Source organism: Massilia aurea, from assembly GCF_014200505.1.
Taxonomy (GTDB): Bacteria; Pseudomonadota; Gammaproteobacteria; order Burkholderiales; family Burkholderiaceae_D; genus Telluria; species Telluria aurea_B.
The window spans coordinates 742,646-973,331 of record NZ_JACHBX010000001.1; the positions used below are offsets into that span (position 1 = coordinate 742,646).

Genomic DNA, 230,686 nt, shown 5'->3' on the forward strand with positions numbered 1-230,686 from the left:
GGCCAGACGTGCATCTTCGGAAAAGAACAGGATTGCGCCATGGGGCTGAATCGAGCCTGGGATATGAATCGGCTCGTCGGCGCAGGACGACAAATCGACCCGCTGCCCATGCTCCATGATGACCGCTTGCATTGCCTTCAAATCACACCACCCCTAGTCGAATGACCGGCAAAAGACCGGCCGAGAAGAATTCTACAATCAACCGGCAAAAGGCGTGGAAACTGCAAACACGAACATTGCAATTGTTACACAACCATGTTGCATTACCCATACAGACGCGTGTTATTCCAGTAGTGCAGCGCGCAGCAGGGCGATCAGCGCGCCATGGCCGCCGTCGGACCGGCCGGCCGCGCAAAAGGCAATCACCTCGTTTTTTTGCACGAGCCAGCTGTGCACGATCCCGCGCAGCACTGGTGCTCCACCCGGTGAGCCGTAACCGATGCCGTGGATGATGCGCACGCAACGAACGCCGCGCCGGTTGGCGCGGTGCAAAAAGTCGGTGAGGGCGTCGCGCGCGGCGTCGCGGTTCAGGCCGTGCAGGTCAAGTTCATCTTGAATCGGCCAGTGGCGTTTGCGCAATTTGCGCACGACATCCGGGCCGACACCATCGCGTGAGTAACTGAGGGCCGGATCTTCGTCGAGCATGCCTTCGACGTCGAACTGGTCCGACAGCGATTCGCGCAGGACGGCTTCGGTTTCCTCTTCAGCCGAGAGCACCGGGCCGCGCTGGATGGGGCGGTTCGGCGCCACATACACGGGGCGGTGCACGTAGCGGTCGGACTCGGGCAGCTTGCGCACGCCCTGCATCGAGCTGCGAAATTCCACGGCCCGTTCGCGCGCCAGGCGTTCGCGTTGTTCACGCTCTGCCTGTTCGATGGCGCGCACGCGCTCGTTTTCCTTGAGCTGGTCGCGCAAGCCCTTGAGCTCAGCGAAGTCTTTCATGCGTGCCATCGAATGCAGTTCCTGGTAAGGATTTACTGTGGATCGTCTTCCAGCGCTTCGAGGTAGCGCTGTGCGTCGAGCGCGGCCATGCAGCCGGTGCCCGAGCTGGTGATCGCCTGGCGATAGATATGATCCTGCACGTCGCCGGCAGCAAACACGCCTGGCACGCTGGTGGCAGTTGCCATGCCTTCGAGGCCCGACTTGGTCACCAGATAGCCGCCGCTGTGCATCTCGAGCTGGCCTTCAAAGATGCCCGTGTTCGGCTTGTGGCCGATGGCCACGAACAGGCCGTGCACGGTCAGGTCCTTGAAGTCGCCCGTCTGGGTCGATTTCAGGCGCAGGCCAGTGACACCGCTGTTGTCGCCCAGGACTTCATCGAGCGTCTGGTTATATTCCAGCACGATCTTGCCTTCGGAGACTTTGTGCATCAGGCGGTCGACCAGGATCGGCTCGGCGCGGAAGCGGTCGCGGCGGTGGATCAGCGTGACCTTCGAGGCGATGCCGGCCAGGTACAGCGCTTCTTCGACAGCCGTATTGCCGCCGCCGATGACCGCGACTTCCTGGTTGCGGTAGAAGAAGCCGTCGCAGGTGGCGCAGGCCGACACGCCCTTGCCCATGAACGCCTGCTCGGATGGCAGACCCAGGTACTGGGCCGAGGCGCCTGTGGCGATGATCAGGGCGTCGCAGGTGAAGGTGAAGCTGTCGCCCACCAGGCGGATCGGCTTTTCGTTCAGGTAGGTCGTGTGGATCTGGTCGAACACGATCTCGGTATTGAAACGCTCGGCGTGCTGCAGCAGGCGCTGCATCAGCTCCGGACCCTGCACGCCCAGCGGATCGCCCGGCCAGTTCTCGACATCAGTAGTGGTCATCAGCTGGCCGCCTTGCTCGACGCCCGTCACCAGCATCGGCTTGAGGTTGGCGCGCGCGGCGTACACAGCGGCGCTGTAGCCGGCAGGACCGGAACCGAGAATGAGGACTTTGGCGTGTTTAGTTGTAGTCATGGCGGCGCTTCAATGATTGTTAATAGACACACGGCAATTGGGGGCACCTTGAGAAGAATCAAGGCCCACGCGGGCGCCGGTCGGGGTGTGCGAAAGAGGGCAGATTATAGACGATGCGGCGCGCGGGCATGAATCGTGGGGCCAGCGCGACCATATATCGCTTAGAATGACCGGATCGTCGATTCGTAGTTACCACGCAGTGCCTGCAATGAGCAAGAATAGTCCAGCCGCCACCTCCGGATATACCCGCACCAAGCAAACGGCCCGCGCGCCGCTGCCAGGCCGCCTGTCGCGCCTGCTGTCCGAAGCGCGCTGGATCGCCGGCGCCGTCGCGTTCCTTTATTTCGTCCTGATTCTTCTCAGCTACAGCAAGGGTGATCCCGGCTGGTCGCACGCCAATTCGGTGCCGCGCATCGACAACCTGGGCGGTGCTGCCGGCGCCTGGTTGTCCGACCTGCTGCTGTTCATCTTCGGCTTTTCGGCCTGGTGGTGGAGCGTCATCTTCCTGCGCCAGGTCTGGCGCGGCTGGCGCCGCCTGACCGACAAGCTGGGCACGGCTGCGGCCGCCGAGCCCGTACACCACGGTGAAATCTACGTCCGCTGGATCGGCTTTGCGCTGATGTTCGCCGGCAGTGTCGGCCTGGAATACCTGCGCATGTGGTCGTGGGATGTCGAACTGCCGCGCGCGCCCGGTGGCGTGCTGGGGCAGCTGATCGGGCACGCCAGCCAGGTCACGTTCGGCGCCACTGGCGCGACCTTGCTGCTGTTGCTGCTGTTCGGCCTGGGGTTCTCGCTGTTCTTCCAGGTGTCGTGGCTGGCCGTGGCCGAGCGTATCGGCGGCGTGTTCGACGATGCATTCGACTGGTTCCGCCTGCGCATGGAAGACATCGAAGACCGCAAGCAGGGTGAAGTCGCGGCCGTCAAGCGTGACGAGGTCGTGGATCACGGCCGCGCCAAGTTCACCGAAAAGCATTCGAACGAGCCGATTCCGGTCGTCAAGGCAGAGCCGTCGCTCGATATGGCGCCAGCGCCAGCGCCGGTTTCCATGGCCAAGTCGTCGACGGCATCAGCCCCGACGGTAGCGCCAGTTGGTACGGCAAGTGTTGTGCCAAATGCGCAGCCGACGCTGCAGCCGATCAAGATCGAGCCGCAGATGGTCAGCGTGCCCAAGTCCGAGCGGGCCGAAAAAGAACGCCAGACGCCATTGTTTGCCGATCACCGGGGCGATACCGGCCTGCCGCCGCTGGCGCTGCTCGATGAAGCACCGCCCGTGACCGAAACGGTCAGCGTCGAGACGCTGGAATTCACCAGCCGCCTCATCGAAAAGAAACTGTCCGACTTCGGCGTCGATGCCAAGGTCGTGGCCGCCTATCCTGGCCCGGTCGTCACGCGCTACGAGATCGAGCCGGCCACCGGCGTGAAGGGCAGCCAGATCGTCAACCTGGCGCGCGACCTGGCGCGTTCGCTGTCGCTGACGTCGATCCGTGTCGTGGAAACCATCCCGGGCAAGAATTACATGGCGCTCGAGCTGCCAAACCCGAAGCGCCAGATCGTGCGCCTGTCCGAAATCGTCGGCTCCAAGGTGTATGGCGACAGCGCATCGAGCCTGACCGTGGCGCTGGGCAAGGACATCGCCGGCAAGCCGGTGGTGGCCGACCTGGCCAAGATGCCCCACTTGCTGGTAGCGGGTACGACGGGTTCCGGCAAGTCGGTCGGCATCAATGCAACTATCCTGTCGCTGCTCTACAAGTCCGACCCGGCCGACGTGCGCCTGATCCTGATCGACCCGAAGATGCTGGAAATGTCGGTCTACGAAGGCATTCCTCACCTGCTTGCGCCGGTCGTGACCGACATGCGCCAGGCGGGCCATGCGCTGAACTGGGCCGTCAACGAGATGGAGCGCCGCTACAAGCTCATGAGTAAGCTTGGCGTGCGTAACCTGGCAGGCTACAACAACAAGATCCTCGAGGCTGACAAGCGCGAGGAGCACATTCCGAATCCGTTCTCGATCATGCCGGACAACCCGGAGCCGCTCGAGAAGCTGCCAACCATCGTCATCATCATCGACGAATTGGCCGACCTGATGATGGTCGTCGGTAAGAAAGTTGAAGAGCTGATTGCCCGTATCGCGCAAAAGGCGCGCGCGGCCGGCATCCACCTGATCCTGGCGACGCAGCGCCCGTCGGTCGACGTTATCACGGGCCTGATCAAGGCGAACATCCCGACCCGTATTGCGTTCCAGGTGTCCTCAAAAATCGACTCACGCACGATTCTCGACCAGATGGGCGCCGAGGCGCTGCTGGGCATGGGCGACATGCTGTACATGCCGCCGGGTACCGGCCTGCCGGTGCGCGTGCACGGCGCGTTCGTGTCCGACGACGAAGTGCATCGAGTTGTAAAACATCTGCAATCGCTGGGCGAGCCGAACTATATTGAAGGCATCCTCGAAGGGGGCACGCTGGAAGAAGGCGGCGCTGCCGACGGGGCCGCAGCAGGCGAGGGCGGTGGCGAGGCCGACGCGTTGTACGACCAGGCGGTGCAGGTGGTGCTCAAGAACCGCCGCGCATCGATCTCGCTGGTCCAGCGTCATCTGCGCATCGGCTACAACCGCGCCGCACGCCTGCTGGAACAGATGGAAAACAGCGGCGTCGTCTCGCCGATGCAGTCGAACGGCAACCGCGACATCCTGGTGCCGGCAGCCAGCGCGGAATAAGCGCCGCGTCGGCCACAGGCCTGAGCTGCCGTAAACCGTCGACCACGTAGGGTGGACGGCTCCGCCGTCCACGCGTTCAACCTGCCATCGCAGGCTTAAAAACAAGAACAGGACCTCCGCATGCAATCAACCAAATTCACCATCGCCGCACTCCTGGCCACGAGCGCCTTCGCGTTCTCGACCACCGCCAGCGCCGCCGCTCTGGACCAATTCAAATCCTTCGTCGCCAGCACCAAATCGGCCAGGGGCGAATTCACCCAGCAACAGCTGGGCAAATCCAAAAGCGGCAAGGCCAGTCCCGCATCGAGCGGCAGCTTCGTGTTTGCCCGTCCCGGCAAATTCATCTGGACCTATCAGAAGCCGTACGAGCAGGTCCTGCAAGCCGACGGCGACCAGCTGTATATCTACGACAAGGACCTGAACCAGGTCACCGTGCGCAAACTCGGTAATGCGCTGGGTTCATCCCCGGCCGCGATCCTGTTCGGCAGCAACAAGCTCGAAGAAAACTTCACGCTCAGCGAAGCTGGCGAGCGCGACGGCATGGAATGGCTCAACGCCGTCCCGAAAGCCAAGGACACGTCGTTCGAGCAAATCAGCATCGGCCTGAAGGGCGGGGTGCCGCTGGCGATGGAACTGAAGGACACGTTTGGCCAGACCTCGCGCCTGACCTTCACCAACTTCCAGCGCAACCCGGCCCTGGGCGCGCAGCAATTCAAGTTCGAGACGCCCAAGGGCGCCGACGTCGTCAACCAGTAAGCCGCACCGGAGCCTGCCGTGGATGACCTGTTCAAGACCGAACCGGCGGCGCCGCTGGCCGAAGCCCTGCGCCCGCGCACCATCGACGAGGTCGTGGGGCAGAGCCACCTGCTGGGCCCCGGCAAGCCGCTGAACCTGGTCTTCAAGTCGGGCAAGCCCCATTCGATGATCCTGTGGGGTCCGCCGGGCGTGGGCAAGACCACGCTGGCGCGCCTGACCGCGTATGCGTTCGACTGCGAATTCATCGCGTTGTCGGCGGTGCTGTCGGGCGTGAAGGATATCCGTGCGTCGATCGACCAGGCCGAGCAGTATCTGGCGCGTGGCAAGCACACGATCCTGTTCATCGACGAAATCCACCGCTTCAACAAATCGCAGCAGGATGCCTTGCTGCCGTTCGTCGAAAGCGGGCTGGTCACGCTGATCGGCGCGACCACCGAGAACCCGTCGTTCGAGGTCAACTCGGCACTGCTCTCACGGTCGCAGGTGTACACGCTCAAGGCACTGACCGATGACGAGCTGCGCCAGTTGCTCGCGCGCGCGAAAGAATCCGTGCTGCAGCATCTTGAATTCGACGAGGTCGCCATCGACACGCTGATCGGCTATGCCGACGGCGACGCGCGCCGCTTCCTGAACCTGCTCGAACAGACGAAGACGTCCAGCGACACGGCCGGCATCACGCACATCACGGCCGACTTCGTCGAGAATGCGCTGACGCTGAACGTGCGCCGCTTCGACAAGGGGGGCGACAATTTCTATGATCAGATCTCGGCGCTGCACAAGTCGGTGCGCGGCTCGCACCCGGATGCCGCGCTGTACTGGCTGTGCCGCATGCTCGACGGCGGGGCCGACGCCAAGTACCTGTCGCGCCGCATCGTGCGCATGGCCTGGGAAGACATCGGCATCGCCGATCCGCGCGCCATCCAGCTGGCCAACGATGCTGCCGCCACTTACGAGCGGCTCGGCTCGCCGGAAGGGGAGCTGGCGCTGGGGCAGGCAGTGATTTATCTGGCGATTGCCGCCAAGAGCAATGCCGGCTACAACGCGTTCAATGCGGCAATGGCATTCGTGCGCAAGGACAAGTCGCGTGAGGTGCCGGTTCACTTGCGCAATGCGCCGACCAAGCTCATGAAAGAACTGGGCTACGGTCACGATTACCGATATGCGCACGATGAGCCCAACGCGTATGCGGCGGGCGAGACCTATCTGCCATACGACATGCCCGAGCCGGGCTGGTACCAGCCGGTGCCGCGCGGGATCGAAACCAAGATCGCCGAAAAGATGGCGTGGCTGCGTGGGTTGGACGACGAGGCGCGGCGCTAGCGGCCCTCGGCGGCCTTTACCAGCAGGCCGGATAACTCATCGAAATACGCCAGCGCCGCTGGCGTGAGATCGACCTGCTTGCGTCGGGTGTCCTCGGTGTCGGTGAGCGTGAGCCAGCCTTTCTTGCGCATCGCCGTGACCCGTGCATGAATAGTGGCAGGCGCACCGAGGTGTTCCTGCGCCATCAGGTCGCGCACGGAGAGCCGCTGGTGCGCCTGCGCTGCGCAAGCCACCACCGTCAGCACGCGCTCTTCGCGCGCGTCCAGCGGCCCCAGGGTGGGCAACGTGCGCAAGGCATCGACCAGATGCAGGAAGCGCAGGTAGATATCGGCCGGCCGCGTCGGCAGTTTTTCTTGACTCATCGAGTTCCCATGCCCTGTCAGGGCAGCTTGTTGCAGTGCTGCCACGCTCAGCAAATTGTTGCGTGTCGGATAACATACGCTTTGTTTATAATCCGGCGTCCGTCCGTGGTCTTTACATTGTAACCAAAGCCTCTCATCCATGCGTCACTTGCAGCTTAAATTTGCCATGGTGGCGGGCACGGCAACCCTGTTTCTGGCCACCATCCTGCTGAACGAAATCCTGTTCACGCGGCTCGAGTTCGCGCCCGGCATCAATATGATCTACCTGCCTGCCGGGGTGCGCCTGCTGAGCGTCCTGCTGTTCGCCGAGGCCGGCGCATTTGGCCTGCTGCTCGCATCCTGGTACATCTGCTTCTTCCACTTTTTCCCGGATGATCCGCTGCGCTCGTTCGCTGGCGGCATCCTGTCGTCACTGGCGCCGTATCTTGCCTACCGCGCGTTGCTGGCCTCGGGTGTCGGTGCATCGCTGCGCGGCATGAGCGGCCAGCGTTTGTTCTGCTTCGCGCTGCTGTTCTCCGTCATGAGTCCCGCCATGCACCACGCCTGGTTCGCGCTGATGGGTGGCCAGGATCTGTGGAGGGGCTTCATCGTCATGTTCACGGGCGACCTGGCCGGCACGCTCATCGTGCTGTACGGCGCCCGGCTTGCCCTGAATACGTTCTGGCCCAAGCCCGTGGCGCGTCGCTGCTGATTGGCGGGCGGCGCTGCCGCCGGTCGCATGGCGGCGCATTCTGCGCCGCGGTTCGTGCGCTTCGTCGCATGTCGATGGTGGTTCGGGGTATCGGTGGCTACAGTACCACCATACCGCAGCAAGTTTGCGGACCCTGAAACCACCACCGAGGAGCCATCATGAACATCCGTAAAAACTTCGAAGCCCTGTTCCTGGCCGTTGTTGCACTGGGCCTGGTCGGCAGCTACGTCACCGCCAGCGAACGTCCGATCACGATCGCTGCATCGACCGCACCAGCACTCGACATGGCCAGCATCCAGACCGTCGTCGTGAGTGCGCCGCGCCTGGCCGCCACGCTGTAACTCGCCGCCGACCGGTGGGCAGGCGAGGGCCCGGCAGCGTCACTGCCAAATCTCGCAAGGAATGCCAGTCGCCTTGGTACAATTGTGGTTTCGATACACACAGCCTGGTCCAACCCGACATGATTGACATCCAACTTCTCCGCAAAGACATCGACACCGCTGCCGCCCGCCTGGCGACCCGCAAATACCAGCTCGATGTGTCCGCCTTCAGTGCACTGGAGGCCGAACGCAAGGCCATCCAGACGCGCACCGAAGAACTGCAGGGCAAGCGAAATGCGCTGTCCAAGCAGATCGGCATGCTCAAGGGTAAAGGCGAAGACACGACGGCCGTGATGGCAGAAGTGGCGGGCCTGGCCGACGAGCTCAAGGCCAATGAAGCGGCGCTGGCGAAGGTGCAGGAGAGCATGGCCCAGTTCATGGCCGCCGTGCCGAACCTGCCGCACGAAAGCGCCCCGCAGGGCCTGGATGAAAGCGGTAACGTCGAAGTGCGCAAGGTCGGCGCCGTGCCGGCATTCGACTTCGCCGTGCGCGACCACGTCGACATCGGCGAGCGCCTGGGCCTGGACTTCGAAACGGCCACCAAGATCACCGGTTCGCGCTTCTCGATGATGAAGGGTGGCATGGCGCGCCTGCACCGCGCGCTGGCGCAGTTCATGCTCGACACGCACACCGAACGCCACGGCTATACCGAGTGCTACACCCCGTACATGGTCAACGCCGATTCGCTGCGCGGCACCGGCCAGCTGCCGAAATTCGAAGCCGACCTGTTCTCGGTGAAAAAGGGCGGCGTCGAGGGCGAGGGCGAGACCTTCTACCTGATCCCGACGTCCGAAGTCTCGCTGACCAACGTCGTGCGCGATGAAATCCTGGCGCTGGACGCACTGCCGCTGAAGATGACGGCGCACACGCCATGCTTCCGTTCCGAAGCCGGCAGCTATGGCCGCGATACACGCGGCATGATCCGCCAGCACCAGTTCGACAAGGTCGAGATGGTCCAGGTGGTGCATCCAGAGCAATCGTACGCGGTGCTGGACGAGATGGTCGGCCAGGCCGAATTCATCCTGACCTCGCTTGGCCTGCCATACCGCGTCATGCTGCTGTGCACGGGCGATATGGGCTTCTCGGCCGCCAAGACCTTTGATATCGAAGTCTGGCTGCCGGCGCAGAATACCTACCGCGAGATTTCGTCGCTGTCGAACTGCGAAGCTTTCCAGGCGCGCCGCATGCAGGCCCGTTTCCGCAATGCCCAGAACAAGCCCGAGCTGGTGCACACGCTCAATGGCTCGGGCCTGGCCGTGGGCCGCACGCTGGTGGCCGTGCTCGAGAACTACCAGCAGGCCGACGGCAGCGTGATCGTGCCCGAGGTGCTGCGCCCGTACATGGGTGGTCTTGAACGCTTGACTCCGGCGGCTTGAAACGGGTGATGGAAGGGGAAATGAGCCACTGCGCATTTTCACCCTTCCATTTCCCGGGCAATCCGCTATAATGGCGGTCTCTTGCAGCTCACAGCAAGAATCGACCGAATCAGGAGAGGTGGCAGAGTGGTCGAATGTACCTGACTCGAAATCAGGCGTACGCGCGAGCGTACCGTGGGTTCGAATCCCACCCTCTCCGCCAAGTAGCATGGAACAAGCCACCGCAAGGTGGCTTTTTTCATTCCCGAACGCTGCCAGGATTCCCGTATGCTCGCCCGAATGTCATCCCGATTTCTGCCGGACCGAATGACCCTGATGCTGCTGGCGGTCGTGGCCGCTGCCAGCATCTTCCCGGCGCAGGGCGACGTCGCTGCCGTGCTGAAGATTGTCACGATGGTGATGATCGGCGTGCTGTTCTTTTTGCACGGCGCCAAACTATCGAGCGCCGCGATCATTGCCGGTGCGACCCACTGGCGCCTGCACCTGCTGGTGCTGCTGTGCACCTTCGCGCTGTTCCCCGTGCTGGCGCTGCTGTTCAAGCCCGCCATCCTGCTGCTGCTCACGCCCGAGCTGTATCTCGGCATCCTGTTCCTATGCCTGCTGCCCTCGACCGTCCAGTCGTCGATTGCATTCACGGCCGCGGCCCGCGGCAACGTGCCGGCCGCGGTCTGCAGTGCGTCGGTGTCGAGCCTGCTGGGTATCGTCCTCACGCCGCTGCTGGTCAGCGTGGCAATGCCGGCCTCGTCCGGTGCCGGCGCGTCGCTCGATTCGGTCCTGATGATCGTCTACCAGCTGTTGCTGCCATTCATCGCCGGCCAGATCGCGCGGCGCTGGATCGGTGGCTGGGTCGATCGCCACAAGAGCCTGGTCAGGGGCGTCGATCAGGGCTCGATCCTGCTGGTGGTTTTTTCCGCGTTCAGCGCGGCCGTAGTGGAGGGGTTGTGGTCACGCGTGCCACCCGCCATGCTGGGCAACCTGATCCTGGTCTGCATCCTCCTGCTGGCCGTCGTCATGCTGGTGGTGACCTGGCTGGCGCGGCGCTTCGGTTTTTCAAAGCCTGACGAAATCACCATCGTGTTTTGCGGCTCCAAGAAGAGCCTGGCCACTGGCATCCCGCTGGCCCACGTGCTGATTCCTGCCGCCAGCATCAGCATGGTGGTGCTGCCGCTGATGCTGTTTCACCAGATCCAGCTGATCGTCTGCGCGGTGATCGCGGGCCGCTACGCGCGGCGGCCGGTTGAGCCCGCCGATGACGTCTAGCCTGGCGTCAGGCGCATCTGCCAGTAGCCGACATCGAGCCACATCCCGAGCTTGAAGCCCACTTCTGAGAAGTGCGCGACCTTGGCAAAGCCCAGGCGTTCGTGCAGCCGGACACTGCGCGCGTTCGGCTGCGCGATGCCGGCAATGACTGTGTGCAGGCCGCGCGTGCGTAACGCGTCCAGCAAGCTGGCATACAGGCGCATGCCATGGCCCTGGCCGGCCAGCGCGGCATCGAGATAGATCGTGCTCTCGACTGCGTGGCGATAGGCGGGCCGGGCGCGCCACTTGGTGGCGTAGGCGTAGCCGATGATGGCGTCGCCGTCCGTCAGCACCAGCCACGGCAGGCCGCCGTCGATCACGTCCGCAATGCGCGCGGCCATATCGGCGGCACTCACCGGCGCTTCCTCGAACGAAATGGTTGTGCCGTCGACGTAGTGGTTGTAGATGGCGCAGATGCGGGCGGCGTCAAGCGGGCATGCAGGGCGGATCGTGGTCATCGTCGGGTGCCAGGCCATGTAAAGATCCATCATAAGATATGCCGGGCCCTAAACCACGATCTGCGTGAATACTCGACCAAACCGCTCGATGATTGATGCGGTGCAATATATTCCTGTTACTATCAGACCGGTAGTCAATATTTTCGTTGGCTGGTCGGTTACGTAGAAGGAAGTTCATGCTGTTGCGCTTGCAGGCTGCGTTTCGTTATTTCAATCAGGCCGTGCCGTTTCGCCTGATCCCTGCACTGATCACCACCGCCGTACTGCTCACGCTGCTGGTCATTCCGCACCCGGCAGGCTTGACCGCTGGCGCATGGACGCTGGTGGCGATTTTTCTGACCACCATCGTTGCCATCATCCTGAAAGTCATGCCCATCGGCGTCATGGCGCTGATGGCGATCGTGATCGTGGCGCTGTCGCAGGTGACGTCCGGGTCATCCAAGGGCGCGATGGCAGACGCGCTGGGCAGCTTTTCCAGCCCGCTGATCTGGCTGATCGTCGTTGCCGTGCTGATCTCGCGCGGCCTGAAAAAGACGGGCCTGGGCAACCGCATCGGGCTCAATTTCATCGCGCTGCTGGGCAAGCGCACGATCGGCATCGGCTACGGGCTGGCCGTCTGCGAGCTGGTGCTCGCGCCGTTCACGCCCAGTAATACCGCGCGCGGCGGCGGCATCGTCCACCCGATCATGAAATCGATTGCCGCGTCGTTCGATTCCGACCCGGCCAAGGGCACCGAGGGCAAGGTGGGCACGTACCTGGCACTCGTCAACTACCACGCCAATCCGATCACCTCGACGATGTTTGTCACGGCCACCGCGCCCAATCCGCTGGTGGTCGACTTCGTCGCGCGCGCCAGCGGCCAGACATTTCAGCTCAGCTGGACCACATGGGCGCTGTGCATGGCGCTGCCGGGCCTCGTGTGCCTGTTTTTGATGCCCCTGATTATCTACCTGCTGGCACCGCCAGAGCTCAAGCAGACACCGGATGCGATCGGTTTCGCGCGGGGCGAGCTCGCGCGCATGGGGCCCTTGTCGGCCAGCGAACGCGTGATGCTCGGCACCTTCGGCCTGCTGCTGGTGCTGTGGGCGAACGTGCCGGCCATGGTCTTTGGCAGCGCATTTACGCTTGATCCGACCGTGATCGCCTTTGTCGGCCTGTTCATCCTGATCATCACCGGCACGCTCGACTGGGACGATATCCTGTCCGAGAAAAGCGCGTGGGATACCTTGATCTGGTTCGGCGCGCTCGTCATGCTGGCCGAGCAGCTCAACAAGATGGGCGTGATCGCCTGGGCCTCGAACGGCATGCGCGACGCCATCGTCGCCAGCGGCATGGGGTGGGGCGCCGCAGCGAGCGTGCTGGTGCTGGCCTTCGTGTTCTCGCACTACCTGTTTGCCAGCACCACGGCCCACATCAGCGCAATGATGTTCGCGTTTCTGTCGGTGGGCGCCGCGCTGGTGCCGGGCCAGTACCTGGTGCTGTTCCTGCTGATGATGACGGCGGCGTCGGGCATCATGATGACGCTGACCCACTACGCCACCGGCACCTCGCCGATCATCTTCGGCAGCGGGTATGTCACCATGGGGCTGTGGTGGAAGGTCGGCTTCATCATGTGCCTGTTCGAGCTGGCGGTGTTTGCCGTCGTCGGCGGCCTGTGGTGGAAAATGCTCGGTTACTGGTGATGTACCCACGTTCAAGGAGAGATAGATGACAGTAGTAGCGACCGCAGTGCCGAGCGCGCATCCGTATTACGACCGCCTGATTGAAGCCGGCTGCGCCAACGGCCCGGTGACGGTGGCGGTGGCACACCCGTGCGACCGCTACGCACTCGAAGCGGCGCTCGACGCGGCCCGCATCGGCCTGATCACGCCGATCCTGGTCGGCCCGGCGGCGCGCATCCATGCTGCGGCCGATGCCGCCGGCCTGGACATCGGCGCGCTGCGCCTGGTCGACACGGCGCACAGCCACGCCTCGGCCGCGCGCGCCGTCGAACTGGTGCGCGAAGGGAAGGCTGCCGCGCTGATGAAAGGCAGCCTGCACACCGATGAACTGATGGGCGCGGTGGTCGCCGCCACGACCGGCCTGCGCACGGCGCGGCGCCTGAGCCACTGCTTCGTGATGGACGTGCCGGGGCGCAGCGAACCTTTGATCATCACCGACGCCGCCATCAACATCATCCCGACGCTGGCCGAGAAGCGCGACATCGTGCAGAACGCGATCGACCTGGCGCACGTGCTGCGCTTCGAGGGCGTGCGCGTGGCGATCCTGGCCGCGGTGGAAACCGTCAGCGACAAGATGCCATCGACGATCGACGCGGCGGCGCTGTGCAAGATGGCCGATCGGGGCCAGATCACCGGCGCGATCCTCGATGGCCCGCTGGCGATGGACAATGCGATCGACCCGCAGGCCGCCGCCGTCAAGGGGCTCGATTCGCCCGTGGCCGGACGCGCCAACGTGCTCGTGGCGCCCGATCTGGAAGCCGGCAACATGCTGGCCAAGAGCCTGACCTTCATGGCCGGAGCAGCGGCGGCCGGCATCGTCCTCGGCGCGCGCGTGCCGCTGATCCTGACCAGCCGCGCCGATTCGGTCGCCGCGCGCCTCGCGTCATGCGCCGTCGCCGTGCTGCTGGCACGGCATCAGCTGGCTACCGCGACCGCCAGTGCCAGTGCCAGCGTGGCGGGACGCTGATGGCGACGCAGGACTGCATCGCCGTCATCAATGCCGGCTCGTCGAGCATCAAGTTTTCGCTGCATGCGCTGCCCGATCTGACGCCGCTTTTCACCGGCAAGATCGACGGGCTGTATCGGGGCGCCGCGCGCTTCATCGCCCGCGACGCCGCCGGTCACACGGTTGGTGAACACGCCTGGACGACGCCGCTCGACCACCAGGCCGGCATGGAATACCTGATCGATTTCGCCGAAAGTCACCTGGATGGCTACCGCGTGTGCGCGGTCGGTCACCGCATCGTGCACGGCGGCGTCGACTTCAGCGGACCGGTGCCGCTGGACGAGGCCGTGCTCGACCGGCTTACTGGCCTGATTCCGCTGGCGCCGCTGCATCTGCCGCACAATCTCGCGCCGGTGCGCGCCTTGACGGCGCTGCGCCCCGGGCTGCTGCAGGTCGGCTGCTTCGACACCGCGTTCCACACGGCGCAGCCGGCGCTGGCGCAGGCGTTCGCGCTACCGCAGGCGATCACCGACCTGGGCGTCCGCCGCTACGGGTTTCACGGGCTGTCTTACGAATACATCGCGGCCACGCTGCCGCTGTACGATCCGGCGCTGGCCGGCGCGCGCGTGGTCGCCGCGCACCTGGGCAACGGTGCCAGCATGTGCGCGATGCAGGGCGGGCGCAGCATGGCCAGCACGATGGGCTTCACGGCGGTCGACGGCCTGCCGATGGGCACGCGCTGCGGCGCGCTCGATCCGGGCGTGGTCATCTACCTGATCGAAGAACTGGGCATGACGGTGGAAAGCGTGCAGCGCATGATGTACAACGAGTCCGGCTTGCTGGGCGTGTCCGGCGTGTCGTCCGACATGCGCGTGCTGGAAGCGAGCAGCGACCCGCGCGCGCAACTGGCGATCGACCTGCTGGTGTACCGGATCGGCCGCGAACTCGGTTCACTGGCGGCCAGCCTGGGCGGACTCGATGCGCTGGTGTTCTCGGGCGGGATCGGCGAGAACAGCGCGCGGCTGCGCGCCGCGGTATGCCGTGATGCGGCCTGGCTCGGGGTCGAACTCGACCCGGCCGCCAACGCGGCGCCGCCGGCCGGGCCTGCCCGCATCAGCCTGGCGTCGAGCCGGGTCGCCGTCTGGCTGGTGCCGGCCAACGAAGAATTGATGATCGCGCGCCATACGTGTGATCTGCTCGATCCACCATTGCCTGAATCTGGAGAACACCCATGAAAGTCATCCTGTCGGGCCTGCACGCCGATGCCAGCGAAAGCGCCATCATCGAGAGCTTCACCCCGTATTTTCACATCACGCAGGTGGACATGATCCGCGAAGGCTCGCCTGACAGCCCATGGGCCGTGCTGCACATCGCCGACTCGTACGAGCACGCCTGGGCGGCCTGCAACAGCCTGCGCGGCGTCTTCCATCGCGGCAAACGCCTGAGCGTGTATATCCCGACGCACCAGCCCGACATCTATCACGAGTTCGCGCCACACGAGCGCCTCGATATCGCTTAAGCGTGGCGCCGTAGCGCGGCGTGCCACTGGCAGCCGGGCAGGCGTTGCAACAGCTGCGCCTGCAGTGCCGGGGCGGCGTCGCGCTCGACGCACAGCAATGCGCGTACGCTGCACCCGCTCGGGCAGGCATCGATGCGCAGGAATCGCACTGCATCCAGACCGGCGCGGATCACCGCTTCGCGCAAGCTCGTGGCCGATGCCGTGTCGACCTGCAGCCAGACGAGCATCGTGTGATCGGCCGGCAGCTGGCGCCGCAGGGCGGGGCTGTGAAACGTAACGTGTTTCATCGTGATTTCTCCTTCCGTTACCGTGACATCCGGCGTGTCAACGATTCCTGGCGACTGATCTGCGCCTGCACGGCGCAGGCCATCGGCACTGCCGCCGGATAGACCTCGTCGTACAGCGCGCGTAGTTCGGCGGCCGGATCAGGATCGCAGGTCGTAGCGTCCGAGACGCAGCGGCCAGGCCCGTAGTCGCGCGCGGCCGGCGCATGCAGGACCGTTTCGGCCAGCGTGGCATCGTCGACCCGCGCCACGTGCGCGAGCACGGCGGCGCGCTCGCTGACGCCTGGGCCGGCGGCGTCACTGACCGCGACAAACAGCACCCGCATGGCGGGGTTGAACGTGCGTGCACCATGCAGGCGCGCCAACAGGTGGTATTGCAGGTCGAGTTCGAGCGCGCAGCCGCGCACCGGCACCACCACCAGCCGGCTCTCGGCCAGCACGCAGCGGCAGCCGTCGGTATCGCGCGTGCCCGCGTCGATCAGGATGTCGTCGAACAGCGGGCGCAGTGCGGCCAGGCGCGTCTTGACCGCGCGGCTGCCCACCTGGTGGGTTTCGATCCACGGCTGCACGCCGGCATGGCTGCGGTCCTCGGACCAGTCGCTGTTGCCATTCCCGGCAGTGGTCATCAGGCATACGCGACGCCCCGCACGCGCACGCAGCACCGCCAGGTTGCGCGCCACGACCGTGCGTTCCGGGCTGCTGTGTTGATTGACGACGGCGATGATCATGGCTGGCTTCCTGAACAGATTCGATCTGCCCAGCGTAGCGACGCAGCCGTAAAAACAGGGCAAAAGAGCAGGGCGCACCTGTCAATGCCGTGTAAACGCGGCATTGCATGTACAGCGGACGGTCAGGCGGCGGCGTCGCGCAGCGCGGTGGCCATGTCGATGAAGGCGCGCAGCTTGGGCTGGCCTTGCGCTTTCGCGGCGAAGTACAGGTAGAGGCCTGACGTGTTGGGGACGAACGGTGCAAGGACCCGTTCGAGCCGGCCGTTTTCGAGGTCGTGCGCGATCTCGATGTCGGGCAGGTAAGCCAGGCCCAGGCCCGAGCGGGCAAAGTCGGCAATCAGGCCCGTGTCGTTGACCACGAGCGTGTGGCCGGTCTCGACGTGGAATGCGGCGCCATCGCGCGTGAACTGCCAGCGCGCCAGCATGTTTGAGGTATGGAAGCGGTAGCGGATCGTTGCGTGGCGCACGAGATCTTCCGGTATGCGCGGCCGGCCGGCATCGGCGAAGTAGGCAGGGGCGCCGACGACCGACCAGCGCAGGTCGGGCGTCAACCGCACCGCGACCATGCCTTGCGCGACCGACTGGCCGAGACGAATGCCCGCGTCGTACCCCCGTTCCAGCAAATCGACCTCGCCGTCGTCGAGCGAGATGTCGAGCGCCACGTCGGGATGCGCCTGGCGGAACTGCGGCGCCAATGTTTTGAGCACCAGCGTGCCCAGTGCGCGCGGGACGGTCAGCCGCAGGGTGCCGGCCGGCTTGTCCCGAAAGCGCGCCAGGCTCGAAAACGCGTCGTCGATCTGGCACGTCGCCGCCAGCAGGTCGGCGTACAGCGCGCTGCCCGTCTCGGTCAGCAGGACCCGGCGCGTATTGCGCGTCAGGAGGATGACGCCGTGCTGCGCTTCGAGCAGTTTCACGGCCTTGCTGGCGGCGGCAGGTGTCACGCCGATGCGGATGGCGGCGGCGGTAAAACTCTTCATTTCGGCGACGGCCAGAAAGATGCGGATGGCGTCCAGGGAAGTATGTTTCATCGCCGCGATCATGAACTTGAAGTTGATAGTCTATCGGCTAACTGTGTGTATCGCCAGGTAATCAAGGCTGGCAGGATGTGGACTTCCATCGACCTTCAGGAGACACCATGACAATCCCAATGCCCACCCCGGTCGCAGACTACTTTCTGCACGCGAATGCACACGACGCCGATGCGGTGGCAGCGAGCTTCAGCCAGGATGCCGAGGTGCGCGACGAGGGACACGCGTATTGCGGGCGCGACGCGATCCGCGCATGGAAGCGCGCGACCAGCGCCCGCTACGGCGCGACAGCGCATCCGGTATCGTGCGACATAACGCCGCCCGGTTGTATCGTCCAGGCCGAAGTCACGGGTAACTTCCCCGGCAGCCCCGCGCGCATCGTCTTCGATTTCAGTCTCGACGGCCCGGCGATCACCGCCTTGGCCATCCGTGCATGAGCTAACCTGGACAGCAAGTCGCCATCATGAGAATAAGTTGCACGGCATTACTTGCAAGATTCGCCAAGCTGTCGGTATAATGCGGCCTCTCGCAGCGATGCGAGACGACCGAATCTGGAGAGGTGGCAGAGTGGTCGAATGTACCTGACTCGAAATCAGGCGTACGCGCGAGCGTACCGTGGGTTCGAATCCCACCCTCTCCGCCAAGTAGCAAAAAAAAGCCACCGCAAGGTGGCTTTTTTCATTCCGCGGCGTATCAGAGGAGCAGGGCGCCTGCGCGCCCTGCGTGTGGGATGAGAAGGCCATCGCGTACTCGCGATGGCGCGGCCTGCAGCATGTAGGCGAATCCCACCCTCTCCGCCAAGTAGCAAAAAAAAGCCACCGCAAGGTGGCTTTTTTCATTGCGCGGCGTGTAAACATCGTAGGGTGGACGGGTTCCCGTCCACGCGTTCAAACGGACTTCGCTTCGCGGTGGGACGGTGCGACGGTGCGACGGTGCGTTGAACGCGTGGGCGGGAAACCCGCCCACCCTACAACATGCACGATGGTCTTCCGCGCAATCATTCCTGCTGGCTACACAACGGGCCTGTACAGACATTGTCCGTACAATCGCCCGATTCAAAATGATGGCTATCCCATGTCGACAACTCATTGGTTTTTCCTGATCGGCATGCTGATGCTGGCGCGCGGGCTTGCGGCGTCCACGTTGGCGCGGTTGCCCGTCACGTCCGCGATCATCTATCTGGGCGTCGGACTCGTCCTCGGGCCGGCGGGCTTTCATGTGTTTTCGTTCGATCCCATCGGCCAATCCCATTTGCTGGAAACGCTGACCGAGATCGCCGTGCTGGTGTCGCTGTTTTCGGCGGGCGTCAAGATGCCTGTGCCGATTCGCTGGCCGCGCTGGGTGCCGGCGCTGCGGCTTGCGTGGGTGTCGATGACCATCAGTGTCGCGCTCGTGGCTGCCTTCGCGTATTACGTTCTCGGGCTGCCGGTCGGGGCCGGCATTCTGCTGGGCGCGATCCTGGCCCCGACCGATCCGGTGCTGGCCACCGATGTCCAGGTACGCCATCCCGACGACCGCGACGAATTGCGCTTCACGCTCACCTGCGAAGCGGGGATGAACGATGGCTCCGCGTTTCCATTCGTGATGCTGGGTCTTGGCTTGCTGGGCGTGCATGAGCTTGGCGACTTCGGGCTGCACTGGTTTGCCGTGGAAGTCATCTGGGCCACCTTCGGGGCGATCCTGATCGGTGCCCTGGGCGGCTATGTGGTCGGGCGCCTGGGTTGGATGCTGCGGGGAAGGGAACCCAAGCACGAGGTGCTGGACGACCTGGTCGGCCTGGGCCTGATCGCCGTCGTGTACGCGGTGACGGTCGAGTGCATGGCGTGGGGATTCCTGGCCGTGTTCGCGGCCGGCGTGGCGCTGCGCCATACCGAATTGACGGCATCGGGCGCGCACAAGGATCGCCAGGGTCTGCTCGTGCCGGACGAGCCCCCTGCCGGCCCGGCAGGGCAAACCCAGGCGCCGCTGTCGGTCAGCTCGGAATCACTGGTGTTCAAGGAGCACATCGAGCGCCTGTCCGAATTGACGCTGGTGCTGCTGCTGGGCGGCATGCTGACGATCCAGACGTGGACCTGGCAGACGGTGTTAACGGCACTGTTCCTGTTCGTGGTGGCGCGGCCGCTGAGCGTCTACCTGGGGTTGCTGGGCTGCGGGCGCTCGCCGCGCGTGACGTCGATGATCGCCTGGTTCGGCGTGCGCGGGATCGGCTCGCTGTATTACCTGATGTATGCGATCAACCACGATTTGCCGTCCGGCCTGGCAAGCCAGCTCAGCCAGATCACGATTGCCGTGATCATGCTGTCGATCCTGGCGCATGGTCTGAGCGTCAAACCGATTCTCGACCGCTTCTGGCGGCGGCGCAGGAATAATCCGGGCTGACCGGCTTTTAGCGCTTGCGCGCCTGCAGCCATACTGCGGCAATCCGCTCGACTTCTTCGTACCCGGGCTCGCCGAGCTGCCCGCCGAAGATGTCGGGGTCGAGCTCTTCGTACGACCACGATGCGCATTGCGCATCCAGCTGCGCGCGCAGGCTCTCAAGGAAATGGTCATTGGCCCCAGTGATCGCCACACCCGTATACAGCAGCAACCGTCCGCCGGAGCGCAAGCGCGGCAGGCCTTCTTCGACGATGCGGCGCGACAGCTCTGCGCCACGTTCACCGCCGCCGTGGCGGTAGCGGCGCCCGTCCGGATCGAGGACGAATGGCGGATTCGACACGATCAGGTCGACCTCGCCCGCCACACCATTGAACAGGTCGCTTTCGCAGGCCGTGAACCTCGTCACGTCGTTCAGTTGTGCGTTCACCCGGGACAGCGCCAGCGCGGCCATGTTGACATCGGCGCCGATGACCTCGGCAGCCGGGAAGGCACGCGCGATCGTCAGCGCACCGGCGCCACTGCCGCAGCCGACATCGATCGCGCGTTTGGGCGCAGGGTCGGCTGACGCGAATGCGCGCCGCATGGCACCGATGAAGCGGTAGGTGTCCGGCCCGAAGAACACCGCATCGTCGTCGTGCGTCGGAAAGGCCGAGTGAAACAGCAGCAGGTCGTCCAGCGTCGAGGCGCGCACGGTCGAGCGCAGCGCGTCGCCTTCGCCAGCCAGTACGCCGGCATCCGCCATCAGTTCTAGCATGCCGGGCGGCAGCACGGCGGGCGCAAACGGCCGGCTCCAGCCGAACACGTCGCGCAGGTCACGCGCCTGTTCGTTGCCGGGCCGGCCGTTGATGCGCCGGTGCGTCGACGGCGTGACTGTCATGAAGCGGTAACCGGCCTGGCGCAGGGTCGTGCCAAGGGTGAGCAGGGCAGTGGCTTGGATAGATGTCATGGCGCAAGCATCGCATGAATTGCGCGGCGCGGTGCGCACGAACCGGGTCGTATGCCGTTGGAATTTGATGCATTATGTGATCACTCGAACATACCGGATGACGGCGACCAACCATACTCACCAACATAGTCAAACGACAACGACAACGAGAGAGAACACGCAAAATGAAAAGCTTTGACATGGACGACGTCCCGCGCGGCCGCATGGACCGCGAAATTGCCCGCGAGCGCCGCGAGCGCGCACTGAATGACGAGCAGCGTGCGGGCCTGTCGCCCGTCGACGACCTGCGCGGCAAGGATGCGCGCGAGCGCGCCGATACCTCCAACCTCAAGCGCAACAGCCGCTGAATCAACAACTGGACGACTAGGAGAACGTATGCGTTGGGATGGTGACCGTGAAAGCAGCAATGTCGAAGACCGTCGGGGCGACAGTGGCGGGGGAGGTGGTGGTGGCTTCGGTATTGGCGGGCGCTCGATCGGCATCGGCACCATCGTCATCGCACTGGTGGGGTCCTACTTTTTGGGCGTCTCGCCGGCCACGATCCTGAGCCTGCTGTCGGGTGGCGGCGCGCCGCAGGTGCAACAATCGTCGCAGCCACGCGCGGCGCCGGCCGACGACCGCGAAAGCAAGTTCGTGCGCACCACGCTGGCCTACACCGAAGATGCATGGACCCAGATCTTCACCGAACAGAATGCGCAATACCAGCCGGCCAAACTCGTGCTGTTCGACGGCCGCACGAACACCTCGTGCGGTGTCGGCCAGAGTGCGACCGGGCCGTTCTACTGCCCGGCCGATGCATCGGTGTACATCGACCTGGATTTCTTCCGCACGATGCAGCAGCGTTTTAACGCTGGCGGCGAATTTGCCCAGGCGTACGTGATCGCGCACGAGGTCGGTCACCATGTCCAGAACCTGCTCGGGATTTCCGACAAGGTGCATGCGGCACAGCAGAACGCGTCTGAAAAGCAAGGCAATGTCCTGTCGGTCAAACTCGAATTGCAAGCCGACTGCTTCGCCGGTGTCTGGGCCAAACGCACCGATCAGCGTGCAAAGATCCTGGAGCAGGGTGATGTCGAAGCCGCTCTGAACGCAGCCAGCGCCATCGGCGACGATGCGCTGCAAAAGCAGTCGCGCGGCGTGGTGGTGCCGGACTCGTTCACGCACGGCACATCGGCGCAGCGCGTCCGCTGGTTCGAGCGTGGCCTGGAAAGTGGTGAAGTCGCCTCGTGCAATACTATTGATGCCAAAAATCTATAAAAGGCGTGATAAAGTTTCCTGTCGGGTATAAAGGCGGACACTAATTCGGGGTAAGTGCGTAAAAATGCGTGTTCGTTACCGTGCGCGTATGGCAATTCTTGGTAACTTGACATAAGTTAGTGTTAGATCAGCACGCTATTCAACGCGCGCCGACATCACCTTACAGAACTTGCCAAGGAGTGCTTATGCTTGCCATGAACTACCGCGGGCCCTACCGTGTCCGCGCCGACCAGAAGCCTGAACCCGTCATCGAGCACCCGGGCGACGCCATCGTGCGCGTCACCCGCGCCTGCATCTGCGGTTCTGACCTGCACCTGTACCACGGCCTGGTGCCCGATACCCGCGTCGGCCACACCTTTGGCCACGAATTCATCGGCATCGTCGAAGAAGTCGGATCGGATGTCCACAAGCTCAAGGTGGGCGACAAGGTGCTGGTGCCGTTCAACGTCTTTTGCGGCTCCTGCTTCTTTTGCCAGCACGAGCTGTACGGCAATTGCCACAACACAAATTCGCAGTCGACCGCCGTGGGTGCGATCTACGGTTACTCGCACACCGCCGGCGGCTACGACGGCGGCCAGGCCGAGTACGTGCGCGTGCCGATGGCCGACGTCGGCCCAATGATCATCCCGGAAGACATCCATGACGATGACGCCGTGCTGCTCACTGACGCGCTGCCCACCGGTTACCAGGCCGCTGAAATGGGCGACATCAAGGAAGGCGACACGGTCGTCGTGTTCGGCGCGGGTCCGGTCGGCATCTTTGCCGCCAAGTCGGCCTGGCTGATGGGCGCGGGCCGCGTGATCGTCGTCGACGAGATCGAATACCGCCTCGAATTCGTCAAGAACTACGCGCAGTGCGAAGTCGTGAACTTCAAGGAAGTGCGCGACATGGCGCTGCACATCAAGAAAATGACCGACTGGATGGGCGCTGACGTCTGCATCGACGCGGTCGGCTGCGAAGCGGCGGGCAACACGATGCAGACCATCACGGGTGTCTACACGATGATGCAGGCTGGCGCCGCGACCGTGCTGCACTGGTGCATCAACTCGGTGCGCAAGGGCGGCAACGTGTCGATCGTCGGCGTGTATGGGCCGACCTTCAATGCGGTCCCGATCGGCAATGCGCTGAACAAGGGTTTGACGCTGCGCATGAACCAGGCCAGCGTGCGCCGCCATCTGCCACGCTTGATCGAGCACATCCGTGCCGGCCGCATCGACCCGAAAGCCATCATCACGCACCGCGTGCCACTGGAAGAAGTGTCGGATGCGTATCACATTTTCTCGAGCAAGCTCGATAACTGCATCAAGACGATCCTGATTCCGCCGCGTGCGAACGAAGTACGCGCCGTCAAGGCCAGCATCGCAGCGTAACCGACATGCAGATCACTAATGCAGATCAATACGAGGACACATTATGCAGACACGTAACGACATCGTGAGCGCCAACGACCAGCACGACGGCGAGCACGCGCCAGGCGAACACGACAACGATGGCCACGTCGGCCACGTCCACGGTGCAATTGCGCCACGCCGTCCCACGCGCGCGCAACTGGCGCACATCCAGGGCTGGGGCGCCGACCTCGACCGCAAAGACCGGCCCGGCGTGCCGATGGAACGCACGCCGCCGCGCTTCATCAACGTCCCGGACGGGGATCCTGCGCCGCAGGAAGAGCGCGTCGAGGTGCTCGTCTCCACCGAGCGGCCGGGCCGCACGCCGCTGTTCGGCACGGTCCAGCCGCCGTCCGGCCTCTCTGGCATGATCCGGCGCCAGGCCTTCAAGCTGACCGAGAACGACGTGCGCCACTGGCTGCTGTTGCTGGTGGCTGACCGTGTCAACATGGTCGAAGGGATCGGCGAGGATCTTGCCAGCGGCAAGATTCCGAACGTGCTGGCCGAGATGGGCATCAAGGCCGAGTTCCAGCACAACAAGGCGGGCCTGGCGAAGAAGGTTGCACTGGGGGTGGCCGTTGTTGGCACGGCGGTGTATCTGATGAAGCGCCGTAGGTAGGGGACATTGTTCTCAAGCAAATACTCGTTTATTTGCACGTCCATCATGGTCGATGACCGGCGCCACCTGGCCCGGCATACCGGATGGAGCCGAGATGATTCCTCAACCGTTGTTCAGGGCAGTTCTGCTGGGTGCCGCCATCGCGCTGGCGCCCGGCGTCCACGGCGCGCCGATGATGAGCGCGCCACTGACGTTGGACAAGCAGGCGCAGACGCAGGTCATCAGCCAGCTGACGGCGCGCCGGCCGGCCATCGGCCTTGATGCCGATCATGGCTACCGCGTCGTCGCGCAGCACCCCGGCGTGCAGGGCACGCACGTGGTCCGTGCGGCGCACCTGTACAAGGGCGTGCGCATCTTCGGCTCCGAGTCGGTCGTCGTGCTCGATGCACGCCAGCAGATCGTCTCAGAAAGCGCTTCGCCTCGCCGCCTGCAGCTGGGGCGCGGCGCGGCCGGGGCGCTGAGCCCCGTCACCACCGGCTTCGACACCACACCAGTCATCAAGCGCAAGGCGGCCATCAGCGCCGCCCTCAAGGGCAGTCCGTCCCGCGCCGTCAACGTCAAGCTTCCTACTGCCGAGCTGGTGATCTATCCCGTGATGCGCGATGAGCGCGCACCTGGCTCTGTCGCCAAACCGGATAGCGAACTCAATGCGCTCGACCTGGTCGAAACAGTCGACCGCTACACGCTGGCCTGGCACGTGCGCGTGCGCATGCGCAGCGGCGAGCAGCCGATCTTCTATGACGTCATTATCGACGCGCGCACGGGTGAGACCATTGATCGCTGGAACTCGCTGCAAACGGTCGAAGGTGTCGGTCGCAGCCAGTACAGCGGCGAAGTGCCGCTTAGTACGACATTCAATGGCAATGTGTACCAGTTGCTCGACCCGCAGCGCGGCAAGGGCGGTTCGTTCGGTGCGATGGCAATCACCAACGCCAACCACGGCACCACGAGCGGGCGCGTCTACACCAACAGCAGCAACACCTGGGGCGACGGCAAGCAGTTCGTCGAAGGCGCCAGCACGACAGGCGCCAACGGCCAGACCGCGGCCGTCAACGCCATGTGGGGCCTGATGAATACCTATGACCTGCACCTGAACGTGCTGGGCTGGCGCGCGCTCGACGGCCAGGATACAGCCTCGCACATTGCCGTGCATGTCAACCGCGGCTACGACAACGCCTACTACAGCGACACCTGTCACTGCATGTTCATCGGCGATGGCACCTTCTTCACGAACCTGGCGGCGATCGACGTGATCGGCCATGAAATGGGGCACGGCGTCACGGCCGCCACATCCAACCTGGTCTACACGGGCGAATCGGGCGGCCTGAACGAGTCGAGTTCGGACATCGCCGGCGAAGCCGTCGAAGCGTATGCGCGCGCCGGCGGCAAGGGAGAGGTTGTGCCAGAGCTGGGAAACGACTGGATGCTGGGCAGCGAGATCGCCCGCGACGGCAAGCCGCTGCGCTGGATGATCAAGCCGAGCAAGGATGGCAGCAGCCGCGACGCCTGGAGTACCAGCCTCAAGCGCCTGGACGTGCATTACAGCAGCGGCCCGAATAACCGGATGTTTTATTTCCTGGCGCGGGGTTCAGCGGCCGACAAGACGAATGATGCGTGGAGCAGCTACCTGAAGCGGCGCCCGCTGGCGATGACGGGCATTGGCATCGACAAGGCGTTCCGGATCTGGTTCCGTGCGAACACGACCAAGTTCACGGCCAGCACCGATTACGCCGATGCGCGGGCGAAGATGATCGAGTCGGCGGGGGAGTTGTACGGGACGGGCAGCCGCGAAGTGGTGGCTGTCACGCGCGCCTATGCAGCAATCAATGTCGGGGCCGACATCGACGAATTGGCGACCGCGTCCGTTGTCGGACCGGCCGCCGTAGTGATCACTGATCGCTCATCAGTGGAAACGGATTGAGCGGCGTGCCTTTCCACCACTGCTTCTCCGGCGTCAGGGCGACGACGGCGAAGTGCAGGTGCGGTGCGTTTGGATCAGAATTGCCGGTCACGCCGACATAACCGATCAACGTGCCACGCTTGACCTCCATGCCTTCGGCGATGCCGTCGGCGTAGCGGTCCAGGTGGGCGTAGTAATACGCGAACTGGCCGGTCGGATCGAACTGATAGACGGTCAGGCCACCCGGCTTGCTGTGAAACAGCTTGGCGACCTTGCCATCGGCCACGGCAACGACAGGCGTGCCGGTCGGGGCCATGATGTCGAGCGCCTCGTGCTGGCGCTGCTCGCCGCGCGGCTGGTAGAAGGTGTCGGTCAGCTGGGCCGACTTGATGCCTTGCACCGGCACCAGCAGCTTGCCCGGCATCGTCGTCGGAGCAGCGGAACCTGTCGCGGCATTGGCGTCCGGCGTCGGGCGCAGTGGCAGGTCGGCATCTTCCAGGTTCGGCACGACGACCGGCGCCGGTGGCAGCTGGCCCTCGATCTGCGACGCCGGAATGCCGGGTGCCGCGGGCGCCGTGGCTGCAACCTCGGTCGCCGGCTTTTCTGGCACATCCTGCAATGCCACGAACAGGATCGCGGCGCCGACCAGCACGCCGAGAATAAACGTGATCAACCATTTCATCTTGTTCTCCGTGCGGCGCCACGGGCGCCGCGTGTGTGCCTGGGGCGTGCGTTATTTTTGCAGGATCACTTCGGTGCCAGCCGACACGGCGGCGCCCACTTCAGCGGCGCTCCAGTTGGTCAGGCGGATGCAGCCATGCGATTCGGTCTTGCCCACGTGGCCCGGCACTGGCGTGCCGTGGATGCCGTAGTGCGGCTTGGACAGGTCGATCCACATCACGCCGACCGGGTTGTTCGGGCCTGGCTTGACAGGGGTTGCCTTGTCGCCCGGCTTGGCGTCCCAGAACAGTTTCGGGTTGTAGTTGTAGACCGGATTGGCGTGCACGCCCTCGATTTTCCAGGTGCCGATCGGCAGCGGATCGCGGCTGCTGCCGGTCGAGGCCGGATACTGGGCCAGCAGGCGACCCGATGCGTCAAACAGTTGCAGCGTCTTGGCGCCATCGCGCACGACGACCTTGGTGGCCTGCGCCAGTGGTTCCTTGCCGCTCACGTTCGGGACCATGATGCGTTCGCCCGCGCGGGCGAAGGTCTTGCCAGGATTGAGGCGCTGCAGCAGTTCCGGGCTGGCGTGGAATTTTTCGCCCAGGCCTTCGAGCACATTGGCGTAGCCCAGCTGGGCCAGCTTGGCTTTTTCCATCATCGTGTCGGGCACCGGCTGGAACGGGCCTTCGACGTCTTCGGGAATCAGCGCATATTCGGCCAGCGTGGGCGTGGTGTCGGTGGCGAGGGCATTCCAGGTCGCGTCATCGAGCTTGCCGGTGACCGGCAGCTTGCGCACGGCCTGGAACGTGTTCAGGGCCTGGCGCATGTTCGAGCCGTAGGCGCCATCCAGTTCACCCGGGGAGAGGTAAATGCGTTCGAGCAGCACCTGGGCACGCAGCAGTTTTTCGAATTCTGCCTGCTCGGCAATGGCCGGATCCTGCACAGCGCCGGGCGCAGCGGTCACCGCCGTCGACATCGTCGTATTCTGGGCCGTCGTCGCCGGTTGGGCGGCTGGCGGCAGCGGGGCAGGCTGTTGCGCGATGGCGTGGGTCAGCGTGCCTCCAAGGGCGGCGATCAGGGTCAGGGCGGTTATCTTGTTCATGCGGTCTCCGGGTTTGCTTCTGGAAAACTGTAGAGTAGTGAAATGCATCCTCCAGGTCTGTGCGTCAGCGTACTCACAGCCGGCCAACTGTTTCATTGAGGCTACAATTGCACTATGGATCAGCCTGTCTACACCGTTACCGTCATGCCGCTTGGCGCCAGCGTCGTTGTTGGCGCGGCCACGACCGTGCTGCACGCACTCGAGGCTGCCGGGATCGAGCTGCCCAGCTCATGTCGCAACGGAACCTGTCGCACCTGCCTGTGCCGTGTGCGCGCCGGCAAGGTGGCGTACACGGTCGAGTGGCCAGGCCTGTCGGTCGACGAGCGGCGTGATGGCGACATCCTGCCCTGCGTGGCGCTGGCGCGCGACGATCTGGTGCTGGACGTCCCGCTGGCGCGGCGCAGCGCTACCGGGCGCGATTAGCATGGTGGTACTATCCGCATGATGCCCGACGCGCTGTCCGGCACGTTCTGATGACATCCGCAGCAACCACCACGAATGGAGCACCACCATGAGCAAAAGTCAGGATGCAAAGAAGACGACCAAGAAAGAACCGGCCAAGACTATGAAGGAAAAGAAGGAAGCCAAGAAGGTCAAGAAAGAAGAAAAGTCGCGCCAGCAGTAAAGACCGCAGTAAACCAGCAGTAAAGTACACGCAATAACCTCAGCTTGACCCTGTATCACCGCGTCGCCTCCCGGCGACGCGCACCGCCTGTCCTACGGCGTTTCTGTACTCAAGCCCAGCGCTCCCTCGATCACGTTCAGCACCGTCGGCCACGCCGGCGAACTCGTTGCGACCTCATCGTAATGGCTGGCCTCTGGCAGGATCACGACGTCTGCCACATCCCCCAGCTTGCCTGCGCGCGCCGCGTAGTCGTGTGCCACGCGCGGCGGCGAAATCGTGTCGAGCGCACCCGTCACGAGCCAGGTGCGGCTGCCATTGGGCATCAGGTCGGCGGCATTGGTATCGACCAGGACGTCGGGCCGCGCAGCGCTCGGGGTGCCGGCCAGTTGCGTGAGATCGCGGTCGCAGCTCGATTTGATCAGCGCCGCTTCGTGGCGCAGGTCGGCCAGGCCGCCCAGGCTCACGATACGGTCGATCTTGAGTGGATTGGCATGGTGCAGCGGGCTGCCGGCCGGGATACGTGCGCGGCCCGCGATCCATTGCACCAGCTGCCCGCCGGCAGAATGGCCGACAGCGACAATGCGGGCCAAGTCGAGCTTGTGCGCTGGCGCATGCGTTGCCAGCAGGTCGAGCGCGGCGTGCATGTCGAGGTACATGCCGGGATAGCCGCCGCCCGGTTCATCGATGCGCCGGTATTCGACGTTCCAGACCGCGATGCCGCGTGCGGCCAGCGCACCGGCCATATTGCGAAACTGGGTGATGCCGCCAAACTTGCTGTTCCAGCAGCCACCGTGCACCAGCACCGCCACCGGGAACGGGCCGGCGCCGGGCGGCACGAACAGTTCCGCGTACTGGGACGGCGCGGGGCCATAGGCGAGTTTGGTGGTCGGGGCAGGGCCGCGCAGGGCCAGGTAGTCGTCGAGTTTCATCGGGGCGGCGTGGGCGCTCGAGGCGGCGCCAAGCGCGAGGGCAAACAGCAGGCTGGAAAAGCGCATGGCGGGGCGGGGAAGGTGGTGAAAACATCACTATAGCCGAGTCACCCCGCCGCAGCAGCATGTGGTAGTGAAGGCCGACGGTTGCCGGGCAATCGTACGGCCCCGGGGAGACAGCCATGCTAGTCTGCCCATGACTCCATCACTTACCGAAAGGCGACCATGATTCAATTCCATGCCAACGACGCCTCGCGCGAACCGATCATTTTGCATGCGCACACGACACCCGATCCGGATGCGCCGAACGACCCACTGGCGCCGCCGCCGCAACCACCGGTGCCGGACGACGTGCCCGATCCCGTCAATGCCCCGGTCGAAGAGCCGAGCATGCCCGAACCACCGATCCGGGCTCACTAAACTGATAGTATCCGATCAAGCGCCGGGTCCCTGGCGCTGACCTTCCTTGTCTTCTTGCTTGTCATCGCTGCCTGCCGGCGGCAGTCCCGGGATCTCGCGAATCATTTGTTCGGTGTCGTGCTGACCGGGCGAGCGTTCGCCGCTGCCGATGTCGGCTTCATCAAAAATGGCGCGATCCTTGTTTTTCGGGTCGACGTTGTTGGGTGTGTCATTCATGCTGGGCTCCAATAGCGTTATCAATGTTGTACGATCCTAACAGCCCCGGGGCGGCCATGTCGCGCGGCAGGCCATGGTGAAAACTGTTGCTTTTTCGTCCGTGTACAGGGCACGCGTGCTTCCTGTCACAGAACGGCAGCAATGGGCTTTCTATAATGTCGATAACATGAAAAACAGGAGGAGATCATGGGCTCGACGTTGTACAACAAGATTTATCTGGGGCGCAGCTCGGTGCTGGGCTCGCGTAGCGTGCAGCTCGCGCTCGTGCTGGGCGTACTGGCCAGCGCCGGCCTGGGTTGGCTGATCCTGCGTTCGCTGCGCTGAAGGTTGCCCCGGCGCGCTGCGACGCGTACCATGCGCCCTTTGGTCAACGAAACGCGGTAATGAAAAACGAAAAGCTCACGACGGACGAATACGACGCACTCGACATGGTGCGGCGCGGCGGTAAACAAGAGATGGCCAGTGCCTGTGTCGGGCGCAATTCGAAGCGCCTGTGTGGCATCAAGCTGATGTCGTATGGTCGCGACAAGCGGCTGACGCTGACCGACAAGGGTGAAGAAGTGCTGTTCCTGCGCCGCTGCGTCACCGGCCTGCGCGCACTGGCGGCCGATCCGCAGGTGGTGCTCGACGAAGACGTGCTGCGCTTCCTGAACCGCAAATCGCATATCGTGCCGCTCGAAGGCGGTGGCCATGGCCTGAGCGACAAGGGCCGTGAATCGCTGGCCGATATCGCCCTAAACGAAGAGCGCCGCTGACCGCGCCGGCCGTCCATTGCGGACGGCCACTGTATTGCCTGCTCAACTGTTTCTGTATTCTCAGCTGCAGTTGCAGCTGCAGCTGGCTGCAGCATTGCGCCTGCTTAGTGCGCGCGGCGGCGGGCCGGATAGACCAGCGCCCGCACGGCCACTTCGGCCGGTACGTTCATCGTCGCGAGAAACTCTGCTGCGCGCTGCAGGCCGAGAGTCGGAATCGAGGCGATCGCCTGGTTGACCAGATCGGACGTGCGGCCATCGACGCGCTGGTGGCGCGTTGTGGTCGTATTGGTTGTCATGGCCAGGTCGGGCATGTCATTCATATTCATTGTGGGGTCCAGGTCTCGGGGTTGTGCCATTGGCCCGATGATTGTACGACCAATAATGTTTATTTAGCTATACAAATGTTCTGCCGGCTATGTAATGACACGGCTTCGTCCCGCCACGCGTGGCGGCCATGCAACTGATCGTACGCTAGGCGGGTAGGGTCTCGGGCGCTGGTGATAGCGTTGGCGCTGGCAGGCAGCGGCCTTCGGCCAGCAAGGCCTCGAATTGGTCCGCCGGCACCGGTTTGCTGAAGTAATAGCCCTGCATTTCATCACAGCCGTGGCTGCGCAGGTAGTCGAGCTGCGCGAGCGTCTCGACGCCTTCGGCGATCACGGCCAGTTTCAGATTGTGGGCCAGTGCGATGATGGACGAGACGATGGCTGCGTCGTTGGCGTCGTGCGTGATGTCGGCCACGAACGAGCGGTCGATCTTGAGCACGTCGATCGGGAAACGCGACAGGTACGAGAAGCTCGAATAGCCGGTGCCGAAGTCGTCGATGGACAGATTGACCCCGAGCGCCTTCATCCGGTGCAGTAACTCCACCGCCGGCGTGACGTCGCTCATGAACAGGCTTTCAGTCAGCTCAATCTCCAGGCAGGCTGCATCGAGCCCGGTCTCCTGCAGCGTCGCTTCCAGGCTGGCCATCAGGTTGGCCGCGCCGAACTGGCGCGCCGACAAATTCACTGCCACCCGCAGGCGCGGGTAGCCGGCGACCTGCCAGGCCTTGTTCTGCGCGCAGGCAGTGCGCATGACCCAGGCACCGATCGGGACAATCAGGCCGGTTTCTTCGGCCACGCCGACAAAGCGCCCTGGCGGCACCATGCCCAGTTCGGGATGGTTCCAGCGGATCAGCGCTTCCATGCCGACGATCTGGCCCGTCTTCATGTCCACCTGCGGCTGGTAGTGCAGCACGAATTCGTCGCGTTCGAGCGCATTGCGCAGCGCGCCTTCGATGCGCACCCGTTCCATCGCCTCGTCGTTCATGCTCGGCGTGAAGAACTGGAAGTTGTTGCGCCCCAGCTTCTTGGCCCGGTACATGGCAATGTCGGCGTGCTCGATCAGGTTTTCGCTCAGTGTGCCTTCAGTCGGGAACACGGCCACGCCCACCGAGCAGGTCACGAAGAATTCCTTGTTACCGAGCATGACCGGCTGCGCGACGGCATCCATGATCCGCTGCACGACGGCTGGGGAGAGCGGCTCGTCGGCATGCTCGTTGAGGATCACGACGAACTCGTCGCCCGACAGGCGCGCCACGGTATCGGCATCGCGCAGCGCCGCGCGCAGGCGCGCCGCCACGGTCACCAGCAGCACGTCGCCGGCCTTGTGGCCCATGCTGTCGTTGACGAACTTGAAGCGGTCCAGGTCGATCAGCATGACCCACACCGGCCGCTCGCTGCGGCTGGCAAACGCAATCGACTGGCTCAGGCGATCCTGCAGCAGCGAGCGGTTGGGCAGGCCGGTGAGCACGTCGTGCTGGGCCACGTGGTGCACGCGCTGCTCGGTCAGCTTGCGCTCGGTGATGTCGCTGCCGGTACCGCGGTAGCCGGTGAGCACGCCCGCCTCGTCGAACACGGGCTCGCCATTGACGCAGAACCAGCGCGCGTTGCCATCGTCATCGACGATCTGGTACTCAAGGTTGTTGAACGCCTCGCGCGCCTGCATCTTGGCCAGGTGGGTACGGCCGCTTTCGCTGTCGAGCAGGCCCGGCACGTATTCCCAGCGCGTCTTGCCGATCAGGCCCTGCACGGCGACGCCCGATTTTTCGGTGAAGCCACCGGTGATCATCGTGAAGCGCAGCTCGGCATCCTGTTCCCAGTACCAGTCCGACGACATCGACACCAGCTGGCGGAAACGCTGCTCGCTGTGCAGCAGCGCTTTTTCGGCGCGCTCGCGCGCGACCATGTCGTCGATCAGCTGGCGGTTGCTGCGGCGCAGTTCCGACGTGCGCTGGCGCACCAGTTGCTGCACCTTGCGCGCCCGCTCGCCAGCCGATTGCACGAATGCGGCGCCCATCAGCGTGACGAGGATGCCCCCGCACAGCAGCGACAGCGAGGCGAGATGATCGGCCAAAAACGGCCGGGGCGCTGCGGCGACCTCAACGCGCCAGGCCCGGCCGCCCGCGTGCAGTATGGTGTTCTGCATGCCGTGGTCGGGGCGCAGCCAGCCGGCAAATTCGTGGCGCGAGGCGCGCGACGTTGGGCCGTTCGAGAACAGCAGGGCGGCAGGGTCGGCATGGTCGCTCGCATACACTGACACGAAGATGTCGCCGCCACCCAGCAGGCCGGCGGCGGCAAGCGATTCGCGCACCAGTTCCTTGCCCCGCAGGACAACGGCCGTGTTGCCGCGCATGACGCCCTGCTTGTCGAACACCGGCTGCACCAGATCGAAGCTGGCCTGGCTTGTCGGCGCCTGGGCCAGCGCGAACAGGCTGCTGGCGGCCGGCTGGCCCGTGCTGCGCGCCAGCTCGAGTGCGTCCATGACGGCGGCGTTGTGGGACAGGTTCAGGCCCAGGGCCGCTTCGTTGCCGGCCATCGGTTCGACGTATTCGATGACGTGGTAGCGGGTGCGCAGCGGCGCGGGTACCTGGCCGCCCGGCGTCATCTCGGTCAGAATCGTGCCGGGACGTACGCGCTGCAGCTCGGCTTCGATTAACGCGCGCTCATTGCCCGGCACGACGCGGTGGAAATTGAACGCCTGGATGAAGCGGTGGCGCTCGAGCAGGGCGGACGTGAAGTCGGCAAACCGCTCGCGGCTGACGGGCTCGCCTCTGGAAAACAGCTGGTTGGTCACGGCCAGGACTTCGAACGCCTGGCCCATGCCCTGGCGCACCGCCGCCACGCGCTGGTCGGCGCGCTGGCCGAAGGCGAGCGCCATATTGTCATATTCGAGGTGACTGACGCCGATGAACAGGCCGAAGGAGGCGGCCATGCCGCCCCCGAGCGTGAGGGCTGCCGCGAGAGTCAGTGAACGGGGCAGTCGGCGCGGCATGTTATCGAAAGGTCCAGGTCAGTCCGTACAAATGAGTCAGAAGCGCAGGTGGCAGACGGTTCTTGCCGACGAGCATGAATGCGCGCCAGTGTGTCATACAAGAGGCTGGCGCCGCAAACTTATCGTATTGTGAGGGACAATCTGCCCGTCGTGGGTAAAACCGTGCTAGCCCCGGCGCCGCGCCAGCCAGGCCACCACGCCGCGCGCGAGCAGCCGGTTGGCCCAGCCGAAGCCGATGCCGCTGCGGTCCCGGCCGCGCCGTGCGAGGCGTCCCAGCAGGCGTTCTGCGCGTAAAGGCGATGTGCCGGGGCGCACGGCGAACAGGATCCGGTTGTTGCCGGCGATGTGCCGGAACCAGATCACGCGCCCGTCGAAGGCATCCCGCAGCCGTTGTAAGAAAGACACATAATCGGGATCGTAGGTGAAGATATTGGCCACCAGTACCCCGCCGGGCCGCAGCGCGCGGCGGCCGGCGGCGTAGAACGCGCTGCTGGCCAACGCCGGCGGCAAGCCGCCCCGGTCGAAGCCATCGACCAGCAACACATCGGCGTCCCCGGGTGTGCGCGCCAGATAATCGGCCGCGTCGCAATGCAGCACCCGCAGGCGCGCATCGTCCGGTGGCAGGCAGAACACGTCGCGCAGCGCGATCACGTCGGCGCGGATCTCGAGCACCGTGATGCGGGCCTGGGGAAAGTGGCGGTAGCAGAACTTGGCGAGTGAGCCGCCGCCCAGGCCCACCATCACGATGTGGCGCGGGCGTGGCGCGAACAGCGCAAAGCACATCATGGCGCGGGTGTAATCGAGGACGAGGGCATCGGGCCGCGCCAGCAGCATCTCGCTTTGCACGTCGTCGAGTGTGAATGCGAGGGTGCGGCGCTTGCCGTCGCTCACGACCAGGGGCGCGGCGACGGCAGGTGGTTCAGGAAGATCGTGGGGCGCGGGCATCCGGTAAGTATATGCCGCCGCGCCCCGTCGGATTACGCAGCACTGCCCATCAACGGGACCACGCCGAACACCAGTGCTGCTACCAGCATGACCAGTGCCGCCGAGATCGACCAGATCAGCGTGAAGCGCTGGTGGTCGCCAAATTCCACCTTGCACATGCCGACCAGCAGATAGGTCGAGGCGACCAGTGGGCTGAGCAGGTGCACCGGCTGGCCGATCACCGAGGCGCGACCGATTTCTGCCGCCGTGATGCCATACACTTCGGCCGCCTTGGCCAGCACCGGCACGATGCCGAAGTAGAACGCGTCGTTCGAGATGAAGAACGTGAACGGGATGCTGAGCAGACCCGTGACCACCGCCAGGTAGGGACCCATCCAGTCGGGCACGCCGGCGATGACGGACAGCGCAATCGCATCGACCATCTTGGTGCCTTGCAGGATGCCGACGAAGATACCGGCGGCAAAGATCAGCGACACCACCGGCAGCACGTTTGCGGCATGGTGCGCAATGCGTTCCTTCTGCTCTTCGAGGCCAGGGTAGTTGATCATGATCGCGACGGCGAAGAAGATCATGAACAGCACTGGAAGTGGCAGCACGCCCTTGATCAGGAACACCATCAACAGGGTCGTCATCGCGAAATTGATCCAGATCAGCCGTGGGCGCTTGATCGCGGCGTTCGAGACATCGTTGTCATCGCCACCACCGTTACCGCCGCCAGCGGCCAGCGCCGGTTCGGCCGACGACGTCACCGTCGATTCGACCCGGCCGCCCGCCAGCTGGTGCACATTGCCATCGCGCGCTGCGGCAACGGCGCTCGGGCTCCAGTGGCCGGTGGTGCCATTCATTTCAGCGGCCACGGCCGGCTGCAGGACGGCGACATTCTGCGCTGCCTGGGCAGCTTTTTCGGCTTTTTCAGCCTGCGTCGGCAGCGTCATGATGCCCAGGCGCTTGCGCTCCTTCATGCCCAGCACGCAGGCCACGAACACGACCCAGAGGGAGGTAACGGCCATCGGCAGGATCATCGGCACGAAGATGTCGCTGACGTCCACGCCCAGGGCGGTGGCGGCGCGCGCCGTCGGGCCGCCCCATGGCAGGATGTTGAAGACGCCGCCAGCCAGCATGATGACGCAGGCCAGCACCAGGCGGCTCATGCCAAGGCGCACATACAGCGGCAGCATGGCAGCAACGGTGATCATGTAGGTCGTGGCGCCATCGCCGTCGAGCGAGATGAACATCGCCAGCACGGCAGTGCCCACGACGATCTTGAACGGGTCACCGCCGACGATTTTCAGGATCAGGCGCACGACCGGGTCGAACAGGCCCGAATCGATCATGATGCCGAAGTACAGGATGGCGAACATCAGCATGACGCCGGTCGGGGCCAGGTTGCGGATACCGTCGAGCATCATCGGGCCGAGTTGCGGGCCGAAGCCGCCGATCACGCCAAAGCCGATAGGCACCACGATCAGGGCCACGAGCGCCGGCAGGCGCTTGGTCATGATCAGGTACATGAACACGACGACCATGGAATACGCCAGGATGGTCAACATCATCATCATTCTCCTTGCCGGTGCGCTTGCCGCACGCGGTGTGTGGGCCGCTGGGGCCCGTGGTGTTAGTGCAGGTGGCGCGTGGGGTTGTGGTGCACGGCTGCTTCATGCAGACCGATGCACGGTCGATCGCGCGCCGTTTTTGTCAGGCGCGGATCAAACGGGGGAAAGCGCAGCCAGGGCGGCGTGCGCGGGGGCAGGGAAGTGCATGGTGTCTCCGATCGTTGTCGTTGGTGTGCTGCTGTTTGCACCAACTATAGGCGTGCGTGCCTTTCAATTGGCTTTCAGTGCACTTGACGCTTCAACGATTGCCGGTGCGGGAAATATCACGCGCACGCTCAAGCCATGGCCATTGTCGGATTGGCCCAGCGTGATGCCGGCGCCATGCAGGTTGGCGATATCGCGCACGATGGCCAGTCCCAGTCCGGTGCCGCCCGGATTGGCTTCGAGCGTCGCCTGGGCGCGGTAGAACGGCATGAACACTTTGTCGACATCGCCTGCTGCGATGCCGGGCCCGCTGTCGCTGACGGCGAGCGTGACACCGTTGCCTTCGCGCCTGACCTGCAGCAGCACGCTGCCGCCGACGGGCGTATAGCGGATCGCATTGTCGACCAGGTTCGACACCATTTCGTGCAGCAGCAACCCCTGGCCGGGGACCGTGGTGAGGTCGTCGGCATCGGCTTCGAGCGCCAGGTCGATCCCTTTCTGTACGGCCGGCAGCGCCAGTTCCAGTCCGACCTGGCGCGCCACCTCTGCCAGCGAGACCGGCGCGTTGGGCGTGCTGCCGCTGCCATGCTCGATGCGCGCGAGCGTCAGCAGGCGGTTGGCCAGGTGGATTGCGCCATCGGTGGTGCCGGCAATCGAACTGACAATGGCGCGCATCGCGGCCGGATCGTTTTCGCGCAGGGCCAGTTCGGCTTGCGTCTTGAGCACCGCCAGCGGGGTGCGCAACTGGTGCGAGGCATCGGCGATGAAGCGGCGCTGGCTGGCGATGAGGTCCTGCGTGCGCGCCATCGCGCCATTCATCGCCGCCACCAGCGGGCGCACTTCCTTGTGCACGAGCGCCGGGTCGATATTCGACAGGTCGGACAGCGCGCGTGTTTCCACCTCGTTCTTCAGGAGCATCAGGGGCCGCAGCACGAGGCGCACGGCAAACCACACCATCGCCGCAACCGCCAGCACGAGCAGCGCCTGGCGCAGCAGGGTACTGAACAGGATGTCGCGCGACAGCGCCTGGCGCGCGTCGAGCGTTTCGCCCACCTGGATCAGCGCGATGCCGCGCATCGAATCGTCGTAGACCGGCTGCAGCAGCGCCGCGATGCGCACGCGCTCGCCGTTGTAGGTGGCGTGGTAGAACCGCACCAGCGCCGGATACAGGTCGGTGCGCGGCACGTTCTTCGGCACGGGCGGGAGGTCGTCGTAGCCCGACACGGTTTCGCCCTGCAGGCCCGTGACCTTGTAATAGATGCGGCCCAGCGTGTCGGTTTCAAAGCTGTCGAGCGCCACATAGGGCACGTTGGCGACGACCTTGCCATCCTGGACCGAGACCCGCTCGGCCAGCGCGCGCGTGGACGAGAGTAGCGAGCGGTCGTAGGCGACATCGGCCGCCTCGAGGGCATCGCGGTACAGCGACACCGCATTGAGCGCGACGAGCAGCACCAGCGGCAGGATCAGCCAGCGCAGCAGCTGCCCGCGCAGGCTGCCCAATGGCCGTCCGGCGGTGATCTGGAGCAGGGATGCGCGCAGGGTCATCGCGGGCGGCCGCTCAATCGGGCCGCTCTTGCATCAGGTAGCCGATGCCCCGCAGCGTGACGATCATCGCGCGGGCATCCGGAAACTTGTCGAGCTTCTTGCGGATGCGGTGGATATACAGCTCGATGGCGTCGAGGTTGACGTCGTCGGCCAGCGCGAACACTTCGTCAAACAGCTTTTCTTTCGACAGCGCGCGGCCCGGTCGCGCAATCAGCGCTTCGAGCACGGCGTGTTCGCGCGGCGTGAGTGCGAGCGCTTCGCCGCAAATGGTAAACATGCGCGATACCGTGTCGAAGCGCAGGCCACCGCATTCGTGTACCAGTGCTTCGTTGCCACTGCGGCGGCGCAGCAGCGCTTTGACGCGCGCTTCGAGTTCGGCCAGCTCGAACGGCTTGGGCAGGTAGTCGTCGGCGCCCAGGTTCAGGCCCTGCACGCGGTCTTCGAGGCCACCGCGCGCGGTCAGGATCAGCACCGGCGTGCCGCCCCGCGCGCCGCCGCGCGCACGCAGCCGGCGCAGCACGTCCAGGCCGTCCATCTTGGGCAGCGTCAGGTCCAGGATCACCAGGGCGTAGTCCTGGGTGTGGAGCAGGGCGTCGGCGTCGGCACCGGTGGCGGCGCATTCGACGGTCAGCTTGGCGTCGCGCAGGGCCTTGGACACCCAGTGGGACAGTTCGACATGGTCTTCAACGAGCAGGATTCTCATCGCGCCAGTGTAAACGCAAAGCGGGTTTTCGGAAAAGCGCCACTGAAAGCGAACTGAAAGGCTCGCGCCCCTATAGTCGGCCCACAAGCAGCGACCCAGCTGTAGCAGATACCCATAACAACGTTCGGAGACACATGAAACAATCGGCCCTCGCGCTTGCCGTCCTGGCAGCGCTGTCCCTTTCCGCACCCGTCCTCGCCCAGAGCAACGTCCAGGTCTATGGCCTAATCGACGCTGGCGCGGAATTCGTCAACCATGCCGGCGAAGACGGCGGCAACGCAGTGCGCGTCATCTCGGGCGGCAAGAACACGTCGCGCTGGGGCTTTCGTGGCAGCGAAGACCTGGGCGGCGGCCTGAAAGCCGTCTTTAACCTCGAAGGCGGCATCCTGCTCAACACGGGCGCCAGCGACGGCGCGATCTTCAAGCGCCAGGCCTACGTGGGACTGGAGAACGACCTGGGCCGGATCGTCATCGGCCGCTCGTTTACCACCGTGTACGAACTGGTGATCAAGTTCGATCCGCTCGGCTTTGCGCCGAACTACTCGTGGGCCACGGGCGGCAGCGCCACCCGGCCATCGCGCTACGGCATGACGACCCAGTTCGATAACCTGATCAAGTACACGGGGCGCACGGGCGGGTTCACGTACGGCGCCACGGTCGGCCTGGGCGAACGGTCGGGCAGCTCGCGCGAAGGCCGCAAGCTGGCGCTGGGCGGCTCGTGGTTCGGTGATGGCCTGGGCGTGATGGCGTCGTGGGAGCGGATCGACGGCACGCCGATCGAGGGCGTCGCCACGAATGGATTGGACGAAACGACGGCGTACCACGTGGCCGTCGACTACCGCAGCGGCCCGTGGCGCTACACGGCCGGCAAGCGTGGCTACAAGCTGGCCCAGGGCCGGACCAACCTGGCCGACCTGCGCGGCGACACCTACTGGGGCGGCATCACGCGCACGATCGACGCGGTCACGCTGACGGGCGCGGTGTATCACATCAACACGAAGAACCTGCCTTCGAATCTGGACGCCGACCCGACGATGTTTGTCGCGCGCGCCATGCTGGCGCTGTCCAAGCGCACGGACCTGTACCTGTCACTGGCGCACGCGAAGGCGGACAACGGCCAGCTGATCGGCCTGTCGCGCGACGATCCGGGCTTCGGGTCGACCCAGAGCGGCATCACCGCAGGCATGCAGCACCGCTTCTAGTACCGCCACGCGGCACCGTGCGGCGGTATCATGGACGCCATGAAAACCTCGCACGTCCTCCTGTTGACCATGCTGGCGCTCGGCGGCCTGCCGCACGCCGGCGCCGCCGAATGCCTGATCCCGTCGAAACCCGGCGGTGGCATGGACCTCACCTGCAAGCTGGCGCAAAAAGCGCTGCACGATCAACCGGGAGCCCCTGAACTCATGCTCAGCTACCTGCCGGGCGGCGTGGGCGCCGTGGCCTGGCACTCGGTCGTCTCGCAGCGCCGCAGCGAAGCCAATACGCTCGTCACGTTTTCAGGCGGTTCGGTCCTAAATCTCGCGCTGGGCAAATTCGGCAAGGCCGACGTCGACGACGTGCGCTGGGTCGCGGCCTTCGGCGCCGACTATGGCATGGTCGCCGTGCGCGCCGATTCCCCCTACAAGACACTGTCCGACCTGCTGGGCGCGATCAAGCGCAATCCGAAGCAGGTCCTGATCGGCATGTCCGGCACGGTCGGCAGCCAGGACTGGATCAAGATGGCGCTGCTCGCGCGCATGGCCGGCGTGGACCCGCGCAAGCTGCGCTTTGTTGCCCTTGAAGGCGGCGGCGAGCAATTCATCGCGATGGGGGCAGGGCATGTACAGGCGGTGTCGGGTGACACGTCCGAAGCGCTGCTGGCAGCCAGAGCCGGCAATGTACGTGTGCTGGCAGTGCTGTCAGAACAGCGCCTGCCGGGCGCGCTGGCCGGCGTGCGCACGGCGCGCGAGCAGGGATATGACGTGGTCTGGCCGGTGATTCGCGGCGTCTGGATGGGGCCGGACGTGCGCGAGGCGGATTACCGGCGCTGGGTGAAGGCATTCGATGGGGTCGAAAGTTCGCCTGCATTTGCGGAGATGCGCACGCAGGCCGGGTTGTATCCGTTCGCGCTGACGGGGGATGCGCTCACGCGGTATGTCAAGCAGTCGGTGGATACGTATCACCGGCAGGCCAGGCAGTTCAAGTTGTTACGGGAACCGTAGGACGGCAGGGTACACGTTGGACCAGCTCGGTTTCGACATGCCGCTGTCGAGCGCCGGCGCGTGGGGCCTCGGGTGTGCAGTCCTGCTGCTATGCGGCTTGTGGGCGATCGGCAGCGTGATCGAACGTCGTAAAGCACCGCACGCGCGTGCGGAGGACGAACGCAAGATGCTGGCGTCGTCGTCCATATGGCCGCGTAACCTGGCTGAAGCGTTCGCATTCGCCGCGAGTATGCTGATCGTGACGGGCGGGTGGGAAGTGCTTTATCGCGGGTTCTTGCTGCTGGTGCTAACGCCTGTCATTGGCCTGCCGTTGGCGATTGCTGCATCCGCGCTTGCCTACGGTCTCGGGCATGGCTATGAAAATCCGAAGCAGCTTATAGGCTCGATCATCTCGGCGTTCTTTTTTACCATTGCGTATGCCTGGACACAGAGTCTGTGGTGGTTGATCCTCATTCACGGATCCATACCCCTGAGTACGATTCCGGCAGTGATGCGTGCGCAGCGCCGTCACCCCACTCTACGGTCCACCATCACGTCTGTCATCGGCAGCTGAAGGGTTGCGTCTATCCAGCAGCTCGCAGTATTGACAGTACGTGACTTTTTCATAACGGCAACCTATCATGCTGGCATGAGGGCCTCGTGCAGGTCAGAAACGGGCACCTTCAAGGATATCCATTCATTTAAGCCCACTCGTTTATGACTTTGCCACCCGTAATTCCTCCGTCGGTGATTTGCGAAGACCCCGGCGTGTACCGGACGCTATTGGAATCCACCAAGGCAATTCCGTGGCGAATAGACTGGGCGACGATGCGGTTTACCTACATTGGTCCGCAGATCGAAGAACTGCTGGGATGGAGCCAGGCAAGCTGGCTCACTGTGAACGATTGGGCCGAGCGCATTCATGAGGAAGATCGTCAGAAGACGGTCGAATTCTGTGTGGCGCAGTCGCAAAAAGGCGTTGACCACGAGGCTGACTACCGCGCCATCACGCGCCAGGGCCACCATGTCTGGATCCGGGATGTGGTTCACGTCGTGCGTCGCCCTGACGGCAGTGTGGAGTCGTTGGTCGGCTTCATGTTTGACATCTCGGCGCGAAAAGAGGCCGAAGACAAGATCGTTCAGTTGCAGCGCGAACTCGAGCTTCTGTCGTACCGCGACAGCCTCACGGGTGTTGCCAACAGACGCATGTTCGACACTGTCTATCCTGCGGAATGGGTCAAAGCGCGCGATAGCGGTCACCCGCTGTCTCTTGTGATCATCGATATCGATCACTTCAAGCAGTACAACGATCACTATGGTCACGTGCAGGGTGACGAGTGCCTGCGACGCGTGGCCCACGTGCTCAACGCAGCAGCAGCCGATCCGGACGAGCTGTGCGCCCGGCTTGGTGGCGAGGAATTCGTCTTGCTGTTGCCTGGCACAGACCGGGAGGCGGCGTGGAGCAAGGCTGAACGCTGCCGTGAGCTGCTGGCGGCGCAAGAGATTTTGCACGCCTGCTCTGGCGTCGGCCGGCTCGTGACCGTGAGCATGGGCATCGGCACGATCGTTCCAGGTGCCCAAGATGACGCCAAGGTGTTCCTCGACCGGATTGATCGCCGTCTTTATCAGGCGAAGTCAGCAGGACGTGACCGGTTCTGCGACAACGACGCATAGTGTCGATGCGATGGTTCGCCGGCTTCACGAAAGGCGTCGATAGTTAATGAAGCAGCCAGCAAATCGATTGTCCAAAAGCGCTTGGCGTGAGTTTGCGTGAGATTGCGCTTCCTCAGTCCAGATAAACTCTACATCTTATAACCCTGGGAATGGCAGCCTATGTCCGAAATGCAGTTTGCTAACAATTATCATGATCTGAGCAACTCGACAGGCGTCGATGCAGGGTTCCAGTTCGAATTCTCCTGCGAGCGCTGCAGTGACCGCTGGCGCACGCACTTCAAACCGTACCGCAGCGCCCAGGCCTCGGGCTGGCTGCAAAAGGGGGCAAGCATGTTCGGTGGCCTGCTCGGTAATGCAGGTAGTGTAATCGACAGCATGGCCCAGGCGGGCTGGCATTCGGCACGCGACGAAGCCTTTACTGAGGCACTAGCCGCTGGCAAGACGCACTTCAACCGGTGCGGAAACTGTCACGACTACGTCTGCAACCAGTGCTTCGACAACGCGAACGGCCTTTGCTTCAACTGCGCACCCAATGTGAAGGTGAAGATCACGCAGGCACGCGCCCAGGGCGAGGTGTCGGCCGCGTCCGAAAAGGCAAACGCCGAAGGCCAGACGCGCGGTGGGCGCCTGGACGTCACGCAGAACATGCAGCTGGTGTGTACGCGATGCCGGGCCGAAACCCATGGCGCGAAGTTCTGCCCGGAGTGCGGCCACCGGACTGCCCAGCAGGTTGCTTGTCGCGCCTGTTCGACGACGCTACAGCCGGGCACAAAGTTTTGTACCGAGTGCGGCGAGCGTCAAGCGTAAGTCTGTACCCGGCCTGTCGACGCGGCCATGCTTCAGCGCCGCGCCGATCATCGCCGTGAAGTCCTGGGTTTATATCGCATTAACACCAGGCAACCACCTCCCCATGCCGTAGACTGCATCACACACATGCAACCAGGCAAAGCCGATGACCGCCATCACCACGTTCTTCAGCCACCAGCCGATGTTTGCGCTGTTCTTTACCATCGCTGCGGGCTACTTGCTGGGGGCGGTCAGCGTGAAAGGTTTGTCACTCGGTTCCGGCGCGGTATTGTTCGTCGGCCTGGCCGTTGGCGCGGCCGTGCCTGACCTCGTCTTGCCCGGCATGCTCGGCAACCTGGGCCTGCTGCTGTTCCTGTATGGCGTCGGCATCGCCTATGGCGCCCAGTTCTTTCGCGGCTTGACGACGCCCGACGGCATCAAGGCCAATCTGGCGGCGCTGCTGGCCGTCATCACGGCGCTGGCGCTGGCCGTCGGCGTGGCATGGTTGTTCCCCGTCTTTGCCTTGCCCGAAGCGCTGGGCGCCTTCGCGGGCGCTGGCACCAGCACGGCGGCTCTGCAGGCGGCGCTGGCCGTGTTCGGCACGTCCGCCGCGACCGGGTATTCGGTCGCCTACCCGGTCGGCGTGGCCGTGCCCATCCTGCTGCTCGGGCTGTACAACGCCGTGTTCAAGCCTAAAACCGCCGCGCCAGCATCGTCCGCGCTGCACCTGGAAGAAATCGACGTGGCCGAATTTTCGGTGCTCGGCATGACCCTGCTTGAAGCCGCAGCGCGCTTGCCCGACGGCGTAGCCATCGTTGCACTGCGGCGTGGCGAGCACAATCTGGTGGCCGATAACGCCATGCGTATCGAACCGGGCGATCGTTTGCTCGTTGCCGGCAATGACCAGGCCGTGCTGCATGAGGTGGCCACGCGCTTTGGCCCGGCGCATCCGGGCGGCATGCTGCACGACCGCAGCGACCTGGATTATGACCGTTTCTTCATTTCCACTGCCAGCATGGCCGGCTTGCCACTGAGCGCGCTGGCGCTGCCGGCCGGACTCAATGCCCGCGTTCTGCACCTGCGGCGTGGGGATGCCGACCTGGTCTTGAACCCGGGGCGGCTGCTCGAAATGGGTGACCGCGTCGGCGTGCTCGCGCCGCGCAGCAGCTTCCCGGCGCTGCGCAAACTGTTCGGCGATTCGGTGCGCAGCACGGGGGAGGTGAGCTATATCGGGATCGGCGTTGGCGTGACGCTCGGGCTGGCGTTCGGTGTGATCGTCTGGCCGTTGCCGCTGATTGGGCAGTTCTCGTTCGGGTTTGCGGGGCTGCTGCTGGTGGCGCTGGTGCTTGGCTGGCGTCGTCGCAGCGGGATGTTCCAGTGGGCGATGCCGATCCCGGCCAACCTGGTCGTGCGTAATTTCGGTCTGACACTGTTCCTCGCGGTCGTGGGCATTTCGTCGGGCGCGACGTTTGCCGCGGCGATCGCCAACGATGGCTTGCTGTACCTGCTGCTGGGCAGTGCGATCGCAGCCACGCTCGTCATCGTGACGATGGTCATTGCCTTGTTCGTGTTTCGCCTGCCGTTCGACAGCGTCGTCGGCATCGTGGCCGGCACCACGGGCAATCCCGCCATCCTCGCGTTTGCCAACCGGATTGCGCCAACGGACCGCCCCGACATCGGATACGCGATGATTTTCCCGTCGATGACGGTGCTCAAGATCGTGCTGGTGCAAGTGATCGGCGTCGTGGGACGGTGAACTTTTCACGTGTCCGCAATCCGCGCACCGTAAAATAGCGGTTTGATCGATCAAGCACGGATTATTTTATGGAACCAGCAGAGCAGCGTTATCTCGTCCGCCAGGACAAACGGTCGGACGACGGCAAGAAACCACCCGTCTTCGCGAAGGTCATGCGCAGCAAGGAAGGCAAGTTCGAGGGCGTCTCCTTCATCAAGAACAAGGAGAAGGCGACGATCATGACGATCGCGCAAGCGGACGAAGTCATTGCCTGGGCCACGACCAAGAAAGACAAAGCGGCCGAGTACGAGACCCGAATCATTTGCGTTGGCCAGTAAGCCACCCTGTTCGGCCAGCCGGACGCACTACACGACCACATCATGCACAGTGAACCACCCGTTTCCCAGCGCCTGCGCGCGCTGGTCCGCTCGATGCCGCGCACCGGCATCACCCTCAGTGAACTGATCCGCAGCGTCGGCAACGACGGCCTCCTGATCCTGGTGGCGTTGCTCACGCTCGTGTTCCTGATCCCGATTTCGATTCCGGGCGTGAGCACCGTCTTTGGCGCCGCGATCCTGCTCATCAGCGTCAGCCGCCTGATCGGGCGCGACCTGTGGATTCCATCGAAGCTCGAACACCGCGTCATCGGCACGCGCAAGCTGCGTCCGCTGCTGCGCAAGGCGCTCTCATGGCTCAAGAAGCTCGAGCGTGTCAGCAAGCCGAACCGCATCCAGTGGCTGGTGGCTGCCGGTGCGGTGGCCTTCTTTAATAATGCGGCCCTGATCCTGGGCGCCGTGCTGCTGATGATGCCGTTCGGCCTGATCCCGTTCAGCAATACGTTCCCCGCCGTGGCGATCCTGTTCCTGGCCATCGGCCTGCTGCAGCGCGACGGTGTCTGCATCCTGCTGGGCCACATCAGCAATGTCGTGACGATCATCTATTTCGGCGTGCTGATCGGCGGTGGTGGCCTGGCCGTGCGTGAACTGGTCAACCGCTTTGTTGGCTGACAGTACTGTTGGCTTGTTGCAAGGTAGTTCTTTCTGATAAGCTGGCCCTCAGTCGCCCGTGCGCCGTCTGCCGGCCCCCAGGCGCGAATCAATCACCCCGCACCCAGGCCCGCCAGCCTGGTGCCGGCACCCCGGAACGCCGAACATGAGTAATGACATGCCTATGCTGGATGCGTCGACGATGGTGCTGGTGCTCGCGCTGGGCAACCTGACCCTGTGCGCGCTGCTGACCTTTTTCAATCACGGCCCCGTGCGCGCCCCTGCGATGACGTTCTGGAGCCTGTCGAAACAGATCCAGGGTGGCGCCTGGCTGCTGCTGGCACTGGGCGACTCTGGCGTGGTGCCGGCCCCGATCTCGATTCCCGGTGGCTATGCGCTGCTGTTTGCCGGCGTGGCGATCGAGTCGGGCGCCTCGTGGGAAGCGGCGCGCCGACCGGCCTGGCGCACCCCGACGCTGATCCTGGGCGGCGTGGCGGTCCTCGTGTTCTTCCTGTGTTACCTGATCGACGAAGAAGGCTTGCGCAGCGTGGCCGCATCGCTGCTGCTGGGCGCGTTCTATCTGTCGGGCTCGGTGGCGCTTGGCTGGCGCTGGCGTGATGCCAGCCTGCTGCAACGCTTCCTGTCGCTGGCCACAGGGGCGCTGGCGCTGGTGGTCGCGGCGCGTGGATTATCGGTGCTGCTGTTGCCACGCGGCTGGGGCTGGCTCTCGAACGATCTGCTGAGCCAATTCTCCAGCGGCGCCCTGTACCTGCTCCTGCTCGGCAATGCCTTCGGCGTGCTGCTCTTGACCCGGGAACGCCTGCAGGACACGCTCGAGCGGCTCGAAACCATCGATCCGCTGACCGACGCGCCGAACCGGCGTGGTTTCTTCCAGCTGCTCGCGCCCTGGCTGGCGCTGGCGCGCCGGCCCGGCCTGCCGACGGGGCTGATCGTGTTCGACCTGGATGGCTTCAAGCGCATTAACGACAGCTATGGCCATCCGGCTGGCGACGTCGTGCTGCACCAGATGGTCGCGCTGTGCCGGCGCCAGCTGCGCGACAGCGACCAGCTGGGGCGCGTGGTGGGCGTCGAATTCGCCGTCCTGCTGCCGCGCACCAGCCTCGATGAAGCCGTGATGGTGGCCGAGCGCATTCGCGCCGCGATCGACACGACGCCGGTCAAGAGCGAGCGGGCGATGATCAAGCTCACGGCCAGTTTTGGCGTGACGACGATCCGGCCCGAAGACAGCACGACGTCGCTGTTCCAGCGCGCCGACGAGGCCATGCAGCGCGCCAAGCAAGCGGGCCGCAACCGCGTGACGCCGGCCAGCGAAGCGGTCGCCGATATTTAGCTTCCAGACGAGCTTGCAGGCGAGCTTGCCGGCTCATGTAATGAGCCCGTCACGGTGGCCGCTTATGCTCATAAGCCATGCCGACCATCGATCAGGAATCACCCATCTATGCCGCTGTCGAGCTTGGCTCGGACAGTTTTCGCCTGCACATCGGCCGGTTCAATGACGGCGTGCTCGAGCTCGTCGCGACCATGTGCGAGAAGGTCGAGCTGTCGGCGTCGCTCGACGAAGACGGCATGCTCGACAGTGCGGCGCTGCGGCGTGCCCTGGCCTGCCTGGCGCAGTTCCGGAGCGCGCTCGACGCATGGAAGCCGCACGCCGTGCGCGTCGTTGCCACCGCGGCCCTGCGCATGGCGCGCAATGCTTCCTTGTTCTTGCCGGCGGCCGGACGCGCGCTCGGTCATCCGGTCGACCTCATCGCGGGCGACGAAGCCGGGCGCCTGGTCTATCTGGGCGTGGCCAACACCCTGGGCGCAGCCGACCCTGCGCCGCGGCTCGTGCTGGACATTGGCAGCATCTCGACGGAGCTGGTGATCGGGGAGGGCGCCATGATCCGGCGCATCGAATCGTTCGCGCTCGGCGCGGTGCGCCAGAGCCTGACGTTCTTCGCGAACGGGCGGATCGACGCGGCCGGCTTCGACGCCGCCGTGCGCTCGAGCCGCAGCCGCTTCGCCGAAGCAGGCTTCGGCGCGCGCGGTTGGCATATGGCGTATGGGGCGTGCGGGACGGTGCGTGCGCTGGCTGGCCACGCACACCGGGGCGGGAACGCGGGCGCACCGCTGACACGGGCCGATCTCGCGGGTTTGCGCGATGCCTTCATCGCCAGCCGTCAGGACGTGCATCTGGCCGGCGGGTTGGCGCTGCTGTGTGGCTTGATGGACGAACTCGAGATTGCGGCAGTCACGCCGGTGGCTGCCGGCCTGCGCGTCGGCGCGCTGTGGGACCTGCGCCAGCGCGCCGGGGCCGCTGTAGGGCCGCTAGCGAATCCCCTGGGGATCGTTTAAAGGTTCCAGCGCCACCGGTGTAAGCACCAGCGGCGCGGCCGGCGTGCTGTCACGCAGCCAGCCGAACAGGATCGCCATCATCAACGGGCCGACGAACAGGCCAATCACGCCCAGCGTCGACACGCCGCCCAGCAGGCCGAACAGCACTGCCAGGAATGGCAGGTTCACGCGCTTGCCGATCAGTTTCGGACGGATGAATTTATCCACCAGGAACAGCTCGACCGCACCCCAGGTGAACAGGCCCAGCGCCTCGGCCGAATTGCCCTGGCCGAACAGCAGCAGGGAGACCATCGTGAACGACAGCGGCGCGCCCCCCGGAATCAACGCCAGGTAGCCGGTGATCACGCCCAGCAGCACCGGGGCCGGAGCGCCGGCGATCCAGTAGGCCACGCCCAGCACGATGCCTTCCAGGATCGCGATCGAGCCCAGGCCGAGCGCCGTGCCGCGCACCGACAGCGGCAGCACGCGGCGCAGCTTGGCATACTGGACAGGCGCCAGGCGCTGGCCGGCGCCGTCGATGTAATGCATCACGGCCGCGCCGTGCAGGTACAGCACGAACAGCGTCAGGAGCGTCAGGAACAGATACAGCGCATTGGCCAGGATGGTCGAGCCCCAGACCCGCGCCGTATCGGTCAGGTGCGGCATGAAGTCGCCCAGGGTGGTACGCACGAGGGCGTTCAGGCCGCCCGGCACGGCCAGGTGTTCGAGCCACCAGGTGACGGCCGGTTCGGCCACCAGCGGCAGGCCCGTCAGCCAGGCCGGCACCGGCACGCCGGTCTGATTAAAGCTGATGAGCAGGCGCTGCAGACTGGCCAGTTCGCTGCTGAGCGTATGGAACAGCAGGACCGACGGGCCCACGAAGCTGACGATCAGCAGAATCAGCATGAAGGCGGCGCTGGCCAGCGGTGGCCAGCCACGGCGCAGCATGCGCTGGTGCAGCGGCCACGTGATCACGGCCAGGAGGCCGGCCCACGCGATCGAGCCGAGGAAGTGCTGGAGCAGCAGGGCCAGCGCGGTGGCAAACAGCACCGGCAGGATCCATTGAGTCTTGGTGCGCATACTGGCCTGGGTCGGGTTCATAAATTACTGGGGTGCGCAGGGGCCAGCGAGACAAAGCTCGCGGCGCCGACAAGTTTACAGCAGAGTCGTCGCCTTGGCAGGATAATTCAGGTGTATCTCCTGCAAAAGAGGAGTTTGCCGAAGCTTTACTTCGGAAAAACAGAAACCTCGCTCTATGAAGCCCCTATTGTCACCCGGATTGGCGTCGGCTGCCGGCGGGGCGTCTTTACCCAGCGTGCATTCCTGTCCGACAGCATACTGCCAAATCGTTTATATTGTTTGCCTTCTCAACGACGGAGCGGCCCATGCCCCGCACACCTGCCGCCAAATCAGCATCCCGCGCCGCGCCTGCGGCCGCGAAACCCACCAGGGTCGCCAAGCCCGTGAAGGCTGTCGCCAAGGCTGCCAAGCCCCCCGCAAAAGCCAGCGTGAAGTCGGTGGTCAAGTCGGCCGCCAAGGCGCTGGCCAGCAGCCCGGCCCGCAAACCTGCCTCGCCACGCGCCGCCGCCAAGCCGCCGGTGGTGCCGATGGTGCCGATCATCGAACGTGCGCCCGCAGTAGAAGCGCGTCCGGCATTGGTGCGCGACAGCTTCACGATGCCGGAAAACGAGTATGCCGTGCTGCTGGAAGTAAAACAGGCTTGCCTGCGCGCCGGTGTCGACGTCAAGAAGAGCGAATTGCTGCGCATCGGCGTGGCCCTGCTGGGCCAGCTCGACGTGGCGACCTTGCAAGGCGTGCTGGCGGCGCTGCCGCAGCTCAAGACCGGACGGCCACCGGCGCAGGCGTAACGGCGAGGGCGTCGCGCACCGTCAGTGCAGCGCCGAGGCGCTGCTGAGTTCCTTGAGCTCGCGGATCGGGATGTTCGATTTTTCGTGCATGCGCAACAGGATCGTCGCGCCGACATTGAGCTTGCGATGGCGGATCTTGCTGATGATCGGTGGTTGCACTTCCAGCACGCGGCACAGCTCCGCGTCATTTTTCAGCTGCATGCGCTCGATCAGCGTGTCGAGCAGCATGTTGGGCACAAAGCTCGACGGCTCCAGCTCGCGTGCGCGTTGCATCGCCTCGAGCAATTCCTGTTTTTTCTGTCGTACGGTCATGTCGATTCTCCCTGATGAAAACATGATTCAAGACAGACCGCTGGTTCTGGATTCCTTGCCTGTTCTGATAACTGTTGGTGGCAGGTCGTTGCGATATTACTACGATTGCGTCGCGCACGCTTCGGCTCATTTAACTAAATTCGCCGTATTCGAGCGTTTCTTCTCGGAACTTACGCTAATTTCAGGCCGGAATGGGTCAGCAGCAGGACCTTGTCGGCCATGGCGGCCGCGGCGTGGGAGTGGGTAACCATGATCGCGCCGGCGCCATGCGCGCGCGTCTCGTCGCGTAAGAGTTGCAGGATGCTGCCGGCAGTTTCGGGGTCGAGGTTGCCGGTTGGTTCATCGGCCAGCAGCAGGGCCGGGCGGTGCACCAGCGCGCGCGCAATCGCCACGCGCTGCATCTCGCCGCCCGACAGCTGGCGCGGGAAGTCGCCACCGCGTCCGTGCAGCCCGACCGCATCGAGCATCGCATCGGCACGCTCGAGCGGCGCCTTGTTCAGCAGCAGCGGCAGCGCGACGTTCTGGCGCAGCGTCAGGTGCGGCAGAACGTGGAAGGCCTGGAAGATGAAGCCCATGCGGGTGCGGCGCAGCCGCGTGGCGGCGTCGTCGTCCAGGTTCGAGATCGGTGTGCCGTCGATGATCACGCGCCCGCCGTCGGGCGTGTCGAGGCCCGCAATCAGGTTCAGCAGCGTCGACTTGCCGACGCCCGATTCGCCCATGATCGCGACGAATTCGCCGGCCTTGAACACGTGCGAGAGTTCGGCCAGCACGGTGCGGCCGCCATACGATTTGGTGAGCTGGTCGAGTTCGAGCATCGGGTGAGGTGTCCGCAAGTAGAGTTAGCGCGTCAGTATCAACGCATCAGGGCGCGGCGCAGCGCATAACTGGCCGCATCGACCAGGGCCACCAGCACCAGCATCGCGATCACGACCGTGGCAGCGCTGGGCATTTGAAACAGCGACAGGTGGTACTTGAGCATCTGGCCCAGGCCCCCGGCCCCGACCACGCCCAGTACTGCCGCCGCGCGGATATTGTTTTCCCAGCGGTACAGTGTGTATGACAGCATCTGTGGCAGCGCCTGGGGCAGCGTCGCGTACAAAAACGCTGCCAGCGGCCGCACGCCGTTCGTGCGCAGGCTTTGTTCGGCGTGCGGCTCGATGTTTTCCAGCGCATCGGCAAACAGGCGCCCCAGCACACCGGCCGTGTGCGCAGCCAGCGCCAGTGTGCCAGCCAGCGGCCCCAGACCAGCCAGCACCAGCAGCACCGCGGCCCAGACCAGCTCGGGGATCGAGCGCAGCACATTGAGCACCAGGCGCGTCAGGGCGCGCGGCGCGCGGCCCATGCGCCCTGCGCCCGCCAGCGCCAGCGGCATGGCGACGAGCGCCGCCAGGATGGTGCCGATGGCCGACATGGCCAGGGTTTCCCAGAACGCGACGAGTGTCTTGGCCAGGAACGCCGGCGCGGTGTCGGGCGGCGCGAAGCCGGCCAGGAATTCGGACGCCGAATCGATCGCTTCGCGCGAGAAGAAGGCGCTCCATTGCAGCGGCAGCGAGGCAAAGCTGGCGACGATCAGCACCAGCAGGCCGCCGAGTATGAGCCAGGTGCCGGCCTGGCGTGGCGGCGGGGCGGGGATTGCGGTGCGCGAGGAGTTATCCACCTTCATCCGATCCTCCGGCGCAGCAGTTTCGAGACCAGGTCGGCGCCGGCCACCAGCAGCACGAACATGATGAGCATGGTCGCCACTTCGCCGCCGGCCATCATCTTGGTCGACTCATCGAGCCGCTGCCCGAGGCCGCCGGCGCCGACAAAGCCCATCACGGCCGAGCCGCGAATCGCGCATTCCCAGCGGTAGACCGTGTATGACACGAGTTCGGCGCTGGCATCGGGCAGGGCGCCATACAGCAGGGCCGGCAAACGCCCGCTGCCATTGGCCAGCAGGACATCGGTCGCATGCGCGTCGGACGATTCGAGAATTTCGGCATACACCTTGGCCAGCATGCCCGAATACGACAGCGCGATCGCCAGCACCCCGGCCGTCGGCCCCAGGCCGACGATGCGCACGAACAGCAGCGCCCACACCAGCTCGGGCACGGAGCGCAGCACCATCAGGATCCAGCGCAGGACCTGGCGCACGACGCCGGCGAGCGGACGGATGCGGCCCGTGCCCAGGCGCGAGATCGACAGGCGCTCGCTGATGACGAAGGTGGCGGGAATGGCGACGATCAGCGCCAGCGTCAGGCCTGCGGTGGCAATCGCCACGGTCTGCCAGGTCTCGCGCAGCACCATCGCCAGGAAGGCAGGATCGGTTTCGGGCGTCAGAAAATCACGCAGGAAGCCGCCGGCCGCGCGCAGGCTTTGCGCGTCGAACAGCAGCCATGGTTTGAATTCGGCCGCGACCAGCAGCGGATACAGCAGCAGGACGAAGACGACGGCGCCCATCAGGCGCGCGCGCCAGGCCGGGTCGGGATGCAGCACGGTCTTGCTCGTCATGCCTAGAAACAGGCGCCGACGGCGATTTGGGCGGGCGTGTCGTGTGGCGGCGCCACGTGCGGCTCGACGTTTTCGTTGGCGTACAGGTCGGCGATCATGGTGTCGGTGACCTGCTCGCGCGGCGCGTCGAACACGATGCGCCCGTCGCGCAGGCCCACCAGGCGGGCAAACTGTTCACGCGCCAGATCCACCTGGTGCAGACTGCACACCAGCGTGGCATTGCGCTGCGCGGCTTCCTGGCGTAGCGTGGCCAGCGTGTGGCGCGCGAGGGCCGGGTCGAGCGCCGAAATCGGCTCGTCGACCAGCAGGGCTTCGGCATCGGACAGCAGCAGGCGCGCCAGGCCGCAGCGCTGGCGTTCGCCGCCGGAGAGGCGGTCGACGCGTGCATACAGCTTGTCGCCCAGCGAGAAGCGCGACAGCGCGGCGTGCGCTGCATCGGGGTCTTGCGGGCGCACGAGCGAGGTCAAGGCTTGCCACAGCGTCCAGTGCGGCAAGCGCGCCGCCAGCACGGCCGTGACGACGCGCTGGCGCGCCGGCAGTGGCGGTGTCTGCGGCGCGAGGAACAGGCGCGCACGCAGCCGGTGGCGCGCGGCATGCGGCAGGTGCCACGGCTCCTTGCCCAGGATCTCCAGCGTACCTTCGCTCGGTTGATGGGCGCAGGCCAGCGTGGCCAGCAGCGTGGTCTTGCCGGCCCCGGATGGGCCGATCAGGGCGACCTGTTCACCGGCGCCGATCGTGAGGTCGAGCGCGTGCAGGGCAGCCGCGCGGCTGCCCGTCAGGTGGCGCACGGTCACGCCGCGCAGGCGAAAGGTCGCCATCGTGCGATTACTTCAGCAGACCGGCGTTTTTCGCCGCCGCTTCGATCGCGCCGTAGTTGGCGGTCTTGGTCGGCACGAAGCGGGTCGCGCGCTGCAGCTCCAGGATTTCCTTGCCCTGCGGGGTGGAATCGTCCAGCGCCAGGAAAGCGTCGGTGATTTTCTTTTTCAGGGCCGGGTCCATGTCGGTGCGCACGGTCCAGTTGTAGTCGAAGTAGCCAGGGGTCGTGTAGAACACGCGCACTTGCTTCGGATCGACCTTTTTCGCCTCGACCAGTTTTTCCCAGACCGAGATGTTCAGCGCGCCCGCATCGACCTTGCCGCCGGCAACCGCAGCCACGGTCGCGTCATGCGCGCCCGAGAAGGCGATGCGCTTGAGGTCGGTGTCCGGATTGATCTTGGCGCCCAGCAGGAACGAGCGCGGCATCAGGTGACCCGAGGTCGACGATTCCGAACCGAAGGCCAGCGTCTTGCCCTTCAGGTCTTCCAGCTTGTTGATGGTCGGCACGGTGGTGATGAAGACCGAGCGGAATTTCTCGTCTTCCACGCGCTGCACCAGCGGGGTGACCTGGCCCTTGCTGCGCACGTTTGCCTGCACAAACGTAAAGCCACCGAACCAGACCATGTCGATCTTGCGGTTGACCAGGCCTTCCACCGAAGCAGCGTAGTCGGTCACCGGGGTGAATTCCACCTTCAGACCCGTGGCCTTGGCCAGGTAGTCGCCCAGCGGCTTGAACTTGCGCTGCAGTTCGGTCGGCGATTCGTCGGGAATGGCCGAAACACGCAGCACGCCGTTGCTCTGCGCGTGGGCAGCGCCCGCGATCAGCAGCGTGCCGACAGCGGCGGCGCACAGGGTTTTGAGAACGTTGCGGCGGAAGGACAGGGTCATGGTGGCTCTTGTCTAAAAAGTAATGAAACGAGGCTGACCCGAGGGGCAGCACGCTTGGCGTGAGGCAGACTAGGCGAATCCGGGGAATCCGCTATGATAGCTAAAACAGCAATACACAGAGAAATAAAAAAAGAACTACCAGAACTACACGAAGCAAAACTCACAGGCCATCTCGCATGGTGCGTCGTGGCGGCACGAATGATAAACCCTATGCTGACATCCTGTACACCTGAAGACGTCGCGGCGCCCCGTCACAGCGCGCACGAAGCCGACGAACTGCACACCGGTCTGCAGGCGCCAGCCGCCTGGATCTCCCCCAAATACCTGTATGACGCACTTGGCTCGAAATTGTTCGAAGCGATATGCGAACTGCCAGAGTATTACCCAACGCGCACCGAAGCGTCGATCTTTGAGCGCTATGGCGCCGAAATTGCCCGTTCCGCAGGCACCGGCGCGACCCTGATCGATCTCGGCGCCGGCAACTGCGCCAAGGCAGCGGCGCTGTTCCCGCTGTTACAGCCGGCGCAGTACGTGGCGATCGACATCTCTACCGACTTCGTGCACGACGCTCTGGCGCGTCTGCGCCAGCGGTTCCCGCAGATCGCGATGGAAGCGCTGGGCATGGATTTCTCATCGAGCTTTGAATTGCCGCCGCAGGTCAATGCCGGCCGGCGCCTGTTCTTTTATCCGGGCTCGTCGATCGGCAACTTCACGCCGGACGAAGCGCAGGGCTTTCTCACGCGCCTGCGCGCGCAGTGCGGCAACGATGGCGGCGTGCTGATCGGCATCGACCTGGCCAAGGATGCCGCCACGCTCGACGCCGCGTACGATGACGCGCTGGGCGTCACCTCGGCCTTCAACCTCAATTTGCTGCGCCACGTGAACCGCCTGATCGACGCCGACTTCGACATCAAGGGCTGGCAGCACCGGGGCGCCTACAACGCGGCCATGGGCCGCATCGAGATGCATCTGGAGGCGCGCAGTGCGCAGACCGTGCACTGGCGCGGCGGCGAGCGCCGCTTCGAGGCCGGTGAGCGCATCCACACCGAAAACAGCTACAAATACCAGCAGGCCGACGCGATCGGATTGCTGGAGCGCTCCGGTTTCGAGGCCACGCACGTCTGGACCGATCCGCAGAGCTGGTTTGCCGTGATTCACGCACAGGCGATCGCATCATGAACATGATGCGCGACGACAGCTTGCCACGCGCTTTTGCGCAGGTACGTACCCGTTCGCTGGAACTGGCCGAGGGCTTGTCCGACGAAGACTGCGTCGCGCAGTCGATGCCGGACGCGAGCCCGATGAAATGGCATCTGGCGCACACGACGTGGTTTTTTGAAACCTTCATCCTCGAACCGCGCGAAGCCAACTTTGCGCCGTTTCATCCGGCGTTCCGGGTGTTCTTCAACTCCTACTACAACGGCGTGGGCAACAAGCATCCGCGCGCCCAGCGCGGGCTGTTGACGCGACCTGGCATGCGTGTCGTCAGGGACTACCGCGCGAATGTCGACCGCCGCATCGCCGATTTGCTCGCCGGCGGCATTGACGAGTCGCTGGCCACGCTGATCGAACTGGGCCTGCAGCACGAACAGCAGCACCAGGAACTGATGCTCACCGACGTCAAGCACCTGCTGGCGCAAAATCCGCTGTACCCGGCGTATGCGACGGACGCCATGGCGCCGTCCGCGCCGGCCGAGCCGCTGGCCTGGCTCGATTTCGAAGGTGGCCTGGCCGAGGCCGGCTATGGCGGCAAGGGCTTTTGCTTCGATAACGAATTGCCGCGCCACCGCACCTATGTGGCGCCGTTCGCGCTGGCCTCGCGCCTGGTCACCAATGGCGAATACCGCGCGTTCATCGAGGCCGGTGGCTACCGCGATCCGGCGCTGTGGCTGGCCGAAGGCTGGGACCGCGTTAACAGTGGCGAGATCACCCAGCCGCTGTACTGGGTGGAGCAGGCCGATGGCTGGTACGAATTCACGCTGCACGGCCTGCAACCGCTCGATGCCGAGCGGCCCGTCACGCACATCTCGATGTACGAGGCGGATGCATTCGCCCGCTGGTCGGGCGCGCGCCTGCCGACCGAATTCGAGTGGGAATTCGCGGCGCGCCAGGCCTGCCTGGGCAGCGGCCCGGCCCATCATCCGGACGCTGCCAGCGGCGCCGGCCTGCAACAGATGTTCGGCGCCTGCTGGCAGTGGACCAGCAGTAGCTACGCACCATATCCCGGCTTCGCACCGGCCCCGGGCGCCATCGGCGAATACAACGGCAAGTTCATGATCAACCAGTATGTCCTGCGCGGCTCGTCCTGCGCCACGCCAGGCGGTCACGCACGGCCCAGCTACCGCAACTTCTTCCCGACAGGCGCGCGCTGGCAATTTTCCGGCATTCGCCTCGCCCGATGAGTCGTCGGCGTGACTGGACGGCGCGCCTGAAAGATCAGCGCGCCAATGTCTACATCCTGAATCATCCGCTCAAGTTCACGCTGCAAGTCCTGAAGGGGTTCCGCGCCAACCAGGGCTTGCTGCTGGCGGGCGCCGTGGCCTATTACGCGCTGCTGTCGATCGTGCCGTTTTTGATGCTGGTGATGGTGGTGCTGTCGCACTTCATCAACCCGACCGAGTTGCTGGAAACGCTCAGCCGCTACCTGCAATTGCTGGTGCCGGGGCAGTCGGCGCCGATCGTGGCCGAGGTGGCGCACTTTCTGGATGACCGGCAACTCATCACCTGGGTGCTGGCGGTGACGATGCTGTTCTTCAGTTCGCTTGCCTTCACGGTGCTGGAAAACGCGATGAGCGTGATTTTCGTGCACCGCGTGGCGATCCGGCGTCGGCATTACCTGGTGTCGGCCGTGCTGCCGTACTGCTACATCCTGGCGTTGGGCGTGGGCATCATGGTCGTCACGCTCGTGGCGGGCGCGCTGCAGGTCATGGGACGCGAAAGCGTGTGGCTGTTCAACTATGAGTGGTCGCTGAACGGCGTGTCGGGTGCGCTGCTGTATCTGCTGGGGCTGATCGGCGAGATTCTCGTGCTCACGTCGATCTACCTGGTAATGCCGGTGGGCCGGCTGTCGATATGGCACGCCGCCATCGGTGGCGTGACGGCAGCGCTGCTGTGGGAAGCGGCGCGCCACATTCTGGTCTGGTATTTCTCGACGCTGTCGCAGGTGAACCTAGTGTATGGCTCGATGACGACGGCCATCGTCGTCATGTTTTCGCTGGAGATCGCAGCCACGCTGCTGCTGCTGGGTGCGCAGGTGATTGCGGAGTACGAGCGGGTCGGCCTGGTGCCCGATGATGCGGCGCAAGACCCAATGACAACGGCGCCAGACGCAGCCCGGTAAGTTCAGGGTGCTCCTGGCGCCGTTGGGGGCGCTACTGGCCAGCCACTGGCTTACTTGTCGTCCTTCTTGGTGATGAACACGCTGGCGATACAGCTACCGGCGATCAGCACCGCCACGACGGTCAGCGAAGCCTGCACTGGCACGTGGTACCACGGCATGATCAGCATCTTGACACCGATGAAGGTCAGGACCATCGCCAGGCCATACTTGAGCAGGTGGAAGCGGTCAGCCACGTCTACCAGCAGGAAGTACAGTGCACGCAAACCCAGGATTGCGAACATGTTCGACGTGAACACGATGAACGGATCGGTCGTGATCGCGAAGATGGCCGGGATCGAGTCGACCGCGAACACCAGGTCGGTCACTTCGATCAGGATCAGCACCAGGAACAGCGGGGTGACAAAGCGCACACCGTTGATCCGCACGAAGAACTTCTCGCCGTGGTCGCCTTCGGACACTTTCAGGTGCCTGCGGGCAAACTTCAGGATCGGGTTGTTGACCACGTCCGGTTCAGCATCGACGGCCACCAGCATGCGGATACCAGTGAACAGCAGGAATGCGCCGAACAGGTACAGCACCCAGCTGAATTCACTCACGACCCAGGCACCGGCGCTGATCATGATGGCGCGCATGATGATCGCACCGAGCACACCGTAGATAAGGACGCGGCGCTGGTATTGCTGCGGCACCTGGAACGCGGTAAAGATCAGCAGGAACACGAACACGTTATCGACCGACAGCGCTTTCTCGATCAGGTAGCCAGAGAAGAACTCCAGCGCTTTCTGGTCAGCGATTTCCGAGCCGACGCTGCCTTTCAGATACCACCAGAGGCCGGCGTTGAACAGCAGGGCCATGCTGACCCAGACCAGCGACCAGATACCCGCTTCCTTGACGCTGACCTTGTGCGCCTTGTTACCGCCAAAGACGAACAGGTCGAGCGCCAGCATCACCAGCACGAAGCCGACGAAGCCAGCCCACATCATGGGGCTTGCAATTGTTTCCAGACCGTTCATGGCTTGCTCCCTTCATGGCGCATCGCATGCGGCCGGTTGCCCTGCGCCCGTGCGCAGGAATGGTGGACAGGATGTGTCATTGGTATGGCACCTATAGTTTGTGGTGAAGGCTTGACTATAGGGGACAGTGAAGCATCGTACAAATCGAATATAATTTCATATAACATCGAATTTAACGATGTATTGAACAGTCCACGTTATTGGAGAATCCATGTCCGCGCTGAACTACAAACACCTGCGTTACTTCTGGATGGTGGCCAAGACCGGCAGCATCGCCAAGGCCGCCTCGCAGCTGAACCTGACACCCCATTCGATTTCCGGGCAACTGTCCGAATTCGCCGATGCGCTGGGCGTGGCGCTGTTTCGCAAGTCGGGCCGCAGCCTCGAGCTGACCGACACGGGCCGCCGTATCGTCAGCTACGCCGAGACGATCTTCAGCACCGGCGACGAATTGCTCGAACTGGTGCGCGACAAAAGCTTCGCCACGATGTCGTTTCGGATTGGCTGCGCCGATTCGGTGTCGAAGCTCATTGCCTGCCAACTGGTGGAGCCGGCATTGAAGCTCAAGGAACCGGTGCGGCTGATCTGCCGCGAAGGGCGGCTCGACAGCCTGATCGGCGACCTGGCCGTGCACCGGCTCGACCTGGTCATTGCCGACCGGCCGATTCCCGGGCATTTCAGCGTGCGCGCCTATAACCACCTGCTGGGCCAGAGTCCGATGACGGCGCTGTGCACGCAGGCGCTGGCGGCGACGTTCGACCAGCCGTTTCCGGCCTGTCTGCACAATGCGCCGATGCTCTTGCCGGGAGAGGATTTCGCGATCCACCAGCGCCTGTTGCGCTGGCTGGAGCAGGCCGAGGTGCATCCGCACATCGTCGGCGAATTCGACGACAGCGCAATGATGAATGCGTTCGGCCAGTCAGGGGCAGGGGTGTTCTTCGTGCCGACGGTGATTGCGGCGCAGGTGAGCCAGCAATACCAGGTGGTGGCGCTGGGCCAGATCGATGGCGTGGTGGAGCAGGTGTATGCGATCACCACCGAACGCCGGATGAGTCATCCGGCCACGGTGGCGATCAGTACGCTGGCGCGCGACAAGCTGTTCGTTTGATGCGCGCCATGGCTGGCGTTACGGCTTGACGCTGATACCCGGCTCGCCGGCAGCCATGCGGCCGATGATCGCTGCGTCGGCAAAGCCTTCACGCGCGAACAGCGCCAGCACCTCGTCGGCGGCCGCGGGATCACAGGCCACCAGCAGGCCGCCCGAGGTCTGCGGATCGGTCAGCAGGGCGCGCTGCTCGGGCAGGATCGCCGCGTCGAGCTGCACATCCTTGCCATACGCTTCCCAGTTGCGCCCGGATGCACCCGTGAAGTAGCCATCCTGCGCCAGTTGCAGCACGCCCGGCAGCAGCGGGATGTTCGGCATGTCCAGCGTGGCATGCAGCTTCGCGCCGCGCGACAGTTCGAGCAAGTGCCCCAGCAGGCCAAAGCCGGTGACGTCGGTCAGTGCGTGCACGCCCGGCATGTCGGCCAGCAGGCGCCCGGGTTTGTTCAGCTTGGTCGTGTTGGCGATCATTGCTGCGTAGCCGTCAGCGCCCAGCTTGTCTTTCTTGAGCGCCGCCGACAGCACGCCCACGCCCAGCGGCTTGCCGAGGATGAGCACGTCGCCATCGCGGGCATCGGCATTGCGTTTGACTTTCGATGGATGCACGAGGCCCAGCACGACCAGGCCATAGATCGGCTCGACCGAATCGATCGTGTGGCCGCCCGCAATCGGAATGCCCGCTTCGGCGCAGATCGACTCGCCACCGCGCAGGATCTGCCCGATCGTGTCGAGCGGCAGCTTGTTGATCGGCATGCCGACCAGCGCCAGCGCCATGATTGGCGTGCCGCCCATCGCATACACGTCCGAAATCGCATTGGTGGCGGCAATGCGGCCGAAGTCGAACGGGTCGTCGACGATCGGCATGAAGAAGTCGGTCGTGGCGATCAGGGCCTGTTCATCGTTGAGCTTGTAGACCGCAGCGTCATCGGCCGTCTCGATGCCAACCATCAATTCCTTGGGCACGGGGAAGCCGTGCGACGACTTCAGGATCTCGGCCAGCACGCCGGGCGCGATCTTGCAGCCGCAGCCGCCGCCGTGCGAGAACGAAGTGAGTTTGATGGGTTGGTCGCTGGTGCTCATGGGATGTCCGGTAATCGTTGATCGTCTTGGATTATCCACCATGTGGCGTGGACGTGCATGGCATACGGGCCAATACACCTGTGAGGCCCACGAAAAATGCCTGCCGGCGTAGGGTGGGCGGGTTTCCCGCCCACGCGTTCAACACGTCTTGGCACACCACGGAGCGACATTCATTTGAACGCGTGGACGGCATAGCCGACTGCGCGTCCCGGTCCACCCTACGTCATGCCAAGTTGGTTCGAACGCGCAGACGACGCCCATAAAAAAACGGCTGCCGAAGCAGCCGTTTCTTGATTCACGCAGGGTGATTACTCACCAAACGAACGACGCACGCCGTCCGCCGAACGTGGGTGGGCACCCTTGTAGCCGCCTTCGCGACGGGCCGGCTGGCCTTCACGTGGGGCGCTGAAACGGTTGCCGTCACGTGGCGCGCTTGGCGCACGTGGTGCTGCGCCTGGTGCGCGGGCCGGGCCGGCTTCACGTGGGCCACGGTCAGCATAACGGCTTTCCGACGGGGCGCCACGGGCGCCGCTCGGTGCGCGGTCGGCGTAGCCTTCACGCGCGCCGGATGGCTTCGAGAAACCGCGCGATGCCGGCTTGGCCGACGGGCTGCGGCCGTCGCCTGGCTTCCAGCCAGCGCGGGCTGGTGCTGCAGCGCGCTTTGGCTCGAAACCTTCGACGACAGCGACCGGGATCGGCTGGCGCGTGAAACGCTCGATGCGGCGCACGTTCATGCTTTCGGCGTGGTTCACCAGCGAGACGGCGACACCGTTACGGCCAGCGCGACCGGTACGGCCGATGCGGTGGACGTAGTCTTCCGGGAACTTCGGCAGGTCGTAGTTGACGACGTGCGTGATGCTTGGCACGTCGATGCCGCGCGCGGCGACGTCGGTTGCGACCAGCACCTTGATGCTGCCACGGCGCATGCTGTCCAGCGTGCGGTTACGGGCGCCCTGGTGCATGTCGCCATGCAGTGCGGCAGCAGCGAAACCGGCGATGTTCAGGCGGTCGGCGATCGTGTCGGCGTCACGCTTGGTGGCGGTGAAGACCACGGCCTGGTCCATCGATTCGTCGCGCAGCAGGTGGTCCAGCAGGCGATTCTTGTGCGACAGGTCGTCGACGAAGTGGACGCGCTGCGAGATGTTCTCGTGGCGGTTGGTCGCGCTGGCGATCTGGATCGTCATCGGATCGGTCGTGATGCGGCGCGCCATGTTGCCGACGACGCCATCCAGCGTGGCCGAGAACAGCATGGTTTGACGGGCCGACGGGGTCGCGGCAACGATTTTCTCGATGTCGTCGATGAAACCCATGTCCAGCATGCGGTCAGCTTCGTCGAGCACGAGGATTTCGAGCTGCGAGAAATCGATCTTGCCCGATTCCATGTGGTCGATCAGGCGGCCTGGGGTGGCAACCAGGATTTCAGGATTCTTGGCCAGCAGTTGCATCTGTTTCGGGTACGGCATGCCGCCCAGGATCGAGACGCAGCGCAGGCGGCGCATGTGCGCCGTGTACTGTTCGGTGGCAGCCGAGACTTGCAGGGCCAGTTCGCGGGTTGGGGTCAGCACCAGCATTTTTGGCTGGGCAGCCTTGAAACGGACGCGCTCGCCTTTGGCGCGGGCAGCCTGGGCTTCTTGCGCAGCGGTCTTGCCGGCTGGCGTTTCTTCAGCGTTGGCCAGCTTGTTCAGTGCTGGCAGCATGAAGGCGGCAGTCTTGCCCGAACCGGTTTGCGACGAGACCAGCAGGTCGCGGCCGGCGATGGCGGCAGGAATGGCTTGCGCCTGGACTGGCGTAGGGGTGGTGTAACCGGTATCGGCAACAGCCTGGACGAGGGACGCGTGGAGGCCTAGGGCTTCAAAACTCATGTGATCTGTACTTTCGGAATAAATCAAATACGCTCGCACGGATGGCGCGAACGAAAAAATGCAACGCGAACCAACAAACGAAATGACTCAGAATGAAAGAAATTTCGGCACAAAAGCTTTGCGCCGGGACGGTGTCTGAAAGCGACACACAGGGCGGGAGGGCTTTAGAAAGGCGCTCAAATGAGCTGCCTGGGGTTTGCGGTGCTGCTTGGATGACTGCCTTGCTGCTGCCGCATCTGGATGTTTTCAGAAACGGGCGCGATGTCGCAGTGCACAAACCGAACTATACAGGTTTTTCGGCCTTCGTGCACGGACCCTTTGAAAATCGTATAACTGGCCCTGTGCGAAACAGCGGCCGGCACCCCCGTGGCGGGGATGCCGGCCGGAAATCAGCGCTGCTTGCGCTTGGACGACGTGTTGCGGGAAATGCGCTTGCTGTCCTTGCTCACGCCAGCCTTGGTCTTGAAGCGGCTGGTGGTGCGCTTGACGATGCCGCGGTCGGCTTCGAACGCGACGACGGCGTTGTCGATGATGTTCTCGGCGATGTCGCCATGGCTCGAGGTCGAGATTTTCGGCACCAGGATCGTCGAGCCCACTTTCAGGAGCGACTGCGCCGGGATGTTGTTGGCCTGGCGGATGACTTCTGGCGTGGTGCCGAACTTCGAGGCCAGCGAAGCGATGCTCACGCGCGCACCGGTGATCTTGTGCGTGGTCCAGGTCGACAGGGCATGGCCCCATTGCGCGAGGTTCAGGTGGAATTTCTCGGCGTTTTCTTTCGGCAGCAGGATCTGGGTCTGGGCGCCGCCAATGATGACCGGCTTCTTGAACTGCGGATTGAGCGCCTTGAATTCGTCGAGCGACATTTCGGCCAGCTGGGCTGCGACTGCCAGATCGATGTCACTGGTCTTGTCGACCGTGGTGAAGTAGGGCTGGTTGTCGATGGCTGGCAGCACGACGCCATAGTTGCCCGGATTGGCGATCACGTTCTTGACCGCCTGCAGCTTTGGCACGTAGTTGCGCGTTTCCGCCGGCATCAGGTCAGCCAGGCTTTCGAAATCGGTTGGCTTGCCTTCGGCCTGGTTTTTCTTGATGGCGCGCTGCACATTGCCTTCGCCCCAGTTATACGCAGCCAGAGCCAGCGGCCAGTCGCCGAACATCGTGTACAGGCGCTGCAGGTAGTTCAGCGCTGCATCGGTGGACGCCACAACGCCACGGCGCTCGTCCTTGAACATATTCTGCTTGAGGTCGAAATCCTTGCCCGTACCCGGCACGAACTGCCACAGGCCGGCAGCGTTGGCGCTCGACATGGCTTGCGGGTTGAAGGCCGATTCGATCACTGGCAGCAGTGCCAGCTCGGTCGGCATGCCGCGCTTTTCGAGCTCGGACACCACGTGGTACAGGTAAGGAGAAGCGCGGCCGGAGATACGGGACAGCGTGGCGGGATGATTGGCGTAGGCCTGGGTATGACGGGTAACGAGCGCGTTGTTCAGATCGGGAATCGCGTAGCCGCTGCGGATGCGGCCCCAGACGTCGGTTTCGCGGTATTCATCGAGTTTGGTCTGGACTTGCGAAGGTGCTGCGGTGGTGCGGCTGCCGACTGCGGCAGGCTGGACTGTGGGCAGCGAGGCTGCGTCCATGGCGAAACTGAGGGGTGACGCGGCCAGGAAGGCCAATGCAGCCAGTGCGAAGGTAGGACGTTTCGTGTTGTGCATAGCTTTCCAGTGTTGCGTTCAGGAACGAACGGACCGAGGACAAGGAGGCATAGTACGTAGGGATTGTCGAGCGCGTCAAGATGTATGACGCCTTCGTTACAATAAAAATGTCCTCTAGAATCGCGTACGTTGACATCATGAAAACAGAAGATGCCATCAGGATCATCGAAATTAATGAACCGCCGGTATTTTTGGTCAACAACACCGGGATTTGGTGGCGTTATCCACTGCGCATACGACCGCATCGGGCCAACGTTACCCCCGGGGCGGGGCCGATCTATGAGCACACGCAAAGAGTGCGTACAATCCGGCTTTTGCAGTCTGCATTGCTATTGAAAGTCTTCTATGAGCACTCCCAACCTCAACGCTGACGATGATGCCATCATCGGCGCGACCCGCAACTGGCTCGAACGCGCGGTGATCGGCCTGAATCTATGCCCGTTTGCCAAGGCCGTGTACGTCAAGGAGCAGGTGCGCTATGTTGTTGCCAACGCGACCACACCCGAGCAATTGCTTGAAACGTTAATGGACGAGCTGCAGCACCTGTCCGACACCGATGCCGCCAAGATCGACACCACGCTGATCATTCACCCGTTCGTGCTGGGCGATTTCGAGGATTACAACGAGTTCCTGGACGTGGCCGATGCCGCGCTCGAGGACATGCAGCTGGATGGCGAGCTGCAGGTGGCCAGCTTCCATCCCTTATATCAGTTCGCTGACACCGACATCAACGATATCTCGAATTACACGAACCGCGCGCCATACCCGATCCTGCACTTGCTGCGCGAAGAAAGCATCGAGCGCGCGGTGGCAGCCTTCCCGCAGGCGGAAGAGATCTTCGAAAAGAATATCGAGACGATGGAACAGCTTGGACACGACGGTTGGGACAAGCTCCATGTCGGACCAGCGTGAAGCGGGCGGGGCCAGCCCTGCACCAGTGACACCGGTAACACCCGGAACCCCGGCCGGCCGGCCGGACACGCCCTGCGTGGCCGTATGCTCGACCACGTTCGACGAAGTCTGCCGCGGCTGCGGCCGTACTGTGGCCGAGGTGGCTCACTGGGTGTCGATGAGCGCCGATGCCAAGGAGCTCGTCTGGCAGCGCATTCTGGCGCAGGGTTACCCGCGCCGGAACAAGTGATCGCGGCCCGTTACCTGGCTTATTGCCTTATCAATAGCTGCCGATAAAGTCGCGCTTGCCGATCGGCACGCCGTTGTGGCGCAGGATCGCGTACGCGGTCGTCACGTGGAAGCAGAACTGCGGCATCGCGAAGTGGGTCAGGTAGACCGCGCCGGTGTCGAAGTGGCGTGCGCGTTCGCCGCTGCCATGGGTGATCGGGCGGGTTGCGCCGGCGTCGATGTCCGCTTGCTCGAGGCTATCGAGAAAACCAACCGTACGCGTGATGCGCTGCTGCAGTTCGGTGAAGGTGCGCTCGCCATCTTCATAGCGCGGCGATTCGATGCCGGCCAGGCGTGCCCCGGCGCCCTTGGCGAAATCCGTGGCGAGCTGGATCTGGCGCGCCAGCGGGAACATGTCGGGAAACAGCCGGGCCTGTAACAGGGCATCCGGTTCGATGCGCCGCTCCAGCGCATGGGCCTCGGCTTTTTCTAGCACGCCGGCCAGGGCGTCGAGCAATTGGCGAAACACCGGCACCGAAGCGGCGTACAGGGAATGACTCATCAGATTCTCCTCGATTAGAAACGCGTTCATGACAATCCATCATAGCAAGTCTGGTCGCGCGTTGCCGACGGTTGGTTATGCGCCGTTAGCTAGTGACGCTTAGCAAGCGACGGCGCATAATCGCGTTTTTTACACCAAATCAGTAAAACCAGCGCCAGCGGCGCCAACGTCCATGTCCACATCGTCATCCGCCACTCCCACCATCCTGTCGCGCTTGGGCAGCCTGTATGGCCGCTCGCTGTACCGCGCCTTGCTGCTGGTGGTGTTCGTCGGCCTGGCGGGGCCGGCGGCCGTGGGCAGTTATCTTCTGATCGGGGTGCAGGAGCGCGCTGCGGTTGCTGCGGCGCTCGACGACTCCCTGCAGCGCAATGCAGAGATCCTCGCGCTCGGCGTGCAGGAGCCGCTCTGGAACCTCGATCCGGACACGGCGCGGCCGCTGCTCGATGCGATGCTGCGCGATCCGGCCGTCGTCATTGTCGAGCTGCATGGTCCGCAAGGCGAGGTCGCGCTGCGGGTGCGCTCGCCCACACGTCCCCTTGGCCGTGTGCTCAGCGCCGAACGGCCGGTTGTGGTGCGTGGCGAGACGATCGGCACCGTGCGTCTCGAGATGGACGACTACCGCAGCCAGCAGGAGCTGCGCCGCAAGCAGCGCAACTATGCGCTGGTGGTCGTGGGGCAGGTTGCCGTTTCGCTGCTGCTGATCGCGCTGCTGCTGCGGCGCCGACTGCTGTCGCCGCTGCGCCGCCTGATGGGGTTTTCCGACCGCCTGGCGCGCGCCGACTTCGATACGCCGCTGGCACTGTCAGCGGCCGACGAGCTGGGGCGCCTGGGCCGGCAGATGGAGCACATGCGCCTGGCCATTCGCGATCTGTTTGCCGATATCGCGCGGCGTGAAGAACAGTTTCGCAGCATCGTGAACCAGGTTCCCGGCGCGGTGTTTCGCGTGCGCGCCGGCGGGGCCATTGAGTTCGTGAGTGACGCGATCGAAGACATCACCGGCCACTCGGCAGAGCGCCTGATGCGCGCCACGACCGACGACTGGAGCGATATCGTGCATCCGGAAGACCGGCGCAGGTACAGCCACACGGTGCGCCACGCCGCGCGCGTTGGCGATGCTTATCAGCTGGAATACCGGATCATCGATGCCCACGGCGTGGAGCGCTGGGTGCAGGAAAGCGGCCAGCCGCAAGGATTATCGGGCGTGGCCGCGCTGGACGGCGCGGTGCGGATCGACGGCATCATCTCGGATATCAGCGAGCGCAAACACAACGAGATGCGCATCGAAGCGCTGCTCACCGAGCAGGGCGCGATCCTCGACAACGTGATGTTCGGCGTGCTGTTCGTGCGCCAGCGCCGCATCGTCTCGAGCAACCGGCGCGGCGAAACGCTGTTCGGCTATGACGAAGGCCAGATGGTCGGCCAGTCGACCGAGATCCTGTACCCCACGCGCGAAGATTACGAGCAGACCGCCATGACGCAATACCCGCTGCTCGCGCGGCGCATGGACCTGGGCGAGGAACACCAACTGCGCCATCGCGACGGCAGCCTGTTCTGGTGCCTGGTGAGCGGCTCGGCGCTCGACCCGGCGTACCCGGACGAAGGCAGCATCTGGGTGTTCGCCGACATCACCGAGCGCAAGCTGGCCGAAGAAAAACTGCGCCTGTCGGCCACGGTGCTCGAGCACATCGCCGATGGCGTGATGGTGCTGGACGTGTCGGGCCGGATCGTTGCCGTCAACCCGGCCTTTACCGGCATCACCGGCTACAGCGAAGAAGAGGCGCTGGGGCGCGAGTCGAGCATGATGCGTGGCCGGCTCCAGGACGACGCCTTCTATCACAAGCTGTGGCGCGAGCTGGACGAGACGGGTTTCTGGCGCGGCGAGATCTGGGACACGCGCCGCGATGGCGAAGCGTATCTGGAGTCGCTGACCGTCACCGCAGTGCGGGGCGACGCCGGCGCGATCACGCATTATGTGTCGGTGTTCAGCGACATCACGCGTGCGCGCGAATCGCAGAACCAGCTCGATCACCTGGCGCACCACGATCCCCTGACCGCGCTGCCCAACCGCCTGCTGTATCACGACCGCCTGCGCCACGCGATGACGCGCGCGCAGCGCGACGGCCAGCAGCTCGCAGTGCTGTTCATCGACCTCGATCGCTTCAAGAACGTCAACGACACGCTGGGGCACCACGTCGGCGACGAACTGCTCAAGCAGGCCGCCTTCGCGCTGGCCCGCTGTCTGCGCGAAGGCGACACGCTGGCGCGCCTGGGCGGCGACGAATTCATCGTACTGCTCGAGGATATCGGCGGTGTCGCCGGCGCGACCCGCGTGGCGGCCAAGCTGATCGCAATGTTCGAGCAGCCGTTCATGGTGTCCGGCTACGAGCTGTTCGTCACCGGCAGCGTGGGCATCAGCCTGTATCCGCAGGACGCGCAGGACATGCACATGTTGATCCGCAACGCCGACGTGGCGATGTACCAGGCCAAGGCACGCGGGCGCAACGGCTACCAGTTCTATGCGGCGTCGATGAGTGGCGACGGCGTCGAGCGCCTGCGCATGGAAGGCCTGCTGCGCCGCGCGATCGACAAGAACGAGATCTATCTGGCATATCAGCCGCAGGTCGAGATAGACACCGGCCGCCTGACCGGCGTGGAAGCGCTGGTGCGCTGGCACAGTGCCGAACTGGGCCAGATCGGCCCGTGTCAATTCATCCCGCTGGCCGAAGACACCGGCTTTATCGGCCAGCTTGGCCAGTGGGTGCTGCAGGAAGCCTGCCGCCAGATGGTGGCGTGGGAAGCGCAGGGTTTGACCATGCCGAAGATCGCCGTGAACCTGTCGGTGCGCCAGTTCGAGCGCGGCGGCATGGCAGCGATCGTGACCGAGGTGCTGGAATCGACCGGCCTCGCGCCGCACCGCCTGCAGCTGGAAGTGACCGAGTCGATCATCATGAACACGGGCGACGCGCTGCAATACGTGAAGGACCTGCATGCGATCGGCGTGGGGCTGGCGATCGACGATTTCGGCACCGGTTACTCATCGCTGGCGTATCTGAAGCAGTTGCCGGTGCAGACGCTCAAGATCGACCGCAGCTTCATCAAGGATATCTCGCAGGGACCGGACGACGAGGCCATCGCGGTTGCCATCATCCAGCTTGGCAAGAGCATGAACCTGTCGGTGATTGCTGAAGGTGTCGAGCGCGCCGATCAGGCGGCGTTCTTGCTGCGCCATGGATGCAATCTGGCGCAGGGGTATTTGTATGGGAAGCCGGTGGCGGCGGGTGAGATTCTGGCGCGCTGGGGCGGGCAGGGTTAGTCCGCGCCGCCCAGCAGCAGCCGCAGATTGCAGTCGCGCTGCCATTCGCGCCGCTCTTCGCTCGATTGCGCCAGGCGCGCCAGTTCGGCCGGGGTGATCTCGGCCTGCGCCTGGATCAGACGATCGGCCACGCCGCCATCGGGCACCATCGTGCCGAAGAACGCCACGGTGTCGCCGCGCTGCAGCAGCAGCGTCGGGAAGTTGTCGACATCGAGGTCGCCGACCAGGGCGGCCTGGTCTTCGATGTCGATCCAGATGAAGTGCTTGTCCGGGTGGCGCGCGGCCAGGCTCTCGAACGTCGCGCGGTAGGTCGCGCAGGTGCCGCACCAGGCGGCGCACAGGCAGGCAACCGTCCAGGCGTCGTCATGGACGGCGGCGACGGCGGCGTCGAGGGTCGAAGAATCGAGGGTCAGGCTATGCATGGAGCGCATTTTACTCCGTGTTGCGCTGCAATGTGGGGGGGAAGGCCGGCTGGCATGGATGGCGCCCGGCCAAGCGGTTAAAATACGGGATGCCTACCATTCTTGCCATTGAAACCTCGGCCGAGCTGGCGTCTTGCGCGCTCCTGGTCAACGACGCCGTCATTGCCCGTGCCACTGCCGGCGTGCGCAGCCATTCGCAATCGATCCTGCCGATGGTGCAGGAACTGCTGCGCGAAGCCGGCATTGCGCTGGCGGACTGCGACGCCATTGCCTTCGGGGCCGGTCCCGGCTCGTTTACCGGCGTGCGCACGGCGTGCGGCGTCGCGCAGGGATTGGCTTACGGCGCCAATCTTCCCGTGCTGCCGATGGTGACGCTGGCAGCGATGGCCGAAAGCTGCCGGGCGCGCTGCGGCGCGACCGAGGTTCTGGCGGTGCTCGACGCGCGCATGGGCGAAGTCTATTGGGCGCAGTACCGCTTTGATGGCGCATGGCGCGAAGTCGTGGCGCCCACGTTGAGCGCGCCGCAGGCCGTGGCGCCGCTGGCCGTCGCTGGTCTGCAGGCGTGCGGCAATGGCTTCGAGGCGTATGCCGATGCCTTCGCCGGGCAGGCATTTGCGGTCGGCGCCATGGCGGACATCGTGCCACATGCGCGTGAGATGGCGCCCCTTGCCGTTGGCGCGCTGGCGGCCGGGCAGGGCGTGCCGGCGGCACAGGCGCAGCCGATTTACCTGCGCAACAAGATCGCGTTCACCACGGCCGAGCGCCTGGTGATCAATGCCGCCAAGGCCGCTGCATGAGCGACCTGCAAGAGCTTGGCCTGCAACTGGCGCCGATGACGGCGGCCGACGTGGGCGAGGTGTGCGCGCTGGAGGCGAGCGTGTTTCCGTTTCCCTGGAGTCGCGGGAACTTTATCGACTCGCTCAACAGCGGCTACGATTGCTGGACCGTGCGCGATGGCGAGGGTGCGCTGGCCGGCTACTACCTGTTGATGTACGCGCTCGACGAAGCGCACCTGCTCGACGTCGCAGTCGCGGCGAATCGCCAGCGCCAGGGACTGGGCCGGCGCTTGCTGGATGTGCTCGCGGCGCGCGCGCGCAGCCAGGGCATGACGTCGATCCTGCTCGAGGTGCGGCCGTCGAACGAGCGCGCGCTGGACGTGTACCGGCGCCATGGCTATGTCCATATCGGGCGCCGCAAGGGCTACTATCCGGCCGGCGCTGCGGGCCGTGAAGATGCCATCGTGATGAGGCTGGATTTATGAAGACCGTGAGCGGGCGCGATGCGCTGTTTCTGAACGAGATGGGGATCGGGCCGTTGTGGCAGTTGCGGGCGACGGCTGCACCGTTGACGGATGCTGCTGGTGACGACGTTGTTGACAGCGATGCTGGTGCCGCGGTCGATGCTGCGCCGACGGTGGTGCCGGCTTCTGCTTCTGCGCCTGTTGCTGCACCTGTTGCTGCACCGGTGCCGGTACCCGATCCTGCGCCGGTTGCGCGCGGGATGACGCCGCTGTCGGCGCCGCCGTATCGCAATCCGCCGCCCGTCGCCACCGACGCGGCGTGGGACGACGGCAGTGACGCCGCGCCGGCCGCGCCCGACGTATCGACGCTCGACTGGGCCGGCTTGCGCCAGGCGATTGCCGGCTGCAAGGACTGCGCATGCGGGGAAGGGCGCAAGCCCGTGTATGGCGACGGACCACGCCAGGCGCGCTGGCTGATCGCCGCCGGTACGCCGAGCGCGCTCGACGAGCAGGCCGGCCAGCCGCTGACGGGCGATCCGGGCAAGTTGCTGGGCAATATGCTGCACGCGGTCGGCCTGTCGCGCGAGCGCGATGCCTATGTCACGCCGCTGGTGAAGTGCCGCCCGGTCAATGCCAGGGGCGGCGAGCGTGCACCGACGCCTGAGGAAATCACGGCGTGCCGGCCGTTCCTGGAGCGCGAGCTGGCGCTGACGGGCGCAACGACGGTGCTGACGATGGGGCAGGTCGCGGCCAATGGCCTGCTGGGCCGCGCGCTGAACGAGCCGCTGGCCGGCGTACGTGGTCAGGTGCATGCGCTGGGCGAAGTGCCGCTGGTCGCCACGCTGCATCCGGGTGAATTGCTGCTGCGCGGCGCCGACAAGGCGCTGGCCTGGGCTGACCTGTGCCGGGCGCGTTCGCTTGCACCCCGCACCTAGTTATCAGGCCGCGTTCCACGCGCGCTGGCGGCACCTGACGCGGCCACCCGTGCGTGCACTTGCCTGGCTGCTCGACTCGCCCGACCTGCTCGATGGCGCCGCACCGGCATGGGCCGGACGCGTGGCCACGCTGGGCCAGGTCACGGACGATGTCGCTACGTGGCTGGCGCAGTTGGATGCCGACCCATCGGCCCTGAACGCCGCGCTCGGCGAGAAACCGTCCACGCGACTGGGACTGTATGCCGAAAAGCTGATGGCGTTCTACTTCGCGCAGCAGGGGCGGCTGGTCGCGCACGGCCTGCAAATCCGCGCCAACCGTAACGACACGGTCGGCGAATTCGATTTTTTGCTCGAGAATGGGCCGGATGCGCTGGAGCACATCGAGTTCGCGACAAAGTTCTATCTGCAGGGCGAAGGCGGTGCAGGGGGGCTCGACACATTGGTCGGCCCCAACCTGGCCGACACGCTGGGCCTGAAGATGCGCAAGATCTTCGAACGCCAGCTCGCACTCGGCCAGCATCCGGCCGCGCAAGCGCAACTGCCACGCCCCGTCAACAAAGCGGGCGCCCTGGTCAAAGGCTGGCTGTTCTACCCCGCCGGTCACTGGCCAGCAATGCAAGGTATCACCCAAGGCCATTGCCGCGGCTTCTGGTGCGCACTGAGCGAGCTGGACAATCTGCCCGACGACACCTACGTCATCCTGCCAAAACTCGAATGGCTGGCGCCACTGCGCACCGCTTCACCGACTTGGGCAATGACCCGCGCACAACTGGCAGCCGAATTGACCGACCGCTTCGCCATATCAAACACCCCAGCGCTGATCGCGCGCGTCCGCCCACACGACAACGCACTGGAAGAAGCAGACCGCGGCTTCATCGTCCCCAACGACTGGCGCACCCGCGCCCAAACCGCCACCCCTAACCCCTAATCAGGATTAATTAGGGTCAGAGTCGATTTATTGGGCAATTTCCCGAATTGCCCAATAAATAGCCCCCGACGCTGCCGCAAACCTCGCTGATCGGCCCGCCTAATAAAGTAGGGTCAGAGTCGACTTAATGGGCAATTCCCCAAAGTTGTCAAACAATTCGACTCTGACCCTAATTGTTTTTTTGCTTGCTGGACACGTCTGGCTTGACCGTCGGCACCAAATTCAGCCGATGACTGAATCGGTTCGGAAAGCGCTGACAAAGGCGTAGCCGCCAGCAAGTTCAGGCCTGCCAAACAATGAGGGTCAGAGTCGAATTATTGAGCAATTTCTCGCGAATGCGGAGAAAGTGGGGACAGAGTGCCTGTCGTGAGCTATTGCCTGCTGGGCATGCCGAGCAGGGGAAGCTTTAGGGAAAGGGGTCAGGCGAAACGTTGTTAAACAATTCGACACTGACCCTAGTTTTAGTGTTTGCCTTCGCCGATCAGGCCGAGGGAGTCGTGTTCGCGCTGGTTCAGCAGGTGGCGGCGCTGGATCAGCAGCATGATGCCGGCGACGGACAGGCCGAAGATGACGATGATGATGTTCAGGTCGAGGTTCAGCGTGATCATCACGGCGTAGGCGGCGAGCATCGTCAGGATCGACAGGTTCTCGTTGAAATTCTGCACCGCGATCGAGTGGCCGGCGCTCATCAAGACGTGGCCGCGGTGCTGCAGCAATGCGTTCATCGGGACCACGAAGAAGCCCGACAGGAAGCCGATGAAGGCCAGCAGCGGGTAGGCCAGCGTCACCGATTTCACGAACACCATGCTCGTCACCACCAGGCCCATGATGATGCCCATCGGGATCACGGTGAGCGACTTGCGCAGCGGGATCATGCGGGCGGCCATCGCGGCGCCCAGTGCGACGCCGATCGCGACCACGCCGATCAGGTTCGTCGCCTGGTCCAGCGGCAGGCCGAGCGATGCTTCGGCCCACTTGAGCACGATGAATTGCAGCGTCGCGCCAGCGCCCCAGAACAAGGTCGTCACCGCCAGCGAAATCTGGCCCAGCTTGTCACGCCACAGCGTGGCCGAGCAGTTGGCGAAGTCGGTGATGAGCTTGATCGGATTGCGTTCCTGGTGCTCGTAGCGCGCGCCGGTGTCCGGAATGCGCAGGTTGAAGATGGCGGCCAGGATATAGATTGCGACGACGACGGCCATTGCGGCCTCTGCCGGTGTATCGATGCCCAGGCGCGGCAGCAGGTCGAACGAGAGCAAGAAGCCCGAGCCGCGCGGGCTGACCAGCGTGCCGCCCAGCACCGTGCCGAGGATGATCGACATCACAGTCAGGCCTTCGATCCAGCCATTGGCTGGCACCAGCTTTTCCGGTGGCAGCAGCTCGGTCAGGATGCCGTATTTGGCAGGCGAATACACGGCCGCGCCAAAGCCGACGACGGCGTAGGAAATCAGTGGGTGCACTGTGAAGAACATCAGCGCGCAGCCGAACACCTTGATGATGTTCGCGATGAACATCACGCGGCCCTTGTTGAGCGCATCGGCGAAGGCGCCGACGAAGGCGGCCAGCAGCACATAGAACAGGACGAACGACAGCTTCAGCAGCGGAGTGAGCGATGCCGGGGCGTCCATTGCGACGAGCAGGCTGATCGCGACAAACAGGAGCGCGTTATCTGCCAGCGACGAGAAAAACTGCGCCGCCATGATGGTATAAAAACCACGGTTCATTCTAAAATTCTAAAGTTCGGTCCGGGTTGCTTTATACCATGAATGGCTGGCGTGGCGAAGCCAATACGATGCACCGTGACTGCCCCGGCAACGCCCGGTGGCCTGCTCCGGTAGAATAGCCACTCCCACTTTTCGTACCGGTTTCATCCCGATCGCCGACCATGCCGCGCCCACTCTTTGCCACTATTCACCCGGACTCGATGCAGCACAATCTGTCGCAGGCCCGCACCTGCGCGCCTATGGCGAAGATCTGGGCGGTCGTCAAAGCCGATGCCTATGGCCACGGCCTCGAACGCGCGATGCACGGCTTCGCCACGGCTGATGGCCTGGCCCTGATCGAGCTTGAAAACGCCATCCGCCTGCGCGAGCTTGGCTGGATCAAGCCGATCCTGTTATTAGAGGGATTCTTCGAAGCGGCCGACGTGCCCCTGCTGGCCGAACACAATATCGTCACGGCCGTGCACTCGGTAGAACAGATCAAGCTGCTCGAATACACCCAGCTCTACCGCCCGATCGATGTCTACCTGAAAATGAACACCGGCATGAACCGCCTGGGCCTGCGCCCGGACGAATACGCAGCCGCCTACAAGCGGCTGCGCGCGATCCCCGACGTGCGCAACATCACGCACATGACGCACTTCGCCAACGCTGACGAGCTGGAACATCCGCTCTTGACCATCGCCGAGCAGGTGCGCCGCTTCCAGATCGGCGCCGGCGATCTGCCCGGCGAGCGCAGCCTGTCCAATTCGGGCGGCGTACTGCATCAGGCCATGATCAGCGAACACCTCCAGAACGACTGGGTCCGCCCCGGCATCATGCTGTACGGCGGCACGCCGGGCGGGCGCAGCGCGGGCGATTTCGGCCTGCGCCCGACCATGACGCTGCGCTCGGAAATCATCGGCATCCAGCACATCGAGCGCGGCGACACGGTCGGCTATGGCAGCCGCTTCGTGGCCGACGGCCCGATGACGATCGGCGTGGTCGCCTGCGGCTATGCCGATGGCTACCCGCGCAGCGCGCCACACGGCACGCCGGTGATCGTCGATGGCGTGCGCACGGGGCTGATCGGCCGCGTCTCGATGGACATGATGACAGTCGACCTCTCACCCGTACCCAATGCGCGCATCGGCAGCAAGGTCACGCTGTGGGGCGATGGTCTGCCGATCGACGACGTGGCGCACGCCGCCGGTACGATCGGCTACGAGTTGATGTGCGCCGTCGCGCCGCGCGTGCGCATCGCCGAAGGCCGCCTGGGCACCGATGGATAACCGATAGAGAACATGGCAAAAGCAAAAACCAACTACACCTGCTCCGAGTGTGGCGCGATCGCCACCCGCTGGATGGGCCAGTGCGCCGACTGCAAGGCCTGGAACACGATGGTCGAAACCGTCGTCGAGGCGCCCGGCGTGAACCGCATGTCGCAAACCCCGCATCGGGCGCTGGCGCAGACCGCGCCGGTGCTGTCGCTGGCCGATATCGAGGCAATCGATGTGCCGCGCTTTGGCACCGGCATCGAAGAATTCGACCGCGTTCTGGGTGGCGGCCTGGTGGCCGGCGGCGTCGTGCTGATTGGCGGCGACCCGGGCATCGGCAAGTCCACGCTGCTGCTGCAGGCACTGGCCAGCTTGTCCAAAACACGCTCCACGCTGTATGTCAGCGGTGAGGAATCCGGCGCCCAGATTGCATTACGTGCGCGCCGGCTCGCGGTCGACGCGCAAGACCTCAAATTACAGGCCGAGATCCAGCTCGAGAAAATCCTTGGCACCATCGCCGACCTGAAACCCGAAGTCGCGGTGATCGACTCGATCCAGACCGTCTATTCCGACGCCCTGACATCGGCCCCCGGCTCGGTGGCCCAGGTGCGCGAATGCGCGGCCCAGCTGACGCGCGTGGCCAAGCAGACCGGCGTGACGATCATTCTGGTCGGTCACGTGACGAAAGAGGGCGCGCTGGCCGGTCCGCGCGTGCTCGAACACATAGTCGACACGGTGCTGTATTTCGAGGGCGATACGCAGTCGAGCTTCCGCCTGGTGCGGGCGATCAAGAACCGTTTCGGCGCCGTCAACGAGCTAGGTGTGTTCGCGATGACCGAGAAGGGTCTGAAAGGCGTATCGAATCCGTCCGCGCTGTTCCTGTCGCAGCACGACACGCCCGTGCCGGGCTCCTGCGTCATGGTCACGCAGGAGGGCACACGTCCGCTGCTGGTCGAGATCCAGGCGCTGGTTGACACGAGCCACCTGCCCAATGCGCGCCGCCTGTCGGTCGGTCTCGAGCAGAACCGGCTGGCGATGCTGCTGGCGGTGCTGCACCGCCATGCCGGCATTGCCGCATTCGACCAGGACGTGTTCATTAACGCGGTCGGTGGCGTGAAGATCACCGAGCCGGCGGCCGACCTGGCCGTGCTGCTGGCCATCAATTCATCGATGCGCAGCAAACCCTTGCCGCGCGGGCTCGTGGTGTTTGGTGAAGTAGGCCTGGCCGGCGAGATCCGGCCGGCGCCGCGCGGCCAGGAACGCCTGCGCGAAGCGGCCAAGCTGGGCTTTTCGATTGCCGTGATTCCGAAGGCGAATGCGCCGAAGCAGAAAATCGAGGGCATGACGATCATCGCCGTCGAACGCATCGAAGAAGCGTTCAACAAATTGCGCGAACTCGACTAGCCACGTGACCAACCGGTACGGCCCAACAATGCCGTGCCGGAACCCGTGGATGTTCCTATAATAGTGTCTCTTATCAAGCATCATGGGAAACACGTGTTACAAGAGCAGAGGCAGTCCCCGCGCAAAGTATTGCGTACCAAAGTCTGGCTGGCCATCGACGGCCGGGCGCCATTTACTGGCAAGAGCGTCGATGTGAGCACCAACGGCATCAGTGTCAACATTCCCGACCCGGTGCCAGTCGGGCTCGCCGGCCAGCTGCGTTTCGACCTGATGATCGACGGTCGCTTCACGACCATCGACACCCACGCCAAAGCGCTGCACTGCATTTTCAGTGGCGGTGAGTACAAAGTGGGGTTCAAGTTCCAGAGCCTTGACCTGGCAGCGGTGACGGCGCTGGCGCGCTTTCTGCGCTGACATCGACGCTGATCTCGATGTGCCATGCGACAAGCGGCGAGCGCCCTGGGGCCTCACCGCTTGCTGTCTGACCCGCTGAGCGGGTTTGTCGCTATTCGTGATAGCGGTCTTCGAGTTGCCTGGAACTTCCACGTACTTCCTGGTAGATCTCGAACGCGACCAGCGCCGCCAGCCCGCCCAGGATCCCCATGACCATCATGTCCAGCATACAATCATCAACGCCGTTGGGCATCCCCTCCATGTGAAAACGACACTTCAGGTTAGCAGCTGACACCGTATTTACAAGGCTGGCGACGCGCAAAAAATATCGGTGACCGCCCAGCCGCGCGCCGCGTCCCCACCGGCAATGCCATGCTTGCGGCCGTGTCATGTTCGTGTCACATTTCAGAATATGTCATGAACTTGTCATATTCGCCCGCTAGACTGCGCTTCATCGTCAGCGGGATCGTCCCGTCGTTCTATTTTCAGAGGATCAGATATGCGCATGAAGCATCTCTTCGTTTCGATCGCCGTCGCCGCTTCGGCATTCACCGCAACCGCCCAGGCCGCCAACATCACCGGCGCAGGCGCGACGTTCCCTTATCCGATCTACGCCAAATGGGCCGAGCTGTACAAGGCAGCATCGGGCAATGGCCTGAATTACCAGTCGGTCGGTTCCGGCGCCGGCATCAAGCAGATCAAGGCCAAGACCGTCGACTTCGGCGCGTCCGACATGCCGCTGGCAGCTGCTGAACTCAACGCCGCCGGCCTGTTCCAGTTCCCGGCCGTGATGGGTGGCGTCGTGCCGATCGTGAACCTGGCCGGCATCGCCCCGGGCCAGATGAAACTGAGCGGCGCCGTCATCGCCGACATCTACATGGGCAAGATCGTCAAGTGGAATGCGCCGCAGATCGCCGCGCTGAACCCGGGCGTCAAACTGCCGGACGCCGACATCACTGTCGTGCGCCGCGCCGACAGCTCGGGCACCTCGTTCCTGTGGACCGATTTCCTGTCGAAGTCGAGCCCGGAATGGAAGACGAAAGTCGGCGCCGGTACCACCGTCAAGTGGGCAGTAGGCGTGGGCGGTAAGGGCAACGAGGGCGTGGCCGCCAATGTGCAGCGCATCAAGGGCGGCATCGGCTACGTCGAGTGGGCCTACGCCAAGAAGAACAAGATGTCACACACCCAGCTCCAGAACAAGGATGGCGTGTTCCTGCAACCAAGCGACGACGCCTTCAAGGCTGCCGCCGCTGGCGCCAACTGGTCGGGCACCCCGGGCTTTGCGGTCATCCTGACCGACCAGCCAGGCAAGGACAGCTGGCCAGTCACGGGCGCGTCGTACATCCTCGTGCACAAGGCCCAGGATGCGGCCAAGGGCAAGGAAGTGCTGAAGTTCTTCGACTGGTCGTACAAGAACGGCGCCGCCTCGGCTGCTGAACTCGACTACGTGCCAATGCCTGCACCGGTCATCAAGCTCGTGCAGGACGCCTGGCGCACCAATCTGAAAGACACCACCGGCAAGGCGCTCTGGTAATCCACTAGTTTTCATCATCGAAGGACCGGCTTGACCGGTCCTTCTGCATGCCAGCAATATTGACAAAACGATATTGATTACGAGTCTTATAGCGAGTCTTCCACACATATGAGCGCCCACCCATCCTTGTCCGCGCAGGACCTGCCTGAACAGGCAGCAGCCGAAGACGCCCGTCGTTACGCCGCGTTGCGCACGACGATGCGCAACCAGCGCATCCAGGACTTCTTCTTCCACAAAATCACGCTGCTGTTTGCTGCCACGGTCCTGGCGGTGCTGATCGGGATCATCATCTCGCTGGCCATCGGCGCGGCGCCGGCGTTCTCGCAGTTTGGCCCGGGCTTCATCACCCGCGTCGAGTGGGATCCGGTCAACGACGAGTTCGGCGCCATGATCGCCATCTGGGGCACGCTGGCCACGTCGATCATCGCGCTGGCTGTCGCGTTTCCGATCAGCTTCGGCATCGCGCTGTTCCTGACCGAGATCTGCCCGGCCTGGCTGCGTCGCCCGCTGGGCACCGCCGTCGAGCTGCTCGCCGGCGTGCCGTCGATCATCTACGGTATGTGGGGCCTGTTCGTGTTCGCGCCGATGTTCGCCGACCACGTGCAGCCGCTGCTCAAAGAAACCATCGGCCAGTTGCCGGTGATCGGCGTCATCTTCCAGGGTCCGACGATGGGCATCGGCATCATGACCGCCGGCCTGATTCTGGCAATCATGATCATCCCGTTCATCGCCTCGGTGATGCGCGATGTGTTCGAGATCGTGCCGACCGTGCTGAAGGAATCGGCGTATGGCCTCGGCTGCACCCGCTGGGAAGTGGTGCGCAAGGTCGTGCTGCCATACACCCGCAACGGTGTGGTGGGCGGCGTCATGCTGGGCCTGGGCCGCGCGCTCGGCGAGACGATGGCCGTGACGTTCGTAATCGGTAACGCGCATTCGCTGTCGGCGTCGCTGTTCTCGCCGGGTAATTCGATTTCGTCGACGCTTGCCAACGAATTTGCCGAAGCGGCCAGCACGCTGCACTCGTCGTCGCTGTTTGCGCTGGCACTGATCCTGTTTGGCATCACGTTCATCGTGCTGTCGGCAGCCAAGATCATGCTGCTCGGTATGTCCCGTAACGAAGGTACGAAATAAGATGAACACTGCTACCAAGAACCCGGTATACCGCCGGCGCCTGCTGGCGCACCGCATCGGCATCACGCTGTCGGTGTGCGCGATGGGCATCGGCCTGGCCTTCCTGGCCTGGATTCTGTTCACGCTGCTGTACAACGGCCTGGGCGGCCTGTCGGCCACGCTGTTCACGGCGGACACGCCGGCCCCGGGCACGCCCGGTGGCGGCTTGCGCAATGCGATTCTGGGCAGCGTGATGATGGTCGGTCTGTCGACGCTGATCAGCACGCCGGTTGGCATCCTGGCCGGTATCTATCTGGCTGAATACGGCGAGAACAACAAGTTCGCGCAAGTCACGCGCTTCGTGACCGACATCATGCTGTCGGCCCCGTCGATCGTGATCGGCCTGTTCGTGTACGCCATCTACGTCGCCAAGGTCCAGCACTTTTCGGGCTACGCCGGTACGATCGCGCTGTCGCTGATCGCGATTCCGGTCGTCGTGCGCACCACCGACAATATGCTGCGCCTGGTACCGCCCAGCCTGCTCGAAGCAGCCTATGCGCTGGGCGCGCCGCACTGGAAAGTGGCCCTGACCGTGCGCCTGCGCGCCGTGAAGGCCGGCGTCGTTACTGGCGTGCTGCTGGCCGTGGCCCGCGTTACCGGTGAAACCGCGCCGCTGCTGTTCACCGCGCTGAACAACCAGTTCTACAGCCACGACATGAATGCGCCGCTGGCCAACCTGCCGGTGGTGATCTACACCTATGCCATGAGCCCGTATGACGACTGGCGCTCGCTGGCCTGGGCCGGTGCATTGCTGGTGACCACGACCGTGTTGCTGCTGAACATTCTGTCGCGTACGCTGTTCAGCCAAAAAACCCCGAATTAATTCACTCTGATAAACGATAAAGTGATGAACCAAGCCATGCTCAATACGACTCCGAACCCGGCTGCGGCCAAAGCCAAGACGATCGAAATCGAAGGCCTGAACTTCTTTTACGGTAAAACGCAGAGTCTGAAGAATGTCAGCCTCGACATCCACGCCAAGCAGGTCACGGCCTTCATCGGCCCGTCGGGCTGCGGCAAGTCGACGCTGCTGCGCACCCTGAACCGGATGTACGACCTGTACCCGGGCCAGCGCGCCGAAGGCAAGATCATGTACCGCGGCGGCAATATCCTCGACGCAGGCGTCGACGTGAACATGCTGCGCGCCAAGGTCGGCATGGTGTTCCAGAAGCCGACCCCGTTCCCGATGTCGATCTACGACAACATCGCGTTCGGCGTGCGCCTGTACGAAAACCTCTCGAAAGGCGAGATGGACGAGCGCGTCGAGTGGGCCCTGAAAAAGGCGGCGCTGTGGGAAGAAGCCAAGGACAAGCTGTCCAAGAGCGGCCTGTCGCTGTCGGGCGGCCAGCAGCAGCGTCTGTGCATCGCGCGCGGCGTGGCAGTCAAGCCTGATGTCTTGTTGCTCGATGAGCCGACCTCGGCGCTGGACCCGATCTCGACCGCCAAGATCGAAGAACTGATCAGCGAACTGAAGCAGGATTACACGATCACGATCGTGACCCACAATATGCAGCAGGCCGCGCGCTGCTCCGACTACACCGCCTATATGTACCTGGGCGAGCTGGTCGAGTTCGGCGAGACCGACCAGATCTTCATGAAGCCGGCGCGCAAGGAAACGCAGGATTACATTACCGGCCGCTTCGGCTGATCGAGCTGGCTGACCTTTTTCGGCCGTCCTCGCGGACGGCTTCACAAGAATATTGACGGAGAGTTTGTATGACAGGCGAGCATTCATCCAAGCAGTACGACCAGGAACTCGAAGGAATCCGTTCCCAGGTCTTGCTGATGGGCGGCATGGTGGAAACCCAGTTCGAAGAAGCGCTGGAATGCTTCCGCATCGGCGACATCGCGCGCGCCGAGCGCGTGATGGCCGAAGACCAGGCCGTCAACCAGCTTGAAGTCGCGCTGGACGACGCCTGCAGCCACCTGATCGTGAAACGCCAGCCGACCGCGAATGACCTGCGCACCGTGATGGCCACGATCAAGGTGATCACCGACCTCGAGCGCATCGGCGACGAAGCGACCAAGGTTGCGCGCACGGCGAAAAGCCTGCACGAGCGGGGCGCAACGGGCTTTGCCCATTTCGACATGATCCGCACGATCGCCAAGGCGACGTCCGAACTGCTGCACGATTCGCTCGACGCGTTCGCGCGCCTGGACGGCAAGCAGGCCTTGCAGATCATCGCGGGCGACGAAGTGGTCGACCACGAGTTCCGCGTGATTCTGCGCACGATGGTCACGTTCATGATGGAAGACCCGCGCACGATTTCGTCGGCGCTCGACACGCTGTGGGTGGCCAAGGCCATCGAGCGCATCGGCGACCATGCCAAGAACATCGCCGAATACGTGATCTACGTGGTCGAAGGCCGCGACATCCGCCACAGCAAGCCGACGCTCGGCGAGCCGCCGGTACTTTGAGCATGGCTGACACCACCTCCGTCCTCGTGGTCGAGGATGAGCCGGCGATCGTCGAACTGGTGACCTATTCGCTGCGTGAAGCGGGCTGGGAAATCCGCACGGCCGATACGGCGGCCGGCGCCTGGGACAGCATCAGCCGGGGCAAGCCCGACCTGCTGCTGCTGGACTGGATGCTGCCCGACCAGAGCGGCCTGCGCTTGCTGTCGCGCCTGCGCGCCGACCGCGACTTCCAGGAGCTGCCGGTGATCATGCTGACGGCCAAGAGCATGGAAGAAGACAAGCTGGCGGGCCTGAACAGCGGCGCCGACGACTACATCACCAAGCCGTTCTCGCCGCGCGAGCTGCTGGCCCGTTCACGTGCGCTGCTGCGCCGCAAGAGTCCGCACCTGGCCGAAGCGCCGCTGCGCGCCGGCAGCGTGACGCTCGATCCGAACAGCTGCACCGTGACGGTCGAGAACCAGCAGATCGACATCGGCAATGCCGAATACAAGCTGCTCAAGTACCTGCTGGCGCACCGCGAGCGCGTGTTTTCGCGCGCCCAGTTGCTCGATAAGGTGTGGGGCGACCATGCGGTGATCGAAGAGCGCACGGTCGACGTGCACGTGCTGCGGCTGCGCAAGGCGCTGAAATCGGCCGACGGCCTGATCCGCACGGTGCGCAGTGTCGGCTACATGCTGTCCGAAAAATAGTCTGTGTCGAAGGACGCGATGAATCCCAAGTTGCTGTTCTGGGTCCCGGCGCTGTTGCGCCTGGGGCTGTTGTTTGCCTTTGCGGGCCTCGTCTGGTGGTGGATGGGGCTGGTGGCCGGACTGTCGCTGGCGCTGGCCGCTGCCGTCACGGCCATCATCGTCCAGCTGTCATATCTGCAGAAGCTGGGCGAGTGGCTCGAGCATCCGCAAGAGACGCGCCTGCCCGATGGCTGGGGCGCCTGGACGGAAGCGTTCGCGCGCCTGTACCACCTGCGGCGCGACGACAAGAAGCACCAGGCTGAACTGACCGAATGGCTGGCCCGGTTCCGCCAGGCGATGCACCTGCTGCCGGAAGGCGTCGCGATCATGGACGACGTGCTGTTTCTGGAGTGGTGCAACCCGGCGCTCGAGCGCCATCTGGGCCTGACGATGGAGCGCGACAAGGGCCTACGCGTGACCAATCTGGTGCGCCATCCCGACTTCATCGACTACATCATCCTGGGCCGCTACGAGCAGCCGCTGACGCTGGCGTTCAGGGGCCGCAAGATCGAGTGCCGCATCATCCCGTTCGAGAACCGGCGCCAGATTCTGGTCACGCACGACGCGACCGACACCGAGCGGATCGAAGCGATGCGGCGCGACTTTATCGCCAACGCCTCGCACGAGCTGAGGACGCCGCTGACGGTGATCGTGGGATTCCTCGAAATCGCGATGGCCGATCCGGGCCTGGACGTGACCACGCGCACGGCGCACCTGACCTTGATGACCGAGCAGGCCCAGCGCATGCAGCGGCTGATCCAGGACATGCTGACCCTGTCGCGGCTGGAGTCGGACGAATTCCCGCTCAAGCGTGAGCGGGTGGACATCAAGCTTCTGGTCGAATCGATCGCTGCCGAAGCGCGCGCGCTGTCGGGCGGCCGGCACACGATCGAGGTGGCGGTGGATGGCCCGGACGTGATGGGCAGCATGGAAGAGCTGCGCAGCGCCTTTGCCAACCTGGCGTCGAACGCCGTGCGCTACTCGCCCAACGGCGGCACGATCCGCCTGGCCTGGTCACGCGGCCCCGACGCGCTGGCGTTCGCCGTGACCGACTGCGGCATCGGCATCGACCCGGAACACATCCCGCGCCTGACGGAACGTTTCTACCGCGTGGACAAGAGCCGCTCGCGCGAAACGCAGGGCACGGGCCTCGGCCTGGCCATCGTCAAGCACGTCCTGCTGCGCCACGGCGGCAAGCTGACGATCACCTCCCAACCCGGCAAAGGCAGCACCTTCGCCGCCACGCTCCCGAACACCTCCCTGCCAGCGTAACGCTCCGACCCCAAAAGCAATTGCATTCCAATTGGGGTCAGAGTCGAATTGTTTGACAACTTTGTGACATGCTTGCGGTATCGATTAGTTAGTCACAAGTTATAAGGTAATGTTTGCGGACGAAAATCAGGGTCGGCGTCGACTTATTGGCAATGTCAGACCATTGCGCAACAAGTCGATGCCGACCCTTGTTTATTCATTCTTTGTCGCCTGAAGACCAATGAACGTGCATCTGCACACGACGCCGATTGATTGCACGATCAACATCCGGCATTAGCTGCAACATTGAAGTTTTCAACGAAAACGCAATGAGCAGTTTCCCGGAATGACGAGAGTCGCGCTCAAGCCTGCTTGCGACGAACAGCGCCAAAGCCCAGTGCAGCCAGGCCGATCAGACTCAGCGTGCCTGGTTCAGGCACTGAGCCGCCTGGGACTTCGGCACCGAGGGTGATGTTGTCGAAACCGATATTGTCGGCACTTCCACCGAAATCAACCGAATGTGCGATGCCGGCGAACGATACGCCGATTGGAATAAAGTTGCAGTAGCTACCGGATGGGTCGCCAACGCACGCACTATTGGTGTTGCCAGGCAGTAGAACGGTGGCCAACAGGGAGCCGGTGCCATTCAATCCATCATAGACATTGACAAACCCTGCCTGGAAAGAACTGTAGAAAAACGAAAAGCCGGTGCCGAATCCACCTGCCACGTTCATCGTTGCGGCGCCGCCCGTCTGGAAGAACAGGATTGTACTGGCGGATGGTTCGTTACCGAAATTTCCGCTGCCGCCCGCGTCAGAATCGATCAGGGCAAGGCTTGTACCGGAAAAATTTATACCGTAATTGGTTCCCGAATTACCTGCTGAATCAGTGCCGCCATTGTAAAAATCGTTAATTGCGGCTAAGTTGCCCGCGCCTTCAAAGGTCAATACGACCGGTGCCGCCATGGCCTGTGCTGACGCCAGGGTTGCGGCCAGCATGGCCAGTTTCAAAATGGATTTCATATTAACTCCCTAGTTGTTGGTGTAAATACACTTAGCAATAGCTGTGCCATCGACTTAAAACCATAAGTATCAAGGAGTTGAAATTTTTGAAACTATTAGTGACTTTGATATGTAAGTTTTTTCGACATGCAGTCCAGTTATAACTTTCGAGTCAATCATCGGATAACGTTGTATCAGGGATTGTCACGTGATTGAATTCTCAGACTGTTGATGCGCTGGTTTTCGCAAGAGGGACAGGTGCAGGAGTTCTGCACGGCCAGGGCACTCCGCCAGCCGTAGAGGCGCGTGTGTGTCAGCAGACAAACATGAAAGGTCCGGCGTCAGCGCGAATGCCGGTGAAAGGCGGCCGACACGAACTTGAGGAGATCGGGGAGGGCGTCAACGTGAAGAGCAACGGTGAAGGCGGCCGAACATTCGCCGCCAACCCTCATTATTGGTCAGGTTAATGCAGCAGGAGAAGGGTGGTGGTCAGCAGGGCTGCCGGGATGCCGATCCATGCGCCTTGGGCGACTTTGCGGGGAGCGTATTGGAGCATGGCGGCCACAGTCCAGGCGGCAACAGACAGGACGCCGCACCACAGTACCGGGCCGACGTGCCAGCCGCGGGCGGCGATGCAGGCGGCGAAAGAAAGTGCCAGACCCAGCCAGGCCAGTGTCCGCATGCGCATTTTCAGCGCTGGCGCTGGCTCCTTGCCGCGGCCGTGCAGGTCGGCGTAGTGGCGGTCCATCACGATGCCTTTGGCGGCGAATGCGCTGAAGGCGAGGGAAACGCTGCTGAGGAATAGCATGCTCATACGGGCTCCATGGTCGAGGTCGATCCGGCGTCAGCCGCCGTCTGCTTTTTCGCTGCTTTCTTTTTGGCCTTGTGCCCCAGCCACCAGGCGGCCCAGCCCAGCAACGCGCCCAGCACCAGGACGACGATGTCGAACGCCGCCACCGGCCGCAGGCCCGGTCCGCCGAACAGCGACACACCCAGGTGTGAATGGGTCGTGAACACGTTCAGCACAGGGATTCCGGCCAGCAGCACCGCGCCGACCGTTAGCTGGAAACGCCACATCGCGCGTGTCGGCCGGATCTGCGCGAGGAGGGCGGCGGCGCCCCAGGCGATGAAGAACCAGTTGGCTTCGGCGCTGGCGCGCTGGGCCATGTCCACCGGCAGCAGGCGGTTGGCCCAGAAGAAGGCGGCAAATGCGATCGGCAGGCCGGCAATGGCGCCAATATTCAGTGCGTCGACCAGGCGTACGCCGAAACCGACGCGTCCGCCGTTGGCCACGATCTTGGCGTACGACTGACGCTCCCGCACGCCCCACAGCAGCGCGCCGGTGGCGACCATCGCAGAACCAGCCAGGCCGCATACGAAGAACAGCGCGCGCAGCAGCGGATCGGCGAAGTGCGCCAGATGCATGCCATAGATGGCGGCGCGCGTGGCGAGCGCCGTGCTCACCGGCGGCGTTTCAGACAGCAGGGCGCCGCTGACGCCATCGAACGTCATCGCCGGCTCGAGATTCGACAACTGCTGGCCCGACGGGCGATACAGTTCCACGCGCGCGGCCGCATCGTTCGGATGACTGATCGCCACGCGCGACGGCGTCACGCCCCACGCCCGCTCGGCCTGTTGCAGCATCGGCGCGATATCGGCAAGCGGCGCGGCGATGTCCGCCGGCTTGCCGCGCTCAAAGTTGCCAAACACGTCGCTGAACATCGTGTTCTGCTCGTCGCCGTACAGCGCCTTGGTGGGCGCGGGCATATAGATGAACATCAGCGTCACGATGCCCGTGTAGGTGATCATCAAATGAAACGGCAGTGCCAGCACGGCAGTCGCGTTGTGCGCATCCAGCCACGAACGCTGGCCTTTCTTTGGGCGGAACGTGAAGAAGTCCTTGAAGATGCGCTTGTGCGTGATCACGCCGCTGATGATCGCCACCAGCATGAACATTGCGCCAATGCCGACAATCCAGCGGCCCCAGATGGCCGGCATGTAGTGCAGGTCGAAGTGCAGGCGGTACAGGAAGTCCCCGCCACGGGTGTCGCGCGGTTTGGCCGTCTGCAGGCCACTAGACGGATCGAGCGTGACATTCTGGTCGCGCAGCGCATTGCGGCGCTCTTGGCGCGTCATGTCTTTTTTCGGCGGATTCTGCCAGCTGGCCTGGATCAGCGGATTGCGCTCATCGGGCAGGTCGATCGTCCAGCGCGTCGCGCTTGGCGCGCGTTCCTGCAGCACGCGCACGGCCAGTTGCGCCGACTGCGCCGGGGACAGCGTGGCCGGCGCAGCCGCTGCCGCGTGCAGCTCGGGCTTCATCCAGAACGTGATCTCGTGCCGGTAATACGCCGCCGTGCCGCCCATGAACACCAGCAGCAGCAGCCAGCACACGAGCAGGCCAGCCCACGTATGCACCCACGCCATCGATTGTCGCAAGCCGTCCTTCATGCCGTCCCTCCGACCAGCCACAACACCATTCCCAGCACCGCGCACGTTGCAGCCACGCCAACGCAGGCGCGCAGCGCGCTGCGCGTGGCAAACACCCACAGGATGACGCAGGGATAGATGACGAACGCCAGCAGCGTGGCGATGGTGACGGCGTCGGCGCGTGGCAGCGGCAGCGCCAGCGCAATGAGTGCGCCCCCAAGCGCGGAGAGCACGTAGCCGCCGCCGATCGCGGCCACCGCGCGGGCGGTGACGCCGCCACGGTAGCGCCAGGTGATCGTGGTCATGAGTCCGGGCCTTTCTTCAGACGACGGATGGCATCACTGGATAGACGGTCAGCCGGATCAGTGATCGGCGCTTGGCGCCATGGCTGGGCCAGCCGCGACGGCTGCGATGCCCTTTGGCTGCACGACGCTCAGCGACGTGGTGTAGCTGGACGTTGCGTATTGCAGGCCGGCGCGCTCGCCTGCCGTCTTGTCGGTGTGCTCGGTTTCCAGCACATACAGGCCTTTCCATGGCATGTCGAACTTGACGACGCCGCTCTCATCCGACTCGGCTTCTTTCGCCCAGCCGCTCTGGACGATGGCATTGACCTTGGCTTTCGGCAGCGGCTGGCCCTTGTAGAACACCTTGAATTCGCCGGCCTTGCCTGTCGGGACGAGGTCGAGCGTCAGCTTCGGCTGCTGCGCGGCGAAGCTGGTGGTCATGCGCGCGGCCGGCACCCAGATGTGGTTCAGCTTCTTGCCGGCCTCAACTGTTTCCCAGCTCGGGTAAGCATTGTCCTGAGCGACGATCGCGTCACCCGCTGCCGGCGTGGCGCCGCTGACGAGGTAGCCCTTGGCAGTCTTGTCCAGCTTGAGCGTGCGTTCGCCCTTGGCGCCCAGCAGCGTCGCGCTCGGGGCACCAAACTTGTCGAGCAGGCCCGGCGTGGTTTCACGCTGGTTCAGGGCAAACTCGCCGAATTGCAGCTTGACCGCCTTGCCATCCTGCTCGAACCAGATTTGGTGGGCCTGTGCAGCAGGCGCGGCGACCAGCATGGCGACGAGGGAGGAGAGCAGAATTTTGGTCATGGTAAGCGCTTTATGGTTGTTGATCGGATCAGACGGGCAGTAATGCGACAGGAATTATAATGCGAATCATTCTCATTTCAAAACATTTTTGCAACTGCTCGCAGCGGAGCGAATCACCCGCCTGCGGTCGCGCCCGCCAATGCATGTCATCAAGAACGCGCCGATGTACAATCGTGCCTCGTTCTTATCGGCCCCCTCTATGCTCTCTCGACGTACTTCCCTCGTGGCCTGCGCCGCGCTGTTGCTGGCCGCCTGCGGCAGCACCCCGACCCCGGCTCCCGTCACTCCCGTTGCCGCCCCCAAGGCAGCGCCATTGCCTCCCAAGAAAATCCGTATCGGCCTGGCCCTCGGTGGCGGCGCTGCGCGCGGCTTCGCCCATATCGGCGTCATCAAGGCGCTCGAAGCTCAGGGCATCTACCCGGAAATCGTCGTCGGCACCAGCGCCGGCTCGGTCGTCGGCGCGCTGTATGCGTCAGGCGTGAACGGCTTTGCGCTGCAAAAGACGGCGATGACCATGGACGAGGCCACCATCTCGGACTGGGCGCTGCCGCTGTTCAGCAAATCAACGGGCCTGCTCAAGGGCGAGGCGCTGCAGAGCTATGTGAACAAGGCCGTCAACAACGTGCCGATCGAGAAGTTGAAACTGCGCTTCGGCGCCGTGGCGACCGACCTGAAAACGGGCCAGCCAATCCTGTTCAGCCGCGGCAATACGGGCATGGCCGTGCGTGCGTCGTCGTCAGTGCCGAGCGTGTTCCAGCCGGTCGTCATCGGCAACAAGAGCTATGTCGACGGCGGCCTGGTCGCGCCGGTGCCGGTGCGCTACGTGCGCGACATGGGCGCCGATTTCATCATCGCGGTCAATATCTCGAGCGCGACCGAGGGTGCCGCCACGGCCAGCTCGCTCGACGTGCTGATGCAGACCTTCTCGATCATGGGCCAGCGCCTGAATCACTTCGAGCTCAAGGATGCCGACGTCGTCATCACGCCCGCACTGGGCAATATGGGCTCGAGCGATTTCGGTGGCCGCAACCTGGCCATCCTGGCGGGCGAGCAGGCCGCCGCCGCCGTCATGCCGCAAATCAAGGCCAAACTGAAACTCAAACAGCAAGTTCCCTGAGAAAGCCCACGATGAACACCAAACCTTACCTGACCCTGGCGGATGCCAAACAGATCGGCGCTGCCGCCGAAGCCGAAGCCCTTGCCAACGGCTGGGCCGTGTCGATCGCCATCGTCGACGATGGCGGCCACCTGCTGTGGCAGCAGCGCCTGGACGGCGCGCCGCCGATCTCGTCGCACATCGCACCCAGCAAGGCCAACACGGCCGCGCTCGGCCGCCGCGAGTCGAAGGTATATGAAGACGTGATCAATGGCGGGCGCATGTCGTTCCTCAGCGCGCCGAAGCTCGAAGGCATGCTCGAGGGCGGTGTGCCCGTCATCGTCGATGGCCACGTGATTGGCGCCGTCGGCGTGTCGGGCGTGAAATCGAACGAGGATGTGCAGATCGCCAAAGCCGGTATTGCCGTCCTGGGCGCGGCGTAAATGGCGCGTGCGGGCATATGATTTGTGCCCGTATTTGCTGCAACGCCGCATTGCCGAATGCCGTTGTACGCGCTATAATTCGGAAGTTTATCTAATTCAAACTTCGCCGTAGCGCATACCCACCAACCCTCATTCAACATGACCTCCAACACCCGGCGCAAGTAGTGCAGCGGGGTTTGCTGGATGTCGGTCTGACGTGGCGCAGCTACGGCAACTTTTACGGGAGTTGCCCTTGCCGCCATTCTTTTCCGGCCCCTCTGTTCCGGCCATCCTGGCCCTTGCTGACGGGACCATCTTCAAAGGTTATTCCATCGGCGCCGTCGGTCACACGACCGGCGAAGTGGTGTTCAACACCGCCATGACCGGCTACCAGGAAATCCTTACCGACCCGAGCTATTCGCGTCAGATCGTCACGCTGACCTACCCGCACATCGGTAACTATGGCGTCAACACGACCGACGTGGAAGCATCGAAAGTGCACGCCGCGGGCCTCATCATTCGCGACCTGCCGCTGCTGGCCTCCAACTTCCGCTCGACGCAGTCGCTCGGCGACTACCTGAAGGCCGAGAACGTCGTCGCGATTGCCGGCATCGACACCCGCAAGCTCACCCGCATCCTGCGCGAGAAGGGCGCCCAGGCCGGCGCGATCCTCACCGCCGCGCAAGGCGCCGAGCCATCGACGGCGCAAGCGCTCGAACTGGCGCGCTCGTTCCCGGGCCTGGCCGGCATGGACCTGGCCAAGGTCGTGTCGGTGAAAGCCCCGTACGAGTTCACCGAAACCGAATGGAAGCTGGGCGAAGGCTTCGGCAAGCAGACCAATCCCCAGTACCACGTGGTCGCCTTCGACTACGGCGTCAAGCGCAACATCTTGCGCATGCTGGCCGAGCGCGGCTGCAAGGTCACCGTGCTGCCGGCGCAGTCCACCGCCGCCGACGCGCTGGCGCTGAACCCGGACGGTATCTTCCTGGCCAACGGCCCGGGCGACCCGGAACCATGTGACTACGCCATCGCCGCTTCGCGCGAGCTGATCGAAAAAGGCATCCCGACCTTCGGCATCTGCCTCGGTCACCAGATCATGGCGCTGGCGTCCGGCGCCAAGACCATGAAGATGAAGTTCGGCCACCACGGCGCCAACCACCCGGTGCAGGATCTCGATTCCAAAAAAGTGTTGATCACGTCGCAGAACCACGGCTTTGCGGTCGATCCGACTACCTTGCCGGCCAACTGCCGCGTCACGCACGTGTCGCTGTTCGACGGCTCGCTGCAGGGTTTCGAGCGTACCGACAAACCCGCGTTCTGCTTCCAGGGTCACCCTGAAGCCTCGCCTGGGCCGACCGACGTCGCCTACCTGTTTGACCGCTTCATCGGCCTGATGCAAGCAGCGGAGAAAAAATAATATGCCAAAACGTAGTGACATTAAAAGCATCCTGATCATCGGCGCTGGCCCGATCGTCATCGGCCAGGCCGTCGAATTCGACTACTCCGGCGCGCAGGCCTGCAAGGCCCTGCGCGAAGAGGGTTACAAGGTCATCCTGGTCAACTCGAACCCGGCCACGATCATGACCGACCCGGAAACGGCGGATGTGACCTACATCGAGCCGATCACCTGGAAGGTCGTCGAGCGCATCATCGAGAAAGAGCGTCCGGACGCGATCCTGCCGACGATGGGCGGCCAGACCGCGCTCAATTGCGCGCTCGACCTGCATCGCCACGGCGTGCTCGAGAAATACAATGTCGAGCTGATCGGCGCGACGCCGGAAGCCATCGACAAGGCTGAAGACCGCCTGAAGTTCAAGAACGCGATGACCAAGATCGGCCTGGGTTCGGCGCGTTCGGGCGTGGCGCACACGATGGAAGAATCGTGGGTCGTGCAACGCGAGATGGGCTTCCCGACCATCATCCGTCCATCGTTCACGATGGGCGGCAGCGGCGGCGGTATCGCCTACAACGAAGAAGAATTCGAAGCGATCTGCAAGCGCGGCCTCGAAGCCTCGCCAACCTCGGAGCTGCTCATCGAAGAGTCGCTGCTGGGTTGGAAAGAGTACGAGATGGAAGTCGTGCGCGACAAGAACGACAACTGCATCATCATCTGCTCGATCGAGAACCTCGATCCGATGGGCGTGCACACGGGCGACTCGATCACGGTCGCACCGGCGCAGACCCTGACCGACAAGGAATACCAGATCCTGCGCAACGCGTCGATCGACGTGCTGCGTGAAATCGGCGTCGATACGGGCGGCTCGAACGTGCAGTTCGCGATCAACCCGAAAGACGGCCGCATGATCGTCATCGAGATGAACCCGCGCGTCTCGCGTTCGTCGGCACTGGCCTCGAAAGCCACCGGCTTCCCGATCGCCAAGGTTGCGGCCAAGCTGGCTGTCGGCTACACGCTGGACGAGCTGCGCAACGACATCACGGGCGGCGCCACGCCGGCCTCGTTCGAACCGTCGATCGACTACGTCGTCGTCAAGATCCCGCGCTTCACGTTCGAGAAATTCCCGACCGCCGACAAGCACCTGACCACGCAGATGAAATCGGTGGGCGAAGTGATGGCCATGGGCCGCACCTTCCAGGAATCGTTCCAGAAAGCGCTGCGCGGCCTCGAAGTGGGCGTCGATGGCCTGAACGAAAAGACGCGCGACCGCGAAAAGATCGAAGAAGAGCTGGGCGAGCCTGGTCCGGACCGCATCTGGTATGTGGGCGATGCGTTTGCCCAGGGCTTCACGCTCGAAGAAGTGCACAACCTGACCAAGATCGATCCGTGGTTCCTCGTGCAGATCAAGGAAATCGTCGACATCGAGCTGTGGCTCGAGACGCAGACGCTCGAAAGCCTGGACAAGCCGCTGCTGTACAAGCTCAAGCAAAAAGGTTTTGCTGACCGTCGCCTGGCCTTCCTGCTGAAGGTCAAGCCCGAAGAGGTGCGTGCGCGCCGTCATGCGCTGAACATCCGTCCGGTCTACAAGCGCGTCGACACCTGCGCGGCCGAGTTCTCGACCAACACCGCGTACATGTACTCGACGTACGACGAAGAGTGCGAGTCGAACCCGACCGACAAGAAAAAGATCATGGTGCTGGGCGGTGGTCCGAACCGCATCGGCCAGGGTATCGAGTTCGACTACTGCTGCGTCCACGCGGCCCTCGCGATGCGCGAAGACGGCTACGAGACCATCATGGTCAACTGCAACCCAGAGACGGTTTCGACCGACTATGACACGTCCGACCGCCTGTACTTCGAGTCGCTGACACTCGAAGATGTGCTCGAAATCGTCGAGCTGGAAAAGCCGGTGGGCGTGATCGTCCAGTACGGCGGCCAGACCCCGTTGAAGCTGGCACTCGACCTCGAAGCGAACGGCGTGCCGATCATCGGCACCTCGCCGGACATGATCGACGCCGCCGAAGACCGCGAGCGTTTCCAGCAGCTGCTGCAAGAGCTGGGCCTGCGCCAGCCGCCAAACCGCACCGCCCGCACCGAAGCCGACGCGCTGGCGCTGGCCGAAGAAATCGGGTATCCGCTGGTCGTGCGTCCATCGTACGTGCTGGGTGGCCGCGCGATGGAAATCGTCCACGAGCAGCGTGACCTCGAGCGCTACATGCGCGAAGCGGTCAAGGTCTCGCACGATTCGCCGGTGCTGCTCGACCGCTTCCTGAACGACGCCATCGAAGTCGACGTCGACTGCATCTCGGACGGCGAAGCCACCTTCATCGGCGGCGTGATGGAGCACATCGAACAGGCTGGCGTGCACTCGGGCGACTCGGCCTGCTCGCTGCCACCGTACTCGCTGACGCAAGCGACGATCGATGAGCTCAAGCGCCAGACCTCGCTGATGGCCAAGGCCCTGAACGTGGTCGGCCTGATGAACGTGCAGTTCGCGATCCAGCAGAAGGAAGAAAACGGCCAGACCGTCGATACCGTGTTCGTGCTGGAAGTGAACCCACGCGCGTCGCGTACCGTGCCGTTCGTGTCGAAAGCCACCGGCCTGCAGCTGGCGAAGATCGCCGCGCGCTGCATGGTTGGCCAGACGCTGGCGCAGCAGGGCATCACGAAGGAAGTGATCCCGCCATTCTTCAGCGTGAAGGAAGTCGTGTTCCCGTTCGTGAAGTTCCCGGGCGTCGACACCATCCTGGGCCCCGAGATGAAATCGACCGGTGAAGTGATGGGCGTGGGCATGACCTTCGGCGAAGCCTTCGTCAAGTCGCAGCTGGCCGCCGGCATCAAGCTGCCGCGTTCGGGCACCGTGTTCCTGTCGGTGAAATCGTCCGACAAGCCGCGTGCAACGAGCGTGGCGCGTGACCTGGTGGCGCTGGGCTTCGACCTGGTCGCGACCAAGGGCACGGCCGCCGTGATCGCCGCCGCCGGAATCCCGGTGCGCGCCGTGAACAAGGTGCTCGAAGGCCGTCCGCATGTCGTCGACATGATCAAGAACCGCGAAATCGTCATGGTCGTCAACACGGTCGAAGAAAAGCGCAGCGCCATCGTCGACTCGCGCGCGATCCGTACGTCGGCACTGGCCGCCCACGTGGTGACCTACACGACGATCGCCGGCGCCGAAGCGGCAATCGAAGGCATGCCGCATATCGACGAACTGCGTGTGTATGATTTACAAGGTCTGCATAAAACCTTAAACTAAGCAGACGCAGTACCCGTCACACTGGAAGTCCAGTCAACCACAGAGCTCGCGCGGCCTTGGCGCCGCGTGCCTCTGTGGTTTTCGCTTTCTTGCGGCTTCGGTACATTCGTCAAATAAATCACAAGCAGAGAACCATGACCACACCACTGACCAAATTCGGCGCAGAACTCCTGAAAGAAGAGCTGCACCAGCTCAAGACGAAGGAACGCCGCAGCGTGATCGACGCGATCGCCGAAGCGCGTTCGCATGGCGACCTGTCCGAGAACGCCGAGTACGATGCCGCCAAGGAACGCCAGGCGTTCGTCGAAGGCCGCATCGCCGAGCTGGAAAGCAAGCTGAGCACCTCGCAGGTGATCGATCCGACCACGCTCGACGCCGAAGGCCGCGTGGTGTTCGCCGCCACGGTCGACCTGGAAGACCTCGATTCGAGCCAGAAGGTCACCTACCAGATCGTCGGCATGGATGAAGCCGACCTCAAGATGAACAAGGTCTCGATCACGTCGCCCATCGCGCGCGCGCTGATCGGCAAATACGCCGGCGACGTCGTTGAAGTGCAGGCGCCGTCCGGCCCGCGCGAATACGAAATCCTGGAAGTGCGCTACATCTGATGGACAGCGGCGCGCAGGGGCTCGCAGCAGGTCAGGTGCCGGGCCGGGCAGGACGTCTGCCGGCGGCACGCCTGCTGGTGGCGGCGCTGTGGACCGGCAGCCTGTGGGCGCTGGGCTATATCGCGGCGCCGACGGCGTTCAAGGTGCTTGGCAGCGGGCAGGCAGGCGATCTGGTTGCCGTGCTGCTCACGCGCCAGGCCTGGCTGTCGATCGGCTGTGCGATCGTGCTGGCGCTGTTACTGTGGCGCTCGACCGATCTTGCCGCGCCGCGCCGGCGCTTTCTGGGCTGGCTCGTAATCGCGATGCTGGCGTGTGCGCTGGTGATCTTCGTGGGCTTGCAGCCCGGGATGGCACACCTGCGCGTGCTGGCCGGTGAGGCCGGGGTGCGTGCGTCGCCGTACTGGACGCAGTTTGCGGTCATGCATGGGGTGTCGCAGGTGTTCCACATGATCCAGAGCGTGCTGGGGGCGTGGTTGCTCGTCAAGCTGCGGTAATTTTTAGCCCATCGTACGCGCCACCGATATAAAAAAACCGGGTTGCCCCGGTTTTTTTTACTTGTTCAGCGAGCTCTTTTTGGAGCTGGTCTGACGTGGCTTGGCGCGCTTGATGTTACCGCCTGCCGTGACGCGCTCGTTACCCTTGAGCATGACCTTGGTGACGCTCGGCTTCTTGGTGCCGCTGGCGCTGGCCTTGACGATCGTGACTTCGCGCATGCCCGGGCCGGCCTTGCTGCTGCGTTCCTTGGCCGTCTCGACCTTCGGACGGTACAGCACCAGCAGCTTGCCGATGTGCTGGACCTGGGCCGCGTCGAGGTCGGCGCTGATCTTGTCGTACATGGCAACGCGCGCTTCGCGGTCGTCACCGAACACGCGCACCTTGATCAGGCCGTGCGAGTCGAGGCTGTTGGCGACTTCCTTCATCACGGATTCGGTCAGGCCGTCGGCGCCGATCATGACAACAGGATTGAGCCCGTGGGCTTCTGCGCGCAGAGCACTGCGCTCGGCCGGAGTGAGTTTAAGCATAATAAATTTTTGATGGACCTATAAAAGCAGTATTCTACGCGAATGGCCAAGAACAAATTAAACAAAAACTGGTTACACGACCATATTAACGATCCCTATGTCAAACTCGCGCAAAAAGAGGGCTACCGCGCCCGTGCCGCCTACAAACTGAAAGAAATCGACGAGGCCGAGAAGCTCATCAAGTCGGGCAATGTTGTGGTTGACCTTGGCTGCACGCCAGGTAGCTGGGCCCAGTACACGCGGCGCAAGCTGGCCGGCAAGGACGGCGGCGGCATCCACGGTACCATCATTGGCCTGGATATTTTGCCAATGGAACCGGTCGCCGATGTTCAATATATTCAGGGCGACTTCCGCGAAGAAGAAGTGCTGACGCAGCTCGACGTCGTGCTGGCCGATCGCAAGGTCGACGTGGTGCTGTCGGACATGGCGCCGAACCTGTCGGGTATCGGCCACGCCGACGCCGCCCGCATGGAACATCTGATCGATCTGGCGATCGAATTCTCCCAGGCGCATCTGAAGCCGGGCGGGGCGCTGCTGGTGAAGTGTTTCAAGGACATGGGTTTTACCCAGATCCTGGAGAAATTCCGGCTTGAGTTTACGACCGTGAAGCAAATCAAACCGAAGGCCAGCCGCGATAAATCGTCCGAGATTTTCCTGCTGGGCAGAGGTCTGAAAAATCCAAGCGTGTAATTGGCGTGTGGTGACAGATCGCCCCTTGAAATTCAGCCGCGCGGCCACCACATCTGCCGCGTGATCCCTTGTATTGCGACTGCGTTTCGGGCAGTCGGCGATGTCGGGAATGAATAAGACAGTCATTCGATGGTATTTCGACACTACGGCTGGAGTTGCGTGGCAGCGTTGGCCTATTGCGGGTAAAATCAGAATACTGAAATCGGTAGAGATGCGTACGCATCGGAGGAGTGCTCGTGAATAATATGTTTTCCAAATCCGCCATCTGGGTGGTCGTCGCGCTGCTGTTGTTCATGCTGTTCAAGCAGTTTGACACCCACAGCGTCGCTGGCGGCAGCAAGACCATCGCTTATTCCGAGTTGCTCGATGAAGTGAAGTCGCGCCGCATCAAGGAAGTCCTGATCGAGGGCACCAACATCACCGCCACGCGCGCTGATGACACCAAGGTGCGCGCGACCGCCACCGGTCTCGACCGCGGCCTGATCGGCGACCTGCGTGAATACGGCGTGCGCTTCGACGTCAAGCCACCAGAAGAGCCTTCGTTCCTGCAACAGGTCTTCATCTCGTGGTTCCCGATGCTTCTCTTGATCGGCGTGTGGGTGTTCTTCATGCGTCAGATGCAGGGCGGCGGCAAGGGCGGCGCGTTCTCCTTCGGCAAGTCGAAGGCCCGCATGCTCGACGAAACCAACAACACCGTGACGTTCTCGGACGTCGCCGGTTGCGATGAAGCCAAAGAAGAAGTCTCCGAGATCGTCGACTTCCTGCGCGATCCAACCAAGTTCCAGAAACTGGGCGGCCGCATCCCGCGCGGCGTGCTGATGGTCGGTCCTCCGGGCACCGGTAAAACGCTGCTGGCCCGCGCCATCGCTGGCGAAGCCAAAGTGCCGTTCTTCTCGATCTCGGGTTCCGACTTCGTCGAGATGTTCGTCGGCGTCGGTGCAAGCCGTGTGCGTGACATGTTCGAGAATGCCAAGAAGCATTCGCCGTGCATCATCTTCATCGACGAGATCGACGCGGTCGGTCGTCACCGTGGCGCCGGCATGGGCGGCGGCAACGACGAACGCGAACAGACACTGAACCAGCTGCTGGTCGAGATGGATGGTTTTGAAGCGCAATCGGGCGTGATCGTCATTGCTGCAACCAACCGCGCCGACGTGCTGGACAAAGCGCTGCTGCGTCCGGGCCGTTTCGACCGCCAGGTGATGGTGGGCCTGCCGGACATCCGTGGCCGCGAACAGATCCTGAACGTGCACATGCGTAAAGTGCCGATCGGCACCGACGTCAAGTCCGACATCCTGGCCCGTGGTACGCCTGGTTTCTCGGGCGCCGATCTGGCCAACCTGGTCAATGAAGCGGCGCTGTTCGCAGCCCGCCGCAGCAAGCGCCTGGTCGAGATGATCGATTTCGAAGATGCGAAAGACAAGATCTTCATGGGTCCGGAACGCAAGTCGATGGTCATCCGCGAGGAAGAGCGCCGCAACACGGCCTACCACGAGTCGGGCCACGCGGTGATCGCCAAGCTATTGCCAAAGGCTGATCCGGTGCACAAGGTCACGATCATGCCGCGCGGTTATGCGTTGGGTCTGACCTGGCAGCTGCCTGAGCACGATGCACTGTCTGGCTATAAAGACAAGATGCTCGAGGAAATCTCGATCCTGTTCGGTGGCCGTATCGCTGAAGAGATTTTCGTCGGCCAGATGTCCACCGGCGCATCGAATGACTTCTCACGTGCCACCAAGCTGGCGCGTTCGATGGTGACCCGTTTCGGCATGTCTGACAGCATGGGCGTGATGGTCTACGAAGACAGCGAGAACGAAGGCTTCTTCGGCGGTGCCACCAAGACCATTTCGGAAGCGACCCAGCAAAAGGTCGACGCCGAGATCCGCGCGATCCTCGATACGCAGTACGCCCTGGCGCGTCGTCTGCTGGAAGAAAACCGCGACAAGGTCGAAATGATGACGAAGGCGCTGCTCGACTGGGAAACCATCGATGCCGATCAGATCAACGACATCATGGCCGGGCAGGAGCCACGCAAGCCGACGACGGTGCTGACCAAGCGCACGCCGCCAGGCGACAGCGGCCCTGGTGGTGTGGCGCCAAACGCCACCGCACCAGCCTGACGCTCGCGCTACCCCACGAAGGCACCCGCAAGGGTGCCTTTTTTCATGATGGCGTCCGCTTGCTGCTTTGACTTACTGAGCAGCCCGCGACGCCCGCACGACTGACACCATGAACAAGACACTGCAATGCGGCCAGTTCAGCTTCGCGCTCGATGGCGCCGCGTCCCTCGAGCCCGTCGTAATGGGCATCCTGAACATCACACCGGATTCATTTTCCGACGGCGGCCGCTACCAGGGCCTGGAATTTGCGCTGACCCACGCCGAGGCGATGATCCGCGATGGCGCCACGATGATCGACATCGGCGGCGAGTCGACCCGCCCTGGTTCCCCTGGCGTGCCCCTCGATGAAGAATTGCGCCGCGTGATGCCGACGTTGTACGCGCTGCGCACGCTGGACGTCGCGCTGTCAGTCGACACCACCAAACCCGAGGTCATGCGCGAAGCCCTAATTGCCGGTGCCGACATGATCAACGACGTCAACGGCTTTCGTACACCGGGGGCACTGGAGGCGGTGCAGGACAGCGACTGCGGCCTGTGCGTGATGCACATGCAAGCCACGCCAGCCACCATGCAGCAGGCGCCCCGGTATGATGACGTCGTGGGTGACGTGATTGCGTTTCTGAACGCACGCATCGACGCGATGACGGCCGCCGGCATCGAGCGCAGCCGCATCTGCGTCGACCCGGGCTTTGGCTTCGGCAAGACGGTCGAGCACAACTACGCGTTGCTGCGCGGCCTGGGCCGCATCCGGGATGAACTTGGCTTGCCGGTGCTGGCCGGCATGTCACGCAAGTCGATGATCGGCGCCGTCACTGGCCGTCCGGTCGAGCAGCGCACGGCAGGTAGTGTCGGCGCGGCATTGGCTGCGGTAGCGCAGGGCGCTAGAATCGTGCGTGTGCATGATGTTGCGGAGACGGTCGATGCGCTGAAGGTATGGCACGCGGCCATGCATCCATAAAAATTCGTTTCAATAAGAGAAAAGAGAACTAGATGGCACGGAAATATTTCGGCACCGATGGCATTCGCGGCCTCGTGGGCGCAGCACCAATCACCCCTGATTTCGTCATGCGCCTTGGCTACGCCGCTGGCACCGTGCTGGCAAAGGGCAAAAAATCGAGCAGCGGACGGCCAGTCGTGTTGATCGGCAAGGACACGCGTATTTCGGGCTACATGCTCGAGGCAGCGCTGGAGTCGGGCTTTTCGGCTGCCGGCGTCGACGTCATGCTGGCCGGCCCGATGCCGACCCCGGCCATCGCCTACCTGACACGCGCGCTGCGCCTGCAGGCCGGCGTCGTGATCTCGGCCTCGCACAACCCGTTCCAGGACAATGGCATCAAGTTCTTCTCCGGCCATGGCACCAAGCTGCCGGACGCAGTGGAACTGGAAATCGAAGACGCCATTGACCAGCCGATGGGCTGCGTGTCGTCGGACAAGCTGGGCCGCGTATCGCGCTTGCGCGATGCCCAGGGACGCTACATCGAATTCTGCAAGAGCACGTTCCCGAACGAGCTTGACCTGCGCGGCCTGAAGATCGTCGTCGACAGCGCCCACGGCGCCGCCTACAACATCGCCCCGCACGTATTCCATGAACTGGGCGCCGAAGTCATTTCCATCGGTGCCCAGCCGGACGGCTTCAACATCAACGCCGGCTTTGGCGCCACCGCACCGCAGGCGCTGTCCGAAGCCGTCGTCGCCAACAAGGCCGATCTGGGCATCGCGCTGGACGGCGACGCCGACCGCCTGATCATGGTCGATGCCACCGGCCGCGTCTACAACGGCGACGAGCTGCTGTACGTGATGGTGCGCGACCGCATGAGTACCGGCCCCGTGGCCGGCGCCGTGGGCACTCTGATGACGAATATGGCTCTCGAAGTGGCGTTCAAGGAAATGGGCATCGGCTTTGCGCGCGCCAAGGTGGGCGACCGCTACGTGCTCGAAGTCATGAGGGAGCGTGGCTGGCTGTTCGGCGGAGAAGGTTCGGGCCATCTGCTGGCACTGGACAAGCACACCACCGGCGACGGCATTGTCTCGGCCCTGCAAGTGCTGTCGGCGCTGGTACGCGGCAACAAGTCGCTGGCCGAATGCTGCAACGAACTCACGTTGTTCCCCCAAACCCTGATCAACAAGAAAGTCGCGCCAGGCTTCGACTGGACGGCCGATGCAGCGATGGTCGCCGAGAAGGAAGCGGTCGAGCGCGAGCTGGGCGACAACGGCCGCGTGCTGATCCGCGCATCGGGCACTGAGCCATTGATCCGGGTGATGGTCGAAGCGAAAGAGGCGGAACTTGCCGACAGCCTGGCGCGCCGGATTGCGGCCAAGTTGTCGGCATAAATAGTGCGAGCGGTGCGCTGGAATTGCACCCGACAAGGGCTGGCGCTTCGCGAATGATTGGCATATAATGTTGCCCACGGCGGAGTGTAGCGCAGCCCGGTAGCGCACCTGGTTTGGGACCAGGGGGTCCAAGGTTCGAATCCTTGTACTCCGACCAGCAAGATTCATCAGAACAGGCCGTCATCGACGGCCTGTTTTGTTTTCCGGTCTCATCGTTTTGCACCGCCCTTAGCTCAGTCGGATAGAGCAACAGCCTTCTAAGCTGTGGGTCGGGGGTTCTTATTTGGGGTTTGCTCAGGTGCATATTCTGGGTTATAGTTTTACAACGTGCCCGTAGCTCAGTTGGATAGAGCAGCAGCCTTCTAAGCTGTAGGTCGGGGGTTCAATTCCCTCCGGGCACACTCAAACAATTCATATAAATCAACGGCTTACGAATCTCAACTTCGAAGTCGCCCCGCCCCATCGTACCCAACTCCGATCGATACGTTCGCTATCGATTGCTTTCGACCCCTATTCGTTTGCAGGTGCATATTGGAAATCATTACAAAACGGCGGCCTCCTGTGGCACGCAAACACGTTTCGTTACTGACGTTGACAAAGCACGGCCGACGGACGTACGAATTAATAGGGCCTGACGGTCGGCGGATTCAAGCCTTTTCAGTTTTCGCTGATGAAATGCTTAAAACGCCGCTTAGAACACGGAAGAGCTATTGCCCGTCGCTTGCAGACTTTTACGACTACTACTTCGAGGCTTGCCATTGCCTTGCCAATGGCGGGGAGGTGGGTCTAACCCGAAGCATGCTTATGGAAATCGTCGATTCTTGGCGTGAGTATTTGGTTATGGGCGATGATTCTGGTTTCCAGATTGCGCGTGATGTTAGCCTTGCATTGCCTTCGCCCCGGATATTGCATACCAGTGCAGATACGAAACACGCCGCGTTGAGTCGATTTCTTAAACTCTCTGAAAAGTGGCGGAAGGATACACTGACACTTACCAGCCTCGGATTGGATGCAAATGCGGTTGACCCGTTACCCCTCCTTTCTGATTTCGGTCACCACGTTCCAATGGATGCATATCAACGTCATGCCATCTTGAGGTCGTCGCTACTGGCTGGGGTAGTGGCTGGAGGGCCAGTGTCGATCAAAAAGGCCATTTTTGAAACAGAGGGCAGATATGAATTTGACCCTGTTAAAGCTTTCCCAATGGATTCCTTTGACAATTTCTGTGACAAGCTCACCTCGGCGCGAGATAAGGCGATTGCGTCACTGGAATTGGCAATCGGATGTAGGTCAAGCGAGGGCCTACAGTTACTGTGGGAAGATGTCGATTTCGAGAAGCGCACGATCAAATTGGTGAACCCAGTGACTCGACCGAATCATTCAAGCTACTTAAGTCTTTGTCTCGAAGATCGAGAGAAGTTGTCATGGAAGGGGCGTTCTAGATCCGATACGATTCCGATCGAGCCGTTTATCAGCCATTTCTTTCACTACCTTGAAGAATATCACCGCAGTGAGTATATTCCTCATGAGCGCCACAGTTTTGTCTTTCAAATATTGCACAAAGAAAAGTTAGGGGCGCCGTATTTTACTACTGATTCAAAAACACGCGAACTAGCATTCAAGCGTGCACGCGATCGCGCTGATATATCTAAATCCGTTAAGGGGCACCATTCGTTCAGGCATTCCTATGCAATTTACATGTTGAATTATTGCCCCATGCTGGACGGTACATTTGGTGCACCACTCACCACGGTTCAGGATATGTTGGGCCACGATGATATTAAGGCTACTAAAAAGTACGCTTTGCGTGATGCGGATCTATTAAACTTCAACTTGCAGTTCTCAAATACAATGGCTTACAATAGGGGTGATTGCATGAGGCAATCGAGCCTGAAGATCGAAGCTATTAGTGCCGAGATAAGAAGGTTAGAATCGAAGAGAGATGCTTTGATGGACTCCGATGCTAAACACGACAACAGGTTTATTGGTTAATTCTACTGGCGCCGTTCTCCACAAATCGGTGAAAAGGGCGCTAATGCATGCTTCCCGTACGCTGTTGCGGAGCTATCGAATGGAGGAGTTAGACCTCAAATACGTCACCTCCAAGTCCGATAGCGGTTTTGCCTTCTGTAAATTTGTGGAGCTAAACCTGATGGTCGGACGAACAGTTTTCGACGAGGCTTATCTTCATAATGCTTTTGCGTGCGCGATGCACCCGGAAACAATACCGGCCAGCATGTTCGGGAAATTTTTTCCCAATTCAGATTCTCCTGGATTTGAGTACACTCGGACCTATGCAATGAAGGTGAAAAGAGGGATTGGGCTGACCCTTGTTTCCCTACATGCCGAGGGTACAGTAACGCTTCCATGTACATTTAAATGGCCGACATCGCGGACTTCCACAGAATCTGGTGTGGCTGGGCGGGTCATTTGCGAGAGTTCAGAATTGCTGATATTCATTCGCAGTGTAGAGACCGTTCGAACTCACGCGCAAGATCGGCAATTTTCGATGCTACGAGACGCAAAGCGAGCTGAGTGGTTCTCCACTTACGCTACAAAAACTCTACTTGCCACAGGTTGGAGCAAGCCTGAGCAGGCAAATTATCTTGATCTATTTGAAGTATTCAAAGCCCAAGACGACAGCCGAGGAGCGATTTCCAACGTATCGGTTTTTAATGAGCTTGCCGAAGTCATTGGAGCAAGATTTCGTGGCCGTGTACCCGATGGATTCGGCACACCTGGTGCTTGGGATGAGTTGCTTAACGCCCATCGCGCGCAACAACTTTTTAAGAAAAATTCTGAGGATGTCCTTAATTTCCACCAAGCAGCACCAGGCTCGGTGGGCTTATGTATAGGCGATTCACTGTCGAGTGAAGAGGCTTTTGGAAAATTGCGCGATTACAAGCCCAGTTCATGCGGTACCGTAAAACTGCAAGAATATGCGGCGACTCTCATCGGCCCGAACCTGCTGTCGACGAAAATGGGACAATGGCTGAATTTGCAGTTGATCTACATGAGGAATGTGAAGCGGGAATCGTACAAAGGGGTAGAGTCGGCTTTTGGTCATTTTAACTTATACTTATATGTGTATTTAATTTCCTGGTTTAAAGAAAACTCCTCAACGCGGCTTCGCTTCCCCGTACATCCTGATCTGCTGCGTGGTACGATCTTCATCTCCCGACTGATTGTGCCAACCGATCCTTTGCCTAGAACATTCATGGATTACATGAATACTCGTGCAGCCGAATCTAACTGGGATAATAATTCGTACTACGCCACGTTAAAGCAACTCGAAAAATTCTTCGATTATTTGGAACGAAATTCCCATAAGTTGCCTGATTGTTCAAATTTCTGCCAACCTTTTACTGTGGAAGACTATCCGCCCTCGTATTCAAGATCACGATCTGAAAAAGTTCCAGTTCCGCGAAGACATCTAGGTTATTTTGTGGCCTATGCAAACGCGTTAAAGAGCTACATCGATTGCGTTACTGAAAGTATCGTGAAAGGGCGGGTTTCGATTGAGCGGGCAAAGAAATTTAAGCAATCAATTAGGGGGAGGATTGTAATTAATTGCGTGGAGAACAAGGACGTAGCCGCTCCCCCTATTGTCTTAATTAATGGGCAATCAGTGGTGCTTGATCATATCCCGACGATCGTACGCTTTGAATGGATTCGTCACGTTGATGGAAGAAACTTGTTAATTCCCCAGCCTCACTCAATAAATCAGATCATCGTTGCACTGTATACTGGTCTTCGCCACAATCATATTCAATGGTTGGATGCGGAGAAGTTCGATCGTTTTGTTAACGATGACGTATTTCCAGAACTCTACGTTAATACTGATAAACGTATGAAAAAACCGTGGCGTCCCCGTGTTAATCCGGAAGTGATCTCCATACTCAGAAGTCAGTTAGCGTGGCGTCGGATGGTCGATGAGCCACGGTTCTTGGAGAAACAGTTCTACAACAATAACGATCAGACATCGTATCCAAAGTACCTTCCGTTATTCGCGTGCTCTGCCTCGGGTTTGCCACACCCGGACTCTGCTTACGCGAGCGCCTGGACGATGCTCCTGAATGGCTTCCAAGGATTCCTGCGGAATATCACTGATCCTAAGATGGAAAAGATGCCTATTCTCGTTAAACTTCGTCCTGCCGGGATTGATTTTTACGATTTCCATCCTCAAAAGAAATTTGATATGTATTCAGATTCAACAGAGGAGTCGATTCCATTGCGCGTAGTCAGTGAGATTACACCGCACAGTGCGCGAGTGGCAGTAGTTAGTGATCTTATCCATTATCTACCTGCCGATGTAATCGGGTCGCAAGTAACGGGGCAAACAGAACGTGTCGTCCACTATTACGTGCATACGGACGCTGACGAAGTAGCTAATCAAGCCTTGTTCCAAGCTAAAGACATGCGTCAGCGTGCGTTGCGCCGCGAATTCGATGATGGCTTGCGTGGGGAGGCATCGGTTTCGAGCACTTCAATAAAAGCCGACGCAATCAATTCCAATCTTGCCAGAAGTATGCGCGTAAATGTGCTCGAGACGATTGCTCGCTACGGGTGCATCAGCTTGGTGGATTCTGAAGGAGAGGGCGGACTCGATTACTTAACGGAGCGGGGAATCGGTCTCGCAGCATTTAACAGCACCGAAATTTGCCCTTACGGGAACAACTGCCCCCCCGAGTTGATTAAACAATTGAGAGGCTTTCGTCGGTGTTCGATTTGCCCATATGCGGTTAGATCAATTGATCATCTGCCGGCCATTTGCGCGCAAAAGAAATTCGCCATTGAAAACCTTGTGGCTCTGGATAAGCGAATGGATGCTGGAGAGAAGAACGGGACGTATTCGTCCCACGCGATGGACGTTTTGGAAAGTGATCGGATGCGCTTGGGGGAAGAAATCGCGGGCTGGGAACTTTGTGAGGAGGTGCTCGAACAGGCCCGACAGCGAATTGAAAGCGGTCGCGATACCCGTAGGTGGGTTGTGGAGAAACCAGAGATCCTGTTGCAGCATTTCGAACGTATGGTGTTCGACGGTGACGAACCGGACTATTTGTTATCGCGGCTGCTGGAATCAAATTCCTTTCCCGGATTTCAAAGCCCTCTTATCGCGCATAAGTTCGATATATTGAGACGTCGGATCTTAGCAAATGCCTCTGGGTCACTGGAGGAAATTTTGAGCCTCGATGCCCCGTCAGATCCTGCGGCTGAGTGTATGGGTATCATGCGTAGTCTTGTTGCGTCGCATAAATTGAGTGTTGAGGATGTCATGTCGATTTTGTCATCGGAGACTCACCTCCTTGCTGTTCCTCGGCGCGAAGTGTTGAGAGTTGCACATGAGTAGAACGAAAAAAAATAAGAACTCTTTTGAATCTTATCAAACTAAAAAAAGATTGAATCGATGCGGATTGATTAGCGACTCTTTACAAGTGCTCAAGAACAGTAACTTACGGTTTGACAATGTCACCGATTTGGCAAAATTTCTGGCAAAGCGTATTTCGGAGTCAGAAGGGGAGCCGTTCGTTTCGACGACATTGCTTCGAAATCTCGATTACAGAATTCTGTTACAGGAGGCTTTCGATTTCGAATTGAAGACGGGTAATCGAGGCAAGTCTCCTGTATCTAGATCTGGCGAGCTCGAATTGCCTGCCGCTGTTCGACAATTCCAAATCGAGAATTCGAATTTAAAGCATGAAAATGCACGTCTGAAAGCAAGGCTCTCGGACTTGGGCGGTACAGGCTCGGTTGCAACGAGCAATCAGCCAATTTTAAATGAAGCAATGCGTCCATTCGAACATGATTTTGTCAATACATGTAATGTGCTCGAAAGCGTTATGAGTGCACTGGAAGGATTTATTAAGATAGATGAACAAGGGCGTCTAGTTGATCGCTCCACGCGGCGCGACAACGTGATAGCAGAGGCACGGCTTGTCGCTCCATATCTCAGATGGAGCCGGACTAAAAATTAAGTGTAGGTACTAACGCCACGCCGTAGGCAGGGTCATGCCGGCTAGCGTCAGTTGCATTTGTACGAGTGTCTAGATGAGGATTTACGCCGATGGCAAATGGACAGCAACTAGCCCAGCAAAATTTTATGGTGTTCGCGACTTGGTCACGAAGTTGCACCGATGAGGACTTCAAACAGATCGTATATCGGGGCAACCTTTCTCGCAAGGTAATAGCAGCGCAATGTGGTTTCGGCCTTAGTGCGCTGAACCAGAATCCTTCTATCAAAAAAGCGCTTTCAGAATTAGAAACGAACCTTCGATATCGAGGCATTTTGCCTGCGATAGCCTTAAGGCAAGTCGCTCGCGGAAGTATTCCGCCATTGATGGCCCAGGCTAGTGACGCTGGCCCCTTGTTGGGGACCAAACACGCTCGTCGGCTTGAGCAGGAGAATGCGAGCCTTAAGTTCGAAAATGCAGAGCTAAAGCGAGAACTGGACCGTTTCACGATTATCCGCGAAGTCCTCGCTGAGACGGGACGCTTCCCCCGATGACGTGCACTGTTCTTGTTAGCGTCCAGACTGTTCGTAGTCAAAATCCCAACGGACGAGGCGGATGTATTTTTGTTGGGACTCAAATTAGTGAGACTGGAAATGTCTTAGATGCAAAAAGCTATTTTGTGGTTATGGCCATGGGCTTGCAGCTCGGCGAGTGCCGTGTTCAAACCGGTCAATGGTGGCGCGTGACTGGGGAGGAAGAAACCTATAATCGAACGGTAAATGGATACTGTGTCGTCGAAAAGCAAATTAGAGCGGCCCATCTTTTATTGGAGATGGTATCCGGCGAGCATATTGTTAGCTTTCTGTCCGGATGCGCAGAATTTCATCGTATTGGAATATTGAAGGCGAGGAAGTTATGGTCCATGTTCGGTAACGATTTGTATCGCCTCCTTAACAACGGTGAGGTCCAACCGCTCTCTAGAGTCTTGACTGCGGAAAGTGCGAGGCAGGTCATTGATGCGTGGGTCCTCTTCGACAAAATCCGCACGCTACAATGGCTGAAAAACGCAAAAATTGATGTGCGGGTCGGGCACAGGTTTATTAAACACTTCGGGTCAGCGGCGCACACGAAGCTAGAAGAGGATCCCTATCGGCTCCTTTCTTTCTCTGCTTCGTGGAAACAGGTGGATGCGCTCGCTTGCGTTTATTTCAATATGCCGGACGATGATCCTCGCCGACTGCAGGGCGCGATAGAGGAAGCCTTATACCGCTTATTGGGCGATGGTCATACTCGGCCCTCAATCCAGCTTATCAATTCGCATCTGAAGCAAATTTTAGGAGGATCTAGCTACAATATGGGATGCGATGTGTTGAAGAGTAGTCTTTCTAGTTTGTATTTTAGAATTGGAAAAGAAGAAAATTTATGGTCAATTGGCGCGTGGGCCATGGAAGCATCGGTAGCCCGTGCCATCAAAATACGGCTTGCAAATCATGACGACTTTTCATGTCGGCATTACCTTTGTGTTGAAAGTGTCATAACTGAGCACGAACTCAACGAAGGGATAGCGCTGAACAATGAGCAGCGATCCGCAGTGCATGTGGCTGCTTCCAATTCTATCAGCCTGATAATTGGCGGTGCTGAGGTAGGTAAGACGACTGTACTTAAAGCGCTGTACAAAGTGTTCGATGAGACGCAGACCAAGATTTTTCAAGTGGCGATGTCCGGCCGTGCTGCAATGCAAATGCTTAACGATACAGCCCGGCCCGTATTGACTATGGCAAATTTCCTTAGGATGACTAAGGAGGACGAGTTGGCTGGTCGCTGCGTCATCGTCGTAGATGAAGCATCTATGGTCGACATCATTACGATGAATCGGCTGTGCGAATTGCTTCCAGATCATGTGAGAATCGTGCTTGTTGGCGATACTGAGCAACTGATGCCTGTGGGCCCAGGTTTGGTTTTGCACGCTATGGAAAGAATTCCACAGATTCCAAAATTCGAACTTAAGAGTGTAATTTTTCAAGGAAACAGTATTTCCATTGCGGCGCGAGCTCTGCGTTCGGGCATATGGCCGAAGTTTAGTGATGACCCACGCTTACCAATATCGTTTATTCCGTGTAGTCCGAAATGCGTTGGTGAATTGGTAGTCAGGAATTATCGTTTCCATACTGAGGACACGCAAATTCTTTCGACTCGTCGCACCGGTTTGGATGGGACTAAAGCAATTAATGCGTTAGTTCAAGCTCAGTGCACTAAAGCGGCGCGTCCACTTCTGGTGTACTCGGAAGAGTTTCAATCTATGGTCGGTACTGGATACTATCTCGGCGATAAAATATTTTGCACGCGGAACCTTTGGGACTGGGGGCTGCAAAATGGCTCGATGGGGCGGCTCGTGAAAATTGAAGATAAGCCACTGCGGTTATCCTACGCGGATGGCGCAGAGACCGGCGAGGCGATTGGTTGGATACTCTGGGACGATGGTGAGAGACGGCCTATTCTTGAGTCAATGCTCAACGATCTCGAGCTTGGCAATGCTATTACGGTGCATGAAGCGCAAGGTTCACACTGGCGACACGTTATAGTGGTGCTGAGTAGTAGCAAAATGCTAGACAGGTCACTCGTCTATACCGCCATTACGCGAGCACAGCAGCAAGTTATCCTGATCGGTGATCCTGTTGCAGCTCGACTTGCCGTTGAGACACTCCCTCGGGTTACCACTCGTATGACCGGGCTGGACGCGCTACTTTAGTAAAGCCTGTGCAATATTCGTAATGCTCAAGTAGCTTGAGCGATTCGCCGAGCACGGCTTTGTTGAATAATTCAGCGGAGTTGCTAATTCCCAAAACCCCAGACGGATTTAGCGTGCTCACCGCTACATTGGTGGGCGTGCCCAATCGAGTGAACCGGTTGAGGATAGCTGCACGGACCCTAGTTCGGCGACCTAGCGGTCGAAGTCACGCGCCACGACGCGCTCACTAAGCAACTGTAAGCAACGCATCTTGGTCTCAACCAGGCTGCGTCGGTGAGACCCAGTCCGGTTCTTCTAGATTTTCCTGTCAGGTCGACGCGTAGCCGCGAGGACGGCGTTATGGGCTACAGCACCAGGACGCTGGTCCTTCCATGGTTTCGCGTTCTTGTGAGTAGGGATAAGCGCCTTCGCCCACGCTGGGGACCAAAAAGCACGGCAAAAACCACTGCGGCTACAAGCCGCAAGCCAGCGTGGACAAGCGCCACAAGCTGATACGGAAAATCGCAGTCACCCACGCTGCGGTAGTCGACAACACGGTCTTCGAAGCACTGCTAGAACCCAGCAATAGCAGCCGCAATGTCGATGCCGATCGCGGCTACCCCAGCATCGAACCGGACGTCATGCCCAAGCAGGCCGGCTGGCGTGTTCATATCCAGCGTCAGGGCCACGCTAGAAAGGTATCTCCGACCTTAGTAGCGACGCAACCGCCGTATCGCAACACCGCGTGCCCGCATCGCGCAGGTGTTTGGCACTTTGGCGCAAATGGATGGAAAGCTGGCGCGCTGCATGGGCATTGTCTGTACGATTTTTGCTTTGCAATTTTCTTCTTGAAGGAAAGCGGCTTGGCACTATTCTGATCGCCGGCACGGCGGGTGCATGCCCCGCTTGCAGGCGCGTTGCCATCGTTTGAACTTGGCCAATAAGGCCCCTGTCAGAGCTCAGCGCGTTGGGAAACCCGAGATTAAATGTGAGGTGGTCGTTTCGCCAGCTCATGACGACGAAATAGAATTATTTGAAGTGACCTCAAGATAGAAAGCTAATGGTCACGGAAGCTGACTATACCGAAGTCGCATACGATGCAAATACCGTCGTATGGGATGTCGCCAGTCGTTGAACGAACACACATTAAGCTTTCAAACCACCATGTTCAAGCTATGGCTGTATGTAATACATGGGTCAAAACTGGTCGTGTAAGTTGACCCACATTGGAGGAAGAAACTCGAGCAGTTCCCAGCGTGGCTGAGCCTGAGATAAGTGTAAGGCAATCGGGCGGTGAAGGTGCCCCACCAAGTGAGCTGGATACGAGGGCGTACAACACTCTACAGCTTCGCTAACACGAACGACGCCGTCAGCCCTAGCAGTACGGCAAGCGCGCCATGCAATAAGTTCGACGTCTATTCGTGCGCTTGCAGAGTAGAGTGGGTGGAACGAATCAGCTGTACATAGCCTAAGCATTAGTGTAAATTTCTACGATAAACGCAGAATTTTGCATTATGTAAATATTTTCCACCCAGAAACCCGCTGCATTTTTTGAGAATACGAATGTTCGAAGCAAATAACTCATGGCGTTGTAGACAATTCGATATGCTTCAAGCTGTTTTTCCGCATACGGGAGTTCAAAGATATCGGCTACTTGAAATTTCACTGAATGTTCAAATATTCCACTTGGATATTCGGGTTGAGAATAATGATGAATCGTATTGGTCTAGATATTTATTCGATAACTTCCGCGACGTATTGGACTTTGTAACATTGGAAGGAGTAGCTGAACATAAAATTAGCATTCAGTCTGCTCGGTGCGATTCAAATAATTATTCCATTCGAACAGTTAACCAGGTGTTTGAAATAATAAATCATCCAGGTGCTTATTTTTATAAATGTGATGATGGGATGTTCGTCCCAGACTCGATGCACGAGTTTCCTCTCAGTACACGGGATTTACTTCTAGTTTGGAGTTTTGTTGGGGGCTAATTTACTAATTTATATTTTTATAAAAGTAGAGCTTACGAGCCCTACTTTTATGAATTTATAAGTGTGCAGAGTTAACTTTATTTGACGGTCTTGTTAAATAAGAGCTCGTTATTTTCAGAGAACACTTCAATTGCCGCAACCGTGGCCCTAATCATCGGGCCCCTAGTATTCGATGCTTCAGTCACCTGCACATACGTTTTTAATTTCAAGCGCTGGGATTTGCTTCTGACGCGTTCGATTTTTTTCGCCGATTCAATGGATTTGGGCGTGTAACTGAGTAAAACTGCCGGCACAACCAGATCGTAGTTTGGAGGAGTTGTTTTACCTTGGGTTACTGCTTGATAAGAATAACGTTCTGCATCCATCTTGAGATTTGGGAGACTAAATGTATTTTTATCGAAATTATACGGCTCCAGCTGCAAATCGCTTTCCAATATAATAAATCGATGACTTGCTTTTTTCGACTCGGATTTTGCGGATGCTGCATATTTTTTTATCTGATCCCGGCGTTCAAATGCGTCGCTTGAGAATAAATCGTCTGAAAACATTTCTGCAATTCTTTCATCGTTCAATGGCGTCTTATTGAATGCAAGGAAGATTAGCAGATGGTCTTTCTCTGTGCTCGGTTTTTTATATGATTTCAGTTGAGCAGCCTCTAAGTTCACCCTCGTGGCCCTGCTGGAATCAACCGTACACTTGCTTACTACGAACTTTTGGGTTGAACGTGTGCCTCGATCGTACATCGGCGATTTAATATAAGCGGCAGCTGCATACTTCTTATAAAACTCGTACACGTCTGAAACAGCGGTCGCATCAGACTCTGACATTACTCGAATTTTTGAAGGACTAATAGCTTGAAATTTTCCTCCACGTGCTGCAGTCGTCCACAAGTTACTTGACCGATTGATAGGATCTTCATTGATGCTGGACACGTCGCACAGAAAGGTTTCTGAATCTTTCGCACTTGGAGTAATCGGCCCAGGTAAGGGCGGGATAGTTTGAGCCAAGGCCTGCGCGGAAATCGATAAGGCGGACGCGATAAAAAGTCGTTTGAACATTTTTTGAATGTGATTCATAGGCGCATCACGCCTATGTGAGATTTGATCTTGGTTATGCAGGATAAGTCAGAAAAGCGGGCGTTTTTAACATCCTCGCTTGAACGCGCCGGTGGCGAAGGTCCAAGTTTTTTCGATCGCCAGGCCAGTGTTGCTGCCGGTTGCTGCGCCAGTTGCCTTGCCAACGAAACGCACGTTGTACTTGGTGTTTGGCTTAAACGGTGCCTTACCGACCAGGAAGGCGACGTTCGGGGTCAGGTACATATTGTCCTGGGTGCTGGTCGCTTTGGTGATCAGGCGAGCATCCAGTGGCGCGGCCTGACGTTCTTCTGTCACGGTGAAGCTCGTCACGTTCAGGGTGGTCGAGGCTTCCGAGGTCAGGCTGACCGGCGCACTGGTTTTGGTGCACATGGCTTCCTGGCTCATTGCCATTTCCTGATAAAACGGATTTGGCGATTCGACACTGTGGGTCAGCCACACGCCGGTCTGATTGTTGGCTGGGTACATACCCACGTAGTCACCAGCGTTGACCTGCGGGGTCGTCAGGCCAATCGCCACGTACAGTGGGCTGTCCTGAGTTTCCGGTGCGATACCGACGGTGGTCATACCTTGGTACATCATGCTTGCGCGGTGGTACACGGTGTTGGCCAGATTGTCGATTGCATGCGCGTCAGGGCTTGGGAAATGCATGCTGAATGCGATCACTTCCGTCGCGCTCTTGGCCGGGTAGCCAGCAGCGATCAGACGATCCATTGCGTCGACACCGGTAAAGCCTGGCTTGCCAGCGACTTCAGCGTGAGGCGTAGCGCCGCTATGGCTGGTCGTCACGTAGGCCGCGTGGTTCTTCGATGCGAGGTCGGCGTTTGCGTTCTGGTTTAGCGGACCCAGACCTTGCGCAGCGCGAAAGGCGTTGAGCTTGCTCAGTGCAACCGCTTCGCTCGAGCCTGCGGCGTAGGTCGGTGCCACGGCCACTTGCAGGCTTGCCGACTGCGCCGTTGGGGTTGGCGCAGGAGTCGGAGTGACTGGCGTGGTTGGGGTGGTCACGACCGGAGGGGGCGGATTGTTGGCAACCGGGCTTTTGTCGCCGCCACCGCCGCATCCCGTTACGGCAACTGTGAGAATGGTCGCTACGATTGAAAAATTTGATACGCGCATCATGTCCTTGGTGGTTTTTTGAAGTGGGTCAGAGGGCCTCGACAGACCGGAAAGGGGTGTCATACGAAGATCTCACGGCTACATGCGGGAGCCTCTTACGACAAGATCCTTCGCCCTGACTAAGAACTGGCAGTATAGCAACTTTTAGCGCTAGTCTACGTTTTACGTAGAGAAAATCTCGCTCGGATCTACGAGTATCGAAGGATGCCTGCTAGTTCCAAAATCATTAGTCCAACATTCGGCCGTCGTCTACGACAAGCACGATTAAGAGCGAATCTACCCCAAGACCGCCTTGGGGTGCTGGCCGGCCTGGACGAAGCATCTAGTAGTGCAAGGATCAGCCGGTACGAGGGCGCCGTTCACGAGCCGCCAGTAAAGTTCGCTAAAGAATTAGCGAAGGTTTTAGGCATACCTGTAGCATTCTTGTACTGCGACGACGATCGTCTGGCGGAGATAATTCTTGCCTACTCAAGCATGTCCGAAGTGCAAAGAGGCGACCTTATAATTCTTATGTCTAGGTTTATTCCGCTACACCAATAACGCTATTTGGTGCTAGCATTTCCGTGGTGAATCGTTGGTCTTATATTAGTGGTGTTCAAAAGCTGCCTCCCGAACCTTTTTCAGTTTTTATTCGAGCCGTAAAATTTTCGAATAATGAATTGACATGACACTTGATATATTTATAGATATTTACCAAATTTGATTGCTGTTAACCTCTGTAGAGCCATAAATTCCCAACTGCGTGTTAGATATAATCTCAGCCAAGTTCGGAGATGGAAATTTGGAGCCAGCATCCTGCAGATTGCTGAAGTCCGGATTCAATAGCCGATTTTTTGAAAAGCGATTGGCGTTGTTATCATCTGAGTAAGTCAAATAGCCTACGAAATTTATTTGCACTGCTTTCATGATGCCAATTGGGGCGTAATTATCGTGGAGACTGTTTATCTTGAGAGGTAACATTCTATTTTCTTTATTAAATTTTAAATTTCCAATTTAGCCGCTTTGCCACATCAGTTATAACCCACTCTGCTTCGGCTGTGCTCGTCCAGTTTGTTGCCAAGAGTCGTGTGCGATACTGTTCAAGTATTTCGTGTTCACTCATGTGAGAACGCTTTCCTTCTTTGGAATCGAAAGCCTTAGATACTAGTTGATCGACAAGGTCGTTACAGATAACCCAACGACTGTAGACTTCCGGCGGTGTCTTGCCCATTTCATAGAAGTGACCTTGATATAGGCTTGCCAGAAACTTGGGCTGATTTCCCGGGACTGCGCCAATAGATGCGGTTTTGGGAAAGTCAGTGGGAATCTTCTCATACTCCGAGTTGCCGAAGTCAAGAATAGTTCCGGTGTTGCTCATGATTATCGTCTCCTAAGTATGCTGTGCCTACATGCTCCGAGATTTGATGGGTGCATAAAAAACCTGGGCTCGCTTTAGATTCTCTTGATGCATCAGTATAGTCGTTGATTATAGATCCTCCGTAATTTTTTGGTTTCTGTTCTTCAGTGCGGCCTGGATTAGCGCACGGTTGTGTCCGTCGGGATATGGGCTTGCAACGACTCGAATTGATGTCGCGCGGGGGTGGAATTGATGGCTGCCTCCGTCATCAGTCCGTGCCGGGAAGCCCTGTGATGGAAAATAGGGCTGTGGTGGTGATACTCACGGTCTCTGCTACTCGGTCGCATTCTCGCCTTCACTGTGGCTCAATATGCGCCATGACACGATCCGATAAGTAGCGAAAGCATTCGCCATCGTACGACGCTGAAGCTGAATGCGTGTTGGAGCGACCTGTCGCGGAAGATCGTGTCGTCAACGATGAACGGTTGGACCGACACTGTCTCGCCACGGTCGCGTAGGGATTTTCGCGCGGATCAGTATCAATAACGCAACGTTGTGTGAATAAGAAAACTACCGAGACGTCAGCAAAGCTGGATCATGCCTCCGTGGCTGGCAACCTGGGCTGCTCACCGTCCTTCACCGGTTCTAGCACAACGGCGTACACGCGGACACATGCCTTCGGTTACCCCGAAAATTTATAAGGCGCGACGATGTGTGGTTCGGATTCAACCGCAGGCAGTGTTATCACAATCGCATTAGCATCGCTGGTGGCACTAGTATTCCTGACGATGTCGGCGTGCCTACTACATAAATATATGGATTGGAACTAGGTCGCAGTGGTATATAACGCTCTGTGCTTGGTCGCATTTTGGCCTTTGGCATGCTGCTTGGCGCAAAGTGCAGGAAGGCAACGTTACCCGCGCAGTGCAAACTGGTGAGGCCGCTATAAAGACGGATCGCAGAAGGCCGATTTGATGACGTCTGCAACCCAGGCTTTGCAGGTGCAAGACGATGACGCGGAGGGGGAGGGTATGGGACCCTGTCGGCACGGAGGTAACGATTGATGCGTTCGCCCTGGCCGCCGTGGCAGCGCATTTGCGGCAAGCCGGGGTTGGTAACCGCCATTTATCCGCCGCTCTTATTGCTAGTGCTGCCTTGCGGCACGGGGTCGGAGCAAAGGATGCGGAGAGGGCGCTTGCCTCGGCCCGTGTAGATCACAAGGAGGAACGGCTTGCTGGGCGATGCCGCGAAAGAAAAAACCAAGCTTGATCAGCGAAACTACGCTGAAAAAACCGTCGGCCTCTTGCAAGAACGCTTATGTCACTGATGCAGCTGGTCTGACGGCATCCACTACGCGGGTTCAGATGCTCAAGGGTTGGCCGGACTGTACCTAACTGCGGCCAGCACTGCTGACGAGAAGACTGGCGCCACGCTGCCGCAGTCGCCCCTCGTAGCCGAGGCGATGCGCGCCAAGATATTCAGTGCCTACTTGTCACACCGGAAGCGCGCATGCACCAGTGGCACTACATTGCCCAAACGGTCCCTTTCTCGTACGGCTTTCACCATGGCGGGGGAGCGGTAGGCGCCTACTTTTTGGTCGATCTGCTAGGAAACGTGATCCACAGTGGCGTATCGTCAAAATACGTACTCTAGGTTGAATCGGATTGCCCCGAAGAAGCGCTCGGCAAAACTCCATAGCGGGCACTTGCCGCATTGACAGCACGGTCAATCAAGATAGACCGAATGGTCGGATCTAGGTAGGATGGTCAAGGTCAGCAAACTTACTACGTTTAATGTAGCTCAATCCATTTCGGGTCGACAGCTGCCGGTCGAGACAGTCTGTGGCTTCTTGAACCCGGCAAGATGCTAAGCTGACACGAGCGGCCGAGTTTGTCCTTGAATTCAGCCCTTTGTGACAGTCCGTGATTTTTGATCATGACAACCTGCTGTGCTTGCCCCATAAGGACGGCGACTAGAGGCTGACCTCGTCGAATGACTTCGGTTGCAACAGAAAGGGACATGCTATCGTCGCGCTCAGGAATGACAACGGCACGGTAGACAGCCAGTGGTGCTCGCATCAATTCATTGTATTAACAGAGGGATGCAGCGGCCATCTGGGCTTGCCCTCATCTTCATCTCGATGACCAGCTAGAAGATGTGCTTTAACCAAGCAAGGAGGATAGTATGGCTCGTGACGAGGCATATCAGAGAGAGACACGTGATCAAATCTTTGGCGGAACTACTTGGGACTCAGGTCCGCGTGTAGAGTCTGAGCAATTCCTTCAGTGGGTTGCCGATGGGAAGATCTTTGGTGTAGAGCATAACGGCTCACAGTTTTACGCGATGTATCAGTTCGACGAAGATGGGCTTCCACTGCCAATCATCAAGGAGATCCTGCAACTTCTGCGTGATGAAGACTCATGGGCAATCGCAGCGTGGTTTCATTTTCCGAACTCGTGGGTTACCCAGAATTCGATGCCGGCCGTCCCAAATGCCATACTAGGCAGGCGTGATGATATATTGCGGGCGGCAAGATGGCGCACGGGCTCATATGTTGCATAAATGACTTGGCGTTGGTCTTCTGTGGAAAAAAGCAACAAGGCTTTAAAGAAATTTTTCTACTCTAAAATGGCTTTGTTGCATAAATCATCCGAGATCGTAATTCCCCAAACCCCAGGCGGAATTACTGCATGGTCACCGCCACAGTCGTGGATGTACCCAAGCGTGTGAAACGATTGAGGATGGCGGCGCGGATCTGTAGTTCGGCGACCTGGCAATCGAAATCACGTGCCATGACGAGTTCTCCAAGCAGCTCAAAGCAACGCATCTTGGTCTCGACAAGGCTGCGCCGGTGATAGCCGCTCCACTTCTTCCAGATTTTCCTGCCCAGCAGGCGCGTGGCCGCCAGGATGGCATTGCGGGCTGTAGCGCTAGGACCTTGGTCTTTCCATGACTTGGCGTTCTTGCGAGTCGGGATAACTGCCTACGCCCCACGCTGCGCGATCGCTTCGTGACAGCCTTTGGTGTCGTAGGCACCATCGCTGCTGACGCTCGCGACAGTTTCGTCGGCAGGAATCTGGTCGAGAAGGCATGGCAGTATCGGCGCATCGCCTGTGGCGTTGTCGGTCACTTAGATGGCTCGGATTTCCAGCGTGGCCGCGTCTATGCCAAGGTGGCCTTACGCCACTGGCGACGGTAGTCGGCCCCATGTTTTTTGGTCTTCCACTCGCCCTCACCCAGCATCTTGATGCCGGTGCTGTCGACCAGGAGGTGCAATCCCGTTGTCGTCGGTTGCACTCCGATCATCACCGATAGATGTTTCTGGTGACGGCTAACTGTGCTGAAGTCAGGCACCTGCCAGACCAGGCCAGCGAACTTAAGCAGGCTTTGCTCCATGCCCATCGCCTGGCGCAGAGCCAGATTGAACAAGCCCTTGATGTTTAGGCAGAACTGGATCGCCGCCTCGCTGTACTTCGGGCGGCGGCCCCGCTTGCCGCTGGCACTGCCTTGCCAGCACATGTCCTTGTCCAGCCAGATGAGCAGGGAACCGCGCGCCTTCAGCGCTGTGTTGTAGTCTTTCCAGTTGGTAGTTCGGTACTTCGGTTATGCTGGGGGCGCTCATGCCGACAGTTTATCCCGCGCCCACGCTCGCCTGCTGCATTGGCCGATTTGTGCAACAAAGCCCTTCCGGACATGAATCGACTCCACATTGCGTTTGGCAGATGTAGACAAGATTACACGACTGGCTTTCACACCTGCACACCGCTGGCTTTGGTATCTTCTGGTTTGGCGGGTTTGAAGACGCCAAGCTGGTTGAGCATCCAAAACTGAGCTTCTTGTTATCCGGAGTAAGTAGAGCCTCCTTTTACTGATCGTAGGCAGATGATCCTGTTTGGCGGGTCGGAATCTCCGACTGGTCAGAAGTGACATTTCGAACGATTGCTTTTGGTTGATTCCTGCCGTTTTTCTTGCGCGAGGTCGAGGTAAAGAGTATCGGTGATCGCGTATGATAGGAGTCTAATCAATTCCCTTGCTCAACACTATTATGCAAAAATTATCCAATTATTCGCTCTCCCAGCTGCGAACCCTCGAAGCCCAAGTCGTAGAAGAACTGAAAAAGCGCCACTTTCTTGGAATTAGCCAAGCTCGTGAACAGATTCTTCACATTGCTCGGGGTGCAGGCATTTCCGTCGACGAGCTTCTCTCTGGCAAAGTCCCGAACGAATCAAAGTCTGGTTCCATCTCGGTCAAATATCGCCATCCAGACGAGCTAACTCACCAGTGGAGCGGTCGGGGTCGTCAACCAGCATGGGTGAAAGATTGGATTGCATCTGGAAAAAGCTTGGACGAAGCGAAGGTCTAGGTCACGGCAATTAGGAGGCACGAACCCTCGATTTCTTCTTTTGGCCCAGGCTGTGTATAAACGCGACTTACGCATCGGATTGACGACACTCGACCTCTCAGATCGCTCGCTACGGCGTTTTCGCGAGGTCGGGAATTGGTAAAGGGATCCCTAAAAACACGCGGATCGCGCGTTTTTACACAACCTGGGTCGGAAGCGGCCTGTCACGGCCACCGCTCAATTTTCAGCCTGGCAACCTGCTATGTCGCCTTGGCCGGCCGGGTTGGGCAAAAGCAGACGTCCACGAATGAGCGCACGTTGCTCCTCGCTGTAAGCGGTCCAATGCCGGAAATCTTTTCCAGCTTGCGGGACAACGGGTTCGAACGGTGCCACATCTGAATCTGGATCTCCATCTCGTTGACTTGCCGGTCAAGTATTTTCAGGTGCTCCACGAGCCGCTGCACCAGTTGACGGAATAGACCCGGTACCTCTTCTTTCGCTTACTCTAGCAGCAGCGGTACACGTTGAGAGGGGTCTCGTGATTGCGCAACCCGGAAACGTCTGCAATGGGTCGACAGCTGCCTGTCGCAATGGCCGCCAGATTTTCACCACGGCAACCTGCTATGCGGGGCCGACAGACCGGTTTCGGCCAGAGCTCAACGTTCAATTTTGAAAGAAGGATTCCATGCGCAGTCCACCTAGCAAGAAACCTAAAAATTTAATGGCCTTTTGGATTTGTATTGGAGTAGCGATTGGTTGCGCAATTGGCACCGCAATTGGCAATATTGCTTATGGCATTGCTCCGGGCGTCGCAATTGGAATTGCTATCGGCGCCTTGACTTCGAAGGCTCGGCACTGAATTTTTGCAATCGGCCGTCTAGGCAACGCTGTTGTCCATCATAGACCTGAACGGCCGCTTCGGGTCGGTTTCTGCCCTTCGTGACAGTCCGCGACTGTGCCGCTTGGTGGCCTGATATGCTCAGCTGAACGGCCGGGTTTGGACAAAATCGGACGGTCTGATTAGGTGATAAATTGTGTATGTAGAAGCGCGATAATTCGCTAAAATCGAAACACTTAAACGTCATGTTGCCTACTCGAACTGTGCTTCTTTGTCATTTCCAACTTTAAAGAGAGACCTAAATGCTCCTACCTATCATGCTTGGCATCAGTGTTGGTGTCGGAACTGGAACTGCTATCGGCACAGCGCTACACAATGCACCTTTAGGGCTCAGCCTGGGAATAGGCATTGGTATTGCGATAACGACCGCTCTCGCTGCCGTACTCCGAAAACGGAAAGCAGGATGAGCCAGTCTGCCGGCACTTAGAACTCATCATCCGCTTTGGGTCTTGGATTCAACCGGTCGCGACAGGTAGGAAACGGCCAGAACCGGACATTGCATGGCCAGTATTCCCATCTCTATGACAAACGACGAACCGCTCAGGAATTCTGACCTCATCGCTTTTCATGAGGCGACCGGCTGTCCCGTGATGACGGCAAAAGCAGCATTGTCAGCAATGGAACCCTTGTTGCGTTCGAGAGTGCTAAGGGCTACTCAGGACCAATCGGGACAGAGCCGGCTGCACGATCCAATCGAAGATGAACCAGCGCTTTGCGAGCGAATTCGCGCGGCGAAGGAGGAAGCGGAGATAGTTGCTGGGCCAACGTCCAGGCGTAGCCAATGTCATCAGGTATGGTTTGAACAGGAACGTATTCTGGCTGAACAGGGCATAACGTGGTTTTCTCCGGCAGTGATGAATCCCTGGATGTTTTTCGATTAAAGCTAGGGCTCGTCCGGTACGTCCACTTCGGGTCGGTTCCGGCCTGTCGCGGCCACCGCTAAATTTTCAACGTGGCAACCAGCTATGCTGCCTCGACCGGCCGGATTCGGCCAGAAGCGGACTGTAGATTGCGGCCAGTGCTAATGGAAACCAACCTTTTGGAGAAGTTCATGCGTTTCCGTACCGCTGCCTTTGCATTGCTGCTCACCCATGGCCTAGCGGCTGCCGGCGGCTACCAAGGATGCGAATTTGGCATGACCCAAGCGCAAATTAGGGCAGTCGGCGATCCAGCCCGCTATTACACGTTCAAGAACGGTGACATCGGCGCTGGTCACGTGCCTTTCGAAAATGGCGAGGCACTAATTTCGTTCTACTTTACCGACGGCTACTTGGAACGCACCATGCTTATCACTTATAGGGGCGAGGATGCCAGTTCGGCGCGTCGGGCCTGGACCGACGCCTACGCTCACTTAGCGCGGGTCTGCGGCGATGTCGAATCGCTTTCTGCTGGCGTAGGCGCAAGTACACCTGAAGCGGCGCTAACGGCTTACGACAAGGACCTTCCTTCACTTGCGCCTGGCAAGCGACACCAGATGGGTTGCTTGCGTATGCCAGCGGGCGAACGGGTGTGGGCTACCGCCACGCGAGGCGAGGGCAAGCTGGTCATGGTGGCCGTCAACTATGGCAAGCCATAATTGGGCGAGTGTACGTCCGCTTCGGGTCGAGAGCTGCCGGTCAGAACAATTTGAGAATTTTATTGCATTTTTTCATGTGTACTCAGCTGGCATAAATCATTTGCAATGATGTCTAGCTCTCGATCGTAACTCGCACGCTCTCCCGCGCTAAGAAAACCCTTTTCTCGGACTAATTTGATTGTTTCGCTATATGATTTTTCTATAAGATTGCCTAGCTTATTGGTTTTTTTCTTTGAAACATTTTTATAATTTCGGACAATTTTTAAATCTTTTTGCAAAAAATCTATGCGAGCTAAAATATATGACTGGCCCATCTTTTCAGGCTTAACGTTCGCTTGGTTGGCAAATGCTTTTTGTTTCAACAAGCTGCAACTAGATAAATTTCCGTTATCGGCATTGGAAAACGGAGAAATGAAGATTGAGAATGATAAAAATAAATAAGCATATTTCATAAATATCCAATTAACTTTACAATATATAATGAAGAACCACTTCACTAATTTTTTACACAAATCGGTTCTTTATTGATGTCGCGTAGTGGTTGGTCTATCGTCTTCCCACTTTTGTCTTCACCTCTGTAAACCGCGCAGTTTTTCCCATCCCATTCGAATCTAGCATTTTTATAGTTGAATATTCTGTGATTTTCTTCAAAAGAGATCATATCTTGACTTTTAAGCATGTCATCACCGAAACTTACTTCTCTATCAGTATTCGAGGCGCAGCCTGTTACCGCAATTGAAAAAGTCAGTATTGCTAATGCCGAAGTAGTAAAATTCTTCATTTTCATCCAATACATTTAATAAAATTTGCATGCCTAATTAGAAGAAAAAGACATCACCGTAAAGACTTTTGATCGTTATAATTGACAGATAACGTTTGTTTTATCAAAATAACTTAGATCTTACCATCATCTTTATGTTATAGAATTACATAACTTGCTAGCATTATGATACCGAAGCAGGAAAATTATTACTAACAAATAATTGTATGTAAATTGTCTTAACTTTGCAAAAATTATTACAGTTAGAAGTATATTTCAATATGTATATATTTTTTAGTTCCAATGTTTTTTTGATAAAGATTTAAAGTTTAAGTTCAGTTAGGATCAAATCCAGATTACCATCTAGTTGTATTCTGACAAAGAGAAGCTTTTGTGAAGACTTTACGATAACCGAAAAGTATTGGTTTTCTAGCAACTGTAGTTATTTTGTAACAGATCAAGTGCTGACACTGTTAGTTCATAAGGAGACAGTTCTGGATGTCTGCTTTGGGTCGGAAGCAGCCGGTCGTGACAGACAGGAAACGGCTAGAAGTGGACGTTAGCGTTAGATCTAGACGTGTCAGGTTTAGCTGAACTGCAGAGTTCGGTCATGGCGTCGTGCAACTTATCACCGTTTCATGGCTCTCTTCAACACACTTTTTGTCACGGAACTGTAATATTTCTCGTCTATCTTCGAGTGTCTCTTAGATGTTCTACTTTCTGCCCGCTGACACATCGTTGCCGGGCTATTTTTTTGGTGAACACACGTGTCTGCCATAGCACGATGCGCTTTACGAACACACATCGAGGCCAAGATGAATACTCTGATTACTGAACGACGTTCAAACCAAGTTGATGAGGCGCATCCAGAAGACTCGTCTCATATCTCTAACGCGATCCGCCAAGGGTCTACTCCTGCAAAACCGAACTGGCACGCGCAGCGCCGTCGAGTGCATGAAAGCACTTAACGTTCCAGGAAGCGTCATTGGACGCGTGCTATCTGGTGGCACCATGCGAGTGGCGGACTGGGGTTCCGCAATGCAGAATTAGCCGGACCTGTTCGGCCGCACTCAGTCACCCATAGGTGGTGCACGATTAAGGCTGTGCATACGCTGATCGTCAGAAAGATGTATCAAAGGGGCACAGCCCGGCACTCTGCGGATTCCTTTAAGAGCAGTAGAGTTTTGATTTGGAAAACCTGATGTTTTCTCTCATCACTGGCATGTTTATTGCAACCGCGCTCGTCTTACTGGGACAGCGTCGCGCTGCAGGCTATGCTCTTCTAGCCGGTTTAGCAGGTCTCCTCCTACACCGCCTTGCTTCGATTGGATAGTCGCGCATTCATTCGAAGGTCCTATAGCCGGTCGACATAAACATTGAAGACACTCGTTGCCAATGTGACGTGATAGAGTTCTGAATTAACATTCACTCCGTCTCCTGCACTTATGGAAAATTCAGCTGGGCAGCACCGAATCCTCGTCGTCGATGATAACCAAGATGCTGCGGAGCTGCTGCAGATGATCCTCGAAATAGAAGGCTACAGAGTGCGAGTAGCATTTGATGGAGCGTCGGGCCTCAGACAAGCTGCAGACTTCCGTCCTCATGTGACATGTTCTGATCTCAATATGCCGGGATTGTCTGGATTCGAGCTTGCGTTAGCTATAAGAAAGAGCGATCACAGCTCTGGCACACACTTAATTGCAATGACTGGCCTCGATACCCAGGAAAATTTTAGCATGATGATGGCTTCGGGATTCGACGTACATTTTTGCAAGCCATTCAGCTTGGACGAATTCACTAACCACCTTCGATCATTCTTCACGACGATCGATACCCGCTAGAGCTCAACCAGATTCACGCTGGGCACGTGAATGTTTATTGCATCGCGAAATGCGCATTTCACTGAAATTCCTGATGGGAAATGTTCACGTATGCGAACGTCTGCAATGGGTCGGGAGCAGCCTATCGTAACACTTCGCGAGTTTTTCGCGTTGGCAACCTGTTATGCTGGTTCGACCGGCCGGCTTCGGCAAAAACCAGACGTTCGCCCGGACTCTTGGTTCAATTACATAACTATGTTGAAAATTGTTCATCTATTAAATGAGAATGCAGTGCGTGTGGCGACTAAATATGCTGCTGCCCATTCCTTTCTGTCTCCTACTTCACGGCTGCGGCGAAATTCACTGACGCACTGTTGCGCGATCGCGTTGCTCATGTTCTCGACAAGCCTTCTGGCCGCCGAACCGGTTAGTGCGATCCGTTTTTCTGAACGGATTTATAGCTCGACGGGTATATTCCCATCAAAACTCGCGGTCTTTGCCGATTGCGTCGAGCGACCGCGCATTTTCGGCAAAGTTGAACAGAGCCTGTATCAGATTGATTTACCCGCTGGGACCAGTTGCACAGTGCGTGTGGGCGAATGGGACTGGAACTCCCTTCCTATCGCGGTCGAAGACGCTGCGGTAACTGTCGCTCTGCCTATCCTTGTCTACCCAAGAGAGGTCCCGGAACCGACGCTTGCCCGCGAACTGGTTGAAATGGGCAAGGAGGATCAGGCGCTGCGAGGTAAGCGCTGGCGCACGAATGATCCTGAGTTTCTCAACCGGGTACAAGCTGACGACGGTGCGCGCCAACAGCGACTTGCGGAAATCATCGCCGCCAAGGGGTGGCCGGCCTTATCGATGGTCGGCTGGGAAGCAGCTAACGCGGCGTGGCTCATCGCCCAGCATTCGCCCGCAGCACGCTTGAAACCCTGGCTTTTCCTCATGCAAGAGGCCGCTGCTAAGCACGAGATCGCCCCATACAATCTAGCGACTTCAATTGATCGTGTCCTCGTTTACGACAACAGAAAACAGTTGTACGGGACTCAGTACCGTACACGCGCGGATGGAGGGAACGAACCTTACCCGAGCGAGGATATGGATCAACTTGATCACCGTCGGTTGCGCATGGGGTTACCGATCAATGTTCCAGCGAAGGCACTATGACCAGAACAATTATTCGCTGAGAATAGGCCTCGATAACTAAGTGCGCCAACGTCTTCTGTGAGTCGGTTCCTGCCCTTCGTAACAGTCCGCGATTTTTCCGCCTTGGTGGCCTGATATGCTCGGCTGAACGGCCGGGTTCGGCCAAAAGCGGCCCTTCGCTAGACTGAATGTAACCACTTATTCGACGCTAAAGCCCAAGAAGCCGAAGCGGGGCTGGACAACTCGTCCCAACCATCCATCGCGCTTAGCGGCAGTCTGTCTGGAAAGAGTACGACCGGCTAGCAAGTGCAGTTTGCCCCTCAGCGGTTTAGATCTGATCGTCGCGGGACGTATTCACCTTCTAGAGACACAGTGGAATGTCGTAGCATAGACGTAAACGGAAAACATACTATAACAGGCGAAGTCGTGCCGAATGCTGGACTTATCGTTGGCGGCACGTTGCCAAAGGCATAACAGAAGTGAGCCGTAACATCATTTATGCGGTGTCGACAATAAAATAGGCCGAATGATATAGGGGAACTATCTGTCCTACGCGCACAGTGGGAATCGCTGGCACGCGCTGGAAAGCCGTACTCTCGTCGAGAACAGCTCAACGACTTTCGCGGTTGATGTTACTCGCGCTGTAAAGTTGAGGTGAAGTGGAAGCGGAACTACTATTTTATACATCGCGCGCGTGAGCTACGTGCGGTCAACTCGTCTTACCTCTACGTCTGAGTCCATTATAAACTTCATGTATCACCGGTTCAACCGACACATTAGATACTCTTTCCAGACTAAATTCATTAATTTGGTCAAGAAGCCAATCCTGGTACGCAGTCAGGTTACTAAACTGAGTCACGTGCGCAAGCAGATCTCGCCCACCAATCGTGCCCCTGACGTAGCCGCGCAACATCAACTCATCGGATGCGGATATTTTGATGCAATCTTCTTCCAGGTCACTGATCAGTTGCGCTATCTGCTTTCCTCGTAACTCTAGCATTCAATACTCCAACTTATGGCTACTGTTCCCAGTCGATCTAAACTATGATGTCTGAATAGATTTCGAGCGATGATATGTCAACTTGGGATTTAAAACAGTGACATTTCACTACTAACTTCTGGAAAACAACGATTCTTTCAGCAACATCAATAAATTCAGACGATATGCGATGTTTAGTAAGCCTTTTTGCATCTACCAACACTGCTTTGACGGATTTCCCTGTTGTAGATGGTTGTTTCCTGCAGTCGCGCTTAAAACACGCTACGTTTCTAACATAGCCTGCGGCGGCAAGCGGAAGCAGACGCGCCCACGTGGATATCAGGCCTCGATCCTGGCATCGACGCTTCGGCCGGCTCCGCTAGACGCGACGTTGCGAAGTTAACCAATGAACAAGCAGCATTATTGGTCACCAGGGGATTGCGACGGAAACTGCGCGTATGTACTGCATGACCACGTCTCAGCTAATGCTACAACTATGTGAGATAAAGTTTGCAGCTCGATGTGGTAGTTAGGCACAAGCAAGGTAAGAAAACGGTGTAAATTTCTAAAAAGAAATATATGATGATAGCTTTTTACTGAGCGCAGATGACAGCTGCGCAAAAGCTTTCAAATGGGTAATTTAGACAACATTGCTGCATGGCGTGAGCGCACTTTTTCGTCACTGATGTCAGTGGTAATTCTAGTTGGTGCTGTTTCTACAATCGCGATTTTTCCAGTTTTGTTACACAGCGGTATGTGGCACGTCGTCATTGCCGATACTGTAGCTTTGGCCTGGATGGTCGGTATTTGGCGTCTTAAAAATTTGAAGTACGCCATCCGCGTGTACAACTTCTTAGTAGTTGTATATGTATTGGCTATCATATTGATGATAACAGTCGGTTCGATTAGCTTAAGCTATTTATTAGGCCCTCCGCTCATAGCAGCAATTCTACTAAATTTACGTGCGGCGCTGATTGCAACAGGCTTAGGTGTAGCAGCGCTGATTGTAGCCGGCGCTACCGAATTACTTGATCTGAACGTAGCAGGGTGGGGCCATGCGCCGTTGAAGTCCTCGCTCGCTGCGGCTGTCAACTACAGCACTGTAAGCGTAATGTTATCGCTCATGTGCAGTACACTATTGTCAGGTTTATCGCGATCCTTAGGCGAACTTGAACTCACATCCGCTGCTGCTTCGAAATTGAACGATATGGTGCTGATCTTTGCCACATCTAAGGGTACAAATTCAGACCGTCCGATTATTTTTGTCAATGATGCATTTCTGCAGCGTACGGGGCATGAGCGCGAGCAGGTACTTGGACGAGACTTGCGTATTCTGCAGGGCCCAAGCACCGATGCAGTAGTGATGACGAATCTGTTAAATTCAATGCCATGGTGCGGCTCGCCGAAAATCGAAATGATAGGCTACACGAAGGCAGGCGCTGAATTTTGGCTTGAGCTCGAAGTCGTGCCGTTTACCAAGAGTGGTGATAGTGCTCACCATTGGGTAGTAGTTAGCCGGGACATAACCGATCGGCGCACTGCAGAACAGTCAATTCACCGTCTTGCATTCTACGACGTGCTAACCGGACTGCCAAATCGTCGGCTGCTGATGGAACGCCTGACCAATGTGATAAGACAGAGTAGCTTTGACGCAGCGCAAAGCGCAGTGCTTTATTTAGACGTCGACAATTTTAAAAAGATCAACGACCAGCGGGGGCATGCTACTGGCGACTTGCTACTTGAACACGTCGCTGTACGGCTTAAAGAGACTGTACGCGGCAGTGACTTGGTCGCACGTCTCGGTGGCGATGAATTTGTGATCGTTCTCGATGCTTGCGCAGTTGATACAGACGCCGTCATCCGCTCAGCACGGGAGGTCGCGAATAAAGTACGCGCAACGTTGGCCACACCATTCGTGCTAGAAGGTCAGCCTTACAGGGTTTCGGCCAGTATTGGAATTGCTCTGGTCACACCCGGCACTAGTCCTAACGACCTGTTACGTGAGGCAGATACTGCAATGTATTATGCTAAGGCCCGTGGTCGCGATAGTGCAGTAATATTTAATGGTGAGATGCTAATGCAAGTTCAGCACAAGCTGACACTAGAGCGTGATCTGGGAATGGCGTTTGATGCTCGTGAGCTGACAATGTACCTGCAACTACAGATAGATCAGAATGGCTCTGCAGTTGGTGCAGAATTGCTTATGCGCTGGCGCCGTCCTGATGGCACTATGGTGCGTCCTGACCTATTTATTCCAGCAGCTGAATCAAGTGGCCTAATTATTCCACTTGGTCAATGGGCACTGATCCAAGCATGCGAAATATGGCTAGCACTCGAGCGATCCGGAAACTTAATACACCTATCAATCAATGTTAGCCCATTGCAGTTTCGCCAGCAGAATTTTGTCGATTACGTGCGTACACTGCTGGCAACCACCGGTGTTCCCCCGCACTACCTTATTTTCGAAGTGACCGAAGGTCTCTTCATTGACGACATCGATCAGACTATTTCTCGGATGCATGATCTAGCAAAGCTTGGCATTCGCTTCTCCGTGGACGACTTTGGTACAGGTTACTCAAACCTGACCTACCTCGCAAAAATGCCGCTCTACGAATTAAAGATCGATAAGAGTTTCATACGTAATATTCCAAATGACCCTACAAGTTCAGCAATAGTGCATTCAGTCGTCGCGATGGCCGGACACTTGGGGCTACAAGTCGTTGCTGAAGGCGTTGAATCCATAGAGCACGTGCACTTCCTAGCTCAACATGATCAGGTAATAATGCAGGGATTCCACTTTCATCGCCCAGCTCCACTCTATAATGTGATCACACATTTACAGGGTCTGGATTTTGCTCGAAGGAATTTGTCGATTCCATCGAATTCTTGAATGTAGATTGTGTTATTTGACGTTGGCCTAGTTGATACGAGGACTACCGCTTCACATTTTTAACTGTGACAATATACTTGTAGCAACCAGATCTTACAAGGTGATTAACGAAAATCAACCCTGCGTGACGACAATGCGGAACATCAATGAAGGTTAGACTCACGCCAGCCTCGACCATCCTTCAAATGGAAACCTAGCAATCTATCGTTTTTGGCCTGATCGTCCGGATTCGATCAAAAATTACAGTAGACTTCAATCAAACTTTGGTCTTGCACTGGCTTCACACCGGGTAATAAACTTTACATTGTGTAACAGAAATGCAACTTTATTGCTCAATGTGGCAGTGCTTAGTACGTTTTTTGCTACGCGCTAAGCTGGCTGATCCATTTTCCTATAAGATGTTGAAGAAATCTTTAATTATTAAAATGTACATGCTATGCCGATAGGCGAGTTTCTGATGGTCGAGCTAGGGTACATCATTTTCCAAATCTTCTTCTATGATCTTATCTGATATCGAGTCGACCATGGTTCGCTGCGAGAGTGAGCCAATCCATATTCCTGGTGCAATCCAGCCCTTTGGAATTTTACTTAGCGTCGAGCTTCCCTCCCTCGCCATTACAAATGCCAGTGTAAATTGTTGCGAGGCGTTCGGGCTCGATGCAAAAGCCCTTGTTCAACATTCGTTGGTCGAATATCTTTCTGCAGCAAGCCTTCAGAAGACGCAGCGATATCTACAATCTGAAGACCTTATTGAACAAGCGCCGATTATCGTACCACTCATCAATCATGCTACGTTGCTTGAAAGTGAGTGGGAACTCTGCGCCCAATATCGTGACGGCATTCTAATTGTTGAACTAGAAGCAGTACGATCACCGGAGACACTAGCCACACCGTTACAGCGTTTGATTCGGAATGGAGTCCACTCGATTTTTAGTGGGACTAGCCTTCAGGATTTATGCGATCGTATTGCGCAGCAGATTCATATCATTACAGGTTTCGACCGCGTAATGATCTATCGTTTCAATGAAGATTGGCATGGTCATGTTGTTTCTGAGGCAAGAAAACCATATGTGCAATCTTATTTAGATCATCATTTTCCGGCTTCTGATATTCCAGCGCAAGCAAGAAGTATATTTCTTGAAAACTGGTTGCGGATGATTCCCGATGTAAACTATATGCCCGTCCCTATTTATCCGGGGCGTAATCCGAAAACGGGCGCCTTACTAGACCTTGGGCTATCCAATCTACGGAGCGTGTCGCCGCTTCATGTCGAGTATCTCAAAAATATGCATGTAGGTGCGACACTGACACTGCCATTAATTGATAATGGAAAGCTATGGGGACTTATTGCATGCCACAATGTTCAGCCAAGGAACTTAGCATCCGATAGCCGGCTGGGTACCAAAATGATTGCGCAGTTTGCTTCGTCGCAATTGGCATTAAAGGCGTCCAATGAGGATCAACGCTATAGGGCCGAAATTAAGCGTGCACAAGTGCAACTGCTCGGCCATATGGAGCGTGAAACGGACTTGGTCCAAGGACTGGCCAAGTACAAGTCCAGCATGCTGGACTTAGTAGATGTCACTAACGCTGCGGCAGCAATCTTTTACGACAATGAATGGGTCCTCGCCGGCGACACTCCAACGGTCGCGCAGATCGCAGAACTCGTTGCCTGGGTGGCGAAGACGCATGGTACGGATGTGCCCTATACAACGAATCGGTTAAGTGAAGTATTTCCACCAGCCGAAGCATATAAAGAAATTGCTAGTGGTTTACTAGCTATCTCCATCCTGCGGTCCAAGCGCAATTTTATTTTGTGGTTCCGCCCTGGAACGGTCTCTACTATTACCTGGGCCGGTGAGCCAGAAAAACGTGTGGAGATAGATAACGGCATTACTCGTCTTCACCCACGCCTTTCCTTTGATTCCTGGGAGCAGACTGTCGACGGCATCGCGGCACCGTGGAAGCGGGTTGAAATTGATGCTATTTCAGAAGTGCGTACAAGTATTATCGCGCTTGACCTACGCCGTGCCTTCAAACGCGAACAGGCGGCAAGAGAGATTGCCGAAAAGCTTAGCACTGAAAAGGAAAATATGATGCACATTGTTTCGCATGATATTCGTAATCCACTCAGCGCTCTGAAAATGATGCTACAGCTGATGCAACGTAGTCAAATGATGACACCAGAAACACGTTCCGACTTCATCGCGCGAGGCATCCGCGCCACAGAGACCATGGAACGTCTTGTGAAATCGGTTCTCGACATCGCTAAATCGAATCATGCTGAACTTCTACCGGAGACGCAACAAGAGGACGCAAATGTGCTGGTAGCGGATGCCGTCGATCTGGCACTGCCGCTTGGCGAGCGCGCTAATATTCGCATCACTGCATCACTGCACTACGAAGCACTTCACGTTTCCTGCAAGCGCGCGCGAGTCGAACAGATTTTAGGAAATCTAATTAGCAATGCGCTGAAATTTACAGCAGCTGGAGGGCATATTGCAGTGTCAGTGCAAAAACTAGGTCAGGATGTCGTGATTGGGGTGGTAGACACAGGTACAGGCATCGCGCCGGAACTCATGCCTCATATTTTTGAGCGTTTTAAACAAGGTGCCGTGGGTGCCGAGAAAGGCGCCGGCTTGGGTCTAGCCATCGTTAAGGAGATTGTTGAGCAAGAAGGTGGGAAGATCTGGGTCGAAAGCACCCTGCACATCGGTACCAAATTCCAATTCACTTTGCCTTTATCACGTTGTCACACCGTCGGGTAGCCCGTAGCTGCTCTAGCCAATTTTACGCGGCAACCGGCTCGCAGCATTCGCTACTATGGTGACAAGGCTCGCTGCCATTGAACAGCCGCTTTGGGTCGATTCGAGCCATCGTGTGAGTCTGGAATTTTGTCCCTATCGGCCTGCTATGTTCAGCTCAACGGTCGAGATCGAAGTCGAGTAGACTGAGATTTTCGGCACGACAATTCTCATGGAACAAATCCTGCGTTACTTTATGGCGCCTCGGCTGGGCCGTGGAACCGTTTTCGCCAAGTTTACCCCTGAGGGAGGGGCGCTCATTACCATCGAGCTTGCCTCGCCTGTAGCTGGGCGAAGCTGCGTAGAACTTAGAGCTGTGCCTTCTCAGGTGAACTCAATGCCTTCGTCAGGCATTCACTCACTGTACCGTCTAAGTCGCCATGCTATATCACAGGTCCAACACTGCGTGAAAGGCGAATTGCTTGAGGGTAACGATCTGAAGCTGGACTGTTCTAGTCGACCTTGGAACGGTGACCTCGCCGAATCACCTTATGGAGGCGCTACTATAGGTTTTACAGTGGATAAAGCATCAGGTGGATCATCCGCGCTACAACGAATTTCCTTGGCTTTTCATCTTCGACGTGGCGGCTGAATTTGATCAAGAGAAGACATTAGGACCGGCGCTCTCGATGAGGCACGTATCGAACAAATTGTCAGATTTAGCATGATTCTTTGCCAACCACAGCATAGCTCCCGGAAGTCTGCTTTGGGTCGGAAGCGGGCTGTCGCGCCCACAGCTCACTTTGCAGCTTGGCAACCTACTATCTTGCCTTTCTCGGCTGGGTTCGGCCAGACGCTGCCCTTGAACCCCTTCAGACTAAGATTCAGTGAGCAACTATGTTGCATTATGGATATATGTATTAAAATGCGCCCGTCAAGGCTGGTCATAATTTCTCTTTAAAATTTTAAATTATGCCCGGTGAAAAAATATTGATCATCGAAGACAATCAAGACTCAGCAGAGATGCTAGGAATGTTGCTAGAATTTAATGGACATGTGGTGTATGGTGCAAATTCTGGTAGTGCAGGATTATCGCTCGCATCTAAGCTTGACGTAGATTTTGTACTCACTGACCTCGGCTTGCCTGACATGAACGAGATTGATGTAATTCGAGCTTTGTGAGCTCTACCAATAGTATCCTCACGCATCGTGATAGCGCTTACTGGCAAAGATGGTGCCGACATTAAGTTTGATGCCCACGAAGCCGGTGCAGGCTACTTTTTCTTGAAGGGAGACGAAGTGAGCAATCTTCTCTCACTTATTGAAAATCTGGATTAGCAGATTATAATAAACCCAATCTTTGTAATGGTCGAAGTCACGTCCTTACCTTTTAAATTGGGATTACACTAAAACACGGGAATCGTGTGCAATAGCCTGCTAGTCTATCGACCGACGCTTTCCCTGTGCATTTTTACGAATTGCTTGCAAGATGGCCTCGTTGATTGTCTGAATAACGAACGGCTTCCGAACGAACTGTACGTCGAGACCATGCAAACGCTCCGGTGAAAGCATAAATCCACTGGTAAGGACGACCGCTAAATTAGGGTGTCCAGTAGCAAGCCAGCGGGCAAATTCGACGCCGTCCATTTTGCCTGGCATCATGACGTCGGAAAAAACGAGATCGATCGCCGACAGGTCTGATTCGCGAGCAGTGTCAGCGTTGTAGACGTGGTACACGATAGCACCGAGCGATTGCAATAGCGCTACCGTCGACTCTGCGACATCGGGGTTGTCTTCGACATAAAGTATATTTAATCCAGCAAGCCCGTCTGAACGCTTTTCAAGTGTATTCAATTCAACCAGCACAATTTTCTCTTGGCTGCGAGGTAATAGAATGCCAACTGTTAGCCCGGCGTTTTCGCGCCGAATAAATGCAGTGCCATTGCTCTGGACAGCAAATCCATATACTTGAGACAAGCCTAGGCCTGTTCCTTTCCCGACCGCTTTAGTGGTGAAGAAAGGTTCGAACGCCTGTTCGGCAGTATCTCCCGACATGCCAGGCCCGCTGTCCGTAAGTAGAATACCGACAAATTCGCCAACTAAGTGAGCAGCTTCCGGCATCATCGGGTCCGGCAATGTCCAGTTGGCAGAATCCATTGCGATTGTTCCAACATCGTCCATGGCATCACGCGCATTGGAGGCAATGTTTAGCAATGCGGCATCGAGCTGGGTCGGATCGGCAAGCACTGACCAGATGTGAGGTGCTATCTTAAGAGAAACTTGCACGCTGGACGGCAACATGCGCTGCAATAGTTCAAGTGATGAATCCATATGAACTTGCATGTCAATCACTATGCTCGCGAGTGGTTGGCGTCGGGCGTAGGCGAGCAATTGCTGTGTCAGCGTGGCCCCATGAGTAGTCGCCCGACGTATACCGTCTAATGAACGAGACAGACGTGGATCGACTGCACCGCCCAACAGCATACGCAACAATGTTTCGCTACCTGCAATTACTTGCAATATATTGTTGAAGTCATGTGCAATGCCCCCGGTGAGCCGCCCGAGCGACTCAAGCCGACGGGCCTCGACCAATGCATGCTCTACGCGACGCCGTCCTAGCACCTCCTGCTCCAGCCGCGCTGTACGTTCTCCGACAAGCGACTCCAGCTGTTGTGCATGGTCTGTCATTTCATGTAGCTGGTCGCGGAGGTCGAATTGCAGCCGGCGTGTGCGTAAGGCTGAGCGTAGCGCCATTACGATGGCAAGGCGGGTAGCCGGACGGGTTAGCACTGTGAAGTTGCCGATCTCGGACAAGCGAGCAAAGCGGCCAGTGTCAATGTTTCGGTTTTCTGCGTCGGCCAGCAACAGCATTGGAATGTCCGACCAGGTGGGCTGTCGCCTTAAGCATTCTGACAACTCATCTAGCGAACATTGCGCTAGTCCTTCCTCAGTAACGGCAGCAGCCAGCGTACTGTCGTTCAGCAAGGCATAGAACTCGTTCTTGTCACGGCATAGGAGGACGCCCACCTGCTCAACCTCAATTAGCGCGCGCAGGGTAGCGGAATCGCCCAGTACCGGGGCGAAGATGATAACGGCAGGAACTTTGTCAGTTTCCAAGAGAACCTGCGATTGGAATACTATCAATCCCACTAACACGCGGGCCGAGCTGGATGCCTTCCTCGGTCAATTCAAGCTGACGGATATCATGCGCATGCTTACCCTGACGTTTCTTCAATACTGAAATCGCTTTGTTGACCACATTGTCGCGCTCGTAATAACGCATTGAGATGATATTGTCCGTAATGATGCTGACAGCATCAGGTTGTTTAGAGGTGTCAAGCTGGCTCGAATGCGCGCCAATGATTATCGCCATCACATTCATGTTACTCATGTATGAGAAAAGCTCGTTCATCTGCGGTAAAAGAGATTTTTCCTCGGGAATGATATCAAGGTAGGAATTAATGCTGTCGATAATGACAAGTTTAACATCTTCATCTTCTACCATACGGCGTACGTTCCAGATAAGTTCTCCCGGCGAGATCCGCGAAGGATTTATACGGCGCAGGATAAAGTTTTGCGCCTTTGTTTCATAGCTGCTATTCCCGTTGACTGTGCCATCACCTGTGACTTGGGCTTCGCCCATGTCAGCTACCAAACGTGACCGCAGCGTAGTCTCAGATTCATCAAAATTAAAATGGACAACCTTATGGCCAGCGCGCACTGCGGTCAAAGCATACTGCAAAGCGAGAGTCGTCTTGCCCACCCCGGATGGGCCAAGGATCATGGTCGAACTTCCAGTTGTCAAAGGGCCACCGATCAACTCGTCGAACGAAGATACTCCACTATAGATTTCTATCGGCGCACTCGTTCGGTGGTGTTCTTGTGCAATCAGACTAGGGAACACTAAAATTTCACCTGTGACGATTGCATAGTCGTGCCAGCCACTTTGAAAAGGACCACTGCGTAACTTGACTACATGCAGGCGACGACGTGCTGCGCCAAAACTACGCTCCTGAAGTTCCAGACCGATTACACCATGCACTGCACTCTCAAGCTCATATTCCTGGCCGTCAGAGGTGATGTCATCAAGCATCAAGACAGTCGAGCCTAACCCCATCAAGTTTTTCCTAAGGGAAATTATTTGACGGCGATAATGAGCACTATCGTGCGCAAGTAACCGAACTTCCGCCATTGAGTCGATTACAACACGCGCAGAATTTGTTAGTTTTATGCGTTCCGAAATCTGTTCCACGAGACTAGCCAAGTCGGTTTCGGTAGGCAGCAAAATGGTTTGCGCATCTACTTCGTCAGGAACTGGGATCATTTCCGCAATATCAATACCGTGAAGGTCCCATCCATGGTTGTCGGCGCTCTCACGTAGTTCATCTTCGCCCTCGGACAAACTCAAATATAGGCAAGTTTCTCCATTTTTGACACCTTCAATCAAAAAACGCAGCCCCAAGGTAGTTTTGCCAGTGCCAGGCTTTCCTTCGACCAGATGAATCCGTCCCTTAGACAATCCGCCATACATCACCGCATCAAGTTCCGGAACACCTGTGAGCAACCGTTGTACTGTTTTTTTCATTACTACTCCGTCAGCTTCACTGGCTATTGACGCCTAAGATAAAACATTTCACTAGGAAATGAACCACCGTATAACGACGTATCGATTTTACGGTAAAAAAATTATTGTATCTGCTACTAAAAATTGAGCGTTTGCCATGCCCGTCCTGTCCAGGGAGGGTAACTAGGCTTATTTTTCGTGATCGATCCCGCACAAATGAATAATCGATCGATCGAGCTAGCGGTTGCGCAGCCATGACCTACAACCAAATCCAACAAATAAAATGTTGCAAAAAACTAACAGAACCTAAACGCACTGTTTTTCAGTTCCGACCAAAGTAATTTATAAGTAATTCAAGCTTGATCAGAATTCCGTTCTACAACACCGATTACGTACTCACACGTGCTTATGAAAAGCTGTGTCTCTCCCGGTATCATCGTCCCTTGAAGAAAGGCATGTTGTATTGATAGGTCAGCTTTGCTAGGCGGTCCGAGCGCTTCGTTGAAGCAGAGTACTAAATGTTGCCTCGTTGCCACTGAGGAATAGTCGACACGTGCTTTGAGTCTGCGATCGATAAGCTGCATATGAAGCATAGCCCTGTCTCCGCATCAGTTCTTCAGTGTGGGCGCGCCAGAAAACCATCTAAAAAGCATTGTACAAAAAACAATGGGCATCGACACTGTACGCACGATCAGTTGTTACCAGACATAAAGTGTGGCCGTAGTTTACAAACTGCATGCCTATCATGATTTGAAGCTGATTTTGTTCGTCTGCAGCCTGCTTGGTCTGTCGGAAAATTTCAAATTAGCAACATACTATGCCCGTGCGGCTTGCTAGATTTGGGTAGAAGCGGACCTATCACACCCCGATTCGTAGTTCCTAAAACACCTTGTGGAACCTTGTTATGGATGAGCCAAGCTTCAAGCCTGAGTAGTTTATAAGCTGGTCAGGTACTGCCTAAGTTGTTACTAAACTTCGCCAGTGGTTACGTGCATAGGCATCGGTACGACACAGCGCCTAATTCGGTCATGCTTAGATCATCTTGACAATTGCGCCACGTCTTACACCGAAACGTTAGTATTGACTAATGGAAAATCGAATCGATCACTTTACTAGCATCCAAGTCGATTTGGCCATGGCAGTTTCAGTTGCATTTGGATGGGCAGCAGGCGTTGAAGTAGCGCGAGATATGGGGATCGATATCCAGATTTTTCAGCGTGTATTACTCAAGGGTGGTCCGATGCATGCCACTAATAACGCGCTTGTACTGTCGTCACGTGCGAAGCCGTGCACGTAGCATGCTGGGTTAGCAGATCGATTACTCAAGTTTATCGCGCTATTGTAATCGCGGACGCTATGGCGCCCGACTGATGACTTGGCGCTATCAGCGCGCTCGCAAGCTGAATCTTTCTTTGCGACAATGTCAAGTAAGCTTTGGCTAAAAAGCTAAAAATGCACTAAAGCAACTGGTATAGTGCTATAACACTAAAGCAACTGGTATAGTGCTAATAATCTAGACGACTCAATGACCGAATTATTTATAAGCCGCAAGTGTATGGTGCATCCACCTCAAGGGTCTGAGTTTTCAGTCCTCATTGGTGTCTTCGCACCAGAGGTCACTGCTGATCAAGCTTGGCACTGTCAGCTTAGCTTTGAAGGAATTCAAGACAAGGATCGATTTGCGTACGGCGTGGACCAGCGGCACGCGCTTCAGATGGGAGTGGAGATGTTCTGGGTAGAACTAAGTTTCAAAACTGCAATGGGATGGCGTTTTTCCTGGTTCGGCGATGAGCGGATGGAACCTGATGAACTTCTTCCCCACTGGGGATAAGAAGCTCCACCTAAGCTATCCACCCCGTTCTGTTAGTTCGCAGCACATTCCGTCGTGCTACGTCTGCTCTGGGTCGTATCCGGCCTTTTGTGACAGTCCGCGATTTTTCCGCCTTTGTGGCCTGATATGCTCAGATGAACGACCGGGTCCGGCCAGAAGCGGACGTAGAAAGCCAGTGCTGAACCTGAGCTGAATCGAAGTTTGTTGTTGACCCTGCCCTTGGGGATGGCTTTAAGATAGCTGCACGATTAAGCAGAACTCGCCGAACCCTATGGTCAAAAAATTGAATTCCTCTGAAGCTGCAAGTGAACTGGGCGTATCTACGAAGGCATTGAGGCTCTATGAGCAGAAGGGCTTAGTTAACCCTGAACGTACCTCCGCAGGGTATCGGGCCTATAGTCCTGAGGATATGGTCTGTGCTACTAAAGTAGTGGCGTTAAGAAACCTTGGCCTCAGTCTTTCGCAGGTCGCAGAGGTATTTGATGGGGACCCACAAAGCCTCCAGTCCGCGCTACTGTCGCACGATGCATTTCTTAACGAAGAGATGGGTAGATTAATTCAGCGTATGGAAAAGGTTCGTAGCCTCCAGTCCGGTCTTGCGCTGGGGCGTATACCAAGCAAGGAAGAACTCAGTATTCTACTTAATCCTGAGCCCAAAATTAGTCTCACCTTCTTACTCCCATGGCCTTGGGGAGGTGAACAATTTGAAATAAGAAATGTTCGCCCCTTAAATTACATTGTTGGCCCAGTAGGTAGTGGTAAAACAGTGTTTGCTCACTGCATCGCGAATGCATTAGCTGGCGGCGTTTTTATTGAGCCACAGCAATGGAAAAGCCCACAAGTGCTCAACGGAATGCATGAAAAGCACTCCAACACCCAGGAACGAGTGAGTCAAGCCATAACATGGCTAGTAGGAGAAGGGGCTATGCAAACAGTGACCCTGACAAATTTGCTTCAAATACTTGAAAGCAGTGCTGCAGCCATTTTGGTTGTCGATTTAATCGAAGACGATCTTGACGAAGCAAGCCAAGGAGCGTTGATCCGGTATTTGCGCAGACGAGCTCAACAGTGCAGCCCCCCTCTCTTTCTAATAACGCGGTCCTCAACCATTTTAGACTTGGACGCCGTTGGATATGACGAGGCGATCTACTCATGTCTTGCAAATCACAGCCCCCCGACACGCGTACTTCCTTATCGGGGGAGTGCAGGATACGAATATATTGCCTCGTGTTTGGCTAGCCCGGATGTACGTGCACGCACCCAAGGTATGATTGCGAGCATTCATGTTTCTTAAAGTATCTTTTTGCGAGATTCTTTATTTCGAAAGCTTTTCGAATCCCATCCATGCAGATGTACTTATAAAGTGCGACGTCCGGTGTGAGTCGACAGCTGCCAGTCGAGACTGTCAGTGACTTTTCTAGCCCGGCAACCTTTTAGGTTAACGCAAACTGCCGAGCTCGGTCACGCGCGGCGTCGCCCCTTGAGGTGATAAGCATACAAACACCATACATACCAGGTCATGGTTGCATATATTCTTATGACGGACAAAGTGATTGTTGGATTACCTTTTAAAAAGGGACCGATTAGTAGGCGGCAGCTGTACAGCTACAGGAATACGCTCGTTTGCTCGAATAATCAATAGAACGATAGTGGTCGGGAAATCATCAGGCAGATTTGTGATACTCCCGAATCGCGTATCGCGACCATTTATCGAGATTAAAATATCATCGGACCGAACACCTGCTATGCCTGAAATACCTTCTGCAGATTCAACCAGACGGCCTTCTTTTATTTTTAGTCGCGAGAGCTCGCTGGTGTTGAGTGGGCGAGTCGCCTTGAGGCCAATTTTTTCAAGTAATGTCGGCCCGCTGTAAGTCCGATTTAAACTAAGCTCAGGTTTTTTTGGGAAATCTTCGGCTCTAGACGCAGGAGAAAACGACGTTGCAAGCAATAATATTACTGAGGGAATCCCGATAAATATGGAAACTGAATAAAATTTCTTACGTTTAATTTGCATGCAAAACTCCATGTAGAACAATAGAAGAATCTGCGGACCAAAGTGTCACTACATCTTCTATTCTTTAACATGAACCTTAGCAAACTTATCTAACGCACTCCAGCGCGGGCAAAGACGAACCTCGCTACGGTGCTCGACGTTAAGCTTGAGCTAAGTCTTTGTAGCTTGTTGACAACGAAGGGATTGACGCCAGTGCCCGTCAACGGCTGCTATGGGTCGGTACCGGCCTGTCGTGACAGTCAGTGCTTTTTCAAGCCAGGCAACCTGCTAAGCTGACTTAAACGGCCGCGTTCGGCCACAGCGGGACATCTACGCTCTTGACTACGGGAGGAAATTTGAAGACGCGTTTTGCGTACGTGGTATTCGCTGTACTAGCTGGCTGTGCCAACGAAGAAAATCAGGTCAGGAAGGCTAGCTCGGCTATTGCAACCAAGTCCCCTTGGACTCAAAATGCGGCGGCAATTTCGCCATATGCCGATCTGATAAGTGACCAACCCCGAGTACCTTTAGCGACCGATTTCGACGTCGCGTGGGACGGTATCGCACATGGAGGCGACATAAGATGGGAGTGCCGTGGAGTCCCTAGCGGAAAATTTATCGCCAACTCACTATGTACAGATAAACCAATGGTCGACTTACGATGGCCAGATAAGAACGCACCTTCAAATTATGGTGGCGTCATTGTTACTGACTAGACGTCTAACGGCTCCTTTTGGGTCGAAAGCTGCCCTTGGAACTTAGCACGTGCGGTTCTTGATCTAAGTGAGCGTCCCCTGGAGTGCGTTCAGTCATTGCAAACGCGGATATTGGTGCCTTCACCAGCGCCGAAGTTGAGGGTCCCGGATCTACTTACTTGCGCTGAAAGCCAGTTTAGAAGTTAGATGCTCCAACGCTTATTTGTGCCAATTAATCAAAACCTTGCAAGCCTGGGCTGCGCTATTGATTCACTGGTTGTCGCCGTATAAGTGCTTGATTAGATTGAAAGTGGTTGCGTTGAATAGCGCAGCAATTCAGTCCTTCAGGCGCGACTGCTCGTGAATCACTAGCTTGTTTTCGAGCATCGTGCGCAGCGAGTCGGCCAGGATGAGCGCGGTTGACGATGAGCCCTGGCAAAAATAGTCATGCGCAGGAAGCGCTAGCGCGCGTAGCCGCGCCACCTCCCACAATAGCGCGCGCACGTCAGAGGATCCCGGGTTGCGATCGTAGATCGCTTTCAGATCGTCATTGGTGAGCTCGGGTTTGAACCGCATGGCAGGAGTACTGTTCATCCATACAGTGTATCATACTGACCCCTGCCTCTATTTACGCTCAGCCGAAAATAAATGAATCCAATTCCGCGACTCGACCGTATAACTGCTGCTCACGTCAACCTTGCAATTCACGTGGCGGCAGCATTTAGCCTGAGTGATGGCGTAAAATTGCTGCACGACACAGGTATTGCGCCAGCGCTGATACAGCGAGTTTTGATCGACGGCGGACCACGGCGCAGCGCTACTGCAGCCAGGCCTGAATTGTTTTCGCATGCTTCGCATCTCGGCGCAGAAACCCAATAGCGCAGACCTGCCGCGCATCGTAGTCGTCAGCGCAGGCACTCAACTGCCACGCACGGCGCCGCCAGTGCGCTATCGAAGGATGCTTTTATCAGCATCTTCAATTGCAGTGTAGAGGTTGCGCCCTCGCACAGTTCATGCACGCAACCAACTCACACTGTTCAGAAGCGACGTTTTGACAACAACTAATGACCAGTGAATACAACTATTAGTGACTCGAATAGATAGATATTGTCAATATGCATCGGCGAACTTATGCTCCCCGGGTACAGAATTTACGAGAGAAAAGATGTTTCGCGCGCTATTTAGGAGGTTGAACCCTCCCCACGAATGGGTAATTTCCGATGACCACAAACGCCGCCGTTGCGGCGTTTGTGGACGGAGGGAGGAGTACCTCGATGGGGATGAGTGGTATGGCTTTTATTGGGAGATGACCCGAGCTGGCGACAAGAATGCTCACCTTCCGTGATCCTGCATCGACTTGCTTTTTGTGGCCATTTCATTGCGCCTAGTGCCATGCTCTGTCTATGGACAGACGAACAGATTACCTCACCGCTACCTATGTCGACTTAGCAGTAAATGTCGCGTCCGTATTTGGGCTCGAGGCTGGCTTGCGTGTTCTCCAGCAGCAGACGCCTTTGCACGTGGTGCAGCGCGTTCTAGGTGATGGCGGACCACGTCGCCCTGGGGCCGTATAAATCAAACTTGGCAAAGGATGACGACGGACAACGAGATGGTAGGCGGCCTTGAGGACCCGCCACAACGGTCTAGGATGGACATTCCGGACGCCGACTTTGTGCTATGGGAGCGAGCGGCGCGCGCGATCGGCGCTGTGCGAGTTGAAGTGATCGACGGCGAGGGCTATGTTAACCTTCACTTCAGCGACGGCTCGGTCGTGCACTGCTGGAATCCGCTCATATTCGGCGGCGACGCGCTCGACTTGCTCGTCAGGCGCCGACTTCAGGTCTACGTACACGAGCAGGCCACGCTGGCGATGAGTGCTGATCTGGAATGGGTAGGCGAGCAGCATGGTGACGACGCCGGCGCCGCCACCCGTCGTGCCATCACCCGCACTGTGGGCCTGGCCGAGACCTAGCGCGCTATCTCGGCCAGTCCTGGACCATCTTCGCGTGGAAAGCTGCGCACTTCGAATACTGGCGCATCCGCTCTATATCACAAGCCTGCCACGCGCCGTCGTCAGCACTATAGGCCGCTCAGCCGTCGGCATGGGGTGACCAGCGCTATAAAGTTGACGCTTTTCCTTTACAAAAATGTTCGCGTAAGCTTAAGGAAATAGGCCGCTATCGGCCCAGGCTGTGTAAAAACGTAGCTTCGTGTAAACGGACGTCGTTTGGTAAACGTTAAGCCAGTATCTCATCAAGACGGATGCAAAATGAAGCGCTTTATTGAAGGCGAGGATCGTGGCCAAGGCACGCTGTTGCCTGAACTCTTGGACGACTACGTGGCCGAAGATAATCCAGTGCGGGTGGTCGATGTATTCGTGGACGAACTTGACCTTGGCCTCCTGGGCTTCACTCGGGTGCAACCAGCAAAGACGGGCCGGCCCGCTTACCATCCCGCCGTTCTTCTCAAACTTTACATTTATGGCTACCTTAACCGCATCCAATCGAGCCGTCGGCTCGAGCGCGAAGCGCAGCGCAATGTCGAGCTGATGTGGTTGACGCAACGCTTGGCGCCGGACTTCAAGACGATCGCGAACTTCCGCAAAGATAATGGCAAAGCGATCCGAAATGTGTGCCGGCAGTTTGTCGTGCTGTGCCAGCAACTGGACCTGTTCTCGGACGCGGTTGTGGCGATCGACGGCAGCAAATTCAAGGCAGTCAACAGCAGCGACCGCAACTTTACCCAAGCAAAGCTCAAGCGCCGGATGGAAGAAATCGAGGCCAATATCGGCCGCTATTTGGCGGAACTGGACACGGCTGACAGGCAGGAGCCGGCGGTAAAGCAAGCGCGTAGCGCCCGACTTAACGACAAGATATTAGCGATGAAATTGCAGATGGCCGCGCTTAGAGAAATTGAAGCGAAGCTGGAGGAGTCTGGCGAAACGCAGATCTCGCTGACCGATCCAGATGCTCGTTCCATAATGACGCGGGGCTCAGGCTTCGTCGGCTACAACGTGCAAACCGCAGTCGACGCCAAGCACCATTTGATCGTCGAACACGAGGTAACCAACATCGGCAACGACCGCGATCAGCTGTCGCGAATGGCAAAGAAGGCTCGCACCGCAATCGGGACAGAGTCGCTGACTGCAATTGCTGATCGCGGCTACTTCAAGGGCGAGGAAATTTTGGCGTGCAAGCAAGCCGGGATTGCCGTGCTGGTGCCGGCTACCAGGACATCCAACGCCAAGGCCGACGGCAGATTCGACAAGGCAGATTTCGTCTATGACCGGGAGAAGGACGAGTACCGTTGCCCGGCGGGTCAGGCACTGATCTGGCGTTTCGCCGGCGTTGAAAAAGGCATGACGCTCAACCGTTATTGGAGCTCGAATTGCAAGACCTGCCCGCTCAAGGACAGGTGCACGCCTAGCCAGCAGCGCCGCGTGACGCGCTGAGAGCACCAAGACCTGCTCGACGACATGCAGGAGCAGCTTGAACGGAGCCCAGATGCCATGCGGATCCGGCGTTGCTCAGTCGAGCATCCATTCGGGACCATCAAGTCCTGGATGGGGGCAACGCACTTCCTGACAAAAGGACTGGAACGCGTGAAGACCGAAATGAGCCTGCACGTGCTCGCCTATAACGTCAAACGGTTGATGTCGCTGCTTGGGGTCGCTGGCATGATGGAAGCGATTAGGGCGTATGCCTTTTTATTGGACCTGCAACGCGTATTTGGAGCGATTACCTTGCTGATCCGGTCAGTAACCTCAAAAACACGGCATTGCTCCCTGAGTTTCTTAAAGCGCCGCACAAAATGCATCGGCAGGTATAGTTCTCCTGCCAAGGCCTACTTCTAAGTTTTTACACAGCCTGGGCCAAAAGCAGTCGTAGCGAATGACGCGTAATGCCTTGCACCGAGAAGGTCCATACGAGAATGGTCTAGCTGACTTTCCTACACCTAGGTAAGTGCTGCAGAGAGGATTCGATCCATGTCCGGCTCAGCATTTTGGCAATTGGCCAAATGTATTATTGATATACGGGACTGGGGTACCCTAACAATCAGCGTGTTAAATCCCCAAAGACCGCCGTTATGGAACACAACTTCCTGCCCAAACCTTTCCGTGATCTCTAATCCAAATCGGTAGTCAGGCACTGTTCCATCCAAAAAGGGGGACGGTTGCAGCATTGCATGCAGCAGGCTTGAATGGTCGGCCCACTGGCGATGCCATTCGACTTCCCACAGTAGCAGCTGAGCGGTGCTGCCATAAATGCCGCCATCACCAACCGTGTTGGCATTACCCAAATGCTGTTTGTACCCAAAAGAACGCGCCGCGTCACTTTCATAGCTGAACACCCGATGTTCTATGACATCAAAGCGATCGTCATCGTATGTCATTTCCTGGATGCCGAGCGGCTCGAACAGCGTCTTCCTAGCATAGTCCTTGCACGTCATGCCGCTCAATCGCTGGACGAGAGTGGCTAGAAGGATGTAGTTGCTATTGCTGTACCGGTGTTCAGTCTGTGCAGGACACTCCACTGTGTCCATGCGAGAAATCAACTGCAGGATGATGTCGTTATTGAAGTAGTCAGCTTCGTGCCGTCCAAGCTGACACTGTAGGAACTGGAAATAATCTGGAATCCCGCTGCTATGATTTAACAGACTTCGCAACGGAAAGGGTTGCTCGAATTTGGTCAACTCTGGCAAATGTGCGCAAACGTCGTCATCAAGACTTATCGCGCCTTCGTGTACCAAGGACATGACGCAGGCCGCCGTGAATTGCTTCGATTCCGATGCCAGGTAGTATGCCGAGTCGCGCGACAACGGCACTTTAAGTTCCAATGAAGCAAGGCCATGATGGCGCTCAAATAACGTTTCTCCTGCGCACAGGATCGCGGCGCTGAAACCCGGTCCCTGCGACGGCAAGATCGCTTCCAACTCGCTGTAATATTTTAAAAGTTTTTGCATGCGGTCCCGGCCTGTTTTTTGAGATAAAACCGAAATTGTACGTGCCAAGGCGTCTTTGGTATCGAAAAAACACTTCACCGACGACTGCTTTGGTTGATGTCTGCCCTTCGTGACAGTCTGCGACTTTTCCGCCTTGGTGACCTGCTATGCTCAGCTCAACGGTCGGGTTCGGCCAACAGACTTATCAAATAAGGAAAGTATGCTGCATCACTTGTCTATTGCGGTCTCTGACTTAGACCGGACCTCTGCCTTCTATGACGCGGTGTTAAGGCCATTGGGGTACACCCAGGTCTTCGCTGACAACGAGGCCGTGGGCTACGGGTATGAGGGAGGTGACGATAAGCTGTGCTTGAAACGTGCAAAGCAAGTCATCGTTCCTGGCGAAGGCTTTCATCTGGCCTTTACAGCCACTGAACGGAGTCAGGTACACGAATTCCATGCCGCCGCGCTGCGCCACGGTGGACGATGCAATGGCGCCCCAGGACCCCGGCCGGAGTATGGCGAAGGCTACTACGCCGCCTTCGTTTTCGATCCCGAGGGGTATCGGATTGAGGCGGTCATCAATGTGACAGCCTGACAGCTTGACACGAGTGAGCGCAATAGGTCGAAACTAGCCGGTCGCGACAGGCAGGAATCAGCCGAGAGCGATCCTTCGCAAACGGCCGAGATCGACCAACGGCAGCATTGAATGCCATGTTGACGTAGATTGCCACGCCACGCCAGCGATACCTGAATACTGCATTATTATAGACACTAGATACTACAGAAAAGAATGACGAAAATGTTCACGCTTGCCACGGCCAATGCTTCGAGCGCCCTTCACAACGGTTTTGCTACTTTGATCGACGCCACTATCGCCTCATTCTACAAGGTCAATGAACCAGGCGCGACCGTTATCGTCACCTGCAATGGCGCGACGATGTTCCGCAAAGCTTACGGGATGGCCAGCATCGCCAATCAGGAGGTGATGACGCCTGAGGCTACAATGCGCCTTGGCTCAATTACTAAGCAATTCACTGCCGTATCCATTCTGATGCTCATCGAGGAAGGGAAATTATCCCTTACTGACAAACTAGTGGAATTCTTCGCCGACTACCCTGAGCAAGGGAGTCAGATAACAGTTGAACACCTTTTGACCCACACTTCCGGCATCGTCAGCTATACGGACAAGGAAGAGTTTGATGCCAACATTGCCGCCGAGCTTTCGGTGGCCGAAGTGATCGATAGTTTCAAGAATGATCCTCTAGAATTTGCACCGGGTACAGATTTCAAGTACAACAATTCCGGGTACTACTTACTAGGAGCGCTGATTGAGAAGATTTCTGGGCTACCTTACGCCAAGTTCGTCGAACAACGCATATTTCTACCCCTTGATATGAGCTGCAGCTACTACGAAGGCTATGAACTGAGCTTGCAGCGGGCAGCGGCTGGGCACACATATTGCGACGGCAGTTTCGTCCCGTGCGATCCGATGAGTATCAGCCAAGCATATTCAGCCGGAGCGCTGGTCTCGAACGTGGACGACTTGGCGCGCTGGGAGAATGCGATCGTCAGCGGTAAGCTGATCAGCGCAGCGAATTGGACGAGGGCGTTTTCGCCGCACAGATTGGCGGACGGCAGCTCCTGCGCGTACGGCTATGGATGGGAAATCGGAACGCTGCAGCAACGACCGATGTTGGCGCACGGTGGTGGCATTAATGGCTTCCAGACCTTTGCACTGCGCTTGCCGAAAGACCAGCTGTTCGTAGCGGTTCTAAGCAACGCTGACTTCGGCATCGTGGACCCAGGATATGTCGCACATAAAATTGCTGCGATTGCGATCGGCAAACCGATCCAAGACTTCAAGGAAATCAAGCTGGACGCCAACGTGCTCGACGCCTACGTTGGCGTTTATACCGTTAATGCATTAGAGCAACGGACTTTCTGGCGTGATGCTGACCAGGTACTGATGCTCCGCACTGGAGGCGACATCACTCCAGTGCATCCTTATTCAGACAACGAATTCTTTATCAAGAACACACTAGTCCACATGGAATTTGTTCGCGACACGACCGGCACCGTAGCGAAAGTCGTTCTCCATCAAAATGGTGAAGTGAACGAAAATCTTCGCGTCGCAGCTTGATTACGACAAAACATGTGCACAGCTTCTTGCATTCACGACTGCGACAATTCTTCAACGCGAACGAATGAGGGCGGGCAACTGATGAGTTGTTGCTAGCCTGCATGGGCGTTTTCCAGAAATTTTTACATTTGAAAACCGAAATACACTTCATTAATAAAGTTCCTCGCGATGCTGTAGTGAGGATTGCTTCGGGTCGCTAGCGGCCTGTCGAGACTACCTGTGGCTTTTCCAGCCTCGGCGAGCTGCCACGCTTAAGTGAACGAACGGGTTCAGTCACATACTGCCTACACCAGTCAATTTCTATTGAGATACGATGATCGAAACCAGACTTGCCGCCTTAGGGGAACGCCTAGTAGTCAAAAACCTGATGGAACTCTACCAGCACGACTTTTCCGAGATCGACGGAACTGATCTGGGTGAGGACGGCCGATATGGCTATTACGATCTCGACTACTTTTGGATCCATCCCAACTGGTCAGCATATGTCATTGTCGTTGAAGGCAAGTGGGCAGGCTTTGCGCTGATAAATAATGAGGTACATATCCAGGGCAATACGCTTGCCATCGTCGAGTTCTTTGTGGTTCGAAAGTATAGAAGGCAAGGGGTAGGTAAGCTCGCCGCCAAAGCCATCATGGACGCGAACCCTGGTTCCTGGGAAATTCGAGTTTTGGAACAAAATCTAGATGCCAGTCGCTTCTGGACTGGGCTACTTGATAAACTCTGGCCTGCTAAGTACAGTGAGGCCCTGCTCAACGACGAACGTTGGCACGGTCCAGTTTTTTCTGTCGACACCCAATTGTGAACGGCCAAGTTCCGCCAAAACCGCACATTCCACAATTTAGGATTGGTTAGAGTTATGGATCGTTTCAACGATAGATGACCAATAAGAGGAAGTACATGAACGTCACGTTGGAATCGGTAACTATCAATAATTTTGAAGTTTTGATGGACATGGAGCTGCCGCCAGAGCAGGCACGATTCCTTGCTAGTAATGCTTATTCGATCGCACAATCGCACTACTACGCCGATTGGCGGCCGCGCGCGATTTACCGCGATGGCAGCCCAGCAGGCTTCGCTCTGTACGACGTGACTGGCAATGACGAGCCGGGACACTACGCAATTTATAGGCTTATGGTGGACTATCCTCACCAAAACAAGGGGATAGGCCGCCGTGCAATGGAGTTGCTGTTGGCGGAGATCCGAGGTTTCGCAGATGCACGCCGGATCACCATTTGCTACAAACCTGATAATGTCACCGCACGCAAGTTCTACGCTTCGCTGGGCTTCGTTGAAACTAATATCGATGAACTTGGAGAAATGGTAGCTGAGATCGTGCTTCAATAACTTTCTCAAAAATTTGGTTTTGGTAATATTTCTATAGGTCAACCGTCAACGTCTCCTATGGGTCGAAACCAGCCGGTCGCGACAGACAGGAAACGGCCATAAGCGGTCGTACAAATTTGCTAGATACCGTAGAGTTTAAGTAATTTATCGACATACAGAGGATGGAATGAAAAAGTGCATCGTCGGGCTGGCTTTAATTGTTTTGTTCACCGCAGGTTGCGCAACTACGGTGCCTGCACCCGCAGCCATTCCTGCACCTACTGACATGATTTCTGCACTTCCGGTCGTGAAGATTGGTTCGCCGCCGCTAGGTGAAGGTGAGTTTGTTCTCCATATCCCGGCTAATTCACCCGTACCACTGAAAGTGACCACGCGTGGATCTTTATTGAAGGGCAGCCAATCCCTGACCGGCAGCCTCACATTTGGGCGAGATATTTACATCTACAAATACTGGTCAAGCTATGACCGCAAAACTTGGGAGCTACAAGGAGTGAATTCGATGCAGTAGTACGACGGATGCAGTCCTCCGCTCTGAACGACGTCGATCGAGGGGCTGGCTGCCCAAAATCACCACCAATCGCTTCTAAGCCTACCAATGTACAAACGATTTACCGAACTGCTCGGAGCCATCCCAAGAAGGAATAACGAAGTGCCATTGCATCATTTAAAGCATGATGCTCTCTCAAGGCGGTCTTTCTGTAAAAATCAGCACGCATCGCACCGTTTATATGGCGATAGCCGATACCGCGAAAGATTATGAATCTTGGCGGGTTATCGGAAAAAATCTTTAGAAATAGAATTTTGTCATAGTCAGAGTCGAAGCAGAGCACTACTAGATCATCGTTTCTAATTGAATTTAGCCAATTTAATATTTTTTCACCCAAATCTTCGGGTGGAATCTGGCGAGTGCCTGCGAGTAGTGGTATTACTATATCAAGAGTGAATTGACTGCAGGAGGAGCGCGTGTAAGGTATTTCGGCATAGAACTCTTCAGCGTTTGCGGCCGCTAGTCCGATGCTGATCAGCTCAGGGTTGCGAAATCTGCTGAATTCGGTGTCGAGAAAAACTATTAGCATTTTTGTGCCTTATTTAGTTCAGTGCGCAAACTCTTGCGAATTACTTATGTAAATTTGAAATAGTTACGCTCTGTGAAAGAAGGAAAATTTTGCCGGCGGTCTAAAAAAACGGAAGGTTCTCATACTGATCGCTATGTAATGCGATCCTACAGCCTGTGAAAAAAAGAGGCAATGTAGTGTATTTGCTAAGTGCAATCTTTCACGATTCTAATTAGTATACACTGAAAGAGTGTACGGATCATAGATCCTTCTTTTTGAGATGTTATTAGACTGACAATGAGACTGACGTTAACCTCTTACCAGTAAATTGTCTGCAAGGTCAAAATTTAAGGAAGGCTCCCTAAGGTGAAATTTTTGATGTGGTAATAGAATGTTCAGCGGGGCTATTTTCTCTAATCGCCGCGCCTGCTCTAAAAGGTTGCTTAAATGTTCGAGGGCCATTGGTCAGCGCATTAGTTTTTACACTGGCAAGCCCGGTCCATCTTGCTTTCGACTTTGTATCCGTGTTTTCTGCTACTTGCTCACATATCCGTTGCAGAAGGCCACGATATAAAGTGCGCGGAAGATTTGGTTGGCAACCAGGTGCCACACCGCGATAGCGACTCGTCATCTTCATAGGTCTCGTCGCCTGATTGTTTTTATTTCAATCCTTCATTGAGTGACGAGCCGTCCTAGGTTAGGGAATCAATACGATCTATTAGGTTTTCGGCCGCGAATATATTCTTCCCTAACTTTAGCTTGAATATCGTTCTTTTATCTAATCGGTGCTCAAACACATGGGACTAAGGGCGCGCGTTTAAGCAAATTCGAATTAGCCCATTGGATTCCATCTCATACAAGAGTGGGAATTTTACAATATGCACTGGAGTGCACGTTATGAATTTGCGTTAGATGCCTTTGTTTCGGGCCTACGTCACTCACTCACACACTGCGCGGGAGGTGGTTTACCCCAGATAATGGTTCGATTCCCTCAGGGCGGGCCAGATTCCTCAATACTTTCAAACGCTTGCCGCATTCGCTCGCTGCCTACTCTTTGTACAACGCGCTATTCAATTCGGCTTGTGCTATTCAAATGTCAGTTTTCCGGGTTCCACACACTCCGGCCGCCGGCGATACACGCGCGGCGTGAGCTGACTATCGGCCCAATGCCACTTCTTCTCCGGCATCGGCGTTTGGTCCCTGGCACTTCTCCGCGCTGGCTGGCCAGATGACCGACCGGTTTGGACAGGTTCCTGCCCTTGCCAACCTATCAGCGCGGCAGGCCAGGGAGCTGGGACTGCTGACGAGCGGCACCTGTGGCCGGCATTCCACCCCTCAACGGCCAGCGCCGCCCTGCAGCAGTGTTTGAAGAGCAGGTTGCAGGCCCTGCTGCCCTTGTCTGCTTAACTTGTACAGGCTGACTTGGATGCATCGGGTTACGCCGTCGGGGCGGCTGATCTGTGCGCTGCGGGCATTGGGGTGCGCCACAGCAACCGCTTCCAACAGCACGACATGACGCACAAGATGTGCGGCCCGGACTGCAGCGCCGTGTTCGCCGTGGCCGAGCGGCAGCGCCTGGACGCCAAGCAGACCCGCGAAGCCAGGGCCAAGCTAAAGACGCGCACCGAGCACCTGGCCGATGCCCAGGCCGTGTTCAACCGGTCCATCCGCGCGCGCCGAGGCGCTGCGCTGCATCAGCTGTGGCCGGCACCACACTGGTATTCGAGATGCGGGCCACTACCGCTCGGACGGCGCTCAGCCTGCGCTGCGCTTCCACGAGGACGATGCGGACAAGCAGTGCGTGCCCTGCAATCAGCACAAAGGCGGCAATGCCATCGAGTACCGCATCGCTCTGCGCACGCGCATCGCGACGAGCGGCTCGAGTTCTTGGAGCGCGGGCACCCGCCGGCGAAGTACACGCTTGAGGACGCCTTCAATCTTAGGTCGGCGACGTGCTCTCGGCCAGCCTGAGTATGAAGATACCTGCGAGGTGGTCGAATTTGCGTCTCGCGCTGGCCGCTGCCGGCTCGATCGCGGTCACGAAGAAGCCCGAGGCAGATAACGTGCTCAAGGGGGAAGGACAGGTGCAACGGGATCATCTGGCGGACGATGCGCAGGTGGTCTGCATCGAGCTCAATAAGCGGTATTCGGGAAAGCCAGAGGCGCACATCGACGTGATGGCGGGCGAGGGCGCGTCGGCGCAAGCGATCGTTTTGATAGGCCCGGATCATAGGATCGCGGGCCACAAGTGAGATTACGCTTGACAGCGGCGACGCGTGCTCAGGAAACCTATTGCTCCAATGGCTAGCAGGGTAATGCTGCCCGGCTCTGGAACAAAGGTAGGAATTATATGAGTATAAAGGGTGTCGTAATACCCACCAAGTTCATCTAGCTCCGCAGCAAACCGAGGATTTACTATCCCAACTGAGGCAGAGCCAATATGCTGACCAGCGAAGTCTTGGAAGCCTCCAATGAAAAATATCGAGCTCGTATAGTTTGCCACGTAGCTAAAACCGCCGTTAATTCCTTTCGAGAAAGTGACACCCAAGCTCGTGTATTGGTCGGCCCCGAAGTCGCTGTATATACCAAAATTCGTTGGCCCTTGTCCGCGGAATGAAGTAGTGGCGTAGGTGAGCTGCGTACTTCCATCACCAGCTTGAGGCGCTAACCACATACGAAACGGACGGCCCACCCCATCAATGGAGAGATCTAGATTGAAATATGCGATCGACTTGTCAGTATCGTGCTGGATGACGTGTCCAGATAACGGTCCGTTCAGGTCGTACTGCACATAGCCTGCGGAAGCATTGACGGAAAAAAGTGCACCGGCGGCAAGTGCGATAATTGATTTAATCATTTTATAATTTATAGATATTGGATCGAAATTAAATTCTTGTGGGCCGATGGCTTTCTTACGCTTGACGACGACTGCGAATGTTCAGAAGGCCGAATGCGCCAACAGCCAGCAGTGCAAGGCTCGCTGGTTCAGGAATGTCACTAACATTGGGGCCAATGTAAAGTGGCACAAAGCGGGTATTGAGATTGTCGTAATAGCCGCCCATCTGATCCAGGCTACGGACGAAGTCAGGATTTATTTTCCCAACCGTTGCATAGCCAGTATGTTGACCATCGAATTGCTCATATCCATTTGAGAACATGATCGAGCTCGAATACTTTGCGACGTAATTGTATCTACCGTCTGCACCACGCGCGAAGGCTAGGTTGAAGTACGTCATTTGGTCGCCTCCAAAATCGCTGTAAATGCCGAAGTTCGATGGACCGTTTCCAATGAAATGGGTCTGAGCATAGGTAAGTTGAGTGGCGCCTTCTGAGTGCTGCTGCTGCAAATTGAAGCGGAAGCCAGATGGCGTTCCGTTAATTTTTACGTCAAAGTTGAAGTACGCCATCGACTGGTCGGTGTCGTGTTGGACAAACGTGCCTGTGACGGGTCCAGTCAGCTCATATTGCACGTACCCAGCGGATGCGTTCATTGAGAAAAGGGCGCCGGCTGCGATTGCGATGATGGTCTTGATCATTTTGTAATTGATAGAGTTAGATCGGAGCCAACCGTCATGCAATTCCCGTGCCAGTGGGAAATGCCTATAAGTTTCATGCACTTGTAAAAGCAATAATATGTTACTTTGTTATACTGTAAAGAATACCGACAGTAGCGAAGTCGCGTTCGGGAACAAATTCCACAGCGCCCCGAGCCTGAATCCTTGCTGTGCAGTGAACAAGTTTGAAGGCTAGCTTGGCTCAGCGCCCAAATACCATGCGTTCCAGAAGCAATAGATGAGCAAAGTGTATCTCGCTGCGATGCCGTGCTCCTCCATGCAGGCAATGGAGGAGCACGGGAATCATGGCTGCATCGGTTGCAGAATGCCTGGCTGTCGCGAGGATGCACTCTTGTATTCCCATAGCGTGCGCTGGGGATATGCAGCCTTTACTTCTGATATTGTTGTTTTGTCGCAGGAAACATAGATGACGTCTATTTGCGCCGCTTTGTCCGGATTACCAAGTTCGATGCCATTACGGGCTGCGTTATAGCCTTCGAGTTTGGCATAAATATCTTCCCGGTCCGAACGCGTGTCGACACAAACGACGGCGTTGGTCAAGCCATCAGCTTTGATCCGTTCATACATCTCGAACTTGCTCTGCGTTATATCTCGTAATGCAAATACGAGGAACACGGACATGATTCCAGCGTAGATGATCGAGAGGGCAATGGTTTTACGATAGAGATAGCGCCATCCGCCATGAAACAGCGGGATAGCTGACCCGATGGTGACAACCGCAAGAGGCCAAAAATCAAGATAATAGCGAGGGCCGATGCGAAAACCTGGGTGAAGGGGATAGAAAACGAAGATCAGAATACCGATTGGAAAAATCAGGTCCGCACCCACAAACCGCTTGTTCCTGATAATTTTCCAGAGCGCTGCCAACCAGATCACATGGATCAGGGGACTGGTAAACAGTGCCAATTCTGCGTGGTGTACTGCGGTGTGCCGCAAGCCGATCAGAATGGACGGCAAATCGAAGTACAGGTGGTCGACCGTGCGTCCTGCATACCAGTACACAGGCATCGTAGGGTGACCGGTGATGGCATATTGGTAGGCCAACAATCCAATCAGGAACGGCGCACCGCCAAGGGTGATCAACATCGCTTTGGATACCAGCCGTCCACCGCGGGCCTGCTCCACTGTGACTGCGACAATGACTGCCAGCGCTGCAACGTTGCGAGTTATGCCCAGCATGCCGATACATACCCCGAGCGCGATCAACAGGCCGGTTCGCGGTGACTGTCTGACTTTATGCGAAACCAGCATCGTCAAGGCAGCGAGTGCAGCCGCCGAGGTATGCGAAAAAAGCGATCCACCATGGAACAGGACAAATGGCGAAATGACAAAAAATAAAACGGCCAGCCAGGCTGCTTCGCGATTAGCGCGTGCTTTTACCAGTTCGTACACAGCATAGGCTGCAACGAGTGTGCAGGCACCGTTGGCCAGGCGGCCGGTTGGGAACGAGCCTCCAAACAGGGCCAATATCAAAGGCCAGCCAGGGGGATATTGTGCTACCCATTTGCCGTCCTTGACCCAGATGTAATACGTTGATTGCGCATCACCGAGCGGCGGTGGCGAATTCCAGAGCCGGAGTGCTTTGAACGTGTCGGCCTCGAACAGATACGCATACTCGTCTGCACACCAGGCATGGTTGGTAAATGAATAAAATCCGACAACAGCGCAACATGCCATCGTCAAAATCAGCAGTACGCTCAATGAATACTGCTGTTGCTCAGGAAAACGCGGCGTGCCTGGCAATAGTAACGCGAAGCCCATGCACAACGCTGAAAGCGTGATGATGGCAAAGCTGTCCATGCGTGGCTTGTAGTGACTGCCCAAAAAGACGGCATCGGCATGCAACAGATTGAAATAGATGAATCCCAGGATAATAAACGCGATGGCCATCGCGATGGTATTCCGGTAAGACGCGGGTCGTTCAGCGCGCAAAGCTAACCAGGTCGGCATCGATCAACCTTGCCGCGCGAGATCGCGCATCAGAAACACGGGCACCGCCCGTCCGGCCAGATCATTTGCAATCAAGGCACCAGCCGGTCGTATTTTGCAATCAGCTATGGAACCATTCATCTTCAATACCAATTAATTTCTCCGGTTTGCCGCAGGAAGCGCGTGTGAGGGCACAGACGCGCCATTCCATGCCAAAAAGCGTCTTAAAAAAATTGAAAAATTATAGACTTTTTTGCAAGTTAACCAATGTCTTTTTGTGTTGGCTTGACTTTTTTGTGCTGTAAAGAATGAATTAACAACAGCTTCGCTTTACAGCGCAGCGATCATCGGACCTAGCCTGGGGAAACATGAGTAATTCAGGGGCAGTGATGTCTGAACGACGTCACTGGCGCGCTGTTCTCAATCGACTTTCGATAAGAGTCAGCACGGAGTTGGGGCAAAACCGGAGACCACATGGCGCAGGCGAGCATGCTCCCATGTTGATCAGATGCGAAAAAGGCCGTTTGAGCAACGGCCTTTCAAGTGGTAAGTCGGGCGGCCCGACGCAGTCAAGCCGTGCGATGCTCCAGAACCCGTGTTCCCGTCACGTCACGATGAACTCATAGCCAGCCTGCAACGAGCCGATGACCTGCGCCTGGTTTTCCGCGCTTTCGCTAAATTGCACGACGAGGTCGGCCCTGGTAATCGCATGGCGTTCCAGCGCGCCGAGCCAGTAGGCGAAGCCGGCGGCGTCCGGCGCCCGGTCCAGCACATTCGCGTAGAGCGTCGTAACGAGCGCGGCGTCCGTGGGCGCGGCGCCGTATTGGGTCTTGAATTCGGGCGAATCAACGAATGCCTGCGCCACTGACCGCAATGACTGGCCCTGACCCATTTGCCCGATCCAGTAACCCAGCCCGCCCGCGTCGGGCGTGCGGTCGAATGCGGCCTGGTACAGACGGTAAGCCTCGGCAGGAAAGCCCTGCGTTTCATACGAGATGAAGGCGCCATCGTCGAACGACAGGCGCTCGACGCTGCGCAGGATATCGGTGCCGTCGTAGCCGACCAGGTCTGTCACGGTGATCGCGCCATCACGCAGGCTGACGGTGTATTCGTTGCGCCGGCCTTCCAGCACGAAGGTGTCGATGCCGGCGCCGCCATCGACGATGTCATTCGTGCGCGTGCCGTACAAGGTGTCGTGCGCGTCCGTACCGATGATTCGGGTGGTCGTGGGGAACCGGCTTTCGTACACGTTCACGCTGGCATAGGTATCGTAATAATCCTGATCCCATGAGGCGTCGATGTAGTACCAGCCGGTATAGGCCGCCGTGAACGCTGCGTAATCGTAGCCGTAGGCGCCGCTGCCGTCGTCGGCGGCAATCGCATTGCCAGCATCGTCGTAAATCCGCAGCTGGAAAGGATCGTGGTAGCTGCCGCTTTGCACCGTATAACCCATGCCGGCGGTGGCGTGGAACACGAAGATATCGTCCTCGCCCGCATACGGATCGGTCGTGCTGTAGCGGGCGGTGCGGCCGTAGAACTGGCCGAGTTCGGGGTCCCGCACCGGATCGAGGTCGAGGCGCCAGGCCCAGTTCATTTCCGACCGGGTCAGGTCATCCAGAAAATCCAGCGTGGGGTAGGCGGACATGGCAGGCCTCGGGCATTGGGATGTCCGATTATAGGCTGGGCCATATCCGCCAATCCGCCGACATGGTTACGCTTTGTAAGCGTGCTGCGCTGCGGTCATCACGCTGCGGCCGGGAATGGCTCGGTGCCGTCCCCCCAGGCCGCCAGCGCGCGGCGCAGCAGGCGACGCTCGCGGTGATCGATCATCTGGTCGGCCCGCACGATCTCGAGCATGCCCTTGAGCACCAGCGCGCGCAGCGCCGGATCCTGCACTTCGTCCAGCAGCGCGTCGATCGTCGCCGGCTCGATTTCGACCATGCCAGCAGCGTGGTTCGTGCTGTGGGTCAGCAGATCCTGCGTCAGCTCGCCGGCGGCATCGTCGAACGTGTCTTCGCTCACGCCCAGTACCTCGAGTACGCCGCTGCGGTGCAGCGTCTTGAGCTCCTGGGGCGCCAGGCGGCCGTCGGCGATCATCGCCAGGGCCAGCAGGCGGCTCATGGCCTTGGGACTGTCGGTTGGGTAATTTCTCATTGCTTCCTCGCTTCATGTGAACTGAGTCACCAATATACGGTTGCGCAATGCTAAAGTAAAATCGAATAATCTTTAGCAATTCTCAATATTTTTGGTGGTAACGGCGAATGAATTACAAGCACCTGCAGTACTTTCATGCAGTCGCCACGGCCGGCAGCGTCGTGCGCGCGGCCGAGCAGTTGCACGTCTCGGCGCAGGCAATCAGCACGCAATTGCAGCTGCTGGAAGACCAGTTTGGCGAGGAACTCCTGCGCAAGAAGGGACGCGGGCTGGTGCTGACCGAAGCTGGCAAGACCGTCTTGCGCTATACGGACCAGATCTTCAGTCTCGGCAATGAACTGGAGCAGGCGGTGCGGCGTGGCCTGTTCACCGAGACCGAGACACTGCGAGTGGGCCTGTGCGATGTGATCGCCAAGACGATGGCCTTCCGGCTGCTGCAACCTGCGCGCGATGCAGGGCTCGCCATGCACCTGGTCTGTCGCGAGGGGCGTTTTGGCGACCTGATGGAAGATCTCAGTGCGCACCGGCTCGACCTGTTGATTTCGGACCAGGGTTTGCCGCCCGGTGGCGCCGTGCGTGGCCACAGTCATCTGCTCGGATCGAGCACTGTGACGGTCGTGGCGCATCCCGACGTGTGCCAGCGCTGGGCCGGCGACTTTCCGCAGCGCCTGAAAGGCGCGCCATTTTTGATGCCGGGGCAGGGCGCGGCCCTGCACAGCCAGCTGATGGCCTGGCTCGAGGCGCAGGGCCTGCGCCCGATCGTCGTCGGCGAATTCGATGACGGGGCGCTGCTGGGCGCATTCGCCGGCGCGGGTGCAGGCTTCATGGCGGCGCCAACCGTGCTCGCAGACTCACTGTGCGAACAATACGGGCTGGCGCCGGTGGGTGTGATTGACGCCATTGTCGAGCAGGTCTATGCCGTGACGGTCGAGCGCCGGGTCCACCATCCGGCACTGCGGCGCATCCTGGAACGGGCGCCGCAGGTGTTTGCCTGACAGCTGGCAGCGCGTGTCAGATGCGGTCGCTTTCCTTGCGCACGACGCGGCCGATCACGATGCACTCGTCGCCCTGACATAGCTTGCGGTGGTAGGTGCGCTGGTCAGGGTTGTCGGAGGTGAGCCACCACTGGGCTGCCTCACGCGCCAGGCGCTTGACCACGGCTTCGCCCTCAACATTGAACGCGAACACGGCGCCAGCCACCGGCTTGGTGTCGAGCGTGTTGATGACAACGATGTCGCCGGCGTACAGCGACGGTTCCATGCTTTCGCCCTTGACGTAGATCGCGATCAGATGCGAGGGACTGTACTGGTTGCGTTCCAGCCAGGTGCGGCGCATGCCGAGCGTGCCGCCATCGCGCGCTTCCGGCTCGGCCCGGTACCCGGTGATGCCCGCTGACAGGCGCAGCTTGACCATTGGAATGGGCACGAAGGCATCGTCATCGCCTTCGGCCACCACGCGAAGCAGGTTGGGCAACCCGGGTAGTCCAGGCAGGCCGGGGAGGGCGCCGCCGTCATGTGCCGGACCACCGCCCAGCGGCGCCAGGATCTCCGCCGGAAGACGGCAGCCGGTGACGCGGGAGATCGCCAGCAACTGCTTCAGGTTCGGGCTGTGCTTTTCATTTTCCCAGTGCGAGATATTGGCCTTGGTATGGCCGCGGTCGGTACCGAGTTCGAGCGCAAGACGGGCGCCCAGCGCCGTCCCCGACAAGCCGGCGGCGGTGCGCGCTTCTTTCACCCAGTTAGCAATCATTGTTTGAAGGTCCATATGCGTATGGTAAAGGAAATCTATACATTGAAGTATAGCTTTTCTTTACTGCTGTGGTATAGTTTTCCTATACTTTCACGCATCAGATTGATGTAGCGCAGGGTAGGCGTGGGCTTGCCGGTGCAGGTATCGCCGCAAGAAGAGGGGGAGACACGATGATGATTGAAATACTGCAGCGTCTAATGGACGCCAACCTGGCCGGACTGGCCACCGACTTGACGCCGACAGATATCGGCGCGCTGATCGGTATGTTCAGCGCCTTGCTGAGCACCATCGGCAACTTGCTGTACACATGGCGCAAGGATCGCCGCGAGCAGCGCGACAGCGATGCGGCATGGGCGCGGCGCCAGAAGGAACCTTGATGTCGTGCTGGTTGGCGTGCCTCGCCCGGTCCGGCGACCAGCCCGGCGCGGTAGAATAGCAATCCGCAAGCATATCGATCCCGGAGCAGTTCGCACATGGTTTTTCTCACCGTCCCCTACGCCGAAAAGGACGCCGCCAAGGCGCTCGGCGCCCGCTGGAATCCCACCCGCCGCCGCTGGTATGTGGCCGATGGTGTCGCCACCGAGCCGTTTGCCAAGTGGATCGATGCTGCATCGGTTTCTGCATCGACTTCCACCTCTGCCTCGGCTGGCGGTGCCGCCAGGCCTGGCGCCAAGGCGGGCGCCGGTCGGGTGGACAGCTATCAGGGCAAGACGGTGGTTGGCGTGAATTACGTGGCGCTTGATCACGATTGCAACCCATTCGAGGAATGCCCAAGCTGCAGGCAGACACTGGAAGGCACCCCGTGGTGGCAGGCACGCACCAGCCTGGCGGCGCTGGTCGGTGGTATGCCGGGCACGTCGAGTAGCCGGACGCCCGGCAAGGCGGCGTGATCGCCATACTGCCGCGTTAACGCTAAGATGCAAGCCTGATAATACCTCCCAACGACGCCATGCATCCTGCGACCGCCAGCACGCGCCAGGCCGGCCACGCCCACAGCAACCGGCGACTGGTTGGCGGTATTGCCATTTCGGTGCTGCTGCATGCTTTGCTGCTGTCGCTGCAGTTCGGCGTGCCGGGCAGCGATGCCGGCGGTGGCGGGCCGCTCAGCGTTGTGCTCGCGCCAGCGCCTCTTCCTCTGCCGGCACTTGTACCTGAGCCGGCGCCAACCGTCACTGCTGTGCCGGCGCCAACGGTCCCAACACCTGTCCAGCCGCCGCCGGCGCTGCCCGTCGCCGCTGTCCCGCCAGCGCCGGCGCCTGCGCGCGGCCTGCGGCTGGTCGATCTGCCGCCCCCACCGCCGCCGCTGCCGGTTGCGGAGGTTGCACCGGCCCCAAAGAAACGTCCGCCTCGGCCGGCGCCAGTCGCGCCCAAGCGTGTTCTGCGCGACGTGGCGACGCCCGTGATTGCCATGGAAGCCAACCCGGAATCCGAGTTCGCTGTCGCGGTGCCATTACCCGAGGTTGACGCGGGTCCGCCGCCCACGGTTGTCGAGCCGCTTGAGGCGCCCGAAGAGGTGGCGGCCAGCGAGATACCAATCCCCCCGGAACCTGTCGTGGATGCCGAGGCGGAGCGCGTAGAGCGTGAGCAGGCACTGCAGCAGGAGCTGGCCTTGCAGCGAGAGCAGGAGCAGGCGCGGCTGGCACAGGCACAGGCTCAGGCACAGGTGGAGGCGCAACGCAACGCCGCCGAGGCAAGCAGGCTCGCCGAGCAGCAGCAGCAAGTGCAGCAGCAGCAGCAAGCGCTGCGCGATCAGGAAGCATTGGTGCAGCGTGAACAACAGGCCGCTGCGCGCGATCTGGCTGCACAGCGCGCGGCGCAGGAAGCGGCGACGCAGGAAGCCCTGGCGCAAGCCCAGTTACAGGCACGCCAGCGCGCCGAAGATGCCGCGCAGCGCGTGGTGCAGGAAGCCGCTGAACGGCAACGCAACGAGGAACTGGCGCAGCGCAGGCTGATCGAGGAGCGCGCACGCCAGCAAGCGGACGAACGCCAGCGCAACGAGGAAATCGCACAGCGCAGGCTGGCCGAGGAACAGGCGCGCCAACAAGCGGCCGAACGCCAGCGCGCCGAGGAACTGGCGCAGCGCAGGCTCGCGGAGGAACGCGCACGCCAGCAAGCGGCCGAGCAGGCGCGCGTGGATGCCGAGCGGCTGGCGCGGGGCGCTGCCGAAGAAGCGGCCCGTCAGGCGGCGCAGCGCGTGCAGGCGCAGGCTTCAGGACCGGCTGCGGGGGCAGGCGCAGGACCAGCCGCTGGCAGCGCCGCTGCCGCCGCGCGCACGGACGGCGCTGGCGCTGGCGTGGGCACGGGCAGCGGTGCGGGCATGCAAGCGGGGCCGGGCGCCATGGCTGGCTTGCCCGGCAATCGCGCACGCGAGTTGTTGCGCGGGGTCACGATCCCGAATGTGGACGCCTCCGGCTTGCCGCGCGACCGGCCGGCCGGCAACCGCCGCGTGGTGGCCGACGGCGGCGAGCGCGATGCGCCGCTGCGCTTGTACGTCGACAGCGTGCGCCAGAAACTCGAGCGCAACGCGGTGCTCGGCGGCGCGCGCCTGTCGCTGCGCGACGTACGCATCGATCCCCTGGTGAGCGTCTCGCTGCGCAGCGACGGCAGTATCGACGAGATCACCATCGTGCGATCGAGCGGCCGCGCCGACATGGACGATGCCGTGCGCCGCTTCGTGCGCCTGAACGCCCGCTACGCCGCGTTTCCGCCGAATGTCGCCGCAAACTTCGATGTGATCGAGATCCGCCGTGTCTGGCGCTTTGCCGAGGGACTCAAGCTCGTCGAAGAGATGCGCTGACGTTATCTGGTCGATCGTCGTTGCGTCACCCCTGCAGCTCGACCGATTCCACGACCCGCGCTTGCAGCGGCCCCGTCGCATGCAACAGACACTGGACACCATGACGGACATTTGCCGCCGCCAGGTGCGGTCCGATCGGTAAGCTCAGCAGGGACGCTGCCATCGCGTCAGCGACGGGGCACGACGCCTCGGCTGCCAGCCGGGCGTAGGCAGGTTGCCGGTGGACCGGCACCGGGTAGTGCACGGCAGTCGGGACGCCGGCATGCGCCAGGATGGCGCGCACCTGCTCGCGCTGCTCGACCAGCACCGCATACCCCGCACAGGCGCTGGTGCGGTCGGAGCAGCAGCCAATGACAGGCAAATGCGGCTGCAGCATCTCGTCGTACGCAGCCGCGATGCGGCGGCGCTGCCTGATGTCCCAATCGAACCGTTCCAGCCTGGCCAGCACGATCGCGCATTGGAGCGTCTCCATGCACGCATCGTGGCCAAAACGGTGATGCGCATGGCGCCGCGCCTGACGGCGCACGCGGATGTCGCGCATCGCGCCCGCGAGCGCATCGTCGTTCGTGAACAGGGCGCCGCCATCGCCATAGCAACCGAGCGGGTTGGTCGGGAAAAAACTGGTGCAGCCGATCGTGGACAGATTGCCGCTCTGGCGCCCGCGGTAGGTCGCACCAAAACTCTGTGCGCCGTCTTCGATCACGGCCAGCCCGTGGCGGGCCGCGATGCCGTTGATGGCGTCCATGTCGGGCGGCTGGCCGTACAGCGAGACCGAGATGACCGCGCGCGTGGCCGGCGTGATCGCTGCTTCGATCAGCTGCGGATCGAGCGTACAGGTGGCGCGCTCGATGTCGGCAAACACGGGCCTGGCGCCGACCAGCACGATCGCTTTGGCCGCCGCACTGGCGGCAAACGGCGTGGTGATGACGTCGTCACCTGGCCCGACGCCAAGCGCCATCAGGGCGATCGCCAGTGCCGTGGTGCCAGAGGACGCAGTGATGCAATGGCGCGCGCCCGTGTAGTCGGCCAGGCGTTGCTCGAGTTCGGCGACTTCAGGCCCCATGATGGTCTGGCCGTGGTCGAGAACGGCCTGGATGCGGCTGTTGATCAGGCTGCGCGACGTCTCGTCCTGCGATCGCGGGTCGATGGATTGCATGCGCTGTCCCTGGTTTCAAGCCTGCACGACGTTGGGCGAGCGGGTCGGGAACACCCCGCGCGTATCCACGATCAGGCTGGCGTTCTGGCGCACGAGTTCATAGTCGAAGGCGCTGTGGCCGGTGGCCAGTAGCACGACGTCATACGAGGCGAGCGACGCTGGTGTGAGTTCGACGCTGGACAGGTCGAAGTGATGCTCGCGCATGCGCGGGAAGACCGGCACATGGGGGTCGGAATACTCGACCACGGCGCCACGCGCGCGCAGCAGTTCCATCAGCGCCACCGAGGGTGACTCGCGCATGTCTTCGACGTCTTTCTTGTACGCGATACCCAGCACCAGGATGCGGCTGCCCATGACGGCGCGGCTACGGCTGTTCAGTGCGTCGGCCACCTTGGCGATCACCCAGGCCGGCATATCGCTGTTGATCTCGCCGGCCAGCTCGATGAAGCGGGTGTGCAGCCCGAACTGGCGCGCTTTCCAGGTGAGATAGAACGGGTCGATCGGGATGCAATGCCCGCCCAGGCCCGGGCCGGGATAATAGGCGGTGAAGCCGAACGGCTTGGTGGCCGCAGCCCGGATGACTTCGTGGATGTCGATGTCCATGCGGTCGGCGATGATTTTCATCTCGTTGACCAACCCGATATTGACGGCGCGGTGAATGTTTTCCAGCAGTTTGGTCAGCTCGGCCGCGCGGGTCGAGCTGACCGGGACGACGGTGTCGATCGCCTGCCGGTACAGGGCCAGGCCGGCTTCCAGGCAGGCGTCGGTGGAGCCGCCGCAAATCTTGGGAATGGTCCGGGTGTGGAAGTCGGGGTTGCCCGGATCTTCGCGTTCGGGCGAGAACACGAGGAATACATCGTGGCCGACGCGCAGGCCGCGCGCTTCCAGGCGGGGCCGCAGTTCTTCTTCGGTGGTGCCGGGATAGGTGGTGCTTTCAAGTGACAGCAACTGCCCGGGGCGCATATGGGGCAGTAGTGACTCGACGGTGCCGATCACATACGACAAATCGGGCTCGCGATAGGCGGTCAGGGGCGTGGGGACGCAGATGATCAGCGCATCGGCTTCGACCACGCGCGAAAAATCGCTGCTGGCGACCAGGCCTGCGGCGCGCGCCGCAGCGATTGTCTGCCCCTTGATGTGGGCGATATAGCTCTCGCCGCGGTTGAGCTGGTCGACCTTGGCGGCGTCGATGTCGATCCCCAGTACGTGAAAGCCTTCGGCCGCATAGCGCAGCGCGAGTGGCAACCCGACGTAGCCAAGGCCAATGATGCCGATCACGGCGTGGCGCTCACGCAGCCGGGTCAACAGCTGCTCCAGGTGAACTGATTTGATCTCGTCTCGCATGGTTTCCTCGACAGTGACAGTGGCAACAACAGGTAAATCAAAACCGGCAATTTCTCAGGCTGATCGTGCAGCAGCGTGTTATTGCCGCTGTACTGCCTGGGATATCAAAGGCGTGACTGACTTTGAATCAACTGAATAACAGCACGGCAAAAAGCCAATAAGAAGAATGCGAAAATAAATAACCCAACCGAAAAGGAAAAAAATGATGTTTGAAAATAAGCGAGGCGTCTGCGTTGAACGTCGTTGCCAGTTTTAATGTGACACCACGCTATAGGCAGAGGAGCCGTCAGGCCGCACTGCACTCCAAGAAATTGATTCGAGAAAATGCCAGAAAAAAGCGCCGTAATTGCGCCGAGATACGGATCGAATTACCACGAATTTGATGGCCCGTTATTTGCGAGTTGATTATCCGACCCTGGCTGCATGACGGGATTGAGATCACTCAACAGCGCTCAGGGATAGTAGCGATGGAGCGTTATTCAAACGGTTTAATGAGAATGGAAATAGAATCAGGGAATTAAATTTCTAATCCCCTATTTCTTGAATGAAGATTCAAGCGGAGGAGGGTAACGTTCCCGGCCCGGCAAGCCGGAAACGAAAAGCAATATATTACGCGCCCGGTCGGCCAGGCCGCGGCTGCGGCGCCATTGGCGGCACCGTGATTGTCTCGTTCAGGCGCAGGAACTTGAAGCCGGCCAGCATCTGGCCCGGCTTGCCGGCGCGCGCATTGTCCGCTTCACGTCCGGCCACCCGCGCCATGTACGACGCGAACGTCTCTTCGCGCACCTTTGGGGCCGACGAATGCAGGAAGTGCCGCTCGCCGTTTGGCCCCAGCACCACCAGGCCCACGTGCGAGGCCCAGTACTCGCCGTTGCGGGTCGAGATCACGTTGACGAAGTCGCCTTCCTGCAACCCGTCGAGAATGGCGGCCACGCCGTCTTTCGGCACGTACGTCTGGCGGCTCGTTTCGACGGGGATGTCGCGCACCGTGTTGTGGCGCGTGCGCAGGAAGCGGGCGCGGTCGACCCGCATGTCGTAGCCGGGGCCGTTCGGGCCGGCCAGGTCGGCGCTGATATCGGTAACCAGCCAGCGGTTGGCCACGTTCCAGTCCAGCTCGGTGTAATGGTTGCGCGTGGCCACGCCGATCACGCCGTCGCGGTAGCGGATCCGCTGCAGCATCCAGAAGAATTCTTCCCACGACTGCGACAGCGCCATCGCATACGTGTGTTCCGCAAAGACGACGCAATCGCTTTGTTCGAGACTGTACATCGGCAAGCTGTCGTGGATCTCGAACGGAAACTCGCCCAGCAGGTTCAGCGAATAGGGCTGGCCGATGTTCTGGCGGCCGATCGCAGCGATGCGCTTGCGCAGGTCGGGCTGCGCACTTTGCATGTGCGGGATGTACTGGCCGGTCTCGAACGGCGTCATCTTGTAGATCGGCTTGTCCAGCAGGGCCGCCAGCGGCGTGGGTGGCGGTGGCGCGCCCGGGATCGGCGGCGTGGCGGCAGGAGGGCTGGCGCAGCCGGTCAGGACGGCGCTGGCAAGAAGCAGGCAGGCAAGGCGCATGGCGGTCATCTCGGGAGAAGGGAAAGTGTCACGCTAATCCGGCGTGTGCGCTGGGGATAATGAATTCTGCGTAGGTGCCCATAACCTGAGCGATCCACGGGAAACATGCATTCCTCCCAGTTATACGAAAGCGAACACAAGTGATTATTCATCATGGCAATTCATCATCAATACTCGCCACAAGCATTTAAAAATTTGCCTTAATTTACCAAGAATCGCACCTTCCCAGGAGAGAGATGATGTTCAAGCAGAAGCCGCTTGCCGCGGCCGTATCGATGGCCGTCTGGAGCCTTGCCACGTTGCCAGTGCTGGCGCAGGCGCAAGCGCAGGACCAGGAGACCCCGGCCGCCGTGCCGATGCAGACCGTGGAAGTGACGGGCATCCGCGCTTCGCTGGCCCGGTCGCTGGCGGTCAAGCGCGATGCGTCGGCCAACGTCGAGGTGATCACGGCCGAAGACGTCGGCAAGATGCCGGACAAGAACCTGGCCGATTCGCTGCAGCGTCTGGCCGGCGTGGCGGTGCGCACCGACTACGACGAGGCCGAGAAAGTCTCGATGCGTGGCACTAATCCGGACATGTCGCTGATCATCTTCAATGGCCACGCCGTCAGCAGCGCCGACTGGTACGTGGCTGACCAGGGCTCGAGCTCGCGCTCGACCAGCCTGTCCCTGATGCCGTCGCACGTGCTGCAGCAGGCGGTCGTCTACAAGACGTCCCAGGCCAATATCGTCGATGGCGGCCTGGCCGGTACCATCAATGTCTCCACGCGTAAGCCCTTGTCGGCCAAGGAAAATCTGTCGGGCGTGATCAGCGTCGGCGCCAGCTACGCCGACCTGCCGGGCCGCTACGCGCCGGACATGAACGGCTCGGTCAACTGGAAGAACGAGGCCGGCACCTTCGGCGTGCTGGCCGCGCTGTTTGCCGAAAAGCGCTACGTGCGGCGCGATTCGGTCTCGCGGTTCGCCTATGGCACCAACAGCGGCTGGGATGTGATCAACACCAGCACGATGAAAGGCATCACCGATGCATCGCTCGCCGGCACCGGCTACACGGCGGCAGACCTGAACGGCGTGCGCCTGCCGGGCTCCATGAGTTCGGAATTCGTCGAATCCGTGCGCGACCGCAAGGGCGGCATGCTGTCGCTGCAATTCAAGCCGAACCGCGACCTCGACGTGACGCTCACGGGCTTTCATTCATCGATGGACGCCGACAACCACGGCCGCCTGACATCGAGCGCCATCTACTCCATGCTGCTCGGGAAGAACGCGCCGCTGGGCAGCACTGTCGCTACCGCCGCCAACACCAGTTCGAACGGCAAGCAGGTGTTCGCGCAGATCCGCAATCCGGTCATCGTCAACGAGACCACCGTGTATGGCAACCAGCTGAAGGTACTCAAGGCCGCCGACATCGTGTTCCCGGACGGGACCACGCCGCAGTACGTCGGCAACTCGGAAGGCTTTTACCGCGACGGTGCCAAGGCCGAGAGCTCGTTCCTCGACCTGGATGCCAAGTACCGCGTCAACGACGACCTGACGATCAAGACGCTGCTCTCGAGTACGCGCGGGGTGGGCACGACCGAACTCGATCAGGGCCTGACGCTGGCCCGCTACGGCACCGGCATTTCGTACGCGCTGGGCAGCCTGCATGACGCGCCGTTCGTGCAGTACCAGAACGCGGGCGGCAACCAGCCCGGCCTGAACGCCGATGGCAGCGGCTATACCATCGTCGACCGCGCCGCCTCGGGCGTGCGCACCGTCGACAAGGAATGGAGCGCACAACTCGACGCCGAATACCGCGTCGACCGCGGCATCTTCCAGTCGCTGGAAAGCGGCGTGCGCTTCTCGGATCACAAGCGCACCAGCGCGCGCCGCGGCCCGGCGTTCCGCAATGGCATCACGCTCGACCCGGTCACGGGCCGCGTTACGTCCAATACGCCGACGCCAACCACCGGCTGGCAAGCGTTCCCGGGCGACTTCGGCAATGGCCTGGACGGTCCGGCCGGCTGGGACAACACCGGCTTCACCTACACGCCGGAAGCGATCAAGGACTATATCGCGGGCAATACCAAGGTCACGAGCGACGCGTTCGAGCGCCGCGTGAGTTCCGAGATCGACATGCAGGAACGCCAGAGCGCTGCCTACCTGATGGCCAACCTGGAACGCGATCGCTGGTCGGGTAACGTGGGCGTGCGCTTCTCGCGTACGGAAGTAAAAGCCAATATCGCCACGCCGATTCCCGTTGGCGCCTGCCAGCGCGTCGCACCGGGCCAGGCGCCCGTGACGTGCGCCGCGTACCCTGGTGCGATCACCGATGCCGGCGACGCGACCCCGTTCTACGACGGCACGAGTTTCAATCCACTGGCCGGCGTCCTCTACTACAAGACGCCAACCAAGCGCACCTTCGACAACTGGCTGCCAAGCCTGAATGTGCGCTACGACATGGGCAACGACATGCTGGCGCGCTTTGGCGTGAGCCGCACGATCGGCCGCCAGAACTACAACCTGCTGGGCAGCGGCTTTGGTACGCCGGGTTGCGACGCCAATGGCTGCCGCGTGACGGGCCCGAATCCGGACCTCGAACCGCAAACGGCCGACAACGTCGACTTGTCGTGGTCGTGGTACTTCGCACCGCGCTCGATCGTCGCGCTGAGCGTGTTCCATTCGTCGATCGACGGCTATCCGAAGACGGGCGCGGTGGGCAGCACCACGATCGACCTGCAGGATCCGCGCGACCAGACCGTCAAGTCCTTCTTCATCAACACGGCCTCGCAGCAGGGCGCGAAGATCAATGGCATCGAGCTGCAGTACGAGCAGCCGTTCGGGCAGACCAACTTCGGCTTCACGTCGAACATCAGCCGCGCCAAGACGAAGGTCGACGATGGCCGGCCGATGGTGGGCGCATCCGAATGGACCGGCAACCTGGGCCTGTACTATGAAGACCGCAAGCTGTCGGCGCGTCTGGTCGCAAACTACCGCGGCGAGTACGTCAACAGCACCACGGCGCCGGCGCCAACGGCCAACAGCCAGGGCCTGACCGTGATCAACGGCGTGGCGATGCCGACCGCGCCAACGTACGCCGATGCGGTGACGACGCTGGCGCTGTCAGCCAACTACTACTTCACCGACAACCTGGAGCTCGCGTTCAGCGCGACCAACCTGACCAACGCCAAACGCGCGCAATATCGCTACAGCGAAGAAGAGCAGCAAAAGCTCGACGTCAGCGGTCGTCAGTATTATCTGAACCTGCGTTACAAGTTCTGACCGGGGGACGGCGCGCAAACGGGGGCTGTGGCCATGATGGCGTGGAGGGGTAGGGTGGACGGGTTCCCCGTCCACGCGTTCAACGTGACCTTGCCTGACACTGAACGCGTGGACGGCATAGCCGACTACGCGTCCCGGTCCACCCTACGCTGTATTCCTCGCAGCCGGGTTCAACGAGCTCAGCCGTATTGACGCCCAAAGTGTGCGGCATCTAACGGTGAATATTGGACGCAGCCGTTAAGATGCTCCTGTCTGAGTGAGGAACGCGCGAAGTAATTCGCAGCCATCCGACACCTCAACAGGTTAGCCGGTCGCCTCGAGGATCGGCACCAATTTCATGACCGGTGCGGGCCTTGTGCCTGCACCGGGCAGCAAGGAAGCGGAGGTTGCCATGTACGATGCCAAGCATCCAGCCAAGCACCTGGTGCGCGAATATCTCGCGCGCCGTTCGCGCGATCCGAAGCCGCCACCGGCGCCAGAAGAAATCCGGCGCCAGCTTGGCTGGGCGACGTTGATCCCGGCGGCGCTCAAGACCGCGCCAACCCGCAACTAGCCTTCGCACACGTTTTCGCGTCGACGTCCTGTCAAGGACGCGGCGCATAGTTCAACCAAGGAGACCGTTATGACCAAGAGAATCGGAAGCAAGCACATCGCCCAACATCGCGGCAAGGCAGAACGCATCGAGATCAAGCGCACCAACATCGCACGTGAAGCCGTACGCCAGGCTGAAGCACGCGCCAAGTACCGCAACGTGCCAAAGGGCCTGACCAAGCGCCAGGAAGCCGCCAGCGCTGCCTGATCGTGCCTTGGCTGCATGGAGAACCCGCCCTTACGGCGGGTTTTTTTTCGCCTGTATGTTTGGCGCGGGCGTCGATTCGCCGTTCGCCGGTATGGATTCGCCATTCACCGAAAACCACTTCCGCCAACGTGCCCACCCTTGTTATCGTGATCCCTATTCGATCACAAGGAGGTCCGCACCATGCAATCCGAAGAATCCTACCGCTGGCGCAAGCAAATCGTCTGGGGCTTGCTGCTCATCGTCGTCGGCGCCGTCGTGCTGCTCGATCGCCTGTACTACATCAACGCCGAAGACTACTGGCACTACGCGCCGCTGCTGCTGGTCGCCGTCGGTATCAGCCAGACGATCGGCTATCCGAGTCCCAAAGAATTCGGCAACGGCTTGTGGACGGTGTTTACCGGCCTGTGGCTGTTTGCGGTGCTCGAAAATGCATTCGGTCTGACGTTCCGTAACAGCTGGCCACTGTTCATCCTGATGTGGGGCATCAAGCTGGTGCTCGATCCGTTCATCGCCCGTCGTTTCCTGAATAACCAGAAGGTGGGTCGCCATGAAAAATGATCGCTTGCACAGGGGCGTGACGGGCCAGGTGGTGCTGGGCGTGCTCGTCATCGGCATGGGGCTCTTGTTCCTGCTCGATAACCTCGGCCTGATCGACATGCACCGCGCGGTCTCGTTCTGGCCCATGTTGTTCGTGATCGTCGGCACGGTCAAGCTATGCGACACGCGCAGCCAGGGTGGCACGCTGCTCGGCGCGGCGCTGGTCGGCGTGGGCATCCTGATGATGCTCGACCGGCTCGACATCATCAACTTCAATGTGCGCACCATGTGGCCGCTGATCCTGATTGGCCTCGGCGGCTTCCTTGTTGCCAAGGCGCTGCGCAGCCGCGGGGTGCCGGGCAGCGTCGCCGGCAGCCCGGGCGCTGGGATGCTCGATGATACGGGCAGCGGCGAGACCGTCGACATCACGGCAATCCTGGGCGGCTACGAGCGCCGCGTGACCACGCAGGATTTTCGCGGCGGTGAAATCACGGCCGTCATGGGCGGCTGCGAACTCGATATGCGCAGCGCCTCGATCCGGGGCGAGGCGGTGATCAACGTGTTCGCGTTCTGGGGCGGCGTGACCATCAAGTGTCCGCCCGACTGGACCGTGATCCTGCTTGGCACGCCGATTCTTGGCGGCTTCGAAGAAAAGACCGCCGTGCCGCCCGACGGCAGCAAGCGCCTCATCATTCGCGGCTACGCCATCATGGGCGGTGTGGAAATCCGTAACTGATGGGCCGGATGTTCTGGGCGGGGCGCAGCGCCGCACTGTACCTGGCGGCCTGGCTGATGCTGGGGCTGATGCTTGCGGGTCTGCTGAACGCGGCCACCGGCGCCGGCATCCCGGGCAGCCTGCTGTTCGCGCTGCCGCTGATGCTGGTGTATGCGAGCGTGTGCGGCTTTTCGAGCTACTACCTGTGCCGCGCCTATCCGCTGGCAACCAAGTCGCTGCGCTCGGTGCTGGTCGTGTTCTTTGTCACGGCCGCCAGTGCGGCCTCCCTGTGGTGTGCGGCGGCGGTGGCGTGGGCGGCATTCTGGCGCTGGCTGGCGCCGTCGATGGGCGGCGTGCAGCTCTCGCCACCTGTCGCCGCGGTGATGTTTGGTGTGGGCGTGCTGCTGTACGGGATGACAGCCTGCGCGCATTATCTGGCGCTGGAGTTCGAGCGCGCGCGCCGGCTGGAAACGCGCGAACTCGAACTGAAGCTGCTGGCGCAGGACGCCGAACTGCGCATGCTGCGCACGCAGATCGACCCGCACTTTTTATTCAACAGCCTCAATTCGATCAGCGCGCTCACCAGCATCGATGCCGACGCCGCGCGCGACATGACCTTGCAACTGGCCGGCTTCTTTCGCCACACGCTGGGACTCGAGGCGCACCGCAAGGTCCTGCTGTCCGATGAAGTGGAACTGACGCAGCGCTTCCTGGCGATCGAGCAGGTGCGCTTCGGCCCGCGCCTTGCGTTCGCGTGCGAGATGGCGGATGACGCGGCGCGCTGCCTGCTGCCGCCGATGATTCTGCAGCCGCTGGTCGAGAACGCAGTCAAGCACGGGATCGGCCAGCTGCCGCAGGGCGGCGTGGTGCGCGTGCACGCGGTGCGCGCCGGCTCACAACTGAAGCTGCGGGTCGAGAACGACGTCGATCCGGATGACGGGGCGCCCGGCAAGGGCGGCGGCGTGGGCCTGGCGAACGTGCGCCAGCGCCTCGCCGCTGTGTATGGCATCGACGCGAGCGTGCACGCGACGCGCGATGGGGCGATTTTTCGGGTGGACCTGATCCTGCCCGCAGACATGGGAGACTGACAGCATGCGGGTTCTGATCGTGGACGATGAACACCTGGCGCGCGCCGTACTGCGCGAATACCTGACGACGCACACGGACGTCGAGATCGTTGGCGAATGCGCGAACGGCTTCGAGGCAGTCAAGGCCATTGCGGAGCTCGACCCTCAACTTGTTTTCCTCGACATCCAGATGCCCAAGCTGGACGGCTTCGAGGTGGTCGAACTGGCCGGCAGCAAGCCGCATTACATCTTCGCCACCGCGTACGATCAGTTCGCGCTGCGGGCGTTCGAAGTGCATGCGATCGACTATCTGCTCAAGCCGTTTTCACGTGCGCGCCTTGGCGAAGCGCTGGCACAGGCACGCCTGCGCACGCCCCAACCGGCGCAGATCGAGGCCGTAGTCAAGGAAGCCGCGGCGCGCCATACGCCGCTCGAACGCATCCTGATTCGCGACGGCGCCCGCGTGCACGTGGTGCCAACGGCGAGCGTGGATTACATCGAGGCGCAGGACGATTACGTCGCCGTCTGCGCGGACGGCAGGCAGTACCTCAAGCTTGGCAGCCTGGCCGAACTCGAGGCGCAGCTCGATCCCGCCGTCTTCGTGCGCATCCATCGTTCGCACATCGTCAATCTGGGCGCGATCGCGCGCATCGAACCGGTGAGCAAGGACAATCACTGCGCCGTGCTGAAAAGCGGCGTCAAGCTGCCCATCAGCCGCAGCGGCTACCAGCGTATCCGCGAGCTGCTGGCGTAAGCGCTCAGCGCGAGTTGTGCGCGCCGAGCTCCCACCAGGCCGGCATCAACGCACGGATGCCTGGCTGCGCAAAGCGGTCGTCGATCAGCCACACCACGCCGCGATCCTGTTCGGTGCGGATCACGCGGCCGGCCGCCTGCACCACTTTCTGGATGCCGGGGTACAGATACGTGTAATCGTAGCCGGCGCCAAACAGCGTCTGCATCCGCTCGCGCAGCTGCTCGTTGACGGGGTTCACCTGCGGCAGGCCGAGCGTGGCGACAAACGCGCCGATCAGGCGCTCGCCCGGCAGGTCGACCCCTTCACCGAACGCGCCGCCCAGCACCGCAAAGCCCACGCCCGCGCCGCCGATGGCGAAGCGGTCGATGAAGCCCTGGCGCGCGGTTTCGCTCATGCGGCGTTCCTGGCGCCAGGCCGTCACGCCCGGGTCCAGCTTCGCCAGCGCGCCGGCCACCTGGTCCATGTAGTCGAAGCTGCTGAAGAACGCCAGGTAGTTGCCAGGACGTTCGTGGAACTGGCGGGCAATCAGTTCGGCGATCGGCTGCACCGACGCGGCGCGCGCCTGGTAGCGGGTCGAGATGCCTTTGGCGACATGCACGTCGAGCTGGCTGGCCGTGAACGGCGAATCCACTTCGACCCAGGCCGTGTCGGCCGGCAGCCCGAGCGTATCGGTGCAGTATTGCCAGGTGCCGAGCGTGCCGGAGAACAGCGTGCTCGAATGCGACGCGGCAAAGCGCGGACCGAGAAACGGTGCCGGCACCACGTTGCGGATGCAGATGGTCGAATCGCGCAAGGTCGGGCGGTCGGCGTCGCGCGACAGGTCCACCAGCGAATGCGGCCCGAACGACTCGGCCAGCCGCGCAAATTGCAGCGCGTCGAAATGAAAGCGCTGCAGGTCAGGGTCGAGCGGACCGGGGAAGGCGGCCAGGTGTTCGTTGATGGTGCTGGATGCATCCTGCAGTGCATCCACCAGTTTCGCCGGCATCGACTCGAGCAGCTGGTACGGCGCGGGCGCGCCCTTGTCGACATTGGTCCAGGCGCGCCCGACGCGCTCGAGCGCTTTCTTGACGGCGGGCGGGGCGACGGCGCGCGCGGCGCGCAGCAGCTCGCGGTCGATCTCGGCGCTGTACATCGAGCGCGCGCGGTTGACCAGGTTGTGGGCTTCGTCGACCAGCACGCTGGCCTTCCAGCCATTGGCCTGTGCGAGCGCGTACAGCATCGCGCCGCCGTCGAAATAATAGTTGTAGTCGCCCACGATCATGTCGACCCAGCGCGTCATCTCGCTACCCAGGTAGTACGGACAGACGTCGTGGTCGAGGGCGACCGTGCGCAGCGCTTCGCGGTCCAGCACCAGCACTTCTGCCGCAGCGGCGCGTGCGGCAGGCAGACGGTCATAGAAGCCGCGCGCCAGCGGGCAGGCGTCGCCATGGCACGCTTTATCCGGATGCTCGCAAGCCTTGTCGCGCGCGGTCAGTTCCAGCACGCGCAGTGGTGTTGCCGTGGCGCTGCATAGTTTGGCCGCGCCATCGAGCGCCAGGCGCCGGCCCGGCGTCTTCGCGGCCAGGAAAAACACCTTGTCGATGCCTTGCTGCGGCATGGCCTTCAAGGTCGGGAACAGGCTGCCGACCGTCTTGCCGATGCCGGTCGGCGCTTGTGCGAGCAGGCAGCGCCCGCTCGTGTTGGCGCGGTAGATGCTCTCGGCCAGGTGACGCTGGCCCGGCCGGAAGTCGGCATGTGGAAAGCGCAGCTGGGTCAGCGCATCGTTGCGCGCGGTGCGGTGCGCGCTCTCCTGTGCTGCCCAGCTCGAGAAGCGTTCACACAGGCCCGCAAAATGGGTCTGCAGCCAGGCGCTGTCGCGCTGTTCGCGCAGCACGGTTTCAACGCCGCTGCCGATGTCGTAATAGACGAGGGCCAGGTTGACCGTATCCAGGCCGCGCTCCTGGCACAGCAGGTGGCCATACACGCGTACCTGCGCCCAGTGCAGGTGGCGATGGTTGTCGGGGATGGACTCGGGGCGGCCGCGGTGCGTTTTGATCTCTTCGATCAGGTTCTCGTTTTCGTCGTAGCCGTCGGCGCGCCCGCGCACGCGCAAGCCGTTCCATTCGCCGGACAGCGGCAGCTCGGCGCGGTAGCCATCGCCCCGGCGCGCAGCGACGACGGCGTGGCCGGCAATGCCTTCCTGGGCGCTGGGCGAGGGCGTGAAGCGCAGGTCGAGGTCACCGGCCTTGGCGGTGAACTCGCACAGCGCGCGCACGGCGATCGTGTAGGCGGGTTGCGTGGTACCGGTCAAATCAGGCCGCCATCTCGGGCGCCAGATCCCAGACCAGATAGCAGACGGCCACCGGCATCGCATGCGCGGCGCAGTACTCGATCCAGCGCTGCTGGTTGTCCTGCAGGCGGTCGCCTGGGCCTTTCACTTCGATCATCATGTAGCGGTTTTCGAGGGGGAAGAACTGGATCAGGTCGGGAAAGCCCGTGCGGTTTTCGCGCACGTCGGCCAGGATCCGCTCGCACCACTTGCGCAGGTGCGCGGCCGGGATGCAGTCCAGCGCCAGTTCGACCAGCTCAAGACTGATGCCGTCCCAGTGCACGAACGGCGACTGCAGGCCGGCCTTGTCGCGGTAGGTCGCGCGGATGGTGTCGCGGTAGGCGCCGGAATCGAGTTCATCGAAGCAGGCGGAAAATTCGGCCAGCCGGCGCCCGTAGAAGTCGGCGCTGTACAGGTCGGCCGGGCCGCGATGGAACGGGTGAAAGAAGGCACCGGGGATCGCGGCGAAGATGGCGCGCCAGCACAGCAGGCCAAACAGCGTATTGGCCAGCGCGTTTTCGACATAGAACACGGGCGCGCCGTCTTGCGCCAGATGGTCGCGCACCGCACCCTCGACCCAGCGCTCGCCGTTCGGTGGCGCCAGGCACAGGTCGATGCGCTGCACCTCGGTTTTCGGCAGCCGGCCCAGGCGCGCGTGACCCAGTCGGCGCGCCAGGCGCGGCGCGATGCGGGCCAGGTGCTGGCGCTCGGCGTCGTTCTCGGGGGTGGCCTGGGCCTCGGTCAGCAGGGCCCAGGCGTCGTCGAAGCGCTCGTGTTTTTCGAGCACGCGGATGGCGCGGCCGCGCGCGCCGGGATAGCGGCAGCGGGCGTAGGCGGCAAAAGCGCCATCCCAGTCTTTCTGCTTTTCGTAGTGCTGGCCGATCTGGAACACGAGCTTTTCGCGCCGGCTGGCCAGCCAGTCGTTGTCGAACGCATGCTCGGGCAGGTCGCGCACGACATCCTCGACGGCTTCACCGGCAGCGAAGCGTTCGCGGCACGCGTGCAGCAGGATGTAGTGGTCGATGTCGGCGCGCTGGCGAAAACCCCGCGAGGCCGGCGAGATGTCGACCTGCTCGTAGCGGAACAAACCCAGGTCGGACAGCACGAAGTCGGTCCAGCCCTGGCGAAGGTTGCCGAAAAAGACCAGGCGCAGGCGATCGCACAGGGGCTTGACGTGGATGCGCCAGGCGACGTCGGCGCAGTCGCCGTACCAGCCCGAGAAGCGGCGGGGATCGGCGCAGTCGGCCCGCAACGCCTCGAGCAGGTCGCCCTTGCGCGCGCTTTTCTGGCGCAGGTGCGGGAAGGCCTCGGCGACTTCGGGCTTGGAGAGCAGATCGAACAGTTCGTCGAGCGAGAGTTCGGGATCGGCTTCGATCCAGCCGGTGCCCAGCAGGTGGCCAGCCGCCTCGACGGGGCAGCCGATCTCGGCGTAGCGGAGTTTACTGGCGCGAAACAGCGTGCCTTTTCGCATGACCATGCGCACGAACAGCGCACGCGCCGCATGTGGCAGGGCAGGGAAGGCGGCCAGGAACGCGTGCTCCTGCGCGTCGAGCAGGTCGGCATAGCGTTCGCCGATCCAGTCGAGAACGCGCTGAAAGTTGTCCAGATAATAAAACTCGTTTTCCAACAACCTGATCATGACCACCCGCGTTACTGTTCTTATGTACAGTATAAGCCCGGGTGGACAGGGAATCCAGCAGTTTCGGCGCGATCGTCCAGTGCGGCGCTAGCGCGTTGGCCGTGGACGACAGGGCTCGCCCGCGCAGCGGTCCGGGTTCATCTCGGGGTCGGGCAGGGCGTGGCCATTGGCGTGATAGATGACGGCCGAGATCAGGGCGACATCGCTGTCAGGTGGTTCGGTCGCCCCCACCGGTCCGGCATGTTTCGCTGGCCGCGCCGCCTGGCGCGGCACGGTTGCGCGCGCCTGGAACGGGGCTGGCGCTGCGGCCAGGGTCTTGGCCGTGCCGCGCTCGGGCATTGACGCCGTGCGCGTGGGCTTGACGGGCACTCGCGCCCCGTCCGCAGGACGCAACAGGCGCAGCGGCGGCACCGGCGGTGGCAGACCATGCAGGCCATGCGCTGTGCTGACTGCGGGTGCTGGCGTTGTCACTGGCGCTGACACGGGCGTTGCCACTGGCGCCAGCGCCGGCGCAGCGTCGACGATCACGGCCGCCGCCAGCGGCGCAGCAGGTTCGTCGGCCACGATTGCGCGCGCCGCCATCCCGGCGTGCGCGGGTTCGACCCGGTGCGGGCCGTCCTGCCCCGCCGCCAGCCAGGCCAGGGCGCCCGTCAACCCCAGCGCGACCAGCACGGCGCCGCCATACCAGGCCAGCCGTACGCCCGTGCCGCCGGACGCGGTGCGGCGCGCCGGCTCGCGTTCGAGCCTGGCGAGGATGCTGTCTTCGTTGCCGCCGCGCCGCGTCGACGACATCAGATCGGGCCGCAGATGCGGTTGCGTGGGGTTCGCTTGATGTTCGTCTGATGAACGCACGGCAGCACTCCTAAGATGGGGTTTTTCCAGTTCCGATTAGAAACAATCCTGGAGGTACCGATGCTGATCTTTATCGCGCTTCTGTACGTTTGTGGCGCATCCGGCCTGATCTGGCTGGCCGTGTTCCCGACGGGTCGCGCATTGGCAACACGCGGCATCGGCCGTCTGCGCGCGCTGGCGCGGCATGCCGGCGCCTGGGGCCATGCGGGCGGGCGCGCGCTGGGCGCCGCGCGCGATGCGGCCGCGCTCACGCTGCGCGAGCGCCTGCTGCGCTTCCTGCGCCGGCATCGGGTGGTGTTCGCCATTGTCGCGCCGGTGATCCTGATTCCGTCGCTGCTGGCGCTGGCACTGAGCAATCCCGCAATGCTGCCCGTGTATCAGGGCAGCGCCGCCATGCCGGATGAACAGGTGGCGGCGCTGCTGGCCGGCGAACAGCTGGCGCCCCCGGTGGCGCTGCCGCCCGACGTGTTTACGACCGCCGAAGTCGAACTGATACGGCCGATGCTGGTGGGTGCGAGCCGCAACTGGGGCTTGCTGCACCCCGACTTCAGCGCGCGCCTGCTATTGGCCTTCAAGATCATGAAGGAGCAGCATGGCTACGAAATGGCGCTGCTCGAAGGCTACCGCAGCCCGGCGCGCCAGGATGCGCTGGCGGCCAGTGGCAGCAACGTCACCAATGCGCGTGCGTTCCAGAGCTGGCACCAGTACGGCCTGGCGGGCGACTGCGCGTTCCTGCGCGACGGCAAGCTGGTGATTTCCGAAAAAGATCCGTGGGCGATGCGCGGCTACCAGGCCTACGGCCAGGTGGCCGAGTCGCTTGGCCTGACCTGGGGCGGGCGCTGGAAGATGATGGATTTTGGCCACACCGAGCTGCGCCTGCGCGGGGTGATGCGGCGCTGACGTGGTGCTGATGCGGCGCTGCGCCGGCAAGCGCCGGCGATGCACCAAGTCCACCGTGTTGCGCCCGCTCAAGCGGCGGCAGTCATGCGCGTGCGAGCATTTCCTGTGAGACTCTTTTTTCAACGGACCTGGGCCCCGCCATGGCGCGATTCTGGAATTTCCTGACCGGCAGCCGCATGCTGATCCTGATCGGTGTGCTCGCCATCGCGGCGCTGCTGGTGCTTGGCGCCGTGGCGCTGGACATCGCCATTGTCTGGGCCGCCATCGTGGGCCTGGCCTTGCTTGGCTGCTGGGGCGCCGGCTGGATGATCCGGCGTGCCTGGCGTGCGCGCGAAGGCGCCAGGCTGGCGTCGGCCATGGCCGAGGGCGAGGGCAGTGGTCACGCCTCGGACGATGGGATGGACGACAACGGCAAGGGCGACGTCGCCGTGCTGCGCAAGAATCTGCTCGATGCGGTCAGCACCATTAAGACGTCCAAGCTGGGCCTGACACGCGGCGCGGCGGCGCTGTACGAACTGCCGTGGTATATGGTCATCGGCAACCCGGCGGCGGGCAAGAGCAGCGCCATCGTGCGCTCGGGGCTGACGTTTCCGATCCCCGGCAACAAGGCCGTGCAGGGCGTGGGCGGCACCCGCAATTGCGACTGGTTCTTCACCACCGACGGCATCCTGCTCGACACGGCCGGGCGCTACTCGGTGCAGGAGGACGACCGCGACGAGTGGTTCGGTCTTCTCGACCTGCTGCGCCGCCATCGCCACCGTGCGCCGGTCAACGGCATCCTGATTGCCGTGAGCGTGGCCGAACTGATGGCCGGCCCGGCCACGGCATCGCACGAACTGGCCAAGAACCTGCGTACCCGCATGCAGGAGCTGACCGAGCGCCTGGGCGTGCATCCGCCCGTGTATGTCGTGTTCACGAAAGTCGACCTGGTGGCGGGCTTCGTGGACTTTTTCCATGGCAGCGAACAGGCCGAGCGCGAGCGCATCTGGGGCGCCACGCTGCGCTACAACCGCCGCAGCGCGCCGCAGGATGTGCTGGCCTTCTTCGACGATGAGTTCGAGGCGCTCGTCGATGGCCTGAAAGAGATGAGCCTGGCCGGCATGGGCGCCAACCGCAGCACCCTGATGCGCCCCGGCGTGTTCACGTTTCCCCTCGAATTCGCGGCGATCAGGACGCCGCTGCGCGCCTTTCTGGCCACGCTGTTCGACGAAAACACGTACCAGTTCAAGCCCGTGTTTCGCGGCTTTTACTTCACCAGCGCGCTGCAGGAAGGGAGCGTGCAAGACCTGTCGAGCCAGCGCGTGGCCAGCCGCTTCGACCTGGCGCTGGGCAATCGTGAAGGCGCGGTGGCCGAGCCGGCAGCCGGGCAATCGGGTTACTTTCTGCTGGACCTGTTTCGCAAGGTGATCTTCGCCGACCGCGACCTGGTCAGGCGCTACACGCATCCAGCAGCGGCGCGCTGGAAGCTGGGCCTGTTCTTCGCGGCCACGATCCTGCTGGGCTGCGCGATGGGCGGCTGGTCCTGGGCGTATATGGGCAACCGCCAGTTGGTGGCCAATGTGCAGGCCGACCTCGACAAGGTGACCAGGCTGCAGGCCGGCCGCATCGACCTGCAGTCGCGGCTCGAAGCGCTGGACATCCTACAGGACCGCATCGAGCTGCTCGATGGCTACAGCCAGGACAAGCCGTGGGCGCTGGGCTTCGGCCTGTACCAGGGCGGGCAGCTGTCGCGCAAGCTGCGCGACGAATACTTTGCCGGCGTGCGCGCCGTGATGGTCGAACCGGTGACCGGCGCGCTCGAGACCATGCTGACGGAGGTGAACAGCAATGCGGCCAGCCTCGATCCAACGCGCCAGGCGGCCACGCCGGCGGCCCGGCCCGGCCAGCCGTACCAGGATGCGTCGCCCACCAGCGTGGGCGACGCCTACAACGCGCTCAAGACTTACCTGATGCTGGGCGATAAAGCCCACGCCGAGCCGGGGCACCTGAATGACCAGCTCACGCGCTACTGGCGCGGCTGGCTGGAAGCGCACCGCGGCGCAATGCCGCGCGAGCAGATGATCCGCAGCGCCGAACGCCTGCTCAGCTTCCACCTGGCCAACATCAATGACCCGGCCTGGCCGCAGATGACGCTCAAGCTTGGCCTGCTCGACACCACCCGCGAGCACCTGCGCCGTGTGGTGCGCGGCACGCTGGCGCGCGAGCGCGTGTACGCCGACATCCGCACGCGCGCCGCGACGCGCTTCCCGGCGGTGACGGTGGCGCGCATCGTCGGCGAACAGGACAGCGCGCTGGTGGCCGGCAGCCATGCAGTCAGCGGCGCATTCACGCGCGCGGCGTGGGACAAATTCGTGCTGGGCGCGATCCGCGAAGCCTCGAACCGCGAACTCAATACCGTCGACTGGGTGCTCAAGACCACGGCGCGCGACGACCTGACGCTCGAGGGCAGCCCGGAGCAGATCCAGAAGGCGCTGATCGATCTGTACAAGGCCGACTATGCACGCGAATGGGTCAAGTTCGTGCAGGGCGTGGCGATCACCGACCTGCGCGGCTTCGATGCCAGCGTGCAGGCGATGAATCGTCTGGGCGACCCGCAGACGTCGCCCATCGCCAGGCTGCTGCGCACGATCCATGAAGAGACCGCCTGGGACAATCCGGGCGGGTTGCGCCAGCCCGCGAGCAAGACCGAGCGCGGCGTCGCCGAGTGGATCAAGCAGAAGATCCTGCGCCGGGCGCCGTCCGACGCGCGCACGCTGGCCGACACTATCGACCCGGCCGAACTGACCGGCGGGCCGCAAAGCGCGGGCCCGATCGGCCGCGAATTCGCCGGCGTGGCGCGCCTGGTCGGCGCCAAGGAGAAGGAGGCATCGCTGATGACGGGCTACCTCGATGCGCTGTCGCGCCTGCGCACGCGCCTGAACACGCTGAAGAACCAGGGCGACCCGGGGCCGGGCGCCAAGCAGTTCATGCAGCAGACACTCGAAGGGACCGGCTCGGAACTGGCCGAGGCGCTGCGCTACGTCGACGAGCAGATGCTCACCGGGATGAGCGAGAGCCAGAAAAGCGCGCTGCGGCCGCTGCTCGTGCGTCCGCTGACGCAGACCTTCGCCATGATCGTGCTGCCATCCGAGGCCGAGATCAACAAGACCTGGCAGGCGCAGGTCGTCGAGCCGTTCACGCGCACGCTGGCGGCCAAGTATCCGTTCGCGCAAGGCGCCAGCATCGAGGCCACACCGGGCGAGATCGGCCAGGTGTTCGGGCCCGACGGCGCGGTGGCCAAATTCGTTGGCACGGCCATGGGTCCGCTCGTGGTGCGGCGCGGCGACGTGCTGGCCCCGCGCACCTGGGCCGACATCGGCATCTCGCTCGCGCCGCAGGCAGTAGCGGCGTTTCCGGCCTGGATCGCGCCGCTGTCGAACAACGGCGTGGCGGCCGGCACGGCGGCGCAGACCGTGTTCCAGGTGCTGCCGCTCACGGCGCCCGGCACGCTCGAATACACGCTGGAGATCGATGGCCAGCAACTCCGTTACCGCAACACCCCGGCCAGCTGGAGCAATATGGTGCATCCGGGGCCGCAGGGTGTATCGGGTGCGCGCGTGTCGGCCGTCACGTTCGATGGCCGCACGGTGGAACTGTTCAACCAGCCGGGCCAGTTCGGCCTGCAGCGCCTGTTCGAGTCGGCCCAGCGCACGAAGAAGGACGACGGCGTGTTCGAGCTGCGCTGGAGCGGCAGCAATGTGACGGTGGCTGTCGACCTGAAGATCGTCAGCAGCCCGCAGGCGGGCGGGGGCGGGGGCGGGCAGGCGCAGGGCCAGGGTTTTCGTGGCATGCGCCTGCCGCCGGCAATCGTCGGCCGCTTCGATGCGGCGGCGCCTGCACTGGCCAGTACGGGAGGCCAGTGATGCGCGCCGACCGGATCGGTTACTTCGGCAAGCTGCCGGCGCGCGCCGACTTCGTCAAGCTGGCGCACGAACCGGCCACGATCGGGATGCTCGACGCCTGGCTGGCGCAGGTGATGACGCTGCTGCCGTCCGATGCGCGCTGGCGCGTGCACTACGACGCCATGGCGCCGGTGAGCTTCGCCCTCGTCGGCCCGGCGCGCCACCACGCGGTGGCCGGGCATCTGCTGGCGAGTCGCGACCAGTCGGGGCGGCGCTTTCCGTTTCTAACCACGCGCACGCTGACGGTGGCCGATCCGGCCGCGTTCGTGGCGCACTGTCCCGTCGCTTTTGCCCCGCTGTGGACGTTTTTGCAGGAGATCTGCCCGAACGTGCTGGCAGATGCCGATCCCACGGCGTCGTTGCAGGCGATTGCCGACAGCGCGATTGGCCTGGGGGATGTGGGCGCCTTCACTGCCTGGATCGACGCCGGCACGGTGGGTTCGCTCGACGCGCTGCTGGACGACTGCGGTGTCGCGCGCCTGGTGCTCGCGCTTGGCCTCTTGCTGCAGCCCGTGATGCGCAGCCGGCCCCGCACGCTCGACAAGAGCCTCGTGCTGCCGCTGCCGGCCGACCCGGCGGCGCGCTATCCGGTGGCGGCGTTCTGGCTCGGACTGATCGCGCCATTCCTGCGGCGCGCCGGGTTCGACCTGGCGCTGTTCATCACGCACCAGGACGGGCGGCCGGTGCTGGTGGTGGGCTTTTGCGCCGCGCTGGCCGACACGCTGCGCGCGATGATCGATCCGCTGGTGGGCGCCGACCTGCAGGTGCGCCTGCAGCACACGGCCTGGATCGACGAGCAGCTGCAGCTCGAGCCCGACGTGCGCGCGCTGGCCAGCCAGCTGGCCCAGCCCGACCTGCCGCTGGCGCTGGCGCGCACGCTGTTCATGACAACCTTCATCGGAGCCTGACGTGATACTTCGCACACTGATCGTCATGCTGTGCCTGGCGGGCCTGCAGCAGGGCGCAGCCAAGGCCCAGACCCAGGTCCAGACCGACGCCCCGGTGCTGGTGACCGGCACCGTGGCCGACGAGGCGACCAGGGCCGCGCTGCTGGAACGCCTGCGCGGCGTCTACGGCGCCGCGCGCGTGGTCGACCAGCTGTCGGTCGGCACCGTGTCGACGCCCGCCAACTGGAACACGTATGTCGGCCGGCTGATCGGCCCCAACCTGCGCCTGGTGAAAGGCGGCCAGCTGCACATCGACGGCAACAGCGTCAGCCTGCGCGGCGACGTAGCCAGCGAAGAGCAGCGCCAGAGGATCGCGGGCGATATCGCGGCGAGCCTGAATCCCACCTACACGGTCAACAACGGCTTGCGGGTGCAGGTGTCGCAGCAAGTGGTGCTCGATACGGCGCTGGCCGACCGCATCATCGAGTTCGAATCGGGCAAGGCCACGCTCACGCCCACCGGCATCGCCGTGCTGGACGGGATGACCGTCGCGCTGCGCAAGATCAAGGGCGTCAAGGTCGGCGTCATCGGCCACACCGACAACGCCGGTTCGCGCGCCGGCAACCTGTCACTGAGCCAGGCGCGGGCCGAAGCGGTCAAGGCGTATGTGGTGGCCCAGGGCATTGCCGCCGACTCGATCGCGGTATCGGGCGAGGGGCCCGACCGGCCGGTGGCGGACAACCGCACGCCGGAAGGGAAGGCGCGCAACCGGCGCATCGAGTTCAAGGTGATCCAGTAAAGCGCCCCGGCCTTTCGGCCGGGTCCATCCACGCTTTACGGCAATGTGATCGTCACGTTCGCCGCTTTCGGCGGCAGCGTCACCAGATCGTTGTAATGCGCCAGCGCATAGCCGGTGTCGTTGCCCAGCACGGTCCGGAAGCCCACGTATGCACCCAGTCCGGCCACCGTAAACACTGCCCCCAGAACCCACAGCGACAGGTCGCTGCGTACGCGGTTGACCACCTGGTCCGGCCGCTCGGCATGCGGCGCGAAGCCCCGCGTGCGGCCGCGCATGCGGGCGATCTCGTCGCCCAGGCGCGCCACCAGGTAGTCGAGCTTGTCCTTGCCGTCGAGCGCATAACGCCCCTGGAAACCCAGCAGCAGGCACATGTGAAAGACCTCGAGCGCCTCGACCTGCTGCGCCCCGCGCGCGCGCAGGTCCTCGAGCCGGTGGAAGAAATGCTCGCCCGCGAGCTGGTCGCCGAACACCCGGAGTTGCAGGGGCCGGGTCTCCCACGCGTCGCGCACGTCGAAGGTCGAGCGCAGGATGATTTCATCGACCGCCGAGCAGAATGCGTACTTGGCGGCCAGGATATCGTCGGCCGCGATCCCGAGCGCCTTGGCGTTGCGGTCGACGTCCATCAGAAAGCTCGTCATGTTGTCGGCAAACGCGACCTTGTCCTGCGGCCCGCACCCGGTCTTGAGCAGGAACAGCGCGTAGAACCCTTCGTACATGATGTCGCTGAGGCGTTGCGTGCGGACGGCGCGCTCGCCCGTATCGCCTTTGGGCGCGGCGCGGCGCTCGATGAACGCGCTCATGCCGACACCGCGATCAGTTCGAGGCGCAGTTCACGCAGCCCGTTGGGGACGTACACCGACATCGCCTGCGACTTGAGCATGGCTTCGTACAGCGCCCCGCGCACGTCGAGGACGAAGTAGACCATGTCGGGCCGTACGGGAATCGCGCTGGGCACCTGCGGCGCGTGCAGCAGCCTGACGCCCGGCAACGCTGACAGCACGCAGCGGTCGACGTCTTCGGGCGCGCCGACCTTGAATTGCAGCGGCACGGTTTCGACCAGGCGCAGCGCCGGCAGGTCGGCGGCCACGGCAAGGTACAGCGTGGTCTGCGGGGTGATGCGGCCCGAGTCGAGCGCGCCGTGGTAGTACGACGGGCGGTCGTGGTGCAGGGCGATGGTGAAGTAGCGCGACGAGATCACGGTGTCGAGCAGGTCGCGGATGATGCCGTCCAGGCGCGCGAACGGCGGCCCCGGATCGGCGTGGACATACGCGGGCAGGTCGTCCAGCCGGTAGCTGCGCGAATACGTCATCAGCCCACCGGCCAGGTGCAGCAGCGCGCCGTACAGGCGCTCGGGATGCAGCTCGCGGTGGTGCAGGTAATGGGCCAGCGCCGCATAGCCGGCACTGGCCGTGTGCAGCAGCCAGAACGCCGACACGTCGCCGCCGCGGATCTCGACCACGTTGCGGCTTGGTTCGCGCAGGTCGCCATACAGCGCGGTCACCTTGGCCAGCAGCTTTTCCATCAGCCGCGCCAGCGCGCCGTGCAGGCCCAGGCCCGGGCCGGCCACCGCATCGATCGACAGGCTCGGTGGCATGAAGCCGGGATCGGGTTCGAAGCCGCCGGTGGCCACGCGGCGCAGCCGCAGCAGCGGAAAGCTCTCGTAGGCTTCGAGCGCGTCGCCGTCGGCCACCAGCCGCAGCGTCTTGCGCAGATACGTGACCGGGGCCTCAGCGGCGCTGCTGTACAGGTCATGCGTGTCGCGCTCATGGCGGGAAAAACGCAGCGCGTCTTCCAGGTCGTGCAAACCATCGCCGGCGCCGATCGTGCAGTTCTCGCCATGCGCGCGCAACGTCGGCAGGGCGGCGTGGTACGTGACGGTCTGCAGATCGGGCGGCAGGTCGGCCAGGCGTACCTGGGGCGGCAGGATGTCGCCATCGGGCGCCCGGTACACCTCGCCCTCGGGGAACAGCAACGAGAGTTCCTCGATGCGCAGCACGTCGTTCCTGAGCGCGTCCAGGTCGATCGTCATCCGGCGCACGCCCCAGCAATACGGATGCAGCGCGCACGCGGTCTGGTTCAGGCGCGCATCGTGGTAGCGCTCTTGCTGCTGGAAATGCTGGGGCCGCAGGAACAATCCTTCGTCCCATAAGACCTTGGATGGCATGCTCACGGCGGCCTCGCTTGTGTCCGAAAATGTTTAGCTTGCAGGAAAGTTTTCGACGTTTATTGACAGCGCACAGACCCCAGCGTGCTTGCGCCACTGACGGCGCCACCCGCCACACTCATCGCGCAGGCGTGCAGACCGATGTTGACGCCGTTACGCTCGGCGTCCGCGCTGCTGACCGTCGTGCGCCAATGGCCGGCCGCGGGATTGTGGAACAGTGCCACGATGCCGACGTGGCCTGCTTCGCGCGCCACCTTTTCGGTCACTTCGTAGCGTTGCCCCGGCACCAGCATGATTTCGCGGACATCGAGCAGGTCGGCGCCGAGCCGCTCGCGTTCCTGCTGCGGGTCGAGAAAGGCCGCGTAGGGCGCTTCTTCGAAGGCGTCCTTCTGGCGCAGCTTGTAGAGACGCACCGCGAGTGCCAGCGGCTGGCCGCGCTCGTTGACGTTCAGGCGTGTGGCGGCGTGCAGCCGCAGCGGCACGTTACGGGGTGGCTGTTGCGATTCAGGCAGCCCGGCCTGTTTGCGCAGGCCCACCGCGCCCAACGCCGCATTGGCAAACGAACCGTGCGGGGCATTGCCGCAGCCGGGCAGCGCGGCGGTGAAGATAAACGCGAGCATCAACAGCGCGCAGCGATGGGTTGGGGTCATCCGGTTCTCCTGTGCAGTTTCTTGAACGCCAGCGTTGGATTGAATCCGTTTCCCACCCGCGTACGCTGCGCCAGCGCAAGGCGTCGCCCGTTCGCGCACCGATCCCACACCTGCTTGCTGAATCCGCTCGCCGTTGACCGTGCGCAACTTCGTGGACCTGCCGATGCGAATAATGGTGGCTTGTTTACCCACCGGAGCCGAACATGATTCGCCAACGACTGTCACCCATGCTGATCGGCGTCGCCGTCCTGGCCGGGTGCGCCACCGACGGGACAGGCACGAGCGCGGAGACTCCGCGCGCCGCTGTCTCTGGGAACCTCTACGTGCAGGCCGATGCGGCGCTGGCGGCGCGCCAGCCCGAAAAAGCGATCGCACTGCTCAAATCGGCCAGCGTGGCCCATCCCGTCGACAAGAAACCGTGGGTCCGCATGGCGCAGATCCGGTTCGACGCCAGCCAGTATGGCGAGGCAATCAGCCATGCCCAGGAAGCCCTCGCGCGCGACCCCAACGACACGCTGGCCTACAGCATTCTGGCCGTCAGCGGCCTGCGCGTGGCCAGCAAGGCGCTGGCCGACCTGACCCGCAAGAACAATCTGCAGGGGTCGGTGCGCAGCGAGGCGCAGGACCTGGCCAAGCTGCTGCGCACCAGTCTGGGCGAAGAAGTGCTGGTCAGTACGCGACCGGCTCCGCGCACACCGGTGCGCAAGCCGGCCACCCAGACGGCGGCGGCGCCGTCGCGGCCTGCGCCTGCGCCTGCGGGCGGCAGCCCGTTCGACGTCCTGAAATAACGCGGCATTTCTCACCAGTGGCCGGCCATGCCGGCCATCCCATTTCCCCACTGGAGTCGACATGGCCAAGAACGAAAGCGTACAAAAACGGTTGCAGAAAGTGCGCGCGCCGCGCGTGCAGATGACGTATGACGTCGAGATTGGCGACGCAACCGAAAACAAGGAGCTGCCGTTCGTGGTCGGTGTGGTCGGCGATTTCGGGACCGATCCCCAGGTCGACAAGAAACGCCTGAAGGACCGCACGTTCGTCAATGTCGATGCCAGCAATTTCGACGAGGTGCTCGGGGGCGTGGCGCCGGTGGCGAGCTTCAAGGTGGACAACCACCTGTCGCCGGAAGGCGGCGAGTTCGGCGTGCAGTTGCAGTTTCGCGAGATGGCCGATTTTCGGCCCGAATCGGTTGTGCGCCAGGTGGCGCCGCTGGCCAGGCTGCTCGAGGCGCGCACCAAGCTGGCCGATTTGCGCAACAAGCTGGCCGGGAACGACAAGCTCGAAGACATCCTGACCGACGTGCTGGGCAACACCGAAAAGCTCGACAGCCTGCGCAAGCAGCAGGGCGACACCGGCAAGGAGGGTTGAGATGGCCGCAGTCCTCGAATCAACGGGCGCACAGCCGGGCGCCCCCGAACTGGATGCGTCGCTGCTCGACCAGATCGTCGAACAGAGCCGCGTGGCCACGTCCAGCAGCGAGCATGTGCGGGCGCACGACCTGATCTCGGAGCTGGTCAGCCAGGTCATGCAGGGCACGATGGTGATGTCGTCGAACCTGTCGGCCACGATCGACGCCCGGCTGGCGGAGCTCGATCGCATGATCTCCGACCAGTTATCCAGCGTGATGCACGCGCCCGAATTCCAGAAGCTCGAGCGCAGCTGGACGGGCCTGCAATACCTGGTCAAGAACAGCACGACCGGCGCGAACCTGCAGATCCGCATGCTCAACGCGTCCAAGCGCGAGCTGGTGAAAGACTTCCAGTCGGCGATGGAATTCGACCAGAGCACGATGTTCAAGAAAATCTACGAAGAAGAATTCGGCACCTTCGGCGGCGCGCCGTACGGCACGCTGATCGGCGACTTCGAGATCACGCGCCAGCCCGAAGACATCTATTTTCTCGAGCAGATGTCGCACGTGGCCGCCGCCAGCCACGCGCCGTTCATCACGTCCTCCAGTCCCGAACTGTTCGGCGTCGAAAGTTTCGGCGACCTGGGCAAGCCGCGCGACCTGGCCAAGGTGTTTGACACCGCCGAATACGCGAAGTGGAAGGCGTTCCGGGAATCGGAAGACGCGCGCTACGTCGGCCTGACGCTGCCGCGCTTCCTGGGCCGGCTGCCGTACCACCCGGCCGATGGCATGACCACCGAAGGCTTCAATTACGTCGAAGATGTCGACGGCAGCGACCATTCTCGCTACCTGTGGTGCAACGCGGCGTATGCGTTCGGCGCGCGCCTGACGCGCGCGTTCGAGGATTACGGCTGGTGCGCGGCGATTCGCGGCGTCGAGGGCGGGGGGCTGGTCGAAAACCTGCCAACCCACACGTTCAAGACCGACGAGGGCGAGGTGGCGCTGAAGTGCCCGACCGAAGTGGCGATCACGGACCGGCGCGAGAAGGAAATGTCGGACCTGGGCTTCATCTCGCTCGTGCACTGCAAGAACACGTCGTACGCCGCGTTTTTTGGGGCGCAGTCGGCGCAGAAGGCGCGCAAGTACAACAACGAGGCGGCCAATGCGAATGCGGTGCTGTCGTCGCAACTTCAATACATCTTTGCTGTGTCGCGTATAGCGCATTACATGAAATCCATGATGCGCGACAAGATCGGCAGCTTCGCGGCAGCGTCCAATGTCGAGGATTACCTGAACCGCTGGCTGACGCAGTACGTCCTGCTCGACGATAACGCGAGCCAGGACCAGAAAGCGCAGTTCCCGCTGCGCGAAGCCAGCGTGCAGGTGTCCGAGGTGCCGGGCCGGCCCGGCGTGTACCGCGCCGTGTCGTTCCTGCGACCGCATTTCCAGCTCGACGAGCTGTCCGTTTCGCTCCGTTTGGTCGCGGAGTTGCCGCAATCGACCAAGAACTGACTGCTGTAACCAACTTGTTATTCAACCGACGTTTCAATCACACTTGGAGTAGAACATGGCAATTGACGTGTACCTGCAGATCGACGGGATCAAAGGCGAGTCGCAGGATGACCGGCACAAGGACTGGATCGAGTGCACCTCGGTGAACTGGGGCGTGAGCCAGCCCCGGTCGGCCACGGCATCCACCGGCGGCGGTCACACCGCCGAACGCTGCGAGCACCAGGAAATCGCGCTGACCAAGCTCGCCGACCTGGCCTCGCCCATCCTGTTGCAAACCTGCTCGGCAGGCAAAACCATCCCCAAGGCCAAGCTGGAATTCATGCGCGCCGATGGCCAGGGCGAGCGCATCAAGTACTTCGAGATCGAGCTTGAAAACGTGCTGATCGGCGGTGTCCAGCCAAGCGTTGCCGAAGGCAGCATCATCCACGAAGCAGTGGGCCTGAAGTTCTCGAAGATCAAGTGGAAATACACCCAGCAAAAGGTGACCGGCGGCGCCGGCGGCAACACCTCGGGCGGCTGGGACCTGGCGGCCAACAAGATCGTCTGAGCGGCGCCCGCCGCTTTCCACGCGGCGGCTGCGCGCCGCCGCGTGTTCGTTGTGGTTACCCACCCCCCCTCGGAGATACCATGAAAGGCTGCACGCCTGGCCTGCTCGACCGCCTGATGGACGAGCGCCGCGATCTTGCGCCCGGTGCACCGGCCTCCATCGAGCGCGTCAAGGACAGCATCGCGCGCGACCTCGAAGCCTTGCTCAATACCCGCCTCGCGCTCGATCCCGCCCATCTGGCCGGCTATCCGCTTGCGCGCGCGTCGCTGCTCAATTACGGCCTGATCGACTTCGCCGGCTTTTGCCTGACCAGCAGCCTTGATCGCGACGCCGTCTGCGCCAGCATTGAAGAAGCGCTTGCCTCCCATGAGCCGCGCCTGTCCGACGTGCGCGCCGCGTTTGCGCCGGATGCGGGCGACGTCAATCGCCTGCAGTTTGTCATTCACGCACGCCTGGCGCTGGGCGGCCAGGACGAGACGATCAACTTCAACGCCGTGCTGCAACCGTCGTCGCTGCACTACGACGTCAACCGTACCGTCCGGCCTGCCAGGGCCGCGACCCCACCCGACCAGGAGGCACAATGGACATCAACCTCAAGACGCTGATCTCGAAGCTCAACGACACGACCCGCGCGGCGGCCACGCGCGCCGCCAGCATCTGCGTCGGGCTGGGCCAGTACGAAGTCGACGTCGAGCATCTGTTTCTTGGCCTGATCGAGCAGCCGGGCAGCGACCTGGCCGCGATCGCGCGCCACTGCGATATCAGCCTCACGGGCCTCGAAGCCGATCTGCGCCGCGAAGTGGCGCGCTTTGCCACCGGCAGCGCGCGCACGCCCGTGTTTTCACGCCATCTGCCGCTGCTGTTCGAGCACGCCTGGCTGATCGCGTCGCTCGGCGCCGGCGGGGCCCCGCGCATCCGCAGCAGCCACCTGATACTGGCGCTGTTGACCGAGCCATCGCTGGCGCAACTGGCGCAGCGTGCCTCGCCACTGTTTGCGCGCTTCCCGCTCGATCGCCTGAAGCACGACCTCGAGCGCCTGACGCGCGGCTCGGTCGAGCAAACGGACCTGGCGGCGGAAAGCAGCGAGCCCGGGCCGGATGCCGTGTCCGAGCTGGCGCAGTCCGCAGCCCGCGCCACGCCAGCCCTCGATCAGTACACGACCTGCCTGACGGCGCGCGCGCGCGATGGCAAGGTCGACCCGGTCATCGGGCGCGACATGGAAATCCGCCAGGCCATCGACATCCTGATGCGGCGGCGCCAGAACAACCCGATCCTGACGGGCGAAGCGGGCGTCGGAAAAACAGCCGTCGTCGAAGGCCTGGCGCTGCGTATCGCGCTTGGCGACGTGCCGGAGGTGCTGGAGGGCGCCGAGATCCACACGCTCGACATGGGCTTGCTGCAGGCCGGTGCCAGCGTGAAGGGCGAGTTCGAAAACCGCCTCAAGAATGTCATCCACGAGATCAAGCAAAGCCCCCACGCGATCATCCTGTTCATCGATGAAGCGCACACGATGATTGGCGCCGGCGGCGCGGCCGGCCAGAACGATGCGGCCAACCTGCTCAAGCCCGCACTGGCGCGGGGCGAACTGCGCACGATCGCCGCAACCACCTGGGGCGAATACAAGAAATACTTCGAAAAGGATGCGGCGCTCGCGCGGCGCTTCCAGGTGATCAAGGTCGAGGAGCCCGACGAAGACACGGCGGCGGCGATGCTGCGCGCGATGGCGCCGCTGATGGAGCAGCACTTCGGCGTGCGCATCTACGACGAGGCCATCACCGAGGCGGTGCGCCTGTCGCACCGCTACATCAGCGGGCGCCAGCTGCCGGACAAGGCCATCAGCGTGCTGGACACGGCTTGCGCCAGGGTGGCGCTGGGCCAGAGCGCCACGCCGGCGCTGCTGGAAGATTGCGGGCGCCGCATCGAGCGTTTGGACGCCCGTGTCAAAGCCCTGAGCCGCGACACGAGCGCCGGCGAGGATCACGCGTCCACGCTGACGTCGCTGGGCGAAGAGCGCGCCAGTGCGGCGGCCGAGCAGGTTGCGCTGCAGGGCCGCTGGGCCGACGAACAGGTGCTGGCAGGCCAGATCGGCACGCTGCGCGCGGAACTCGAAGCGGCGGGACCAAACGCAGCGGGGGACGGCAGCGCGCAACTGCGCGCGCTCGGCGAGCGCCTGCGCGGCCTGCAGGGCGATACGCCGCTCGTGCCGGTACAGGTCGACGGGCACACGGTTGCCGCCATCGTCGCCGCCTGGACCGGCATCCCGCTCGGGCGCATGGTCAAGGATGAAATCCGCACGGTCGTCAATCTGCAGGCGATGCTCGACGAGCGCATCCTGGGCCAGCGCCACGCGAGCAGCGTCGTGGCCCAGCGCGTGCGCACGGCGCGCGCCAATCTCGACGATCCGAACAAGCCCAAGGGCGTGTTTTTGTTTGTCGGCACCTCGGGCGTGGGCAAGACCGAAATGGCGCTGGCGCTGGCCGACATCCTGTACGGCGGCGAGCGCAAACTCATCACGATCAATATGAGCGAGTACCAGGAAGCGCACAGCGTCTCGGGCCTGAAAGGCTCGCCGCCGGGCTATGTCGGCTATGGCGAGGGCGGCGTGCTGACCGAGGCGGTGCGGCGCAATCCGTACAGCGTCGTGCTGCTCGATGAGGCCGAGAAAGCGCACCCGGACGTGCTCGAACTGTTCTACCAGGTCTTCGACAAGGGTGTGATGGACGATGCCGAAGGCCGCGTCATCGACTTTCGCAACACGATCATCATCCTGACGTCGAACGTCGGCGCCAGCCAGCTGATGGCCGCCTGCCTGAACAAGCCGGCGGCCGACCTGCCCACGCCCGACGCGTTGGCCGACATGCTGCGTCCAAGCCTGATGAAGCATTTCAAGCCGGCGTTCCTGGGCCGCTTGAGCGTGGTGCCGTTCTACCCGATCGGCGACGAGGTGCTGGCCAATATCATCCGCCTGAAGCTTGCCCGCATCGGTGCGCGCGTGCTCGAGAACCACAAGGCCAGCTTCGAATACGACGACGCCCTGGTGGCGGCAGTGCTCAGTCGCTGCACCGAAGTCGATTCCGGCGCGCGCAATATCGACAACATCCTGGGCGGCACGCTGCTGCCCGAGATCGCCGACAACGTGCTGGCGCGGATGATGGAAGGCGGCGCCATCGCCCGCGTGAAGGTCGGCGCTACCCGCGCCGGCAAGTTCAAATACCTGATCGAACCGGTCCAGGCTTGATTGCAGACTTAACCCCGCGGAGACACCATGCTCGCTATCGACCTGTTGCTCACACCAATCACGCCGGACAATCCGTGCGGCGCCGACCTGTCCTTCGCGCCCGAAGTCGACGAGATCGCCCGCGCGCGTCTGGCCGACGATCCGTCGCTGGAGCAGGGCGCCTGGGTTACGGCGCTCAAGGAAGCCGACTGGAAGTTCGTCGGCAAACGCTGCGCTGCCCTGCTCGAGACACGCAGCAAGGACTTGCAACTGGCCGTCTGGCTGGCCGAGGCAGGCACCCGGACCGGCGGCATGCACGGCCTGGCCGATGGCCTGGGCCTGGTCGCCGCACTGTGCGCGCGCTACTGGGACGGCGTGCATCCGCAGGCCGACGAAGACGGCGTCGAACGGCGCATCGGCATCCTGGCCTGGCTGGCCAGCCGCGTGGCGCCGCTGGCCAAGGGTGTTGCGCTGGACGAGAGCGGCGCGCTGACGCTGCAGGCATGGGAAGTGGCGCGCGCACGGGGGGCGGACGCGGTGGCCGAACTGGAGGCGCTGCGTGCACGCAGCAAGCCAGCGTTCGTGCAGGCGCTGCTGGTTGATTGCGAAGCGTGCGTCGCGGCGCTGAGCGAACTGGAACGCGTCGTCGACGCACAACTGGGCAACGACGGCCCCAGCTACAGCATGGCCCGCACGGCGCTGCGCGACGTCATCGACCTGATCTCACCAGGCGTGCCGGTAGCGGTGACAAGCGCTGCATTATCGACGGCAGGGCAGGGCGGCGCCATCGCCGTGGCACGGCCAGCGCACATCGACGGACCGGTCGGGCACCGCGACCAGGCGCTGGCGCAGCTGCGCCAGGTGGCCGATTTCTTCCGGCGCACGGAGCCGCATAGCCCCGTTGCGTATCTGGCAGAAAAAGCGGCGCGCTGGGGCGAGCAGCCATTGCACGCCTGGCTGCGTTCGGTGATCAAGGATGAGGTGTCGCTGGCGCGGCTGGAAGACTTGCTGGGGATTGACGACCAGGCGGACCAGCCGATGAAGCACCCGGCGCCCTGAGGGGCCGGGTTGTTGACGGGGGACTTACCTGCGCTTACTCGGGTTTGTCCTGCTTACCGCCGCCCGGCGTGACGATGGTGCTGGCGCGTTCGAACTGCGCTTCGACCGTCTGCACCGCCTGGCGCGTGGCCGCCGTTACCTGCTCGTAGCCCTTGAAGGCATTGTCGATCGCCGCCTTCATGATCTGGACCGCGTTCTCGGACCCCGGCTTGACGTTCTGCGTGACGTCATAGATCAGCGCCGACAGCGTGTTCTTCGCTTCGACGGCGTGCGCATCGGCCGCGCCGCGGAACTCGTTGTGCATGTCGTCGATGATGGCTTTCAACTGCGTCGTGTATTCGGCCGCGTTGGTCACGCCGGCGGCTGGCTGCATGCGCGCCGCGAGCGACTCGTACGCGGCCTTCGGATTGGAGGCCTGGGCGACGTCACGGCTCGCCTGCATCGTGCTGTCCATCGTGCTCTTGATGGCGTTCATGTTCAGGGCGACGACCTGCTCGACGCCCTTGACGGTCTTGCCGGCCAGCGCATTGAAGGTCTGCATCTGCAGGTCGAACAGGGTTTTCGTGGCGTTGGCAAACTGTTCCGGGCTGGTAAACATGGGGTGTCTCCTCAGTGGGTAAGCTGTTTTTGAAAGCTGAACGATGACAGACAAACGACGTCTGCCGGATTCATTATTTAACAACGATGGGTTTTTCGCAACGCGCGTCACGATAGGGGCCGGTCGCCTTGACCCAGCCTTCACCCAGTGGCGTCGGCGAACAGGCCAAGGCGCCCGTAAGCTTGCTGCGCCATTGGTAATACGGCGCCGGCGCAGCCAGGCTGGAAGAGAGAACGACAAGGAGCGCCGTCCCGAGGACGGCAGAGCGAAGAATCTGCATGCCGCCCATGCTCGACCGTTCCGGCGCGCAAGTCAAGCATGCACTTGTACTTCCCATTGTGGGAAGGTGTAAGCTGGTGACTGAACGACAACCGGAGTGCACCATGCAAGCCACCCCACCCAGCATGAACATCGGCGACGCCGCCCGCGCATCTGGTGTCACGGCGAAGATGATCCGCCATTACGAATCGATCGGCCTGGTGCCGGCGCCACGCCGCACCGGTGCCGGCTATCGCCTCTACAGCGAGCGCGAGGTGCGCGTGCTGCAATTCATTCATCGGGGGCGGGTGCTGGGCTTTTCGCTGGACCAGATCAAAAACCTGCTGGCGCTGTGGGAAGACAAGGGCCGGGCCAGTGCCGACGTGCGCGCACTGGCGCAGACGCATATCGAGGAGCTGGACCGCAAGATCGCGGAGATGGCGGCAATGCGCCGCACGCTCGTGAGCCTGGCGGCATCGTGCCATGGCGATGCGCGCTCGGCCTGCCCGATCCTGGACGATCTGGCGACGCACTGAGCCTGCGTTAAATGGAAGGGTTAACGCAAAACGCCGTAACCCTGTTTCAAAGGCTACGGCGTTTTGCGGGACACACGGTCCACAAACTCACTACATTTTTTGGTGCCCACGGAGGGACTCGAACCCCCACACCTTGCGGCACATGGACCTGAACCATGCGCGTCTACCAATTCCGCCACGTGGGCACTGCAACTGCTGACAACGATATTACAGACTACTTACTGCGAGATAGACTTTTGGTGCCCACGGAGGGACTCGAACCCCCACACCTTGCGGCACATGGACCTGAACCATGCGCGTCTACCAATTCCGCCACGTGGGCACTGGGACTACTCAACAACGATACTGCGTGCTACTTGATACTCTGCTTGAAACCTTTGGTGCCCACGGAGGGACTCGAACCCCCACACCTTGCGGCACATGGACCTGAACCATGCGCGTCTACCAATTCCGCCACGTGGGCACTGCAACTACACGAACTTTATAACCGATGAACTTTTTGGTGCCCACGGAGGGACTCGAACCCCCACACCTCGCGGCACATGGACCTGAACCATGCGCGTCTACCAATTCCGCCACGTGGGCACTGCAAGAACATCTCTGCTACAATAGCAGGGTTTGTCATTTTCCGCCAGATCAACTATTCGTGAAACATCGCTGACCGGCGCATCAAACATCCTCTGCTACCACTGCTTTTCATCGCCCCGGCGTTGTCGCCGTTGCTGAAGAGAGCGAGATTATAGCGGATCATTTTCAATAGTCAAAGACCCAAGGTGAAGTTCTCGACAAGGACTCACGTGCAAGTACTCCGCGCAGGCTCTCCGCGCATGCATCCCGTGACGGGCGCAGGTCGTTGGCGCACATCATGTTAGGCGAATCGGATAGACCTCCGTTACACTACGCCTGTCATGGTGTCAATTAACCACGCTGCCGCCCTTATGTGATGTGCGGCGCTCTACTGGCCAAAGAAAAAAGAATCGATTTGAAGCAACCTACTCATACCATTCCAAGCCGCGAGGAAATCCTCGCTGTCTTCCGCGACGCCGCTGAATCGCTCGATGCAGCCGCCCTGGCACACGCCCTTGATGTTCAGCCCGCAGCGCAGGAAGTCCTCGGCCGCCGCCTGAACGCGATGGAGCGTGACGGCCAGATCCGTTCCGACCGCAGCGGCACCTATATGCTGGCCGATCATTCCGCCTTCGTGGCCGGCAAAGTCAGCGCGCATCGCGACGGTTTTGGCTTCGTGATTCCCGATGAACCGGGTCCCGACCTGTTCCTGTCCGACCGCGAAATGCAGAAAGTGCTGCACGGCGACCGCGTCATGGCGCGCGTGACGGGCATGGACCGCCGCGGCCGTCCCGAAGGCTCGATCGTCGAAGTCGTCCAGCGCGCGAACACGCACATCATCGGGCGCCTGCTCAATGAAGAGGGCGCGTGGATCGTCTCGCCTGAAGACCAGCGCATCGCCCAGGACGTGATCGTCACCGGCCCGACCGGCAACGCCCGTGCAGGGCAGATCGTCAGTGTCGAACTGCTGGAGCAGCCAGGCCGCTTCCAGAAGCCAACCGGCCGTATCGTCGAAGTGCTCGGTGAGCTCGATGACCCGGGCATGGAAATCGAAATCGCCGTGCGCAAGTTCGGCGTGCCGCACATCTTCTCGCCGGCCGCGCTCAAGCAGGCCGGGCGCCTGCCGAACGAAGTCATCGATGCCGATCTGGCCGACCGCGTGGATCTGCGCGACGTGCCACTGGTGACGATCGATGGCGAAGACGCACGCGACTTCGACGATGCCGTCTACTGCGAACCCGTCACCATCAAGGGCGTGAACAGTTTCCGCCTGCTGGTCGCGATCGCCGACGTCAGCCATTACGTCAAGCCGAACGAGGCGCTCGACGCCGACGCGATTGAACGCTCGACCTCGGTCTACTTCCCGCGCCGCGTGATCCCGATGCTGCCCGAGAAGCTGTCGAATGGCCTGTGCTCGCTGAATCCGGCGGTCGACCGCTGCACGCTGGTGTGCGACATGGTGGTTTCGCAGGATGGCGAAGTCACTGCCTACCAGTTCTACCCGGCCGTGATGCACTCGGCTGCACGCATGACCTATAACGAAGTGGCCGACATCCTGGCTGATGAGAACGGCGAGCAAGCCAAGAATCGTCCGGGCATCGTGCCGCATCTGCAACACCTGAACCAGGTGTTCCGCGCGCTGCTCAAGGCGCGCCAGGAACGCGGTGCCATCGACTTCGAAACCACCGAAACCTATATCGTTTGCAATGCGCTGGGCAAGATCGAAAAGATCATCCCGCGCACCCGCAACGACGCGCACCGCCTGATCGAAGAGTGCATGCTGTCGGCCAACGTGTGCGCCGCTGATTTCCTGCTGCGCCACAAGCACCCGGGCACGTTCCGCATTCACGCGACGCCGACCGAAGAAAAGCTGAACCAGCTGCGCACCTTCCTCAAGCAGGTTGGTCTGAACCTGGCCGGCGGCAACAAGCCGAGCGCGCGCGACTACGCCGCCGTGATGCAGCAGATCAAGGAGCGTCCGGATGCGCAACTGCTGCAGACGATGATGCTGCGCTCGATGCAGCAAGCCGTCTACAGCCCGGACAACGTCGGCCACTTCGGCCTGGCGTTCGAGGCCTACGCGCACTTCACCAGCCCGATCCGCCGCTATCCCGATCTGCTGACGCACCGCGCGATCAAGGCGATCCTGCTCGGCAAGAAGTACGAGCCGAAAGGCATCGACCTGGCCAAGCTGAACACGACGCAGTCCAACTCGGCCCGCAAGCAGGCCGCGAAAGACAAGGCCGACGGCAAGGCGCCGAAGAACGAAAAAGACCTGACCATCTGGGATGCCCTGGGCGTGCACTGCTCGGCCAACGAACGCCGCGCCGACGAAGCATCGCGCGACGTCGAAAACTGGCTCAAGTGCTTCTTCATGCAGGACAAGATCGGCGAAGAATACACCGGCACCATCGCCGGCGTGACCACCTTCGGCATCTTCGTGCAGCTCGATGAGCTGTTCGTCGAAGGCCTGGTGCACGTCACCGAGCTGGGCGCCGATTACTTCCAGTACGACGAAGCGCGCCATGTGCTGCGCGGCGAGCGTACCGGCCAGAGCTATGGCCTGACCGACAAGGTGACCGTCAAGGTCGCACGCGTCGATCTGGAATCGCGCAAGATCGACCTGACGCTGGCGTCCGCGCCTGGCGCCGAGTCGTCGGGTGATGATGCTGGTCGCGAGCGCAATCAGGGTGGCCGCAACAAGGAACAGCGCAGCAACGAGCCACGCACGAACGATGGTCGTCAGAACAATGGCGGCAACGGTGGTGGCAGCCACAACGGTGGCAACGGCGGTAACGGTAATAACAACGGCGGTAACGGCAATAGCAACGGCGGGAACGGCAAGCGTTCGCGCGGTGGTCGTTCGCGTGGGCCGAAGCCAGGCAACAACGGCGGCAACAACGATCAGGGTCGTCCACAGCAGTCGCCACTCGAGATTGCACGTCCGCTCGGTCAGGATGGCATCGAGCCACAGCAGGCCAAGCCGAAATCGCGCAAAGCCCGTCAGAAGGCCAAGGCAGCCGAGCGCGCTGCGGCAGCAGCAGCAGCGCCAATGACGACAGCGATGCCACAGGCGCCCGTGCAGGCAGCGAAGCCGGCACCAGCGCCAGTGCAGGCCCAGAAACCAGCGCCAGTGCAGGCGCAGAAGCCAGCGCCAGTGCAGGCGCAGAAGCCATCGCCGGCACCGGTTGCAGCACCAGCACCAGCACCAGCACCGGTCGCGCAGCCAAAGCCAGCCGAAGCAGCCGCTGCGCCAGCGCCAGCGCCAGCGCGCAAGCCGCGTGCAACCAAGGCCGTCGTCAACGACGTGGTCGCGGCTGCACCAGCCCCTGCGCCAGCGCCGGTTGCCGCCGCCAAGCCAGTGAAAGCTGCAGCGAAGAAAGCGGTTGCGAAAGCGCCAGCCGTTGCGGCGCCAGCTGCAGCTGCACCAGTCGTGGCAGCGCCAGCGGTCAAAGCGCCAGCCAAGAAGGCTGCTGCCAAGACGGCTGCCGTGAAAGCGCCAGTCGAGGCAGCACCAGTTGATGCACCGGCCAAAGCAGCAGCGGTCAAGGCACCAGCGAAAAAGGCAGCAGCCAAGGCACCAGCCAAGTCAGTCGCAGTCAAGGCGCCGGCCGAGACCGTTGCTGCGAAAGCACCGGCCAAGGCAGCGGCAGTCAAGGCCCCGGCCAAGGCAGCAGCGGTCAAAGCGCCAGCCAAGGCAGCAGCCACCAAGGCCCCGGCCGAGGCAGTCGCTGCCAAAGCACCAGCCAAAAAGGCGGCAGCTGCACCACGCAAGGCTGCAGCCAAGGTTGTCGCTGAGCCGGCAGCGCCGAAGGCAGTCAAGGCTCCGGCCAAAGCCGCCACCAAGCCCGCAGTGAAAACTGCAGCAAAGACCGCAGCCAAAACCAGCAAAAAGTAAGTCCCTGAAAGTATTCGAAAAGTAGCAAATGAAAAATAAAATGATTTTCGGCTTCCACGCCGTGACCTCGCGACTGCGTCACGAGTCGCAGTCAGTGGAAGAAATCTTCGTCGATGCCGAGCGCAACGACGGCCGCATGAAGGACCTGATCGCCAACGCCAAGGCTGCCGGCGTGCGCGTGATGCCCGTCGAGGCCGCGCGTCTCGACAAGATCACCGGTACTCGTCGTCACCAGGGCGTGATCGCGTTTGCCAGCCAGCTCGCGCTGGCGCGCAATCTCGATGAGCTGCTCGACGCCATCGAAGGTCCGCCGCTGCTGCTGATCCTGGACGGCATCACCGATCCGCACAACCTGGGCGCCTGCCTGCGCGTGGCCGACGGTGTCGGCGCGCACGCGGTCATCGTGCCGAAGGACCGTGCGGTCGGCCTGAACGCCACTGCCGCGAAGGTCGCCAGCGGCGCCGCCGAGACGGTCCCGTACATCACGGTGACCAACCTGGCGCGCACGATGCGCGAGCTGAAGGAGCGCGACATTCTCCTGATCGGCACCACGGACGACGCCGACAAGGGCCTGTACGAAGCCGACTTCTCGGGCCCGGCCGCACTGGTCATGGGTTCGGAAGGCGAGGGCATGCGCCGCCTGACGCGCGAGACCTGCGATGTGCTGGTCAGCATCCCGATGTTCGGTTCGGTCGAAAGCCTGAACGTGTCGGTGGCTTCGGGCGTCTGCCTGTACGAAGCACGCCGCCAGCGTATCGGCCGCGACAGCTGATTGTTCTACATGCCCGGATTGTCGCGCTCGCGGCAATCCGGGCAGTTTCATCCCTCCGCAGTACCAAATCCCTACCCAGCAACGCTCTTCCCGAATCGGCGACGAAACACGCCAGGCCATCCTGCGTCAACGACGGTGGTAAACTCGCGTCGAACAACTGAACCGTTTGGCATAACAAGGAAACGCATGACGAATGAAATGGTGGCGGTACTCGATCCGGTCGAGCTGCGCGTGCTGGCCGTGCTGGCTGAAAAAGAAGGCCTGACGCCCGATAATTATCCGATGTCGCTCAACGCGATCGTCAATGGCTGCAACCAGTTGTCGAGCCGCGATCCGGTCATGCAGATCAGCGAAGCGGTCGTGCTCGATACGCTGCAGCGGCTGGCCGAGCGCAAGCTCGTGAACGCCATTTCGCAGGCCGGCGCGCGCGTCGTCAAGTACGAACACCGCATGCGCATCAAGTGGACGCTCGAGCAGGACAAGCTGGCCGTGCTGACCATCCTGATGCTGCGCGGGCTGCAGACAGCCGGCGAGATCCGCACCCGCAGCGGGCGCCTGCACGAATTCAAGACCGTGGCCGATGTCGAAACAGCGCTGCAATTCTTGATCGACAAATACCCGCCGCTGGTCGTGAAACTCGAGCGCGCGCCGGGCACCAAGGAATCGCGTTACGGCCAGCTGCTCGGTGGCGAGATCACCATCGTCGCCGGCAGCGAGCAGACGTCCAGCAGCGCGAGCAACCTGACGCAGGGCGGTCGCATCGCGCAACTTGAAGAAGAAGTCGCCGCGCTGCGCATCGAGATGGAAGACCTCAAGGGCCAGTTCGAGGCGTTTCGCCAGCAGTTCCAGTAACCGGCTCGAACGCCAGTTCGATCAGCGCGACGCGACAATTGCGCCACTCGACCAGCAGGTGGTTCGTGCGATCATCGCCATGATCGCACTGCGCTTGTGGACTTTCAGGTTGCGCATCGCGTGTTCACACCCAGCATCAGGGTGGAAAGACCTCGCATCGCGCTCACCCCTCGTCACGCCAGCGGCGCAGGCGAATGGCGCCGTAGATCATGGCGCAGCCAGCAGCGGCCGCGATCCAGACACCCGGCGTGAGCAGCGTGCTGTAGGACGTGCCCAACAGCAGCGGCCCATCGAGCCCGGCCTGTTGCTGCTGCGCCAGCGCCGCGCCGTTGACTTCGCCGAACCAGATCCCGGGGAACACGCCCAGCAGCACCCGCGCCACGATCTCTTCGCCGAACCACTTGACGTTCATTGACACCCCGGCAAAACGCCCAGCCAGGAAATCGAACCAGGCCAGGATCGCAAGCGCCACCAGCGGCGCGCCGACGGCCCACAGGAACACGCGCGACTTTGCCCAGCTCGACACCAGCAGCAGCCAGCCGACCGTCGGCAACGACCACAGAATGTACAGCGGCAGGAAGCTGATCAGATACACGGGCGCCAGGTAGAAGTCGATATTGGCCAGCACCGGCGCGATCAGGTTGATGCCCTTGATGGCGCCGCCCAGCAGGCCGATCACCAGCAGGATCAGCGACGCCGCAATGCCGATCGCGATGGTCGCCAGCGGCGCAACCAGCAGCGCCGTCACCGCCTTCGACAGTACGGTCTGCGCATCGGACATCGGCAGCGACTTCCAGAACAGGATGCTGCGGTCGCGCCGGTCGTCGTACAGCGCCGCCATGCAGTAGAAGAACACGACCACCGGCAGCACGAAGAACAGCGGCGCCGTGATCACCAGGTAGCTCGACGCGGCGGCAGCGGCCAGCTTGGCCAGCATCGCGGGCGGCAAGCCATTGACCGTCATCACTTGTTCGCCGCTGACCTGCACGTGGAACGACGGGTTGGCGATGATGGCATACAGGAAGCCGCCACCGAACAGCAGCACGAGCACGGCGGCCACTGCCAGCGGCGCCCAGAAGAAGGCGCCCTTGTGTTCCCACAGTTCGCGCCGGATCAGCCATTTCATGGTGCTCATTGGCGTAGTCATGCGTAGGTTCCTTTCATGGTGGCGACGAACAGGTCGGCCACGCTCGGGTTGCGTACCTCACCGAGTGCAGCCAATTGCGTGCGGGACAGGCCGCCGGCGCGCAATGCATCGAACAGCATCACGGATTTGCCGAACACCGTGCGCTCGTCGATCGGTTGCAGCGCTCTGGCCGCCGCCACCTTGTCGCTGCCCACCATGACTTCGACGTAGCGTTCGCCGATTTCTTCCATCGAGGCAGCCAGCGCAATCTTGCCGTCGCGGATGAACAGCAGGTCGGTCAGGATGTGCTCGACTTCCTCGACCTGGTGCGTCGTGATGACGATCGTCTTGTGTTCATCAAAATAGTCTTCGAGCAGATTCTGGTAAAACGCCTTGCGGTAGATGATGTCCAGCCCGAGCGTCGGCTCGTCCAGCACCAGCAGCTTCGCGTCGATCGCCATCACGAGTGCCAGGTGCAGTTGCACGATCATGCCCTTGGACATTTCCTTGACCTTCATGGTCGGCGTCAGCTTGGTGTTGGCGATGTAGCGTTCGGCCTTGCTGCGGTCGAAGCGCGGATGCACGCCGGCCACGAAGTCGATCGCATCCTTCACGCGCAGCCAGCGCGGCAGGATGGCGACGTCGGCGATGAAGCACACGTCCTTCATCAGCTCATCGCGCTGGGTGCGCGGATCGAGGCCCAGCACCGACAGCTCGCCTTCGCACTGGATCAGGCCAAGGGCCGCCTTGAGCGTCGTTGTCTTGCCCGAGCCGTTGGGGCCGATCAGCCCGACAATGCGGCCGGCGGCGATCTCGATGTCGATGCTGTCGACGGCGATCCGCTTGCCGTAGTGTTTGGTCAAGCCACGCGCGGAAATGACGGGGCTCATGCGGCACCTCCGTGGTCGGCATTGTTCAGCAGCTCTTTGACGTCCAGGCCCAGGCGGCGGATACGCTCGAGCATCGCCGGCCACTCTTCACTGATGAAACGTGCGCGCTCGCTTGCCAGCAGTTTCTCGCTTGCGCCTTCGGTGACATACATGCCAATTCCCCTTCGTTTTTCCACCAGATTCTCGTCGACCAGTTCCTGATAGGCCTTCGACACGGTGATTGGGTTGAGTTGATAGTCGGCCGCGATCTGGCGCACCGAGGGCAGGGCGTCGCCAGCCTTGAGATCGCCGTCGAGCATCATGCTGACGACGCGCTCCTTGAGCTGGCGGTAAATCGGGGTCTTATCGTTCCAGCCGACGGTCATCGGGGGCCTCCGTGGTGGTTCGGTGCGGCGTCATCGTGATGCGCATGCCTGCCTCCTCATAGTGGTTTGTTGAATTGGTGTTGTAGTTTAGTATAACAGTGGTCGCGCAAAGGTCAACATGAAGACGCGAGATTATGCAGTGGGGATGTAGGGTGGGCGGGTTTCCCGCCCACGCGTTCAAACCAACGTCGACCACCCAGGCATGCCACGTGACGTTGAACGCGTGGGCGGCATAGCCGCCCACCCTACCGGGATGTCAGGATGGTGACGTCGAAATCGTGACGAATAAGGCTGCCATCCGGGTACAGCGCGAGCCAGCCACCGCGGGCAGGTGCCTCGTCGAGCTCCCAGTCGGGCAGCACGTAGCGCAGCTTGTCGCCATGCGCATGCATGGCAGGCCGGTGCGTGTGCCCGTGAATGATGACGTCGGCATCGAGCGAGGCAAACACATCGGCTACCGCATCGGGCGTCACGTCCATCGTCTCGTACGATTTGCCCGTGTGGGCTTCGCGCGAACCTTCGCGCAGGCCGGCGATGATGCCCTTGCGCTGCGCCAGCGGCATGCCGAGAAATTGCGCCTGCCATTCCGGAGCGCGCACCTGGGCGCGAAACGCCATGTAGTTGGTGTCGAGCGTGCACTGCGCGTCGCCATGCACGAGCGCAACGCGGCGCGTGCCGGCCTCGATGACATGGGGTTCTTGCAGCAGGGTCAGATGGGCGGCGTGCGCAAAGCCTTCACCAACCAGGAAGTCGCGGTTGCCCGCCATCCAGAAGACCGTCACGCCGGCATCGGCGACGGCGCGGATCGCCGTGATGATGGTCTGGTGGAACGGGTCGGCAACGTCGTCGTCACCGGCCCAGTATTCGAAGATATCGCCGAGCAGATACAACTGCTCGGCATGCACCGCGCGCTCGGCCAGGAAGCGCAAAAATGCTTCCAGCGTGCGCGGGTGCGAGACCTGCAGGTGCAGGTCGGAGATGAACAGCGCGAACGGGCGCGCAGGCAGCGTCATTGGCGTACTCAAGACGATGACTGATGCTGGTGCGCGCCGAACATTACAGAACTTCGATTTTCTCGATGATGACTGGATCGACCGGCACATCGGAGTGCATGCCGCCGCGGCTGGTCTTGACATTGTTCAGCGCATCGACGACTTCCTGGCCGCCGGTGACTTTACCGAACACGGCGTAACCCCAGCCATCCTGGCCCGGGTAGTCGAGGAAGGCATTGTTCTTGGTGTTGATGAAGAACTGGGCCGATGCCGAATGCGGATCCGACGTGCGGGCCATGGCCAGCGTGTACTTGTCGTTCTTCAGGCCGTTCTTGGCTTCGTTTTCAACGGTGGCTGGCGTTGGCTTTTGCTTCATGCCTGGCTCGAAACCGCCGCCCTGGATCATGAAGTCCTTGATCACGCGGTGGAAGATCGTGTTGCTGAAGTGGCCCTTGTTGACGTAGTCGATGAAGTTGGCAACGGTCTTCGGTGCTTTTTCAGCGTCCAGTTCAGCGGTGATGTTGCCCTGATTGGTGGTGATGAGAATCGTCGTCATGTGGTGTCCTTGTTGTTGGTTGATGGGCATGCGCGCCGGATGCAGGCGCGGCGGAACCGTTATTTTACTAGCTTGTCGCCCTTGAGCAGCGTCACGGACGTAATCTTGATCGGCACGACGGGCACGTTCTGCATGCCGCGCACGTCATCGACCACGACGGCCTTGATCTTGTCGACCGTTTCCTGGCCTTTGACCACCTTGCCGAACACCGTGTAACCGGAGCCACCAACGAACGGAAAATCGATGCCCGAATTGTCGGCCACGTTGATGAACCATTGCGAGGTGGCGCTGTCAGGATTGTCTTCGCGTGCCATCGAAATCGTGTACGGCTGGTTCGACAGGCCATTGTTCGATTCGTTCTTGATCGGTTTGAGCGTCTTGCGGCCTTCAAACTTTTCGTTCATGCCGCCGCCCTGGATCATGAAGCCCTCGATCACGCGATGGAAGATCGTGCCGTTGTAGGCGCCCGACTTGGCATAGGCCGCGAAGTTGGCCACCGTCTTGGGGGCTTTCTCCTGATCGAGTTCGACGACGATCTCGCCCATGCTGGTCTTGATCGAATACTGCGGCATGTCGGCCGCCAGCGCGCTGCCAGAGAACAGCAGGCCGCAGGCGAGGGCAGCGGTGGCGCCAGCGACGCGCACGAGGGCGAAGCGGCGGTTGAATGACGATGACATCTGGCTTCCTCTGATGGACCGCGCACGTGGCGCTGTCAAGGGTTGTCCCAAAAATAAAGCTGGTCCGTATGGGGCCAGCCGGGTTTTTATCAATGCTATACTTTCCTTGAAGCGCACAAGAGAAGCGCTTACAAACAACGTCCCATTCTATCAAATAAGAATAACACCGAGGCCTCAGGCGAACCCCACGCCGCACCCGTCCGGCTGGCGCGCATGCAATGCCGCGCCGGGATGGTCGTTGCGGCGCCGGCGAGCGTTTGCCATCCTCGTGCGAACCGAAAATTCAATGAGCCAACTCAAGATTTACAACACGCTGGCGCGTGACAAGCAGGTTTTCGTCCCGAAGGTCGCCGGCAAGGTCGGCATGTATGTCTGCGGCATGACTGTCTACGATTACTGCCACGTTGGCCACGCACGCATGATGATGGCGTTCGACGTCGTGTATCGCTGGTTGCTGGCGTCCGGCTACGAGGTCGATTACGTGCGCAACATCACCGATATCGATGACAAGATCATCAAGCGCGCCGTCGAGAATGGCGAAACAATCAGCGCACTGACGAGTCGCTTCGTCGGGTACATGGATGAAGACACGGCTGCCCTGGGCATCCTGCCACCGACCGTCGTGCCGCGCGCCACCGAGTACGTCCCGCAGATGCTGTCGATCATCGGCAAGCTCGAGCAAAAAGGCCTGGCCTATCAAACGGCCGACGGCGACGTCAATTACGCCGTGCGCGGCTTCGACGGCTACGGCAAGCTGTCGGGCAAATCGCTCGACGACCTGCGCGCCGGCGAGCGCGTCGACGTCAACACCGGCAAGCGCGATCCGCTCGACTTCGTGCTGTGGAAAGCCGCCAAGGCATCCGAGCCGGCTGAGGCCAAATGGGATTCGCAGTGGGGCCAGGGCCGGCCGGGCTGGCATATCGAATGCTCGGCCATGTCGTGCGCGACGCTGGGCGAACACTTCGACATCCATGGCGGCGGCGCCGATCTGCAATTTCCGCACCACGAAAACGAGATCGCCCAGTCCGAAGGCGCGTTCGGCGCGCCGATGGTCAACTACTGGATCCACAACGGGTTCGTGCGCGTCGATAACGAAAAGATGTCCAAGTCGCTGGGCAACTTCTTCACGATCCGCGACGTGCTCAAGAAGTACGACGCCGAAGTCGTGCGCTTCTTCATCCTGCGCGCCCACTATCGCAGCCCGCTCAATTATTCCGACGTCCATATCGACGATGCGAAGGCGGCGCTGACCCGCCTGTACACGGCGCTCAATGGCATCGAGTTGGGTAATGAGCCAGTCGCCGTCGACTGGGACGAAGCCCACGCCCGCCGAGTGCGCGACGCGATGGACGACGACTTCAATACGCCGCTGGCGGTGGCCGCACTGTTCGACCTGGCGGGCGAAGTCAACCGCACCAGGTCCGTTGATGCTGCGCGCCAGCTCAAGGCGCTCGCCGCCGTGCTCGGCCTGCTCGAACGCTCACCGCAGGCGTTCCTGCAGGCAGGCAGTCCCGATGCGGGCGAGGGCGGGCTGGGTGAAGCAGCGATTCAGGATGCGATCGCACGCCGCGCAGCCGCCAAGGCCGCGCGCGACTTCGCTGGCGCCGACGCCATCCGTAAGCAGTTGACGGAGGCGGGCATCGTCCTGGAAGACAAGGCCGACGGAACGACCTGGCGCCGTACATAATGCCAGCGAACAAGGACAAGTCGGGCAGCGTGGCTGCATTGGCAGGCACGTCGCCGGCGCACGATGCGCTCGCCGTGCCGATCTACTGGGCCGAGGCCAAGCGCGAACTGATGCAGCGCGACCGCATCATGAACAAGCTGATCCCGCAGTTTGGCGACCTGCACCTGCGTGGCCAGCCCGACCCGTTCACGACGCTCGCGCGCTCGATCGTCGGCCAGCAGGTCACGCCGAAAGCGGCTGACCTGGCCTGGGGCAAGCTGCTGGCCGTCTGCCCGACCCTGGCACCGAGCCAGATCATCAAGCTGGGCGCGGTCCAGTTGTCCGGTTGCGGCCTGTCCAAACGCAAGACCGAATACATCCTCGACCTGGCCGACCATTTCAAGGCCAAGCGGGTGCACGCCGACCTGTGGTCCGAGATGGATGACGAAGCGGTCATTGCCGAGCTGATCCAGATTCGCGGCATCAGCCGCTGGACAGCCGAGATGTTTTTGATATTTAATCTGCTGCGGCCGAACGTCCTGCCACTGGACGATCCCGGCCTGATCCAGGGCATCAGTCAAAACTATTTCTCGGGCGAACCTGTTTCGCGCAGCGATGCGCGTGAGGTGTCGGCCAACTGGGAACCCTGGCGCACGGTGGCGACCTGGTATTTGTGGCGTAGCCTGGACCCGGTCGCCCCTGCGGCCTGAGCCCCCGATCCGCCCGACACGCCACCGGCTTACGGTAGAATAGCGCCCTGATCCGCCGCGCAGCCTCATAGCACGGCCAAGACATTACCCCGGAGTGACAATGACTAAATTAACTTTCCTCGATTTCGAGCAGCCGATCGCCGAGCTCGATTCCAAGATTGAAGAGCTGCGGTTCGTACAAGATGATTCCGCCGTCGATATCTCCGAGGAGATCGATCGCCTGGACAAGAAAAGCCAGCAGCTCACCAAAGACATCTACGCCAAGCTGACTCCGTGGCAAGTGTCGAAGATTTCGCGTCACCCGCAGCGTCCGTACACGATGGACTATGTGAACTCGATCTTCACCGATTTCCATGAACTGCATGGCGACCGCACTTTCGCTGACGACCAGTCGATCATCGGCGGCCTGGCCCGCTTCAATGGCCAGCCCTGCATGGTCATCGGCCACCAGAAGGGCCGCGACACCAAAGAGCGCGCGATGCGCAACTTCGGCATGCCGAAACCCGAAGGCTACCGCAAGGCCATGCGCCTGATGAAGCTGGCCGAAAAATTCGGCCTGCCGATCTTTACGTTCGTCGACACGCCGGGCGCATTCCCCGGCATCGAAGCGGAAGAGCGCGGCCAGTCCGAAGCCATCGGTCATAACCTGTACGTGATGGCCGAACTGAAAGTGCCGCTCATCGCCACCATCATCGGTGAAGGCGGATCGGGCGGCGCGCTGGCCATTGCCGTTGGCGACGCCGTGCTGATCCTGCAATACGCGACCTACTCGGTGATTTCGCCGGAAGGCTGCGCATCGATCCTGTGGAAGACGTCCGAACGCGCGGCCGATGCTGCCGATGCACTGGGCCTGACTGCACATCGCTTGAAGGCCATGGGCCTGGTCGACAAGATCGTCAACGAGCCACTGGGCGGCGCGCACCGCGACCCGAAGCAGATGGCGCAATTGCTCAAGCGCGCACTGGCCGACACGCTGCGCCAGTTCCAGGGCATGAAGACCAAGGACCTGCTTGAAGCCCGTCACGCCAAGCTGATGGCATATGGCAAGTTCAAGGAAACGCCGCCGCGCGAAGAGTAAGCCTGACCAGCGCGTTTTAATCAGCGAGTCCCAGCAGCGAGTCCCTACAGTGAGCAGAACCAATCGCGGGACCGATCCAGCCGGATCGGTCCCGGCAGCATGCAATGAGGCGCTCGCGCGCCTGTCCACCACCTACACGCCCACCTTGATCGCGATCGCCTGCAGCGGCGGCCTCGATTCGATGGTCTTGCTGCACCTGGCCCACGCCTGGTGCACGCAGCAGGGCATCCCGCTGTTTGCCTTCCACGTCCACCACGGCCTGAGCCCGAATGCCGACGCCTGGCTTGCGCACTGCGAACGCAGTTGCGCCGCGCTGGGCGTGCCATTCGACCATCGCCGTGTGACGATCCCGGTCGACGGTTCCGGTGTCGAGGCAGCTGCACGCCGCCCACGCTATGCGGCGCTGGGCGCCATGTGCCGTGAGCATGGCGCGACGCTGCTGCTGACCGCGCATCACCTCGACGACCAGGCCGAAACCGTGTTGCTGCAATTACTGCGCGGCTCTGGGCCTGCGGGCTTGTCCGGCATGGAAGCGGCCAATCGCTCGCCGAACCTGCTGGGCGACGACGTCACCGTGATGGTACGCCCGCTGCTGACGCAATCGCGCGCGGCGCTCGAGGCCTATGCCGCGACGCACGCTTTGCGGTGGGTCGAGGATGAATCGAACCAGGATGCGCGCTATGCACGCAACGCGCTGCGCCATCAGGTAATGCCTGCGCTGGCCGCGAACTTCCCCGGCTTCCAGGCGCGCCTGGCGCGCGGCGCGGCGCACGTCGCGTCGGCCCAGCGCATGCTCGAAGAACTGGCAGCGCAGGACCTGGCCGCCTGCCTGGATGGCGATGCGGTCGACCTCGCGGTGCTCGGCGCGCTCAGCGCCGATCGTATCGACAATTGCCTGCGTCACCTGTTTGCGGTACGGGGACTGGCGATGCCGTCGACGGCGTGGCTCGCCGAGATGGTCTGGCAATTGTTTTCGGCGCGCGAGGATGCGCAGCTGAAGGTCACGCATCCCGACTGCCACATCCGCCGCCATCGCTGCAAGCTGTACCTGACGCCGCACTTGCCGGAACTGGCAGGCATGCGTGATCCGGACGACCTCGGCATCTTCGTCAAGGAAGGGCAGCGCTTCCGCTGGCAGGGCGAAGCGTCGATGGCGTTTCCGGCCTACGGCGGCGTGCTGCACTTCGTGCCGGCCGCCCGCGGCTTCGACGCCGCCTGGCTGCGCGCGCTGCCGTTGATGATCGATTTCCGCAAGGGCGGCGAGCGCCTCAAGACGGCGGCCAACCGGCCCACGCGCGGCCTGAAGGCGCACTTCCAGGCGCTGGGCGTGCCGGCCTGGGAGCGCGAGCGCCTGCCCACCGTCAGCCGTGGCCGCGAGCTGTTGTTCGCCGCCGGCATCGGGATGGACTGTGCGCATGTACTGGAAGGCGGCGAGGACAGGATCGAATTGCGCTGGGAAGCGAACACGGCCTGAGGCAGAGAGGCAAGCGCGGCCAGTGGCGTTGCGAAAAGCATTAGGTTATGTTCTTTTCGTATAGCTTTTCCGCCAACGAGCCTTGTGATGCCGCGCTGCACCATGCTAGAGTAAGGGTCCCTTTTTGATCCTTACCCTAGCTGGAACCCTTCCTGATATGGCTTTAATTGTCCACAAATACGGCGGGACGTCGATGGGATCGACGGACCGTATCAAGAATGTCGCGGCCCGTGTGGCCAAGTGGCACGACGCAGGTCACCAGATCGTCGTCGTGCCGTCCGCCATGTCGGGCGAAACCAATCGCCTGATCGGTCTAGCCAAGCAGATCATGGATCAGCCCGACCCACGCGAACTGGACATGATTGCCTCGACCGGCGAGCAAGTGTCCGTGGGCCTCCTGGCCATGGCGCTGTTAGCCATCGGCAAGGACGCGGTCTCGTACACCGGCTGGCAGGCGGGCATCCGCACCGATTCGTCGTTCACGAAGGCGCGCATCCAGTCGATCGACGACACGCGCGTGCTGCGCGACCTGGCCAACGGCAAGATCGTCATCATCACGGGTTTCCAGGGCATGGACGAGGACGGCAATATTTCGACCCTCGGCCGCGGCGGTTCGGACACCTCGGCAGTGGCGATTGCGGCCGCGCTGAAGGCCGACGAATGCCTGATCTACACCGACGTCGACGGCGTCTATACCACCGACCCACGCGTGGTCGACGAGGCGCGCCGCCTGTCGAAGATCACCTTCGAAGAAATGCTCGAGCTGGCGTCGCTGGGCTCGAAAGTGCTGCAAACCCGCTCGGTGGAGTTTGCCGGCAACTACCAGGTGCCGACGCGCGTGCTGTCGTCGCTGACCGATCCCCTGATGCCCCTGGCCGAAGAAGCCAGCTCCGGCACCCTGATTTCGTTTGAGGAAGAAAGCAATATGGAACAAGCCGTCATCTCCGGCATCGCCTTCAATCGCGATGAAGCAAAGATCACCGTCCTGGGCGTGCCGGACAAGCCAGGTGTCGCGTTCCACATCCTGGGCCCGATCGCCGAAGCCAATATCGAAGTCGACATGATCATTCAGAACCAGTCGGTGGACGGCAAGACCGACTTCACCTTCACGGTCTCGCGCAACGACTATGTGCAGGCAATGAAAGTGCTGGAAGACCAGAAGGACATCCTGGGCGCGGCCAAGATCGTCGGCGACGCCAAGGTCTCGAAGGTTTCGGCCGTTGGTGTGGGCATGCGCAGCCACGTCGGCGTGGCCTCGGACATGTTCCGCACGCTGTCGGAAGAGGGCATCAACATCCAGATGATCTCGACGTCGGAGATCAAGATTTCGGTGCTGATCGACGAGAAGTACATGGAACTGGCCGTGCGCGCTCTGCACAAGTCATTTAATCTCGAACAAAGTTAAGCCAGTTTGCAATTTTTTGGGTGTGTTTTCTTGACCAAATGAGCACCAACCCTTAAGATGCTTGCACTCAGCGCTGACGGAAACGTTGGTACTGATTGGAGACGTGGCCGAGTGGCCGAAGGCACATCCCTGCTAAGGATGCATACGGCTTATACCTGTATCGTGGGTTCGAATCCCACCGTCTCCGCCAGAAAAAAGCAAAAAGCTCCCGCAAGGGAGCTTTTTCCGTTAACGCCTCCCGGAGACGAGGGGGCCATCTGCATGGCCCCCGCGTGGGATTCGAAGGGCTGCCCATACTTGGGCAGCCCTCTCCGAATCGTCCATCTGCTGTGCGCGACGCGCACAGCGCAGCGCGCCGTGGGCGCGCTTCCCATTCACACTTCCGCACTAAAGCATGCGTCCCAACCAGCAGCTCGCGCAAAGCGCGGCGTCCGCAGCCATCTGCCCAGGCCGAGCCCGTGTCGCAATGTCAAACCAGACCCTCGCCGTCCACAGTAAAGCATGCGCCCCAACGCCTCAGCTCGCGCAAAGCGCGGCGTCCGTAGCCATCTGCTCAGGCCGAGCCCATGTCGCAATGTCAGACCAGACCCTCGCCGTCCGTTAAGCAGGGGTCAAACAACCGTTCTAAACTCTCTGGGCGAAAAAATACCCGCGCTGGGCGGGTGGGCAGAGGTGCTACAAAAGCAAAGGCCACCCGGCGGTAGACCTGTTGTCGCTACAGTGGGTACTATTCCCGGTCTGTAGAGGCCTTCCAAGATAGGACTTTAGCGTACGCGCGTCACGCTACGCACAAGGAGCATTGCTCGATGATGAATTCCGTCTGCCTTAGGGCCATGATGTCATCTATGGTGATGACCTTAACCGCATTTCCAAGAACGTTAGCTGCCCTGCCCAAATCCAGTGAAGTCGCACCGTTCTCAATCAAAAAATCGTCTTTAGTTGGCTTGGAAATGACCACGTTTTATTCTCGTTTCGCCATCCAGGCGTGCCGTAGCGCCTTAAGGGGTGACTGGCTTCGCTGCAGCCTTGTTGCAAAGTTCCGGCACAGATCCTTTCCGCATCCCTCTTGACTCGAGTACGCTCTCGAGCCTGGTGAATTGACCCATACACTGGTCGAAATCCGCGTGGGTGCTGGGGTATGACTTTGATTCTGGGCCGCCGATGCTCTCAATCGTCTGAGCCAAATTCTCGAGCGCAGCCTTGCGCGCTGTGCAAGCCTCGACAGCCACGTCAACTGTCGACATATCTTTCATTTTCTGATCATCGAGTGCCACGCACTTTTCCGCCAAGGCGGGAACGGAAAGAACAAAAGCGACCACTCCCACTACGATGTTTTTCATCTGCGCTCCTTGTAAATGCAACTTAAAATAATAAAGCGGTTTCTTCCAGTAATTTCAGGTCACGCCATGCCAGGTCCGGCGACGCCAGCACATCGGTGCCGGGCAAGTCGGTCAAGATCGCGCCAACAACCGCAAGCACGCCGGAGAAGATCAGCAGGTTCTGACGTTGCTCCGTAAGGTTGACGTTCGCGACGCTCATTGCCGGGGTGCGGACCGGTAGCCGAAGTCCCTGGACTCGACGTCGACATTGACATTCATGTTGAGTGCAAAGGCGCTGAGCGCCAAGCCGACTACCAACGTTAAGATGCCGAAGAATTCCATGTTATAAACCTGTGCAGGATTAAAATTTCCGACATCTAGGCGTACTGCTATGCCCGCGCGAGTATATCAAGTTGCTTATTAAAAAATACTCACCGATTATTGCTAAATGTGATCGCTTTCTTTGCGGACCACCTTGCCGATGACCAGGCAATCGCCCTTGTTGCACAGCTTCCGATGGTATTTGCGCTGGTCGGAATTGTCCGAGGTGAGCCACCACTGGCCCGCATCACGCGACAGACGCTTCACGACTGCCTCACCCTCGTAGTAGGGATCTAAACTTTAAATAGCTTAGAGTGCTTTACTGAGAGTGGTTTAGAGTTCTACTTGCTGCACGAGCCTAGCTTTTTGGAATCTTGCACATGACCACTACCACCGACGAAGCCCACCACGTGATCGAGCAGCTGGGTGGCAACGTCAAGACCGCGTTGTTCTGCGACACCTCGGCAACCAAGGCTTGCTATCTGTCTCATTTGAACTATACTTTCGTATCAAAGGAGGCAAAGCATGTCGAACGCTAAAGCAGCCGCGAAGCTCCCTGCAGGCCACCACGCAGAGACAGGCAAACCTGCCCGCGCAGGAACGCACACCGTGGTCATCGGCACGGAGCGGACAGCCTCACCGGCGTGGGCCGGCACCCATGTCGCCGAGGCCATTCCCCTTTACCGGTCAGATCCCCAGGCGCGCATTGCGGTCATACGCCGCGGTATTCCTGCCGCAATGATCAGCAGTCTCTCGGGCAGGATGGGCATGAGCAAGGAAACCCTGCTCTCCAGCCTGGGCTTGTCGCGGGCGACAATCAGTCGCAAGGAGAAAGACGCTGCCTTGCTGTCGAAGGACGAATCAGAGCGCGTCCTGGGTGTCGAGACCCTGATCGGCATGGTGCAGGCCATGGTCGAGCAATCCGGCGATCCGGCCGATTTCAATGCCGCGCGCTGGGTGTCGGAATGGCTGACGAAGCCATTGCCGGCCCTGGCCGGCGAGACGCCTGCAAGTTATATGGATACGTTCGAGGGGCAAAAGCTGGTCGCAGACTTGCTGGCGATGAGCCAGAGCGGGGCCTACGCTTGAACAAGCAGGTCTGGCGCATCGCCGTCGAGGCGCCTGCCTACAGCGCCAACGACTTGCGCGGAACCGGCGCGAAGATGACGGGCGGGCGCTGGAACAGCAAGGGTACGCCCATTGTCTATGCCGCTGACAGCATTGCGCTCGCGACCCTGGAAACCGTTCACTACCTGAGTAGCGGCGCTCTGCCTTTCAACCGCTATCTGGTGCGGATCGAGATTCCTGATACGGTGTGGGCCGTGCGCCAGATTCTTGATCCACTTCCAGGCGGATGGGACGCCGTTCCGGCCGGTATGGCCTCCAGGCAGGCTGGTGATGCTTGGATCGCATCAAGCGCCACGGCGCTGCTGTTGGTGCCCTCGGTGATCGTGCCTGACGAATATAACGTTCTGATCAATCCACAGCACGCTGATGCCGGTGCAATTGTGGCCACGACCTTGAGGCGGTGGAACTACGACCCGCGGTTTTTCCCGTGACAAAACTGAGCGAGATCCACCATGACCTTGTCCACGCTGCACATCCGTGACGCTGGCGCTGCCGACGAGGCATTCTTCGCCAGCCTGTACCGGAGCACACGCGACGACTTGCTGGCGCTGCCGGCCGATCCTTCGGTGATCGATGGCCTGATCGCCATGCAGCACCGGCTGCAAGTGGCTGGCTACCGCAACAGCTATCCACAGGCCGTGTATCAGGTGCTGGAACGGGATGGCGTGGCGGTGGGACGCCTGGTCACGGCCGCCGCCGATGGCGTAATTCGGGTGGTGGACATTGCCGTTTTACCCTCCGCACGCCGCACGGGTTTGGCTGTCGACGTCTTGCGCCGCCTGCAGGCGCAGGCGGCGGGGGCAAGGCATGCGGTGGCGCTGTCGGTGCGCCAGGATAATGTCGCCGCGCGCCATCTGTACGAGGCGCTGGGATTTGCCGTGGACAGCGAAGACACGATGCGCCTCGAACTGCACTGGCGCGCGCAGACCGGCGTCCAGCCGCCGGCAGACAGCAGCTGGGCCGACACGTAGCGGGTGTGCTCAGTGCGGGCCTGCGCTCACACCACCCACAGGCCAGCACCTGCAAACTGGGCGTCGACCACGCCGTCCTGGTCCAGCCAGGTGGCGATCAGCTCGGCCCGCGTGTGGCTCGTCAGGTAGTTCTCCCAGCTGGCCTGGCCGCCTGCCGCACTGGCATTCAAGCCCGAGTTGTCGTACAGCGCCTGGACAAAGGCAGCATCGTTGATGCTGTCGTAACGCAGTTTGAATTCGGTGCTGGCGATGAAGTCCTGCACCAGTTGCGCACCGTCGATGTCACGCCCGAGCCACCACTGGAAGCCGCCCAGGTCGCCGGCGCGATCCAGCACCGTCTGGTACAACAGGCCGAGTTGCTTTACTTTCGCCGGCCCGTCCTGCAGGAAGCCGAGGTCCAGCATGCCGTCGCTGAAGTTGCCCATATCGATGCCGCTCAGTTGGTCGAGAGTGCCGCTGGCCTTGTGCTCCACATTCAGGCGGCCATCCTCACCGATGATGAACTTGTAGTCAGCGGTCTTGCCAGCATAGACCCCGATATCGTCGCCGTCGTCGGCAATCCAGTCCGTCTCGCGCGCAACCGTGCCTGCGCCGATCAGGTAGCCGTCCGCCGTGTTCCAGGCACGCTCGTGTTCGGCGCTGTGCGCGATCGCCACCAGCGCGTCGGCGCGGCTGATGGCCGGGGCGGTGGGGCTGCCGGCCAGCTGGCCGAGCCAGTAGGCGAGGCCCGCGCCATCGGGTGTGCGGCCGAAGGCATTGCCATAGACCGCTTCGATGAAGCCGGCGTCGGAGGAGGCGCTGCCGCTGGCGGCCAGCCATTCGGGCGATGCGAGGACGTGCGCGGCCATGGTGCCCAGCGGGACGCCGTCCTGCGCCCAGTAGGCCAGGCCGCCCAGGTCGGGGGCGCGGCCCAGGGCGGCGTGGTACAGCAGCGAGATGGACGACAGCATCGGCTTGTCGGCGCCAAGAAACGCCAGTTCGGTGGCCGAGGCGTTCAATTCGGCCAATGTCAGCCGTTCTGTCTGGCCCGGTGCGAACAGTGCCGTCTCATGGCGCGCCGTCAGGGTGTCGTCGGCTTTGAGGTAGAACTCCCATGCGCCTTGCGTACTGCGCCCGCCCTGGAGCACGTTGTTGCCGGCGCCGCCGGCGAGGCGGTCGTTGCCGATGCCGCCGACCAGGATGTCGTTACCGGAGCCGCCATCGAGCAGGTCGTCGCCGCCTGCGCTGCCGACGATGTCGTTGCCACCGCCGCCCAGGAGCACGTCGTCGTCGGCGCCCAGCAAGATGTTTTGGATGGCATCGTCGCCCGTTACAAAGTTGCGCCCGGCACCGCCGCGTACCGTGACGGCGCCGACGATGGCGGCGAAGTCGACGTTGTTCAGTTGCAGCGTGCTGCCCGCAGGCAGGCCGGTGGCGTCGATGACCAGGCCGATCGCGGTGGCGTTCTGGCCGCCGCCCACCGGCGTGGTCGAACTTCCGTTGATCAGGATGGTTGGCGGCGCGCTCAAGCCCGGTGCTGCGGACAACACGATGGTCTCGCTCTGCAGCAGCGTGCCTGGCGCCAGGCTGTCGAGGAAGCCGGCACCGTTGCCGGTCATGCCTGACTGGGCGCTGGAACCGTCTTCAGTCTCGTTGTCGATGCGGCCGATCAGGTCGAGCAGGGCTTGCTGGCTGGTGAGCAGACTCGACGGCCCTTCGGCCCGCAGGCCGGTGCCGACCGGCAGGCTGACCATCAGTTCGGTACGTGGACCGGTGCCGGTGCCCAGGCCCAGCGGGATATCGGCCAGGTTGCCGTTCGGGGTGGCCGGATCGTCGCTGCGGGTGCCGGTAATGATGGGCACCGTCAGCGCCTGGCCGGCGAGTCCGGTGACTGGATCGACCGGCAGGATGTCCGTCTGCACCGCGACGCCGTCGATCGTGTCCGATGCGGGCGGGTCGGCCGGCGGAATGACTGGTGGCGTGGTTTGCACCGCGTAGTTTGGCGAGGAAGCATTGCCCACGCCAGGATTGCCGGCCAGATCGGCCACGTTGGCCAGACTGACCGCAACGACGTTGGATGCCGCGAGGATGTTGGCATCCGGCGTGAAGGTTGCGCGCCAGGTCATGCCAGCATCGAGCGTGGTGAACGTGCCCAGGGCGCCGTTGGGCGCCGTGACTGCTGACGCGTCGAAGCCGCTGACGATCTCGTTGAAGGCAATCGTCAGTTGCGCCGTCTCGCCGGCGCGCAGGTCGACGTCCGAGAGCGTGACAGTCGCCGTTGGCGCCAGCGTGTCGACTCCGTAGTTGCCGCTGGTCGTGCTGCCGGTGCCGGCATTGCCGGCCAGGTCGCTCACGCCGGCGTAGTTCAGTGTCAGCGTATTGGTGGCATCGGTGACGTTGTCGAGCGGGGTCAGAACGGCGGTCCAGATATGGCCGCCGTCGGCCGACATCAGGTTTGACAAGGCGCCGTTGGCGACCGTTACATCGGCTACGGTGAAGTCCTGCACGGCTTCGCTGAAGCGGAACGTGACGGTGGCCGTGTCGCCGGCCGCAAGCGCGGTGTCGGTCAGCTCGATGGCGCCCGACAGCGTCGGCGCCGTCTGGTCGACGGTGTAGTTCTGCCCGGCGCTGTAGCCGCCCGCGATGGGCTGGCCACTGCCGCCCTGGATGCCGGTGCCGCTGGCATTGAGGTCCAGGCGCAGCACGCCGTCGCCGGCGATGTTGTTGACGGTGACAGTCCAGTTCGCGCCGCTGCCGGAGACTGCACCGATATTGGCGGTGACGCCACCGCTCGCCACGAGCGTGAAGTCGCTTGCGTCGACGCCGGTAACGCTGTCCGAGAAGGTGACCGCATACACGACGCTGGTGGCGTTGGTCAGTTCGTTACCGACGCGCACGATGCCGGTGACGGCAGGCGCGAGGGCGTCGACCAGGATGCCGGCGGTTGCCCCGACGGCGTTGAGCGTGGTGGCCGCCGCGTTGCCAGCCGTGTCACGGATCGTGCCACCGTTGAACGACAGCGGCCCATTCATGGCGATACCGTCAGCGTCGGCGTTACCCGCAACGACCGTGTAGCGGAAGGTGAGGGCAGTGCCGCCCGAACCGCTCACGTAAGCGGCCTGCACCGTGCCGCCAGTGTCGAGCGTAAGCGGAAGCGACGGCGTGCCGTTGGTGGTGTCGACCGTGACCGCCTCATTGAAGTTGACGGTAAATTCCAGCGGATCGCCGGCGCCATAGGTGGCCGACGCCGGCACCAAAACCGACGTGACGGAAGGGGACGTGTAGTCGAAGGTATAGCTCTGGCCACTCGTATAGCCGGGTGCGGCATTGCCGGCGCTGTCGGCAATGCCGGTGCCTGCGTTCTTCAGATCCAGGCGCAGCGTGCCGTCGCCGCTGATGCTGTTGACAGTGACGGTATAGGACGTGCCGCTGCCGGTCACGCTGGCGATGGTGCCGGTCGCGGCGCCCGTGCCGGTCAGCTGGAAGTCGCCAGCGCCAACACCGGTGACGCTGCTGTCGAAGGTGACGGCGTACTGGACGCTGGTGGCATTGCTGGTCGCGGTACCGATGCGGTTGATCGAGGTCACAGCGGGCGCCAGCGTGTCGAAGGTCAGCGCTGGCGTGGCGCCGGCGCCGCCGCTGTTGCCGGCGGTGTCGGTCCAGGCCGCGCCGGCGACGCTGATGCTGGCCGCGCCGCTGTTTGTACTGGCGGTCGGCGTGAAAGTGGCAGTGCGGATCGCGCCGCTGCCCGAGATGGCGCTCATGGTGCCGCCGCTGACCTGCACGTCGCCAACGCTGCCATCCCAGGTAAACGTTGCGCCGGGATCTTCGCTGAAGGTGAACGTGATGGTGGCTGTTTCACCGGCCTTGAGCGCCGCGCTGTTGCTGGTGATTGCCAGCGTGGGCGCGGTACGGTCCAGCGTGATGCCAAGGCCGGTGCTGCGCGCGCTGACCAGGCCGCCGCTGGCCGACGTGACCGTGGAATACACATTGTAGTTGCCGTCGGCCAGGCCAGCGACATTGATGCCGTTGACCGTCCAGACGCCATTGTTGACCGTCGCCGTCCCCGTGGCGTCGGTGCCGGCGTCGTAGGTTGCATTGCTGTTGCTGTCGACGAACACCCGCACCGTGCTGCTGCTGTCGCCGGCGGCGCTGGTGCCGCTGAAGCTCAGCGTGCCGGCGTTGGTGATGTTGTCGCTCTGCGAGACGCCGGTGTCGACGGCGGCGTTGCCCGAGAGGTCGGGGGCGCCAGGCGTGGAGGGCGTGACGTTGACGGTGATGGTGCGGGTGGCCGTGGCGGCGCCGTCGCTGACCTGGATGGCGAAGGTGTCGTTGCCGGCGAAACCGGCGTTCGGCTGGTAGGTCAGGGTGCCACCCGGCATGATGCTGGCGCCGCCGCTCGCTTTCGTGCTGGGTGTAAAGACCAGCGTCCCGTTCGTGGGACCGCTGGTCTGGCTCCAGGTCAGCGTCTGGGCGCTGTCGGTATCGCTCACGCGCACCAGGCTGGAAAAATCGGTGGCGCCCGCATTGGTCGTCAGCGCCAGCGGGGTATTTGCGCCCACGAAGGATGGCGCGGTATTCGGGGGCGGCGCGGTGCTGATATTGGCCACGGTGATGCTGTTGAAGTTGAGGTTGGCCGGCTCATTGATCTGTGTATCGGGCCCGGTGGCGACGATTTTCCAGGTGATGGTGATCGATGCGACCGCATTGTCCGCAAACAAGGCCCCGCCGTTCAGGATGGAACTCGCCGAAAACACATTGGTATTGCCGGGAATATACGATCCACTCAGGACATGGCTGCCGTTGGTCTGGCCTCCAACATCCTTGGTGATGATCGACAACGCGCTGAAGCCCTGGAAATTTTCAAAGAACGAGAACGCCAGGTCCTTGAAGGTCAATGTGCTGACGCCCGCGCTGCCGCCGAACTTGATCGTGATGCTGCCGCTGGTATCGGGCGTGATCTGGTCGGCGGCGTACATGAGGGTGCCGTCGACAGCGATGCCGTTGCTGATATCGAATTTGTCGGAAAATCTGACGAAACCGGCGCCGCCCGAATTGAGCGGGCTGTCGGCGCCGCCAAAATCGTAGGTGCCGTCGGCCAGGCCGTTGACGGCCAGGATGCCGGAATAGCTGGCTAGCGAGAGCGTCGACAGCGGATTACCGGCAGCGATTGCACCGCTCGAACGCTCGAGGGTCCAGTTGCCGCCCAGCGCTGTGGCGCCGGTCAGATCGGTGGACGCGGCAACATCGGCGCCCGTGGCGCCCGCCAATGCATCGACGAATGCGGCGCCGTTCGTGCCTGCCCCTACCGAGCAGCCATACAGCAGGATGTCGGCGTCGGCATGCAGGGCCTGCCGGATCGTCGCGAGGTCATCGGCGTGGCCGGACAGGTTGTCGTGGCGCAGTTGCAGCGCGCCGAGCGATACAGCGCCTTCCTTGCCGTGCGACACGATGTGGAGCGCGTCGATCCCGCTGCGGCCTTTCAGGACAGCCGCGATGCTGGCCAGGCCATCCAGCCCCGGATCCATCACATGCACCTCGGCGCCGGGCGGCAGGCCGTCCAGCAGCAACTGGTAGTCGGCGACGTCGGCGTCGACGAAGACGATGACCGTGGGGGCCAGCGCCGAAGTGGCGTGGGACGGGAATGGCAAGAAAGCGTCTGGATGGTTCATGGCGTGGGCATGAGAAACATCGAAGGAGAGGAGCCGCGGCCCGGATGCCGCCGGCCAATGCCGAGGCTACGGTCTCGGGGGATACACGCCCACCAGGGCGATGATGCATCGCACGGGCAGATATGGCTGCATATTGTTGTGGGCCTGGCCGCCGCCGGCAGCCGACAGCGCCATTGGGTGCATGGTGACGTCGGGCTTGGGGGCAAACCCCCTGGTGTCCGTCGGGTTGCGGCCCGCCTTCGGCGTTTTGGTCCAGACGGCGCCGGTCGGATCGCTCAACGTTCCCTGATTGTCCAGCGCCTGTGGAACGTGGGTATGGGCTGGCATCTGGGCCGCGAGCAGCGTCACGGCCGCCTCGCCACCTTGCGTGCCCAACGGCCTTGGCGTCAGGCCGGGCCCGTCGCCCTGGTGCATCGGCACGCGCCCGCTCAGGTTGGGCAGGGCGAACGTCGTGCTGCCATCACCGCCATACACCGTCCCGATCACGCTGAACAGCACAGAGTTCTGCTGGATGGCCACCAGCTGGCCATTGCAGTCGGCCCAGCCGTCAGGCGCGTACGTGCCGCTGAACAGACGTACTTCTCCGATGTAGGGATCCATGGATGTCTCCTTAAGGGCGCGGTGGGTAGATTCCCTGTATCGCGATGCAGAAACTGATCGTCAGGTAGGGCTGCATATTGTCGTGTGCCTGCGAGCTGCCTGCCGAGCTCATGGCACGCGCGCCCATCGGAACGTCGGGCGCGCTCGCCGCATAGGTATCGACACTTTGAGGCCAGACATTGCCTTGCGGCGGGATCAGCGTCGCTGTCTCCCCGGATGCCTGTACCGCGTGGGCATGCATGGGCAGCTCGTTGACGGTGAGGGTATGGTTGGCCTCGCCGCCCGCCGCGCCCAGTGGATACGTCGGCGACAGGTGCAACGGAACCCGGCCGCGCAGATCAGGCAAGCCGAATGTGGTGACACCATTGCCGCCGTAGGCGATGCCGAGCAGCGAATAAAGCGCTTGATTCTGTTGGACCGGCAACATCTGGCCCTGACAGGCAAGCCAGCCACGGGGAATCAGGCCGAATGAAAATGACCTGATTTCGCCCAGGAAGGGGTCAGCCATGAAGGATTCTCCTGTTGTGTGCTGTGACGATCAGGCCTGGGACGGAAAAATTCCCTGGGTCGCAATGATGAATGTCAGCGCCATGAATGGCATGAGGTTATCGTGGGACTGGTTACTGCCTGCGGAACTAACGGCGGCGGCGGACATTGCAACGAGAGGGGTGTCGGCGGCCGGTTTCTCGAATACCTGCTTCGCGGCCCATACATTGTTGGTGGGAAGCGGCTGATTTCCCGGTGCCGACTGGGCGGCGGGGAGATGGCCATGGGCCGGCATCTGCGAGGTCAGCAAGGTCACGCTTTCGGCGCCGCTTTTCTGGCCCAGCATGTAATTGCTTCCAGCACCATTGCCCACGCTGATTGGCACCCGGCCGCGCATGTCGGGTACCCCGAACGTGGTCATGCCGTCGCCGCCATAGGTCGTGCCGATCAAGGTGAACAGTACTTCGTTGTCGGTGATCGGCAACAGCTGGCCATTGCACAATGCCCACCCCTGGGGCGCATAGCCCCCGGCAAACATCCGGATCTCGCCCATATATTGATCGGACATCCTGTCTCCTTGTGTGGAAATGAAGTCGCAATACAAGAATGATTTGACGCAGCCTGTGGTGCGGCGGTTCCGGCTTTATTTCTGGAAAATTCTACAGGAAGGTCAGCGCATATTGCGCGTTGAATTTTAATTGTTGCGTCTGCGCCAAATTAATCGTGAACAGGACTTTGTTAATATTCCGCAAGCCCGACTTTTTAATTGATGGTATGTCCAAATAATACTTTCGTTGAATGTTCAATATTTAAAATACTGATATTGATTGAGGGCAGAGTGCTCGGCAATTTGTTATTGACATGTATTGTCGACAATCGGATCTGCCAATGGCACGGCGTTTCCGGGCATCGCGCGTCCCCGGATTGCAGGGCAGCGCGCAGCAGGATCGGCGCGACGCCGTTAAAATGCCGGATGCAGCAATTGTTGGTTCAACAGTTTTAGGGAGTCCTCGCATGACCGTTTCAGCCACTCCCGCAGTGTCCGTCAACAAAATCCGCGTCGGCATTGTCGGTGCCGGTACCTGGGCCGAATATGGCCACATCCCGTCGCTCGCCTTGCTGCCCGGGTTCGAACTGACGGCCGTCTACAGCCGCAGTGCCGACAAGGCCCAGGCACTGGCCGCGCGCCATGGCATTGCCCATCCCGTCACCTCGCTGCAGGCGCTCGTCGAGCATCCCGAGGTGGATCTGGTGCTCGTGCTGAACCAGGCGCCGCAGCACGAGGCAGCCATCCGCGCTGCCATCGCAGCCGGCAAGGACGTGTATTCGGAATGGCCGCTGACCACCAGCACTGCCGTCTCGGCCGAGCTGGCAGCGCTGGCCGCGCAAGCTGGTGTGCGCCACATCGTGGGTCTGCAGCGCCGCCTGTCCCCGAGTTACCGCTACATGAGCGATCTGCTGGCCGAAGGCTATATCGGCGAGCTGCGTTCGGTGCGGATGCATGTCAGCGTCGACGCGTTCGGCGCGCGCCGCATGGGGTATCTGGCCTATACGGTGCCGACCGAGAATTTCTCGGATCTGCTGCCGATTTTCGGCGGCCACTTCCTCGACATCCTGTTCAGGCATTTCGGGTTCCCGCGCACGTTGAGCGCGTTGACGGCCAACCAGATCAAGCAGGTAACGATCGTCGACACGGGCGAGACACTGCCGCGCACCAATCCCGACCAGGTGCTCGTGACCGGCACCTTTGCCAACGGCGCGGTGCTGACTGTGCAGCTCGAAGCGGGCAAGCGCAATAACGCCGGCGTGCAGATCGACCTGACGGGGACCGAAGGCGATCTGCGCATCACCAATGCGACCAGCTTCGGCCCATCGGTCAATCTGATCGAAGGCGCGCGCGGCGATGCCCAGCCATTGCAGGCGCTGCCCGTGCCGGCGCAGTACGACTGGCTGCCGGCGCATGCCCTCGGCGGCAGCGTCGCCGAGCTCGCTCATCTGTATGCGGCCTATGCGCGCGACGTGCAGGACGGCACGCAGCTGGCGCCGACCTTCCTTGATGCCGTCAGGATGCATGCGGTGATCGACGCGATCATCGCGTCCGACCGCAGCGGCAGCCGGGTCGATCTGAACGTCTGATCCGCCAGCCTGCACCTTTTCACTTGTTTCAACGTTCGCAGCAGCGGTGCATGGGTCAACCATGCGTCGCCGCTGCGGCGTTCGCCATTGCATTACCCATGACATCAGATACCTTGACGCACCCCGACAAACTCCGTGATCAACCTGCCGCGCCGAAGCTGCCACTGACCTCATTGCTGGCGCTGACGATGGTCAGCTTTGTCGTCATCCTCACCGAAGTCTTGCCCGCCGGGCTGCTGCCGCAGCTTGCTGCCAGCCTGGACAGTTCGCAGTCCGTGATGGGACAGCTGATCAGCATCTACGCGCTGGGTTCGGTTCTGGCCGCGATCCCGCTGGCGGCCGCCACGCAAGGGGTGGGCCGCCGCACCTTGCTGCTCACGTCGCTGGCCGGCTTCGTGATTGCCAACACGATCACCGCGTTGTCCACCAGCCTGGCGCTGATCTTCGTCGCCCGCTTCCTGGGCGGCGTGGCGGCCGGCCTGGCCTGGGCCATGCTGGTCGGCTACGCGGCGCGCATGGTCGCGCCGCAGCACAAGGGTAGGGCGATCGCCATTGCGATGGCGGGCACGCCGCTGGCGCTGACGGTCGGCATCCCGCTCGGCACCTATGTCGGCAATCTGGTTGGCTGGCGCATCGCGTTCGGCGCGCTCAGTGCGCTGGCGGCGCTGCTGATGCTGTGGATCGTGCTGCGGCTGCCGGCACTGCGCGCTATTCCCGGCCAACAACGCCAGAGCGTGGCGCAGGTGTTCGCGCTGCCCGGCGTGCGCACCGTGCTGGCGGTGCTGCTGTTGTACGTCGTCACGCACAACCTGTTGTACACGTATATCGCGCCGCTCGTGACGCTGGCTGGGCTGGCGCCACGCGTGGATTTCCTGCTCGCGCTGTTCGGCGGCGCCGCGTTACTGAGCCTGCTGCTGGTGGGGACGCTGGTCGACCGCTGGCTGCGCCAGCTGGTCATGGCCAGCACGGGTCTGTTCTTGGTGGCGTGCGTGATGCTGGCGCTGTGGCCCGGCGTGCAGGCCGTGGTGTACGTGGCGATTGCCATCTGGGGACTGGCATTCGGCGGGGCGGCTACCTTGTTCGTGACGTCGCTGTCGAATGCATCGGGGCCGGGCCAGGATGTGGCGCAGTCGATGATGACGACGGTCTGGAATCTCGCGATCTTCGCCGGCAGTGTCGTTGGCGGCATGTTGCTGGGCCACTTCGGCGCGGGGTCGTTTGCCTGGGCTGCCACGGCAACGCTGTGTCTGACCCTACTGATCATCTGGCGCAGCCGCGCGCAATTCTACTGGCGGGGCGCCGCATCGCGCGCCCCTGGTCAGTCCGGGTAATCCTTGCCGGTCTATTTGCCCACGCCGTTCTTGATTTCCGGATCGGTGGTGGCAATCAGCTCGAACACGGGTGTGGGCGATTTGCCGGTCGACTGCTTGCTGAACACGAGGATCACGCCGCGCGTGGTGTGGGGAACCACCGGAATGACCAT

Annotated in this window: 208 protein-coding genes, 9 tRNA genes and 5 pseudogenes (2 of these 222 cut by a window edge); 136 read left to right on the plus strand and 86 right to left on the minus strand. The window is 60.8% G+C overall.

What is annotated here, in order from left to right:
* The 3 genes from HD842_RS03230 to trxB all read right to left on the minus strand — a co-directional run.
* Positions 1–117, minus strand: partial view of an ATP-binding protein gene (locus tag HD842_RS03230; RefSeq protein ID WP_183550878.1) — the start only. Its footprint begins 2,064 nt before the window's first position; only the first 117 of its 2,181 coding nucleotides appear in the window; the start codon lies at positions 115–117; its stop codon lies beyond the left edge, outside the window.
* A 165-nt stretch (positions 118–282) separates the two neighbouring features.
* Positions 283–951, minus strand: a complete 669-nt coding sequence (locus HD842_RS03235) for a Smr/MutS family protein (RefSeq protein WP_183550881.1) — start codon at positions 949–951, stop codon at positions 283–285.
* Between the two features lie 23 nt (positions 952–974).
* On the minus strand, positions 975–1,943 hold the full coding sequence (gene trxB, locus HD842_RS03240) for a thioredoxin-disulfide reductase (RefSeq protein WP_183550884.1): 969 nt from the start codon (positions 1,941–1,943) through the stop codon (positions 975–977).
* A 208-nt stretch (positions 1,944–2,151) separates the two neighbouring features.
* Here trxB and HD842_RS03245 point away from each other — a divergent pair, with 208 nt between their 5' ends.
* The 3 genes from HD842_RS03245 to HD842_RS03255 all read left to right on the plus strand — a co-directional run bounded on the left by HD842_RS03245 (position 2,152) and on the right by HD842_RS03255 (position 6,732).
* The gene (locus tag HD842_RS03245) at positions 2,152–4,656 is read left to right on the plus strand and encodes a DNA translocase FtsK (protein WP_183550887.1); all 2,505 of its coding nucleotides are present in this window, start codon (positions 2,152–2,154) and stop codon (positions 4,654–4,656) included.
* 120 nt (positions 4,657–4,776) lie between these two features.
* Positions 4,777–5,412 (plus strand): outer membrane lipoprotein chaperone LolA, encoded by a 636-nt coding sequence (gene lolA, locus HD842_RS03250; protein ID WP_183550890.1) that lies wholly within the window; start codon positions 4,777–4,779, stop codon positions 5,410–5,412.
* A gap of 18 nt (positions 5,413–5,430) precedes the next feature.
* Positions 5,431–6,732 carry an AAA family ATPase gene (locus HD842_RS03255; protein ID WP_183550893.1) on the plus strand — a complete coding sequence of 434 codons (1,302 nt, stop codon included), beginning with the start codon at positions 5,431–5,433 and terminating at the stop codon, positions 6,730–6,732.
* Here HD842_RS03255 and HD842_RS03260 read toward each other — a convergent pair.
* A complete protein-coding gene (locus HD842_RS03260) occupies positions 6,729–7,094 on the minus strand; it encodes a winged helix-turn-helix domain-containing protein (protein ID WP_183550896.1) in 366 nt (121 codons plus the stop codon). The two genes, HD842_RS03255 and HD842_RS03260, sit on opposite strands and share 4 nt — an antisense overlap.
* Before the next feature lie 139 nt (positions 7,095–7,233).
* Here HD842_RS03260 and HD842_RS03265 point away from each other — a divergent pair, with 139 nt between their 5' ends.
* The 5 genes from HD842_RS03265 (at position 7,234) to HD842_RS03285 (ending at position 10,801) form a co-directional block, all read left to right on the plus strand.
* Positions 7,234–7,785 (plus strand): hypothetical protein, encoded by a 552-nt coding sequence (locus tag HD842_RS03265; protein WP_229424574.1) that lies wholly within the window; start codon positions 7,234–7,236, stop codon positions 7,783–7,785.
* A gap of 158 nt (positions 7,786–7,943) precedes the next feature.
* Complete coding sequence (locus tag HD842_RS03270) at positions 7,944–8,126, plus strand: hypothetical protein (protein WP_183550899.1); 183 nt, start codon at positions 7,944–7,946, stop codon at positions 8,124–8,126.
* Positions 8,127–8,245: 119 nt separating this feature from the next.
* Positions 8,246–9,541, plus strand: coding sequence for a serine--tRNA ligase (gene serS / locus HD842_RS03275; RefSeq protein WP_183550902.1), 1,296 nt, complete (start codon positions 8,246–8,248; stop codon positions 9,539–9,541).
* A 112-nt stretch (positions 9,542–9,653) separates the two neighbouring features.
* Positions 9,654–9,743: transfer RNA gene (locus HD842_RS03280), tRNA-Ser, on the plus strand.
* 104 nt (positions 9,744–9,847) lie between these two features.
* Entirely contained in the window at positions 9,848–10,801 is a 954-nt protein-coding gene (locus HD842_RS03285) for a bile acid:sodium symporter family protein (RefSeq protein ID WP_229424575.1), read from the plus strand.
* Here the strand turns inward: HD842_RS03285 and HD842_RS03290 are convergent.
* Complete coding sequence (locus HD842_RS03290; RefSeq protein WP_229424576.1) at positions 10,798–11,316, minus strand: arsinothricin resistance N-acetyltransferase ArsN1 family B; 519 nt, start codon at positions 11,314–11,316, stop codon at positions 10,798–10,800. The two genes, HD842_RS03285 and HD842_RS03290, sit on opposite strands and share 4 nt — an antisense overlap.
* 158 nt (positions 11,317–11,474) lie before the next feature.
* Between HD842_RS03290 and HD842_RS03295 the strand changes: the two genes are divergently transcribed.
* The 4 genes from HD842_RS03295 to HD842_RS03310 are packed head-to-tail and all read left to right on the plus strand — an operon-like array spanning position 11,475 to position 15,484.
* Positions 11,475–12,980, plus strand: a complete 1,506-nt coding sequence (locus HD842_RS03295) for a DASS family sodium-coupled anion symporter (RefSeq protein ID WP_183550908.1) — start codon at positions 11,475–11,477, stop codon at positions 12,978–12,980.
* Positions 12,981–13,005: 25 nt separating this feature from the next.
* Positions 13,006–13,986, plus strand: a complete 981-nt coding sequence (locus HD842_RS03300; RefSeq protein ID WP_183550911.1) for a phosphate acetyltransferase — start codon at positions 13,006–13,008, stop codon at positions 13,984–13,986.
* On the plus strand, positions 13,986–15,200 hold the full coding sequence (locus tag HD842_RS03305) for an acetate/propionate family kinase (protein WP_183550913.1): 1,215 nt from the start codon (positions 13,986–13,988) through the stop codon (positions 15,198–15,200). The genes HD842_RS03300 and HD842_RS03305 overlap by 1 nt, the downstream gene beginning before the upstream one ends.
* Positions 15,197–15,484, plus strand: coding sequence for an RNA recognition motif domain-containing protein (locus tag HD842_RS03310; protein WP_183550915.1), 288 nt, complete (start codon positions 15,197–15,199; stop codon positions 15,482–15,484). The genes HD842_RS03305 and HD842_RS03310 overlap by 4 nt, the downstream gene beginning before the upstream one ends.
* Here the strand turns inward: HD842_RS03310 and HD842_RS03315 are convergent.
* The 3 genes from HD842_RS03315 to HD842_RS03325 all read right to left on the minus strand — a co-directional run bounded on the left by HD842_RS03315 (position 15,481) and on the right by HD842_RS03325 (position 17,524).
* The gene (locus HD842_RS03315) at positions 15,481–15,771 is read right to left on the minus strand and encodes a hypothetical protein (protein ID WP_183550917.1); all 291 of its coding nucleotides are present in this window, start codon (positions 15,769–15,771) and stop codon (positions 15,481–15,483) included. The genes HD842_RS03310 and HD842_RS03315 overlap by 4 nt on opposite strands.
* Before the next feature lie 17 nt (positions 15,772–15,788).
* Positions 15,789–16,496: a hypothetical protein gene (locus HD842_RS03320; protein WP_183550919.1), complete on the minus strand. Its 708-nt coding sequence runs from the start codon at positions 16,494–16,496 to the stop codon at positions 15,789–15,791.
* Between the two features lie 122 nt (positions 16,497–16,618).
* Complete coding sequence (locus HD842_RS03325; protein ID WP_183550921.1) at positions 16,619–17,524, minus strand: LysR family transcriptional regulator; 906 nt, start codon at positions 17,522–17,524, stop codon at positions 16,619–16,621.
* Between the two features lie 107 nt (positions 17,525–17,631).
* Between HD842_RS03325 and HD842_RS03330 the strand changes: the two genes are divergently transcribed.
* From HD842_RS03330 to HD842_RS03340, 3 genes are all read left to right on the plus strand, one after another.
* A complete protein-coding gene (locus HD842_RS03330) occupies positions 17,632–17,961 on the plus strand; it encodes a nuclear transport factor 2 family protein (protein ID WP_183550923.1) in 330 nt (109 codons plus the stop codon).
* Between the two features lie 116 nt (positions 17,962–18,077).
* Positions 18,078–18,167: transfer RNA gene (locus tag HD842_RS03335), tRNA-Ser, on the plus strand.
* A gap of 431 nt (positions 18,168–18,598) precedes the next feature.
* Positions 18,599–19,903 carry a cation:proton antiporter gene (locus HD842_RS03340; protein WP_183550925.1) on the plus strand — a complete coding sequence of 435 codons (1,305 nt, stop codon included), beginning with the start codon at positions 18,599–18,601 and terminating at the stop codon, positions 19,901–19,903.
* Between the two features lie 7 nt (positions 19,904–19,910).
* Here HD842_RS03340 and HD842_RS03345 read toward each other — a convergent pair whose 3' ends face one another.
* Positions 19,911–20,846 (minus strand): methyltransferase, encoded by a 936-nt coding sequence (locus tag HD842_RS03345; protein ID WP_183550928.1) that lies wholly within the window; start codon positions 20,844–20,846, stop codon positions 19,911–19,913.
* Positions 20,847–21,010: 164 nt separating this feature from the next.
* Between HD842_RS03345 and HD842_RS03350 the strand changes: the two genes are divergently transcribed.
* The 5 genes from HD842_RS03350 to HD842_RS03370 all read left to right on the plus strand — a co-directional run bounded on the left by HD842_RS03350 (position 21,011) and on the right by HD842_RS03370 (position 26,031).
* On the plus strand, positions 21,011–21,193 hold the full coding sequence (locus HD842_RS03350) for a hypothetical protein (RefSeq protein WP_183550931.1): 183 nt from the start codon (positions 21,011–21,013) through the stop codon (positions 21,191–21,193).
* Between the two features lie 28 nt (positions 21,194–21,221).
* Positions 21,222–22,103: a KPN_02809 family neutral zinc metallopeptidase gene (ypfJ, locus tag HD842_RS03355; RefSeq protein ID WP_183550934.1), complete on the plus strand. Its 882-nt coding sequence runs from the start codon at positions 21,222–21,224 to the stop codon at positions 22,101–22,103.
* A gap of 185 nt (positions 22,104–22,288) precedes the next feature.
* Positions 22,289–23,473 (plus strand): zinc-dependent alcohol dehydrogenase, encoded by a 1,185-nt coding sequence (locus HD842_RS03360; protein ID WP_183550937.1) that lies wholly within the window; start codon positions 22,289–22,291, stop codon positions 23,471–23,473.
* Between the two features lie 43 nt (positions 23,474–23,516).
* Positions 23,517–24,110: a hypothetical protein gene (locus HD842_RS03365; protein ID WP_183550941.1), complete on the plus strand. Its 594-nt coding sequence runs from the start codon at positions 23,517–23,519 to the stop codon at positions 24,108–24,110.
* A gap of 94 nt (positions 24,111–24,204) precedes the next feature.
* Complete coding sequence (locus HD842_RS03370) at positions 24,205–26,031, plus strand: M4 family metallopeptidase (protein WP_183550944.1); 1,827 nt, start codon at positions 24,205–24,207, stop codon at positions 26,029–26,031.
* Here the strand turns inward: HD842_RS03370 and HD842_RS03375 are convergent.
* Positions 26,000–26,692: a M23 family metallopeptidase gene (locus HD842_RS03375; RefSeq protein WP_183550947.1), complete on the minus strand. Its 693-nt coding sequence runs from the start codon at positions 26,690–26,692 to the stop codon at positions 26,000–26,002. The two genes, HD842_RS03370 and HD842_RS03375, sit on opposite strands and share 32 nt — an antisense overlap.
* Positions 26,693–26,743: 51 nt before the next feature.
* Positions 26,744–27,775 (minus strand): L,D-transpeptidase family protein, encoded by a 1,032-nt coding sequence (locus HD842_RS03380; RefSeq protein WP_183550950.1) that lies wholly within the window; start codon positions 27,773–27,775, stop codon positions 26,744–26,746.
* A 114-nt stretch (positions 27,776–27,889) separates the two neighbouring features.
* On the opposite strand from HD842_RS03380, the gene HD842_RS03385 reads away from it, so the two are divergent.
* A complete protein-coding gene (locus tag HD842_RS03385; RefSeq protein ID WP_183550953.1) occupies positions 27,890–28,198 on the plus strand; it encodes a 2Fe-2S iron-sulfur cluster-binding protein in 309 nt (102 codons plus the stop codon).
* A gap of 294 nt (positions 28,199–28,492) precedes the next feature.
* Here the strand turns inward: HD842_RS03385 and HD842_RS03390 are convergent, their stop codons facing one another.
* Positions 28,493–29,395, minus strand: a complete 903-nt coding sequence (locus tag HD842_RS03390) for an alpha/beta hydrolase (RefSeq protein WP_183550956.1) — start codon at positions 29,393–29,395, stop codon at positions 28,493–28,495.
* 159 nt (positions 29,396–29,554) lie between these two features.
* Between HD842_RS03390 and HD842_RS03395 the strand changes: the two genes are divergently transcribed.
* On the plus strand, positions 29,555–29,749 hold the full coding sequence (locus HD842_RS03395; protein WP_183553755.1) for a hypothetical protein: 195 nt from the start codon (positions 29,555–29,557) through the stop codon (positions 29,747–29,749).
* 15 nt (positions 29,750–29,764) lie between these two features.
* Here HD842_RS03395 and HD842_RS03400 read toward each other — a convergent pair whose 3' ends face one another.
* Positions 29,765–29,965 carry a hypothetical protein gene (locus tag HD842_RS03400; RefSeq protein ID WP_183550959.1) on the minus strand — a complete coding sequence of 67 codons (201 nt, stop codon included), beginning with the start codon at positions 29,963–29,965 and terminating at the stop codon, positions 29,765–29,767.
* 186 nt (positions 29,966–30,151) lie between these two features.
* Between HD842_RS03400 and HD842_RS03405 the strand changes: the two genes are divergently transcribed.
* Entirely contained in the window at positions 30,152–30,289 is a 138-nt protein-coding gene (locus tag HD842_RS03405) for a hypothetical protein (RefSeq protein WP_183550962.1), read from the plus strand.
* A 59-nt stretch (positions 30,290–30,348) separates the two neighbouring features.
* The gene (locus HD842_RS03410; protein WP_183550964.1) at positions 30,349–30,720 is read left to right on the plus strand and encodes a hypothetical protein; all 372 of its coding nucleotides are present in this window, start codon (positions 30,349–30,351) and stop codon (positions 30,718–30,720) included.
* Between the two features lie 104 nt (positions 30,721–30,824).
* Here the strand turns inward: HD842_RS03410 and HD842_RS03415 are convergent, their stop codons facing one another.
* The 6 genes from HD842_RS03415 to HD842_RS03440 form a co-directional block, all read right to left on the minus strand.
* Positions 30,825–31,046, minus strand: coding sequence for a hypothetical protein (locus HD842_RS03415; RefSeq protein ID WP_183550969.1), 222 nt, complete (start codon positions 31,044–31,046; stop codon positions 30,825–30,827).
* 145 nt (positions 31,047–31,191) lie between these two features.
* Entirely contained in the window at positions 31,192–33,972 is a 2,781-nt protein-coding gene (locus HD842_RS03420; RefSeq protein ID WP_229424577.1) for a bifunctional diguanylate cyclase/phosphodiesterase, read from the minus strand.
* Positions 33,973–34,197: 225 nt separating this feature from the next.
* Positions 34,198–34,977 carry a fused MFS/spermidine synthase gene (locus tag HD842_RS03425; protein ID WP_183550975.1) on the minus strand — a complete coding sequence of 260 codons (780 nt, stop codon included), beginning with the start codon at positions 34,975–34,977 and terminating at the stop codon, positions 34,198–34,200.
* Positions 34,978–35,009: 32 nt separating this feature from the next.
* Complete coding sequence (locus tag HD842_RS03430) at positions 35,010–36,527, minus strand: CitMHS family transporter (RefSeq protein ID WP_183553570.1); 1,518 nt, start codon at positions 36,525–36,527, stop codon at positions 35,010–35,012.
* 273 nt (positions 36,528–36,800) lie between these two features.
* Entirely contained in the window at positions 36,801–38,279 is a 1,479-nt protein-coding gene (locus HD842_RS03435; RefSeq protein WP_183550978.1) for a sensor histidine kinase, read from the minus strand.
* 13 nt (positions 38,280–38,292) lie between these two features.
* Positions 38,293–38,982 (minus strand): response regulator, encoded by a 690-nt coding sequence (locus tag HD842_RS03440; protein WP_183550982.1) that lies wholly within the window; start codon positions 38,980–38,982, stop codon positions 38,293–38,295.
* A gap of 134 nt (positions 38,983–39,116) precedes the next feature.
* On the opposite strand from HD842_RS03440, the gene HD842_RS03445 reads away from it, so the two are divergent.
* From HD842_RS03445 to HD842_RS03490, 10 genes are all read left to right on the plus strand, one after another.
* Positions 39,117–40,184: a porin gene (locus HD842_RS03445; protein WP_183550985.1), complete on the plus strand. Its 1,068-nt coding sequence runs from the start codon at positions 39,117–39,119 to the stop codon at positions 40,182–40,184.
* 30 nt (positions 40,185–40,214) lie between these two features.
* Positions 40,215–41,186: a tripartite tricarboxylate transporter substrate binding protein gene (locus HD842_RS03450; RefSeq protein ID WP_221290110.1), complete on the plus strand. Its 972-nt coding sequence runs from the start codon at positions 40,215–40,217 to the stop codon at positions 41,184–41,186.
* 16 nt (positions 41,187–41,202) lie between these two features.
* The gene (locus HD842_RS03455; RefSeq protein WP_183550988.1) at positions 41,203–41,739 is read left to right on the plus strand and encodes a CPBP family intramembrane glutamic endopeptidase; all 537 of its coding nucleotides are present in this window, start codon (positions 41,203–41,205) and stop codon (positions 41,737–41,739) included.
* Positions 41,740–41,882: 143 nt separating this feature from the next.
* The gene (locus HD842_RS03460; RefSeq protein ID WP_183550991.1) at positions 41,883–42,839 is read left to right on the plus strand and encodes a GGDEF domain-containing protein; all 957 of its coding nucleotides are present in this window, start codon (positions 41,883–41,885) and stop codon (positions 42,837–42,839) included.
* 159 nt (positions 42,840–42,998) lie between these two features.
* Positions 42,999–43,646 carry a double zinc ribbon domain-containing protein gene (locus HD842_RS03465; RefSeq protein WP_183550994.1) on the plus strand — a complete coding sequence of 216 codons (648 nt, stop codon included), beginning with the start codon at positions 42,999–43,001 and terminating at the stop codon, positions 43,644–43,646.
* Positions 43,647–43,791: 145 nt separating this feature from the next.
* Positions 43,792–45,381, plus strand: a complete 1,590-nt coding sequence (locus tag HD842_RS03470) for a TrkA C-terminal domain-containing protein (protein ID WP_183550997.1) — start codon at positions 43,792–43,794, stop codon at positions 45,379–45,381.
* 68 nt (positions 45,382–45,449) lie between these two features.
* On the plus strand, positions 45,450–45,698 hold the full coding sequence (locus HD842_RS03475) for a hypothetical protein (RefSeq protein WP_183551000.1): 249 nt from the start codon (positions 45,450–45,452) through the stop codon (positions 45,696–45,698).
* A gap of 42 nt (positions 45,699–45,740) precedes the next feature.
* Positions 45,741–46,367, plus strand: a complete 627-nt coding sequence (locus HD842_RS03480; protein ID WP_183551003.1) for an exopolysaccharide biosynthesis protein — start codon at positions 45,741–45,743, stop codon at positions 46,365–46,367.
* A 157-nt stretch (positions 46,368–46,524) separates the two neighbouring features.
* Positions 46,525–47,697, plus strand: coding sequence for a GGDEF domain-containing protein (locus HD842_RS03485; protein ID WP_183551006.1), 1,173 nt, complete (start codon positions 46,525–46,527; stop codon positions 47,695–47,697).
* A gap of 77 nt (positions 47,698–47,774) precedes the next feature.
* Positions 47,775–48,701, plus strand: a complete 927-nt coding sequence (locus HD842_RS03490; RefSeq protein WP_183551009.1) for a Ppx/GppA phosphatase family protein — start codon at positions 47,775–47,777, stop codon at positions 48,699–48,701.
* Here HD842_RS03490 and HD842_RS03495 read toward each other — a convergent pair.
* Positions 48,675–49,760, minus strand: coding sequence for an AI-2E family transporter (locus HD842_RS03495; protein WP_229424579.1), 1,086 nt, complete (start codon positions 49,758–49,760; stop codon positions 48,675–48,677). The two genes, HD842_RS03490 and HD842_RS03495, sit on opposite strands and share 27 nt — an antisense overlap.
* Positions 49,761–50,065: 305 nt before the next feature.
* Here HD842_RS03495 and HD842_RS03500 point away from each other — a divergent pair, with 305 nt between their 5' ends.
* On the plus strand, positions 50,066–50,548 hold the full coding sequence (locus tag HD842_RS03500) for a hypothetical protein (RefSeq protein WP_183551012.1): 483 nt from the start codon (positions 50,066–50,068) through the stop codon (positions 50,546–50,548).
* 21 nt (positions 50,549–50,569) lie between these two features.
* Here the strand turns inward: HD842_RS03500 and HD842_RS03505 are convergent, their stop codons facing one another.
* The 6 genes from HD842_RS03505 to HD842_RS03530 form a co-directional block, all read right to left on the minus strand.
* Positions 50,570–50,860, minus strand: a complete 291-nt coding sequence (locus tag HD842_RS03505) for a hypothetical protein (RefSeq protein WP_183551015.1) — start codon at positions 50,858–50,860, stop codon at positions 50,570–50,572.
* A gap of 170 nt (positions 50,861–51,030) precedes the next feature.
* Complete coding sequence (locus tag HD842_RS03510) at positions 51,031–51,675, minus strand: ABC transporter ATP-binding protein (protein WP_183551018.1); 645 nt, start codon at positions 51,673–51,675, stop codon at positions 51,031–51,033.
* A 38-nt stretch (positions 51,676–51,713) separates the two neighbouring features.
* Positions 51,714–52,523: a phosphonate ABC transporter, permease protein PhnE gene (phnE, locus tag HD842_RS03515; RefSeq protein WP_183551021.1), complete on the minus strand. Its 810-nt coding sequence runs from the start codon at positions 52,521–52,523 to the stop codon at positions 51,714–51,716.
* Positions 52,520–53,350, minus strand: coding sequence for a PhnE/PtxC family ABC transporter permease (locus HD842_RS03520; protein ID WP_183551024.1), 831 nt, complete (start codon positions 53,348–53,350; stop codon positions 52,520–52,522). The genes phnE and HD842_RS03520 overlap by 4 nt, the downstream gene beginning before the upstream one ends.
* Positions 53,351–53,352: 2 nt before the next feature.
* Entirely contained in the window at positions 53,353–54,168 is an 816-nt protein-coding gene (locus tag HD842_RS03525) for a phosphonate ABC transporter ATP-binding protein (RefSeq protein ID WP_183551026.1), read from the minus strand.
* A gap of 7 nt (positions 54,169–54,175) precedes the next feature.
* Positions 54,176–55,054: a putative selenate ABC transporter substrate-binding protein gene (locus HD842_RS03530; protein WP_183551028.1), complete on the minus strand. Its 879-nt coding sequence runs from the start codon at positions 55,052–55,054 to the stop codon at positions 54,176–54,178.
* Positions 55,055–55,264: 210 nt separating this feature from the next.
* Here HD842_RS03530 and egtD point away from each other — a divergent pair, with 210 nt between their 5' ends.
* From egtD to HD842_RS03545, 3 genes are read left to right on the plus strand one after another with little or no spacing between them, the layout of a single operon-like run.
* Entirely contained in the window at positions 55,265–56,233 is a 969-nt protein-coding gene (gene egtD, locus HD842_RS03535; protein WP_229424580.1) for an L-histidine N(alpha)-methyltransferase, read from the plus strand.
* Positions 56,230–57,456 (plus strand): ergothioneine biosynthesis protein EgtB, encoded by a 1,227-nt coding sequence (gene egtB / locus HD842_RS03540; RefSeq protein ID WP_183551032.1) that lies wholly within the window; start codon positions 56,230–56,232, stop codon positions 57,454–57,456. The genes egtD and egtB overlap by 4 nt, the downstream gene beginning before the upstream one ends.
* Positions 57,453–58,394, plus strand: a complete 942-nt coding sequence (locus HD842_RS03545; protein WP_183551034.1) for a YihY/virulence factor BrkB family protein — start codon at positions 57,453–57,455, stop codon at positions 58,392–58,394. The genes egtB and HD842_RS03545 overlap by 4 nt, the downstream gene beginning before the upstream one ends.
* A gap of 50 nt (positions 58,395–58,444) precedes the next feature.
* Here HD842_RS03545 and HD842_RS03550 read toward each other — a convergent pair whose 3' ends face one another.
* Positions 58,445–59,407, minus strand: a complete 963-nt coding sequence (locus HD842_RS03550) for a TerC family protein (protein ID WP_308638126.1) — start codon at positions 59,405–59,407, stop codon at positions 58,445–58,447.
* Between the two features lie 211 nt (positions 59,408–59,618).
* Between HD842_RS03550 and nhaR the strand changes: the two genes are divergently transcribed.
* Positions 59,619–60,515, plus strand: a complete 897-nt coding sequence (nhaR, locus tag HD842_RS03555) for a transcriptional activator NhaR (protein ID WP_183551037.1) — start codon at positions 59,619–59,621, stop codon at positions 60,513–60,515.
* Between the two features lie 18 nt (positions 60,516–60,533).
* Here the strand turns inward: nhaR and selD are convergent, their stop codons facing one another.
* The 3 genes from selD to HD842_RS03570 form a co-directional block, all read right to left on the minus strand.
* Positions 60,534–61,589 (minus strand): selenide, water dikinase SelD, encoded by a 1,056-nt coding sequence (selD, locus tag HD842_RS03560; RefSeq protein WP_183551040.1) that lies wholly within the window; start codon positions 61,587–61,589, stop codon positions 60,534–60,536.
* Between the two features lie 308 nt (positions 61,590–61,897).
* Complete coding sequence (locus HD842_RS03565; RefSeq protein WP_183551043.1) at positions 61,898–63,451, minus strand: DEAD/DEAH box helicase; 1,554 nt, start codon at positions 63,449–63,451, stop codon at positions 61,898–61,900.
* Between the two features lie 389 nt (positions 63,452–63,840).
* The gene (locus HD842_RS03570) at positions 63,841–65,163 is read right to left on the minus strand and encodes a transglycosylase SLT domain-containing protein (RefSeq protein ID WP_183551045.1); all 1,323 of its coding nucleotides are present in this window, start codon (positions 65,161–65,163) and stop codon (positions 63,841–63,843) included.
* Between the two features lie 137 nt (positions 65,164–65,300).
* Between HD842_RS03570 and HD842_RS03575 the strand changes: the two genes are divergently transcribed.
* From HD842_RS03575 to HD842_RS03585, 3 genes are read left to right on the plus strand one after another with little or no spacing between them, the layout of a single operon-like run.
* Positions 65,301–65,534 (plus strand): hypothetical protein, encoded by a 234-nt coding sequence (locus HD842_RS03575; RefSeq protein ID WP_183551047.1) that lies wholly within the window; start codon positions 65,301–65,303, stop codon positions 65,532–65,534.
* On the plus strand, positions 65,509–66,075 hold the full coding sequence (locus HD842_RS03580) for a DUF1415 domain-containing protein (protein WP_183551050.1): 567 nt from the start codon (positions 65,509–65,511) through the stop codon (positions 66,073–66,075). The genes HD842_RS03575 and HD842_RS03580 overlap by 26 nt, the downstream gene beginning before the upstream one ends.
* Entirely contained in the window at positions 66,059–66,304 is a 246-nt protein-coding gene (locus HD842_RS03585; RefSeq protein WP_229424581.1) for a DUF1289 domain-containing protein, read from the plus strand. Before HD842_RS03580 ends, HD842_RS03585 begins: the two co-directional genes overlap by 17 nt.
* A gap of 30 nt (positions 66,305–66,334) precedes the next feature.
* Here HD842_RS03585 and HD842_RS03590 read toward each other — a convergent pair whose 3' ends face one another.
* Positions 66,335–66,844: a DUF1993 domain-containing protein gene (locus HD842_RS03590; protein WP_183551053.1), complete on the minus strand. Its 510-nt coding sequence runs from the start codon at positions 66,842–66,844 to the stop codon at positions 66,335–66,337.
* A 172-nt stretch (positions 66,845–67,016) separates the two neighbouring features.
* On the opposite strand from HD842_RS03590, the gene HD842_RS03595 reads away from it, so the two are divergent.
* On the plus strand, positions 67,017–70,157 hold the full coding sequence (locus HD842_RS03595) for an EAL domain-containing protein (protein ID WP_183551056.1): 3,141 nt from the start codon (positions 67,017–67,019) through the stop codon (positions 70,155–70,157).
* Here HD842_RS03595 and HD842_RS03600 read toward each other — a convergent pair.
* Positions 70,154–70,579: a thioredoxin family protein gene (locus HD842_RS03600; RefSeq protein WP_183551059.1), complete on the minus strand. Its 426-nt coding sequence runs from the start codon at positions 70,577–70,579 to the stop codon at positions 70,154–70,156. The two genes, HD842_RS03595 and HD842_RS03600, sit on opposite strands and share 4 nt — an antisense overlap.
* An 89-nt stretch (positions 70,580–70,668) precedes the next feature.
* Between HD842_RS03600 and tsaB the strand changes: the two genes are divergently transcribed.
* From tsaB to HD842_RS03620, 4 genes are read left to right on the plus strand one after another with little or no spacing between them, the layout of a single operon-like run.
* Positions 70,669–71,376: a tRNA (adenosine(37)-N6)-threonylcarbamoyltransferase complex dimerization subunit type 1 TsaB gene (gene tsaB / locus HD842_RS03605; RefSeq protein ID WP_183551062.1), complete on the plus strand. Its 708-nt coding sequence runs from the start codon at positions 70,669–70,671 to the stop codon at positions 71,374–71,376.
* On the plus strand, positions 71,373–71,840 hold the full coding sequence (rimI, locus tag HD842_RS03610) for a ribosomal protein S18-alanine N-acetyltransferase (RefSeq protein WP_183551065.1): 468 nt from the start codon (positions 71,373–71,375) through the stop codon (positions 71,838–71,840). Before tsaB ends, rimI begins: the two co-directional genes overlap by 4 nt.
* The gene (locus tag HD842_RS03615) at positions 71,837–72,754 is read left to right on the plus strand and encodes a uracil-DNA glycosylase (protein ID WP_229424582.1); all 918 of its coding nucleotides are present in this window, start codon (positions 71,837–71,839) and stop codon (positions 72,752–72,754) included. Before rimI ends, HD842_RS03615 begins: the two co-directional genes overlap by 4 nt.
* 49 nt (positions 72,755–72,803) lie before the next feature.
* Entirely contained in the window at positions 72,804–73,682 is an 879-nt protein-coding gene (locus HD842_RS03620; protein WP_370660780.1) for a DUF1853 family protein, read from the plus strand.
* A 461-nt stretch (positions 73,683–74,143) separates the two neighbouring features.
* On the opposite strand, the gene lplT is transcribed toward HD842_RS03620, so the two are convergent.
* Positions 74,144–75,403, minus strand: coding sequence for a lysophospholipid transporter LplT (lplT, locus tag HD842_RS03625; protein WP_183551072.1), 1,260 nt, complete (start codon positions 75,401–75,403; stop codon positions 74,144–74,146).
* 161 nt (positions 75,404–75,564) lie between these two features.
* On the opposite strand from lplT, the gene alr reads away from it, so the two are divergent.
* The 10 genes from alr (at position 75,565) to phoR (ending at position 85,575) form a co-directional block, all read left to right on the plus strand.
* Entirely contained in the window at positions 75,565–76,671 is a 1,107-nt protein-coding gene (gene alr, locus HD842_RS03630) for an alanine racemase (protein WP_183551075.1), read from the plus strand.
* Positions 76,672–76,683: 12 nt separating this feature from the next.
* A complete protein-coding gene (gene radA, locus HD842_RS03635; RefSeq protein WP_183551078.1) occupies positions 76,684–78,060 on the plus strand; it encodes a DNA repair protein RadA in 1,377 nt (458 codons plus the stop codon).
* Positions 78,061–78,153: 93 nt separating this feature from the next.
* Entirely contained in the window at positions 78,154–78,474 is a 321-nt protein-coding gene (locus HD842_RS03640) for a PilZ domain-containing protein (protein ID WP_183551081.1), read from the plus strand.
* Positions 78,475–78,952: 478 nt separating this feature from the next.
* Positions 78,953–79,987: a phosphate ABC transporter substrate-binding protein PstS gene (gene pstS / locus HD842_RS03645; protein WP_183551084.1), complete on the plus strand. Its 1,035-nt coding sequence runs from the start codon at positions 78,953–78,955 to the stop codon at positions 79,985–79,987.
* Positions 79,988–80,095: 108 nt separating this feature from the next.
* Complete coding sequence (gene pstC / locus HD842_RS03650) at positions 80,096–81,118, plus strand: phosphate ABC transporter permease subunit PstC (protein ID WP_183551087.1); 1,023 nt, start codon at positions 80,096–80,098, stop codon at positions 81,116–81,118.
* Between the two features lies 1 nt (position 81,119).
* Positions 81,120–81,980: a phosphate ABC transporter permease PstA gene (pstA, locus tag HD842_RS03655; protein WP_183551089.1), complete on the plus strand. Its 861-nt coding sequence runs from the start codon at positions 81,120–81,122 to the stop codon at positions 81,978–81,980.
* Positions 81,981–82,016: 36 nt separating this feature from the next.
* Complete coding sequence (pstB, locus tag HD842_RS03660; protein WP_229424584.1) at positions 82,017–82,805, plus strand: phosphate ABC transporter ATP-binding protein PstB; 789 nt, start codon at positions 82,017–82,019, stop codon at positions 82,803–82,805.
* 68 nt (positions 82,806–82,873) lie between these two features.
* Positions 82,874–83,575 carry a phosphate signaling complex protein PhoU gene (phoU, locus tag HD842_RS03665; protein ID WP_183551093.1) on the plus strand — a complete coding sequence of 234 codons (702 nt, stop codon included), beginning with the start codon at positions 82,874–82,876 and terminating at the stop codon, positions 83,573–83,575.
* A gap of 2 nt (positions 83,576–83,577) precedes the next feature.
* A complete protein-coding gene (locus tag HD842_RS03670) occupies positions 83,578–84,264 on the plus strand; it encodes a response regulator (RefSeq protein ID WP_183551095.1) in 687 nt (228 codons plus the stop codon).
* An 18-nt stretch (positions 84,265–84,282) separates the two neighbouring features.
* Positions 84,283–85,575, plus strand: coding sequence for a phosphate regulon sensor histidine kinase PhoR (phoR, locus tag HD842_RS03675; protein WP_183551097.1), 1,293 nt, complete (start codon positions 84,283–84,285; stop codon positions 85,573–85,575).
* Positions 85,576–85,916: 341 nt separating this feature from the next.
* Here the strand turns inward: phoR and HD842_RS03680 are convergent, their stop codons facing one another.
* The 5 genes from HD842_RS03680 to HD842_RS03700 all read right to left on the minus strand — a co-directional run bounded on the left by HD842_RS03680 (position 85,917) and on the right by HD842_RS03700 (position 90,070).
* A complete protein-coding gene (locus tag HD842_RS03680; protein ID WP_183551099.1) occupies positions 85,917–86,576 on the minus strand; it encodes a PEP-CTERM sorting domain-containing protein in 660 nt (219 codons plus the stop codon).
* 442 nt (positions 86,577–87,018) lie between these two features.
* Positions 87,019–87,369 carry a DUF3325 domain-containing protein gene (locus HD842_RS03685; protein ID WP_183551101.1) on the minus strand — a complete coding sequence of 117 codons (351 nt, stop codon included), beginning with the start codon at positions 87,367–87,369 and terminating at the stop codon, positions 87,019–87,021.
* On the minus strand, positions 87,366–89,003 hold the full coding sequence (locus tag HD842_RS03690) for a PepSY-associated TM helix domain-containing protein (protein ID WP_183551103.1): 1,638 nt from the start codon (positions 89,001–89,003) through the stop codon (positions 87,366–87,368). Before HD842_RS03690 ends, HD842_RS03685 begins: the two co-directional genes overlap by 4 nt.
* On the minus strand, positions 89,000–89,287 hold the full coding sequence (locus HD842_RS03695; RefSeq protein ID WP_183551105.1) for a DUF3649 domain-containing protein: 288 nt from the start codon (positions 89,285–89,287) through the stop codon (positions 89,000–89,002). The genes HD842_RS03690 and HD842_RS03695 overlap by 4 nt, the downstream gene beginning before the upstream one ends.
* 57 nt (positions 89,288–89,344) lie before the next feature.
* Complete coding sequence (locus HD842_RS03700) at positions 89,345–90,070, minus strand: DUF4198 domain-containing protein (protein WP_183551107.1); 726 nt, start codon at positions 90,068–90,070, stop codon at positions 89,345–89,347.
* Between the two features lie 199 nt (positions 90,071–90,269).
* Between HD842_RS03700 and HD842_RS03705 the strand changes: the two genes are divergently transcribed.
* From HD842_RS03705 to HD842_RS03730, 6 genes are all read left to right on the plus strand, one after another.
* A complete protein-coding gene (locus tag HD842_RS03705; RefSeq protein ID WP_183551109.1) occupies positions 90,270–91,187 on the plus strand; it encodes a patatin-like phospholipase family protein in 918 nt (305 codons plus the stop codon).
* Between the two features lie 11 nt (positions 91,188–91,198).
* On the plus strand, positions 91,199–91,609 hold the full coding sequence (locus tag HD842_RS03710; RefSeq protein WP_183551111.1) for a GlcG/HbpS family heme-binding protein: 411 nt from the start codon (positions 91,199–91,201) through the stop codon (positions 91,607–91,609).
* A 232-nt stretch (positions 91,610–91,841) separates the two neighbouring features.
* Entirely contained in the window at positions 91,842–93,005 is a 1,164-nt protein-coding gene (gene carA / locus HD842_RS03715; protein WP_183551113.1) for a glutamine-hydrolyzing carbamoyl-phosphate synthase small subunit, read from the plus strand.
* 1 nt (position 93,006) lies between these two features.
* Complete coding sequence (gene carB, locus HD842_RS03720) at positions 93,007–96,237, plus strand: carbamoyl-phosphate synthase large subunit (protein WP_183551116.1); 3,231 nt, start codon at positions 93,007–93,009, stop codon at positions 96,235–96,237.
* Positions 96,238–96,371: 134 nt separating this feature from the next.
* Entirely contained in the window at positions 96,372–96,845 is a 474-nt protein-coding gene (greA, locus tag HD842_RS03725; RefSeq protein ID WP_183551119.1) for a transcription elongation factor GreA, read from the plus strand.
* The gene (locus tag HD842_RS03730; protein ID WP_183551122.1) at positions 96,845–97,339 is read left to right on the plus strand and encodes a DUF4149 domain-containing protein; all 495 of its coding nucleotides are present in this window, start codon (positions 96,845–96,847) and stop codon (positions 97,337–97,339) included. The genes greA and HD842_RS03730 overlap by 1 nt, the downstream gene beginning before the upstream one ends.
* Positions 97,340–97,396: 57 nt before the next feature.
* Here HD842_RS03730 and yhbY read toward each other — a convergent pair whose 3' ends face one another.
* A complete protein-coding gene (gene yhbY, locus HD842_RS03735; RefSeq protein WP_183551125.1) occupies positions 97,397–97,867 on the minus strand; it encodes a ribosome assembly RNA-binding protein YhbY in 471 nt (156 codons plus the stop codon).
* A gap of 42 nt (positions 97,868–97,909) precedes the next feature.
* Between yhbY and HD842_RS03740 the strand changes: the two genes are divergently transcribed.
* The 11 genes from HD842_RS03740 (at position 97,910) to HD842_RS03790 (ending at position 111,708) form a co-directional block, all read left to right on the plus strand.
* Positions 97,910–98,557, plus strand: a complete 648-nt coding sequence (locus HD842_RS03740; RefSeq protein ID WP_183551130.1) for an RlmE family RNA methyltransferase — start codon at positions 97,910–97,912, stop codon at positions 98,555–98,557.
* A gap of 236 nt (positions 98,558–98,793) precedes the next feature.
* The gene (gene ftsH / locus HD842_RS03745) at positions 98,794–100,677 is read left to right on the plus strand and encodes an ATP-dependent zinc metalloprotease FtsH (RefSeq protein ID WP_258837589.1); all 1,884 of its coding nucleotides are present in this window, start codon (positions 98,794–98,796) and stop codon (positions 100,675–100,677) included.
* Positions 100,678–100,786: 109 nt separating this feature from the next.
* Positions 100,787–101,635 carry a dihydropteroate synthase gene (gene folP / locus HD842_RS03750; RefSeq protein WP_183551133.1) on the plus strand — a complete coding sequence of 283 codons (849 nt, stop codon included), beginning with the start codon at positions 100,787–100,789 and terminating at the stop codon, positions 101,633–101,635.
* A 32-nt stretch (positions 101,636–101,667) separates the two neighbouring features.
* Positions 101,668–103,008 carry a phosphoglucosamine mutase gene (gene glmM / locus HD842_RS03755; RefSeq protein ID WP_183551135.1) on the plus strand — a complete coding sequence of 447 codons (1,341 nt, stop codon included), beginning with the start codon at positions 101,668–101,670 and terminating at the stop codon, positions 103,006–103,008.
* 80 nt (positions 103,009–103,088) lie between these two features.
* Positions 103,089–103,165: transfer RNA gene (locus tag HD842_RS03760), tRNA-Pro, on the plus strand.
* Between the two features lie 170 nt (positions 103,166–103,335).
* A tRNA-Arg gene (locus HD842_RS03765) sits at positions 103,336–103,409 on the plus strand.
* Between the two features lie 403 nt (positions 103,410–103,812).
* Positions 103,813–105,000 (plus strand): tyrosine-type recombinase/integrase, encoded by a 1,188-nt coding sequence (locus HD842_RS03770; RefSeq protein ID WP_183551138.1) that lies wholly within the window; start codon positions 103,813–103,815, stop codon positions 104,998–105,000.
* Positions 105,001–105,079: 79 nt separating this feature from the next.
* Positions 105,080–108,358, plus strand: coding sequence for a hypothetical protein (locus HD842_RS03775; RefSeq protein ID WP_183551141.1), 3,279 nt, complete (start codon positions 105,080–105,082; stop codon positions 108,356–108,358).
* Complete coding sequence (locus HD842_RS03780; RefSeq protein ID WP_183551144.1) at positions 108,351–108,983, plus strand: hypothetical protein; 633 nt, start codon at positions 108,351–108,353, stop codon at positions 108,981–108,983. The genes HD842_RS03775 and HD842_RS03780 overlap by 8 nt, the downstream gene beginning before the upstream one ends.
* A gap of 89 nt (positions 108,984–109,072) precedes the next feature.
* On the plus strand, positions 109,073–109,513 hold the full coding sequence (locus tag HD842_RS03785) for a VPA1267 family protein (RefSeq protein ID WP_183551146.1): 441 nt from the start codon (positions 109,073–109,075) through the stop codon (positions 109,511–109,513).
* Positions 109,514–109,650: 137 nt separating this feature from the next.
* Positions 109,651–111,708, plus strand: coding sequence for an AAA family ATPase (locus tag HD842_RS03790; RefSeq protein WP_183551149.1), 2,058 nt, complete (start codon positions 109,651–109,653; stop codon positions 111,706–111,708).
* 115 nt (positions 111,709–111,823) lie between these two features.
* Here the strand turns inward: HD842_RS03790 and HD842_RS03795 are convergent.
* Positions 111,824–112,119: pseudogene (locus HD842_RS03795) on the minus strand (IS5/IS1182 family transposase); the annotation flags it as partial.
* A gap of 5 nt (positions 112,120–112,124) precedes the next feature.
* On the opposite strand from HD842_RS03795, the gene HD842_RS03800 reads away from it, so the two are divergent.
* Positions 112,125–112,565 carry a transposase gene (locus HD842_RS03800; RefSeq protein WP_183553580.1) on the plus strand — a complete coding sequence of 147 codons (441 nt, stop codon included), beginning with the start codon at positions 112,125–112,127 and terminating at the stop codon, positions 112,563–112,565.
* Positions 112,566–113,756: 1,191 nt separating this feature from the next.
* Here the strand turns inward: HD842_RS03800 and HD842_RS03805 are convergent.
* The gene (locus HD842_RS03805; protein ID WP_183551152.1) at positions 113,757–114,755 is read right to left on the minus strand and encodes a hypothetical protein; all 999 of its coding nucleotides are present in this window, start codon (positions 114,753–114,755) and stop codon (positions 113,757–113,759) included.
* A gap of 66 nt (positions 114,756–114,821) precedes the next feature.
* Positions 114,822–115,952: a CAP domain-containing protein gene (locus HD842_RS03810; RefSeq protein WP_183551155.1), complete on the minus strand. Its 1,131-nt coding sequence runs from the start codon at positions 115,950–115,952 to the stop codon at positions 114,822–114,824.
* A 141-nt stretch (positions 115,953–116,093) separates the two neighbouring features.
* Here HD842_RS03810 and HD842_RS03815 point away from each other — a divergent pair, with 141 nt between their 5' ends.
* On the plus strand, positions 116,094–116,429 hold the full coding sequence (locus HD842_RS03815; RefSeq protein ID WP_183551158.1) for a helix-turn-helix domain-containing protein: 336 nt from the start codon (positions 116,094–116,096) through the stop codon (positions 116,427–116,429).
* Positions 116,430–116,862: 433 nt separating this feature from the next.
* On the opposite strand, the gene HD842_RS03820 is transcribed toward HD842_RS03815, so the two are convergent.
* Positions 116,863–117,246, minus strand: coding sequence for a hypothetical protein (locus tag HD842_RS03820; protein WP_183551161.1), 384 nt, complete (start codon positions 117,244–117,246; stop codon positions 116,863–116,865).
* Between the two features lie 2,163 nt (positions 117,247–119,409).
* Here HD842_RS03820 and HD842_RS03825 point away from each other — a divergent pair.
* Positions 119,410–119,787, plus strand: a complete 378-nt coding sequence (locus HD842_RS03825) for a hypothetical protein (protein WP_183551164.1) — start codon at positions 119,410–119,412, stop codon at positions 119,785–119,787.
* A gap of 121 nt (positions 119,788–119,908) precedes the next feature.
* Here the strand turns inward: HD842_RS03825 and HD842_RS03830 are convergent.
* Positions 119,909–120,786 (minus strand): annotated as a pseudogene (locus HD842_RS03830) (IS5 family transposase).
* Positions 120,787–121,255: 469 nt separating this feature from the next.
* Between HD842_RS03830 and HD842_RS03835 the strand changes: the two are divergent.
* The 4 genes from HD842_RS03835 (at position 121,256) to HD842_RS03850 (ending at position 124,041) form a co-directional block, all read left to right on the plus strand.
* Positions 121,256–121,588, plus strand: coding sequence for an H-NS histone family protein (locus HD842_RS03835; RefSeq protein ID WP_229424585.1), 333 nt, complete (start codon positions 121,256–121,258; stop codon positions 121,586–121,588).
* A gap of 664 nt (positions 121,589–122,252) precedes the next feature.
* Positions 122,253–122,426, plus strand: coding sequence for a hypothetical protein (locus HD842_RS03840; protein WP_183553757.1), 174 nt, complete (start codon positions 122,253–122,255; stop codon positions 122,424–122,426).
* A 560-nt stretch (positions 122,427–122,986) separates the two neighbouring features.
* Positions 122,987–123,346, plus strand: a complete 360-nt coding sequence (locus HD842_RS03845) for a hypothetical protein (protein ID WP_183551166.1) — start codon at positions 122,987–122,989, stop codon at positions 123,344–123,346.
* A gap of 143 nt (positions 123,347–123,489) precedes the next feature.
* A complete protein-coding gene (locus HD842_RS03850; RefSeq protein WP_183551168.1) occupies positions 123,490–124,041 on the plus strand; it encodes a hypothetical protein in 552 nt (183 codons plus the stop codon).
* Positions 124,042–124,100: 59 nt separating this feature from the next.
* On the opposite strand, the gene HD842_RS03855 is transcribed toward HD842_RS03850, so the two are convergent.
* Positions 124,101–124,493 carry a hypothetical protein gene (locus HD842_RS03855; protein ID WP_183551170.1) on the minus strand — a complete coding sequence of 131 codons (393 nt, stop codon included), beginning with the start codon at positions 124,491–124,493 and terminating at the stop codon, positions 124,101–124,103.
* A 44-nt stretch (positions 124,494–124,537) separates the two neighbouring features.
* Positions 124,538–124,828 (minus strand): hypothetical protein, encoded by a 291-nt coding sequence (locus HD842_RS03860; RefSeq protein ID WP_183551172.1) that lies wholly within the window; start codon positions 124,826–124,828, stop codon positions 124,538–124,540.
* Positions 124,829–126,246: 1,418 nt separating this feature from the next.
* On the opposite strand from HD842_RS03860, the gene HD842_RS03865 reads away from it, so the two are divergent.
* The 5 genes from HD842_RS03865 to HD842_RS03885 all read left to right on the plus strand — a co-directional run bounded on the left by HD842_RS03865 (position 126,247) and on the right by HD842_RS03885 (position 135,562).
* Positions 126,247–126,642, plus strand: a complete 396-nt coding sequence (locus tag HD842_RS03865; RefSeq protein WP_183551173.1) for a response regulator — start codon at positions 126,247–126,249, stop codon at positions 126,640–126,642.
* A gap of 234 nt (positions 126,643–126,876) precedes the next feature.
* Positions 126,877–127,788, plus strand: coding sequence for a DUF6624 domain-containing protein (locus tag HD842_RS03870; protein WP_183551175.1), 912 nt, complete (start codon positions 126,877–126,879; stop codon positions 127,786–127,788).
* 1,589 nt (positions 127,789–129,377) lie between these two features.
* A complete protein-coding gene (locus HD842_RS03875) occupies positions 129,378–131,636 on the plus strand; it encodes a putative bifunctional diguanylate cyclase/phosphodiesterase (protein WP_183551178.1) in 2,259 nt (752 codons plus the stop codon).
* 524 nt (positions 131,637–132,160) lie between these two features.
* Positions 132,161–134,404 carry an ATP-binding protein gene (locus HD842_RS03880; protein WP_183551181.1) on the plus strand — a complete coding sequence of 748 codons (2,244 nt, stop codon included), beginning with the start codon at positions 132,161–132,163 and terminating at the stop codon, positions 134,402–134,404.
* 966 nt (positions 134,405–135,370) lie between these two features.
* Entirely contained in the window at positions 135,371–135,562 is a 192-nt protein-coding gene (locus HD842_RS03885) for a response regulator (protein WP_183551184.1), read from the plus strand.
* Positions 135,563–135,817: 255 nt separating this feature from the next.
* Here HD842_RS03885 and HD842_RS03890 read toward each other — a convergent pair whose 3' ends face one another.
* Positions 135,818–137,497 carry a response regulator gene (locus tag HD842_RS03890; protein WP_183551187.1) on the minus strand — a complete coding sequence of 560 codons (1,680 nt, stop codon included), beginning with the start codon at positions 137,495–137,497 and terminating at the stop codon, positions 135,818–135,820.
* Positions 137,487–138,965, minus strand: a complete 1,479-nt coding sequence (locus HD842_RS03895; RefSeq protein ID WP_183551190.1) for an ATPase domain-containing protein — start codon at positions 138,963–138,965, stop codon at positions 137,487–137,489. The genes HD842_RS03890 and HD842_RS03895 overlap by 11 nt, the downstream gene beginning before the upstream one ends.
* Positions 138,966–140,469: 1,504 nt before the next feature.
* Here HD842_RS03895 and HD842_RS03900 point away from each other — a divergent pair.
* Together HD842_RS03900 and HD842_RS03905 are read left to right on the plus strand one after the other, a co-directional pair.
* Positions 140,470–140,775, plus strand: coding sequence for a DUF6968 family protein (locus HD842_RS03900; RefSeq protein ID WP_183551193.1), 306 nt, complete (start codon positions 140,470–140,472; stop codon positions 140,773–140,775).
* A gap of 271 nt (positions 140,776–141,046) precedes the next feature.
* Positions 141,047–142,069, plus strand: a complete 1,023-nt coding sequence (locus HD842_RS03905; protein ID WP_183551195.1) for a MerR family transcriptional regulator — start codon at positions 141,047–141,049, stop codon at positions 142,067–142,069.
* A gap of 267 nt (positions 142,070–142,336) precedes the next feature.
* Here HD842_RS03905 and HD842_RS03910 read toward each other — a convergent pair whose 3' ends face one another.
* Together HD842_RS03910 and HD842_RS03915 are read right to left on the minus strand one after the other, a co-directional pair.
* Positions 142,337–142,792 (minus strand): hypothetical protein, encoded by a 456-nt coding sequence (locus HD842_RS03910; protein WP_183551198.1) that lies wholly within the window; start codon positions 142,790–142,792, stop codon positions 142,337–142,339.
* A gap of 1,010 nt (positions 142,793–143,802) precedes the next feature.
* The gene (locus HD842_RS03915) at positions 143,803–144,042 is read right to left on the minus strand and encodes a hypothetical protein (RefSeq protein WP_183551201.1); all 240 of its coding nucleotides are present in this window, start codon (positions 144,040–144,042) and stop codon (positions 143,803–143,805) included.
* Positions 144,043–144,114: 72 nt separating this feature from the next.
* Here HD842_RS03915 and HD842_RS03920 point away from each other — a divergent pair, with 72 nt between their 5' ends.
* From HD842_RS03920 to HD842_RS03930, 3 genes and pseudogenes are all read left to right on the plus strand, one after another.
* Positions 144,115–144,345, plus strand: a complete 231-nt coding sequence (locus HD842_RS03920; RefSeq protein ID WP_183551204.1) for a hypothetical protein — start codon at positions 144,115–144,117, stop codon at positions 144,343–144,345.
* A 769-nt stretch (positions 144,346–145,114) separates the two neighbouring features.
* The gene (locus HD842_RS03925) at positions 145,115–145,438 is read left to right on the plus strand and encodes a hypothetical protein (RefSeq protein WP_183551207.1); all 324 of its coding nucleotides are present in this window, start codon (positions 145,115–145,117) and stop codon (positions 145,436–145,438) included.
* Between the two features lie 297 nt (positions 145,439–145,735).
* Positions 145,736–147,163 (plus strand): annotated as a pseudogene (locus HD842_RS03930) (IS1182 family transposase); the annotation flags it as partial.
* Positions 147,164–147,420: 257 nt separating this feature from the next.
* On the opposite strand, the gene HD842_RS03935 reads toward HD842_RS03930, so the two are convergent.
* The gene (locus HD842_RS03935; RefSeq protein ID WP_229424586.1) at positions 147,421–148,476 is read right to left on the minus strand and encodes a serine hydrolase domain-containing protein; all 1,056 of its coding nucleotides are present in this window, start codon (positions 148,474–148,476) and stop codon (positions 147,421–147,423) included.
* A 151-nt stretch (positions 148,477–148,627) separates the two neighbouring features.
* On the opposite strand from HD842_RS03935, the gene HD842_RS03940 reads away from it, so the two are divergent.
* From HD842_RS03940 to HD842_RS03970, 7 genes are all read left to right on the plus strand, one after another.
* Entirely contained in the window at positions 148,628–149,005 is a 378-nt protein-coding gene (locus tag HD842_RS03940) for a VOC family protein (RefSeq protein ID WP_183551210.1), read from the plus strand.
* A gap of 195 nt (positions 149,006–149,200) precedes the next feature.
* Positions 149,201–150,550: a serine hydrolase domain-containing protein gene (locus HD842_RS03945; RefSeq protein ID WP_229424587.1), complete on the plus strand. Its 1,350-nt coding sequence runs from the start codon at positions 149,201–149,203 to the stop codon at positions 150,548–150,550.
* A 313-nt stretch (positions 150,551–150,863) separates the two neighbouring features.
* The gene (locus HD842_RS03950; RefSeq protein WP_183551214.1) at positions 150,864–151,352 is read left to right on the plus strand and encodes a GNAT family N-acetyltransferase; all 489 of its coding nucleotides are present in this window, start codon (positions 150,864–150,866) and stop codon (positions 151,350–151,352) included.
* Positions 151,353–151,447: 95 nt separating this feature from the next.
* Positions 151,448–151,894 carry a GNAT family N-acetyltransferase gene (locus HD842_RS03955; RefSeq protein WP_183551217.1) on the plus strand — a complete coding sequence of 149 codons (447 nt, stop codon included), beginning with the start codon at positions 151,448–151,450 and terminating at the stop codon, positions 151,892–151,894.
* A 166-nt stretch (positions 151,895–152,060) separates the two neighbouring features.
* On the plus strand, positions 152,061–152,402 hold the full coding sequence (locus HD842_RS03960) for a hypothetical protein (protein ID WP_183551220.1): 342 nt from the start codon (positions 152,061–152,063) through the stop codon (positions 152,400–152,402).
* Between the two features lie 2,186 nt (positions 152,403–154,588).
* Positions 154,589–155,011 carry a recombination protein NinG gene (locus tag HD842_RS24430; RefSeq protein WP_221290116.1) on the plus strand — a complete coding sequence of 141 codons (423 nt, stop codon included), beginning with the start codon at positions 154,589–154,591 and terminating at the stop codon, positions 155,009–155,011.
* Positions 154,923–155,201 (plus strand): RusA family crossover junction endodeoxyribonuclease, encoded by a 279-nt coding sequence (locus HD842_RS03970; RefSeq protein WP_267875151.1) that lies wholly within the window; start codon positions 154,923–154,925, stop codon positions 155,199–155,201. Before HD842_RS24430 ends, HD842_RS03970 begins: the two co-directional genes overlap by 89 nt.
* Positions 155,202–155,203: 2 nt before the next feature.
* On the opposite strand, the gene HD842_RS03975 is transcribed toward HD842_RS03970, so the two are convergent.
* The 5 genes from HD842_RS03975 to HD842_RS03995 all read right to left on the minus strand — a co-directional run bounded on the left by HD842_RS03975 (position 155,204) and on the right by HD842_RS03995 (position 160,607).
* Entirely contained in the window at positions 155,204–155,806 is a 603-nt protein-coding gene (locus HD842_RS03975; protein ID WP_183551225.1) for a PEP-CTERM sorting domain-containing protein, read from the minus strand.
* A gap of 55 nt (positions 155,807–155,861) precedes the next feature.
* Complete coding sequence (locus HD842_RS03980) at positions 155,862–156,485, minus strand: PEP-CTERM sorting domain-containing protein (protein WP_183551227.1); 624 nt, start codon at positions 156,483–156,485, stop codon at positions 155,862–155,864.
* A gap of 321 nt (positions 156,486–156,806) precedes the next feature.
* Positions 156,807–158,414: a glycosyltransferase family 39 protein gene (locus HD842_RS03985; RefSeq protein WP_183551230.1), complete on the minus strand. Its 1,608-nt coding sequence runs from the start codon at positions 158,412–158,414 to the stop codon at positions 156,807–156,809.
* A 643-nt stretch (positions 158,415–159,057) separates the two neighbouring features.
* Entirely contained in the window at positions 159,058–160,098 is a 1,041-nt protein-coding gene (locus HD842_RS03990) for a DUF4214 domain-containing protein (protein WP_183551233.1), read from the minus strand.
* 98 nt (positions 160,099–160,196) lie between these two features.
* Positions 160,197–160,607, minus strand: coding sequence for a TerB family tellurite resistance protein (locus tag HD842_RS03995; protein WP_183551235.1), 411 nt, complete (start codon positions 160,605–160,607; stop codon positions 160,197–160,199).
* Positions 160,608–160,714: 107 nt separating this feature from the next.
* On the opposite strand from HD842_RS03995, the gene HD842_RS04000 reads away from it, so the two are divergent.
* A complete protein-coding gene (locus HD842_RS04000) occupies positions 160,715–161,602 on the plus strand; it encodes a LysR family transcriptional regulator (RefSeq protein WP_183551238.1) in 888 nt (295 codons plus the stop codon).
* A gap of 16 nt (positions 161,603–161,618) precedes the next feature.
* Here HD842_RS04000 and HD842_RS04005 read toward each other — a convergent pair whose 3' ends face one another.
* Entirely contained in the window at positions 161,619–162,356 is a 738-nt protein-coding gene (locus HD842_RS04005; RefSeq protein WP_183551241.1) for an XRE family transcriptional regulator, read from the minus strand.
* A 170-nt stretch (positions 162,357–162,526) separates the two neighbouring features.
* Between HD842_RS04005 and HD842_RS04010 the strand changes: the two genes are divergently transcribed.
* The 3 genes from HD842_RS04010 to HD842_RS04020 all read left to right on the plus strand — a co-directional run bounded on the left by HD842_RS04010 (position 162,527) and on the right by HD842_RS04020 (position 165,153).
* Complete coding sequence (locus HD842_RS04010; RefSeq protein WP_183551244.1) at positions 162,527–162,733, plus strand: hypothetical protein; 207 nt, start codon at positions 162,527–162,529, stop codon at positions 162,731–162,733.
* Between the two features lie 96 nt (positions 162,734–162,829).
* A complete protein-coding gene (locus HD842_RS04015) occupies positions 162,830–163,246 on the plus strand; it encodes a DUF5710 domain-containing protein (protein WP_183551247.1) in 417 nt (138 codons plus the stop codon).
* A 59-nt stretch (positions 163,247–163,305) separates the two neighbouring features.
* Positions 163,306–165,153 carry an energy transducer TonB gene (locus HD842_RS04020; RefSeq protein WP_183551250.1) on the plus strand — a complete coding sequence of 616 codons (1,848 nt, stop codon included), beginning with the start codon at positions 163,306–163,308 and terminating at the stop codon, positions 165,151–165,153.
* A gap of 25 nt (positions 165,154–165,178) precedes the next feature.
* Here HD842_RS04020 and HD842_RS04025 read toward each other — a convergent pair whose 3' ends face one another.
* The 3 genes from HD842_RS04025 to HD842_RS04035 all read right to left on the minus strand — a co-directional run bounded on the left by HD842_RS04025 (position 165,179) and on the right by HD842_RS04035 (position 169,219).
* Positions 165,179–166,309: a DegT/DnrJ/EryC1/StrS family aminotransferase gene (locus HD842_RS04025; protein ID WP_183551253.1), complete on the minus strand. Its 1,131-nt coding sequence runs from the start codon at positions 166,307–166,309 to the stop codon at positions 165,179–165,181.
* 15 nt (positions 166,310–166,324) lie between these two features.
* A complete protein-coding gene (locus HD842_RS04030; RefSeq protein ID WP_183551256.1) occupies positions 166,325–167,653 on the minus strand; it encodes a nucleotide sugar dehydrogenase in 1,329 nt (442 codons plus the stop codon).
* Positions 167,654–168,262: 609 nt separating this feature from the next.
* Entirely contained in the window at positions 168,263–169,219 is a 957-nt protein-coding gene (locus HD842_RS04035) for an N-acetylmuramoyl-L-alanine amidase-like domain-containing protein (RefSeq protein WP_229424588.1), read from the minus strand.
* Between the two features lie 239 nt (positions 169,220–169,458).
* Here HD842_RS04035 and HD842_RS04040 point away from each other — a divergent pair, with 239 nt between their 5' ends.
* The 7 genes from HD842_RS04040 to HD842_RS04070 all read left to right on the plus strand — a co-directional run bounded on the left by HD842_RS04040 (position 169,459) and on the right by HD842_RS04070 (position 176,351).
* Positions 169,459–172,479, plus strand: a complete 3,021-nt coding sequence (locus HD842_RS04040; protein ID WP_183551262.1) for a TonB-dependent receptor — start codon at positions 169,459–169,461, stop codon at positions 172,477–172,479.
* 391 nt (positions 172,480–172,870) lie between these two features.
* Positions 172,871–173,032: a hypothetical protein gene (locus HD842_RS04045; RefSeq protein ID WP_183551265.1), complete on the plus strand. Its 162-nt coding sequence runs from the start codon at positions 172,871–172,873 to the stop codon at positions 173,030–173,032.
* Positions 173,033–173,101: 69 nt separating this feature from the next.
* Positions 173,102–173,278, plus strand: coding sequence for a hypothetical protein (locus tag HD842_RS04050; RefSeq protein WP_183551268.1), 177 nt, complete (start codon positions 173,102–173,104; stop codon positions 173,276–173,278).
* Positions 173,279–173,458: 180 nt separating this feature from the next.
* Complete coding sequence (locus HD842_RS04055) at positions 173,459–173,836, plus strand: LiaI-LiaF-like domain-containing protein (RefSeq protein ID WP_183551271.1); 378 nt, start codon at positions 173,459–173,461, stop codon at positions 173,834–173,836.
* Positions 173,826–174,551: a LiaI-LiaF-like domain-containing protein gene (locus tag HD842_RS04060; RefSeq protein WP_183551274.1), complete on the plus strand. Its 726-nt coding sequence runs from the start codon at positions 173,826–173,828 to the stop codon at positions 174,549–174,551. Before HD842_RS04055 ends, HD842_RS04060 begins: the two co-directional genes overlap by 11 nt.
* Entirely contained in the window at positions 174,551–175,618 is a 1,068-nt protein-coding gene (locus HD842_RS04065; protein WP_183551276.1) for a sensor histidine kinase, read from the plus strand. Before HD842_RS04060 ends, HD842_RS04065 begins: the two co-directional genes overlap by 1 nt.
* Before the next feature lie 4 nt (positions 175,619–175,622).
* On the plus strand, positions 175,623–176,351 hold the full coding sequence (locus HD842_RS04070) for a LytR/AlgR family response regulator transcription factor (RefSeq protein ID WP_183551278.1): 729 nt from the start codon (positions 175,623–175,625) through the stop codon (positions 176,349–176,351).
* A gap of 4 nt (positions 176,352–176,355) precedes the next feature.
* On the opposite strand, the gene HD842_RS04075 is transcribed toward HD842_RS04070, so the two are convergent.
* The 3 genes from HD842_RS04075 to HD842_RS04085 all read right to left on the minus strand — a co-directional run bounded on the left by HD842_RS04075 (position 176,356) and on the right by HD842_RS04085 (position 181,150).
* A complete protein-coding gene (locus HD842_RS04075; RefSeq protein ID WP_183551280.1) occupies positions 176,356–178,704 on the minus strand; it encodes a helicase C-terminal domain-containing protein in 2,349 nt (782 codons plus the stop codon).
* Positions 178,643–180,298, minus strand: coding sequence for a VRR-NUC domain-containing protein (locus HD842_RS04080; RefSeq protein ID WP_183551282.1), 1,656 nt, complete (start codon positions 180,296–180,298; stop codon positions 178,643–178,645). Before HD842_RS04080 ends, HD842_RS04075 begins: the two co-directional genes overlap by 62 nt.
* An 87-nt stretch (positions 180,299–180,385) precedes the next feature.
* Positions 180,386–181,150, minus strand: coding sequence for a hypothetical protein (locus HD842_RS04085; protein WP_183551284.1), 765 nt, complete (start codon positions 181,148–181,150; stop codon positions 180,386–180,388).
* A gap of 60 nt (positions 181,151–181,210) precedes the next feature.
* Here HD842_RS04085 and HD842_RS04090 point away from each other — a divergent pair, with 60 nt between their 5' ends.
* The 4 genes from HD842_RS04090 to HD842_RS04105 all read left to right on the plus strand — a co-directional run bounded on the left by HD842_RS04090 (position 181,211) and on the right by HD842_RS04105 (position 187,677).
* Complete coding sequence (locus HD842_RS04090; protein ID WP_183551287.1) at positions 181,211–182,050, plus strand: M15 family metallopeptidase; 840 nt, start codon at positions 181,211–181,213, stop codon at positions 182,048–182,050.
* Between the two features lie 140 nt (positions 182,051–182,190).
* Positions 182,191–185,952: a type VI secretion system membrane subunit TssM gene (gene tssM, locus HD842_RS04095; protein WP_183551290.1), complete on the plus strand. Its 3,762-nt coding sequence runs from the start codon at positions 182,191–182,193 to the stop codon at positions 185,950–185,952.
* Entirely contained in the window at positions 185,952–186,899 is a 948-nt protein-coding gene (gene tagF, locus HD842_RS04100) for a type VI secretion system-associated protein TagF (protein WP_183551293.1), read from the plus strand. The genes tssM and tagF overlap by 1 nt, the downstream gene beginning before the upstream one ends.
* A 1-nt stretch (position 186,900) precedes the next feature.
* Complete coding sequence (locus tag HD842_RS04105) at positions 186,901–187,677, plus strand: OmpA family protein (protein WP_370660781.1); 777 nt, start codon at positions 186,901–186,903, stop codon at positions 187,675–187,677.
* A gap of 35 nt (positions 187,678–187,712) precedes the next feature.
* Here HD842_RS04105 and icmH read toward each other — a convergent pair whose 3' ends face one another.
* From icmH to tssJ, 3 genes are read right to left on the minus strand one after another with little or no spacing between them, the layout of a single operon-like run.
* Complete coding sequence (gene icmH / locus HD842_RS04110; RefSeq protein ID WP_183551296.1) at positions 187,713–188,477, minus strand: type IVB secretion system protein IcmH/DotU; 765 nt, start codon at positions 188,475–188,477, stop codon at positions 187,713–187,715.
* Entirely contained in the window at positions 188,474–189,847 is a 1,374-nt protein-coding gene (tssK, locus tag HD842_RS04115) for a type VI secretion system baseplate subunit TssK (protein WP_370660782.1), read from the minus strand. Before tssK ends, icmH begins: the two co-directional genes overlap by 4 nt.
* 53 nt (positions 189,848–189,900) lie before the next feature.
* On the minus strand, positions 189,901–190,491 hold the full coding sequence (gene tssJ, locus HD842_RS04120) for a type VI secretion system lipoprotein TssJ (RefSeq protein WP_229424590.1): 591 nt from the start codon (positions 190,489–190,491) through the stop codon (positions 189,901–189,903).
* 203 nt (positions 190,492–190,694) lie between these two features.
* On the opposite strand from tssJ, the gene HD842_RS04125 reads away from it, so the two are divergent.
* The 7 genes from HD842_RS04125 to tssA all read left to right on the plus strand — a co-directional run bounded on the left by HD842_RS04125 (position 190,695) and on the right by tssA (position 198,171).
* Positions 190,695–191,279 (plus strand): tetratricopeptide repeat protein, encoded by a 585-nt coding sequence (locus HD842_RS04125; protein WP_183551299.1) that lies wholly within the window; start codon positions 190,695–190,697, stop codon positions 191,277–191,279.
* A gap of 61 nt (positions 191,280–191,340) precedes the next feature.
* Entirely contained in the window at positions 191,341–191,856 is a 516-nt protein-coding gene (tssB, locus tag HD842_RS04130; RefSeq protein WP_183551302.1) for a type VI secretion system contractile sheath small subunit, read from the plus strand.
* A gap of 1 nt (position 191,857) precedes the next feature.
* Complete coding sequence (gene tssC / locus HD842_RS04135) at positions 191,858–193,348, plus strand: type VI secretion system contractile sheath large subunit (RefSeq protein WP_183551305.1); 1,491 nt, start codon at positions 191,858–191,860, stop codon at positions 193,346–193,348.
* A gap of 55 nt (positions 193,349–193,403) precedes the next feature.
* A complete protein-coding gene (locus tag HD842_RS04140; protein ID WP_183551309.1) occupies positions 193,404–193,895 on the plus strand; it encodes an Hcp family type VI secretion system effector in 492 nt (163 codons plus the stop codon).
* Between the two features lie 80 nt (positions 193,896–193,975).
* A complete protein-coding gene (gene tssE, locus HD842_RS04145) occupies positions 193,976–194,500 on the plus strand; it encodes a type VI secretion system baseplate subunit TssE (protein WP_183551312.1) in 525 nt (174 codons plus the stop codon).
* A complete protein-coding gene (tssH, locus tag HD842_RS04150; protein ID WP_183551316.1) occupies positions 194,476–197,133 on the plus strand; it encodes a type VI secretion system ATPase TssH in 2,658 nt (885 codons plus the stop codon). The genes tssE and tssH overlap by 25 nt, the downstream gene beginning before the upstream one ends.
* 27 nt (positions 197,134–197,160) lie before the next feature.
* Entirely contained in the window at positions 197,161–198,171 is a 1,011-nt protein-coding gene (gene tssA, locus HD842_RS04155; protein ID WP_183551320.1) for a type VI secretion system protein TssA, read from the plus strand.
* Positions 198,172–198,205: 34 nt separating this feature from the next.
* Here tssA and phaP read toward each other — a convergent pair whose 3' ends face one another.
* Both phaP and HD842_RS04165 read right to left on the minus strand, forming a co-directional pair.
* Entirely contained in the window at positions 198,206–198,769 is a 564-nt protein-coding gene (gene phaP / locus HD842_RS04160; protein ID WP_183551323.1) for a TIGR01841 family phasin, read from the minus strand.
* Positions 198,770–198,842: 73 nt separating this feature from the next.
* Positions 198,843–199,058, minus strand: a complete 216-nt coding sequence (locus tag HD842_RS04165; RefSeq protein WP_229424591.1) for a hypothetical protein — start codon at positions 199,056–199,058, stop codon at positions 198,843–198,845.
* A 115-nt stretch (positions 199,059–199,173) separates the two neighbouring features.
* Between HD842_RS04165 and cueR the strand changes: the two genes are divergently transcribed.
* Positions 199,174–199,563, plus strand: a complete 390-nt coding sequence (gene cueR / locus HD842_RS04170; RefSeq protein WP_183553596.1) for a Cu(I)-responsive transcriptional regulator — start codon at positions 199,174–199,176, stop codon at positions 199,561–199,563.
* A 100-nt stretch (positions 199,564–199,663) separates the two neighbouring features.
* Here the strand turns inward: cueR and HD842_RS04175 are convergent.
* The 4 genes from HD842_RS04175 to HD842_RS04190 form a co-directional block, all read right to left on the minus strand.
* Positions 199,664–199,748: transfer RNA gene (locus tag HD842_RS04175), tRNA-Leu, on the minus strand.
* Positions 199,749–199,800: 52 nt separating this feature from the next.
* Positions 199,801–199,885: transfer RNA gene (locus tag HD842_RS04180), tRNA-Leu, on the minus strand.
* A gap of 56 nt (positions 199,886–199,941) precedes the next feature.
* A tRNA-Leu gene (locus tag HD842_RS04185) sits at positions 199,942–200,026 on the minus strand.
* 37 nt (positions 200,027–200,063) lie between these two features.
* Positions 200,064–200,148, minus strand: a tRNA-Leu gene (locus HD842_RS04190).
* Positions 200,149–200,545: 397 nt separating this feature from the next.
* On the opposite strand from HD842_RS04190, the pseudogene rnr reads away from it, so the two are divergent.
* The 3 genes and pseudogenes from rnr to HD842_RS04205 all read left to right on the plus strand — a co-directional run.
* Positions 200,546–202,846: pseudogene (gene rnr / locus HD842_RS04195) on the plus strand (ribonuclease R); the annotation flags it as partial.
* 1,210 nt (positions 202,847–204,056) lie between these two features.
* Positions 204,057–204,800, plus strand: a complete 744-nt coding sequence (rlmB, locus tag HD842_RS04200) for a 23S rRNA (guanosine(2251)-2'-O)-methyltransferase RlmB (RefSeq protein WP_183551326.1) — start codon at positions 204,057–204,059, stop codon at positions 204,798–204,800.
* A 186-nt stretch (positions 204,801–204,986) separates the two neighbouring features.
* Positions 204,987–205,652 (plus strand): YceH family protein, encoded by a 666-nt coding sequence (locus tag HD842_RS04205; protein WP_183551329.1) that lies wholly within the window; start codon positions 204,987–204,989, stop codon positions 205,650–205,652.
* A 163-nt stretch (positions 205,653–205,815) separates the two neighbouring features.
* Here the strand turns inward: HD842_RS04205 and HD842_RS04210 are convergent, their stop codons facing one another.
* From HD842_RS04210 to HD842_RS04235, 6 genes are all read right to left on the minus strand, one after another.
* A complete protein-coding gene (locus HD842_RS04210) occupies positions 205,816–206,799 on the minus strand; it encodes a hypothetical protein (protein ID WP_183551332.1) in 984 nt (327 codons plus the stop codon).
* Entirely contained in the window at positions 206,796–207,668 is an 873-nt protein-coding gene (locus HD842_RS04215) for an ABC transporter ATP-binding protein (protein WP_183551334.1), read from the minus strand. Before HD842_RS04215 ends, HD842_RS04210 begins: the two co-directional genes overlap by 4 nt.
* Positions 207,665–208,033, minus strand: a complete 369-nt coding sequence (locus tag HD842_RS04220; protein ID WP_183551337.1) for a GntR family transcriptional regulator — start codon at positions 208,031–208,033, stop codon at positions 207,665–207,667. The genes HD842_RS04215 and HD842_RS04220 overlap by 4 nt, the downstream gene beginning before the upstream one ends.
* Before the next feature lie 245 nt (positions 208,034–208,278).
* Positions 208,279–209,046, minus strand: a complete 768-nt coding sequence (locus HD842_RS04225) for a UDP-2,3-diacylglucosamine diphosphatase (RefSeq protein ID WP_183551340.1) — start codon at positions 209,044–209,046, stop codon at positions 208,279–208,281.
* Between the two features lie 43 nt (positions 209,047–209,089).
* Entirely contained in the window at positions 209,090–209,581 is a 492-nt protein-coding gene (locus tag HD842_RS04230; protein WP_183551345.1) for a peptidylprolyl isomerase, read from the minus strand.
* Positions 209,582–209,640: 59 nt separating this feature from the next.
* Positions 209,641–210,258, minus strand: a complete 618-nt coding sequence (locus HD842_RS04235) for a peptidylprolyl isomerase (RefSeq protein WP_183551349.1) — start codon at positions 210,256–210,258, stop codon at positions 209,641–209,643.
* Between the two features lie 286 nt (positions 210,259–210,544).
* On the opposite strand from HD842_RS04235, the gene cysS reads away from it, so the two are divergent.
* The 6 genes from cysS (at position 210,545) to HD842_RS04265 (ending at position 216,781) form a co-directional block, all read left to right on the plus strand.
* A complete protein-coding gene (gene cysS, locus HD842_RS04240) occupies positions 210,545–211,945 on the plus strand; it encodes a cysteine--tRNA ligase (protein WP_183551352.1) in 1,401 nt (466 codons plus the stop codon).
* The gene (locus tag HD842_RS04245) at positions 211,945–212,634 is read left to right on the plus strand and encodes a DNA-3-methyladenine glycosylase family protein (RefSeq protein ID WP_229424593.1); all 690 of its coding nucleotides are present in this window, start codon (positions 211,945–211,947) and stop codon (positions 212,632–212,634) included. The genes cysS and HD842_RS04245 overlap by 1 nt, the downstream gene beginning before the upstream one ends.
* A gap of 100 nt (positions 212,635–212,734) precedes the next feature.
* On the plus strand, positions 212,735–213,712 hold the full coding sequence (locus HD842_RS04250) for an acetyl-CoA carboxylase carboxyltransferase subunit alpha (RefSeq protein WP_183551355.1): 978 nt from the start codon (positions 212,735–212,737) through the stop codon (positions 213,710–213,712).
* Positions 213,713–213,761: 49 nt separating this feature from the next.
* Positions 213,762–215,186 carry a tRNA lysidine(34) synthetase TilS gene (gene tilS / locus HD842_RS04255; protein WP_370660783.1) on the plus strand — a complete coding sequence of 475 codons (1,425 nt, stop codon included), beginning with the start codon at positions 213,762–213,764 and terminating at the stop codon, positions 215,184–215,186.
* Between the two features lie 157 nt (positions 215,187–215,343).
* Positions 215,344–216,591, plus strand: a complete 1,248-nt coding sequence (locus HD842_RS04260) for an aspartate kinase (RefSeq protein WP_183551359.1) — start codon at positions 215,344–215,346, stop codon at positions 216,589–216,591.
* Positions 216,592–216,688: 97 nt separating this feature from the next.
* Positions 216,689–216,781 (plus strand) — tRNA-Ser (locus tag HD842_RS04265).
* A gap of 808 nt (positions 216,782–217,589) precedes the next feature.
* Here HD842_RS04265 and HD842_RS04270 read toward each other — a convergent pair.
* From HD842_RS04270 to HD842_RS04280, 3 genes and pseudogenes are all read right to left on the minus strand, one after another.
* Positions 217,590–217,931, minus strand: a complete 342-nt coding sequence (locus tag HD842_RS04270) for a hypothetical protein (RefSeq protein ID WP_183551361.1) — start codon at positions 217,929–217,931, stop codon at positions 217,590–217,592.
* 22 nt (positions 217,932–217,953) lie between these two features.
* Positions 217,954–218,130 carry a hypothetical protein gene (locus tag HD842_RS04275; protein ID WP_183551363.1) on the minus strand — a complete coding sequence of 59 codons (177 nt, stop codon included), beginning with the start codon at positions 218,128–218,130 and terminating at the stop codon, positions 217,954–217,956.
* A 224-nt stretch (positions 218,131–218,354) separates the two neighbouring features.
* Positions 218,355–218,501: pseudogene (locus HD842_RS04280) on the minus strand (S24 family peptidase); the annotation flags it as partial.
* A gap of 110 nt (positions 218,502–218,611) precedes the next feature.
* Between HD842_RS04280 and HD842_RS04285 the strand changes: the two are divergent.
* From HD842_RS04285 to HD842_RS04300, 4 genes are read left to right on the plus strand one after another with little or no spacing between them, the layout of a single operon-like run.
* On the plus strand, positions 218,612–218,770 hold the full coding sequence (locus HD842_RS04285; protein ID WP_183551367.1) for a hypothetical protein: 159 nt from the start codon (positions 218,612–218,614) through the stop codon (positions 218,768–218,770).
* Positions 218,757–219,320 carry an antitoxin Xre-like helix-turn-helix domain-containing protein gene (locus tag HD842_RS23945; RefSeq protein ID WP_229424594.1) on the plus strand — a complete coding sequence of 188 codons (564 nt, stop codon included), beginning with the start codon at positions 218,757–218,759 and terminating at the stop codon, positions 219,318–219,320. Before HD842_RS04285 ends, HD842_RS23945 begins: the two co-directional genes overlap by 14 nt.
* Positions 219,317–219,790, plus strand: coding sequence for an RES family NAD+ phosphorylase (locus HD842_RS04295; RefSeq protein WP_183551370.1), 474 nt, complete (start codon positions 219,317–219,319; stop codon positions 219,788–219,790). The genes HD842_RS23945 and HD842_RS04295 overlap by 4 nt, the downstream gene beginning before the upstream one ends.
* 21 nt (positions 219,791–219,811) lie before the next feature.
* Entirely contained in the window at positions 219,812–220,330 is a 519-nt protein-coding gene (locus HD842_RS04300) for a GNAT family N-acetyltransferase (RefSeq protein ID WP_183551373.1), read from the plus strand.
* Positions 220,331–220,356: 26 nt separating this feature from the next.
* On the opposite strand, the gene HD842_RS04305 is transcribed toward HD842_RS04300, so the two are convergent.
* From HD842_RS04305 to HD842_RS04320, 4 genes are all read right to left on the minus strand, one after another.
* A complete protein-coding gene (locus HD842_RS04305; RefSeq protein ID WP_183551376.1) occupies positions 220,357–225,981 on the minus strand; it encodes an Ig-like domain-containing protein in 5,625 nt (1,874 codons plus the stop codon).
* Positions 225,982–226,047: 66 nt separating this feature from the next.
* Entirely contained in the window at positions 226,048–226,581 is a 534-nt protein-coding gene (locus tag HD842_RS04310) for a phage tail protein (RefSeq protein ID WP_183551379.1), read from the minus strand.
* A gap of 10 nt (positions 226,582–226,591) precedes the next feature.
* On the minus strand, positions 226,592–227,089 hold the full coding sequence (locus HD842_RS04315; RefSeq protein WP_183551382.1) for a phage tail protein: 498 nt from the start codon (positions 227,087–227,089) through the stop codon (positions 226,592–226,594).
* A gap of 30 nt (positions 227,090–227,119) precedes the next feature.
* Entirely contained in the window at positions 227,120–227,635 is a 516-nt protein-coding gene (locus tag HD842_RS04320) for a phage tail protein (protein ID WP_183551386.1), read from the minus strand.
* 446 nt (positions 227,636–228,081) lie between these two features.
* Between HD842_RS04320 and HD842_RS04325 the strand changes: the two genes are divergently transcribed.
* Positions 228,082–229,203 carry a Gfo/Idh/MocA family protein gene (locus HD842_RS04325; RefSeq protein WP_183551389.1) on the plus strand — a complete coding sequence of 374 codons (1,122 nt, stop codon included), beginning with the start codon at positions 228,082–228,084 and terminating at the stop codon, positions 229,201–229,203.
* Between the two features lie 98 nt (positions 229,204–229,301).
* Positions 229,302–230,534, plus strand: a complete 1,233-nt coding sequence (locus tag HD842_RS04330) for an MFS transporter (RefSeq protein ID WP_229424595.1) — start codon at positions 229,302–229,304, stop codon at positions 230,532–230,534.
* Between the two features lie 11 nt (positions 230,535–230,545).
* Here the strand turns inward: HD842_RS04330 and HD842_RS04335 are convergent, their stop codons facing one another.
* On the minus strand, positions 230,546–230,686 hold the final stretch of the coding sequence (locus HD842_RS04335) for a hypothetical protein (protein WP_183551392.1). It continues 360 nt past the right edge of the window; only the last 141 of its 501 coding nucleotides appear in the window; its start codon lies beyond the right edge, outside the window — the gene reads right to left on this strand; it ends in the stop codon at positions 230,546–230,548.

Bases quoted from the DNA above. Each gene is read 5' to 3' on its own strand.
- HD842_RS03920 (WP_183551204.1), top strand. From the start codon at position 144,115: ATGAATCCAATTCCGCGACTCGACCGTATAACTGCTGCTCACGTCAAC.
- HD842_RS03360 (WP_183550937.1), top strand. From the start codon at position 22,289: ATGCTTGCCATGAACTACCGCGGGCCCTACCGTGTCCGCGCCGACCAG.
- tsaB (WP_183551062.1), top strand. From the start codon at position 70,669: ATGCCTACCATTCTTGCCATTGAAACCTCGGCCGAGCTGGCGTCTTGC.
- HD842_RS03490 (WP_183551009.1), top strand. From the start codon at position 47,775: ATGCCGACCATCGATCAGGAATCACCCATCTATGCCGCTGTCGAGCTT.
- HD842_RS03545 (WP_183551034.1), top strand. From the start codon at position 57,453: ATGAGTCGTCGGCGTGACTGGACGGCGCGCCTGAAAGATCAGCGCGCC.
- HD842_RS03235 (WP_183550881.1), bottom strand. From the start codon at position 951: ATGGCACGCATGAAAGACTTCGCTGAGCTCAAGGGCTTGCGCGACCAG.
- HD842_RS03670 (WP_183551095.1), top strand. From the start codon at position 83,578: ATGGCTGACACCACCTCCGTCCTCGTGGTCGAGGATGAGCCGGCGATC.
- HD842_RS03390 (WP_183550956.1), bottom strand. From the start codon at position 29,395: ATGCGCTTTTCCAGCCTGCTGTTTGCCCTCGCGCTTGGCGCCGCCTCG.
- HD842_RS03465 (WP_183550994.1), top strand. From the start codon at position 42,999: ATGTCCGAAATGCAGTTTGCTAACAATTATCATGATCTGAGCAACTCG.
- HD842_RS03860 (WP_183551172.1), bottom strand. From the start codon at position 124,828: ATGAAAATGAAGAATTTTACTACTTCGGCATTAGCAATACTGACTTTT.
- pstS (WP_183551084.1), top strand. From the start codon at position 78,953: ATGCGCATGAAGCATCTCTTCGTTTCGATCGCCGTCGCCGCTTCGGCA.
- HD842_RS04075 (WP_183551280.1), bottom strand. From the start codon at position 178,704: ATGCGATGCCGGTGGCCGTCTGCTATCTGGTCTGGGATCTGGCGCCCG.
- HD842_RS03395 (WP_183553755.1), top strand. From the start codon at position 29,555: ATGATTCAATTCCATGCCAACGACGCCTCGCGCGAACCGATCATTTTG.
- HD842_RS04235 (WP_183551349.1), bottom strand. From the start codon at position 210,258: ATGTCATCGTCATTCAACCGCCGCTTCGCCCTCGTGCGCGTCGCTGGC.
- pstB (WP_229424584.1), top strand. From the start codon at position 82,017: ATGCTCAATACGACTCCGAACCCGGCTGCGGCCAAAGCCAAGACGATC.
- HD842_RS03485 (WP_183551006.1), top strand. From the start codon at position 46,525: ATGCCTATGCTGGATGCGTCGACGATGGTGCTGGTGCTCGCGCTGGGC.
- tssM (WP_183551290.1), top strand. From the start codon at position 182,191: ATGGCGCGATTCTGGAATTTCCTGACCGGCAGCCGCATGCTGATCCTG.
- HD842_RS04065 (WP_183551276.1), top strand. From the start codon at position 174,551: ATGGGCCGGATGTTCTGGGCGGGGCGCAGCGCCGCACTGTACCTGGCG.
- HD842_RS04125 (WP_183551299.1), top strand. From the start codon at position 190,695: ATGATTCGCCAACGACTGTCACCCATGCTGATCGGCGTCGCCGTCCTG.
- HD842_RS03985 (WP_183551230.1), bottom strand. From the start codon at position 158,414: ATGGCCATCGCGTTTATTATCCTGGGATTCATCTATTTCAATCTGTTG.
- HD842_RS03480 (WP_183551003.1), top strand. From the start codon at position 45,741: ATGCACAGTGAACCACCCGTTTCCCAGCGCCTGCGCGCGCTGGTCCGC.
- HD842_RS03430 (WP_183553570.1), bottom strand. From the start codon at position 36,527: ATGTTGACCATCCTGGCGTATTCCATGGTCGTCGTGTTCATGTACCTG.
- HD842_RS03780 (WP_183551144.1), top strand. From the start codon at position 108,351: ATGAGTAGAACGAAAAAAAATAAGAACTCTTTTGAATCTTATCAAACT.
- HD842_RS03805 (WP_183551152.1), bottom strand. From the start codon at position 114,755: ATGAATCACATTCAAAAAATGTTCAAACGACTTTTTATCGCGTCCGCC.
- HD842_RS03840 (WP_183553757.1), top strand. From the start codon at position 122,253: ATGCGCAGTCCACCTAGCAAGAAACCTAAAAATTTAATGGCCTTTTGG.
- HD842_RS04030 (WP_183551256.1), bottom strand. From the start codon at position 167,653: ATGCGAGACGAGATCAAATCAGTTCACCTGGAGCAGCTGTTGACCCGG.
- HD842_RS03460 (WP_183550991.1), top strand. From the start codon at position 41,883: ATGACTTTGCCACCCGTAATTCCTCCGTCGGTGATTTGCGAAGACCCC.
- HD842_RS03775 (WP_183551141.1), top strand. From the start codon at position 105,080: ATGGAGGAGTTAGACCTCAAATACGTCACCTCCAAGTCCGATAGCGGT.
- egtB (WP_183551032.1), top strand. From the start codon at position 56,230: ATGAACATGATGCGCGACGACAGCTTGCCACGCGCTTTTGCGCAGGTA.
- HD842_RS03615 (WP_229424582.1), top strand. From the start codon at position 71,837: ATGAAGACCGTGAGCGGGCGCGATGCGCTGTTTCTGAACGAGATGGGG.
- HD842_RS04000 (WP_183551238.1), top strand. From the start codon at position 160,715: ATGAATTACAAGCACCTGCAGTACTTTCATGCAGTCGCCACGGCCGGC.
- HD842_RS03975 (WP_183551225.1), bottom strand. From the start codon at position 155,806: ATGATTAAATCAATTATCGCACTTGCCGCCGGTGCACTTTTTTCCGTC.
- HD842_RS04315 (WP_183551382.1), bottom strand. From the start codon at position 227,089: ATGGCTGACCCCTTCCTGGGCGAAATCAGGTCATTTTCATTCGGCCTG.
- carB (WP_183551116.1), top strand. From the start codon at position 93,007: ATGCCAAAACGTAGTGACATTAAAAGCATCCTGATCATCGGCGCTGGC.
- HD842_RS03970 (WP_267875151.1), top strand. From the start codon at position 154,923: ATGAAGATACCTGCGAGGTGGTCGAATTTGCGTCTCGCGCTGGCCGCT.
- HD842_RS03825 (WP_183551164.1), top strand. From the start codon at position 119,410: ATGGCTCGTGACGAGGCATATCAGAGAGAGACACGTGATCAAATCTTT.
- HD842_RS03910 (WP_183551198.1), bottom strand. From the start codon at position 142,792: ATGCAAATTAAACGTAAGAAATTTTATTCAGTTTCCATATTTATCGGG.
- tssH (WP_183551316.1), top strand. From the start codon at position 194,476: ATGGACATCAACCTCAAGACGCTGATCTCGAAGCTCAACGACACGACC.
- HD842_RS03865 (WP_183551173.1), top strand. From the start codon at position 126,247: ATGGAAAATTCAGCTGGGCAGCACCGAATCCTCGTCGTCGATGATAAC.
- phoR (WP_183551097.1), top strand. From the start codon at position 84,283: ATGAATCCCAAGTTGCTGTTCTGGGTCCCGGCGCTGTTGCGCCTGGGG.
- selD (WP_183551040.1), bottom strand. From the start codon at position 61,589: ATGAGCACCAGCGACCAACCCATCAAACTCACTTCGTTCTCGCACGGC.
- HD842_RS03585 (WP_229424581.1), top strand. From the start codon at position 66,059: ATGTCGGACCAGCGTGAAGCGGGCGGGGCCAGCCCTGCACCAGTGACA.
- tagF (WP_183551293.1), top strand. From the start codon at position 185,952: ATGCGCGCCGACCGGATCGGTTACTTCGGCAAGCTGCCGGCGCGCGCC.
- HD842_RS03320 (WP_183550919.1), bottom strand. From the start codon at position 16,496: ATGATCATCGCCGTCGTCAATCAACACAGCAGCCCGGAACGCACGGTC.
- serS (WP_183550902.1), top strand. From the start codon at position 8,246: ATGATTGACATCCAACTTCTCCGCAAAGACATCGACACCGCTGCCGCC.
- HD842_RS04005 (WP_183551241.1), bottom strand. From the start codon at position 162,356: ATGATTGCTAACTGGGTGAAAGAAGCGCGCACCGCCGCCGGCTTGTCG.
- HD842_RS04025 (WP_183551253.1), bottom strand. From the start codon at position 166,309: ATGCAATCCATCGACCCGCGATCGCAGGACGAGACGTCGCGCAGCCTG.
- HD842_RS03940 (WP_183551210.1), top strand. From the start codon at position 148,628: ATGCTGCATCACTTGTCTATTGCGGTCTCTGACTTAGACCGGACCTCT.
- greA (WP_183551119.1), top strand. From the start codon at position 96,372: ATGACCACACCACTGACCAAATTCGGCGCAGAACTCCTGAAAGAAGAG.
- HD842_RS04215 (WP_183551334.1), bottom strand. From the start codon at position 207,668: ATGAGCCCCGTCATTTCCGCGCGTGGCTTGACCAAACACTACGGCAAG.
- HD842_RS03315 (WP_183550917.1), bottom strand. From the start codon at position 15,771: ATGAAACACGTTACGTTTCACAGCCCCGCCCTGCGGCGCCAGCTGCCG.
- HD842_RS04310 (WP_183551379.1), bottom strand. From the start codon at position 226,581: ATGGATCCCTACATCGGAGAAGTACGTCTGTTCAGCGGCACGTACGCG.
- HD842_RS04220 (WP_183551337.1), bottom strand. From the start codon at position 208,033: ATGACCGTCGGCTGGAACGATAAGACCCCGATTTACCGCCAGCTCAAG.
- HD842_RS03900 (WP_183551193.1), top strand. From the start codon at position 140,470: ATGACCGAATTATTTATAAGCCGCAAGTGTATGGTGCATCCACCTCAA.
- HD842_RS03580 (WP_183551050.1), top strand. From the start codon at position 65,509: ATGAGCACTCCCAACCTCAACGCTGACGATGATGCCATCATCGGCGCG.
- HD842_RS03730 (WP_183551122.1), top strand. From the start codon at position 96,845: ATGGACAGCGGCGCGCAGGGGCTCGCAGCAGGTCAGGTGCCGGGCCGG.
- tssC (WP_183551305.1), top strand. From the start codon at position 191,858: ATGGCCGCAGTCCTCGAATCAACGGGCGCACAGCCGGGCGCCCCCGAA.
- HD842_RS03400 (WP_183550959.1), bottom strand. From the start codon at position 29,965: ATGAATGACACACCCAACAACGTCGACCCGAAAAACAAGGATCGCGCC.
- rlmB (WP_183551326.1), top strand. From the start codon at position 204,057: ATGAAAAATAAAATGATTTTCGGCTTCCACGCCGTGACCTCGCGACTG.
- HD842_RS04080 (WP_183551282.1), bottom strand. From the start codon at position 180,298: ATGATCAGGTTGTTGGAAAACGAGTTTTATTATCTGGACAACTTTCAG.
- HD842_RS03815 (WP_183551158.1), top strand. From the start codon at position 116,094: ATGCCTGCTAGTTCCAAAATCATTAGTCCAACATTCGGCCGTCGTCTA.
- HD842_RS04010 (WP_183551244.1), top strand. From the start codon at position 162,527: ATGATGATTGAAATACTGCAGCGTCTAATGGACGCCAACCTGGCCGGA.
- HD842_RS03850 (WP_183551168.1), top strand. From the start codon at position 123,490: ATGGAAACCAACCTTTTGGAGAAGTTCATGCGTTTCCGTACCGCTGCC.
- glmM (WP_183551135.1), top strand. From the start codon at position 101,668: ATGGCACGGAAATATTTCGGCACCGATGGCATTCGCGGCCTCGTGGGC.
- HD842_RS04285 (WP_183551367.1), top strand. From the start codon at position 218,612: ATGACCACTACCACCGACGAAGCCCACCACGTGATCGAGCAGCTGGGT.
- HD842_RS03365 (WP_183550941.1), top strand. From the start codon at position 23,517: ATGCAGACACGTAACGACATCGTGAGCGCCAACGACCAGCACGACGGC.
- HD842_RS03690 (WP_183551103.1), bottom strand. From the start codon at position 89,003: ATGAAGGACGGCTTGCGACAATCGATGGCGTGGGTGCATACGTGGGCT.
- radA (WP_183551078.1), top strand. From the start codon at position 76,684: ATGGCAAAAGCAAAAACCAACTACACCTGCTCCGAGTGTGGCGCGATC.
- HD842_RS03260 (WP_183550896.1), bottom strand. From the start codon at position 7,094: ATGAGTCAAGAAAAACTGCCGACGCGGCCGGCCGATATCTACCTGCGC.
- folP (WP_183551133.1), top strand. From the start codon at position 100,787: ATGAACAAGACACTGCAATGCGGCCAGTTCAGCTTCGCGCTCGATGGC.
- HD842_RS04275 (WP_183551363.1), bottom strand. From the start codon at position 218,130: ATGAGCGTCGCGAACGTCAACCTTACGGAGCAACGTCAGAACCTGCTG.
- HD842_RS04205 (WP_183551329.1), top strand. From the start codon at position 204,987: ATGACGAATGAAATGGTGGCGGTACTCGATCCGGTCGAGCTGCGCGTG.
- HD842_RS04210 (WP_183551332.1), bottom strand. From the start codon at position 206,799: ATGACTACGCCAATGAGCACCATGAAATGGCTGATCCGGCGCGAACTG.
- HD842_RS03700 (WP_183551107.1), bottom strand. From the start codon at position 90,070: ATGACCAAAATTCTGCTCTCCTCCCTCGTCGCCATGCTGGTCGCCGCG.
- egtD (WP_229424580.1), top strand. From the start codon at position 55,265: ATGCTGACATCCTGTACACCTGAAGACGTCGCGGCGCCCCGTCACAGC.
- HD842_RS04045 (WP_183551265.1), top strand. From the start codon at position 172,871: ATGTACGATGCCAAGCATCCAGCCAAGCACCTGGTGCGCGAATATCTC.
- HD842_RS03740 (WP_183551130.1), top strand. From the start codon at position 97,910: ATGGCCAAGAACAAATTAAACAAAAACTGGTTACACGACCATATTAAC.
- HD842_RS03530 (WP_183551028.1), bottom strand. From the start codon at position 55,054: ATGACCCTGTCCTTCCGCCGCAACGTTCTCAAAACCCTGTGCGCCGCC.
- HD842_RS03960 (WP_183551220.1), top strand. From the start codon at position 152,061: ATGAAAAAGTGCATCGTCGGGCTGGCTTTAATTGTTTTGTTCACCGCA.
- alr (WP_183551075.1), top strand. From the start codon at position 75,565: ATGCCGCGCCCACTCTTTGCCACTATTCACCCGGACTCGATGCAGCAC.
- HD842_RS03950 (WP_183551214.1), top strand. From the start codon at position 150,864: ATGATCGAAACCAGACTTGCCGCCTTAGGGGAACGCCTAGTAGTCAAA.
- lolA (WP_183550890.1), top strand. From the start codon at position 4,777: ATGCAATCAACCAAATTCACCATCGCCGCACTCCTGGCCACGAGCGCC.
- HD842_RS03415 (WP_183550969.1), bottom strand. From the start codon at position 31,046: ATGAATATGAATGACATGCCCGACCTGGCCATGACAACCAATACGACC.
- HD842_RS03525 (WP_183551026.1), bottom strand. From the start codon at position 54,168: ATGGCGACCTTTCGCCTGCGCGGCGTGACCGTGCGCCACCTGACGGGC.
- HD842_RS03450 (WP_221290110.1), top strand. From the start codon at position 40,215: ATGGACGCCATGAAAACCTCGCACGTCCTCCTGTTGACCATGCTGGCG.
- HD842_RS03695 (WP_183551105.1), bottom strand. From the start codon at position 89,287: ATGACCACGATCACCTGGCGCTACCGTGGCGGCGTCACCGCCCGCGCG.
- HD842_RS03820 (WP_183551161.1), bottom strand. From the start codon at position 117,246: ATGAGCAACACCGGAACTATTCTTGACTTCGGCAACTCGGAGTATGAG.
- HD842_RS03285 (WP_229424575.1), top strand. From the start codon at position 9,848: ATGACCCTGATGCTGCTGGCGGTCGTGGCCGCTGCCAGCATCTTCCCG.
- HD842_RS04165 (WP_229424591.1), bottom strand. From the start codon at position 199,058: ATGGGCGGCATGCAGATTCTTCGCTCTGCCGTCCTCGGGACGGCGCTC.
- cueR (WP_183553596.1), top strand. From the start codon at position 199,174: ATGAACATCGGCGACGCCGCCCGCGCATCTGGTGTCACGGCGAAGATG.
- HD842_RS03705 (WP_183551109.1), top strand. From the start codon at position 90,270: ATGCTCTCTCGACGTACTTCCCTCGTGGCCTGCGCCGCGCTGTTGCTG.
- HD842_RS24430 (WP_221290116.1), top strand. From the start codon at position 154,589: ATGCCCAGGCCGTGTTCAACCGGTCCATCCGCGCGCGCCGAGGCGCTG.
- HD842_RS03925 (WP_183551207.1), top strand. From the start codon at position 145,115: ATGGACATTCCGGACGCCGACTTTGTGCTATGGGAGCGAGCGGCGCGC.
- phnE (WP_183551021.1), bottom strand. From the start codon at position 52,523: ATGAAGGTGGATAACTCCTCGCGCACCGCAATCCCCGCCCCGCCGCCA.
- HD842_RS03475 (WP_183551000.1), top strand. From the start codon at position 45,450: ATGGAACCAGCAGAGCAGCGTTATCTCGTCCGCCAGGACAAACGGTCG.
- HD842_RS03590 (WP_183551053.1), bottom strand. From the start codon at position 66,844: ATGAGTCATTCCCTGTACGCCGCTTCGGTGCCGGTGTTTCGCCAATTG.
- HD842_RS04320 (WP_183551386.1), bottom strand. From the start codon at position 227,635: ATGTCCGATCAATATATGGGCGAGATCCGGATGTTTGCCGGGGGCTAT.
- HD842_RS03905 (WP_183551195.1), top strand. From the start codon at position 141,047: ATGGTCAAAAAATTGAATTCCTCTGAAGCTGCAAGTGAACTGGGCGTA.
- ypfJ (WP_183550934.1), top strand. From the start codon at position 21,222: ATGCGTTGGGATGGTGACCGTGAAAGCAGCAATGTCGAAGACCGTCGG.
- HD842_RS04300 (WP_183551373.1), top strand. From the start codon at position 219,812: ATGACCTTGTCCACGCTGCACATCCGTGACGCTGGCGCTGCCGACGAG.
- yhbY (WP_183551125.1), bottom strand. From the start codon at position 97,867: ATGCTTAAACTCACTCCGGCCGAGCGCAGTGCTCTGCGCGCAGAAGCC.
- tssA (WP_183551320.1), top strand. From the start codon at position 197,161: ATGCTCGCTATCGACCTGTTGCTCACACCAATCACGCCGGACAATCCG.
- HD842_RS03420 (WP_229424577.1), bottom strand. From the start codon at position 33,972: ATGGCCGCCTCCTTCGGCCTGTTCATCGGCGTCAGTCACCTCGAATAT.
- HD842_RS03310 (WP_183550915.1), top strand. From the start codon at position 15,197: ATGAAAGTCATCCTGTCGGGCCTGCACGCCGATGCCAGCGAAAGCGCC.
- HD842_RS03405 (WP_183550962.1), top strand. From the start codon at position 30,152: ATGGGCTCGACGTTGTACAACAAGATTTATCTGGGGCGCAGCTCGGTG.
- HD842_RS03870 (WP_183551175.1), top strand. From the start codon at position 126,877: ATGTTGAAAATTGTTCATCTATTAAATGAGAATGCAGTGCGTGTGGCG.
- HD842_RS04060 (WP_183551274.1), top strand. From the start codon at position 173,826: ATGAAAAATGATCGCTTGCACAGGGGCGTGACGGGCCAGGTGGTGCTG.
- HD842_RS03500 (WP_183551012.1), top strand. From the start codon at position 50,066: ATGCCCCGCACACCTGCCGCCAAATCAGCATCCCGCGCCGCGCCTGCG.
- HD842_RS03595 (WP_183551056.1), top strand. From the start codon at position 67,017: ATGTCCACATCGTCATCCGCCACTCCCACCATCCTGTCGCGCTTGGGC.
- trxB (WP_183550884.1), bottom strand. From the start codon at position 1,943: ATGACTACAACTAAACACGCCAAAGTCCTCATTCTCGGTTCCGGTCCT.
- HD842_RS04070 (WP_183551278.1), top strand. From the start codon at position 175,623: ATGCGGGTTCTGATCGTGGACGATGAACACCTGGCGCGCGCCGTACTG.
- HD842_RS04040 (WP_183551262.1), top strand. From the start codon at position 169,459: ATGTTCAAGCAGAAGCCGCTTGCCGCGGCCGTATCGATGGCCGTCTGG.
- HD842_RS03770 (WP_183551138.1), top strand. From the start codon at position 103,813: ATGGAAATCGTCGATTCTTGGCGTGAGTATTTGGTTATGGGCGATGAT.
- HD842_RS03425 (WP_183550975.1), bottom strand. From the start codon at position 34,977: ATGCCCGCGCCCCACGATCTTCCTGAACCACCTGCCGTCGCCGCGCCC.
- HD842_RS04325 (WP_183551389.1), top strand. From the start codon at position 228,082: ATGACCGTTTCAGCCACTCCCGCAGTGTCCGTCAACAAAATCCGCGTC.
- HD842_RS03265 (WP_229424574.1), top strand. From the start codon at position 7,234: ATGCGTCACTTGCAGCTTAAATTTGCCATGGTGGCGGGCACGGCAACC.
- HD842_RS03300 (WP_183550911.1), top strand. From the start codon at position 13,006: ATGACAGTAGTAGCGACCGCAGTGCCGAGCGCGCATCCGTATTACGAC.
- HD842_RS03290 (WP_229424576.1), bottom strand. From the start codon at position 11,316: ATGGCCTGGCACCCGACGATGACCACGATCCGCCCTGCATGCCCGCTT.
- tssB (WP_183551302.1), top strand. From the start codon at position 191,341: ATGGCCAAGAACGAAAGCGTACAAAAACGGTTGCAGAAAGTGCGCGCG.
- HD842_RS03955 (WP_183551217.1), top strand. From the start codon at position 151,448: ATGAACGTCACGTTGGAATCGGTAACTATCAATAATTTTGAAGTTTTG.
- phaP (WP_183551323.1), bottom strand. From the start codon at position 198,769: ATGTTTACCAGCCCGGAACAGTTTGCCAACGCCACGAAAACCCTGTTC.
- HD842_RS04050 (WP_183551268.1), top strand. From the start codon at position 173,102: ATGACCAAGAGAATCGGAAGCAAGCACATCGCCCAACATCGCGGCAAG.
- HD842_RS04270 (WP_183551361.1), bottom strand. From the start codon at position 217,931: ATGAAAAACATCGTAGTGGGAGTGGTCGCTTTTGTTCTTTCCGTTCCC.
- pstA (WP_183551089.1), top strand. From the start codon at position 81,120: ATGAACACTGCTACCAAGAACCCGGTATACCGCCGGCGCCTGCTGGCG.
- HD842_RS03370 (WP_183550944.1), top strand. From the start codon at position 24,205: ATGATTCCTCAACCGTTGTTCAGGGCAGTTCTGCTGGGTGCCGCCATC.
- HD842_RS03440 (WP_183550982.1), bottom strand. From the start codon at position 38,982: ATGAGAATCCTGCTCGTTGAAGACCATGTCGAACTGTCCCACTGGGTG.
- HD842_RS03995 (WP_183551235.1), bottom strand. From the start codon at position 160,607: ATGAGAAATTACCCAACCGACAGTCCCAAGGCCATGAGCCGCCTGCTG.
- HD842_RS03445 (WP_183550985.1), top strand. From the start codon at position 39,117: ATGAAACAATCGGCCCTCGCGCTTGCCGTCCTGGCAGCGCTGTCCCTT.
- HD842_RS03385 (WP_183550953.1), top strand. From the start codon at position 27,890: ATGGATCAGCCTGTCTACACCGTTACCGTCATGCCGCTTGGCGCCAGC.
- tssJ (WP_229424590.1), bottom strand. From the start codon at position 190,491: ATGACCCCAACCCATCGCTGCGCGCTGTTGATGCTCGCGTTTATCTTC.
- HD842_RS03575 (WP_183551047.1), top strand. From the start codon at position 65,301: ATGAAAACAGAAGATGCCATCAGGATCATCGAAATTAATGAACCGCCG.
- HD842_RS03435 (WP_183550978.1), bottom strand. From the start codon at position 38,279: ATGACCCTGCGCGCATCCCTGCTCCAGATCACCGCCGGACGGCCATTG.
- HD842_RS03305 (WP_183550913.1), top strand. From the start codon at position 13,986: ATGGCGACGCAGGACTGCATCGCCGTCATCAATGCCGGCTCGTCGAGC.
- HD842_RS03790 (WP_183551149.1), top strand. From the start codon at position 109,651: ATGGGCTTGCAGCTCGGCGAGTGCCGTGTTCAAACCGGTCAATGGTGG.
- HD842_RS03810 (WP_183551155.1), bottom strand. From the start codon at position 115,952: ATGACACCCCTTTCCGGTCTGTCGAGGCCCTCTGACCCACTTCAAAAA.
- HD842_RS03345 (WP_183550928.1), bottom strand. From the start codon at position 20,846: ATGACATCTATCCAAGCCACTGCCCTGCTCACCCTTGGCACGACCCTG.
- HD842_RS03520 (WP_183551024.1), bottom strand. From the start codon at position 53,350: ATGACGAGCAAGACCGTGCTGCATCCCGACCCGGCCTGGCGCGCGCGC.
- lplT (WP_183551072.1), bottom strand. From the start codon at position 75,403: ATGAACCGTGGTTTTTATACCATCATGGCGGCGCAGTTTTTCTCGTCG.
- HD842_RS04305 (WP_183551376.1), bottom strand. From the start codon at position 225,981: ATGAACCATCCAGACGCTTTCTTGCCATTCCCGTCCCACGCCACTTCG.
- HD842_RS04250 (WP_183551355.1), top strand. From the start codon at position 212,735: ATGACTAAATTAACTTTCCTCGATTTCGAGCAGCCGATCGCCGAGCTC.
- HD842_RS04055 (WP_183551271.1), top strand. From the start codon at position 173,459: ATGCAATCCGAAGAATCCTACCGCTGGCGCAAGCAAATCGTCTGGGGC.
- HD842_RS03325 (WP_183550921.1), bottom strand. From the start codon at position 17,524: ATGAAACATACTTCCCTGGACGCCATCCGCATCTTTCTGGCCGTCGCC.
- phoU (WP_183551093.1), top strand. From the start codon at position 82,874: ATGACAGGCGAGCATTCATCCAAGCAGTACGACCAGGAACTCGAAGGA.
- HD842_RS03875 (WP_183551178.1), top strand. From the start codon at position 129,378: ATGGGTAATTTAGACAACATTGCTGCATGGCGTGAGCGCACTTTTTCG.
- HD842_RS03330 (WP_183550923.1), top strand. From the start codon at position 17,632: ATGACAATCCCAATGCCCACCCCGGTCGCAGACTACTTTCTGCACGCG.
- HD842_RS03380 (WP_183550950.1), bottom strand. From the start codon at position 27,775: ATGAACAAGATAACCGCCCTGACCCTGATCGCCGCCCTTGGAGGCACG.
- HD842_RS03505 (WP_183551015.1), bottom strand. From the start codon at position 50,860: ATGACCGTACGACAGAAAAAACAGGAATTGCTCGAGGCGATGCAACGC.
- HD842_RS03340 (WP_183550925.1), top strand. From the start codon at position 18,599: ATGTCGACAACTCATTGGTTTTTCCTGATCGGCATGCTGATGCTGGCG.
- HD842_RS04140 (WP_183551309.1), top strand. From the start codon at position 193,404: ATGGCAATTGACGTGTACCTGCAGATCGACGGGATCAAAGGCGAGTCG.
- HD842_RS03565 (WP_183551043.1), bottom strand. From the start codon at position 63,451: ATGAGTTTTGAAGCCCTAGGCCTCCACGCGTCCCTCGTCCAGGCTGTT.
- HD842_RS03600 (WP_183551059.1), bottom strand. From the start codon at position 70,579: ATGCATAGCCTGACCCTCGATTCTTCGACCCTCGACGCCGCCGTCGCC.
- HD842_RS03270 (WP_183550899.1), top strand. From the start codon at position 7,944: ATGAACATCCGTAAAAACTTCGAAGCCCTGTTCCTGGCCGTTGTTGCA.
- HD842_RS03550 (WP_308638126.1), bottom strand. From the start codon at position 59,407: ATGAACGGTCTGGAAACAATTGCAAGCCCCATGATGTGGGCTGGCTTC.
- HD842_RS03685 (WP_183551101.1), bottom strand. From the start codon at position 87,369: ATGAGCATGCTATTCCTCAGCAGCGTTTCCCTCGCCTTCAGCGCATTC.
- HD842_RS23945 (WP_229424594.1), top strand. From the start codon at position 218,757: ATGTCGAACGCTAAAGCAGCCGCGAAGCTCCCTGCAGGCCACCACGCA.
- HD842_RS03570 (WP_183551045.1), bottom strand. From the start codon at position 65,163: ATGCACAACACGAAACGTCCTACCTTCGCACTGGCTGCATTGGCCTTC.
- HD842_RS04230 (WP_183551345.1), bottom strand. From the start codon at position 209,581: ATGACGACGATTCTCATCACCACCAATCAGGGCAACATCACCGCTGAA.
- HD842_RS03915 (WP_183551201.1), bottom strand. From the start codon at position 144,042: ATGCGGTTCAAACCCGAGCTCACCAATGACGATCTGAAAGCGATCTAC.
- cysS (WP_183551352.1), top strand. From the start codon at position 210,545: ATGAGCCAACTCAAGATTTACAACACGCTGGCGCGTGACAAGCAGGTT.
- HD842_RS03295 (WP_183550908.1), top strand. From the start codon at position 11,475: ATGCTGTTGCGCTTGCAGGCTGCGTTTCGTTATTTCAATCAGGCCGTG.
- HD842_RS04035 (WP_229424588.1), bottom strand. From the start codon at position 169,219: ATGCGCCTTGCCTGCCTGCTTCTTGCCAGCGCCGTCCTGACCGGCTGC.
- HD842_RS03710 (WP_183551111.1), top strand. From the start codon at position 91,199: ATGAACACCAAACCTTACCTGACCCTGGCGGATGCCAAACAGATCGGC.
- HD842_RS04225 (WP_183551340.1), bottom strand. From the start codon at position 209,046: ATGACGCTGCCTGCGCGCCCGTTCGCGCTGTTCATCTCCGACCTGCAC.
- nhaR (WP_183551037.1), top strand. From the start codon at position 59,619: ATGTCCGCGCTGAACTACAAACACCTGCGTTACTTCTGGATGGTGGCC.
- HD842_RS04090 (WP_183551287.1), top strand. From the start codon at position 181,211: ATGCTGATCTTTATCGCGCTTCTGTACGTTTGTGGCGCATCCGGCCTG.
- HD842_RS03855 (WP_183551170.1), bottom strand. From the start codon at position 124,493: ATGAAATATGCTTATTTATTTTTATCATTCTCAATCTTCATTTCTCCG.
- HD842_RS03375 (WP_183550947.1), bottom strand. From the start codon at position 26,692: ATGAAATGGTTGATCACGTTTATTCTCGGCGTGCTGGTCGGCGCCGCG.
- HD842_RS03245 (WP_183550887.1), top strand. From the start codon at position 2,152: ATGAGCAAGAATAGTCCAGCCGCCACCTCCGGATATACCCGCACCAAG.
- HD842_RS03510 (WP_183551018.1), bottom strand. From the start codon at position 51,675: ATGCTCGAACTCGACCAGCTCACCAAATCGTATGGCGGCCGCACCGTG.
- HD842_RS04330 (WP_229424595.1), top strand. From the start codon at position 229,302: ATGACATCAGATACCTTGACGCACCCCGACAAACTCCGTGATCAACCT.
- HD842_RS03880 (WP_183551181.1), top strand. From the start codon at position 132,161: ATGGTTCGCTGCGAGAGTGAGCCAATCCATATTCCTGGTGCAATCCAG.
- icmH (WP_183551296.1), bottom strand. From the start codon at position 188,477: ATGAGCGCGTTCATCGAGCGCCGCGCCGCGCCCAAAGGCGATACGGGC.
- HD842_RS03980 (WP_183551227.1), bottom strand. From the start codon at position 156,485: ATGATCAAGACCATCATCGCAATCGCAGCCGGCGCCCTTTTCTCAATG.
- HD842_RS03410 (WP_183550964.1), top strand. From the start codon at position 30,349: ATGAAAAACGAAAAGCTCACGACGGACGAATACGACGCACTCGACATG.
- HD842_RS04020 (WP_183551250.1), top strand. From the start codon at position 163,306: ATGCATCCTGCGACCGCCAGCACGCGCCAGGCCGGCCACGCCCACAGC.
- HD842_RS04245 (WP_229424593.1), top strand. From the start codon at position 211,945: ATGCCAGCGAACAAGGACAAGTCGGGCAGCGTGGCTGCATTGGCAGGC.
- HD842_RS03945 (WP_229424587.1), top strand. From the start codon at position 149,201: ATGACGAAAATGTTCACGCTTGCCACGGCCAATGCTTCGAGCGCCCTT.
- HD842_RS03895 (WP_183551190.1), bottom strand. From the start codon at position 138,965: ATGAAAAAAACAGTACAACGGTTGCTCACAGGTGTTCCGGAACTTGAT.
- HD842_RS04015 (WP_183551247.1), top strand. From the start codon at position 162,830: ATGGTTTTTCTCACCGTCCCCTACGCCGAAAAGGACGCCGCCAAGGCG.
- HD842_RS04260 (WP_183551359.1), top strand. From the start codon at position 215,344: ATGGCTTTAATTGTCCACAAATACGGCGGGACGTCGATGGGATCGACG.
- tssE (WP_183551312.1), top strand. From the start codon at position 193,976: ATGAAAGGCTGCACGCCTGGCCTGCTCGACCGCCTGATGGACGAGCGC.
- HD842_RS03350 (WP_183550931.1), top strand. From the start codon at position 21,011: ATGAAAAGCTTTGACATGGACGACGTCCCGCGCGGCCGCATGGACCGC.
- HD842_RS03470 (WP_183550997.1), top strand. From the start codon at position 43,792: ATGACCGCCATCACCACGTTCTTCAGCCACCAGCCGATGTTTGCGCTG.
- pstC (WP_183551087.1), top strand. From the start codon at position 80,096: ATGAGCGCCCACCCATCCTTGTCCGCGCAGGACCTGCCTGAACAGGCA.
- HD842_RS03680 (WP_183551099.1), bottom strand. From the start codon at position 86,576: ATGAAATCCATTTTGAAACTGGCCATGCTGGCCGCAACCCTGGCGTCA.
- HD842_RS03845 (WP_183551166.1), top strand. From the start codon at position 122,987: ATGACAAACGACGAACCGCTCAGGAATTCTGACCTCATCGCTTTTCAT.
- rimI (WP_183551065.1), top strand. From the start codon at position 71,373: ATGAGCGACCTGCAAGAGCTTGGCCTGCAACTGGCGCCGATGACGGCG.
- HD842_RS03785 (WP_183551146.1), top strand. From the start codon at position 109,073: ATGGCAAATGGACAGCAACTAGCCCAGCAAAATTTTATGGTGTTCGCG.
- HD842_RS03495 (WP_229424579.1), bottom strand. From the start codon at position 49,760: ATGCGCACCAAGACTCAATGGATCCTGCCGGTGCTGTTTGCCACCGCG.
- HD842_RS03990 (WP_183551233.1), bottom strand. From the start codon at position 160,098: ATGTCCGCCTACCCCACGCTGGATTTTCTGGATGACCTGACCCGGTCG.